The following is a 220,287-nucleotide window of genomic DNA, read 5'->3' on the forward strand; positions in this document are numbered from 1 at the left end:
GTGCCGTCTCAAGGACTGGCGCAGGATCGCAACCCGATATGACAAGCTCGCACGCAACTTCCTCGCAGCCGCCCAGATCGCCGCAGCCTTCATCTGGTGGATCAATTGAGTCCGGAGCCTAGGGCGGGCCACCCGCCCCCGGCTCAGCACTCCGGCAGGTTCACCGCCAGCCCGCCGAGGCTGGTTTCCTTGTACTTGGTCGACATGTCGATGCCGGTCTGGCGCATCGCCTCGATGCAGTTGTCGAGCGGCATGAAATGCGTGCCGTCGCCGCGCAGCGCGAGGCTCGCCGCCGACACCGCCTTGATCGCGCCCAGCCCGTTGCGCTCGATGCAGGGCACCTGCACCAGCCCGCCGACCGGGTCGCAGGTCATCCCCAGGTGATGCTCCAACGCGATCTCGGCGGCGTTCTCCACCTGCTCGTTGCTGCCGCCCAGCGCCGCGCACAGCCCCGCCGCCGCCATGGCGGACGCGCTGCCGACCTCGCCCTGGCAGCCGACCTCGGCGCCCGAGATGCTGGCGTTGTGCTTGATGAGACCCCCGATCGCCGCTGCCACCATCAGGAAGGTGCGCCGCCCCTCCTCGGTCGCGCCGATGCAGTGGTCGCGGTAGTAGCGCAGCACCGCGGGCACCACGCCCGCCGCCCCGTTGGTGGGCGAGGTGACGACGCGGCCCCCCGCGGCGTTCTCCTCGTTCACGGCCATGGCGTAGACCGACAGCCAGTCGTTCACCGTGTGCGGCTGCGCGAGGTTCGAGCCCCGCTCGGCGATGAGCTGCTGGTGGATGCGCCTCGCCCGCCGCTTGACCCGCAGCCCGCCGGGCAGTTCGCCATCCATGCGCAGGCCCCGGTCGATGCAGTCGTCCATCGCCTGCCACACGGCATCCAGCCGCGCCCGCACCTCGGGTTTCGGGTGGCGCGCGGTCTCGTTCGCCCATTTCATCTGCGCGATGCTGAGGCCGGAACGCTGGCCCATCTCCAGCATCTCGGCCGCCGAGCCGAAGGGGTAGGGGTAGCCCGCCGCCTCCTTCTCGCCGTGCAGCGCCTCCGAGCCGCCCTGGTCCTGGCGCGCCAGCTCCCGCGCGGTGGCGACGAAGCCGCCGCCGATGGAATAGTAGGTCTCCTCCATGTAGAGGTTCCCCGCCGCGTCGAAGGCCCGGAGCACCAGCCCGTTGGCGTGCCCCGGCAAGGGCGGGCCGTAATCGAACACGAGGTCCCGGTCGGGCGCGAATCGCAATGGCGGCAGGCCCGGAGGCGTCACCATGCCGGACGCCCGGATCTCGGCCTCCAGCGCCTGGGCGCGGTCGGGGTCGAGCGTGGCGGGCTCGAAGCCTGCGAAACCCAGGATCACCGCCCGGTCGGTCGCATGCCCCTTGCCCGTGAAGGCGAGCGACCCGTGGAGCGAGGCGCCCAGCGCGGCCAGTTCACCGGCCCCGGGCTCCTTCTCGCGGCCCGAGCGCAGGTCGGACAGGAAGCGCGCAGCCGCCGTCATCGGCCCCATGGTGTGGGACGAGGACGGGCCGACGCCGATCTTGAAGATGTCGAAGACGCTGAGGAACATGGGGCCCTAGATAGGGCAATTCCGCCCGCGGCGCGCATGGAAAACGACGGCGCCGAAGCGGTTCACGACCAAGTTCCGATTGGGGAAAATGGTGAGCCCGACAGGATTCGAACCTGTGACCAATTGATTAAAAGTCAACTGCTCTACCAACTGAGCTACGGGCCCACTCAGGGCCGCGTCTCTACGGCGGGGGTCGGGCGGCGTCAAGCCAAAATCCGGGCGGGGGATTTCCTTGGAGCGGCCCCCGGTGTATGTGCGCGCGCATGTCCCAGACGGTGCCCCCTCCCGGCCTGCCCTTCATGAAGATGCATGGGCTCGGCAACGACTTCGTGGTGATCGACGCGCGCGATGGCGCGGCGGCGGTCACGGCGGGGCTGGCGCGTGGGCTGGCGGATCGGCACCGGGGCGTGGGCTTCGACCAGCTGGCGGTGATCGAGGAGGACGCCGGGGCGGATCTGCGCCTCACCTTCTTCAACGCCGACGGGTCGCTGTCGGCGGCCTGCGGCAACGCCACCCGCTGCATCGCGCGCTGGGAGATGGACCGGCGCGGGATCGCCGCTCTGACGCTCCGCACCGAACGCGGGGTGCTGCAGGCGCGGGATGCCGGGGGCGGGCTGACCTCGGTCAACATGGGCCCGCCGGTGACGGACTGGGCGGGCATCCCGCTCGCCCGCGAGATGGACACGCTGCACTTGCCCATCGACGGCGACCCGGTCGCCACCGGCATGGGCAACCCGCACTGCACCTTCTTCGTCGCCGATGCCGAGGCCGTCGACCTTGCCGCCGACGGCGCGCGGATGGAGCACCACCCGCTGTTTCCCGAGCGCACCAACGTGCAGTTCGCCCATGTCATGGGCCCCGGCCACCTGCGCATGCGGGTGTGGGAGCGGGGCACGGGCATCACGCTCGCCTCCGGCTCCTCCTCCTGCGCGGTGGCGGTGGCGGCGGCGCGGCGGGGCCTGACGGGGCGCAGCGTGCGGATCACGCTGGACGGCGGCGAGATCGGGATCGACTGGCGCGAGGATGGCGTCTGGATGACCGGGCCGACTGCGCATGTGTTCTCGGGCGTGCTGACGCCCGAGTGGCTGGGGGCGGTGTGATGGACGCCAAGGCCCCCGTCTTTCACACGCTCGGCTGCCGGCTCAACGCCTACGAGACCGAGGCGATGCGCGAGATGACCGCCGCCGCCGGCCTGTCGGACGCGGTCGTTGTGAACACCTGCGCGGTGACGGCCGAGGCGGTGCGCAAGGCGCGGCAGGAAATCCGCAAGCTGCGGCGCCAGCATCCGGGTGCCACGCTGATCGTCACCGGCTGCGCGGCGCAGACCGAGCCCGGCACCTTCGCCGCCATGCCCGAGGTCGACCGGGTCATCGGCAACACCGAGAAGATGCGGCCCGAGACCTGGACCGCGATGGCCGCCGACTTCATCGGCGAGACGGAAAAGGTGCAGGTCGACGACATCCTGTCGGTGACGGAAACCGCCGGCCACCTGATCGACGGCTTCGGCACGCGGTCCCGCGCCTACGTGCAGGTGCAGAACGGCTGCGACCACCGCTGCACCTTCTGCATCATCCCCTATGGCCGCGGGAATTCCCGGTCGGTGCCCGCGGGCGTGGTGGTGGAGCAGGTCAAGCGGCTGGTCGACCGCGGCTACAACGAGGTGGTGCTGACCGGCGTCGACCTGACCAGCTGGGGCGCCGACCTGCCCGGCGCGCCGCGGCTGGGCGACCTGGTGATGCGGCTGCTCAGGCTGGTGCCGGACCTGCCGCGGCTGCGCATCAGTTCGATCGATTCCATCGAGGCCGACGAGAACCTGATGCAGGCCATCGCCACCGAACCCCGGCTGATGCCGCACCTTCACCTGAGCCTCCAGCACGGCGACGACCTGATCCTGAAGCGGATGAAGCGCCGCCACCTGCGCGACGACGCCATCGCCTTCTGCGAGGAGGCGCGGCGGCTGCGCCCCGACATCGTGTTCGGGGCCGACATCATCGCGGGGTTTCCGACCGAGACCGAGGCCGCCTTCGGCAATTCGCTGAAGCTGGTGGAGGACTGCGGCCTGACCTGGTTGCACGTCTTTCCCTACTCGCCGCGCCAGGGCACGCCCGCCGCGCGGATGCCGCAGGTGGACGGCGCCGCGATCCGCGACCGGGCGGCCCGGCTGCGCGCCGCGGGCGAGGCGCGGGTGGCGGCGCACCTGTCCGAACAGGTAGGGCGGATTCACCACATCTTGATGGAATCGCCCCATATGGGACGGACCGCGCAGTTCACCGAGGTGGTTTTCGGGGAGGATCAGCCCGAAGGCCGGATCGTGACCGCCCGGATCACCGGCCACACGGCCAGCCAGCTGACCGCCTGAGCGCCGCAGCCCGGCGCAGCCCTCCCCCAGACCGGACCGCCGAGCCATGCATCCGAACCCAGCCTTCCGCCAGGAACCCGAGTTTCTCAACATCACGCTGGCCCGCCGGCGCGGCTTCGGCACGCTCTGCGTCAACGGCGAGGCGGGCCCGATGCTCAGCCACGTGCCCTTCTGGCTGAACGACGCGGCGGACGAGGCCGAGTTGCACCTGGTGCGGTCGAACCCGATCGCGCGGGCGGCGACCGGCCCGATCCCCGCCGTGATCGCGGTGATGGGGCCCGATGGCTACATCTCGCCCGACTGGTACGGCGACCCCGCGCAGGTGCCGACCTGGAACTACGTCGCGGTCCACCTGCGGGGCCACCTGCACCCGGCCGACCCGGGCGACATGCGCCCGCACCTCGACCGGATCTCGGCCCAATTCGAGGACCGGCTGGCGCCGAAGAAGCCCTGGACCGTCGCCAAGATGCCGCCCGAGACGCTGGAGCGGATGATGCGCGGCATCCTGCCCTTCCGCTTCACGGTCGAACAGGTCGACGGCACCTGGAAGCTGAACCAGAACAAGACCGACGCCGCGCGCGAGGCGGCGGCCGAGGCGGTGCGCCATTCCCCCGTCGGCCACGAGGTCGAGACGCTGTCGGCGCTTATGACGGGCGGCGTGCCGGAAATAGACAAGGGCGCGCCCTTCACCTACATCTGACCCCGAAGACCCCAGCCGCAAGGGAGGTTGCGCCTTGGCCATTCCGTTCACCCCGATCGCCGCCGCGGCGCTGCGCTACGGCGTCGTCGCGGCGCTGGCCTATGCCGCGGCCCGCCGCGCCCGGCCGCAGCGCATCCACCCCGAGGCCGAGGCCGCGATGGAGCTGATGCCGCAGGGCGTCACCGTCGGCCACGCGCCGGGGCAGATGAACGCCACCGGCCGCGTGACGCGGCGGCTGCGCCTCGGGCCGCAGGGGCCGGGGATGGAGATCGACCTGTCCGCGCTGGCGCGGCTCCGGGTGAGGCGCACGGCATGAGCGGGCTCGAGCTTCTGGGGTCGCCCCTGTCGCCCTTCGTGCGCAAGGCGCGCGTGCTGATCGCCGAGCTGGGCCTGACCGACATCCCGTTCGAGCAGGTCGCCACCTCGCCCGTCCACGGCGAGGACCGGATCAACGCCGCCAACCCGCTGGGCAAGATCCCCGCGCTGGTGCGCGCCGGCGGCCCGACGCTCTACGACAGCCGGGTCATCACCCGCTACCTCGACGCCCATCACGGCGGCCGCTTCTACCCCGAGGCGCGGCTGTGGGAGGTGCTGACCCTGGAGGCGACCGCCGACGGGATCATGGATGCCGCCGTCGGCATGATCTACGAGGAACGCTACCGCCCCGAGGAGATGCGCTTCGCCCCCTGGGTCGAGGGGCAGTGGGGCAAGGTCAGTCGCGCGCTCGACGCGATCGAGCGGGAATGGATGAGCCACCTCGCCGGCCCGCTCGACATGGGCCAGATCGCGGTGGGCTGCGCGCTCGGCTACCTCGACCTGCGCCACGGCGCCCGGCACTGGCGCGACGGGCGGCCCGCCCTCGCCGCCTGGTACGAGCGCTTCGCCGCCCGCCCCTCGATGCAGGCGACCGCCCCGGCATGAGGATCGGCCGCGCCGGGACCGAGGCCGCGCGGGCGGCCTGCTTCGCCGTGCGGCGTGCCGTGTTCATCGAGGAACAGGGCATCCCCGAGGCCGAGGAGTGGGACGACCACGACGCCACCTGCCTGCACTACCTGGCCGAGGACGACACCGGGCCGCTGGGCACCGCGCGGCTGATCGCCCGCGGCGCCGAGGCCAAGATTGGCCGGGTCGCCGTCCTGCCGCGGGCGCGGGGCACGGGGGCCGGGCGCGCGCTGATGCTGCACGTTCTGGACGACGCCCGCGCGCAGGGCTTTGCCGGCGCGGTGCTGGACTCCCAGCTGACCGCGATCCCGTTCTACGAGCGTCTGGGCTTCGTGGCCGAGGGGCCCGAGTACGACGACGGCTCGGGCATCCTGCACCGGCTGATGCGCCGGGCGCTGTGATCCCGGCACGCGGCGGGCGCAGGAGCGGCCCGGCCCTCGCGCGGGGGTTGCGCGGTCGGGGAAAACGGGCGAAAGGGCCCGTTTCATATGCGACATTTCGGCCTAGATGCGCGCGTTTGTCCGCTGGACGCCTATAACCGTTGCCCATAGACAGCGTGCCAGCCGGGCGACGGGGGGAATCCCCTCGCCCTTTCGGGTTTTGAGGTCCGGCATCTCCCGGGCCAGAGCAAGGGGAGACGCGAAACCGTGTCACACGCCGAAGACCACAGCGGCGATCGCCGCGACTTTCTGTACTATGCCACGGCCGGCGTCGGCGCCGTCACCGTGGGGGCGGGCGTCTGGCCGCTCATCAACCAGATGAACCCCTCGGCCGACGTGCAGGCCGCCAGCCAGATGCGCGTCGACGTGTCGGGCGTGGCCGTCGGCACCCAGCTGACCGTCCTGTTCCTCGGCAAGCCGGTGTTCATCCGTCACCGCAGCGAGGAAGAGATCGCCGAAGCGCGCGCCGTGTCCGTCGACGACCTCGTCGACCCGATCGCGCGCAACCCCAACCTCGGCGACGTGCCCGCCACCGACGAGAACCGCTCGATGCCCGACTTCTCGGGCGCGAACACCGGCGAGTGGCTGGTGCAGGTCGGCGTCTGCACCCACCTCGGCTGCGTTCCGATCGGCGACGGCGCCGGCGATTTCGGCGGCTGGTTCTGCCCCTGCCACGGCTCGCACTACGACAGCTCGGGCCGCATCCGCCGCGGCCCCGCCCCCGAGAACCTGCCCATCCCCGTTGCGGAATTCGTGGACGACTCCACGATCCTGCTCGGCTAACCGAGGGAGATAACGAGACATGTCCGGAATTCCCCACGACCATTACGAGCCGAAGTCGAACGCCGAGAAGTGGCTGCACCGCCGGCTCCCGATCGTGTCGCTGATCTACGACACCGTGATGATCCCGACCCCCAGGAACCTCAACTGGATGTGGATCTGGGGCATCGTGCTGGTGTTCTGCCTCGTGCTGCAGATCATCACCGGCATCATCCTGGTGATGCACTACACCCCGCATGTCGACATGGCCTTCGCCTCGGTCGAGCACATCATGCGCAACGTGAACGGCGGCTGGGCGATCCGCTACATCCACCAGAACGGCGCCTCGCTGTTCTTCGTGGCGGTCTACCTGCACATCTTCCGCGGTCTCTACTACGGGTCCTACAAAGCCCCGCGCGAGATCACCTGGATCATCGGCATGCTCATCTACCTGCTGATGATGGGCACCGCGTTCATGGGCTACGTGCTGCCCTGGGGCCAGATGTCCTTCTGGGGCGCGACCGTGATCACCGGCCTGTTCGGCGCCATCCCCTTCGTGGGCGAGGCGATCCAGACCTGGCTGCTCGGCGGGCCCGCGGTGGACAACGCCACCCTGAACCGCTTCCTGTCGCTGCACTACCTGCTGCCCTTCGTGATCCTGGGCCTCGTGATCGTGCACGTCTGGGCCTTCCACACCACGGGCAACAACAACCCCACCGGGGTTGAGGTCCGCCGCACCTCCAAGAAGGAGGCCGAGGCCGACACCCTGCCCTTCTGGCCCTACTTCGTGATCAAGGACCTCTACGCGCTGGCCGTGGTGCTGGTGGTGTTCTTCGCGATCGTCGGCTTCATGCCGAACTATCTCGGCCACCCCGACAACTACATCGAGGCCAACCCGCTGCAGACCCCCGCGCACATCGTGCCGGAATGGTACTTCCTGCCGTTCTACGCGATCCTTCGGGCCTTCGACGGCGACGTCTGGGTCGTGATCGCGGCGAGCTTCCTGACCGGCGGCATCGTCGACGCCAAGTTCTTCGGCGTTCTGGCGATGTTCGGCGCGATCATCGTGATGGCGCTGGCGCCCTGGCTCGACACCTCGTCGGTCCGCTCGGGCCGCTACCGGCCGATGTTCAAGTGGTGGTTCTGGCTGTTCTTCGTGAACTTCTTCGTCCTGATGTGGGCGGGGGCGATGCCGGCCGAAGGGATCTATCCCTACATCGCGCTGATCGGCTCGGCCTACTGGTTCGCCTTCTTCCTGGTGATCCTGCCGCTGCTCGGCGTCATCGAGAAGCCGCTGCCGCAGCCGGCCACCATCGAGGACGACTTCAACGACCACTACGGCAAGGATGGCGGCCACGGCGGCATGACCTCCGCCGCGCCCTCGCCGGCCGAGTGAGAGAAAGGACTCTGAGTATGCTCAGGAAACTTGCCATCAGCACCGCAACGGCTGCGACGCTGGCCCTCTCCTCGGGGGCGGCGCTCGCCGCCGGCGCGGCGGGCCACGTCGAGGACTACAGCTTCCCGTTCGAGGGGCCCTTCGGGCGCTTCGACCAGAACCAGCTGCAGCGCGGGCTGCAGGTCTACACGCAGGTCTGCTCGGCCTGCCACGGCCTGCAGTACGTGCCGCTCCGGACCCTCGCCGACGAAGGCGGCCCGGGGCTGACCGAGGAAGAGGTCCGCGCCTACATCGAGCAGAACTTCATCGAAGTGTACGATGAGGAACTGCAGGACTGGCGCACGGCCACCCCGAACGACCACTTCCCCGGCTCGTCGCTGGAGAACGCCCCCGACCTCAGCCTGATGACCAAGGCGCGGGCGGGCTTCAGCGGGCCCTACGGCCTCGGCCTGAACCCGCTGTTCCGCGGCATGGGCGGGCCGGAATACGTCGCCTCGCTGCTGACCCACTACACCGGGTCGGAATACGAGGAGTTCGGCTCGATCCTCTACGGCAACGAGACCTTCCCGGGCGGCCGCATCGCGATGGCGCCGCCGCTGTGGGAGGACGCGGTCGAGTACAACGACGGCACCCCGGCCACGGTCGAGCAGATGGCGATGGACGTCGCCGCCTTCCTGACCTGGACCGCCGAGCCCAAGCTGATGGCGCGCAAGCAGATGGGCTTCACCGCCATCCTGATGCTCGGCATCCTGTCGGTGCTGCTGTACCTGACCAACAAGCGCATCTGGGCGCCGGTCAAGGCGCGGGCCAAGGGCGCGCAGCCGGCCGAGTGACCAGCTGACCAGCGAGACAAGGAAAACGCGCCCCACGGGGCGCGTTTTTCGTTTCCGGGGGGGCGGTGGCCGGCCCTCACGCCGGTGCCGGGTCCGCCGTCAGCCGCGCCGCAGGGTCACAGCCACGCCCGCAGCGCCGCGGGGGGATCATCCCGCAGCCCCGCCAGCCCGACGTCCAGCACCTTCCGCCCGTCCTCCAGCAGCCACAGCCGGTCGCACAGCCGCTCGGCGTCGCGCAGGTCGTGACAGGCCATCAGCAGTGTCAGAGCCTTCGCCTCGGCGATCTCGCGCACCAGCGCCAGCATCTCGGTCCGCAGCCCCGGGTCGAGCGCGGCGAAGGGCTCGTCCAGCAGCGCCAGCGGCCGGTCGCGCAGCAACATCCGCGCCAGGGCCACCCGGGCCTGCTGCCCGCCCGACAGGGTCGCGGGCCGCCGCGCGCCCAGGCCGCCCAGCCCGACCTGCGCCAGGCTCTCCTCCACCCGCGCGCGGTCGGCCTGCGTCAGCCGCAGGTCGGGCCGCAGCCCCAGCGCCACGTTGTCGGCCACGTCCAAGTGCGGGAACAGGTTGCCGTCCTGGAACAGGATCGACACCGGCCGCGCCGCGACGGGCGCGCGGGTGATGTCCTGCCCGTGCCACAGGATGCGCCCCCGGTCGGGCCAGTCGAACCCGGCGAGCACCGACAGAAGCGTGCTCTTGCCGCTGCCGGACGGACCCAGCAGCGCCACGCGCCCGCCCGCGGGGATCCCGCCCGACAGGGACAGGGTGAACCCGTCCTGCGTGAGGCTCAGCTCATCGAGTTGCAGCATCGAGCCGCCCTCCCCGGTCGAACACCCAGAACAGCGCCAGCGTCAGCCCCATCAGCAGCACCGCCGCCCCCTGCGCGTCGTCGGTGCGGTAGGAGCCCATCAGGCGATACATCTCCAAGGGCAGCGTCCCCTGCCCCGGCGTCGAGAACAGGGCGATCACCCCAAGGTCGCCCATCGAGAAGGCCGCCGCCAGCCCCGCGCCGAAGCCGAGGGGCCGGGCCAGTCGCGGCAGGATCGCGTGGCGGAGCCGGGCCGCGCCGGTCATGCCGAGCGCCTCGGCCAGCTTGCCTTGCGTCGCATCGGCCTGCAGGGCCGCAGGCACCAGCGCGCGCAGCAGGAAGGGCAGCGCGACCAGCGCGTTGACAAGGCCGGTGACCGGCAGCGCGAGCGGGACGGGGTTGCCGAAGGGCCGGATCAGCAGGAACAGCCCGGTGCCGATCACCAGCGACGAGACGGCGATGGTCAGGAAGGCCAGCGCCTCCACCAGCCCCGGCCGCCGCAGCCGCGCGACGAGGAGCGCGATGGGCAGCGCGAGGCCCACGGCCAGCGCGGTGGAGGCGAGCGCGAGGAGGACGGAGCGCAGCGCGGCCTCCCACACCACGGGCGGCAGGCCGGGGAGCGCGGGCAGCCCCTTGAGCAGCACCGCGACCAGCGGCAGGAGCAGGAACAGGGCCGCGGCGATGAGGGCCGCGGCGTCGCCGAGCCGCGCAATGGGCGTATCGCCGGGCCAGGGCAGCGGCGGGCGGTCGAGGCCGGCGCCCACCTCCTGCCGCCGGATCGCGCCGAAGGCCAAGGCGCCCGCGCCGAGGCAGATCGCCACCTGGATGAGACCCAGGAGCGCCGCGCGGCCGAGGTCGAAGTCGAAGCGGAAGGCCTGGTAGATGGCCAGCTCCACCGTGGTCGAGGCCGGCCCACCACCGAGGATCAGGGCCACGGCAAAGCTCGTGGTGCAGATCAGGAAGATCAGGAGCGCCGCACCCGGCAGCACGGCGCGCAGCAGCGGGCGCTCGAACTGGCGGCGCATGTCAACGCTGGTGAAGCCCAGCGAGGTGGCCAGCCGCACGCGCTCGGCCGGGATCGCCTGCCAGCCCTGCAGGATCAGCCGCACGGCCAGCGGCAGGTTCAGGAACACGTGCGCCAGCACCACGCCCTGCAGCCCGTAGACGTCGATCCGGCCAAGGCCCAGCGCCGCCAGCGCGTCGTTCAGCCACCCCGCCCGGCCGAACACGGCCAGGAGGCCCAGGACGGCCACGATCACCGGCAGGAGGAACGGCGCCCCCATCAGCGTGACCAGCAGCCGCCGGCCGGCAAAGCGGCGCCGCGCCAGCGCGCGGGCGACGGGGATGGCGAGGGTGACGCTGAGGGCCGCCGACAGCGCGGCCTGCAGCAGCGTGAAGCGGATCGCGGCCCAGTCGCCGGGGCCGAGCGCCGGGGGCCAGTCGGCGCGCGCCATGACGGCGCCGAGCGGCCCGAGGACGGACAGCGCGACGAGCGCGGCGAACGCCGCGCCCGTCCAGTGCATCGCGGTCAGCGGGCGAGCGCGCGTTGCCATGTGGCGACCGCCGCATCCCGCCGCGCGGCGGCGTCCTCGGGGGACAGGAGCAGCGCCTGCGCGGGCTGGATCAGCGTGCCGAAGCCCTCGGGCAGCGCATCCGGCGACAGGGCGGCGGGATACATCCAGTTGGTCGTCGGGATGACCTCCTGGAAGCCCGGGCTGAGCATGAAGGCGAGGAACTGGCGCGCCAGATCCGGCTGGTCGGTGCCCGCGACTATGCCCGCGACCTCGACCTGCATGTAGTGGCCTTCCGCGAAGGGCGCGGCGGTCTTGCTCGGGTCCTCCTCGGCGATCAGGTGGTAGGCCGGCGAGGTGGTGTAGCTCAGCACCATGTCGGCCTCGCCCTCGAGGAACAGGCCATAGGCCTCGGACCAGCCGGGGGTGACGGTGACGATGTTGTCGGCCAGCCCCTCCCAGATCTCGCCCGCGCGGTCGCCATAGGCCGCCTCGATCCACATCAGGAGGCCGAGGCCGGGCGTGGAGGACCGCGGGTCCTGGATCACGATGGACACGTCCGAGGCGGCCAGCGCCTCGAAGTCGCCCGGCACGTCGGCCAGCGCCACGTCGTGGACAAAGGCGAAATAGCCCCAGTCGAAGGGCAGGAACTCGGCGTCGTCCCAGGCGATGGGCAGCGTCAGCCCCTCGGGCGCGATGCCGTGGGGCGCGAACAGCCCCGTCTCGCGCGCCGCGGCCGTCAGGTTGGTATCGAGGCCCAGCACGACGTCGGCGTCGGTGCTTGCACCTTCCAGCCGCAGCCGCGCCAGCAGCGCGGCGCCGTCGCCCGCGCCCACGAACTGCAGGTCGCAGGCGCACTGCGCCTCGAAGGCGGCCTCGACCGCGGGGCCGGGGCCCCAGTCCGAGACGAAGCTGTCATAGGTGTAGACTGTCAGCACCGGGGCCTGCGCCGACGCAGCCCCCGCAATGACAGACAGTCCCGCGGCGATGATGGGGTGTTTCATCCTTCACTCCTCCATTGCGACGGGCGAAGTGAAGTGTGGGGCATGTCGGAACCCGCAAACCTTCCCTCCGCCGGTCCTAACCGGTTCAGGTTCAACGGGTTCGCGCGTCATCCCGCGCATCTCAGGCCCCTTAGGCCACCCCGAGGTGACGCAACACCTAGCGTTGCGGCGCACGCCCTGCAAGCGGCTTGGCATTTTCGCCGCAGGGCGGTAGGGCCTGAGCCGAGACACAAGGGATGCCCGCGCGATGAGCCTCAACAGCTTCGGCCACCTGTTCCGCGTCACCACCTGGGGCGAAAGCCACGGGCCGGCGCTTGGCGCGACCGTCGACGGTTGCCCGCCGGGCGTGCCGATCGAGGCGGCGGCGATCCAGCACTGGCTCGACCGGCGCAAGCCCGGCCAGAACAAGTACACCACCCAGCGCCGCGAGCCCGACGAGGTCGAGATCCTGTCGGGCGTGTTCGAGGGGCTGTCGACCGGCACGCCGATCCAGCTGATGATCCGCAACACCGACCAGCGGTCGAAGGACTACGGCGAGATCGCCCAGACCTTCCGCCCCGGCCACGCCGACATCACCTACTGGCAGAAATACGGCATCCGCGACTACCGCGGCGGCGGGCGGTCCTCGGCGCGGGAGACCGCGGCGCGGGTCGCGGCGGGCGGGGTGGCCCGGGCGGCGCTGGCGCAGCTGGTGCCCGGGCTGACCATCACCGGCTACATGGTGCAGATGGGCCCGCACGGCATCGACCGGGCGCGCTTCGACGCGGACGAGATCGAGCGCAACCCGTTCTGGGTGCCCGACGCGCAGGCGGCGGAACAGTGGGCCGCCTACCTCGACGGACTGCGCAAGTCGGGCGACAGCGTCGGCGCGGTGATCGAGGTGGTCGCCTCGGGCGTGCCCGCGGGGCTGGGGGCGCCGATCTACGGCAAGCTCGACACCGACCTCGCCGCCGCGATGATGTCGATCAACGCGGTCAAGGGCGTCGAGATCGGCGACGGCATGGCCGCCGCGGCCCTGACCGGCAGCCAGAACGCGGACGAGATCTTCATGGGGCCGGAAGGGCCGGAATACGGCTCGAACCACGCCGGCGGCATCCTTGGCGGCATCTCGACCGGGCAGGACCTGGTGGTGCGCTTCGCGGTCAAGCCGACCTCGTCGATCCTGACCCCGCGCCGCAGCATCACCAAGGCGGGCCAGCCCACCGAGGTGGTGACCAAGGGCCGGCACGACCCCTGCGTGGGCATCCGCGCGGTGCCGGTGGGCGAGGCGATGATGGCCTGCGTCGTGCTGGACCACCTGCTGCTGCACCGCGGCCAGATCGGCGGGGCCGGCGGCAAAATCGGCTGAATCTGCGGCGAAAGCGTGGTCGATCCCACCCCTTGCGTGGACAATCCGGCCAGGCCGGGCGGGCTACGGCGCATCCGCTGAACAATGCTCCGAAAGCTTCACGGGTCTGCCCCTTTCTCGCCACATTTGGCGGGGATTTGGTTCAAACTGGGGAAAGATTTGGGATGTCTTGAGATGGTCGGAGCCTTTCGCTCTGTCGACCGTCGCCGCCGCATCGGCTTCGACTGGATGCTGATCGCCGCGGCGTTGGTCGCCGGAGCCCTGCTTGCCGGAACGGTGATCCGGAGCGGGACCGTGGGACAGGTGGCGCAATTCGGCACGCAGGTCGGCGGCCTGAGGTCGCTCGGCCCGAACGAACGTCTGGTGGTGTTCGAGGACATGTCCTCGGGCGCCGGGGCCGGGTGGTCGGGCGGCCGGCGCGACGCGGCGCATGTGGGCCTCGGCGCGATCTGGCTGGCCGACCCGCCCCACGCGCCGCTCACCCGCGAGATCGCGCTGCCCGAGGGCACGGTGCGGGCGGTGCTGTCGCTCGACCTCATCGCCATCGACGCCTGGGCGCGGGAGGGCCTCGAGCTGCGCGTGAATGGCGCCCCCGTGCTGCGCCAGCGCTTCGGCCCCGACGCCCCCGCGACCGAGACGATCGCCGCCGAGCACGTGACGCTCCGCGGCCGGCTCGCCCCGCCGCAGGCGCTTGGCTTCGACCCCGCGCAGGCGGAGCAGCGGCTGAGCGTGGCGGTCGCCGTCACCACGCCGGGCGCGACGATCTCGCTGGCCATCCATCCCCTGCCCGCAGACGGCGCGGCGGACGGCCCCGCCCCGACCTGGGCGGTCGACAACCTGATCGTGGTGGCCGAAAGCCTGCCCTGATCCGTCAGGCCAGCCCGAGGTCCAGCAGCGCGCGGATCTCGACCTCGCGGGTGCCGGCGACGATGCGGCCCAGCTCCGTGTCGCCGCGCAGCAGGACCAGCGTGGACCGGCGCGGGATCGCCAGGCTTTGCGCCAGCTCGCCGGTGCCGTGGGTATCCCAGTCGACCTTCACGAAGGTCATCGCCGCGTCGTAGGCGGGGTTCGCGCTGCGCAGGCTTTCGATGATGCGGCCCTGGGTGCGGCAGGTCGAACACCAGGTCGCCGAGAAATCCACGAACACCGTCTCGCCGGCGGCCAGGCGGTCGCGGACGAGGCCGGGAGTGTAGTCGATCATGGCGCGGGCCCGGCCGGCCAGCGGCAGGAGGGCGAGGGCGGCAATCAGGGAACGGCGGTCGATCATGGCGGGCTCCGGGGGGTTGGGTCAGAGGGCGACGGACAGGTCCTGCAGCCAGACCGGCATCCGGTCGAGCAGCCAGGCCTCGGCGATGTGGTGCCAGCGCAGCAGGATCGCCGCGCCGACGAAAACGAAGACCGCGCCGAGGATCGGGCGCGAGGCGGTGGCGACGCGGCGGAGCGCGCCCATGTGGCGCTGCATCAGCCGGCGCGCGCCATAGCCCAGCCCCACGATGACGGTGCCGATGCCGAGCGCGAAGCCCGCCATGATGGCGAAGGCGCGCAGCAGGTCCTCGCCCTGGCTGGCCAGCGAGATCGCGCCGCCGAGGGTGGGGCCGACGCAGGGGCTCCAGACCGCGCCCAGCAGGAGACCGCCGAGGAACTGGCCCTGCCAGCCGTCGCGGGACAGGCCGCCCATGCCGGTGTCGGCCCGCGCGGCCACGCCCGCGGTGGCCAGGGCGAAGCGCGCCTGCGCCTGCGGGATCAGGAGGACGAGGCCGAAGCCCAGCATCAGGACCGCGCCGGCGCGGGCGACGGTGTCCTCGGTCAGTCCCACGAGGTGCCCCGCGGCGATCACGCCGAAGCCCAGGGTGACAAAGGCCAGCCCCATGCCGCCCGCCAGCGCCAGAGGCCCCCAGCGGCTGGCCTGCAGGGCGCCGGCCAGCACGATCGGCAGGATCGGCAGCACGCAGGGATTGATCAGGGTCAGGAGACCCGCACCGTAGGCAAGAACAAGGTCCATGCGCCGGTGATGCCCGCGCCGGGCCGACCTGTCACGCCACAGCTGCGTGATCGCGGCGTGAGGCGTCAGGCGGGTTTCGCCCGCGCCAGCTGCACCGCGAGGATGCCGGCCGCCACGATGGCCACGCCCAGCGCGTCGACCCAGCTCAGCGTCTCGCCCAGCAGCGCCGCGGCGATGGCGACGCCGAACACCGGGTTGAGGAAGTGGAAGGTCGCCGCCCGCGTCGGCCCGATGCGGCCCACCAGCCAGAACCAGATCAGCGTGGCCAGCAGCCCAGGCATCAGCGTGGTGTAGACGAAGGCCACCACGAAGGCGGTGGACCAGGTGACCTCCAGCGTCTCGGTCAGCGCCGCCACCGGCGCCAGCGCCGCCGCGCCCACCAGCATCTGCAGGCCCACCACCATCAATAGGTTGCCGCCGCCCGACGACGCGCCGCGCACCGCCAGCGTCGCCACCGTCAGCGCCACCGCGCCGATAAGGCACAGCACGATCCCCAGCCCGTCGGCGCCGCCGCCCAGCCGCTGCACCATGATGAGGCCGACGCCCAGAAAGCCCGCGGCCATCCCCAACAGCCCCAGCGCCGGCAGCCGGTCGCGGAAGATGCCCCAGTTCGCGGCGGCCACCAGCAGCGGCATGGTCGAGGCGATGATCGCGGCCAGCGACGCCTCGACCCACTGCATCGCCACGAAGTTGAGCCCGAGGTAGAGCGCGTTCTGGCAGATCCCGAAGATCACCACCGACCGCCACTGCGCCTGCGTCAGCCGCATGGTCTGGCCCAGCGCCAGCGCGATGCCGATGCCGATCACGCCGGACAGCAGGAAGCGGACCGCCAGTGCCGTGACCGGCGGCGCCGCCTCGACGATGATGCGGGCCGAGGTGAAGGCCGACGACCAGATCAGGGCAAAGACGAGCCCGGCCAGCAGCGCGCGAAGGTCCATGTGGGGAAACCGTCAGGTGGAAAAGGAAAGGGCCGCGGCCCCGTCGGGCGCGACCCTTTCACGAATGCCGGGTGAGGGCAATCAGCCGTTCACGCTGTCCTTGAGGGACTTGGCGACGGTGACCTTCACCTGCTTGTCGGCTTCCTTCTTGATGCTCTCGCCGGTGGCCGGGTTGCGCACCATGCGCTCGGCCCGCTCGCGGCAGTAGACCTTGCCGATGCCCGGCAGCGTGACGGCGCCGCCGGCGGCCACTTCCTTGGTCACGACGGCCGCCACGGCGTCGAGCGCGGCGGCGGCGGTTTTCTTGTCCGAGCCCATTTCCTCGGCGATGGCGGCGACGAGCTGCGTCTTGGTCATCGGTTTCTGTGCCATTGATGCTTATCTCCTGAATACTGCCCGAGCCCTTGGGCCCGCTGCGCGAAAACTAACCGGATTTTGTAGACACACACAACGCTTTGCGTGCGTGAAAGGCCCAAAAACAGGGCTTTTCGGGTGTTTTTTGCCATCTCAAAGGAAGGCCGTCTCCTCGAAAGAGCGCAGTTTCCGGCTGTGGAGCCGTTCCAGCGGCATGTCGCGCAGCGCTTCCATCGCCCGGATTCCGATTTGCAGGTGCCGCGACACCTGCGTCTTGTAGAAGGCCGAGGCCATGCCGGGCAGCTTCAGCTCGCCGTGCAGCGGCTTGTCGGACACGCACAGGAGCGTGCCATAGGGCACCCGGAAGCGGAACCCGTTGGCGGCGATCGTGGCGCTTTCCATGTCCAGCGCGATGGCCCGGCTCTGGCTCAGGCGCTGCACCGGGCCGGTCTGGTCGCGCAGTTCCCAGTTGCGGTTGTCGAGGCTGGCCACCGTGCCCGTGCGCATGATGCGCTTGAGCTCGTAGCCCTCCAGCTCGGTGACGCTGGCCACCGCCTGTTCCAGCGCGACCTGGATCTCGGCCAGCGCCGGCACCGGCACCCAGACGGGCAGGTCGTCGTCCAGCACCTTGTCCTCGCGCAGGTAGGCATGGGCGAGCACGAAATCGCCCAGCCGCTGCGAGTTCCGCAGCCCGGCGCAGTGCCCGACCATCAGCCAGGCATGCGGGCGCAGCACCGCGATATGGTCGGTCGCGGTCTTGGCGTTGGACGGGCCGACGCCGATGTTGACCAGCGTGATGCCGTTCCCGTCCGCCCGTTTCAGGTGGTAGGTCGGCATCTGCGGCATCTTGGGCGGCTGGTGGATCGGCGCGTCGGGGTCGGTGATCTCGACATTCCCGGTGGCGACGAAGCCGGTGTAGCCGCTGGCGGGGTCGGCCAGCATGGCGCGGGCGTAGGCCTCGAACTCGTCGACGTAGAACTGGTAGTTCGTGAACAGCACGTGGTTCTGGAAATGCGACGGGTCGGTGGCGGTGTAGTGCGCCAGCCGCGCCAGCGAGTAGTCAACGCGCTGCGCGGTGAAGGGCGCCAGCGGGTGCGCCCCGTCCTCGTAGGTGAAGCCCAGCCCGTTCACGATGTCGTCGTTGGTGGTGGCGAGGTCCGGCACGTCGAACACGTCGCGCAGGGTGAAGTCGCCCGCGCCTTCCTGCGGGACGGTGATGGTGCTGTCGTTGGCGACCGCGAAGTGGATCGGCATCGGGGTCATCGACGGCCCCACCTCGACCGGCACGCCGTGGTTGCGCACCAAAAGGCCGATCTGCTGGCGCAGGTAGTTGGCGAACAGGTCGGGCCGGGTGATGGTGGTGGCGTAGGTGCCGGGCTCGGCCACATGGCCAAAGCTCAGGCGGCTGTCGGTCACGGCGTAGGTGGTCGTGGTGATCCGCAGCTCGGGGTAGTAGGCGCGGAACCGCGTGTCGCCCGGCGCGCCGCTGGCCAGCGTCCCGGCAAAGCGGTCGCACAGGAACCGGACGGAGCCGCGATAGAGCGTCTGCAGGTAGGCCACCGCCTCGGCGGCGTCGGTGAACTGGCGCGGCTCGCCCTGGTCGGGCGTCGCGATCTTGTGCGCATGCACGTAGGTCATGGGAACCCTCTTGTTCTTGTTCTCAGGTCAGTCCGCGGGGTCGAGGATCAGGTCGGTCAGCTGGAACCGGGTGACGTCCACCAGCCCCAGGTCCGAGATGCGCAGGCTGGGGATGACAACCAGCGCCAGCAGCGAATGCTGCATGTAGGCGTTGTTGAGGGTGCAGCCACAGGCGGCCATCGCCTCGACCATGGCCTGCGCCTTGGCCGCGACCTCGGCCGCCGGGCTGTCGGACATCAGGCCGGCGATCGGCAGCTCCACCAGCGCGATCTCGGCGCCGTCCTTCCACACCGTCACGCCGCCGCCCACCTCGGCCAGCCGGTTGGCCGCCGCCGCCATCAGCGCGCGGTCGGTGCCGACAACGATCATGTGGTGGCTGTCATGCGCGACGGTCGAGGCCATCGCCATCGGCACGTCGTAGCCGAAGCCCGAGACGAAGCCGTTCACCACCTCGCCCGTGCCCCGGTGCCGTTCCACCAGCGCGATCTGGCACACGCCGCCCTGCCCCTCGATCAGCCCGTCCACGACGGGCAACATCGCGGTCAGCGCCTCGGTCGGGGCCTGGTTCTCGACCACGCCGATGACGCGGACGGTGGCCTCGGCCGCGCCCCTGGGCGCCGCGATCTCGAAATCGGCGGCGGTCAGCGCGCGGCCGAGATGGACCGAGTTGCGCGTGTCGGCGGGCCAGTCGAGATGCGGGCAGTCGACAAGGCAGGTGCCGCCCTCGGCCACCTTGCGGCCGCGCGCGTAGACCGCCTCGACCGGCAGCGCCGCGAGGTCCGAGGTCACGATCATGTCGGCCCTGCGGCCCGGCGCGATCTGGCCGATCTCGCGCTCCAGCCCGAAGTGGCTGGCGGTGTTGATCGTCGCCATCTGCAACGCCACCAGCGGGTCGCAGCCGCAGGCGATGGCGTGGCGCACGGCGCGGTTCATGTGGCCCTCGTGGACCAGCGTGCCGGAATGGCAGTCATCCGTGCACAGGATCATGTTGCGCGGGTCCAGCCCGCGTTCCGTGATGGCCGTGATCTGCGCCTCGATGTCGTACCAGGCGCTGCCCAGCCGGATCATCGACCGCATCCCCTGCCGCATCCGGGCCACCGCGTCGGCCTCGCAGGTGCCCTCGTGGTCGTCGGCCGGCCCGCCCGCGACATAGGCGTGGAAAGACGGCCCAAGGTCGGGCGAGGCGTAATGCCCGCCGACCGTCTTGCCGGCCTTCTGCGTTTCCGCGATCTCGGCCAGCATCTGCTGGCTGCCGTTCACCACGCCGGGGAAATTCATCATCTCGCCCAGCCCGATGATCCCGGGCCAGCGCATCGCCTCGGCCACGTCCTCGGGGCCGATCTCGTAGCCCGTGGTCTCCAGCCCCGGGGCCGAGGGCGCGCAGCTCGGCATCTGGGTCCAGATGTTGACCGGCTGCATCAGCGCCTCGTCATGCATCAGCCGCACGCCGCGCAGGCCGAAGACATTTGCGATCTCGTGGGGGTCGGTGAACATGCTGGTCGTGCCGTGCGGGATCACGGCGCGGGCGAATTCGGCGGGCGTCAGCATCCCGCTTTCGATATGCATGTGCCCGTCGCAGAGGCCTGGCACCAGGTAGCGGCCGCCAAGGTCCTCGACCCGCGTCTGGGGCCCGATGCAATGCGCCGCGTCCGGGCCGACATAGGCGAAGCGGCCATGCCGCACGGCGACCTGCCAGCCCTCCATCACCTCGCGGGTCTGCACCAGCACCACGCGGGCGCCCGTAAGCACGAGATCGGCCGGCGCGCGGCCGGCGGCGGTGGCGACGAGGTCCGACGCGACGTCGGCCCAGGCGGGAAAGGGGGAAAGGCTGCGCGGGTCCATGGCGCAGTGTCCCTTATCGCCCAGCCGCCTGCAAGTGACGGCTGGATGACGGGCGCGACGTCAGAGGAGGTCGTCCTCCTCGTCCGAGATGTCGAGCTCCATCGCCTCGGCCCCGGCCTCGAGGTGGTCGGCGAAATGGGGGCTGCCCAGCAGGTAGTCGGCGGTCGGCGTCGTCGCCTCGGCGCGGGCGGTGTCGACGGCCTCGTCCCAGTCCTCGGGGTCGAAGCTGCCGCGCCCGATCCAGTAGAGCGCGACCAGCTCGGCCTGCTCGTCGTCGTTCATGCCCGCGATGAAGGCCCGAAGCTCGCCTTCGGCCCGGTTCATCTCGTGGCCCATCAGGATCACCTGCGCCACCTTGCGCACCGAGATCTCCATGGCGCGTCCCTCCTGTCCTCGCGTCTGTCCTGCCCGATCATAGCATACGGTCGCGCCGCGCCGGTCGTTGATCTGGCGCAAACGGTGGCGGTCAGAAGAACAGGCGCCGGTAGAGCCCGTGGGGCAGGAAGGCGCTGCCCCGGAAGGCGAGGCTGAACAGGGTCGGGAAGCTGCGCGCGAAGCGGCTGCCGCACATGTGCTGGAAGAAGATGTCTGCGGCCGGCTCCGGCTCCATGATGAAGGGCATGGAGAAGTCGTTCTTGTCGGTCAGCCGCGTCTTGATGAAGCCGGGGTTCACCAGCTGCACGTCGACGCGCGTGTCCTTGAGGTCGCCGTCGAGCGATTCCGCCAGCGAATAGAGCCCCGCCTTGGACGCGGCATAGCCGATGGCGCCCGGCAGCCCGCGGAACCCCGACAGGCTGCCGGTCAGCACGATGTGGCCTGCGTTCCTTGCCACGAAGGCGGGCACGACATGGCCCAGCACGCGGGCTGCGCCGGTCAGGTTCACGTCGAACATGGTCTCGACCGCCTCGGCGTCCCAGTTCGTCGCCGGCACGGGCCAGTAGACGCCGGCGAGGAACACCATGCCGTCGATCTCGCCCACCTCGGACCACGCGCGCGCCACGCTGTCGCGGTCGGCGATGTCCATCGCCACGCAGGTCGCCCGCCCCGGCAATTCGGCGGCCAGCGCCTCGAGCCGCTCCATCGACCGCGCCGACAGGACCAGCTCCACCCCCGCCCGGCTCATCTTGAGCGCCAGCGCGCGGCCCAGGCCCTCGGACGCGCCCACCAGCCAATAGCGTTTTCCGCTCCAGTCCCGCATCAGGGTCTCCTTTCAGATCGTGGCATGACGCCCGCCCTCGGGCAGCGGCGTCGTCGCCAGCACCGCCATCGCGCCCAGCTTCAGGACGCAGGGCACCAGCGCGTAGAGATAGGTCAGAAGGTCGAGCGCGCCCGGCGGGCTGTCGCCGCCCGACACGAAGCCCGCCGCATCCAGCGCGGGCAACAGGACGACGGCGGCGAAGGCCAGCGTCAGTTTCGACACGAAGGCCCAGAGCCCGAAGGCCGCCGCCGCCTCGGGCGCGACCTGTTCCATGCGACGGGCGAAGAGCGCGGGCAGGAGGGCGAAATCGGCCCCCAGCGCGGCCCCCGAGGCGAGGCAGACGAGGGCGAAGAGCGTGGTGTCGCCGGCGCCGAGCGTGAGCACGACCGAGAAGGAGGCGATGGCAAGCGCCATGGCCGACAGCAGCATCGCGCGGGCGCCGAAGCGGGCGGCCAGCCGCGCCCAGACCGGCGCGGCCCCGGCGGCGGCTAGGAAGAACAACAGAAGGAGCGGCCCCTCCCACCCCGGGGCCTGCAGCACGCTTTCGACGTAGAACAGGAACAGGGTGGAGGACACCGCCACGGGCGCCGCGTTCATCAGCGCGACCAGCAGCAGTCGCCGCGCGATGGCGTCGCCCAGCACCGCGCCGAAGCCCGAGGCGCCGGGCGCCGCGCCGCCCCCGGTCCAGTCCCGCCGCATGAGCCAGAGCGCGACGGCGCACAGCCCCGCGAAGCCCAGCGCGAAGTTGCCGTAGGGATCGCCGGTGGCGTCGAGGAGCGCGGGCGCGACGGCGGCGGCGCAGACCCCCAGCAGCGCGCCGGTCTCGCGCCAGGCGGCAAGGCGCAGGTAGCCCTGCGGCCCGAGGCGCGGGGCGGCGGCGACCCCCTGCGCGTACATGCAGATCGTCAGGAAGGAGAAGGCCGAGAACAGGCCCGTCATCGTCAGCGCGAACCACCAGACCGGCGCGATGGGGGGCGCCACGGCGAACAGCCCCAGCATCGACACCGCCAGCACCCCGACACCCCCCAGAACCGCCAGCGCCCGGTGCGCCCTGAGCCGCTGCGCCAGCCAGCCCAGCGCGGGGTCCTGCACCACGTCGAACAGGCGCAGCGCGAACAGCACGCCGGCCAGCGCCGTCAGCCCGACGCCGTAGTCGTCGACGTAGACCTTGGGCGCGTGGATGTAGATGGGCAGCCCGGCGGCCGCCAGCATCGCGGCAAAGACCGCGTAGCCGGGTCGCGACGGGGCATGGGACATGGTCAGGAGACTTCTTGCTCCGGCGGGGTCGGCCGCACGCGGTAGGGCGCGCCCTTCCACCACAGCTTCAGCGCCTGCCAGTGGATCAGGGCCAGCACCCGCCGCGCGCCGAGGGGGCGGCGGACGGCCGAGCGCAGGATGCCCCAGCTGGTCAGCGGCGCGCGCCTGCCGGTCAGCGTGGCCAGCACGCCCTCGTTCCCGGTGGAATAGTCGATCCAGACCCCCACCCGGTCGTCGCGGATGTCGAAGCGGAAGGTGTAGCCGCCCTCGATCGGCTGGAACGGCGACACGTGAAAGATCTTCTGCGCGCGAAGCGTGTCCTCGCGCGTGATCGGCCGCTGGTCGTGGTGCGCGCAGAGGTAGGAATGCCGGTCGCCGAAGGTGTTCGTCACCTCGGCGATCACCGCGCGCAGCCGCGCCTGCCGGTCATGGGCCAGCCAGAAGGACACCGGGTTGAACACGTGCCCCAGCATCCGCGGCTGCGCGAGCAGCATCAGCCGCCCGTCGGTCACGTCCGACAGCCCATGCGCCGCCAGCACCTCGCGCGCCCAAGCCGCCCCGCGGCCCTGCTTCGGCGCGCCGCCGTGGTCGATGTCGTGCAGCGCCGTCAGACCCGCGCGGTTGCGGCCGAACAGCCAGGGGGCCCGCGGGCGGGCCTCCTCGGCGTCCAGCATCACGTAGTCGATGGAGTAGGTGAAGGCATTCTCCACCGCGCCCCGCCGCCCGTGGAAGGTGGACCCGGCGATATGATCGACCCGGCTCATGCCGCCAGCGCCGCCCCGTCGCGCGCGGCCATCGCCTCGACCACGTCCATGGCGCTGCCATAGCCGTCCTCGTGGAAGCCGTTCTTCATCCAGGCGCCGCAGAACCAGGTGTTGTTCTGCCCGTTCATCGCCCGCACCGCCCCCTGCGCCGCCAGCGCGGCGAGGTCGTAGACCGGGTGGCGGAACTCGGCCACGTCGTAGATCAGCTTGTCATCGATGGGCGCGCGGCTGTTCAGCGTGACGAACAGCGGGTCGCTTTCCGGGATCGGCTGCAGGCAGTTCATCCAGTAGGTCAGGTCGATGGGCCCGCCCTCGTGGCCGCGGCGCTCGGTGTAGTTCCACGACGACCAGGTCGCGCGGCGCCGGGGCATCGCGCGGGCGTCGGCGTGCAGCACGGCGGTGTTGGGCTGGTAGCGCACGGCGCCCAGCGCGGCGCTTTCCTGCGGGGTCGGGTCGGCCAGCATCCGCAGCGTGTCGTCGGAATGGGTGGCGAAGACGACCTCGTCGAACACCTCCCAGTGGCCCTGCCGCCGCACCTCGACGCCCAGCGCGGACCGCTTGACCGTCTCGATGGGGGACGCGAGCCGGATCTCGACGCCCTTCAGCATCATCGCCCGCTCCAGCCGCGTGACGTATTCGATGGACCCGCCCTTGACCGTGTACCACTGGTGCTGGCCGGTCGACTGCAGCAGGTGATGGTTGCGGAAGAACCGCACCAGCGCCTGCGCGGGGAAATCCATGATCTCCTCCTTGGGCGTCGACCAGATCGCGCCCGAGATCGGGGTCATGTAGTAGTCGCGGAACCAGCGGCCCATGCCCATCTGGTCCATCAGCTCGCCCAGCGTGATGGTCGAATCGGTCGCCACCCGTTCCGCCTCGGCGTTGAAGCGCAGGAGGTCGCGGATCATGCGCAGGAAGCCCGGGTTGGCGATGTTGCGCTTCTGCGCGAACAGCGCGCCGAGGTTGCGCAGCCCGTATTCGATCGCGCCGCCGCCGATCGAGGCGGCAAAGCTCATGTCGGACTTCGCCACCGGCACGTCCAGCTCGGCGAAGAGGCGGGTCAGGTGCGGGTAGTTGGCGTGGTTGAACACGATGAAGCCCGTGTCCACCGGCTGGTCGCCATGCTTGCCGGCCACGATGGTGCGGGCGTGGCCACCCAGCCGCGGCTCGGCCTCGAACAGCGTCACCGAATGCTGGTCGGACAGGTGGTAGGCAGCCGCCATCCCCGAGATCCCTGCGCCGATCACGGCAATACGTTTCGGCGCGGCGGCCGGCTGTTCGAATGGCATGCGGTTTTGTCCCCTCAAGGTCGTCGAAATGCGCGTCCTGAGGGTTACGGGCCTCAAGCTGCGGCAGATCAAAGAAAATAAATTTGATCCGGTCTAGGGAGAATCTCGTAACCCGGGTATGCTGCTGTCGAACGACCACGCTGACCAGCCAGCCGACGCCTTGCCGGGGCCCGCCGAAGCCCTGCATAAGGTGCGTCGGCCAGAAAGGCGTGCGCAGACCGTGACGGCAATGGAAAAGACCGAAGCGCATTGGGTGGCCACCATCGCCGCCATTGCGCAGAACCAGGATCAGAAGGCCTTCGCCGAGGTGTTTCGCCACTTCGCGCCGAAGGTGAAGGCGTTCCTGATCAAGTCGGGGGCCGACGTGAGCCTCGCGGAGGAGTGCATGCAGGACGTGATGGCCACGCTCTGGCACAAGGCGCATCTCTACGACCCGTCGCGGGCCTCGGTCGCGACGTGGATCTTCACCATCGCCCGGAACCGCAAGATCGACCTGCTGCGCCGCTACGCCCGGCCCGAACCCGAGGACCTGCCCTGGGGCCCCGAGGATGCACCGGACCAGGCCGACGTCATCGCGCTCCAGCAGGAATCGACCAAGCTCGCGGAGGCGATCCGCAAGCTCCCCGCAAAACAGCGGGAATTGATCGAACGCGCCTATTTCGGCGATCTGACCCACAGCGAAATCGCTGCGGAAACCGGATTGCCCCTTGGCACGATCAAGTCCCGCATTAGGTTGGCGCTGGAAAGGTTGCGCCACGCAATGAATTAAGGAGGCCGAATGCCCGCCATTCGCCATCATATCCCGGACGATCTCTTGATGGGCTACGCCGCCGGCGTCCTGCCCCAGGCGTTCGATCTCGTGGTTGCGACCCACGTCTCGCTCAGCGACGACGCCCGCGCCCGCCTCGCCAGCTACGAGGCGCTGGGCGGGGCCGTCCTGTCCGATCTCGACCAGGCCCAGATCGACGAGGACAGCCTCGACCGCACGCTGGCCAAGATCAAGGGCATGGCGCCCGAACCCCGGCCCGAGCCGTCGCGCGGGGTGTTCCCGTCGCCGCTGCGCAAGGTGGTCGGCGGCGACGCCGATGCCGTGCGCTGGAAGGGCGTGGGCCTCGGGGCCAAGCAGTCGGTCCTGTGCTCGGACGGCGAGGCGACCGCGCGCCTGCTCTACATCCCGGCCGGCCAGGCGATGCCCAAGCACAGCCACCGCGGCATGGAAATGACGCTGGTGCTGCAGGGCGCCTTCCGCGACGAGGACGGCGTCTTCGCCCGCGGCGACATCGAGGTGGCCGACCAGCAGGTGGACCATACCCCCATCGCCGAGCCGGGCGAGGATTGCATCTGCCTCGTCGCCACCGACGGGCGGCTCAAGTTCCAGGGCCTCCTGCCCCGCATCGCGCAGCCTTTCCTCGGCATCTGAGGAACCCGGCCCAAGGATCCAGGCCCGCCCGACCCGGCGGGCCTTTTTCATGCCCGGGGCGTCAGTCGTTGCAATTTCAACGGTCCTGTGGCATGTGTCCGGCCTGACCCGCCGGAGGCCGCGCCATGACCGAACAGAGCACCCCCCGCCCGATGATCCAGGCCCCGTCGCTGCCGGGCCCGCACGAGGGCTACATGCCGGGCTTTGCCAACGACTTCGAGACCGAGGCGCTGCCGGGGGCGCTGCCGCAGGGGATGAACAGCCCGCAGAAATGCAACTACGGCCTCTATGGCGAGCAGCTGTCAGGCACCGCCTTCACCGCCACCCCGCCGGAACGGACCTGGAGCTACCGCATCCGCCCCTCGGTCAAGCATTCCGCGCGCTACACGAAGATCGACCTGCCCTACTGGCGGTCCGCGCCCAACGTGGACCCCGACGTGATCAGCCTCGGGCAATACCGCTGGAACCCGGTGCCGCATACCGGCGACAAGCTGACGTGGCTCACCGGCATGCGCACCATGACCACGGCGGGCGACGTGAACACGCAGGTCGGCATGGCGGCCCACATCTACCTCGTCACTGCCTCGATGGTGGACGAGTATTTCTATTCCGCCGACAGCGAGCTGCTGGTCGTCCCGCAGGAGGGGCGGCTCAGGTTCTGCACCGAGCTCGGCATCATCGACCTGAAACCGCAGGAGATCGCGATCCTTCCCCGCGGCCTGGTCTACCGGGTCGAGGTGATCGACGGCCCCTGCCGCGGCTTCGTCTGCGAGAACTACGGGCAGAAGTTCGAGCTGCCCGGCCGCGGGCCCATCGGCGCCAACTGCCTCGCCAACCCGCGCGACTTCAAGGCGCCGGTCGCGGCCTTCGAGGACCGCGAGGTGCCCTCGACCCTCACCATCAAGTGGTGCGGCCAGTTCCACCTCACCGAGATCCCGCAATCGCCGCTGGACGTGGTCGCGTGGCACGGCAACTACGCGCCCTACAAGTACGACCTGACCACCTATTGCCCGGTCGGCGCGGTCCTGTTCGACCACCCCGACCCGTCGATCTTCACCGTGCTGACCGCGCCCTCGGGCGTGCCGGGGACGGCGAACATCGACTTCGTCCTGTTCCGGGAACGCTGGATGGTGGCCGAGGATACCTTCCGCCCGCCGTGGTACCACAAGAACATCATGTCCGAGCTGATGGGCAACATCTACGGCCAGTACGACGCCAAGCCGCAGGGCTTCGTGCCGGGCGGCATGTCTCTGCATAACATGATGCTGCCCCACGGGCCGGACCGCGAGGCCTTCGAGGGCGCCTCGAACGCGGAGCTGAAGCCGCACAAGCTCGACAACACCATGTCCTTCATGTTCGAGACCCGCTTTCCCCAGCACCTGACCGCCTTCGCCGCGAAGGAGGCGCCGTTGCAGGACGATTACATCGACTGCTGGGACAGCCTGGAAAAGAAGTTCGACGGCACGCCGGGCCGCAAGTAGGCTGGCGCGACGAAGAACCGGGCAGGGGCGCGCATGGACAGACCCGACAGGCTGGTGCTGCTCGGCACCAAGGGCGGGCCGGCGATCCGCCCCGGCGGGCCGATGCCGACGGCCTCGCTGCTCGACATCGGCGGGCGGCGCTGCGTGGTCGATTGCGGGCTGGGCGTGTCCAAGGGGCTGGTGGAGGCGGGGGTGGACCTGAAGACGCTCGACCTCGTCTTCGTCACCCATCTCCATTCCGACCACGTGCTGGAACTCGGCCCGCTCCTGCACACCGCCTGGACCAGCGGGCTGGCGACGCCGGTGCAGGTCTTTGGCCCCGCCGGCACGCAAGCGGTGTGGGACGGGTTCCTTTCCTCGCTCCGCTGCGACATCGAGACCCGGATCGCGGACGAGGGCCGCCCCGACCTGCGCGGCCTCGTCACGATCCGGGAATTCGCCGAGGGCGCCCTGCCCGTCGACGGGCTGACCGTCACCGCGCTGCGGGTCGATCACCCGCCGGTCACCGACTGCTTCGCCCTGCGCTTCGACAGCCCCGGCTGGTCGGTCACGTTCTCGTCGGACACCGCGTATTTCCCGCCGCTGGCCGGGTTCGCCCGCAGCACGGACATCCTCGTCCACGAGGCGATGCTGGAGCGCGGCGTCGACCGGCTGGTGGCGCGCACCGGCAACGGCACCCGGCTCAAGGCGCACATCACGCGCTCCCACACCGAGGCCGCGGACGCCGCCCGCATCGCCGCGGCGGCGGGGGTGGGCCGGCTGGTCCTGACGCACCTGATCCCCGCCGACGACCCCGGCATCACGGCGGCCGACTGGCACGAGGCCGTGGCGCCGCATTTCACCGGCCCTGTCGTCGTCGGCACCGACGGCCTGACCCTGACGCCGCGATGAGCAAGTTCGGCCCCTCCCACGGCGAGCTGAAGCTGCGCCTGGCCATCAGCCTCGCGGGCCTCGCGCTGCTGGTCGGGGCCTATGCCACCAACGGGATCGGCGGCATCGCGTCGCTGGAGATCGCGATCATCGGGACTGCCTTCTTCGGCGGCTCGGCGGTATGGTGCATCCTCAGGTTGAGACGAAAGGACGACCCATGAGCACCGGCCAGACCATCCAGCTTGTCCTGCAGGGCCTCGTCTTTCTGGCCTGGGCCGGGCTGATGTTCCGCACCCTGTTCCTGTGGCGCCGCCGCGCGCAGGACGAGACGGGCGCGGCGCTGCACGGGCCGGGACAGATGCTGAAACAGGCCGGCCGCTGGCTGCGCGCGCCCGAGGACAAGACCGACCGCAGCACGCTGTTCTTCCTGACCTTCGTGCTTTTCGCGATGATCCTGAGCTCGGTCTTCCTCGGCCCGCCGGGCTAGGCCGCCCGCGCGATCCCCAGCCGCGCCTTCAGCGCCGCCGGCAGCATCCGGGCGGCGGAAATCCGCGGTGCCGGCATCTCGGGCAGGCGCGCGGCCTCGCCATGGACCGCCATGTAGTCCGCGTGGTTGTCGAAGACCTGCCGCCCGGCATAGTCGATGAAGGTCTCGGCGGGGACGCCCTCGGCGAGGATCAGGTCATGGTCCGCGGTCTCGACGTGGTAGACGGCGAACAGCTCGCCCAGATCCGACAGGGGCACCCGGTCGATGCTGTGCCCGTTCACCAGCGCACCGGCATCGACCAGCAGCCCGTCGATGGACAGCGCATGGTCGGCCGTCACCACCAGATCGCGCTGCGGCAGGCCCTCGCCCAGCGCGCCCGCCCGCACCCGCACCGGCTGCAGGCGCTCCGCCGTGCCGAAGCGCGTGGACAGGGTCTGTCGCCAGAGCCACTTGACCGGAACGCTGCGCCCGTCCGCCGTCATCACCAGATCGCCGGCGGCCAGCGTCTCGACGGCCCTGTCGCCCCCGGGCGTCCGGATCCGCGTGCCCGCGGCAAAGCAGTTCACCACCTGCGCGTTGTCGTTGAAGGTCACGTCCAGCGGGCTGGTGAAGACCACGTTGTCCAGCTGCCCGTCATGGGGGATCCGCAATTCACCGGTGGACGCGCTGACGAAGATCGCGAAGTCCTCGCCGTTGATGTTCACGGTGTACTGCGAATACAAGACGAAGGTGCTGGTGAGATAGTCGCCGGCGGTGGCGGTGCCGCTGTTGTCCGCATCGACCGCGGTGTTGTTCTGCAGCAGATTGACTGTGTTCGTGAAGGTCAGTTGATCGGCGTTGATCGTAGAATTCGAGAAAAGAAGGATCTTCGTGGTTGTCACATTGGCCATGGGATCGGCGCTCCGGGTCTCGTGGCGATAATCCCGAAATGGTCGCCCCGTCGGTTGCGACGATCAAGAAAAAATTCTCCATCTGCATCAGACGGATGACGCGGCGTCGACCGCGGCCCGCCGATCAAGGGCGTCGCGGAGGCCCCCCGGCTGCCCCGTCGCGGGGCGGGCTGACGCTCAGGCCGCCGCCTCGGCCGCCTCGGCCCGGCGCAGGAAGGCCGGACGCCCCGGGGCGCTGAGGTCCGGCGCGTGGGCATAGCCGCCCGCGTCGAAGTCGAGGATGCCGGCGGGGTCGGTCAGCCGCCGCTCCACGATGAAGCGCGCCATCGCGCCGCGGGCCCGCTTGGCGTGGAAGCTGACGATCTTGGGCCCGCCCGGCTTGTCCTCCAGGAACTGCGGCGTGATGACGTCAAGCTTCAGCGCCGCCTCGTCCACCGCCGAGAAATACTCGACCGAGGCGCAGTTGATCAGCGTGGTCGCCCCCAGCGCCGCGGCCTCCTCGTTCAGGGCGCGGGCCAGCCGCTTGCCCCACCAGGCATAGAGCGTCGGGCCCTTCTTCGTGGCCAGGCGGCTGCCCATCTCGAGCCGGTATTGCTGGATGCCGTCGAGCGGGCGCAACAGCCCGTAGAGCCCCGACAGGATGCGCAGCCGTTCCTGCGCAAAGCGCAGGTCCTCGGCGTCGAGCGTCGCGGCCTCCAGCCCCTGGTAGGTGTCGCCGGCAAAGGCCAGCGCGGCGGGGCGGACATCGTCCCGCTCGGCGGCGAAGCGCCGGAACCGGTCCACGTTCAGCTGCGCGAGCGCCGGGGACAGGTCCATCAGCCCGGCCAGCTCATCAGCGCTCAGGCGGCGGGCCACCTTCGCCAGCGCGTCCGCGTCGGACTGGAACCGCGGCGCCGTCATCTCCACGTCACGGGGCGCCCAGTCGAGGCGCTTGGCGGGGGAAATCACGGTCAGCATGGGCCTTCACTCCGGTCGGTCTGCGGTCGGGTCAGACCTAGCGCCGCAAGCCCGGCCCGGCAACCTGCGGGACGGGCTTGAGATTGGGCCCGACAGGCCGCACAGTGGCGGGGATGACCGACCGACCCGCCCCGTGACACCCCCCGTGGAGCCCCGCTTGCCCCAGGCCGAGCCACGCCCGCGCGACCGGCTGCAGACCGGCGCGCTGATCGTGATCGCGGGCGCCGTGATCCTGTTCCTGCTGGTCGAGGCGCGGTTCCTGCTGACCTCGCTCGCCGTGGCGATCATCGTCTTCAGCCTGACCAGCGACGCGATCAACTACATCTCGCGGATGCGGATCGGGCCGCTCAGGGTGCCGAACTGGCTGGCGAGCATCGCCGCGGTGGTGCTGATCTCGACCGGCCTGTTCATGCTGTCCTCGCTGGTGCTGAGCCAGATCAACACCGTACTGTCGACGACGCTCACCTACACCGAACGCGCGCCGGGGGCGGTGGCCGACCTCTTCGCCTGGATGGGCCCCGAGGTGGAAACCGCGATCCAGAACGCGATGGGCAGCGTCAACGTCTCGGGCTACCTGCGCACGGTGGCGGGCCAGGCGGGCGGGCTGATGCAGGGCACCGTGCTGGTGATCCTGTTCGTGGGCTTCCTGTTCGCCGAACGGCTGTGGTTCGACGTCAAGCTGACCAGCCTGATGGGCGGCGACGCCGAGCGCGCGGCCCGGGCGCAGCGCATCATCGGCACCATCATGCACCGGGTGAACTACTACCTGCTGGTCAAGACCGTGGTCAGCGCCGTGACCGGCCTGATGGCCTACGGGGTCAGCGTGCTGTTCGGCCTGGACCTCGCCGTCGCCATCGGGGTGCTGACCTTCGTGCTGAACTACATCCCCAATGTCGGGTCCATCGTGGCGACGGTGCTGGCGACGCTGGTGACCTACGTGCAGCTGGGCGAGCCGGCGGCCACCATCGGGTACTTCTTCGCGCTCTTCGCGATCCAGTTCGTGAACGGCAACGTCATCGACCCCTGGCTGATGGGCAAGACGCTGCGTCTGTCCACCTTCGGGATCATCGTGTCGCTGGCCTTCTGGGGCGCGGTCTGGGGCATCGCGGGGATGTTCCTGTCGGTGCCGATCATGGTGGCGGTCATGATCGTGTGCAGCCACGTGCCGGGGCTGCGGCCCGTCGCGGTGCTGCTGTCGCGCGAGGGGCTGCCCGAGGAGGAGCCGCTGTCGCTCGACCGGGCCGCCGGGCGGACCCCGGCGACGGGCGGCCGATGACCCCGCGGGGCCCCCGGACAGGAAAAGGGGCGCCCGAGGGCGCCCCATGTCCGTCCGTCGCGGTCGGCGGGATCAGGCGAGCGAGCGCTCGACCTCCTCGCGCTCGAAGATCTCGATGACGTCGCCCTTGCGGATGTCGTCGTAGTTCTCGAAGGCCATGCCGCATTCCTGGCCCGACTGCACTTCCTTGACCTCGTCCTTGAAGCGCTTGAGCGTCTTGAGCGTGCCCTCGTGCACAACCACGTCGTCGCGCAGCAGGCGCACGCCGGCCGACCGGCGCGCCACGCCCTCGGTGACGAGGCAGCCTGCGACGTTGCCGACGCCCGACACCCGGAACACTTCCTTGATCTGCGCGTAGCCGATGAAGTTCTCGCGGATCTCGGCGCCCAGCAGGCCCGAGGCCGCGGCCTTCACGTCGTCGACGAGGTCGTAGATCACGCTGTAGTAGCGGATCTCGACGCCCTTCTGGTTGGCGGCGTTGCGAGCCGGCGCGTTGGCGCGGACGTTGAAGCCGATGACGGGGGCGCCCGAGGCTTCGGCAAGGCCGATGTCGCTCTCGGTGATGGCGCCGACGCCGTAGTGGAGGACGCGCACGCGCACCTCCTCGTTGCCGATCTTCTCCATCGCCTGCACGATCGCCTCGGCCGAACCCTGCACGTCGGCCTTCACCACGATGGGCAGTTCGGCGACGTTCTTGTCGGCCTTGGCCTTGGCCAGCAGCTGGTCGAGCGTGGTGGCGGCACCCGCCGCCGCGCGCTTGTCCTTCGCGGCCTGCGCCCGGTATTCCGCGATCTCGCGGGCCTGGGCCTCGGTCTCGACGACGTTCAGCACGTCACCCGCCTCGGGCGTGCCGTTCAGGCCCAGCACCTCGACCGGCACGGACGGGCCCGCTTCCTTCACGCGCTCGCCCTTGTCGTTCTCCATCGCGCGGACCTTGCCCCACTGCTCGCCGACGACGAAGATGTCGCCCTGCTTCAGCGTGCCCTTCTGCACGAGGACGGTGGCGACCGGGCCGCGGCCCACGTCGAGCTGCGCCTCGATCACCGCGCCCTCGGCGGGGCGGTCGGGGTTGGCCTGCAGTTCCAGGATCTCGGCCTGCAGCGCGATGGCTTCCAGCAGTTCGGGCAGGCCCTTGCCGGTCATGGCGGAGACCTCGACGTCCTGCACGTCGCCCGACATCTTCTCGACCACGACCTCGTGCTGCAGCAGGTCGGTGCGCACCTTGTCGGGGTTGGCCGCGGGCTTGTCGACCTTGTTGATCGCCACGATCATCGGCACCTTGGCCGCCTTGGCGTGGTTGATGGCCTCGACGGTCTGCGGCATCACCGCGTCGTCGGCCGCCACCACCAGCACCACGATGTCCGTCACCTGCGCGCCGCGGGCGCGCATCGAGGTGAAGGCCGCGTGGCCGGGCGTGTCGAGGAAGGTCAGCACCGCGCCGCTCTCGGTGGTCACCTGGTAGGCGCCGATGTGCTGGGTGATGCCGCCAGCCTCGCCCGCGACCACGTTGGCCTGCCGGATCTTGTCGAGCAGCGAGGTCTTGCCGTGGTCGACGTGGCCCATGATCGTGATGACCGGCGGACGCGGCCGCTGGTCCTCGGCCTTGTCCTCGGCGCTGACGATCACGTCCTCGACGTCGGCGTCCGAGACGCGCTGCACGCGGTGGCCGAATTCCTCGATGATCAGCTCGGCGGTGTCCGCGTCGATCGACTGGTTCTGCGTGACCATCATGCCCATCTGCATGAGCGCCTTGACGACGTCGGCCGCGCGCTCGGCCATGCGGTTGGCGAGCTCGGAGACCATGATGGTCTCGGGCAGCTGCACGTCGCGCACGACCTTTTCGCGGTCATGGGCGCCGCCCATGGCCTTCTGGCGCTGGCGCTCCTGCTTGCGCTTCATCGCGGCGAGGCTGCGCTGACGGCCGCCTTCGCCCCCGGTGAGGGCCTCGTTCAGGGTCAGCTTGCCCGAGCGACGCTCGCCGCCGCGGTCGCCACCCTTGCCGCGGCCGCCGCGGTCGTCGTCGTCCTCGCGGCGCCGGGGCGGCGCGGCGGGGGCGGGCTTGGCGCCGCCACGGGGGGCAGAGGGCGCCTCGGGGGCGACGGCGGCCGCGGGGGCCTCCTTGGGCGCGTTGCGGCGCGCCTCCTCCTCGGCCTTGCGGCGGGCGTCTTCCTCTTCCTTGGCGCGGAGCATTTCCTCGCGCTCGCGCTCCTCGCGTTCCTTGGCCTCGGCCTCGGCGCGGCGGCGGGCGCGTTCTTCCTCGCGCTCGCGCTCCTCCTGCTTGCGGCGCTCCTCCTCCTCGGCCTCGCGGGCGCGGGCGTTCTGGAGCGCCTTCAGGCGGCGTTCGAGCTCGGCGTCGGGAACGGACTTGTCCCGCTTTCCACCCTCGGCGTTCTGCGCAGCCGCGGTCTGCGTGCCGGGTTTCGGCACGACGACGCGCTTGCGCTTGGTCTCCACGACGACGCTCTTGGTGCGCCCGCGCGAGAAGCTCTGGTTCACGCGGCCGGACCGCGCGCCACCAGAGAGGCCAAGGGGTTTCTTACCGTCCGTATCGCTCATGCGTTCCGTTCGTCTTTCCCGGCGGTCGCTCCGCCGTCTGCCTTGCGCAGGCCCTGCAGTTTCGCGGCACCCTCTACAACACGAGGGGCCAGACCGCCAGCGGCAAGCGCGCCATGTATCACACTTTGGCGTCCGAATGCCAAACCCAATTCCCGGGCTGTCAGGACGCTGAAATAGCGGGCCCCGGTGGGGGTCCACAGCTTCGATTTCCCACGCTCCGAGCCGTCCGAGGCCTGGAGCAGAACCTTGACCTGGCGGGTCGCCAGCCAGTCCTTCACCTTCTCGAATCCGGCCACAGCCTCGCCCGCCTTTCGGCTGAGCGCGATGAGGTCCGTCAACCGCCGCGCGAGCCCCGCCTCGATCAGGTCGACGAGGTCGGGCGGCACCGTGACGGGCTGCCGGGCGGCGCGGGCGAAGAGGTTCTTCTTCACCGCCTGTTCCAGCGCGGCGCGGTCCGCCGACACCCAGATCCCGCGCCCCGGCAGCTTCTCCGCCAGGTCCGGCGCGATCTGCCCGTCGGGGCCGACCACGAAGCGGATCAGCCCATACTTGGGCTGCACCTCACCCGTGACGATGCAGCGCCGCTCGGGGCCATCGGCCCGGTCCTTGTCCTGTCCGCCCCGGCTCATGCGCGGGCCTCCGGGCAGAGGGCCTCAGCCCTCCGCCTCCTCGTCTTCGTCTTCGCCGGCCTCCGCCTCGGCGGCGGCACGGGCTTCGAGTTCCTCGATCGTGATCCAGCCCAGCGTGACGCGGGCGGTCATGATCATGTTCTGCGCTTCCTCGAGGCTGACGTCGAAGGGCTCCAGCAGGCCGTTGTCCTTCACGCGCTCGCCGTTGACCGAGGTCCAGCCGCCGGCCAGTTCCCAGTCGGCGCAGGTGGCGAAGTCCTCCAGCGTCTTGATGCCGTCCTCGCCCAGCGCCACCAGCATCTGGGGCGTCAGGCCCTCGAACTCGATCAGGCTGTCCTCGACGCCGAGACCGCGGGCCTTTTCCAGCGCCAGCCGGTTCTGCTCCTCGAGATAGTCGCGGGCGCGGGCCTGCAGCTCCTCGGCGGTGCCCTCGTCGACGCCGTCGATCACCAGAAGCTCGTCCATGTCGACGTAGGCGACCTCCTCCAAGGAGGTGAAGCCCTCGGCCACCAGCAGCTGGGCGAAGAACTCGTCCAGGTCGAGGGTGTCCATGAACAGCTTGGTGCGTTCCTCGAACTCGGCCTGGCGGCGCTTGGATTCCTCCTCCTCGGTGAGGATGTCGATGTCGAGCCCCGTCAGCTGGCTGGCCAGCCGCACGTTCTGGCCGCGGCGGCCGATGGCCAGCGACAGCTGCTCGTCGGGCACCACCACCTCGATGCGGCCGGCGTCCTCGTCGATGACGACCTTGGTCACCTCGGCGGGCTGCAGCGCGTTCACCAGGAAGGTCGCGGGATCCTCGTTCCACGGGATGATGTCGATCTTCTCGCCCTGGAGCTCGTTCACCACGGCCTGCACGCGGCTGCCGCGCATGCCGACGCAGGCGCCGACGGGGTCGATCGAGTTGTCGTAGGAGATGACCGCGATCTTGGCGCGGCTGCCCGGGTCGCGGGCGACGGCCTTGATCTCGATGATGCCGTCGTAGATCTCGGGCACTTCCATCTTGAACAGCTCGCGCATGAACTCGGGCGCGGTGCGGCTGAGGAAGATCTGCGGGCCGCGGGTCTCGCGGCGCACGTCCTTGACATAGCAGCGGATGCGGTCGCCGTTGCGGTAGGCCTCGCGGCCGATCTTCTCGTTGCGGCGCAGCACGCCCTCGCCCCGGCCGACGTCGACGATGACGTTGCCGTATTCCTCGCGCTTGACGACGCCGTTGATGATGGTGCCGACGCGGTCCTTGAATTCCTCGTACTGGCGGTCGCGCTCGGCCTCGCGGACCTTCTGCAGGATCACCTGCTTGGCCGACTGCGCCGCGATCCGGCCCATTTCCACCGGCGGGATCTCGTCGACGATGACGTCGCCCACCTTGGGGTCATCGAGGTAGGGGCGGGCCTGCACGACGGTCAGCTGGGCCTTCTCGTTCTCCAGCTCCTCGTCGGCGACCACGGTGCGCACGCGGGTGAAGGTGGCGCGGCCGGTCTTGCGGTCGATCTTGACCCGGATGTCGAGGTCGGCGCCGTAGCGCGACTTCGCGGCGCGGGCGAGGGATTCCTCCATCGCCTCGACCACCAGCGAGGGGTCGATCATCTTCTCGCGGGCCACCGCCTCGGCGGTCTGCAACAGTTCCAGCTGGTTGGCTGACGTGATGGCCATGTTCGTTCAGTCCTCCGCCTGCGAGGTGTCTTCCTCGATCTCGTCAAATTGGGTCTCGTCGATGATGCCGGCCGCCTTGCGCGCGCGCAGCATCTCGCGGATCAGGTCATCGGTCAGGACGAGCTTGGCGTCCGACAGCAGGTCGAAGTGCAGCCCGACCGTCACGGTCTCGGCGCCTTCTTCCAGGTTCAGGAGCACCTCGTCGCCCTCGACGCCCGCCAGCACGCCCTTGAAGCGGCGGCGGCCGTCGATCATCTCGGTCGTCTCGACCTTGGCCTCGTAGCCTTCCCAGGTCTCGAAATCCTTGAGCCGGGTCAGGGGCCGGTCGATGCCGGGGCTGGACACCTCCAGCGTATAGGCCTCGTCGAGCGGGTCCTCGACGTCGAGCACGGCCGACACAGCCGTGGAGATCTCGGCGCACTCGTCCACCTCGATGCCGCCCTCGGGGCGCTCGGCCATGATCTGCAGCGTCTTGGTCTTGCCGCCCATCAGCCGGATGCGCACGACCTCGAAGCCCATCCCCTCGATCACGGGGGTCAGGATCTCGGCCATGCGCCGGTCGATGGCGGTCTTGGCGATCAGGTCGGACACGGGGTCTCCAGAAACGAAAAAACGGGCCGAGCGGCCCGTCGATCTTGTCCGGTGGTGCCATCCGGTGTGGACCCGGGGGCGCCGCTGTTGACGGCCATATAGGGGGAATCGCGCCGGGGCGCAAGTCACCCGCAGCGGATGCGGGTGATCACCCCGGCGTCGTCCACCAGGAAGTTGATCCGCTGCGGCAGGAAATCCATCGTGACCGCCTGCCGGGGGCCGATCACCCGCACCGGACCATCGAACGACAGCCCCTCCAGCGCCGCGGCGGGCTGTCCGACCAGCTCGACGAAGGCGGCGGCCCCGCAGGTGTCGGGCCCGTCGATCGGCGGTTGCGGCTCGCGCATTCCGGTGCCTCCTCCGTTGGCGAGGGCCATGACCGGAAGGGCGAGGACGAGCAGGACAAGCGCCGTTCGGGTCATGGTATCCTCCGTTGCGTTGATACACAGATTGTCACAAGGTGCCCCCAAAGCAAGGTCAAGGGAGGGGCTTTCGATGCGCACACGTGCCGCCGTCGCGCTGGAGGCCGGCAAGCCGCTGGAGGTGATGGAGGTCAATCTCGACGGCCCCCGCGCCGGCGAGGTGCTGGTCGAGATCAAGGCCACGGGCATCTGCCACACCGACGAATTCACCCTGTCGGGCGCCGACCCCGAGGGGCTGTTTCCCGCCATCCTCGGCCACGAGGGCGCGGGCGTCGTGCTGGAGGTGGGCGAGGGCGTCACCAGCGTGAAGCCGGGCGACCACGTCATCCCGCTCTACACGCCCGAATGCCGGGAATGCGAATACTGCCTGCACCCCAAGACCAACCTGTGCCAGGCGATCCGGTCGACCCAGGGTCAGGGCCTGATGCCCGACGGGACCAGCCGGTTTTCGATGCTCGATGGCACGCCGATCCTGCACTACATGGGCTGCTCGACCTTTTCGAACCACACCGTCCTGCCCGAGATCGCGGTGGCCAAGGTCCGGCCCGACGCGCCCTTCGACAAGATCTGCTACATCGGCTGCGGCGTCACCACCGGCATCGGCGCGGTGATCAACACCGCCAAGGTCGAGATCGGCAGCCGCGCCATCGTGTTCGGCCTGGGCGGGATCGGGCTGAACGTGATCCAGGGGCTGCGGCTGGCCGGCGCCGACCAGATCGTCGGCGTCGACCTCAACCCCGACAAGAAGGCGATGGCCGAGTATTTCGGCATGACCGATTTCGTGAACCCGACCGAGGTGGAGGGCGACCTTGTCCCCTACCTCGTCAACCTGACGAAGGGCGGTGCCGACTACACCTTCGACGCCACCGGCAACGTCAAGGTGATGCGCGCCGCGCTCGAATCGGCGCACAAGGGCTGGGGCGAATCGATCATCATCGGCGTGGCGCCCGCCGGCGCCGAGATCTCCACCCGCCCCTTCCAGCTGGTCACCGGGCGCAGCTGGCGCGGCACGGCCTTCGGCGGGGCGCGCGGGCGCACCGACGTGCCCAAGATCGTGGACTGGTACATGGAGGGGAAGATCGAGATCGACCCCATGATCACCCACACCCTGTCCCTCGACGAGATCAATCGCGGCTTCGACCTGATGCACGCGGGCGAATCGATTCGCTCTGTCGTGGTCTACTGACCCAAACCCACCAGCGGGAGGTTCCCCAATGCGCAGCACATCCCTCATCGGCGGCCTCGGCGTCGCCCTCGCCCTCGGCACGGCGGCCCATGCCGAGGGCTGGACGGTGACCGACTTCAACTCGGTCAACACGCGCGACATCTGCATGGGGTACGCCGAGACCACCTTCCAGACCTACAACCAGCGCTTCGGCTCCAACGGCTTCATCGGCCGCTCCAGCTGGACGGTGGGCGGCTACGACCTGCGCGGCGAGGTGGTGGACGGGCTGTTCATCTGCGCCGACGAGGCGGGCCTCGTGGCCCCCTTCCTCGTGCTGCACAACACCGACGACGACAGCGATGCGCGCGAACTGATCGCCGACCGGCTGGGCGAGATCTGGGACGAGATCGTCGCCAACGGCGGAATGCCCTCGGCCGGCGGCACGGCGGGCGGCGGCACCAAGTAAGCCGTCGCCATGGCCGAGGGCCTGACGATCCGCCGCGCGACGGCGGCGGATGCGGCGGCGCTGGCGGGCCTGCTCCTGCCGGTGTTCCGGGCGGGCGACACCTACACGGTGGACCCCGGCATCGACGCCGAGGGCGCGGTCGCCACCTGGTGCGCCCCCGAGAAGACCGTCTTCCTCGCCGAGTCCGGCGGCGTGCCGCTGGGCACCTACTACATCCGGCCGAACCAGGGCGGGGGCGGAGCCCATGTCTGCAACTGCGGCTACGTCACGGCCGAGGCCGCACGGGGCCGCGGCGTGGCGCGGGCCATGCTCGACCATTCGCTGGCCGAGGCCCGGGCGCAGGGCTACCGGGCGATGCAGTTCAATTTCGTGGTGGAAGCCAACCGCCGCGCCGTCGAGACCTGGACGCGCGCGGGGTTCGAGACGGTGGGCCGGCTGCCCGGCGCCTTCCGCCACCCGACGCAGGGCTACGTGGACGCGCTGGTCATGTTCCGGTCGCTTGTCTAGGGTCGCGCCATGCGCGCCGCGACCGCCTGCCTCCTCGCCCTCACCGCCACAGCGGCGGCCCAGACGCCCCCGACGCTCGAGGCCCTGCGCGCGATCGAGGCGCCCGACCCGGTGCTGAGCTACCGTGTCGGCGACAGCGAGGTCGCGCTCCTGCCCTGGGACGTGGCGGCGGTGGAGCTGTCCGAGAGCGGCGGGATCACCGACATCTTCCTGCGGCTGGCGCCCGGGGCCGCCGCCGCGCTGGCGGCGCGGGTCGCCGCGGCGCCGGGCGTGCCGGTGGCCGTCACTGTCTGCGGCGCCGAGATGGAAGACGCGATCCTGCCCGACCGGGCCGAGGCCGGGACGCTCTACCTCGCCAACACGACATGGCCGCGCGGCGAGGCGGTCCGCGCCCTCTGGCAGGGGCGGGCGCGCTGTGACACGGTACAGGCGGAGGTATTCACCCATGCCAACTGACAAGACGCCGCTTCTGGCGGTGCTGATCGACGCGGACAACACGAGCCACAAGCACGCCAAGGCGATCTTCGACGAGATCGCCGGGCTGGGCGAGGCCAGCGTGCGCCGCATCTACGGGGATTTCTCGTCGAGCCACATGAAGGGCTGGTCGGGCGTGCAGGCCGAGTTCGGCATCGTGCCGCATCACCAGCCGGCCAACACCGTGGGCAAGAACGCCAGCGACATCGCGCTGGTGATCGACGCGATGGACCTGATGCATTCCGGCCGCTTCGACGGCTTCGTGCTGATCTCGTCCGACAGCGACTTCACCCGGCTGGCGCAGCGCATCCGCGAGCAGGGGCTGGATGTCTACGGCATCGGCCAGCAGAAGACGCCCGACGCCTTCCGCAAGGCCTGCAAGCGGTTCATCTTCGTCGAGAACATCCTGCCGCCCGACCCGCGCGAAGTGCGGTCGGACGAGAAGCCGGCCGACAAGCAGCCCCTGACCGAGGCGCGCGACCTGATCTTCCGCGCGATGGAGGGGATCGAGCAGGAGGACGACTGGTATTCGCTGGGCCAGATCGGCCAGTTCATCACCGCGGCGAACCCGGATTTCGACACCCGGACCTACGGCAAGCGCAAGCTCTCGGACCTCGTGCAGAGCCTGAAGATGCTGGAGGTCAAGCGCGGCGCGGGCAACCAGCTTCTGGTGCGGCGCCTGGATTGAGGCGGGGTTTGGGGGGCTCTGCCCCCCGTCGCCGTTGGCGACTCCCCCCGGAGGTATTTGGAAAGCAAAGATGAGGAGGCCGGGGCGCGCGTTAACCTTGATCGGGGGTTAACGGGTCAGCCAGCGCCAGCCCGGACCTGCCGCGCCCCACGGGCTGCCAAGAGGGCGGGGTGGGCGCGCGTGACCCTCAGGCGCGGCGGTAGCGGGCGAGGAAGGTCTTGACCGCCTCGGTGGCGATGCGGTCGATCTCGGCCTCGGGCGGGTCCTGTTCGATGCCGAACAGCACCTTGAGCATCAGGTCGGTGCGGCAGAGCTGCGCCAGCTGGTCGGCGGCCAGCGCGGAGTCCTCGATCTCCAGCACCGCGCGGGCGCGGGGGCTGTCGAGATACTGGGCGATCTTGCGCCCCCATTTCCGCGGGCCGCTGTCGTAGAAGGCGCGGCCGAGTTCGGGGAAGCGCTGCGCCTCGGCGACGCAGACGCGGAACATGTCCTGGCCGAAGCGGGACAGGATGAAGGTCATCAGCGTCTTGCATATGACGTGCAGGGTGTCCTCGACGCTGAGTTCGCCCGCGTCCATCAGGAACTCGACCTCGGCCTGCTGGGCGCATTCCGATTCCAGCACGGCGAGGAACAGGTGCTGCTTGTCGGGGAAATAGCTGTAGAGCGTGGCCTTGGACACGCCCGCGTCGCGCGCGATCTCGTCGACGCTGGCGCCCTCGTAGCCTTCGCGCAGGAAGACCGTGCGCGCGCCGTCGACCACCTGGTCGAACTTGCGCCCCTTGCGGATCTGCATCTCAGCGTTCATGCCCGCCCCCTTGTCTGATGACAATGTAAACCACTCGGTTCAGTTTCGGCAAGGATTTAGGCAGGCCCCGCCGCGCCGGCGGGAAACGCGGCGGGCAGATGGACTCTGCTGCGCCGCCGCATTAGCCAAGGCGCGATGATCGAGATCTTCCTCAAGACGCTGCCGTTCTTCGCGCTGATCGGGCTGGGCTACCAGGCCTGCCGGAGCGGGTTCTTCACGGCCGAGGCGGCGGCCTACCTGACGAAGTTCGTGTTCTACTTCGCCCTGTCGGCGATGCTGTTCCGCTTTGCCGCGAACCTGTCGCTGGCCGAGGTCTTCGACTGGTGGTTCGTGGCGGCGTATCTCTGGGGCTGCTTCGTGGTCTACCTGATCGCGACCGGGGTGGCCTTCCTGCGGCGGCGGTCGATCCAGGAGGCGGCGGTCGAGGCGCAATGCGCGGTGATCGGCAACACCGGGTTCCTCGGCGTGCCGATGCTGATCGTGCTGATGGGCGAGGCGGCGGCGGGGCCGGTGCTGATGGTGCTGTCGCTCGACCTGATCGTGTTCTCGTCGCTGATCGTGATCCTGATCACCGGCAGCCGTGACGGGCGGATGTCGCTGGGCATCCTGAAAACCGTGGGCCTCGGCCTCGTGAAGAACCCGATGATCGTGTCGATGGTGCTGGGTCTGGCGTGGTCGTCGACCGGCTGGGCGGTGCCGGGGCCGGTGAACGAGTTCCTCGCCATCCTCGGGGCTGCGGCGACGCCGGGCGCGCTGTTCGCCATCGGGGCGTCGCTGGCGGGGAAATCGGCCGAGCGGATCCAGGTCGCGGGCTGGCTCAGCTTCTGCAAGCTGGTGCTGCACCCGCTGGCGGTGGCCTTCGCGGCGCTGATGTTGTTCCCGGTGCCGATCTTCGACGCGGCGGTGATGATCGCGGCGGCGTCGCTGCCGGTGGCGGGCAACGTCTACATCCTGGCGCAGCACTACGGGGTGGCGCCGCAGCGGGTGTCGGCGTCGATCCTGATCTCCACCGCGCTCAGCATCGTGACCGTCTCGGCGGTGATCGCCTGGGTCTCGGGGCTGGCCGGGATCGTGCCGGGGGGCTGACCCGCTTGCGGGGCGGGGCCCGGCCGCGCTAGGGCTGGGCGGGGCCACGCGAGGACGCGACCATGGACACGATTTCCGAGAACCGCTGTTTCGGGGGCACGCAGGGCGTGTATCGCCACGCCTCGGACGCGACGGGCACCGACATGACCTTCGGCCTGTTCCTGCCGGCCGAGGCGGCGGACGGGCCGGTGCCGGTGCTGTGGTACCTGTCGGGGCTGACCTGCACGCACGAGAACGCCATGGTGAAGGCCGGCGCGCAGCAATGGGCGGCCGAGCAGGGCATCGCGCTGGTGTTTCCCGACACGAGCCCACGGGGGCCGGGCGTGCCGGATGATGCCGCCTACGACCTCGGGCAAGGGGCGGGGTTCTACGTGAACGCCACGCAGGACCCCTGGGCCGAGCATTTCCAGATGTGGAGCTACGTCACCGACGAATTGCCCCGCGCCCTGTTCTCCCGCTTCGCGCTCGACGAGGGGCGGCAGGCGATCACCGGGCATTCGATGGGCGGGCACGGCGCGCTGACCATCGCGATGCATTTCCCCGACCGCTTTGCCAGCGTCTCGGCCTTCGCGCCGATCTGCAACCCGATGGAGAGCGACTGGGGCCGCAAGCAGTTCACCGCCTATCTCGGGCCGAACACCGCGCTGTGGGAGGCGCATGACGCCACCGTCCTGATGCGCGCGCGCGGGTTCCCGGGGCCGGTGCTGATCGACACCGGGACGGCGGACCAGTTCGGCAACCACCTGGGCACGGAGGCGTTTGCGGCCGCGCTGGCGGCGCGGCGCCAGCACGCGACGCTCCGGCTCCAGCCGGGGTATGACCACAGCTATTTCTTCGTCTCGACCTTCATGGAGGATCACGTGAGTTTCCACGCCGAGGCGCTCTACGGGGTGACGGAATGACGGTCGCGCCGGAGGCCGTGATCTTCGACATCGGCAACGTGCTGATCGAGTGGCAGCCCGAGCGCTACTACGACCGGGTGCACGGCGAGGACAGGCGCCGCCGGCTGTTCGCCGAGGTGGACCTGCACTGGATGAACGAGCGGGTCGACCGGGGCGAGCCCTTCCGCGAGGTGATCTACGAGACGGCCGAGATGCATCCCGGTTGGCGCGCCGAGATCCGGGAGTGGCACGACCACTGGATCGAGCTGGCCACCCCGGTGATCGAGCATTCGGTGACGCTGCTGCGGCGGCTCAGGGCCAAGGGCGTTCCGGTGCATTGCCTGACGAATTTCGGGGTGGAGAGCTACGCCTACGCCCAGACCCAGTTCGATTTCCTGAACGAGTTCGACATCGAGTTCGTGTCGGGGCGGCTGAAGGTGACGAAGCCCGACGCGCGCATCTACGAGGCGGTCGAGCAGGGCGCGGGCGTGCCGCCGGAGCGGCTGCTGTTCGCGGACGACCGCGAGGCGAACATCGCGGTGGCGGCGGGCCGGGGCTGGCAGACGCACCTGTTCGAGGGCCCCGAGGGCTGGGCCGCGCGGCTGGTCGCGGCGGGGCTGTTGACGGCCGAGGAGGCGGCGCCGTGAGCGTGCGGATGATCGGGCCCGAGGCGGAGGCGCGGCTGGACTGGCTGGCGCTGTGCCGGGCCATCGAGGCGGGGCACGCGCGGCCCCGGGCGGAGATCGGGGATACGTTCCTTTATCGCGGGGGCGACACGCTCCTGAGCCGGGCGGCCTGGATCGACGGGCTGGGGCAGCTGGTCAAGACGGCGACGATCTTTCCGGGGAACGTGGCGGTGGGCAAGCCCGCGGTGAACGGGTCGGCGGCGGTCTATTCCGATGTCGACGGGACGCTGTCGGCGATCGTGGATTTCCACCTGCTGACCAAGTGGAAGACGGCGGGCGACAGTCTCTGCGCGGCGCTCAGGCTCGCGCCGAAGGACCCGCGCGTGATCCTGATCGTGGGGGCGGGGACGGTGGGCCGGTCGCTCCGGCAGGCCTACGGCGCGGCTTTTCCGGGGGCGCGGTTCCAGCTCTGGAACCGCACCCCCGTCAGCGCCGCGCGCCTGGCCGGGGCGTTTCCGGGGACGGAGGTGGTGACCGACCTCGCCGCGGCGGTCGCCGGGGCCGACATCGTGACCTGCGCGACGATGGCGACCGAGCCGGTGATCCGGGGGGACTGGTTGCGCCCCGGACAGCACATCGACCTGATCGGGGCCTACCGGCCCGACATGCGCGAGGCGGATGACGCTGCGCTGCGCCGGGCGCGGATCTTCGTGGATTCGCGGGCGACGACCATCGGGCATATCGGCGAGCTGAAGATCCCGCTGGCGGCAGGGGTGATTTCCGAGGGCGACGTGGTGGCCGATTACTACGACCTTGCTTCGGGGGCCTTTGCCCGGCGGTCGGAGGACGAGATCACGTTGTTCAAGAACGGCGGCGGGGCGCACCTGGACCTGATGGTGGCGCGCTACATCCTCGACGCCGCGGGCTGAGACGTGGTGCCGGCGAGGGGGCTGTCTGCCCCCTCGGGCTCCCCCGAGAGTATTTCTCAAGCAAAGATGGGATCAGGCCGGCTGTGCGGTCGGCGTGCGGTCCTTGAGCGGGATTTCCCGGATCGGCAGGTGGACGACGGCCGACAGCGCCCCGACGCCCACTCCGATCCACCAGACCGCGGTGTAGTCGCCGTAGACGTCGTAGAGCGCGCCGCCGAGCCAGACGCCGAGGAAGCTGCCCAGCTGGTGGGAGAAGAACACGAGCCCGTAGAGCGTGCCCATGTAGCGCAGCCCGTAGATGTAGCCGACGAGGCCCGAGGTCAGCGGCACGGTGGCGAGCCAGAGCGCGCCCATGACGATGGAGAAGGCGATGACCGTCTCCGGCGTGATCGGGAACAGGATGAACAGGCCGGCGGCCAGCGTCCGGCCCACGTAGATCGACGCCAAGAGGTAGCGTTTGGGGAACCGGGTGCCGAGCCAGCCCGCGGTGATGGTGCCCGCGATGTTGGCTAGCCCGATGAGCGAGATGGCGACCGCGCCCAGCGCCGAGGTGGTGGTGATGCCGATGCCGTGCAGGAGCGAGCCGGGCTCGATCGGGCCGCAGAGTTCCGTCACGAAGGCCGGAAAATGCGCGGTGATGAAGCCGAGCTGGTAGCCGCAGGAGAAGAAGCCAATGAAGATGAGCGCGAAGGAGGGGTCGCGGATCGCGCGGCCGACGATCTGGCCCATGCTTTCCTCCAGCTCCGCCTTCGTCGCGCGGGCGGGCGCGCGCAGGAGCGGCAGGGCGAAGAGGCTGGCGAGGATCATCGCGGCAAAGATCAGGAACACGGTCTGCCACGGGAACACCGACAGGAGCCCCTCGGCCAGCGGCGCGCCGAAGACCTGGCCGGCCGACCCCGCCGCGGTGGCGACGCCGAGCGCGACGGAGCGGTTCGCGTCCGACGCCGCGCGTCCGACGATGGCGAGGATGACGCCGAAGCCGGTGCCCGCGATGCCGAAGCCCACGAGGATTTCCAGCAGCTGGTGCTGGCCCGGCGTGATCGCGTAGGCCGAGAACACCAGCCCCGCGGCATACATCAGGGCGCCGAGCACGATGGCGCGGCGGTCGCCGAAGCGTTCGGCGATGGCGCCGAAGATCGGCTGGCCGATGCCCCAGGCAAGGTTCTGGATCGCGATGGCCAGCGAAAACTCGGCGCGGAGCCAGCCGAATTCCTCGGCGATGGGGATCTGGAACACCCCGAAGCTCGCCCGCACGGCGAAGCTGATCATGATGATGATGCAGCCCCCGATGAGCACCGGGGTGAAAAGCGAGTCCTGCCGGGTCATCGCGGTCCTGTCCGTCACTGTCGCGCGGATAACTGGCACCGGGGTCGGGCGGCGTCAAATCACGGCTGGTGATGGGGGCTGCAACAGGCGCTTAACCCCGCCGGCGAATGGCTGTAGGCAAGGGCGCGATGGGACAGCACCTGCAAGCGATCTACGACACCCGCGTGGCCGAGGGGATGCTCCGCCCCGACCCGGCCCAGCGTGCGGCCCTCCTGCGGATGGAGGATCTGCGGGAGCGGCTGGAGGCGCGGCCGAAGCCCCGGACCGGCCTGCTCGCGCGGCTCCTGAAGGCGCCCGAGGCGCCGGGGGGCAAGCAGGGGCTGTATCTCTGGGGCGGGGTCGGGCGCGGCAAGTCGATGCTGATGGACCTGTTCTACCAGCACGCGCCGACGACGCAGAAGCGCCGGGTGCATTTCCACGCCTTCATGCAGGAGGTGCAGGCCGCGCTGCACGAGGCGCGCAAGACCGGGGTGGATGATGCCATCAAGCCGGTGGCCGAGGGGATCGCCCGCGACCTGCGGCTCCTGTGCTTCGACGAGATGCAGATCACCGACATCGCCGATGCGATGATCGTGGGGCGGCTGTTCGAGCGGCTGTTCGCGGCCGGCGTGGTGATCGTGACGACGTCGAACCGGCACCCGAGCGAGCTCTACAAGGACGGGCTGAACCGGCAGCTGTTCCTGCCCTTCATCGCGCTGCTGGAAGAGAAGCTGGAGGTCGACCAGCTGGATGCGATGACCGACTACCGGCAGGACCGGCTGGCCGGGACGCAGGTGTATTTCACGCCGCTGGGGGCCGCAACGACGCAGGCGATCGATGCGGTCTGGCGCGACCTGACGCAGGGCCGGGAGGAGGCGCTGGTGCTGGAGGTGAAGGGGCGCGAGGTGCGGCTGCCGCGGTACTGGGCGGGGATGGCGCGGGCGGGGTTCTGGGACCTGTGCGGGCAGCCGCTGGGCCCCGCGGATTACCTCGCGCTGGTGGGCGCGGTGAAGCTCCTGGTGCTGGAGGGGGTGCCGCGGCTCGATGCCAGTAAATTCAACGAAGCCAAGAGGTTCGTGACCCTCGTCGACACGCTCTACGAGGGGCATGTGCGGCTGATCTGCTCGGCCGAGGCGGAGCCGGAGCGGCTGTATCTCGAGGGCGCCGGCAGCTTCGAGTTCGAGCGCACGGCAAGCCGGCTGCGCGAGATGCAGGGCGCCGACTGGGGCACCGGGCGGGACGCGCTGGGCTGATCGCCGGCCCGTGACATCCGTACACATCGCGTACACAGGGCGTACACCGGCGGCGCGGCGCTGGCGTGGGCGTCCGGCGCGGCTATCTGTGACCCATGGCCCCCACCCTGCCCCGCCTTGCCCTGTCCGTCCGCCAGCCTTCGGCCTGGGCGATCCTGCATGGCGGCAAGGAGATCGAGAACCGCAGCCTCGGGTCGATCCGCGCGGGCAACATGCGGCCGGGGCGGATCGCGATCCATGCCGCGTCGGGGATGAAACAGGCGGAATACGACTACCTCGTGTGGCGTTGGGCGCGGGACGGGGTGCGGGTGCCCCGGCCCGATGCCCTGCCGCGGCGGGCGATCATCGGGTCGGTCGAGGTGGTGGGCGTCGTCACCGAGAGCGACAGCCCGTGGTTCGGGGGCGAGGCGGGCCTCCTGCTGCGCGACCCGGTGCTCTGCGACCCGATCCCGGCGGCCGGCGCGCTGGGCTATTTCGAGTGGACGCCCGGTGGTGCGCTGGCCGAACCGCTGGCGTGGATGACGGCCTGGGGCGGGGCCGAGGGCGGGCTGTTCGGCGACCTGCCGGTGCAGTTCGGGGAGGCCCCGGAGAAACCGTTCGGGCGCAAAAAGTAGGCTCTGACCGGCGGAACAGGGTCGAACAGGACGGGGGTGCGCCGGGGCAGGTCGGGCGACCGCCGGGCGGCGCCCGGCGTGTCGAGGCGGGGCTGTCGGGCGGTCAGCCGGTGCGGTTCGGGGGCGTTGTGCAGAACTCGAAAACAGGGTCTGACAGGCCAAACAGGGTCGAATCCTGTCGCCCTGCCCCGCTTGCCCCGCGGAATTCCGTATTGACCGCCGTGGCCCGGCCCCTAGGCTTCGCGGCACCTGTCGCTTACCGAGGTTCGCCATGCCCCGACTGTCCCCAAAGGCCCGCATCGCCGCGCTGACCCTGCCGCTGATCCTGCTCGCCGCGCAGGCGGGCGCGCACACCGGCGAGGGCATCAACACCGGCTTCGCCAGCGGCTTCTGGCACCCGATCTACGGCTGGGACCATGTCGTCGCCATGGTGGCCGTGGGTCTCTGGGGCGCGTTCCTCGGCGCGCCGGCGATCTGGATCCTGCCGGTGGTGTTCCCGCTGGTGATGGCCTTCGGGGGCGCGCTGGGGGTGATGGGCGTGCCGATCCCGATGATCGAGACGGGCATCGCGCTGTCGGGCGTGGTGCTGGGCCTTCTGATCGCCTTCGCGGTCAGGGCGCCGATCTGGGTGGCGGCCGTGATCGTCGGCCTGTTCGCCATCTTCCACGGCCATGCCCACGGCACCGAACTGCCCGAAGCGTTCAGCCCCTACGGCTACGCGGTGGGCTTCGTCGTCGGCACGGGGCTGCTGCACCTGGCGGGGATCGCGCTGGGTTTCCTGACCAATTCCGAGGCCGGCAAGATGGCCGTGCGCGGCACCGGCGGTGTCATCGCGCTGGTCGGCGCGGCGTTCCTGTTCGGGCTGGCCTGAGCGCCGTGCGGCGGGGGCTTGCGCTTGTTGCGGCGGCGGCCTGTGCCGCCGGCCGGGCCGAGGCGCATGCCTTCCAGGGCGGGGCCGGGGCCTACGAGCAGGTGATCGAGGGCGCCGCGGTGATCCTTGGCTATCCGGGGCTGCTGCTGCCGCTCCTTGCGCTCGGGATCGCCGTCAGCCTGTGGGACAGCGAGGGGCTGCCGCGGGTCTGGCCGGGGGCGCTGGCCGGGCAGGTCGCGGGCATCCTGGCCGCGCCGTTGGCCGGCGTGTGGATCGCGCCGGCGGTGATGGCGCTGGGCGTGGGGGTCGCGGCGCTGGCGGCGCTGTGGCCGGACAGCCGGCGTGACGTCATCGCGGCGCTGGCCGTCGCCACCGGACTCGGCGTGATGATGTCGGCGCTGGAGGGGCATGGGCTGTTCGAGCTGCCGCTGTTCATCCACCTCGGGCTGGTCTTCGCCGCCAACCTGGTGCTGGCGGCGGGGGCGGGCGCGGCGGCGCTGACGCTGGAGCGGGTGGCGGCGCCCTGGATGCGGATCGGCTGGCGGGTCGTCGCGTCTTGGATCGGGGCGATCCTGCTTCTGGTGCTGGCCTTCACGCTGCGCGGCGGGGTCAGCTGATCGGCAGCGAGGGCTCGCAGGTCAGGCGCACGTCCATCGGGTAGGCCTGCAGCGGCGTGAACGGATCGATCGAGCTGTCGTCGATCCAGCGGTTGTCGATGCAGACGTCCTGCGCCCAGTTGCCGCCGTTGAAGCCGAAGCCGCCGTCGGCGCCGCAGTTGTTGACCTCGCCGTTGGCGTTCCATTCCTGATAGGTCTGCTGGCTGCGGCTGCCCCCGGTGGGAAAGCGCAGCGAGCGGGTGTCGAAGCTGAGGGTCCACGAGGTTTCGGGCGTCAGCATGTCGAGCGACCAGAAGCCGACCGGAAAGCCGTCCTTGTAGCCTTGGATGCGGAAGCCGGTGACCTGCGTCTCGTTGATGATGTCGGTGTCGAGGAGCGCGTCGGGGAACTCGATCACGCCCTCCATCGTGTAGCCGTTGGCGCCGACCCAGCAGAACTGGAACTGCGCGGCCTGCGCGGGCAGGGCGGCGAGGCTGGCGGCGACGAGGGCGAGGAGGCGGGTCATGGGCGGGAGTGTGACCGCCCGGGCGCGGGCGTCAAGGGCGGGTGTGCCCTACCCGTTTTCCTTGAGGATCTCGCCGGCAAGGTAGAGCGACCCGCAGATCAGGATGCGCGCCTCAGGGTCGGTGGCGACGATGGCGTCCAGCGCCTCGGCGACGCTGCCGGCGACCTGCGCGGGCAGGCCGGCGGCGCGGGCGGCCTCGGCGGTGACGGCGGCGGGCAGCGTCGCGGCCTGGCCGGGGATCGACACGGCGGTAAGGCTTTGGGCGACGGCGCCGAGGGGGGCCATGTAGCCGGTGACGTCCTTGGTGTTGAGCATCCCGCAGATCAGGTGCGTGGGGCGCGCGGGCATGTCGGCGAGCAGTGCCGCGATGGCGCGGGCGGCGTGGGGGTTGTGGCCGCCGTCGAGCCAGAGCTCGGCCCGGGGGGCGGCCTGTGGCAGCGGGCCGGTGCGCAGGCGCTGCATCCGGGCGGGCCAGACGGCGCGGGTCATGGCGGCCTCGCAGGCGGCCTCGGATTGGCCCAGCGCGCGCAGGGCGGCCAGCGCGGTGCCGGCGTTTTCCACCTGGTGGGCGCCGAGGAGGATGGGTTTCGGCAGGTCCAGAAGCCCGGTCTCGTCCTGGAAGATCAGGCGGCCGCCCTCGGTCCAGACCTGCCAGTGCTGGCCGTGGGCGAGGACGGGGGCGGAGAGGCGGGCGGCCTGCGCCTCGATCACCTCGAGCGCGGGCTCCTGCTGGCGGCCGACGACGACGGGGACGCCGCGCTTGATGATACCGGCCTTCTCGGCGGCGATCAGGGGCAGCGTGTCGCCGAGGTATTGCTGGTGGTCCATGTCGACCGGGGTGATGACGGTGAGCGTCGGGCGGTCGACCACGTTGGTGGCGTCGAGCCGGCCGCCGAGCCCGACCTCGAGCAGCGTCCAGTCGGCGGGCGTGTCGGCGAAGGCCGTGAAGGCGGCAGCGGTGGTGATCTCGAAGAAGGTGATCGGGTCAGGGCCGTTGGCGGCGAGGCAGCGGTCGAGGGTGGCGCCGAGGGCGGCCTCGTCGATCAGCTGGCCGGCGACGCGGATGCGCTCGTGGAAGCGGGCGAGGTGGGGCGAGGTGTAGGCGTGGGTGGTGGCGCCGCCGCCTTCGAGGCCGGCGCGGATCATGGCCAGCGTGGAGCCCTTGCCGTTGGTGCCGGCGATGTGGACGACCGGGGGCAGGCGGCGCTCGGGGTGGTCGAGGGCGGCGAGGATGCGGTGCATCCGGTCGAGGGTGAGGTCGATGACCTTGGGGTGGAGCGACATCATCCGGTCGAGGAGGATGTCGGAGCGGGCCTGGCTCACGGCTTGTCCGTCGCCTCCGGCGCGGCGCGGGGCGCCTCGTCGGCCCGGGCCTCCTCGGGGGGGGCGGGCAGGTCGCCGGCGACGGCGGGGGGCAGGCCCATCAGCATCCGGGTGATGGCGATGAGCTCGTCGCGGAGCTGCGCCCGGGGCGTGACACGGTCGAGCATCCCGTGGTCGAGCAGGTATTCGGCGCGCTGGAAGCCCTCGGGGAGCTTCTCGCGGATGGTCTGTTCGATCACGCGGGGGCCGGCGAAGCAGATCAGCGCGTTGGGCTCGGCGATCTGGATGTCGCCGAGCATGGCGTAGGAGGCGGTCACCCCGCCGGTGGTGGGATGGGTCAGGACCACGATGTAGGGCAGCCCGGCCTCCTTGAGCATCTGCACCGCCACGGTCGTGCGCGGCATCTGCATCAGGCTGAGGATGCCCTCCTGCATCCGCGCGCCGCCGGCGGCGGAGAACAGGACCAGCGGGCGCTTGCGCTTCACCGCGCGCTCGCAGGCGGCGATGATGGCGTTGCCGACATACATGCCCATCGAGCCGCCCATGAAGGAGAAGTCCTGCGCGGCGGCGACGATGGGGGTGCGGCCGATCTCGCCCTCGGCGACCAGCATCGCCTCGGTCTCGCCGGTGGATTTCTGGGCGGCCTTGAGGCGGTCGGGGTATTTCTTCTGGTCGCGGAACTTGAGCGGGTCGTCGATGGGCCTGGGCACCGCGACCTCGGTGAAGATGCCGGCGTCGAACAGCGCGGCGAAGCGGGCGCGCGGCGAGATCGCCATGTGGTGCCCGCAGTTGGTGCAGACGTTCAGCGCCTCGGTCAGTTCGCGGTGAAACAGCATCGTGCCGCATTCGTCGCACTTGGACCACAGGTTCTCGGGCATCTCGCGGCGCGAGAAGATCGAGTTGATCCGGGGGCGGACGTAGTTCGTGATCCAGTTCATGGGCGCGGGGCTCCGGGGCCGGTCCGTGTCAGGGCGGAGATATGGGATGCGGGCGCGACATGCAATCCGGCGCGCATCCCGGTGGCGGGTCTATGGGGGCTCTGCCCCCGCCGCGGCCGTGCCGGCCACGGCCCCCCCGGAGTATTTCGGAAGCAAAGATGAGGGGGCCTCAGGCGCGGCGGAGGCGGAGGAGCGCGAGGATGCCGGCCCAGATCGCGACCGAGACGGCCATGTCGAAGACGAGGAGCGGGCGCAGGTCCGCGGGCGTCAGGGCGCCCATCGGGATGGTGTAGAGGGCGAGGCCCGACAGCGGGCCATCCAGGGCGACGAACAGGATCGCCACGCAGTTGTTGGCGAAGTGGAAGCCCCAGGCCGCCCCGATGGAGCCGGTGCGCGCGGTCAGGTCGGCGGCGAGCAGGGCGAAGACGAAGACGGCGCCGACCACCAGCCAGGCGTTCTCGCCCATGATCGCGGGCTGGTAGTGGAGCACCGCGAAGAGCGCCGAGGGCAGCACCATCCAGGCCAGCGGCGAGGCGAAGCGGGCGGCGAGCTGGCTTTGCAGGTAGCCGCGGAACAGCACCTCCTCGGCGCCGGTCTGGACCAGGATGCCCACGAGCGCCAGCGGCAGGAAGGCGGCCCAGAGCGCCGGCGCGAGGTTGGCGGTGGGGATCACGGCCGAGGGCAGGAGCGCGGTCACCCCGTAGGCCAGCGCGCAGACCCCGGCGCCGATGGCGAAGCCGCGCAGGAGCCTGCCGCGGGCGCCGAAGAGCGATCCCATGGGGCGCGCATGGAGGAGCCGGGCGGCGAGGAGCGGGCCCAGCCCCATCCCGAGGAAGGTGGCGAGCACGAGGAGCGTGGCGGTCGGCGTCTCGGCCATCGCCATGCGCCGCATCCAGGCGTCGGCGCCGTCGAGGCCGCTGACCGCGACGAGGAGGCCGAAGATCGCCGCGATGCCCGCGGCGTAGACCGCCGAGCACAGCACGAGGCCGAGCGCGAGGCGCCAGAGCGACGGGCGCGCCCGGGCCGGACCGACAAGCTCGTCGTGAGCGGGGTACTGCATCGGACCTGCCTTGGGCGGCTTTTTCGTCGGGCCAGTCTAGACGGCACCGGAGGGCGCGGCAATCGCGCTTGTCTGCCCCCGCCCCCGCGTCTATTCCGGGGCCCGAACGTCCCGTATTCCAGTGAGATGCCAGAGGGAGGGCCCGCACCATGACGAAGGGCAACTTGGACAAGTCGAAACTGCCGAGCCGCCACGTGACCGAGGGGCCCGCGCGCGCTCCGCACCGGTCGTATTTCTACGCCATGGGCCTGAACGACGAGGAGATCCACCAGCCCTTCGTCGGCGTCGCCACCTGCTGGAACGAGGCCGCGCCCTGCAACATCGCGCTGAACCGGCAGGCGCAGTCGGTGAAGCTGGGCGTCAAGCACGCCAACGGCACCCCGCGCGAGTTCACCACCATCACCGTGACCGACGGCATCGCCATGGGCCACGAGGGGATGCGGTCGAGCCTCGCGTCGCGGGACGCCATCGCGGACACCGTCGAGCTGACCATGCGGGGGCATTGCTACGACGCGCTGGTGGGGCTTGCGGGTTGCGACAAGTCGCTGCCGGGGATGATGATGGCGATGGTGCGGCTGAACGTGCCGTCGGTGTTCATCTACGGCGGGTCGATCCTGCCGGGCCGTCTGGATGGCAAGGACATCACCGTGCAGGACGTGTTCGAGGCGGTGGGCCAGCACCAGGCCGGCAACATGACCGACGAGATGCTGGCGATCATCGAGCGCGTGGCCTGCCCCAGCGCGGGCGCCTGCGGCGGCCAGTTCACCGCCAACACCATGGCCTGCGTGTCCGAGGCGATCGGCCTTGCGCTGCCCAATTCCTCGGGCGCGCCCGCGCCCTACGAGAGCCGCGACCAGTATGGCGTGGCCTCGGGCGAGGCGGTGATGAAGCTCCTGGAGCTGGGCATCCGGGCGCGGGACATCGTCACGCGGAAGTCGCTGGAGAACGCCGCCCGCGTCGTCGCCTGCACCGGAGGGTCGACCAATGCCGGCCTGCACCTGCCGGCCATCGCGCACGAGGCGGGGATCGACTTCGACCTGTTCGACGTCTGCGACATCTTCAAAGACACGCCCTACTTCGTCGACATGAAGCCGGGCGGGCAGTACGTCGCCAAGGACCTCTACGAGGCGGGCGGCGTGCCGGTGGTGATGAAGGAGCTGCGCAAGATCGGCCTGATCCACGAGGACTGCATCACCGCCACGGGCCGCACCATGGGCGAGGAGCTGGACCTGATCACCCGCGAGGCCGACGGCAAGGTCATCCACGCCGCCGCCACGCCGATCACCGAGACCGGCGGGGTCGTGGGCCTGAAGGGCAACCTGGCGCCCGAGGGGGCGATCGTGAAGGTCGCCGGCATGGCGCCGGAACAGCAGGTCTTCACCGGCCCGGCCCGCGTGTTCGAGTGCGAGGAGGACGCCTTCGAGGCGGTCCGCAGCCGCGCCTACAAGGAAGGCGAGGTCATCGTGATCCGCAACGAGGGCCCGCGCGGCGGCCCCGGGATGCGCGAGATGCTGGCCACCACCAGCGCGCTGTCGGGTCAGGGCATGGGCAAGAAGGTGGCGCTCATCACCGACGGCCGGTTCTCGGGCGCGACCCGCGGGTTCTGCGTGGGCCATGTCGGCCCCGAGGCGGCGGTGGGCGGGCCCATCGGCCTGCTCAAGGACGGCGACATGATCACCATCAACGCGATCACGGGCGAACTGTCGGTGGCGCTGTCGGACGAGGAGCTGGAGGCGCGCCGCAAGCTGTGGGCCGGCCCGCGCGACACGATCTACGCCACCGGCGCGCTGTGGAAATACGCCCAGTTGGTCGGCCCGGCGGTGAAGGGCGCGGTGACGCACCCCGGCGGCAAGCACGAGAAGCACGTCTACGCCGACATCTGACGGCGCACGGCCCGCGGCGGGCATGTCCCGCCGGGGTCCGGCCGTGCTAGACTGGCGCGGCCGGCGGTCCGGCGGGAGATCGTTCGATGGACGAGGATCTGGCGGGCGGCATCGTGGTGCTGGCCGGCTTCGTGGTCGTGGGGCTGGCGCTGCTGTATGGCGTGCGCCGGTCGCTCCGGTCGGGCCGGACGTGGCTAGATGCGCGCAGCTTCAACCGGCATGACCGGCCCACCGGCTTTCGCGTGGTGGTCGCCCTTTATGCCGTGACCGGGCTGGCGATGGTCGTGGGCGGCGCGGTCGGCCTCTGGCTGGTGCTGACCTGACCGGCGGACGGCGCGGCGGTTGCAACCGGGGCGCGACCGACCTATGCCGGACGGACCCCGCAGCCCGCGCCCCGGAGTTCCAGGATGCCCCGACCTTTCCCCGCCCTGCTCGTGCTTGCGGCCAGCCTGGGCCTTGCCGGGTGCGGGGGCGGGCTGCTGCGCGGCGGCGGGGCCGAGGCGCCGACCGAGGTGGCGGTGACCACCGACGCCATCGTCGTCACCGGGCCGGACGGCTACTGCATCGACCCCACGGCGACGCGCGACACCGGGGCCACGGGCTTTGTCCTGCTGGGCAACTGCGCGGCCATCGCCAATTCGCGCCGCGTGATCCAGCCCGCCACGCCCGCCGTCCTGACCGCCGCGATCTCCGAGCCCTCGTCCGGCGGGCGGCTGGCCGACAGCATCGCGGAGCTTGACGCCTTCTTCCGTTCGGACGAGGGGCTGACGCTGCTGAGCCGCTCGGGCGACCCGGCGACGGTGACGATCCTCGACACCGCGCTGGACGGGGAGGTGTTCCTGCTGCACGCCGCCGACACCAGCGAGGGCGCCATCGACGGGGTGCAGGCGGATTACTGGCGCGCCTATCTCGACGTCGGCCCGCGCATCGCCACGCTGTCGGTGCTGGCGCTGGAGGACCGCGCGCTGAGCCGCGAGGAGAGCCTGGCCACCCTGCGCGGCTTTGCCGCCGCGGTGCAGGCGGCCAACCCCGCGCCCGGCGCCACGCCGCTGCCGCCGCCGGGCCCCGTGGCCCCCGTGCAAGCCGCGCCGCAGAACCTTCCCCTTGGGGCAGGTCCGCTCTGGAACGTGGGGCTGTTTCGGCGGATATTCGGATGAGCGGATCGGTGTGACGGGCGCGCGGGGTCCGGGCGGTGGGCGACCGCCCGCCCCGGCCGGCCCGAGGTGGATGGTGAAGATGGGCAAGGACAGGGCAGGTTTTCTCGGGCTCTTCGGCCCCGACCAGATGTTGAAGCGGTGGGAGCGCGCGCTGCAGACGCGCGCCGGCCTGGCGCCGCGCGACCTGGCGGGGCTGCGGCGCGAGATGCTGGGGGTGCGCAGCCGCATCGACCGGCTGTCCGCCGAGGCCGAGACCGAGCTTCTGGCCCGCAGCGCCGGTCAGGACGGCATCGCGCGGCCCGACCAGTGCGACTGGGCCGAGCGCGGCGGGCCCTGGCGCGCGCGCCTCACCCCCCGCGGCCATGTCGGCTTTGGCTCGCCGCTGGCCATCGGGGCGGGCGTGACGCTGTTCCACGACGCGACGCGGTCCGACCTGTCGCTCAGGCAGGAACCGGCGCGGCGGGACGCGACCGGGCCGGTCTTTGCGCTGGTGCTGGAGGTCTACCGATTTGACGGGTCGTTCCTGTCGCTGGTGCAGGACCTGCCCGACGCCGCGTTGCAGGGCCTGACGCTCGACCATTTCTTCCAGGTGCACCTGACCATGGACCGGGAGCAGCCGATCGAGGTCTACGCGCGGCTCAACATCCAGCACGGGCCGAACCACGAGCAGATCGTGCGCCAGTTCGCCTTTGACGGCGACCGCGGGCTGGCGGAGTTCGACCTTGCCTATTCGCGGATCAACGAGAAGCGGGTCGAGAAGGGCTGGCTCGACCTGATCCTCGAGGGCCCCGAGATGAACCGGGTGGCGATCCGGGACATGGTGGTGCTGCGCGCGCCGCGGGCCGATATCTGAGGGAGCAGGGGCGATGCAGGACGAGACGCTGACGCGGGTCAGGCTGAGGGGCGGGCGTTACGAGGGGCTGCTGAGCGCCGCCGCCGGCACCGGGCTCGAGGCGGTGCACGAGGGCCGGGTGGTGGCCGTGGCGACGCTGACCGCCGACGCCGCGCGGCCCGAGGAACAGCGCGTCACGCTGGAGCTGCCGGCCGAGGTGATCGCCGAGGGCGTGCAGGTGATCGGGTTGCGCTCCACCGCCAGCGGCGCGGTGCTGGACCGGGTCACGCTGATGGCGGGCGAGGCGCTGGACGCCGACATCCGCGCCGAGGTCGCGCTGCTGCGCGAGGAGCTGGAGATGCTCAAGCGCGCCTTCCGCCGCCACTGCGCCGAGACCGCGGGCCGCTGACCGCCGTTGATCCCGGTCACTGACCGGGCCGCGCCGCCGTGCTGTCTGGCCCGGGAATCCCGGCCACAGACGGAGGCATACCCCATGGCAGACCATTCCCCCGCACCCGGCCGACTGCCGGCGCCCTGGTCGGGGCGCGCGGCGGCGGTGTTCGGCGTCACCCTGTCCTTCCTCGTGATGCTGGGCAGCGGCGCCGCGCTGTTCGTGGCGCCGCAGGGGCGCAGGGCGGCCGAGATCGGCTGGACATTGGCGGGCCTGTCGCGCGAGCTGTGGGAGGCGGTGCACCTGGCCACCTCGGTCCTGTTCGCGTCCTTCGCGCTGTGGCACCTGCTGGTCCATGTCTCGGTCTACCGCGGCCTCCTGTTCGGGTCGCCCGCGCGGGCCGGCCACCGGGCCGAGACCGGGCTGGCTGTCGGCGCCGTGATCCTGGTGCTGATCCTCGCCATGTTCGACCTGCCGCCGGTCAGCTGGCTGGTGGAGCTCGGCGGCTGGTTCAAGCGGGTCTACTGGGCCTCGTGACGCCGCGTTTCGGGCTGACAGGGCCCGCGTCCCGCGCTAGCCAGAGCATCGGGAGGACCTTTCACCATGGCTGACGCGCGTTACCCGCACCTGCTGGCCCCGCTGGACCTGGGCTTTACCACGCTGAAGAACCGCGTGCTGATGGGCTCGATGCACACGGGGCTGGAGGAGACGAAGGACTGGCCCCGCGTGGCGGCCTTCTACGCCGAACGCGCGCGCGGTCAGGTGGCGCTGATCGTCACCGGCGGCATGGCGCCCAACAAGGAGGGCGGCGTGTTCCCCGGCGCCGCGGGTCTCTACACCCCGCAGGACATCGCCAACCACCGCATCGTGACCGACGCGGTGCACGCCGAGGGCGGCAAGATCGCGATGCAGATCCTGCACGCCGGGCGCTACGCCTATTCGCCGGACTGCGTGGGGCCGTCTGCCCTCAAGTCGCCGATCTCGCCGTTCCCGCCGAAGGAACTGGACGAGGCCGGGATCGAGAAGCAGATCGCCGACATCGTCACCGCCGCCGTGCGGGCCCGCGAGGCGGGCTATGACGGCGTCGAGATCATGGGGTCGGAGGGGTATTTCCTGAACCAGTTCCTGGTGACCCACACCAACAAGCGGACGGATCGCTGGGGTGGACCTTACGAGAACCGGATGCGCCTGCCCGTCGAGGTGGTGCGCCGGGCGCGCGAGGCGGTGGGGCCGGATTTCATCATCATCTACCGCCTCAGCATGATCGACCTGGTGCCGGACGGGTCCACCTTCGACGAGGTGGTGCAGCTGGCGCAGGCGATCGAGGCGGCGGGCGCCACGATCCTGAACACCGGGATCGGCTGGCACGAGGCGCGGATTCCGACCATCGCCACCAGTGTCCCGCGCAAGGCCTTTGCCTGGGTGACGCGGAAGCTGATGGGCAAGGTGGGCATCCCGGTCATCACGTCGAACCGGATCAACACGCCCGCGGTGGCCGAGGAGGTGCTGGCGACGGGCTGCGCCGACATGGTCAGCATGGCGCGGCCGTTCCTGGCCGATGCGGGCTTCGTCGCCAAGGCGATGGCCGGACGCGCCGACGAGATCGCGCCCTGCATCGCCTGCAACCAGGCCTGCCTCGACCACACGTTCTCGGGCAAGCTGACCTCCTGCCTGGTCAACCCGCGCGCCTGCCACGAGCTGGAGCTGCGCTACGCGCCCGCCGCCAAGGCAAAGCGCGTGGCCATCGTCGGCGCGGGGGCGGCGGGCATGGCGGCGGCGATGGTCGCGGCGGAGCGGGGCCACGCGGTGACACTGTGGGACAAGGCGGCGCAGGTCGGCGGGCAGCTGAACATGGCCAAGACGATCCCCGGCAAGGAGGAATTCGTCGGGCTGGTCGACTGGTTCGCCACCATGCTGGACCGCCACGGCGTGGACCTGCGCCTGGGCGCGGCGCCGTCGGTCAACGACCTGACGGGCTTCGACGAGGTGATCGTGGCGACCGGCGTGCGCCCGCGCGATCCCGCCATCCCCGGGCAGGAGGGGCCGAACGTTCTGTCCTATGTCGACGTGCTGGCGGGCCGCGCGCCCGTGGGCCGGCGCGTGGCCGTGGTGGGGGCGGGCGGCATCGGCTTCGACGTGGCCGAGTTCCTGGTCCACGAAGGCGAGAGCCCGACCGAGGTGCCCGAACTGTGGCGCCGGGAATGGGGCGTCGCCGACCCCGCGGCGCATCGCGGGGGCCTCGCCCCCGAGGGGCCGCAGCCCGAGCCGCCGGCGCGCGAGGTGGTGCTGTTGCAGCGCAAGGCGGAGAAGCCCGGCAAGCGGCTGGGCAAGACCACCGGCTGGATCCACCGCGCCAGCCTGCAGATGAAGGGCGTCAAGATGATCGCCGGCGTGAACTACGAGGGGATCGACGCGAAGGGCCTCCACGTCAGCTTTGGCGAGGCGCGGGAAAAACCCACGCTGATCGAGGTCGATACCGTCGTGCTTTGCGCCGGGCAGGAGGTGGAGCGGAGCCTGGCCGACCAGCTGATCGCGGCGGGGATCACGCCGCACGTGATCGGCGGCGCCGACGTGGCCGCGGAACTGGACGCCAAGCGCGCCATCGACCAGGGCGCGCGGCTGGCCGCGGCGCTCTGACGAAAAATCCCGCCGCGCGGTGAAACCCGCCCGGCGCCTTCCCCGTGTCTGGATGTGCAGGGCCCCGCAGGGCCCGTCCAACCAGACAGGAGAAGACACGCGATGACCCGATTTGCTGCCGCCGCCGCCCTGAGCCTGCTGGCCGGCCCCGTGCTGGCCGATGCCCATGCCGCCCCGATGACGGGCTACGCGCTCGCCAACGACGGCGCGACCCTCGTGGTGATGCCCAACCTCGCCGATCCGGGCGCGGTGATGACCCTCGAGCTTGCCATGCCGGTGCAGGCGATCGCCTGGCGCCCGGTGACGGGCGAACTGCTCGGCTTCTCGGGCGCGGGCGTCGCGGTCATCGACCCGGCCTCGGGCGCGATGACCGACCTTGGCGCGACCGTCATGGACGGCGCCACCATCGCCGACGGCGCGATGGTCGGCTTCGACTTCAACAACGCCATCGACGCGGTGCGGGCGGTGTCGACCGCCGGCGACAACCTCGTCTACTTCCCCGCCGATTTCGGCGACAACGACGAGCGGGCCGGCTCGGTCCGCCGCTTCACCGACCTCGCCTATGCGGCGGGCGACGCGAACGCGGGCGCCATGCCGATGGTGTTCGCCAACGCCTACACCAACGCGATCAACGGGATGACGGCGGGCAGCACGCAGCAATACGTGCTGGACGCGGCCACCGACAGCCTTGCGACGCTCGCCAACAACGAGGGCACGCTGGCCACCGTCGCGGCGATCACCGTGGACGGCATGGCGGCCGACATCTCGGCGATGGGCGGGTTCGACATCGTGTCGCCGGCCGAGGGCAGCGACATGGCCTACGCGATCCTGCAGATGGAGGGCGCGGGGTCGGCGGGCCTTTACGCCGTCGACCTCGGGACCGGGGCCGCGACGATGCTGGCCGACCTCGGCATGGGCGGGTTCACCGGCTTCGCGGCGTCGCAGGGCATGTAAGCCCCCCGCCGGACATGAATCGGGGCGGCGCCGGAGCGGTGCCGCCTCTCAGCGCGCCAGGAGCCGCCCGAGGCCCAGCGCGACGCCCATGTCGCCCGATACCTTGAGCTTGCCCATCATGACGCCCGTCATCGGGTTCAGCTGGCCCGACAGGAGCTTGACCAGGGTGTCGCGGCTGAGGCGGATGGTGCAGTCGGTGTCGCGGTCGTCGGTCGTGGCGGTGCCGTCCGCCAGCACGATCACCCCGTCCTCGCCGCAATCGAACTTCATCGAGCCGTCGAAGCCCTTGCCCGCGAGGCCCTCGCGGATGCGGGCGGCGATGTCTGTCAGGCTCATGGTGGCGATCCCCCGTGCAAGGGGCCGGAACGACACCGGCCCGCCTCATCGCTAGGCGGGCCGGCCGGGTCGTGCAATCGCGACGTTGCGGCGGATCAGCCCTTGAGGCGGCGGTTCCGCGACGCGATCAGCTTGAGCCGCAGCGCGTTGAGCTGGATGAAGCCCTGCGCGTCCTTCTGGTCGTAGGCGCCGGCGTCCTCCTCGAAGGTCACGTGCGCCTCGGAATAGAGGCTGCGGTCGGACCAGCGGGCGACGGTGCGGGCGAGGCCCTTGTAGAGCTTGACCCGGACGGTGCCGGTGACGTGCTCCTGGCTCTTGTCGATCAGGGCCTGCAGCATCTCGCGCTCGGGCGAGAACCAGAAGCCGTTGTAGATCAGCTCGGCGTAGCGCGGCATGATCGAATCCTTCAGGTGCCCCGCCCCGGAATCCAGCGTGATCTGCTCGATCCCGCGGTGCGCCTCGAGCAGGATGGTGCCGCCGGGCGTCTCGTAGATGCCGCGGGACTTCATGCCGACGAAGCGGTTTTCCACCAGGTCGAGCCGGCCGACGCCGTGCTTGCCGCCCAGCTCGTTCAGCCGGGTCAGGATCGCGGCGGGCGACATCGCCACGCCGTCGATGGCGACCGCATCGCCCTTCTCGAAGGTGATTTCCACCATCTCGGGCGCGTCGGGCGCGTCCTCGGGATGCACGGTGCGCTGGTAGACGTAGTCAGGGGCTTCCTCGCCGGGGTTTTCCAGCACCTTGCCCTCGGACGAGGTGTGCAGGAGGTTCGCGTCGACGCTGAAGGGCGCCTCGCCGCGCTTGTCCTTGGCGATCGGGATCTGGTTGGCTTCCGCGAATTCCAGCAGCTTGGTCCGGCTGGTCAGCGACCACAGCCGCCAGGGCGCGATCACCTTGATCTCGGGGTTCAGCGCGTAGGCCGACAGCTCGAACCGCACCTGGTCGTTGCCCTTGCCGGTCGCGCCGTGGGCCACCGCGTCGGCGCCGGTCATCGCGGCGATCTCGACCAGACGCTTGGAGATCAGCGGCCGCGCGATCGAGGTGCCGAGCAGGTAGAGCCCCTCGTACAGCGCGTTCGCCCGCATCATCGGGAAGACGAAGTCGCGCACGAATTCCTCGCGCAGATCCTCGATGTAGATGTTCTCGGGGCGGATCCCCAGCATCTCGGCCTTCTTGCGCGCGGGCTCCAGCTCCTCGCCCTGGCCGAGATCGGCGGTGAAGGTCACCACCTCGCAGCCGTATTCCGTCTGCAGCCATTTCAGGATGATCGAGGTGTCGAGGCCGCCGGAATAGGCGAGAACGACCTTCTTGGGGGCGGACATGGGCAGGCTCCGTCGCGTTCTGGATTGACCGCGCGGGCGATACCGGGTTTTCAAGGGGCAAGCAAGGTGACGGAGGGTGTGATGGACTACGGGTACCAGTTGCTGCGCCATGTGGTGCAGCAGGTCTTCGGCAACCTGGCGGCCGCGGCGCGGCTGACGCTGCTGCTGTTCCTCGCGCCCTTCCTTGCCTTTGTCCTCCTGGGCGGCGGCACCCTGGCCATGGGCGGCACCGAGACGCCGGCCGGCGGCCTGTTCCTCGGCATCGTCGTCGTGGGCCTCGTGGCGGTGGTGGCCTATTGCTGGGCGGCGGTCGGGTGGCACCGCTACGTCCTGCTGGAGGAGGGCGGCAACGGCCTGCTGCCGGCCTGGCGCGGCGACCGCGTCCTGTCCTATTTCGGGCGCGCCTTCGTCGTGGTGATCGTGGTGCTGATCGCGGTCCTGGGCGGCGGCATCGTGATCGGCCTTGTCAGCGCGATCACCCAGTCGGTGACTGTCGCCGTGGCGCTCGGCATCGGCCTTGTCTTCGGCGCGTCCTGGGTCGCCACGCGGATCGGCCTGGTGCTGCCGGCCGCGGCGCTGGGCGAGCGCATGACCATCGGCGAGAGCTGGGCCGCGACCCGCCCGGTGGCGAGCCAGATCCTGCTGCCGCTGATCGTGATCGCGCTGGTGGTCGGCGTGGTCCAGCAGGCCATCCTGCTGGCGTTCGGCCAGACCGTGACCGTCAACACCTTCGGCATGGCACAGGAACAGATCGTGCTGTCGGTGGCGGGCCAGGTGGTCAACGGGGTGGTGTCGTGGCTGCAGATCCTGGTGAACCTGTCGCTGATGACCACGCTCTACGGCAACCTGATCGAGGGCCGGCAGCTCAACTGACGCTGGACAGACGGGCGGGCTTGGGGCAGGCCGGGCGCATGAGTGATTTCGCCGACAGAGCCTGGGCCGCGACGCGCAGCTTGCGCGACCTGTTCCCGCCGACGCCGCTGCAGCGCAACCTGCACCTGTCCGAGCGTTTCGGCGCGGACATCTGGCTGAAGCGCGAGGACCTGTCGCCGGTGCGGTCCTACAAGCTGCGCGGCGCCTTCACCGCGATGCGCAAGATCCGCGCGGCCGACCCGTCGGCGACCCGCTTCGTCTGCGCCAGTGCCGGCAACCACGCGCAGGGCGTGGCTTTCGTCTGCGCGCATTTCGGGGTGACGGGGCGCATCTTCATGCCGGTGACGACACCCGAGCAGAAGATCCTCAAGACCAAGACCTTCGGCGGCGGCGCGGTCGAGATCGTGCTGACCGGCGATTTCTTCGACGAGACGCTGGCCGCGGCCAAGGCCGACTGCGCCCGCACCGAGGCGCATTTCCTGTCGCCCTTCGACGACCCCGACGTGATCGAGGGGCAGGCCTCGGTCGCCGTCGAGATCCTGGAGGAGATGGGGCGCGCGCCCGACCGGCTGATCCTGCCGGTGGGGGGCGGCGGGCTGTCGGCGGGCATGATCTCGTTCCTCGATGCGGTCGGGGCGGGCACCCATGTGACGCTGGTCGAGCCCGCGGGCGGCGCCAGCCTGACCGCCGCGCTGAAGACCGGGGCGCCGCAGACCATTCCGATCACCGACACCTTCGTCGACGGCGCGGCGGTGGCGCGGATCGGCGACAGGACCTTCGAGGTGCTGCGGCGGGTCGATCCGCGCGACGTGCTGGTGGCCCCCGAAAACCGCATCTGCGTGACGATCCAGGAGATGCTGAACATCGAGGGCATCGTGCTGGAGCCCGCCGGCGCCCTGTCGGTGGACGTGCTGGGCGAGCTGCGGGACCAGATCGCGGGGCAGACGGTGGTTTGTGTCACCTCGGGGGGCAACTTCGACTTCGAACGGCTGCCCGAGGTCAAGGAGCGCGCGCAGAACTGGCAGGGGCTGAAGAAGTATTTCATCCTGCGCCTGCCCCAGCGCCCCGGCGCGCTGCGCGATTTCCTCGACCTGCTGGGCCCCGGCGACGACATCGCGCGGTTCGAGTACCTCAAGAAGAACAGCCGCAACTTCGGTTCGGTCCTGATCGGGATCGAGACCGACGACCCGGGGAACTTCGACCGCATGGTCGAGCGCGTGACCGCGCGCGGCTTCGGCTTCCGCGACATCACCGCGGACGAGGTGCTGGCCGATTTCCTGATCTGAGCCCCGCGCCGGTCAGGCGGCGGCGAGGCCCGGAAGGTCGGGCGCGACGGCGGCCAGCGCGGCGGCGAATCCCTGCGCGACGGCGGCGATGTCGGGGGGCGTGCCGGCGAGGCAGGCGGCCTCGGCGGCGTGACAGGCCGCGACCATTCCGGTGAAGCCGAGGTTCGCGGCGCTGCCCCGCAGGAAATGGAAATCGTCGGCCCGCGCGGAGGCGGGATCGGCCTGCAGCGCCGCCAGCCGCTCCTCGATCTCGGAGACGAACAGCAGGACGACCTCGGCGAAGTCGTCCTCCCCTATGTCGGCGCGCAAGGCGGTGAGGCGGTCGAGGTCTATCATCTCTCGCTCCTTGCCCCCTGTCCGCGGTCAGGCTAGCGCCCGCCGGGTTAACGGGGCCCTACCGGCCGGCGGCCCGATACGGCGCATTGTCCGCTTCACGCCCCGTTAACGCGGGCCGGTGCAGGACGGGTCCGCCCCTGCCCGAGTCGCCTGCGCCATGCTGCACCGCCCCGACCACCTCGCCTGGCCCCTCGACCGCCCGCCCGACGCGCCGCTGCGGGTGCTGGTGATCGACGACAGCCGCGCCCAGCGCCTGATGCTGTGCACGCTGCTGCGGCGCTGGGGCCACGCGGTCGTCGAGGCCGGCACCGCCGAGGAGGCGCTGGAGATCGCCCGCGATCCCGCCATCGGGCTGGTCATCAGCGACTGGATGATGCCCGGGCTGACCGGGCCCGAGTTCTGCCGCCGCCTGCGCGCGCAGCGGCGCGAGGGCTATGCCTATGTCATCCTGCTGACCTCCAAGACCGCCGATAGCGCGCTGGCCGAGGGGCTGGAGGCCGGCGCCGACGATTTCCTGACCAAGCCGGTGCGCCCGCCCGAACTGCGGGCGCGGCTGACCGCGGGGGCGCGCATCGTCGCCATGCAGCGCGCGCTGGTCGACAGGAACCTGCGCCTGACCGACGCGCTGGGCGAGATCCGCAGCCTCTACGACGCGCTCGACCGCGACCTCGAGGAGGCGCGCCGCCTGCAGCGCTCGCAGATGCAGGACCGGTTCCGCCGCTTCGGGCCGGTCGACGTGTCGCTGTGGCTAAAGACGTCGGGGCATGTCGGCGGCGACATGGTCGGCTCCTTCCCGGTGGGCGACGGGATGGTGGGGGTGTTCGGGCTGGACGTGTCCGGGCATGGCGTGGCCTCGGCGATGATCGCCGCACGGGTCGCCGGCATCCTGAGCGCGGCGACGCCGGACCAGAACATCGCGCTGACCCGCCGCCGCGACGGGAGCCTGTGCCCGCTCGCGCCGCAGGAGGCCGCGGTGCGGCTGAACCAGATGATCCTGAGCGAGATCCGCTCGGACCGCTACTTCACCCTCGGGCTCGGCATCCTCGACACCGGTTCGGGGCGGATGTGGATGGTGCAGGCGGGCCACCCGCACCCGCTGATGCTGCGCCGGGACGGGCGGGTGGAATTCGTGGGGCCCGGCGGCCTGCCCATCGGCCTGATCGAGGGCGCCGCCTATGACGGGTTCGACATCGCCTTCGGCCCCGGCGACCGGATGCTGCTCTATTCCGATGGCCTGATCGAGTGCCCCGACCCGGACGGCCGCGCGCTGGACGAGGCGGGGCTTGCGCGGCTCGTCACCGAGGCCGCGCGCCTGACCGGGCCGCGGTTCCTTGCGGCGCTCGAGGCGGGGCTGGCGCGGCACGCGGGCACCGACAGCTTTCCCGACGACGCCTCGGCGGTGCTGATCGACTACCACGGGCCGCCCGGCTAGCGGCGCAGCGCCCCCCACGCCATCCGCAGGAAATGCCGGTCGCCGGACACGGCCAGGCGTTCGGCCGCCACGTCCCAGGGCAGGAACACCGCGGTATGCCCCGGCTCGGTCGGCGCGCCGCGGCGGGGGCCGAGGCGGGCGACGTAGACGTGGCACAGCTTCTGCGCGAAGAGGTCGTATTCCGGCATGTAGGTGTAGCGGTGGAACATCCCCAGCCGCCGGGCGGCGTGGATCAGGTAGCCGGTTTCCTCCATCACCTCGCGGTGCAGCGCGACCAGCGGTGCCTCGCCGGGGTCGATGCCGCCGCCGGGCAGCTGCAGCTCGGGGCGCGGTTCCTCCTGGAAGGTGGCGAGGATGCCGTCGCCCGCGTCGATCACGGCATAGACCCCGGGCCGCGGCGTGTAGCGGCGGGCGGGGTCGGGCGGCTGGCCGAAGCGTCGGTTCATGCGGGCCTCCTGCGGTCGCGCCCTTCATGCCAGAGCGCGGTGCGGGGCGAAATCCCCCCTCTCGCCAAGGACGCGGCTCTGCGCTAGGGGAAGGCCATGACCGAAGATCAGAACGCCGCGATCCGTGCCACCGCCGCCCGCGTGCTGCGCACCGAGGGCGCGGCCGTCACCGCGATGGCCGACGCCCTGCCCGCGGATTTCGCCGCCGCGGTCGAGGCGATCCTGGCCACCAAGGGCCGCGTGATCCTGTCGGGGATCGGCAAGTCGGGCCACATCGCGCGCAAGATCAGCTCGACCTTCGCGTCGACCGGCACGCCCTCGGCCTTCGTGCACCCGGCGGAGGCGAGCCACGGCGACCTCGGCATGGTCACGCCGGGCGACCTGACGATCCTGATCTCGAACTCGGGCGAAACCGCCGAACTGCGCGACATGGTCGCCCACGTCGCAAGGTTCTCGATCCCGATGGTGGCGATCTCGGGCCGGGCGGAGTCGACGCTGATGCAGGCGGCCGACTACCGGCTGCTGCTGCCCGATGCGCCCGAGGCCTGCGTGATCGGCATGGCGCCCACCACCTCGACCACGCTGACGCTGGCGCTGGGCGACGCGCTGGCCGTGGCGGTGATGGAGCGGCGCGGGTTCCTGCCCGAACATTTCCGCACCTTTCACCCCGGCGGCAAGCTGGGCGCGCGGCTGTCGAAGGTGGCGCAGCTGATGCACGAGGGGCCGGCCCTGCCGCTGGTCGACGCGGCCCAGCCCATGGCCGACACGCTGATCGTGATGAGCGAGAAGGGCTTCGGCATCGCCGGCGTGATGGAGGGCGGGCAGCTGGTCGGGGTCATCTCGGACGGCGACCTGAGGCGCAACATCGCCCGGCTGATGGACCGCACGGCGGGGCAGGTCGCCACCCGCAAGCCCCGCGTGATCGCGCCCGACGACCTCGCCGCCGAGGCGATGGCGGTGATGTCGGGCAACCGGATCACCGCGCTGTTCGTGGTGGATGGCGAGATGCGGCCCGTGGGGCTCTTGCACATCCACGACTGCCTGCGCGCCGGGCTGGTCTGAGCCGTCAGCCGAGGTAATCCGCGTCGCTGACCTGCTCCTGCCAGTCGGCGGCGGAGCCATCCACGGCCTCCTGCACCGCGACATGGGTCATGGCGGATTGGGCTGTTGCCCCGTGCCAGTGCCGTTCGCCCGGCGGGATCCAGACCACGTCGCCGGGGCGCAGCACCAGCCGCGGCTGGCCTTCGGTCTGCGCCCAGCCCTCGCCCTCGGTCACGATCAGGAGCTGGCCCAGCGGGTGCGTGTGCCACGCCGTCCGCGCACCGGGCGGAAAGGTCACGCGCACCGCGTTGCTGCGCGAGGGCGGCGCGGTCTCGTGCAGGCGTTCGATGGTCACGGCGCCGGTGAAATAGGCGGCGGGGCCGGGGCCGGTGGGGATCTCGGCCTTGGGGGTCAGTTTCATCTCAGACCTCGTAGTAGTCGCGGTACCAGGCGACGAAGCGGGCGACGCCATCGGCCACCGGCGTCTGCGGCCGGTAGCCCGTCAGCCGCTGCAGGAGCGAGGCGTCGGCCCAGGTGGCGGGCACGTCGCCCGGCTGCATGTCCATCAGGTTGCGCTGCGCGGTCCGGCCGGTCGCGGCCTCGATGGCGGTGATGAAGTCGGTCAGCTGGACGCTGTCGGAGTTGCCGATGTTGACGATGCGGAACGGGGCGACGGGGCTGAGGCTGTCGCCCTCGGGGATGGCGTCGGCAGTGTCGGGGCGCACCGGCACCGCGTCGATCAGGCCGGTGATGCCGGTCACGAGGTCGTCGATGTAGGTGAAGTCGCGCCGCATGTCGCCGTGGTTGTAGACGTCGATGGGCCGCCCTTCGAGGATCGCGCGGGTGAACTTGAACAGCGCCATGTCGGGCCGGCCCCAGGGCCCGTAGACGGTGAAGAAGCGGAACATCGTCACCGGCAGGCCGTAGAGGTGGGCGTAGCTGTGCGCCATCGCCTCGTTCGCCTTCTTGGTCGCGGCGTAGAAGGACATCTGCGTGTCGGCCTTCTGCGTCTCGGCATAGGGCAGGGCGGTGTTCGCGCCGTAGACCGAGGAGGTGGAGGCGAGCAGGCTGTGCGCGGGCGGAAAGGCCCGGATCGCCTCGAGCAGGCGGAAGGTGCCGATCAGGTTCGCCTCGACGTAGCTTTCGGGGTTGTCGATGGAGTAGCGCACGCCCGCCTGCGCGGCGAGGTGGATCACCGCGTCGGGCCGCGTGTCGTGCATTAGCGTGTGGAGAAGGCCCGGCGCCTCGATCCGGTCGTTCACCGCGCGGAAGCCCTCGGATTGCAGCAGCATCGCCTGCCGCCGGTCCTTGAGGCGGACATCGTAGTAGTCGGTCATGGCGTCGACGCCCACCACGCGCCAGCCCGCGGCCAGCAGCCGTGCGCAAAGGTGGTAGCCGATGAAGCCGGCCGAGCCCGTGACCAGAGCGGTCCGCGTCATTCATGCACCTCGTCGTTGGAGACCCATTTCCACGAGCTCGCGCACATTTCGTCCAGCCCCTTTTCGGTGCGGAAGCCCAGCACCTCGGCCGCCCTGTCGGCGCGGGCCACGTAGATCGGCACGTCGCCGGGGCGGCGGTCGGTGATGGTGTAGGGCAGTTCGCGGTTGCAGGCCCGCTGGTAGGCGGCGATCACCTCGAGCACGGAATAGCCCCGCCCGGTGCCGAGATTGACGAGGTGGCTGTCGCCCGTCTCGAGCAGGCGCTTGAGCGACAGGACATGGCCGCGGGCGAGATCCTCGACATGGATGTAGTCGCGCACCCCGGTGCCGTCGGGCGTGTCGTAGTCGTTGCCGAAGACGTTGACCCGCTGCAGCTCGCCGGTGGCGACCTTCGCCACGAAGGGCATCAGGTTGTTGGGGATGTCGCGCGGGTCCTCGCCGATCAGGGCCGAGCCGTGGGCGCCCGCGGGGTTGAAGTAGCGCAAGGTGCCGATCGCCCAGCGCGGGTCGGACTGCCGCAGCCAGTCCAGCATCTGCTCGCCGATGATCTTGGTCTGGCCGTAGGGGTTCATCGCCCGGAACTCGGCCGTCTCGGGCGTCGGCGTCTCGTCGGGCACCCCGTAGACGGTGGCCGAGGACGAGAACACGATTCGCCGGCAGCCCGCGGCCTCCATCGCCTTGAGGAGCGTCGTGAGCCCGCCGATGTTCACGTCGAAGTAGTCCAGCGGCCGGACCATGCTTTCGCCCACGGCCTTGAGTGCGGCGAAATGCACCACCGCGTCGATCGGGAAGGCAGCAAAGACCTCGGCCAGCCGCGCCGCGTCGCGCACGTCGCCCTCGACGCAGGTGACGGGCTTGCCGGTGATGCGCTCCAGCCGCGCGGGCACCGAGGCGCGGGCATTGCTGAAATTGTCGAGGATGATGACGTCGTGGCCCGCCGCGACCAGCGCGAGATAGGTGTGGGAGCCGATATAGCCGGCGCCGCCGGTCAACAGGATGGTCGTCATGGGAAAAACACCTTCTCGCTACGGACAGACGCAACCACGCTTCGGCCCCGGGGTTCAAGCCCGGGCCGGTCGCGCCGGCCGCCGCGGGGCGATCGGCGGCCTTTTGCCCAAGCTTCGGGCAGGTCGGCAAATTTGCATCGCTCCCCCTGAAAACCGCACTCGGCGTTGACCCCGCCCCGCCGGCGGGTATCGTTCCGCGCAAGCTGTAGGGCGAAGACATTTTCGGAGTGACGATGGATTTTCGGTTTGTCCGGGCCACCGCCCTGGTTATGGCGGGCATCCTGGCCCTTGCAGGATGCGAGCAACTCCCCCGCGGCGCGGCTGTCGAGCGCGAGATCGTCGAGGCCGCGGACGGCGAGGCCGTGGATTTCGCCATCTACACCGTGGATCGCGCCTTCCTGCCCGTGGTCGCCGACTGGCCGGTAACCGGCGAGCGCCAGCTGGGCTGGATCCCCACCAGCGGCGGCGCCCGGACCCAGGTCATCGCGCCGGGTGACGAGCTGGAAATCACCATCTGGGACAGCAACGAAAGCTCGCTCCTGTCGCAGCCCGGCCAGCGCGCCGTGCAGATCCAGGCCCTGACCGTGGCGCCCGACGGCACCATCTTCGTGCCCTATGTCGGCAACACCACCGTGTCGGGCATGACCATCCAGGTCGCGCGCGAGCATCTGCAGGACGAGATCGACATGATCGTCCCCTCGGCGCAGGTTCAGCTGACGCTGGTCGAGGGCCGCACGAATTCCGTCGACCTGGTGGGCGGCGTCGGCGCGCCGGGGGCCTACCCCCTGCCCGACCGCAACTACACCGTGCTGAACCTGATCGCGCAGGGCGGCGGCGTGCAGGCCAGCCTGGTGAATCCGCAGGTGCGGCTGATCCGGGGCGGCAGCATCTACGGCACCTCGGTCGAGCGCCTGTTCGCCAACCCCAACCTCGACACGCTGCTGCACGGCGGCGACCAGGTCATCATCGAGGAAGACCGCCGCTATTTCCTGTCGCTCGGCGCCGCCGGGCAGCAGAGCCAGCACCGCTTTACCCAGGACCAGGTCAGCGCGCTCGACGCCATGGCGATCATCGGCGGCGTCGACGACCGCCGCGGCGATCCCGGCGGCATCCTGATCCTGCGCGAGTATCCCGACAGCGCGGTGCGCCCCGACAGCCGCGGCCCCGACCAGTCGCGGGTCGTGTTCACCGTCGACCTGACCTCGGCCGACGGGCTGTTCAGCGCGCGGAACTTCCGCATCCATTCCGGCGACCTGGTGCTCGTCACGGAAAGCCCGATCACCTCGGCGCAGACGATCTTTGGCCTCGTGGGGTCGGTGTTCGGCCTGGCCCGGCAGACGGTCAACCTGACCAACTGACGGCTAGCCCGGCAGGGGGATCGCGCGGGCCGACGGCACCAGCCCGTTGATCCGCGCGAGATGCACCGGCAGGCAGCGCGTTGCGAAGTCGTAGCGCTCCACCATCTCGGCCCGCGCCGCGCGGCCCAGCGCCGCGTGGTCGCCCGGCGCCGACAGCACGTCGATCACCTGGCGGGCCAGCGCCTCGTGGTCGTGGAAGTCGACCAGCAGGCCGGTCTTGCCGTGCTCGATCACCTCGCGCACCGGCGCGGTGTCCGAGGCGACGATGGTGGCGCCCATCGACATGCTCTCCATGCAGGACCAGGACAGCACGAAGGGCACCGTCAGGTAGATGTGGCAGCGGCTGACCTGGATCACCGACTGGTAGGCGGAATAGGGCACCTTGCCGAGGAAATGCACGCGGCTCCAGTCGACGCGGCCGCCCACCTCGCGCTCCATCTCGGCGCGGTAGCCGCCCTGCGCGGCGCTGGCCTTGCCGTAGGACACCTCGCTGCCGCCGATGATGAGCGCCCGCGCGTTGGGCCGCGCATCGAGGATATGCGGCAGGGCGCGCATGAACTTGTGGAAGCCCCGGGTGGGTTCCATGTTGCGCGCCATGTAGGTGAAGATCTCGTCCTCGCGCGTCACCGGCCGGCCCAGCCGGCCCAGCGGCACCTGCGCGGCGGGGTTCGGCACCAGCCGGTCGGTGCGGATGCCGTCGTGCTGCACGTAGATCTTGTCGTGGAAGCTGGCCGGGTAGGTGTCGCGCTGGAACAGCGTCGGCGACTGGCCCAGGTCGACCGTCTGGATGTTGGCGAAGTTCACCGCGTTGCGGGCATGCATCAGGAACGGCGCGTGCTCGGAGGCCGGGAATTCCGGGTCGAACCCGACCGACCCGCCCTTGGCCAGGAAGAAATACTCGAAGAACCCCACGATCGGCACGTCCGGCCAGACCTCCTTGAGAAAGGTCAGCTCGCCCCAGCCCACATGGCCCAGGATCACGTCGGGCCGGAACCCCTGCGCCGACAGCGTCCGCGCCGCGAAGGCCGCACCAAGCCCGTTGCCGACGCATTCCTCCCAGTATTTCGTGGGGGCATAGGCATCCTCGGCGGGCACGTGGTGCGCGGCATAGCTCACCACCCGCGCGCCCCTGATCTCGGGCAGGTCCTTGCGCTGGGTCAGGAACACGAGCTCGTGCCCGCCCTGCGCCAACAGCCACTGGAACAGCTCGCGGTACTGGGCGGGAAAATTCTGGTGCACGAAGAGGATGTTCATCTGCCGCCTGTCACTCGTCCGGGTGGCGGCCATCCTTCCCGATCCCCGGGCGCGCGGCAAGCGTGCGGCGATTTGGGATTGCGGCGCACGCCCCTATATGGAAACCCGGACACGCGAGACCGGGACACGCCGACATGACCTTGACCACCAGGATCGCCTGGGACGACACCATCCTGCCCTTCCAGCTCGACCGCTCGGACATCCGCGGCCGTGTGGCGCGGCTTGACCGCACGCTGGAGCGGGTGCTGCACCAGCACGACTACCCCGCCCCGGTCGAGGCGATGGTGGCCGAGGCGGCGCTGCTGACCGCGCTGATCGGGCAGACCATCAAGCTGCGCTGGAAGCTGTCGCTGCAGGTCCGCGGCGACGGGCCGATCCGCCTGATCGCCACCGATTTCTACGCCCCGGCCGAGGACGGCGCGCCGGCCCGGATCCGCGCCTACGCAAGCTACGACGCCGCCCGGCTGGACCCCGCGGCCGATCCCTTCACGCAGATCGGCAAGGGCTATTTCGCCATCCTGCTCGACCAGGGCCAGGGCACGACGCCCTACCAGGGCATCACGCCGCTGGCCGGCGGGTCGCTCGCCGCCTGCGCCGAGGCGTATTTCGCCCAGTCCGAACAGCTGCCCACCCGGTTCCAGCTCAGCTTCGGCCAGAGCCGCCTGCCCGGCGAGGCCGCGGCCTGGCGGGGCGGCGGCGTCATGCTGCAGCACATGCCCAAGGCCTCGCCCCTGATGGGCGAGGGCGGCTCGGGCGAGGGCGGGCTGATGGCGCCGGTCGACCTGCTGGACGACGAGGAAGGCGAGAACTGGTCGCGCGCCAACATCCTGCTCGACACCGCCGAGGCGATGGAGCTGATCGGCCCGCGCGTCGCGCCGACCGACCTGTTGCTGCGGCTGTTCCACGAGGAAGGCCCGCGCGTGTTCGACGCGCTGCCGGTGCAGTTCGGCTGCACCTGCTCGGCCGAGCGCGTGCGGACCTCGCTGTCGATCTATTCGGCCCGCGACATCGGCCACATGACCACCGACGACGGCCGCGTGACCGCCGACTGCCAGTTCTGCGGCGCGCATTACGAGTTCGATCCCCGCACGCTGGGCTTCGAGGCCGAGATCGACCCGGAGGACGGGGATGGGACGGCCGATTGACCTCGACGGGATCTGTGCCGCGCTCGCCGCGACCCCGCCGCGCCCGTCCTCGGACTACGACCTGAACCCCGACATCGTGCTGCCCGAGGGCCGCGTCCTGAAACCCGCCGCGGTGCTGATCGGGGTGCAGGCGGGCCGCGTCATCCTGACCAAGCGCGCCTCGCACCTGGCCCACCACCCGGGCCAGATCGCGTTCCCCGGCGGCAAGGTCGACGCGACCGACGCCGACCCCGTCGCCGCCGCGCTCCGCGAGGCGCAAGAGGAGATCGGCCTCGACCCCGGCGCGGTCGAGGTGGTCGCCACCATGCCCGCCCACGAGACCGTAACCGGATACATGGTAAATCCGGTTATCGCCCGCATTTCCGAGGATTTCCGCCCCACGCCCGAGCCCGGCGAGGTGGCCGAGGTGTTCCGCGTGCCCCTGCCGCTCCTGATGGATCCCGCCGCCTACCGGGTGGAACACCGGCGCTGGCGCGGCGTCTGGCGGCGCTACTATGTCGTGCCCTATGGCCCTTATTACATCTGGGGCGCCACCGCGCGGATGCTGCGCACGCTGGCCGACCGGGTGGCCCCGTGAAACTGGCCGCCGACTGGCTCGCCACGCCCGGCACCCGCGCCGTGATGGGCGCGCTGGCCAGCGGCGGCCACGGCGCCTGGTTCGTCGGCGGCTGCGTGCGCAACGGCCTGCTGGGCACGACGGTCGACGATATCGACATCACCACCGACGCCCGCCCCGAACAGGTCATGGCGCTGGCCGAGGCCGCCGGGATCAAGGCGGTGCCCACCGGCATCGACCACGGCACCGTGACGCTGGTCGCGGGCCACCGCCCCTACGAGATCACCACGCTGCGCCGCGATGTCACCACCGACGGCCGCCGCGCCACCATCGCCTTCACCGACCGGCTGGAGGAGGACGCGGCCCGCCGCGACTTCACCATGAACGCGCTCTACGCCACCGCGGACGGCACGCTGATGGACCCCACCGGCGAGGGGCTGGCCGACCTTGCCGCGCGCCGCCTGCGCTTCATCGGGCACCCCGAGGACCGCATCGCCGAGGATTACCTGCGCATCCTGCGCTTCTTCCGCTTCCACGCCTGGTATGCCGACCCCGCCGGCGGGATCGACGCCGACGGGCTGGCCGCCTGCGCCGCCCTGTCGGACGGCATCGCGCGCCTCTCCCGCGAACGGGTGGGGGCCGAGATGAAGAAGCTTCTGGCCGCCCCCGACCCGGCCCCGGCCGTCGCCGCCATGGCGCAGTCGGGCGTCCTTGCCCACACCCTGCCCGGCGCCGAGGCCCGCCTCCTGCCCCTGCTCGTCGCGCTGGAGGACGTGCCGCCCGACGCGCTCCGCCGCCTCGCCGCGCTGGGGGGCGAGGAGGTGGCCGAACGCCTGCGCCTCTCCAAATCCGACCGCGACCGCCTCGCCACGCTCCGCGCCGGCATGGCCTCGGCCGAGGCGCCCGGCCCGCTGGCCTACGCCCACGGACCCGACACCGCCTGGGACATCGTCCTGCTCCGCGCGGCACTGTTTGAAACGCCCCCAGACCCCGCCGCCAGGGCGCAGATCGCGCAGGGCGCGGAGGCCCGCTTTCCCGTCCGCCCCGCCGACCTGATGCCCGCCCTCCAGGGCCCCGCCCTCGGCGCGGAGCTCAAGGCGCTGGAACGCGACTGGATCGCCTCGGGCTTCACGCTGACCCGCGCCGAGCTCCTCGCCCGGCCCCGTTAACCCCGCATCAAGGTTAACGCGCGCCCCCTCCATCTTTGCTTTCCAAATACTCCCGCCGGAGGCTCCCGCACCCGCAACCGGCGCACCGCTTGACAATCCGGGCGCCCCGCCGTCCCGTCCGGCAACCCGCGACGGAGCCCCATTTGGACCCCCTCTACCCTTTCGTCTTCTTCGGCCTGTTCAGCCCCGGGCCCAACGTCCTCCTGCTCACCGCGTCGGGGGCGCGCTTCGGCTTTCGCGCCACCCTGCCCCATGTCGCGGGCGTGGTGATCGGCGTCGGCCTCGTCGCGGGCGTCACCGGCCTCGGCATCGGCGCGCTGCTCGCCGGCCAGCCGGCGCTCCAGTTCGCCCTCAAGCTCGCCGCGGCGGCCTGGATCCTGTGGATGGCGCGCGCGCTCTGGCTGTCGTCGGCCAGGGGCCCGCAGGACGCCCGCGCCCGGCCCTTCACGCTCGTCGAGGCGATCCTGTTCCAGGGCGTGAACCCCAAGCTCTGGGCCGTCGCGCTGGCCGCCGCCTCAGGCTATGCCGCGGGCCTCGGGCCCTGGGGCGAGGCGCAGCGGCTGGCCATCGCCTTCTCCGGCCTCAACCTTTTCGTCTGCCTGTTCTGGAGCCTGGCCGGCGCGCTCCTCGCGCTCCTGCTGACCACCCCGCGGGCCTGGCGGATCTTCGCCCGCGCGATGGCGCTGGGCCTCGCCGCCTCGGCCGTCATGGTCTTTCCCTGACGGCCGGCCTATATGAGGGGCTCAGGACCAAGCGTGCCCATGTTCCGTTTCTTCGAATCCCTGGTCGATCCCTACACGGCCTATCCCGAGACCGACGCCCCCCCGCGCCGGCTCTGGGCCTTCCTGTGGTCCTATTCCCAGCCCTTCAAGCCGCTGTTCGCTGTAACCGCTTTCATGTCCATAGTGGTTGCGGCCATCGAGATCGGCCTGTTGTGGTACATGGGCCGCGTCGTCGATCTGCTGTCTTCCGGCCCGCCGGCCGAGGTTCTGGCCGCCCATGGCTGGGAACTGGTGGCCGCCGGCGTCTTCATCCTGACGCTGCGCCCGGCGCTGCAGGGCCTGTCGGTCGCGCTCCTGAACAACGGGATCCTGCCGCAATACGGCGCGCTGATCCGCTGGCGCGCGCACAGGCAGGTGCTGCGCCAGTCGGTGGGCTGGTTCGAGAACGACTTCGCCGGCCGCATCGCCAACCGCATCATGCAGACACCCACCAGCGCCGGCGACGCGATCTTCCAGATCTTCGACGCGATCACCTTCTCGCTCGCCTACCTGATCGGCGCCGCGGTGCTGCTGGCCGATGCCGACCCGCGGCTGGCGATCCCGCTGGTGCTGTGGTTCGGCCTCTACGCGATCCTCCTGCGCTGGACGATCACCCGCGTCGGCCCGGCCTCCAAGGCCAGCGCCGATGCGCGGTCGATGACCACCGGCCGCGTGGTGGACAGCTACACCAACATCCATTCGGTCAAGCTGTTCGCGCACCACGACCGGGAAATCGCCTACGCCAGGGAGGCGATCGAGGAAACCCGCGCCACCTTCGCCCGCGAGATGCGGCTGTTCACGATCATGGACGTGACCCTGACGCTGCTGAACGGGTTCCTGATCGTGGCCGTCGTCGGCTGGGCCGTCTGGCTCTGGGCGGGCGGGGCCGCCAGCGTCGGCGCCGTCGCGGCGGCCACCGCGCTGACGCTCCGGCTGAACGCCATGACCGGCTGGATCATGTGGGCGGTGTCCACCTTCTTCCGCTCGCTCGGCGTGGTGGCCGAGGGGATGGAGACGATCACCGACCCCATCGCGCTGACCGACGCGAAGGACGCGAAACCGCTGGCCCTGACCCGCGGCGAGATCGTGCTCGACGGCGTCAGCCACCACTACGGCCGCGGCGCGGGCGGGCTCGACCGGCTGTCTCTGACGATCCGGCCGGGGGAAAAGGTCGGGCTGATCGGGCGGTCGGGCGCGGGCAAGTCGACGCTGGTGAAGCTGCTCCTGCGGTTCTATGACGTCGAGGGTGGCCGCATCCTGATCGACGGGCAGGACATCCGCGGCGTCACGCAGGACAGCCTGCGCAAGGAAATCGGCATGGTGCAGCAGGACAGCTCGCTCCTGCACCGGTCCGTCCGCGACAACATCCTCTACGGCCGCCCCGACGCCACCGAGGACCAGATGATCGCCGCCGCCCGGCGCGCCGAGGCGCATGACTTCATCCTGACGCTCGAGGACCCGCAGGGCCGCCGCGGCTACGACGCCCATGTGGGCGAGCGCGGCGTCAAGCTGTCGGGCGGCCAGCGCCAGCGCGTGACGCTGGCCCGCGTCATCCTCAAGGACGCGCCGATCCTCGTGCTGGACGAGGCCACCAGCGCGCTCGACAGCGAGGTCGAGGCCGCGATCCAGGACACGCTCTACCGCGTGATGGAGGGCAAGACCGTGATCGCCATCGCCCACCGCCTGTCCACCATCGCCCAGATGGACCGCATCGTGGTGCTGGAGGACGGCCGCATCGCCGAGGACGGCACCCATGCCGAGCTGCTGGCCCGGGGCGGGCTCTACGCCGGGTTCTGGGCGCGGCAGTCGGGCGGCTTCATCGGCACCGAGGCGGAGGCCGCGGAATGAGCCTTGACCGCACCGCCGCGGGCCTCCGGCGCACGGCCAACATCCTCTTGCTCCTCGGCATCGCCATGATGGCCGCGGCGATGCTGGCGGGATCGGCCGGGCATGGCCTGCAGGGCGCGCTCCTGTCGGCGGCGGCGCTGATCGTGGCGCGGGTCATGGCCAAGCCGTGGCTTGTCACCCGCATCGGTCAGCCCGGCATGGCGATGCGCCTTGCGGGCGAGGCCGCGGGTCAGGCGGGTCTCGCCTTCCTGCTGGTCTGGGCGGGCGGCGGGGTCGCGGCCCTGACCGGCATGGGCACGCCCGCGCCGCTCTGGCTGCCGCCCGTGATGATCCTTGCGCTGGCGCTGGTGATGCGGGCGGTCTGGCGGCCCGTCCCGCTGGAGGTTGACGGCCTGCTGGATGACGCCATCGCCAGCGTCGAACGCGCCGCACCCGCGCCCGACCTTGGGCCCGAACCCGCGCCCGATCCCCGGCCCGCGCTGCCCGATGTCCCCGCGCTCGACGCCCTGCCCGAAACCGGCCTGCCCGCCGCAGCCCTTGTCGATGCCCTGATCCCCCTGATGGCGACGCTCCCGCCCGAGGAGCTGTGTCTCACCCTCCACGACCGGGCCGAGGCCAGCCGCACCGACCGCGACCTGCGCCTGATGGTGGTCGGCCTGACCGACCCCCATATCGCCCGCCAGCGGCTGGGCCATGGCGACCTGATCGCGGCCTTCGACCTTGTCCGGGACGATGGCTCCGTCGATGTGGTCAGCTGCTTCGACATGCAGGTGACGGCGCTCCTCGATCTCGTGCCCGAGGCCGCCCGCGACCTGCCCGACCCCGAGCGCATCGCCGCCCTTGGCCGCGACATCGGCGGGCCGCTCGGGGACAACCTCGCCGATCTGGCCGCGCGGGCCGACCGGCTGCGCCGGCAGGAGGCCGCGGAATGAGGGCGATGTTCAGACCCCTTCTCCTCTGGCTGGCCGACCTGATCGACGGCTTTGCCCATGCCGAGGGGCCGCCGCCGCGCGCGCTCTGGCCCTTCATCCGCTGGTGCCTGTCGGGCGCCTGGCCGGTGATCTGGGTGGCCACGGCGTTCTCGGCCGTCGCCGGCGCGCTCGAGGTGGTGTCGGCCTGGCTCCTCGGGCTGGTCATCGACACCGCGCTGTCCTCGGGCCCCGAGGGGTATTTCGGCGAGAACGCCCTCCTGATCGCCGTCTACGTCGCCTTCTACCTGCTGCTGCGCCCGTTCTTCTTCGGCGCCTCGGCGGCCTTCAACGGCATCGTCCTGCCGCCGAACCTCGCCCCCCTGATCCAGAGCCGCCTGCACCGCTGGTCGCTCGGCCACGCGGTCAGCTTCTTCGACAACGACTTCGCCGGCCGCATCGCGCAGAAGCAGATGCAGACCGCCACCGCGCTGGTGAACGTGGTGACCGAGATCATCAACGCCGGCGCCTTCGCCATCGCCACCATGGTCGGCGCGGTGGTGATGCTGGTCGCCATCGACTGGCGCATCGGCCTGATGCTGGCCGTCTGGACGGTCGGCTACTACTACATGATCCGCTGGTACCTGCCGCGGATCCGCAAGCTGTCCAAGACGCGGGCCGCCGCGCGGGCCAACGTCACCGGCCAGATCGTCGACACCATCACCAACATCAAGACGGTCAAGCTGTTCGGCCACACCGACTACGAGGATGAAAGCGCGCTGAACGCCATGCGCGGCTACCGCGAGGCGGCGCTCGACTTCGGCTACCTGTCCACCGGGTTCCGCTTCGCGCTGATGGCGACCGCGGGCGCCCTGCCGGTGATGCTGGTGCTGGGCGCGGTGGCACTGTGGCAGGCGGGCAGCGTGACCGCGGGCGAGATCGCCGCAACCGGCGCGGTCGCCATGCGCATCGCCCAGATGACCGGCTGGGTCAGCTTCACCCTGATGACGATCTACGCCAACGTGGGCGAGATCGAGGACGGGATGCGCACCCTGACGCCGCCGCACCAGCTGACCGATGCCGAGGGCGCGACGGAGCTGCCGCGTGCGAAGGGCCGCATCGCCTACGAGGGCGTCAGCTTTGCCTACGGCCGAGAGACCGGCGGGGTGGACGGCATCGACCTGGTGGTCGAGCCGGGGCAGAAGCTCGGCATCGTCGGCGCGTCCGGGGCGGGGAAATCGACGCTGGTGGCGCTGCTCCTGCGGCTCTACGACACCGAGGGCGGCCGCGTGACGCTGGATGGCGTCGACGTGCGGCGGCTCAAGCAGGACAGCCTGCGCCGGCAGATCGCGATGGTCACGCAGGACACCGCGATGTTCAACCGCTCGGCCTATGACAACATCCTCTACGGCCGTCCCGACGCCACCGAGGCCGAGGTCTACGCCGCCGCCGCCCGCGCCGAGGCGCACGAGTTCATCGAGCGGCTGGTCGACCACAAGGGCCGGCGCGGCTACGGCGCCTTCCTCGGCGAGCGGGGGGTCAAGCTGTCGGGCGGCCAGCGCCAGCGCATCGCGCTTGCCCGCGCCTTCCTCAAGGACGCCCCGGTGCTGGTGCTGGACGAGGCGACCTCGGCGCTGGACAGCGAGGTCGAGGCCGCGATCCAGGACACGCTGCAGCAGGTGATGGAGGGCAAGACGGTGATCGCCATCGCGCACCGCCTGTCCACGCTGTCGTCGATGGACCGGATCGTGGTGCTGGAGGGCGGCCGCATCGCCGAGGACGGCACGCACGAGGGGCTGCTCGAGGCCGGCGGGCTCTACGCGCGCTACTGGGCGCGGCAGTCGGGCGGGTTCCTGGGGACGGCGGAGGCGGCGGAGTAGGGCGAGCGCGTCAGTCCGGCGCCCGGTTCCGCCGCGCGAAGGCCGACAGCACCGCCGCCATGCGGCGTGTATATCCCTTGGGGTCCTCGCGCTTGAAATAGGCGATGACGTCCTCGTCCAGCCGCATGGTGACGGTCGGCTTGGGCGCGGGGCGGGACCAGTCCACGTCCCCCATGTCGGGGATCTCGTCGTAGTCGATCCTCTCGTCGCCCGTCGTGTCATGGGCCGCCTTCGCCGCCTCGCTCAGCGCGGGCGGATGCGCGGGGTCAAGCCTGTAGGTCCGTTTGCGCATCGTAGCGTTTCCTTTCCCGCGAGTTCGCCTTCCGCGCCGATATGATGCGAATGGCAGCGCCGCGCCGCGTATAGGCGACCGCGAAGAGCCGGCCTTCGACAAGGCCGAAGGTGATCCACCGTTCCTCGCCGTAGGGGACGCGGTCGTCGGGGAAGATCACCCTGTCCGGGTCGAGGAACACCGGCGTCACCTCGTCGAACCCGAAGCCGCGGCGTGCCTTCGTGTCATCGGACTTGGCCTCGTCCCACTCGAACTCCATCCGCGGCACTCCGCAACGTAATGCAAATCGTCTTACGATTCCAGAGGGCGATGACCTCCGCTGCCGTGACTGTCCCCGGAACCTCCTAACGCTGCGTGAACGCGGCGCGGAGCTCGGCTGTCTGCCTGTCCGCCGCGACAGCCGCCCGCTCTGGCCTGTCCCGCCCCCTTGCGGCATCCTGCCCGCACGTGACAGGAGCCCGGCATGGATTACGAGACCGTCCCCGCCCCCGACCTCGGCCGCAGCCTGACCGGCATCGGCCTCAACCTGCTGACCCGCGACGTGCGCGGCCTCGCGGGGTTCCTGGCGGGCGTGATGGGCCTCGCCGTCCACCGCCTGTCGGACGATTTCGGACTGGTGCGCCACGGCGGCATGACCCTGCAGATCCACGCCGACCGGACCTTTGCCCGGCATCCGCTGCCGGGCCTGATCCCGGAAAACCCGCCGCGCGGCGGCGGCGTGCAGGTCTACCTGTTCGGCATCGACCCCGACGCCGCCATCGCCCGGGCCGAGGCCGCGGGGCATGTCGTGCTGGAGCCCGCCGCCGACAAGCCGCACGGGCTGCGCGAGGGCACCATCCTCAGCCCCGAGGGCTACGCTTTTTCCCCCGCGGTCGCGCTGCCATGACCGGCCCCCTGACCATCGAGCGCCTCGGGCATCTGGGCGACGGCATCGCGCCCGGCCCCGTGTTCGTGCCGCTGGCGCTGCCCGGCGAGGTGGTGGAGGGCGAGATCGGGGGCGACCGGATCGAGGCGCCGCGCATCCTGACCCCGTCGCCCGACCGGGTGCGCCCGCCCTGCACGCATTACAGGGCCTGCGGCGGCTGTTCCCTGATGCACGCCTCGGACGGGTTCGTCGCCCGCTGGAAGGCCGAGGTCATCGCCACCGCGCTCGCCGCCCACGGCATCGACGGGACCCCCCTGCCCACTGTCACCTCGCCCGCCCGGTCGCGCCGCCGCGCCACGCTGGCCGGGCGGCGGACCAAGAAGGGCGCGCTGGTCGGCTTTCACGCCCGGCGGTCGGACGTGATCGTGCCGCTGAGCGACTGCCACGTCCTCGCCCCGCCGCTCGTGGCGCTGCTGCCGACGCTGGGGGAGATCACGCAACTGGGCGGCTCCCGCTCGGCCACGCTGTCCTTCGCGCTGACCCTGACGGACACCGGCGTCGACTGCGCGGTGACCGGGGGCAAGCCGCTCGACGCGGGCCTGCGGGCCGAGCTGCCCCGGTTCCGCGACCGCATCGCGCGGATGACCTGGGGCGACGAGCCGGTCTATGCCGACCCGCTCCCCAGCCTGCGCTTCGGCCCCGCCACGGTGGCCCCGCCGCCGGGGGCCTTCCTGCAGGCCACCGCGGCGGGCGAGGCCGCGCTGCTGGCCGCCGTGCGGCGCGCGGTGGGCAGCGCGGCGCGCATCGCCGACCTCTTCGCCGGCTGCGGCACCTTCGCCCTGCCGCTGGCCACCGGCGCCGCCGTCCACGCGGTCGAGGGCGACGCGGCGCTGCTGGCCGCGCTCGACCGGGCCGCCCGCCACGCGCCGGGCCTGCGCCCCGTCACCACCGAGACGCGCGACCTGTTCCGCAAGCCGCTTCCCCCCGATGACCTCGCCAGCTTCGACGCCGTGGTGATCGACCCGCCCCGCGCCGGCGCCGAGGCGCAGACCCGCGCCATCGCCACAGCGCAGGTGCCGCGCGTCGCCATGGTGTCCTGCAACCCCGTGACCTTCGCCCGCGATGCCGCGCTGCTCATCGCGGCGGGCTATCGCCTCGATTGGGTGCAGCCGGTGGATCAATTCCGCTGGTCGCCCCACGTGGAGCTTGCAGCCGGCCTCAGCCTGCCCCATCTCACCGGCGAATGAGGGAGCGCGCATGAGCGACAGTGTTTTCCCCGCCGAGGGGTTCCGCGGGCGTCTGGCCGACTGGCTGGACCGCCCGTCCGTCCGCAACACGATCATCGGGGTGATCCTTTTCAACGCGGTGATCCTGGGGCTGGAGACCTCGCCCACGGTCATGGCCGCGGCGGGGCCCCTGATCCTGGCGCTCGACAAGGCGTGCCTGGCGATCTTCGTGATCGAGATCGCACTGAAACTCGTCGCGCATGGGCCGCGCTTTTTCCGGTCGGGGTGGAACCTGTTCGACTTCGCCATCGTCGGCATCGCGCTGGTGCCGGGCGGTCAGGGCCTGTCGGTGCTGCGGGCGCTGCGCATCCTGCGGGTGCTGCGCATCGTGTCGGCGGTGCCGTCGCTGCGGCGGGTGGTCGAGGGGCTTCTGACCGCGCTGCCGGGGATGGGGTCGGTTTTCCTGCTGATGTCGATCATCTTCTACATCGGCGCGGTGATGGCGACCAAGCTCTTCGCCGCCAGCTTCCCCGACTGGTTCGGGTCGATCGGCGCGTCGCTTTACACGCTGTTCCAGATCATGACGCTGGAGTCTTGGTCGATGGGCATCGTGCGCCCTGTGCTGGAGGTCTACCCCTATGCCTGGGCCTTCTTCGTGCCCTTCATCATGGTCACGACCTTCGCGGTGGTGAACCTGATCGTGGGCCTGGTGGTGAACTCGATGCAGGACGCGCATTCCGAGGAATCGAACGCCGCCACCGACGCCTACCGCGACGAGGTGCTGGACCGGCTGCGCAAGATCGAGGAACGGCTGGACCGCGACCCGCGCTGACGCGACCACGGGGCCGGTTTCCAAGCCCGCCGCGCCCCGCTATGCCGGGCCGGTATGCAGCGGCGGGGTATCGGTGACATGACCAGCTTTGAGCGCTTCCTGTCGGTCTGGGTGCTGGCGGCGATCCTCGCCGGGCTGGGGCTCGGGCAGGTGCTGCCGGGGGTCTTCGGCGCGCTGGCCGCCGTGGAATACGCGTCGGTCAACCTGGTGGTGGCGGTGCTGATCTGGGCGATGGTCTATCCCATGATGATCGGCGTCGATCTCGGCAGCCTCGGCCGCGTCGGGCGGATGCCCCGGGGCCTGATCATCACCGTCGTGGTCAACTGGCTGATCAAGCCCTTCACCATGGCCGCGCTGGGCGTCCTGTTCTTCGAGCATGTCTTTGCCGGGCTGATCGACCCGGCCTCGGCGGCCGAATACATCGCCGGGCTGATCCTGCTGGGCGCGGCCCCCTGCACCGCGATGGTCTTCGTCTGGTCGCAGCTGACCCGGGGCGACGCGAACTACACGCTGGTGCAGGTGTCGCTGAACGACGTGATCATGGTGTTCGCCTTCGCGCCGATCGTGGCCTTCCTGCTGGGCGTGACCGACATCGACGTGCCGTGGCAGACGCTGCTCCTGTCGGTGGTGCTCTACGTGGTGATCCCGCTGGCGGCGGGGCTGGTGACGCGGGCGGCGCTGATGCGGCGGGGCGGCGCGGCGGCGGTCGAGGCCTTCACGGCGCGGATCAAGCCGGGGTCGATCGCGGGGCTTCTGCTGACGGTGGTGCTGCTGTTCGGGTTCCAGGGTCCGGTGATCCTGTCGCAGCCTGTGCTGATCGTGCTGCTGGCCACGCCGATCCTGATCCAGTCCTACGGGATCTTTGCGCTGGCCTATGGCTGGGCGTGGCTGTGGCGGGTGCCGCACCGGGTGGCCGCGCCCTGCGCGCTGATCGGGACGTCGAACTTCTTCGAGCTGGCGGTGGCGGTGGCGATCGGCCTGTTCGGGCTCGACTCGGGCGCGGCGCTGGTGACGGTGGTCGGCGTGCTGGTCGAGGTGCCGGTGATGCTGAGCCTTGTGGCCTTCGCCAACCGGACGCGGGCGCGGTTCCCGGGTTAGGCCCGCCGCTCCATCCGCGCCACGCCCAGCACGTCCAGCACCCTGGCCTCGATGTCGGACGCGTTCATCCGGGCGACGGCATACATGTCCTCGGGGCTGGCCTGGTCGATGAAGATGTCGGGCAGCACCATCGAGCGGTATTTCAGCCCGGTGTCGAACACGCCCTCCTCGGCCAAGAGCTGCGCGACGTGGCTGCCGAAGCCGCCCACCGCGCCCTCCTCGACGGTGATGAGCGCCTCGTGGTGGCGGGCCAGCTGCAGCACCAGATCGCGGTCGAGCGGCTTGGCAAAGCGGGCGTCGGCCACGGTCGGGGCCAGCCCGCGCTGCGCCAGCGCCTCGGCGGCCTCGCGCACCTCCTTGAGCCGGGTGCCGAAGTTCAGGATCGCCACCCGGTTGCCCTCGGCGATGACCCGGCCGCGCCCGATCTCCAGCACCTGCCCGCGCTCGGGCAGCTCCACCCCCACGCCCTCGCCGCGAGGGAAGCGGAAGGCCGACGGGCCCTCGTCATAGGCGATGGCGGTGCGGACCATATGCTTCAGCTCCGCCTCGTCGGCGGCGGCCATCACGACGAAGCCGGGCAGGTTCGCAAGAAACGCGATGTCGAAGCTGCCCGCATGGGTCGCGCCATCGGCACCCACGAGCCCCGCCCGGTCGATGGCGAAGCGCACGGGCAGGCGCTGGATGGCCACGTCATGCACCACCTGGTCGTAGCCGCGCTGCAGGAAGGTGGAATAGAGCGCGCAGACGGGTTTCAGCCCCCCCGCCGCCATCCCGGCGCAGAAGGTGACGGCGTGCTGTTCCGCGATGCCCACGTCGAAGCAGCGGTTGGGGAAGCGTTCGGCAAACAGGTCGAGGCCGGTGCCGTCGGGCATGGCGGCGGTGACCGCGGTGATCTTGGGGTCTTCCTCCGCCTCGCGGATCAGGGACTGGGCAAAGACCTTGGTGTAGGACGGCGCATTCGAGGGCGCCTTCTTCTGCTCGCCGGTGCGGATGTCGAACTTCGCGGTCGCGTGGCCCCCGTCCCGTTTGCCCTCGGCGTGGATGTAGCCCTTGCCCTTCTTGGTGATCGCGTGGATCAGCATCGGCCCGTCCGCCCGCGCCTTGACGGTGCGCAGGACGGCCAGAAGCTGCTCCATGTCGTGCCCGTCGATGGGGCCGACGTAGGAAAAGCCCAGCTCCTCGAACAGCGTGCCGCCCACGGTGGCGGCCTTGAGCAGCTCCTTCGCGCGGCGGGCGCCCTCCTGGAAGGGTTCGGGCAAGAGCGACACGGCGCTTTTCGCCGCCGCCTTCAGCTCCTGGAACGGCGCGCCGGCGTAGAGGCGCGACAGGTAGGACGACATCGCGCCGGTGGGCGGCGCGATCGACATCTCGTTGTCGTTCAGGATGACGATCAGCCGCTTCTTCAGGTGGCCCGCGTTGTTCATCGCCTCATAGGCCATGCCGCCCGACAGCGCCCCGTCGCCGATCACGGCGATCGCGTCGCCATGCCCGGTGTCGCAATCCCCGCCAAGGTCGCGCGCCACGGCGAAGCCGAGCGCCGCGGAAATACTTGTAGAAGAATGCGCCGCGCCGAAGGGGTCATAGGGGCTTTCGCTGCGCTTGGTGAAGCCAGACAGCCCGTCCTTCTGCCGGATCGTGCCCATGCGCGTGCGCCGCCCGGTCAGGATCTTGTGCGGGTAGCACTGGTGGCTCACGTCCCAGATCAGCTTGTCGCGCGGCGTGTCGAAGACAGCGTGGATCGCCACGGTCAGCTCGACCACGCCAAGGCCCGCGCCGAAATGGCCGCCGGTCCGGCTGACCGACCAGATCGTCTCCTGCCGCAACTCGTCGGCCAGCCGGCGCAGCTCGTGGTCCGAGAAGCGCTTGAGGTCGGCGGGCGAGGTCACGCGGTCGAGAAGCGGCGTGGAGGGTCGGTCGGTCACGGGCGGCTGGCCTCCTTCGGGGCCTACTTGTCACGGTCCACGATGTAGCGGGCGAGGGCGGCGAGGTTATGCGCCCTTTTGCCATAGGGCGACAGCGCCGCCTCGGCCTCGGCCACGAGGTCGGCGGCGCGCCGTTTCGCGCCGTCCAGCCCCAGCAGCGACACGAAGGTTGCCTTGCCCGCCGCCGCGTCCTTCTGCAGGGCCTTGCCGGCGGTGGCGGCGTCGCCCTCCACGTCGAGGATGTCGTCGGCGATCTGGAACGCCAGCCCGATGGCGCGGGCGTAGGCGCGCAGCGGCGCGGGGTCGGAGCGGCCGAGGATGGCCCCCGCCTCGGCCGGCCATTCGATCAGGCGGCCGGTCTTGTTGCCCTGCAGCTCGGTGATCTGCGCCAGCGTCAGGGGGGCGGCGGCGGTCTCGGCGGCGATGTCCTGCGCCTGGCCCAGCACCATGCCTTGCGCCCCCGAGGCGCGGGCAAGGCTGCCCACCAGCGCGATCCGCTGGCCATCGTCGCCGGCGCGCGGGTCGGCCAGAAGCTCGAAGGCGAAGGTCTGCAGCGCGTCGCCCACCAGAACGGCGGTCGCCTCGTCCCATTTGACGTGCACCGTGGGCTGGCCCCGGCGGAGGTCATCGTCGTCCATGCAGGGCAGGTCGTCGTGCACGAGGCTGTAGGCGTGCAGGCATTCCACCGCGCCCGCGGCGAACAGCGCCTGCGCGGGTGCCACGTCGAACAGCGCCGCGGTCTCGAGCGCGAGGAAGCCGCGCAGCCGCTTGCCGCCGTTGGTGGCGTAGCGCATCCCCTCGGCCACGCGGTCGTCCCCGAGCCGCGCCATTTCTTGTACCAGAAAGCCGGAGATGGCCTGTTGGGCCGCGCCGAGCGCCTGCTGGAACATGGGTGTCAGAGACCTTCCACCGGGGTGGTGCCGGTCGGCTGGCCGCCGGCGTCGAGCGTGATCTGGGCGACCTTCTCCTCGGCTTCCTTCAGCTTGGCCTCGCAGCGCGCCTTGAGCTTCGCGCCGCGCTCGTAGAGCTTGATCGACTCCTCCAGCGCCACGTCGCCGCGGTCGAGCGCGGTCACCACCTGCTCCAGCTCGCGGATCGCTTCCTCGAAGCTCATCTCCTCGATCTGTTTCTGCCCGCTCATGCGCTCCGCTCCTTCAGTTCCGTCACATGCACCGCGACCGAGGCCGCCAGCGCCGCCAGATCATAGCCGCCTTCGAGAGTCGAGACCACGCGCCCGCCGCACAGCTCGTCGGCCAGGTCGCAGAGGCCGCGGGTGATCCAGGCGAAATCCTCCTCGCGCCACATCAGGTTGGCCAGCGGGTCGTCGGCATGGGCGTCGAAGCCGGCCGAGATCAGGATCAGCTCCGGCTGCCACGCCCTGAGCCGCGGAAAGGCGCGGGTCTGGTAGGCGGCGCGCATCTCGGCCCCGCCGCTGCCGGGGGCGAGCGGCAGGTTCAGCACGTTGTCCGACCCGCCGCGCTCCGACGCCGCGCCGCTGCCGGGGTAGAGCGGCATCTGGTGCGACGAGATGAACAGCGCGCGGGGCTCGTCCCACAGCACGTCCTGCGTGCCGTTGCCGTGGTGGACGTCGAAATCCACCACCGCGACACGCGACAGCCCGTGCACCTCCAGCGCGTGCCGCGCCGCGATGGCGACGTTGGAGAACAGGCAGAAGCCCATCGCCCGGACCTTTTCGGCGTGGTGCCCCGGCGGCCGTGTCGCCACGAAGGCATTGCGCGCCCGCCCCTCCAGCACGGCGTCGACGGCGGCGAGGCAGCCGCCCACGCCCTTGACCGCCGCATCCCACGACCCGGGGCTGGCCCAGGTGTCGGGGTCGAGCGCCTGCCGCCCGCTGTCGGGGATCTGCCGGCGCACCGCGTCGATATACAGCTGCGGATGGCCGAGCAGCAGCGACGCCTCGTCGGCCATCGGCGCCTCGATCCGGGTCAGGTCGTCGAACTCGGGCGCCGACAGCGCCTCGTTGATCTCTTCCAGCCGCTCGACGCGCTCGGGGTGGCCGGGCGGGGTGAGGTGATCGAGCCCCGCGGGGTTTTCGACGAGAAGGGTCATGGGAACAGCTCCGCCGGTCAGTCCGGTGCCAGCATGTAACCCGCCCCGCGCACCGTCTGCAAATAGCGCGGCTGCTTCGGGTTGGTCTCGATCTTGCGGCGCAGGCGCGTGATCTGCACGTCCACCGCGCGCTCCTGCACCTGTTCCGCGCCGGCCTTGTCGCGGTTCAGCAGGCTCACCAGCTCGGTCCGGCTGAAGGCGCGGTTCGGCTCGGCGGTGAAGATCCGCATCAGCGCGGCCTCGGTCGCGGTCAGGCGCACGGGCTCGGACCCGTGCCACATCTCGCTCCGGTCGAGGTCGTAGCGGATCGGCCCGAGGTGGAGCACCTGCGGCACCTCGGCCTCGTCGGCGGGCTTGGGCATCCGGCGCAGGATCGCGTTGATCCGCAGGAGCAGCTCCTTGGGCTCGAAGGGCTTGGCGAGGTAGTCGTCGGCTCCGGCTTCGAGCCCGCTGATGCGGTCGCCCGCCTCGCCCTTGGCGGTCAGGAGCAGGATCGGCGTGCCGTTCTTGGCCCGCAGGTCGCGCGTCAGGCTCAGGCCGTCCTCGCCCGGCATCATCACGTCGAGCACGATCAGGTCGAAGGCCAGCCCCTTGAGCAGCCGCCGCGCCTGGCCCGCATCGCGCGCGACCGTGGCCATGAAGCCGTGGCGCATCAGGAATTTCTGCAGCAGTCCGCGGATGCGTTCGTCGTCGTCGACGATCAGCAGGTGCGCGCCGATGTCCCGGGTCATCGCTGCCCGTCGCCCCCGTCGACGTAGTGGCGCCGCATGTCGGGGTCCATCATCTGTTCCAGCACGGCGCGGAACCCGGCCACCGCCTCGGGCCCGGCGGCGCGGTAGGCGTCGCGCATCCGGTTGCGCTGCGCCTCGCTCAGGTCGCGCTCCAGCGCGGCACCCTTGGGGGTCAGGAACAGGTGGCGCTCGCGCTTGTCGCGGGTGCCGACGCGGCTGTCGACCAGCCCGTCCTCGACCAGCGTGCGCAGCACCCGGTTCAGCGACTGCTTGGTGACGCCGAGGATCGACAACAGGTTGTTCACCGTGGTGCCCGGCGCGCGGTTGATGAAGTGGATCGCCCGGTGATGGGCGCGGCCATAGCCGTAATCCTGCAAGATGCGGTCGGGGTCGGCGGTGAAGCCGCGATAGGCGAAGAACATCGCCTCGATGCCCCGCCTGAGCTGGTCGTCGGTGAGGAACAGCAGGCTTTCCCCGCGCCCCATCAGGTTCGCCGCGTTGCGATCCGCCATCGGATGCCCCTTCCTTCCGTCCCGTCAGGGATTTTGCCCCAGTTTATGTCAGCCTTGTTGACTTTCCAAGAATCAATTGATAGCGAGAGGGGCGTTTTGCGCAAGATTATGTCCGAACCGGACGCAACCTGCGCAACATTCGGAAATCCGCCGGTGGGAAGAGCCGGTGACTGGACGGGGATACGGACGATGGCCGGGGCCTATGACGATCGTGACGGCAAGATCTGGATGGATGGCGAGCTTGTGGACTGGCGCACGGCCAACGTCCACATCCTGACCCACGCGATGCACTACGCCTCGTCCGTGTTCGAGGGCGAGCGCGCCTACAACGGCAAGATCTTCGAGAGCCGCTGGCACTCCGAGCGCCTGCTGAAGTCGGGCGAGATGATCGACATGCCGATCCCGTGGACGGTCGACGAGATCGAGGCCGCGAAATACGCGGTGATGCAGGCCAACGGGCTGACCGACGCCTATGTCCGCGCGGTGGCGTGGCGCGGCTCGGGCGAGGACATGGGCGTGTCGTCCAAGCGCAACCCGGTGCGGATGGCCGTCGCGGCCTGGAGCTGGGGCAACTACTACGGCGACGCCAAGACCAAGGGCGCCAAGCTCGACATCGCCAAGTGGCGCCGCCCCGCGCCCGAGACCGCGCCCTACCAGGCGAAGGCCGCGGGCCTCTACATGATCGCGACCATGTCCAAGCACGCGGCCGAGGCCAAGGGCTGCTCGGACGCGATGATGTTCGACTACCGCGGCTATGTCGCCGAGGCGACGGGCGCGAACATCTTCTTCGTCAAGGACGGCGAAGTGCACACGCCCAAGCCCGACTGCTTCCTGAACGGCATCACCCGGCAGACGGTGATCGGGATGCTGACCGAGCGCCAGATCAAGGTGCACGAGCGCCACATCATGCCCGAGGAGCTGGAGGGCTTCGAGCAGTGCTGGCTGACCGGCACCGCCGCCGAGGTCACGCCGGTGGGCCAGATCGGCGACTACAACTTCGAGGTGGGCGCGCTGACGCGGCACATGTCGGATGCCTACGAGGCGCTGGTGCGGGCGTAATCGCGCGCGTGCACTCTGTGACCCTAAGGGGCCCCGGCAAGGGGCCCTTTTCCTTTGTGCGCTTGATTTCCGCCCCCATCGCCCCCACCATCCCCCCATGGTGATGCAGTTCCAGCCCATCGGGCCCGCCGCGCGCACGGATCAGGTTGCCTTCGACCGCAAGGAACTGGGCGTGATCCTCGCCCTCTACGGCCGCATGGTGGCCGCCGGGGAATGGCGCGACTACGGCATCTCGCACCTGTCCGACGCCGCGGTCTTCGCCGTGTTCCGGCGCACCGCCGAGCACCCGCTCTACCGCATCGAGAAACGGCCCAAGCTGCGCGACCGGCAGGGGCAGTACAGCGTCATCGGCATGGACGGCCAGATCCTGAAGCGCGGCCACGACCTGAAAACCGTGCTGCGGGTGCTGGAGCGCAAGCTGATCCGCGCGGTCGACGACCTCTAGAGCGGCAGCCGCTTGCGCGCCGTCACCGCGCCGAACTCGCGCGCGCCGATGCGGGCCAGCGCCTCGTCCAGCGGCTCGTAGGCCACGGCCATGTGGTGGGCGTTGGCATGGAGCAGCATCGTCTCGCTCGACATGATGCCGACATGGCCCTTCCAGAACACCAGGTCGCCGCGGCGGAGCGGTTCGTCCTCGGGCAGGTCCACGCCCAGCGCGGCCTCCTGCTGGTCACTGTCGCGCGGGCAGTCGATGCCGCAGGCGATCAGCGCCGCCTGGATCAGCCCCGAGCAGTCGATGCCCCAGCGGCTGGTCCCGCCCCAGAGGTAGGGCGTGCCGAGGAACAGGTCGGCCACGCCCACCGGGTCGGAAAACCGCGCCTTCATCGGCACCAGGTGCTGCTGCGGGATGTAGTGGCCGGTCTGGATGCGCAGGTAGCCGTCGCGCTCGCCCGCGACCCGGACCTGGCTTCCGAAGAACAGCGCCACGTCGGGCGGCGCCTTGAGGTCGGGCTTGGGGTAGAGGTGCGTGGCGGGGGCGACGACCCAGTGCGTCGCGTCCTCGGCCCCGGTCAGGGCGCCCGACAGGATGTAGCCCACGTAGCCGTCGCGCTCGGCCATGCCGAAGGAAAAGCCGTCGGCCGTCTCCAGCGCCAGGAACCGCTCGCCGAACAGGAGCTGGCTCACCCGCGCGCCGCGGGGGGCGTCGGTGATGTTGACCATGGGCTGCTGCACCATCATCCAGCGCCCGGTCACGAAGCGCTCGGCCTCGACCTGCCCCTCGAGCGAGACATGCGCCACCCGCCCGTTCGACGGCGTCATGCGCGGATCCATGGTCATGCCCAGCCCCCGTCGGCCAGCATCCGGAACAGCGCGCGCGCGCCCTGACCGACGCCGCCCTTGGGGCGGGCCGGGGCGGCCGCGGGGCTCCAGGCGTAGATGTCGAAATGGGCGTAGCGCGGCACGTCGGGCACGAAGCGGCGCAGGAACAGAGCGGCGGTGATCGAGCCCGCCATGCCGCCCGAGGGCGCGTTGTCGAGATCGGCGATGCCGGGCTCGATCATCGCCTCGTAGGGGGCGTGGAAGGGCAGGCGCCAGACCGGGTCGGCCACCTCCTGCGCGGCGGCGGCCAGCGCGCCGGCCAGCGCCGCGTCGTCGGTGTAGAAGGGCGCGATATCGGGCCCCACGGCGACGCGGGCGGCGCCGGTCAGCGTCGCCATGGAGATCGTCAGGTCGGCCGGCGTCTCGTTGGCCAGGGCCAGCGCGTCGGCCAGCACCAGCCGCCCCTCGGCGTCGGTGTTGTTGATCTCGACCGTCTTGCCGTTGCGCGCGGTGTAGATGTCGCCGGGGCGGAAGGCGCCGCCTGCGACCGCGTTCTCGACCGCCGGGATCAGCACGCGCAGCGACAGGTCCAGCCCCTCGGCCATGATCATCTGCGCCAGGCCCAGCACGGTCGCGGCGCCGCCCATGTCCTTCTTCATCAGCGCCATCGACGATCCGGGCTTGAGGTTCAGGCCCCCGGTGTCGAAGCATACCCCCTTGCCGACCAGCGTGAGGGTCTTCGCCCCGCTGCCCCAGGTCAGCTCGATCAGACGCGGCGCGCGGGCGGCGGCGCGGCCGACCGTGTGGATCAGCGGGAAGTTCCGGGCCAGCAGGTCGTCGCCGGTGATGACGGAAACCGCCGCGCCGAACTGGCCGGCCAGCGTGCGGGCGGCGGTTTCCAGCGCGTCGGGGCCCATGTCCTCGGCCGGCGTATTTACCAGGTCGCGGGTGAGCGCCTCGGCCGCGGCGATGCGCTCCAGCCGCGCGGCGTCCAAGCCTTCGGGGGCGACGAGCCGGGCCTTGGCGGGCGTCTGCGCCCGGTAGCGGTCGAAGCGGTAGAGCGACAGGAGGTAGCCCAGCGCGATCTCCTCGCCCTCGGGGCCCTGCAGCGGGGCGGCCAGCGCATAGGTCGCCTCGGGCAGGCCGGCGATGGCGGCACCCACGGCGAAGCGCTTGCGCAGCCGGTCCGCGGCGGTGCCCCGGCCGACCAGCACCGCGGCGGGGCGTCCGGCGTCGCCGGGCAGGGCGCAGACCTGCGCCAGCGTGCCGGCAAAGCCGTGGTGGCGCGCCCAGGCGGCCTGCGCCGCGGGCAGGGCGGCCAGCGCCGCCTCGGCGCCGTCGGGGTCGATCAGGTGCAGCGGGATGGCGTCCGCGTCGGGCGCGGCGAAGCGCAGGTCCTGGGGCATGGCAATCGGGCTCCGGTCGGTCGGGCGCCACACTAGCGCCGTGCCCCGCCGCCGCAAGTGGCCTCAGCCCGAAAGATCCTCGAGGTCCCAGACCGCGTGGATCGACCGGTCGCCGACCCGCTCCAGCCGCGCCAGCGTGGCCGCCAGCGCCGTCGGATCGCCCGCCCCGAGGCAGTCGAGCACGTGCCGGCCGACGGCCGCCAGCGTCGCCATGCCGATCATCTGCGCGTCCGACACCAGCGCCGCCAGCGCCGGCTCCAGCGCCGCGAGGTCGCCGCCCGGGGCCAGCCGCCCCACCTCGGCAAGACGCGCCGACAGACGCTCCAGCGCCAGCGCCACCTCGGCCTCGGCGTGCAGCTCGCCCAGCCTGTCGCACAGTTTTTCCAGCTGGCCGGGGTTGAAGCGCGCAGGCTCCCCCAGCGGAAGAAGCGTGATTCCCGCCCTCATCTTGTTGCTCCACCTTCTGCCCCCACCACGGGCAGGCAGGACCCTGCCGGGACGCGCTGAAGAAACCCTTAGGGCGGCGGCAAAAAGCGCCTCCAATTTGCAGGGCATTCGGTTTATTCAACCGTGACGAGAGACGACGGACGGCCTGACCCATGCATCGCGTGAAATCCCTGCCCGACTACCTGCTGGAGCGCTACAAGGACTGGAAGTCGCATGACTTCCCGACCAACCGCGACCTGTTCCGCAAGCTCGCCATCGAGGGGCAGAACCCCCGCGCCATGGTGATCGCCTGCTGCGACAGCCGGGTTGCGATCGAGGCGGTGTTCGGCCAGCAGGTGGGCGAGGTCTTCGTGCACCGCAACATCGCCAACATGGTGCCGCCCTACACGCCCGACGGCCAGCACCACGGCACCGCGGCGGCGGTGGAATTCGCGGTGAAATACCTCAAGGTCAGCCACATCATCGTCATGGGCCATTCCAACTGCGGCGGCGTGCGCGGCTGCCTGGCGATGTGCGCGGGCGAGGCGCCCGACCTCGAGCGCAAGGAAAGCTTCATCGGCCGCTGGCTGGACGTGCTGCGCCCGGGCGTCGCGCGGATCGCCGACATCACCGTGGCCGCCGACCGCCAGACCGCGCTGGAGAAGGAGGGGATCCAGGTCAGCCTGGAGAACCTGATGGGCTACCCCTTCGTGGCCGAGGCGGTGGATTCGGGGCAGATCACGCTGCACGGGCTCTGGACCGACCTGGCCGAGATGGACCTCGAGACCTTCGACGGCGGCGTCCGCCACTTCGTGCGCGGCTGACGCTTTACCCGCGGGCCCGGCGCCCGTAGACCGCAGGGGACAGGGCAAGGGGGACCGGCGATGGACGGCATACTGGCACTGGCGGCCGAGAACCTGCTGTCGCCGATCATCCTGTTCTTCGCGCTGGGGCTGCTTGCGGCCTTCGCGCGGTCCGACCTGACGATCCCCGAGGCGGTGGCCAAGGGGATGTCGATCTACCTGCTGTTCTCGATCGGGTTCAAGGGCGGGGCCAGCGTCGCCGACCACGGCATCGACGCCACGCTTCTGCTGTCGCTGGTGGCCGGCGTGATCCTGTCCTTCGGGCTCCCGATGATCGCCTTCGCGCTGCTGCGCGCGATGACGCGGCTCGACGTGACCGACGCGGCGGCGGTGGCGGCGCATTACGGCTCCATCTCCATCGTCACCTTCGTGGCGGCGACCTCGGTGGTGGGCTCGGCGGGGCTGAGCTCCGAGGGCTACATGGTCGCCGTCGCCGCGGTGATGGAGGCGCCCGCGATCCTGTCGGCGCTGTGGATCGTGGCGCGCTTCGGCAAGGCGGGCGGCGAGATGGAGGAGGGGCTGATGCGGGAGATCCTGCTGAACGGCTCCATCGTGCTGCTGGTCGGGTCGTTCCTGATCGGATGGATCACCGGGGCCGAGGGCATGGACCGCATCGCGCCCTTCATCGTGGCGCCGTTCCAGGGGGTGCTGTGCCTGTTCCTGCTCGACATGGGGCTGGTCGCGGGCCGCGGCCTGCGCGAGGCGCGGTCGGTGCTGACGCCGGGTGTGTTCCTGTTCGGCGTGGTGATGCCGCCCATCGGGGCCACGCTCGGGCTTGCCGCGGGGCTCCTGCTGGGCCTGTCCACGGGCGGCGTGGTGCTGTTCATGACGCTCTGCGCATCCGCGTCCTACATCGCGGTGCCGGCGGCGATGCGGGTGGCGCTGCCCGAGGCGAACCCGTCGGTCTACCTCACGCTGTCGCTTGGCGTGACCTTTCCCTTCAACCTGACGCTGGGCATCCCGCTCTATCTCGCGGTCGCCAGCGCCGTCACCGGAGGCTGAGCCCCATGCAGACCCACAAGGCGAAACGGGTCGAGATCACCATCGAGGCGGTCATGGAGGGCCGCCTGACAGCCGCGCTGATCAAGGCGGGGGTCAGGGGGTTCACCGTGCTGCCGGTGCTGGGCGGCTCGGGCCGGTCGGGACAGTGGAGCCGCGAGGGGCAGGTCAGCCGCGCGGGGGGGATGGTCTGCGTCGTCTGCATCATCCGGCCCGAGCGGCTGGACGCGCTGCTGGACGCGGCCTTCGCGGTGGTGGAGCGGCACATCGGCGTGGTCAGCGTGGTCGATTGCGAGGTGCTGCGCGCGGAGCGGTTCTGAGGCGTTCACGATCCGTTAACCGGCAGGTGCGAGGGTGGCGGCATGAGTGCCAGCCGTCGCCTGATCGTGGACCTGCCCGAGACCCTGTTCGCCGCGCTTGCCGAGGCCGCGGCGCAGAACGGGCGCAGCCTGCACGAGGAGGTCAGGCTGCGGTTGCGGCGGAGTATCCCGCAAGAGGGCGGGGCGAGGTCGTCCGGCAGGACGGACGAGCAGCTCCTCGCGCCCATCCGGGCGCGCATCGCCGGCGACATCGGCCAGGCCACCGGCTGGGACGACCTGCAATCCCGCCTGCGGGCCAAGGGCTTCATCTTCCGCGAACGCGGCGGCGGCCTCGCGCTCCACCGCCTGTCCGACGGCGAACGTATCTGCAAGGGCTCCGAGATCGGCGCCGCCTACGCCGACCTGATCCGCCGGTTCCGCGCGCCCTTTCCGGGCCACAGCCACCACTACATGGTGGCCCGCGTCCTCGGCGGCGACCCCGCCGCCACCCGCCCCAGGCCGTCGCCGCCCGACTGGGACGACGACGACCCGGTGCTCATCGAACCGTGGTGAGGCTCAGGGCCACCAGGTCAGCTCCTGCCCCTCGGGCCAGTCGAACTCCACCCGCATCTCGACCAGCGCGGTCGCACCGGGCGCGACCTCCAGCGTCCAGGCATGGACCCCGCGCAGGTCGTCCACATCCCGCTCGGAGGGCGGCGGCGCCAGCGTCAGGTCCAGCCCGAGGTCCTCCTGCTCGGCAAAGGGCGTCGCGTAGAGCAGACGCACCGTTTCGGCCGCGTCCGACAGGTTTTCCACCCCGAAGGCGATCTCGCGCAGCTGCGTGCTGGCGGTGGTGAACACGCCACGGTCACCCTCGGCCAGCGACCGGTCGATCCAGACCAGCCGCAGGTGGTCGAGCGGCCCGAAGCCCAGCTCGGCTTCGGCCCCGGCCGCGACCATGGGCAGCCAGTCCTCGCCCACCAGCGCCCCGTCGCGGTAGAACCGCGCGAGGCCCGGCAGGAGCGGCTCGCCGGTGTCGTTGGTCGCCATCGCCACCAGGAAGGCCGTCTCGTCGTAGCGCGGGATGGCGCGGGCCTCGGTCTCGGCGGTCAGCGCCAGCGTGTCCAGCGGCAGCACCGCGATGCCGTCGGGCCCGAGGCTGACCGGCTCGGCATAGGCCCAGGACAGCGACAGCCCCTCGACCTGCAGCGCCGCGCGGTCGTCGACCATCACGGGCTCGGCCACCGGCGCGGCCTCCAGCATCACCATGTCGCCGCTGGCGATGCGCGGCACCGCGCCCAGCACCACGGGGGGCGCGGGCTCGACGATCCGGGCCGGTGAGGGCGACAGCTCCGAAGGTTCGCGCTGCCGGGCCGGCGTGGCGGTGGAGAACACCATCGCCACCTCCTGCCAGCGCGCGCCGCCGCCGGCCTGAACGGTCACGAAGCGGGCCACCTCCAGCGCGCCGGTCTCGCTGTCGAGGCGCAGCTCGTAGCTCGGCTCCCAGCCCGCGGCGTAGCTCAGGTAACCCAGCGCGATCTCGGCCTCCGTGTCGGCGGCCACGCGGACGGGCACCTCGACCACGTCCACCGCGGTGCCGAAGGGCCGCAGCCGGGCCAGCGCGTCGCGGGCGGCCGCCAGCGCGACACCGCGGTCCGTCACCGCCTCGGCCAGGTCGCGGCGGGCGACGCGGGCGGCCTGAAGCTCGGCCTGCACCCGGGCGGTCTCGGCCCCCAGCGTGGCCAGCAGCTGCGGCACCAGCCCCGGGTCCGCGGGCATCGCCGCCCCCTCGGGCCCGCCGCGGGTAAGCGCGGTCAGGTAGGCCATCTGCGCCTCGAGCGCCCGGATGCCGCCATCGGCCGTGGCCAGCGCGTCCTCGGCGGCGAGAAGCGCGTCCTCGGCCGCGTCGACCGCGGACCGGGCGACGGCCTGCGACGGGTCGTCCAGCACGCCCTCGGCGATGACATGCCCCGCGCGCCGCTGCGGCGGCCCGAAGGACAGCCCGTCCGGCCCGCTGATCTCCAGCAGGTCGGCGGCGGAGAGGTCGGGCACCGGGATCAGGAGCCGGTGCTCGCCGGCCGGCAGGCTCACCGTCGCGCGGCGGGTGACCTCGGCGCTGGACAGGAAGACGGTCGCCTCGGCGATGTCGGCGCGCAGCAGGATGTCGTCGGCAAGGGCCGCCGTGCTGGCCATCAGCGCGGCGGTGAGGGAGAGGGCGAAACGCATGGGATCATGCTCCTTCTGGTCGAGGTCCCCGGGCTCGGGGTGCCCCAACGGGTGCAGGCCCACAATGCGGGGAAACCCGCGTCCACGCCAGCGCCGCGCCCCGGCGCCCCGCGCCGTCGGCAGGCTTCCACCGATGCCGCAACGACAAAGGGGCCGGCCCGGACAACGCCGGACCGGCCCCCGATGTCCCGGCCGCGCCGGATCAGCCCTTCTTGAGCACCCGGTTGCCCAGCGTCTCGGCGATCTGCACCGCGTTCAGGGCCGCGCCCTTGCGCAGGTTGTCGGAGACGCACCAGAGGTTGAGGCCGTTATCCAGCGTCGAATCCTGCCGGATCCGGCTGACGAAGGTGGCGTAGTCGCCCACGCATTCCACCGGCGTGACGTAGCCGCCGTCCTCGCGCTTGTCGACGACCAGCACGCCCGGCGCCTCGCGCAGGATGTCGCGCGCCTCCTCCTCGTCGAGGAACTCCTCGAACTCGATGTTGATCGCCTCGGAATGACCGACGAAGACCGGAACGCGCACGCAGGTCGCGGTCACCTTGATCTTGGGGTCGAGGATCTTCTTGGTCTCCACGACCATCTTCCATTCCTCCTTGGTCGACCCGTCCTCCATGAACTTGTCGATGTGGGGAATGACGTTGAAGGCGATCTGCTTGGTGAACTTGGCGGGCTCGCGCTCCTGTCCCGGCACGTACATGCCCTTGGTCTGGTCCCAGAGCTCGTCCATCGCCGCCTTGCCCGCGCCGGAGACCGACTGGTAGGTCGACACCACCACCCGCTTGATCCGCGCGCGGTCATGCAGCGGCTTCAGCGCCACGACCATCTGCGCGGTCGAGCAGTTGGGGTTCGCGATGATGTTCTTCTTGGCGTAGCCCTCGACAGCCTGCGGGTTCACCTCGGGCACCACCAGCGGCACGTCGGGGTCGTAGCGGTAGAGCGAGCTGTTGTCGATCACGATGCAGCCGGCCTTGGCGGCCTTGGGCGCATAGACCGCGGTGGCCTCGGAGCCGATCGCGAACAGCGCGATGTCCCAGCCGGTGAAGTCGAAGGTGTCCAGGTCCTTGGTCTTGAGGGTCTTGTCGCCAAAGCTGCACTCGGTGCCCAGCGATTTGCGGCTGGCCAGAGCGACGATCTCGTCGACGGGAAACTCCCGCTCGGCGAGGATGTTGAGCATTTCGCGGCCCACATTGCCCGTGGCGCCCGCGACGACGACTCGGTATCCCATATCCTTGATCCTTCGGGCTGATGGATGGGCGGCACATAAAGGAACCGCCTGCAAAGGAAAAGAGCCGCGAGGCTTGACAGCCGCGCCCTGAGGCCGCATGTGCCCTTCATGTCGCTGCACTGCCGCGTGAGCAGTCGGAGGGCGGGCAGGATCCCGCAGGCCTGACGGCGACAGATGCATTCCCCCAGTTCCCCTTCACGCAGGGTTCTGACGATCGCGGCCCTGACGGCCCCGGTCGCACCCTCGTCCGGTCCGCGCGCTGTCGCGGCCAATACCTGTGGCGACCGCGCATCCCGCGGCGCCCGAAAGGATACGATTTGTTCGACTTCGACATGCTGGGGCTTTCCCCCGCGCTGCTGTCCGCCATCAAGGCCAACGGTTTCGACACCCCCACCCCGATCCAGAACCAGGCGATCCCGCTGGCGCTGGACGGTCACGACATCCTCGGGCTGGCCCAGACCGGCACCGGCAAGACCCTTGCCTTCGGCCTGCCGCTGATCGCGCATCTGTCCGAGGCGACGGGCAAGCCCGCGCCGCGGTCGGTCCGCGCGCTGATCCTGGCGCCGACGCGGGAACTGGTGAACCAGATCGCCGACAGCCTGCGCGCCTTCACCACCGGCACGCCGCTCAAGGTGGCCACGGTCGTGGGCGGCCAGTCCATCGGCCGCCAGATCGCCACGCTGGCCCGCGGCACCGACATCCTGGTGGCCACGCCCGGCCGGCTCATCGACCTGATGGACCGCGGCGCGGTCGACCTGCGCACCGCGCAGCACCTGGTGCTGGACGAGGCCGACCAGATGCTGGACCTCGGCTTCATCCACGCGCTGCGCCGGATCGCCCCCGCGCTGGGCACGCCGCGCCAGACCATGCTGTTCTCGGCCACCATGCCGAAGCAGATGGAGGAGCTGTCGCGCGCCTACCTGACCAACCCGCGCAAGGTGCAGGTCTCGCCCCCCGGCAAGGCCGCCGACAAGGTGACGCAATCGGTCGTCTACATGGACAAGGCCGACAAGCCCGCGAAACTGCGCGAGATCCTCGACCGTGACCCCGACGCCCTGACGCTGGTCTTCGCCCGCACCAAGCACGGCGCGGAAAAGCTGATGAAGGGCCTCGTGGCCGACGGCTACAACGCCGCCTCGATCCACGGCAACAAGAGCCAGGGCCAGCGCGACCGCGCGATCAAGGCGTTCCGCGACGGCACCATCACCACGCTGGTCGCCACCGACGTGGCCGCCCGCGGCATCGACATTCCGGGCGTCGCCTACGTCATCAACTACGAGCTGCCCGACACGCCCGACAACTACGTCCACCGCATCGGCCGCACCGCGCGGGCCGGGCGCGAGGGCGAGGCCATCGCCTTCTGCTCGGCCGAGGAGGTCGACCTGCTGGTGCAGATCGAGAAGCTGATGAAGGTCGAGATCCCGGTCGCCGGCGGCACCCGTCCGCGCGCCGTGGCGATGGAAAAGCCGCAGCGCGGGGGCGGACGCGGCCGTGGTCAGGGGCAGGGCAAGCCGCAGGGCCATGCCAAGCCCGCGGGCCGCGTGATGGCGGCCGAGGCCGCGCCGGCCAAGCGCCGCCGCCCCCGCCGCCGCCGGGCGGCGTGACGCCTCAGCTGCGGCTGTCCCGCGCGAAGGCGTAAAGGGACAGCCCGGCGAGGATGGCGAGGCCCACGATCCCGAACAGCGCGCCATAGGCGTCGGCGGGGTTGCGCGTTTCGGCCAGCCCGGCAAAGGTCGGGCCGGACACGAACTGCATCACGCCCGCGCCGCCCATCCCGAACAGGTTCAACAGCGTCACCCCCCGCCCCGTCAGGTGCGGGGGGCAGAAGCTGCGCCCGTGGCTGATGACGATGGGGTAGGACGCGCCGAACAGGCCGATCAGGGCGAACATCGCCACCGCCATGCCGAACCCCGCGGGCGGCGCGGCCCAGAAGGCGAGGCACAGGGCCGCCACCACGGTATTGCCGATGAGGATCGGCCGCTTGCGGCCGCCGAAGAGGCGGTCGGCGGGGCCATACAGGAAATTCCCCGCCACCATCGCCAGCCCCATCACCAGCGTCGCCGTCCCGATCTGTGCCAGCTCTGCCCCGAACCGGTCCGCGAGATAGGGGCTGATCCACAGCCCCCTGAGCCCCGCCGCCGGGAAGTAGCAGACGAACATCATCGCCATGACCGGCCAGAGCTGCGGCATGCGCAACAGGTCGATCAGCGACCCCTTCGCCTCGCCCTCCGGCTTCACCGGGTCGCGCACCAGCGCCGCGATGACCAGCGCGATCGCCGCCGTCAGCACCGCGAATCCCCCCACCGTCTCGCGCCAGCCGAAGGCCCCGATCAGGGCCGCCAGCGGCGCCGCCGACAGGATGTTGCCGAGCGAGGACAGGCCCACCGTCACCCCCGCCAGCGTGCCGAAGATCGCCGCCGGGAACTGGCGGGCAAAGATGTAGTAGGTCGACATCAGCACCGGCGCGCAGCCCATGCCGATCAGCACCATCGCCGCCGTGATCGCCCCCGGCCCCTGCGCCAGCGCGAAGACCGCCGCGCCCCCCGCGCCCCCCAGAAGGAACAGCACCGAACAGGTCCGCCGCGGCCCGAGGTGGTCCAGCGCCCAGCCCACCGGCAGCTGCATCAGCGCGAAGGCCACGAACCACAGCCCCGAGGCGCGGGCGAGGTCGCCCGTGGTCGCCCCGATCTCGGCCTGCAGCACGGGTGACAGCACCGCGAGGAAGGCGCGGTAGAACTGGCTCAGCATGTAGGCGACGATCAGGAACGCGATCCCGGCGCGCATGGCCTCCCCCCCTCCCCGTTTCCGGCGACGGCGCGACCCTGCACCGGGCCCGGGCCTGCGGCAAGCCGGCGCGGTTTCCGAGCAATTTGGTCGGGAATCTTGACAGGCGGTCCGAGATGGGGTTCAAGGGCGCCACCCCACCCGACTAAATCGGTCAGGTATTAGACCAGGACATCTTCAGGGAGTCTTCCATGACCCGCACCCTCGCCGCCCTGCTGGGCACGGCCATCGCCGCCTCGACGCTGACCGCCGCGCAGGCGCAGGAGCTGAACCTCTATTCCTCGCGTCACTACGACACCGACGAGCGGCTCTATTCCGATTTCACCGAACTGACCGGCATCACCATCAACCGCATCGAGGGCAACGCCGACGAGCTGATCGCCCGGATGCAGGCCGAGGGCGCCAACAGCCCCGCCGACGTGTTCCTGACCGTCGACACCGTTCGGCTTGCGCGCGCCACCGACATGGGCCTGCTGCAGCCGATCAACAGCGACGTGCTGGAAACCCGCATCCCGGCCTACCTGCAGGACGACGGCAACCACTGGTTCGCCTTTTCCCAGCGCGCCCGGATCATCTTCTACGACCGCGAGGACGTGGCGAACCCGCCGCTGACCTACCAGGACCTCGCCAACCCCGAATACGCGGGGCAGGTCTGCATCCGGTCCTCGACCAACGTCTACACCCAGAACATCACCGCCGCTCTGATCGCGCATCTGGGCGAGGCGGCCGTGCAGGACTGGGCCGCGGCGGTGGTCGGCAACTTCGCCCGCGCGCCCCAGGGCGGCGACACCGACCAGCTGCGCGGGATCGCCTCGGGCGAGTGCGACATCGCGATGTCGAACACCTACTACTTCTCACGCATCCTGCGGGAAGGCGACGACCAGATCACGCCCGAGCAGCTGGCCAACATAGGCTGGGTGTTCCCGAACCAGAACGACCTCGGCGCGCACATGAACGTGTCGGGCGGCGGCGTGGCGGCCCATGCGCCGAACCTCGAGAACGCGATCCTGTTCCTCGAGTACCTCGCCTCGGACCAGGCGCAGCAGTACTTCTCGGCCGGCAACGACGAATACCCGGCGGTGCCGGGCGTGGGCCTGTCGCCCTCGGTCGCCGCGCTGGGCATCTTCCGGCCCGACGTGATCGACCTCAGCGACATCGCCGCGAACGTCGAGACCGCGGTGCAGGTGCTGAACGCCGCCGGCTGGGAGTGATCCGGTCACGGATTGCAGGACGGAATGGAACGGGCGCTCCCTCGGGGGCGCCCGTTTCCGTTCGGGGGTCTGCGCCGTTGGGAACGCCAGCGAAGGCCGCCGCCGTGCGCCGGGCACCTGTCGACCGACCGTCACGCGGACTTTCCTGGCCTTCGACGACCGCGTAGCCTCCGGGGATGACAAAGGGCGCTCTCAGGTTCTTCTTCGATCATGGCGCGGGCGGGTGCCTGTGGGCGGGTGACGAAGACACGCGCGCGCGGCTGGGCGTCGGGCCGGTCGATGCCGGATCCTTCGACCTGAAAGGGCGCGTCCTGTCGCCGGCCAGGCTGCCCCTCTCGGCAGCTGCCCAACGCCTGCGAGATGATCTTGGGTTCCAGCATTCCCGCTATCTCAACCCGTTGTATCCACCCGACCCAAGCCTCTGGTCACAGGCGCTTTGCGACCGGTTCAACGCGGATGTGGATCGGCTGCTGGCGCTTCTGCGCCGGGAGCTGGGTGGGGACTACGACATCACGGACGAACAACCGCGCTATGCCGAGGATCCCCGGCTCGCCGACTATCTGGCGAAGAACCCCGGTCTCAAGGTGATGGACCGGGTGACGCGGCCAACCATCGGATGACGGGCGGCACGCCCGGAGCCCGCCGGTCTAGTCGAACAGCACGAGGGTCGTCGGGTTCACCTCGCCGTCATAGGTCGGATCGACATCGTAACGGACAAGGCGGAAGTTGAGGTCGACAAGCCGCCAGACCGCGGCCGACGACGCGTCGCCCATGCCCCGCCAATAGCCGATCTCGCGCAGTTCGCCGATTGCGGTGTCGATCTCCGCGTTGACGACGATCTGCGACGCGGACCAGCCGACGATCCTGACCTCGCGCACGGCGCTGTCCAGATCATCCGGGTCTTCGAGGACGATATCGAGATCGGGGCTGGCGACGGACAGCGGGGTGATCCCGTCCGCCTCCGTATATCCGATCAGGACCGACTGGACGTTGTAGGCGCCGACATTGCAGCGAAACAGCCAGACCTCCATCGGCACCGGCGCGTCGCCGTAGGTCATCGGCGATACCACCGCATACCGCCGCGGCGGTTCGATCAGGCGGCCGTCCTCCAGAAAGGCGCTGTAGCAGGTATCCGCATAGGCGGCCGAAAACACCGCCGTGGCCCGGTCGTCCAGCGTGTCGGCAAGGGCCGGCATCCCCAGCGCCAGCGACGGAAGCATCAGCACAGGAAGAAGTTTCATCGAGGGCTCCGAAGATCATGGGGTCGAGGTCCGGCATCGTGCGGTCGCCGCACCCCCAGATCAGAGGCCAGGCCGGCGGATTGCAAGGCCGAACGGGGTGCCTGGCCGCTGGCGTTGCCGCCCCCCTCACGCCGTCCGCTGCACCTGCGCCGCCGCCGCGGCGATGGCGTCGCGGGAGGGGCGGCCCTCGCGGCCGATGCTCCAGCACAGGATCGCCACGGGGATGAGGCCCACCGCCCCGATCACGAGGCTCGGCACCGCCGCCTCGGCCAGCCGCTCGTCCGAGGCGAGGCGATGCGCCTGCACCGCCAGCGTGTCGTAGTTGAACGGCCGCAGGATCAGGGTGGCCGGCAGTTCCTTCATCACGTCCACGAACACGATCAGCAGCGCCGTCAGGATCGAGGGCCGCAGGATCGGCATGTGGATGCGGCGCAGCATCGGCGCCGGCCCGTGGCCCAAGGTGCGGGCGACCGCGTCCATGTTGGGGTTCACCGTCGCAAGGCCGGATTCGTAGGTGTTCAGCGCCACCGCCATGAAGCGCACCATGTAGGCCGCGATCATCAGCCAGATGGACCCGGTGATCAGGAGGCCGGTGTCGATCCCGAACCGCGCCTCCATCACCGCGTCGAGCGCGTTGTCGAAGGCCGCGAAGGGGAACAGCAGGCCCACCGCGATCACGCCGCCCGGCACGGCATAGCCGATGCCCGCGACCCGGAGGGCCGACTGCGCGCCCCGCGTCGGGTGCAGGCGGGCGTTGAACCCCAGCGCGATGGCCGCGCCGACGGTCAGCACCGCGGCGATGGCGGCCAGCGTCACCGAATGCTGGAGGAAGCCGAGGTAGCGCGGCGAGAACAGGAGCTGGCTGGTGTCCGCGGCCAGGGTCACGAGGATGACCGTGGGCAGCAGGAAGCCGAACAGCACCGGCAGCCCGCAGAGCAGGATCGCGCCGGCCGCCGCGCGGCCCGAAAGCGTCGCCGGCTCCATCCGCTCGAAGCGGCGGCCGGCGTCGTGGTGGCGCAGGTGCTGGCGCTGGCGCCGCTCCAGCACGGCCAGCGTCAGCGCGATCACCAGCAGGCAGAGCGCCAACTGCGCCGCGGCGCCGCGGTCGAACAGGCCGAACCAGCTGACGTAGATGCCGGTGGCGAAGGTCTGGACGCCGAAATACGAGACGGTGCCGTAATCGGCGAGCGTCTCCATCAGCACCAGCAGCACGCCGCCCGCGATGGCCGGCCGAGCCACCGGCACCGACACCCGGAAGAAGGCGCCCCAGGGCCCCTGCCCCAGCGTGCGCGCCGCGATGTAGGCGGTGGAGGACTGGCGCAGGAACGCCGCGCGGGCCAGCAGGTAGACGTAGGGGTAAAGGACGAAGGTCAACATCGCCGCCGCGCCGCCGAGGCTGCGGATCTCGGGGAACCAGTAGTCGCGCGGGCCCCAGCCGGTCAGGTCGCGCAGCGTCGACTGCACCCAGCCGGGGTGGTCCAGAAGGTCGGTATAGGCATAGGCCAGCACATAGGCCGGGTAGGTCAGCGGCAGGGCCAGCGCGATTTCCAGCACCCGCCGGCCCGGGAAGCGCGTGGCCGTCACCAGCCAGGCTGTCGAGGTCCCGATCACCGCCGTGCCGACGCCGACGATCAGCGCAAGCAGCGCCGTGGTCCCGGCGTAGCGCGGCAGGACGCTGCCCGCGAGGCCCGCCAGCGTGTCCGTCCCGCCGCCCAGCGCCGCGACCGCGACCGCCGCCATCGGCAGCAGGCACAGGCCCGCCGCCAGCCAGGCGATCACGGACATGCGGCGCGGAGGGGTCGGGCGGGCAGGCTTGGCCATGGCGCGGTCGGGTGTCTTTCGCTGCGTCAATCCGATCTCTTTTGTCAGGCTTTCGGCGGATTGCAAGCGGCCGGGGCCGGGCTGGGCGGCTCTGTCGCAAAAGCTTCACTTGAGCCGCGGCGATGATTCTGTATTTCCAGAATTATGGAAATAGACCTGACAACCAGATTCGCGGCCCTCAGCCACCCGGCGCGGCTCGACGTGCTGCGGCTCCTGATCCGGCGCCACCCCGACCCGCTGCCGGCGGGCGAGATCGCGGGGGTGCTGGGCCTGAAGCCCAACACGCTCAGCCCCTACCTGGCCGAGCTGTTGCGCACCGGGCTCGTGACGCGCACCCGCAGCGGCACCTCGCTCCTCTACGGGGCCGACCTGCCGGGGCTGCGGTCGATGACCGAGGCGCTGCTGATCGACTGCTGCCGGGGGCGGCCCGACCTTTGCCCGCCCACCTCCCTTTCCCTTCCCACCGGAGACAGGCCCATGACCGCCCCCCGCTACCGCGTGCTGTTCATCTGCACCGGCAACTCCGCCCGGTCCATCTTTGCCGAATCGATCCTGCGCAAGCTCGCGGGGGACAGGTTCGACGTCCACTCTGCCGGCACCCGCCCGCAGTCGGAGCTGAACCCGCTGGCCGTCCGCATGTTGCAGGACAAGGGCTACGAGACCGAAACCCTCCGCGCCAAGAACGTGTCCGAGTTCCAGGGCCATGACGTGGTGCCCTTCGACTTCGTGTTCACCGTCTGCGACCGCGCCGCGAACGAGGAGTGCCCGACCTGGCCGGGCCAGCCGCTGACCGCCCATTGGGGCACCCCCGACCCGGTGAAGGCCGAGGGCACCGACGCGCAGCGGATGCTCGCCTTCCAGCAGGCCTACGGGATGCTGCGCAACCGGATCATGGCCTTCGCCGCGCTGCCGCTGCACACGCTCGACCGGCTGTCGCTGCAGCACGCGCTGGACGACATCGCCCGCACCAAGGAGGGCACGGAATGACCGTCTACGCGCTGAACGGCCTCGGCCGGATCGGAAAGCTGGCGCTGCGCCCGCTGCTGGAGCGGGGCGCGCGGATCGCCTGGCTGAACGACGCGGTGGGCGATGCGGCGATGCACGCGCATCTGCTGGAATTCGACACGGTGCACGGGCGCTGGACGGCGGACATCCGCGCCGAGGGCGACGCCATCACCATCGACGGCACCCGCCTGCCGGTGCTGAACGAACGCGATCCCGCGAAGCTGCCGCTTGCGGGCGTAGACGTGGTGATCGACTGCACCGGCGTGTTCAAGACGGCGGCGAAGATCCAGCCGTATCTCGACGCGGGCGTGAAGCGCGTGGTGGTCAGCGCCCCGGTCAAGGACGGCGGCGCGGCCAACATCGTCTACGGCGTGAACCACGACATCTACGACCCCGCGCAGCACCGCATCGTGACGGCGGCGTCCTGCACCACCAACTGCCTCGCCCCGGTGGTCAAGGTGATCCACGAGGGGCTGGGCATCCGGCATGGCTCCATCACCACGATCCATGACGTGACCAACACCCAGACCATCGTCGACCGCCCCGCCAAGGACCTGCGCCGCGCGCGGTCGGCGCTGAACAGCCTGATCCCGACGACCACGGGCAGCGCGACGGCGATCACGCTGATCTACCCCGAGCTGAAGGGGAAGCTGAACGGCCACGCGGTTCGGGTGCCGCTCCTGAACGCGTCGCTGACGGACTGCGTGTTCGAGGTGGAGCGCCCGACGACGGCCGAGGAGGTGAACGCGCTGTTCAAGGTCGCCGCCGAGGGGGCGCTGGCCGGCATCCTCGGCTATGAGGAGCGGCCGCTGGTCAGCGCCGACTACACCAACGACACGCGGTCCTCGATCGTCGACGCGCCCTGCACCATGGTGGTGAACGGCACGCAGGTGAAGGTCTACGCCTGGTACGACAACGAGATGGGCTATGCCCACCGGCTGGTCGACGTGGCCCTGATGGTCGGCGCCGCGCCATGACCGACAGCGCGGGGCGCCCGGAGGGGCTGGCCGCCTACATCGCGGTCACGGCGGCCTACTGGGCCTTCATGCTGACCGACGGCGCGCTCAGGATGCTGGTGCTGCTGCATTTCCACACGCTGGGGTTTTCCCCGGTGCAACTGGCCTACCTGTTCCTGCTCTACGAGCTGGCTGGGATCGTGACCAACCTGAGCGCGGGCTGGATCGCGGCGCGGTTCGGGCTGACGGCGACGCTCTATGCGGGGCTGGGGTTGCAGATCGTCGCGCTGCTGGCGCTGGCGCAGCTCGACCCCGGCTGGGGCATCGCGGCGTCGGTGGCCTTCGTGATGGCGGTGCAGGGCCTGTCGGGCGTGGCCAAAGACCTCGCCAAGATGTCGTCGAAGTCGGCGGTGAAGCTGCTGGCGCCCAAGGGCGACGGGGCGCTGTTCCGCTGGGTGGCGGTGCTGACCGGGTCGAAGAACGCGGTGAAGGGGCTGGGCTTCCTCCTCGGGGCGGCTGCGCTCGCCCTCGTCGGCTTCGTGCCGGCGGTGCTGGGCATGGCGGCGGTGCTGGCGGCGATCCTGCTGGTGATCGCGCTGCGGATGCCCGCAGGGCTGCCCACCGGGCGCAAGGGCGCGAAATTCTCCGAGGTGTTTTCCAGATCGTCGAACGTCAACTGGCTGTCGGCGGCCCGCGTGTTCCTGTTCGGCGCCCGCGACGTGTGGTTCGTGGTCGGCATCCCGATCTACTTCTACGCGGTGCTGTCGGACGGCACCGTCGCCGGCAACCGCGCCGCCTTCTTCACCATCGGCACCTTCATGGCCGCCTGGATCATCCTCTATGGCGCCGTGCAGGCCAGCGCGCCCAGGCTCCTGCGCGCGCAGGCGGTGGGCGACGCGCGCCTGATCCGCCGCGCCTGGGCCTGGGCGGGCGGTCTGGCGCTGGTCCCCGCCGCGCTGGCGCTGACGGTCTGGGCGGCCGGGGCGCCCGCGCCCTGGCTGACCGCGACGCTGATCGGCGGCCTCCTCCTCTTCGGCGCGGTGTTCGCGCTGAATTCGGCGCTGCACTCCTACCTGATCCTCGCCTTCACCGAGGCCGAGCGGGTGACGATGGACGTGGGCTTCTACTACATGGCCAACGCCGGCGGCCGGCTGCTCGGCACGCTTCTGTCGGGCGTGTCCTACCAGCTTGGCGGCCTGCCCGCCTGCCTCGGCACCGCGGCGGTCATGCTGACCCTCAGCGCGCTCTGCGCCCGCCGGCTGCGTTAAGGCCCCGTTCACGCGCGGCTGCTAGGACCGGCCCATGGCCGAGAACCAGCCCCGCCCCCTGATCGTGAAACGCAAGAAGGTGATCGCCGGCGGCGGCCACCACGGCGGCGCCTGGAAGGTCGCCATGAGAGTCACCTTCCTTGGTTCTGTCGCGGCGCGTGTTCGGCGCCGGTTCCATCGAGGCCGGTCCGGGCCTCCACGAAGCGTCCTTCTGACACCTGCACCCCGTTGGTCGGGGGCACGCCACCCGGGCGGGTGCGAGGGGCAGAGTCGCGCCGAAGCCTGAACAACCCCCTAACCCGGACAGCTTGTTGCCTTGGATTTTACCGGTCAGCGCCGGGACAGGGTCTGGCCGGGCGCCGCGGCGCCCTGGCGCTGCCCGCGCGAATCGTAGGTGGTCAGCGTGGCGGTCGCGGGGGCGGTGCGGGCGGTGACGCGTGCAAGACCGCCGCGCGCCGCGTCGACGAGGCGCGCATTGTCGCGGGCCGCCGCCGACAGGGCCGCGAGGCGGTCCGCGTCCGGCGGCGCGGCCATGAGCCGGCGCATGGCGCGGTCGAGACGGTCCGGCAAGGCGGCGAGGGCGGCGAGGTCGCCGGCAAGAAGCGCCCGGCGCTGGTCGCGCAGCAGGGTCTCGACGGTGTCGGCGGCGTTCCGGCTCATGGCGCGCCGCCGCCGCTTCGGGCGACGAGCGCCCGGAACAATGATTCGGACAGCCCGAGACCGCCGCGGGCCACGAGGGCGCGGGCGTGCTCGGCCCGCAGGAGCGAGGCGAACTGGGCCTCGCCGGCGCCGCCGCCAAAGGCGCCCGGGGCCTCGCCGAGACCCGCATGTTTCAGCATTTCCGACAGGAAACTGGCCTCGAGCTCCCGTGCGACAGACAGCAGGGCCGCGGTGTCGGCGGTGGCGCGGGCGGAGGCCGGGGCCGGCAGGGAAGACAGGGCGTCGAGCGTCATGGCGGTGCCTCGAATGCGACGGATTTTCCCGAGCTTCCCAGCCCCGCGTAAAGAATTCGTAAGGGGCCGGTCTGGCATACCGGGCCGACGACCACAGTCGGACAGCCAGAATGGATGACCTGTTTCCCGGCCTCACGCCCCGCGCCGCCCGGCCGGACCGCACCGCGATGACCGCCCTGCCCGGCGCCGCCCCGGAGGGGTTCCTCGCCGCCTTCTCGGGCGCGGTTTCCGCGGCGCCGGGCCTCGCCCCGGTGCGATCTCCCCCGGGCGTGAAGGTGAGCATAATGCATCCGCGGATGGGTGTGGCGGACACGCACTTGGTCACGCCTCCGCCGATGCTGGCGCTGCCGGAGTCGGAGGGTCAGGCCCCTGAGCCCGGCGATCCCGCGCCACGCCCGGGCCCCGGGGCGGCCGGCGACACGGGGGAGATGGCCGATCCTGAAGCGGCGCCCGGCCCCGGGCTGCCCCCCATGGGTCCTGCCGCGGCGCCACCGGCCCCGGAGCCGGAGGAGGTGAGGCAGGACGTGCCTTCGCCGCGCGCCGCGCCGCCCTTCCCGCCAGCGGGTACGGTGGGGCCGGCGGCTCCACCTTCTCCGGTAGGCGCTCCGGCCGAGAGACCGGAGGCGGGCGAACCGCCGGTGCACGGTCCGGGGCCGACCCGCCGAGCCCAGACCGCGCCGGATCGCCCCGATGCGGCCCCGGGCATGGCAGACAGGCGCGCGGCCGCCGCGCCGATCCTGCCCCGGCGGGTCGTCGCCCCCGGTGCCGGTTCCCACCCGGTTCCGCGCGACGTGCCTCCGCAGGTCCTCGCCAACCCGCCTGTCCCCGGGCCACGGCCGCCTGCCTCCGCGATCATGGCCACGAGGGTCGGGGGTGCCCGGGCGATGACTGACGGGCCGACGCAGGGCGTGCAATTGGCGCGGTCGCCGGGCTCCGGTCTGGGTGTCGAGCCGGCGGCGTTTCGGGGCGCGTCGAGCGGACCCGTGTCGCCCGTGCAGCACGCCGATCGTGGAGCACGGGGCGACGCACCGGGGTCCCCCTTGGACCGGACGACCGGGCCTGCCCGCCCTGCGCCAGCCGGGCCAGAAACTGACGACGCACCAACCCGCCCCGGGCCGGCCGCCAGAGCGTCCGGAGCTGACGGGCCCCGCACCACCGACGCGGTGGCCATGACCGCCGCGCCAGTGGTTGCCGGCGGCGCGCCTCGACCCTTGGTCGCGCCTAGTGAGCCCACTTCAGAGCCAACCCTGCCAAGGCCCCCGGCCGGGCGTGCAGACATCCCCGACATGGACTTGCGGGGTGCGGTGCAAAGGGTCGGCCCGCGCGGGGATCACGCTCCCGCCGTCCTTGCCGGACCTAGCCCACAGGGTGCCGACGCCACCTCGGCTGATGCGCAGCGGGCGGGTCCGAACCGGCGGTCCGAGCCGAGGGGCGACCGCACGGAAGCACCGCGCGGGATGCCGCCGGTCGCACTGCGCCCCTCCGGTTCGGCGGCCTTACTCGTCAATGCAGATCGGGCGGAGCCTCCGGCCGGCCATCGTCTTTCTACGGAGACTGCGTCCCGGATCGCGCCGGCCCCGCGGCTTGCCACTCCCATGGCGACGGGCGGTCCGATCCAGTCCGGCCCGCCGGAGATTGCGCCAGGGCAGCCACCTGAGCGTCTTACCGCGGCGGCGCCATCACCCCGGCCGCTTGTGCCGGACCGTATGGCCATCGGGCGACCCGAGCCGGCACCACCCGGCAGCACGCCGTCCCCTGCCCCACAACCCGTCCCGCCGACGGACGCCGAGACGCGCCCGCCGTTGGTTCTGGTCTCCGGACCACGCCCGAGCCCCGACGCGGCCACGACCGCCCCGACCGGCACTTCCCGGTTTGCGTCCGTCACAGGGGCCCCGCCCGGCGCGACCGAGGCCCCGCCCGATCCCGAGCCGGGGCGTCCGGGGGCGGTCGAGGCATCCCCCGCGCCGACGCGCCCGGCCTTGCCCGCCGCCCCGGCCGCCGGCACGCCGGACCCTTCCGCGGCGGTTGCCGTGGCACCGTCCCTCGATACGGGTCCGGTCCCGCCCGCGGATGAGGAGCGCGGCCTGCCCGCCCTCGAGGCGCCGGGACGCCTGGCCGGGGGCGGGACCGCAGCCCCGGCCGCGCCGGTGCCCGCCGGGCCGGCGCCGCCCCCGACCCTCGCCCGGCAGATCCTGCAGGCGCTGGGGGACGCCCGGGAGCCGGGCGGCACCGTGGAGCTGACGCTCGACCCGCCGGAGCTTGGGCGGCTGCGGCTGAGCTTCGTGGAGGTGGGCGGCGCCCTGACGCTGGCGATCATGGCGGACCGCGGCGACACGGCCGAGATGATCCGGCGCCACCTGCCGCTGCTGGCGCAGGAGTTCGCCCGGGCCGGGCTGGATGCGCCCTCGGTCGACATCTCGGGCGGCGGGCGCGGCGACCGGCCACCACCGGATACCCCGGGCGGGGGCACGGGCGCGCCGCAGCCGGACGCCCCCCGCTCTGCCCCGCCCCCGCGCCCCGCCCCGGCCGCCCAGACGGCGGCCGGCGGGCTCGACCTGCGCCTCTAGACAGGAGACCCGGATGGAGATCTTTGCCAACAGCCCCGCCAGCGCCGCACGGTTCGGCGCCACCAGCGCGCGCCCCTCGGCCATCAGCGCCGATTTCGAGACCTTCCTGCGCCTGCTGACCACGCAGATGCAGAACCAGGACCCGCTGAACCCGATGGAATCGACCGAGTTCGCCACCCAGCTCGCCCAGTTCTCGGGGGTCGAGCAGCAGGTGCGCACCAACGACCTGCTGCTCGGGCTGCAGGCCGGGCTCGCGACGCTCGGCATGGGCCAGATCGGCAACTGGATCGGCATGGAGGCGCGGGCCGAGATGCCAGTGAACTTCGACGGGCAGACCACCAGCCTGTCGGGCATCCCGCACCCGCTGGCCGACCGGATGGAGCTGGTGGTGCGCGACGAGTCGGGCGAGATCGTGCAACGCATCCCGATGCCCCTGTCCGACGCGCGGTTCGACTGGGACGGCACCGGGGTCGACGGCACGACCGTGCCGCCCGGGCTCTATAGCTTCGCGGTGCAGAACTGGTCGGACGAGACCCTGCTCGAGGAGCGCGGGGCGATGGTCTACGGGATGGTCGAGGAGGCGGCGCTGGTCGGCGGCGAGGTCTGGCTGGCGCTGGAGGGCGGGGTCAGCATCCCCGCCAGCGACGTGCTGGGGCTGCGGGCGCCCTGACGGTCAGAGCAGCAGCACCAGCGCCGCCGCGGCGACGCCCAGCAACAGACCCGCGGCGCCGTAGCCCAGCCGCTCGGGCCAGGGGTTGCGCGGCTCGGCGCGCGGCGGGTTGGCCTGCGCCAGCAGCGCGCGCTCGGCCAGCGCCGGCAGCCGCGGCCCGAAGCGCGCCAGCACCCGCGCGGTGGCGAGGAGATCGCGCACCGCCGCCTTGGGGCCGACGTTCTCGCGGATGTAGTCCTCGACCACGGGGCGCGCGACGGTCCAGATGTTGATCTCGGGGTCGAGCGATCGCGCCACGCCCTCGACCACCACCATGGTCCGCTGCAGCAGGATCAGCTCGGTCCGCGTCTCCATGCCGAAACGCTCGGTCACCTCGAACAGGTAGGCCAAGAGCCGCGCCATCGAGATGCGGCTCGCGTCCATGCCGAAGATCGGCTCGCCGACCGACCGCAGCGCCTGCGCGAACTCGTCGATGTCGCGGTCGGCGGGGACGTAGCCGGCCTCGAAATGCACCTCGGCGACGCGGCGGTAATCCTTGCGGATGAAGCCCATCAGGATCTCGGCGTAGACCCGGCGCGTATAGACGTCGAGCCGGCCCATGATCCCGAAATCCAGCGCCACGATGTCCCCGTTCGGGGCGACCTTGAGGTTGCCGTGGTGCATGTCGGCGTGGAAGAACCCGTCGCGCAGCGCGTGGCGCAGGAACATCTGCAGCACGCGCGCGGCCAGCGCCTTGCGGTCGAAGCCGTTGCCGTCGATCGCGCCGCCGTCCGACAGGGTGATCCCCTCGACCCATTCCAGCGTCATCATCCGCCGCGAGGACAGGAACCATTCCACCTGCGGCACGACGAAGCCGGCGTCGTCCTTGGTGTTGGCGTGGAACTCGCCGCAGGCCGAGGCCTCGATGCGAAGGTCCAGCTCCTGCGTCACGACCCCCTCGAAATGGGCGATCACGTCGCGCGGCCGCAGCCGGCGCGAGGCGGGCGACAGGGTCTCGACCACCCAGGCGATCAGGTAGAAGGCGTCGATGTCCTTGCGGAAGGCGCGCTCGATGCCGGGGCGCAGGATCTTGACCGCGACCTCGCGCCCGTCATGGGCCAGCCGCGCGCGGTGGACCTGCGCGATGGAGGCGGCTGCGACGGGCTCGGACACCTCGGAGAACAGGGTCTCGACCGGGCGCTCCATCTCGTGGGCGATGACGCGCAGCGCCTCGGCCCGGGGGAAGGGCGGCAGCTTGTCCTGCAGCACCTGCAGCTGAAGCGCCATCTCGGCGCCGACCACGTCGGGGCGGGTCGACAGGATCTGGCCGAACTTGATGTAGGCGGGGCCGAGGGCCGTCAGGGCACGGGGCACCGGCGGCGTCGCGGGGTTGCCGCGCAGGCCGAGCCACTTGAACGGCCAGCCCAGCACGCGGGCCGCGATGCGGATCGAGCGCGGCGCGTCCATCGCCTCGAGCACGGCCCCCATGGCGCCGGTGCGCTCGAAGGTGGCGCCCGTGCGGACGAGGCGCCAGATGTTGTGGGGGCCCCTCACGTCAGATCTTCCACCCCGAATGGAGGGCGGCGATGCCGAAGCTGAGGTTGCGGTAGCTGACCTGCTCGAACCCCGCGGCGCGGATCATCGACGCGAAGGTTTCCTGGTCAGGGAAGCGGCGGATCGATTCCACGAGATACTGGTAGCTGTCGCGGTCGCCTGCGATCAGCTGGCCCATGCGCGGGATCACGTTGAAGGAGTAGAGATCGTAGAGCTTCTGCAGCCCGTCGTTCGGCAGCTGCGAGAACTCCAGCACCATCAGCCGCCCGCCGGGTTTCAGCACGCGGAACGCCTCGGACAGCGCGTCGGGGATGCGGGTGACGTTTCGGATGCCGAAGCTGATCGTGTAGCGGTCGAAGCTGTTGTCCTCGAAGGGCAGCGCCATGGCGTCGCCAACGATCCAGTCGAGCTTGTCGGCCATCTGCGCGGCCTCGGCCCGCTTCTGCCCCTCGACCAGCATCGACTCGGTCATGTCGAGCACCGTTGCCGTGGCCCCCGGCGCGCGGTCGAGAAAGCGGAAGGCCACGTCGCCCGTGCCGCCCGCCACGTCGAGCAGGCGCTGCCCGTTCCGCGGCGCGAGCCAGTCCATCATCGCGTCCTTCCAGACGCGGTGGATGCCGACGCTCATCACGTCGTTCATGATGTCGTATTTCGAGGCGACGTTGGTGAACACGCCGTGGACGAGCCCCGCCTTCTGCTCCTCGGCGACCTCCTGGTAGCCGAAATGGGTCGTGCGCCCTTGCGTGTCCTCGGCCATCGGGGCTTGTCCTTTCCTTGTCCCGCCCCTTCTTATAGGGGCCGTCCGGGGCGTTACAACGGCGCCCACGACATAGGAAAGCCCGCCTTGCCCGAACTTCCAGAAGTCGAGACAGTCCGTCGCGGCCTCGCCCCCGTGCTGGAGGGCGCCCGGATCGCGCGGGCGCAGGTGAACCGGCCCGACCTGCGCTGGCCGTTTCCGCCACGCATGGCCGAGCGGCTGACCGGCGCGCGGGTGGATCGGCTGCGGCGGCGGTCGAAGTACATCCTGGCCGATCTCGACACCGGCGAGACGCTGATCGTGCACCTCGGCATGTCGGGGCGGATGATCGTGTCGGGCGGCGGGGCCGGGCGGGACATGCTGGCGCAGTTCCACCACCTGCACCCGGCGCCGGAAAAGCACGACCATGTCATCCTCGACACGGACGCCGGCGCACGCGTCACCTTCAACGACGCGCGGCGGTTCGGGGCGATGGACCTCTGCCCGACCGAGGCGGTGGAGGAACATTGGCTCCTGAAGGGGATCGGGCCCGAGCCGCTGGGCAATGCCTTCGACGAGCCCTACCTCGTGGCGGCCTTCCACGGGCGCAGGACGCCGGTGAAGGCCGCGCTGCTGGACCAGCGGATCGTCGCGGGCCTGGGCAACATCTACGTCTGCGAGGCGCTGTTCCGGGCCGGCATCTCGCCGCTCCGGCAGGCCGGCCGCATCGCCGCGCCCCGAGTCGCGGCCCTCGTGCCGATCATCCGGGATGTCCTTACGGAAGCCATTTCCGCGGGCGGATCGAGCCTGCGGGACTACCGGCAGGCGGACGGGGAACTGGGGTATTTTCAACACACCTTCCGCGTCTACGGGCGCGAGGACGAGCCCTGCCAAACCCCCGGTTGCACTGGGAAAATCCGCCGGAAGGTGCAGGCGGGGCGGTCGAGCTTCTATTGCCCGGACTGTCAGAGATAACTTGAAACCGCGCGCCGGACTGATAACCCTCCGCCCCTGAGCAACAGCCGGAGAGCCGGACCAGATGGCCTACGAGACCCTGATCGTCGAGATCGAAGATCACATCGCGCTCATCAAGCTGAACCGCCCCGATGCCCTGAACGCGCTGAACGGCCAGCTGCTGGGCGAGCTGGCGAAGGCCCTGAAATCGGCGGACGAGAACGACAAGGTGCGCTGCATCGTCCTGACCGGCAGCGAGAAGGCCTTTGCCGCGGGCGCCGACATCCGCGAGATGAGCGAGAAGAGCTTCGTCGAGGTCTTCACCGAGGACATGTTCGGCGGCGAGGTCGAGCAGATGCTGCGCGTCCGCAAGCCGATCATCGCCGCGGTGGCGGGCTACGCACTGGGCGGGGGCTGCGAGCTGGCCATGATGTGCGACTTCATCATCGCCGCCGACACCGCCAAGTTCGGCCAGCCCGAGATCAACCTCGGCGTCGTGGCCGGCATTGGCGGGACGCAGCGGCTGACCCGTTTCGTCGGCAAGTCCAAGTCGATGGACATGCACCTGACCGGCCGCTTCATGACCGCCGAGGAGGCCGAGCGCTGCGGGCTCGTCAGCCGCGTGGTGCCCGCCAAGAAGCTGCTGGAAGAGGCGATGGGCGCCGCCTCCAAGATCGCGGAAAAGTCGATGCTGGCGACGATGGCCGTGAAGGAGGCCGTCAACCGCAGCTACGAGATGACGCTGCGCGAGGGGCTCCTGTTCGAGCGCCGGCTGTTCCACGCGCTGTTCGCCACCGAGGACCAGAAGGAGGGCATGGCCGCCTTCCTCGAAAAGCGCGAGCCGCAGTTCCGCGACAAGTAGGGTGCGCCGTCGGGCGCATCTCCCACTCACACCACGAAATGCAGCCGGTCGAACCGCCCCCGCATCGCCGCAGTGCGCGGCGCCACCGCGTCGGGGTCGTTCGAGGCCAGCGCCTCGGCGATGAGGTCGGCCAGCGGGTCCACGTCACCCAGATCCACGCCCCAGCGCACCAGCTCCGGCGTCCCGATGCGCAGGCCGTTCAGGTCGCCCGCCACCTCCGCCACCGGCAACCCGATGCCGCAGGCAAGGAACCCCGCCCGGCGCAGCTTTTTCGACGCGGACTGCCCGCCGCCGTAGCCCGCGGCCAGCACCGCGAACTGGTGGCTGTCGGTGGCGCCGCGGGCGGTCTCGTAGACCGGCACGCCGCGCGCCTTGAGCGCCGCGGCGAGCGCCTTGGAGACCGCGATCATCCTGGCCGCGTAGGCCCGGCCATGGGCCTTCCAGTCCAGAAGCGTCACCGCCAGCGCAGCCGATTTCGCCGCGTCGAAGTTCGCCGTCATGCCGGGGAACGCGATATGGTCGAGGCGTTCCGCAAGGCCCGCGTCGTTGGTCACGATCAGACCGCCCGCCGGCCCCCCGAGGCTCTTGTAGGTCGACATGGTCATCAGGTGCGCGCCCTCGGCCAGCGGGTCGGCCCATGCGCGGCCGGCGATGATGCCGCACTGGTGGGCGGCGTCGAACATGAGGTGCGCCCCGACCTCGTCGGCGATGGCGCGGACGGCGCGGACGGGGTGCGGGAACAGGTTCAGCGAGGCGCCCAGCGTGATCAGCCGCGGCCGCTCGCGCCGGGCGAGGTCGGCCAGCGCGGCCACGTCGATGGAATAGTCGTCGGGCGACACCGGCGCGGGCACCGTGCGCAGGCCATAGAGCCCCGCACAGCCCGCGGCGTGGTGGGTGACGTGGCCGCCCACGCTGGCGGGCGGCGCGATGATGGTGTCGCCCGGCTTGCAGGTGGCCATGAAGGCGTAGAGATTCGCCAGCGCCCCCGAGGGCACCCGGATCTCGGCGAAGCGGGCGGAAAACACCTCGGCCGCCAGCTCGGCGGCGATGACCTCGATCTCCTCGATGGCCTCGAGGCCCATCTCGTACTTGTCGCCGGGGTAGCCCAGCGACGGGCGCGACCCGATGCCCGAGGACAGGAGCGCCTCGGCCCTGGGGTTCATCACGTTGGTCGCGGGGTTGAGGTTGAAGCACTCCCGCTCGTGGATGCGGCGGTTGTCCTCGGCCAGCGCCTCGATGCGGGCGAGCAGCGCCACGCTGTCAGCGGCGGCCGTGGCCTCGGCGATCTCCTCCACCCGCGCCTCGCAGGCCGCGGGCACCCATCCCCGGCGTTCCAGTTGCATGTCCGTGCCTCCCTGCCGTCACCGGGGCGATCATGGGCAGGGGCGGCGCGTTGCGCAAACGGCATTTGCATCCCGCGGCGAAAGCCTGTATGCGCCCCGCCAGACATGCGTGTGAGGCCCGCCTTGGCCAGAGTCGCCCGGTAGCGAACCCGGGGTCGGGATCTCCCGCGCAGTATGCATTGACCGAGACCCGACGAGACGAAAGAGAGACACGACATGGCCAATACGCCCCAGTCCAAGAAGCGCGCCCGCCAGGCCGAGCGCCGCTATGCCGTCAACAAGGCGCGCCGCTCGCGCATCCGCACCTACCTGCGCAAGGTCGAGGAGGCGATCGCCTCGGGCGATTACGCCGCGGCCGAGGCGGCCCTGAAGACCGCCCAGCCCGAGCTGATGCGCGGGGTCACCAAGGGGGTGTTGCACAAGAACACCGTCGCCCGGAAAATGTCGCGGCTGTCCTCGCGGGTGAAGGGCCTGAAGGCCTGAGGGCCTGTCCCCGCACAGGGAAGTTGAGAAATGAAAAGGCGTCCGGGGGGTCCGGGCGCCTTTTTTCATGTGAAAATGTCCTTGAATCCGAGGCCCGTAGACCGGGCGCCCAGATTCGAGTTTGGTTCACATATCTGTCAAGATCGAAGAGTCGTTGCAGCCCTCGCGCGCCATCCGATAGCTTCATGAGGCGATTCAGGCGCCTTGGGGGGCGAATTCAGGGGGTAAGACTGGCGGCGGCAAAGACGGGGAAAACGGGACGGTCCGGCCAACGGCCGGAGACCCGATCCAGCTTACGCCACCAGAGGGGACAGGATGCGACCGGAGCGGTTTTCCGGGGCAGAATGTCGTTGTCTTGCCCCGAAGTCGACACCCAGCCGCCGGAGTGCCGGTTCATGACAACATGCGACTTGGCCGGGCATCCACATGCGCCGGGCTAGCGCCGGTTTTCATGCACCTGCGTTACGGCGGCTTGCCACATGCGGGGAGGGGACAGCCCCGCGGCATGGCGACTCGGATCGTGGTGCTCCCGCCTGCAGGGGGCATCGGTGCCAAGGGGTCCCTGGGCCGGGATCCACGAACAAGAACCGAGGATGGAACGGGAATGACGCACGAGACGTGGGGGCAAGTCCGGGGGGAGCTGCTGAAGGCAGTGGGTGAGAACAATTTCACGGCGTGGATCGACCCCATCGTGTTCGACCGCCTCGATGACCGAACGGCCCGATTCCATGTCCCGACGAATTTCTTCGGGTCCTGGGTCTCGCAGAATTTCAGCGACGTCATCCTGCGCCACCTGGTCTCGGCCGGGATCGGCGTGGACCGCGTCGAGTTCGCCGTGGTGCCGGGCCTGCGCGCCCGGGCCGGCAACGCCAACGCCGCGCCCTCCGACGCCGCCCCGCGCGCCGAGGTGCCCGCCGACCGGCCCGCCGCGGGCGCGGTGCGCACCGGCACGCAGGACCTGCCCGGCGCCACGCTGAACCCGGGCTACACCTTCGAGAACTTCGTCGTCGGCAAGCCCAACGAGCTGGCCCATGCCGCCGCCCGCCGCGTGGCCGAGGGGCGCGACGTGACCTTCAACCCGCTGTTCCTGTATGGCGGGGTCGGCCTCGGCAAGACGCACCTGATGCACGCCATCGCCTGGGAGCTGCGCACGCGGTTCCCCGAGGCGCGGATCCTGTACCTGTCGGCAGAGCAGTTCATGTACCGCTTCGTCCGGGCGCTGCGCGAGCAGGACACCATGGCGTTCAAGCAGATCTTCCGCTCGGTCGACGTGCTGATGGTGGACGACGTGCAGTTCATCGCCGGCAAGTCGTCGACGCAGGAGGAATTCTTCCACACCTTCAACGCGCTGGTGGAAGAGGGCAAGCAGATCGTCATCTCGGGCGACCGCGCGCCGGTGGACATGGAGGAGCTGGACGCCCGCATCGCCTCGCGGCTGCAGTGCGGCCTCGTCGTGGACCTGCACCCGACCGACTACGAGCTGCGCCTCGGCGTGCTGCAGCACAAGGCCGAGCAGGCGCTGGCCCGCAACCCCCACGTCCGCATCTCCGAGGGCGTGCTGGAGTTCATGGCGCAGCGCATCTCGACCAACATCCGCGTGGTCGAGGGGGCGCTGACCCGGCTCTTCGCCTTCGCCGACCTGGTGCGGCGCGAGATCACCATCGAGATGGTGCAGGACTGCCTGTCGGACATCCTGCGCTCGACCGACCGCAAGGTGACGCTGGACCAGATCATCAAGACCACCTGCGACTACTACAACATCCGCCAGGCCGACATCACCGGCTCCAGCCGCGCCCGCGCGGTGGCCCGGCCGCGGCAGATGGCGATGTACCTGTCCAAGACGCTGACCAGCCGCAGCTACCCCGAGATCGCCCGCAAGCTGGGCGGGCGCGACCACACCACCGTGCTCTACGGCGTGCGCAAGATCGAGGAGCTGATGTCGGTGGACAGCCAGATCGCCGAGGACGCCGAGATCCTGCGGCGGATGCTGGAGGCCTGAACCCCGCGCCCGGGCGGCGGGCCCCCGTTGGGGCTTGACGCCCGCGGCGGGCGCGGACACTCCTTGAAAAAATCGGTTGTGCTGACGGGGGAGGCGGGTAGGCTCGCGGCCCCCGCACTTGTCGGAGCCAGGTCCATGAAACTCTCGATCGAGCGCGCCACGCTGTTGCGCGCTGTCTCTCAGGCGCAGTCGGTGGTGGAGCGCCGCAACACCATCCCGATCCTCGCCAACGTGCTGATCGAGGCCGAGGGCGACACGGTCAGCTTCCGCGCCACCGACCTCGACATCGAGGTGGTCGACAAGGCCCCGGCCATGGTCGAGCGCGCGGGCGCCACGACGGTGTCGGCCGTCACCCTGCACGAGATCGTGCGCAAGCTGCCCGACGGGGCGCTGGTGACGCTGGCCGACGACGGCGCGCAGGGCCGGCTGACGGTGCAGGCGGGGCGGTCGACCTTCCAGCTGGCGACGCTGCCCAAGGAAGATTTCCCGGTGATGACCGCGACCGAGTACGCGGCCAATTTCTCCTGCCCCGCGCCGGTGCTGCGGCGGCTGTTCGACAAGTCGAAGTTCGCGATCTCGACCGAGGAGACGCGCTATTACCTGAACGGCGTGTTCTTCCACGTCGCCGACGGCGAGACCGGCCGCGTGCTCCGGGCGGTGGCGACCGACGGCCACCGGCTGGCGCGGATCGACGCCGCCGTGCCGCAGGGCGCCGACAAGATGCCGGGCGTGATCGTGCCCCGCAAGACGGTGGGCGAGCTGCGCAAGCTGCTGGACGACGACGAGGCGCAGATCGCGGTCTCGGTCAGCGAGACCAAGGTGCGCTTTGCCACGCCCGAGATCACGCTGACCTCCAAGGTCATCGACGGCACCTTCCCCGACTACGCACGGGTGATCCCGGTGAACAACTCCCGCCGGATGGAGGTGGACGCCGCCGATTTCGCCAAGGCGGTCGACCGCGTGGCGACGGTGTCGTCGGAGCGGTCCCGCGCGGTGAAGATGGCGCTGGACGAGGACCGCCTGGTGCTGTCGGTCAACGCCCCCGACGCCGGCGCCGCCGAGGAGGAGCTGGCCGTGGCCTACGGCGACGACCGGCTGGAGATCGGCTTCAACGCGAAATACCTGCTCGAGATCGCCAGCCAGGTGGACCGCGAGAACGCGGTGTTCCTGTTCTCCTCGCCGGGCGAACCCACGCTGATGCGCGAGGGGAACGACACCACGGCGATCTATGTCGTGATGCCGATGCGGGTGTGACGGAGCGGAAAACCCGGGTTTTCCGCACGGGAAATCTCGAGATTTCCCGTGCGTTTTCCTCGAGGAAAACGCCGTGACCCCCCACGTCGCCACCCTGTCCCTGTCCCATTTCCGCAGCCACCGCCGCGCGCGGCTGGACCTCGACGGGCGGCCGGTGGCGATCTTCGGACCGAACGGCGCGGGCAAGACCAACCTGATGGAGGCGGTGTCGCTCCTGTCGCCCGGCCGTGGCCTGCGACGGGCCGCGGCCGAGGAGATCATCCGCCGCCCCGAGGGGATCGGCTGGAAGGTCGCGGCCGAGGTGGCGGGCCCGGGCCTCGGCCACGAGATCGAGCTGACCGCCGAACCCGGCCAGCCGCGGGCCACGCGGATCGACGGCAAGGCGGCGCCCCAGACGGCGCTGGCCCGGCTTCTGCGCATCGTCTGGCTGGTGCCCGCGCAGGACCGGCTGTGGATCGAGGGGGCGGACGGGCGGCGGCGGTTTCTCGACCGCATCGCGCTCAGCTTCGCGCCCGATCATGCCGAGGCGTCGCTCGCCTATGAGAAGGCCATGCGCGACCGCAACCGGCTGTTGAAGGACGAGGTGACGGACGCCCGCTGGTATGCCGCGCTGGAGCGCCAGATGGCCGAGGCCGCCGCCGCGATCACCGCCACCCGGCGCGACGCCATCGCCCGCATCGCCGCCGCGCAGGATGGGGCGGCCACCGCCTTTCCCGCCGCGCGGCTGACGCTGGAGACCGACGACCTGGCCACCCCCGACGCCTTCGCCGCGGCCTTCGCGGACAGCCGGGGGCGCGACATGGCCTCCGGGCGCACGCTGATCGGGCCGCACCGCGCCGACCTTGCCGCCGTCTACGCCGACAAGGACATGCCCGCCGCGCAGTGCTCCACCGGCGAGCAGAAGGCGCTCCTGATCTCCCTCGTCCTCGCCAATGCCCGCGCGCTCAAGGCCGAGACCGGGGCGGCGCCGCTGGTGCTGCTGGACGAGGTGGCGGCGCATCTGGACGCGGGCCGCCGGGCGGCGCTGTTCGACGAGATCTGCGCGCTGGGGGCACAGGCCTGGATGACCGGCACCGGCCCCGAACTTTTCGTGGAACTCGCGGACCGGGCGCAGTACGTGACGGTGTCCGAGACCCGCGGCGAGAGTCGCGCCGAATTGCTGGATCGCGCGCCATGACCGGGCTGCCGGTGAACCGCGTCACCCTCATCACGCTGGGCGTCGCCGACCTGTCGCGCGCGCGCAGCTTCTACGCCGCGCTGGGCTGGGCCGAGGCCGCGGCGCTGGACGGGGTGGTGTTCTACCAGATGGACGGCATGGCGCTGGGCCTGTTCGGGCTGGAGCCGCTGGCCGCCGACCAGGGCCGGCCGGGCGCTGCGCTGGGGACGGGCGCGGTGACACTGGCGCAGAACTTCCCCGACACCTCGGCCGTCGACGCCGCCTACCTGCGCGCGCTCGACGCCGGGGCGACCCCGCTCAAGGCGCCCGAGCCGACGCTCTGGGGCGGCTACTCGGGCTATTTCGCCGACCCCGACGGGCATGTCTGGGAACTGGCCTACAACCCCCACTGGCCGCTCGACGAGACCGGCCGCACCCGGATCCCCACCCCCGAATGACCCTGACCCTCGGCCAGCTCGCGCTCTATGCCGGCGCGCTCTTCGTCCTGTTCATCACGCCGGGCCCCGTGTGGCTGGCGACGGCCGCCCGCGCGCTGGCCCATGGCTGGGCCGCGGCGATCCCGCTGGTGCTGGGCGTGGCGCTGGGCGATGCGCTGTGGTCGGTCGCCGCCACGCTGGGGCTGGCGTGGATCGTGGGCACCTACGGCTGGATCATGGACGTGCTGCGCTGGGTCGCGGTGGGGGTCTTCGGGCTGATGGGGTGGCTGCTGATCCGGCACGCGGACAAGACCATCTCGGCCGACAGCGCGCTGACGCGACCGGGGGCCTGGGCGGGGTTCATGGCCGGGATCGTGGCGATCCTCGCCAACCCCAAGGCGATCCTGTTCTACATGGGGATGCTGCCCGGCTTCTTCGACCTGACCGCGATCACCGCCGCCGACATCGCGGCCATCGCGCTGGTGTCGATGGGGGTGCCGCTGATCGGCAACACGGGCTTCGCCATCCTGGTCGACCGCGCGCGGCGGCGGTTTTCCAGCCCCGAGCGGCTGGCGCGGATCAACCGCGTCGCGGGCGCGCTGCTGATCGGGGTCGCGGCCCTGATCGCGGTCAGCTGAGGGCCACGTCCCGGGTCAGCCAGGCCCGCAGGTAGGGGCGGATGCGGTCGTCGATCGGCACCGGGTCGTGCAGCACGCAGAAATGCAGCGCAATGGCCTGGGTGGCGAAGGCCTGCACCCCCTCGGCCAGCAGCCGGGCGGGCACGTCGCGGCGCAGGCCCCGCGCCTGCAACCGCGCGATCCAGCCGGTCAGCAGCTCATCCTGCGCGACGAAGTTGCGGGTGATCTCGGTCGGCTCGGTCTCGAGCGCGGCACCGGAATAGCGCACCACGATGTCGAACACCGCCCGTTCCGAGGCCATGATCGCGTAGAGCGGGGCCAGCCGGTCGGCCAGCGCCTCGACGTCGTCGGGCGGCGGGCCGGCGGCGATGTCCGCCAGAGCGGCCTGCATCCGGGCGCCGATCAGCTCGGCCAGCAGCCGGTCCTTATCGGGGAAATGGGCAAAGAAGGTCCCCTTGGCCACGCCGGCGCGCGCGACCACCTCGTCGACCCTGAGCCCGGCAAAGCCCGCCTCGGCCACGATGTCCCCGGCCGCGTCCAGCAGGCGCTGGCGCGTCTCGATCCTGCGTTTCTGCGGTGCCCGGCCCATGACCCAGCGCTAGCAGGAAAAACGACCGTGGTCAAATTTAGAAATTGACCGTGGTCGATTTTACGGCTACGGAAAAGTGACCGTAGTCATTTTATAGGGACTCACCCCATGCAGACGCAGCGTATCCTTGTTCTCGACGGCCACCCGGCCCCCGCCTCGCTGTCGCGCAGCCTGGCCGAAACCTATTCCGGCGCGGCCCGTCAGGCCGGCCACGAGGTGCGCCTCCTGCACCTGTCCGAGATGGACTTCGACCTCGACTTCGGCCGCGCGGGCTATCGCGACGTGAAGCCGCTGGAGCCGGCGCTGGAGGGTTTCATGGCCGACCTCGCGTGGTCGGGGCACGTGGTGGTCATGGCGCCGCTGTGGTGGGGCGGGCTGCCGGCCAAGCTCAAGGCGCTGTTCGACCGCGCCTTCCTGCCCGGCACCGCCTTCGACCCGCGGCGGCCCAACCGCCTCGGGGTGCCGGCGCCGCTGCTCACGGGCCGCAGCGCGCGGCTGGTCATCACCTCGGACACGCCCGGCTGGTGGCAGCGGCTGGTCTACCGGCGCGCCATCGCCCACCAGGTGACGCGGCAGATCTTCGGTTTCGTCGGCATCCGGCCCACCCGGCACAGCTGGTTCGCCCCCGCCTCGCACGCCGGCGCGGGCGTCACCGGGCGCTGGCTGTCCGAGATGGCGGCGCTGGGCCGGGCCGCGGCCTGAGGCGGGCGCGGGCGGCTTGGCTCCTGCTGTGGTGGCGACCCCGCCCGACCCCCAGATTTTGGGGTTGGGCGCGTGACATTCCCTGCCCCGGCAGGTATAAAATCGACACCAAGAACAGGCAGAGCACCGCATGGCAGAGCAAGCCCCCGCGCCCAACGACTACGGCGCAGATTCCATCAAGGTTCTCAAAGGCTTGGAGGCGGTCCGCAAGCGCCCCGGCATGTATATCGGCGACACCGATGACGGCTCGGGCCTGCACCACATGGTCTACGAGGTCGTCGACAACGGCATCGACGAGGCGCTGGCCGGCCACGCCGACTACGTCCACGTCACGCTGCACCCCGACGACAGCGTGTCGGTGCGCGACAACGGCCGCGGCATCCCGGTGGCGATCCACAAGGAAGAGGGCGTCTCGGCGGCCGAGGTCATCATGACCCAGCTGCACGCGGGCGGCAAATTCGACCAGAATTCCTACAAGGTCTCGGGCGGCCTGCACGGGGTCGGCGTGTCGGTGGTGAACGCGCTGTCCGACTGGCTCGACCTGCGCATCTGGCGCGACGGCAAGGAGCACTACGCCCGCTTCGAGCGCGGCGAGACGGTGGAACACCTGCGCGTCACCGGCGAGGCGGCCGGCGAGAAGGGCACCGAGGTGCGGTTCCTTGCCTCGACCACGACGTTTTCCAACCTCGACTACAGCTTCAAGACGCTGGAGACGCGCCTGCGCGAGCTGGCCTTCCTCAACTCGGGCGTCAAGATCGTGCTGGAGGACCTCCGCCACCCCGAACCCGTCCGGGTCGAGATGGCCTACGAGGGCGGGGTGCGCGAGTTCGTGAAATACCTCGACCGGTCCAAGACCCCGATGATCGCCGACCCGATCTATGTCTCGGGCGAGCGCGACGGCATCGGCGTCGAGGTCGCGATGTGGTGGAACGACAGCTACAACGAGATGGTGCTGCCGTTTACCAACAACATCCCGCAGCGCGACGGCGGCACGCACCTGGCGGGGTTCCGCGGGGCGCTGACGCGGTCGATCAACCTCTATGCGCAGTCCTCCGGCATCGCCAAGCGCGAGAAGGTCGCCTTTACCGGCGACGACGCGCGCGAGGGGCTGACCTGCGTCTTGTCGGTCAAGGTGCCCGACCCGAAGTTTTCCAGCCAGACGAAGGACAAGCTGGTCTCCTCCGAGGTGCGGCCGGCGGTCGAGAACCTGATGAACGAGAAGCTGGGCGAGTGGTTCGAGGAGCACCCCCAGGAGGCGCGCCAGATCGTCGGCAAGATCATCGAGGCTGCGCTGGCCCGCGAGGCGGCGCGCAAGGCCCGCGAACTGACCCGGCGCAAGACGGCGATGGACGTGGCCTCGCTGCCTGGGAAACTGGCCGATTGCCAAGAAAAGGACCCGGCGAAATCGGAACTGTTCCTCGTCGAGGGCGACAGCGCCGGCGGCTCGGCCAAGCAGGGGCGCAGCCGCCACAACCAGGCCGTCCTGCCCCTGCGCGGCAAGATCCTGAACGTGGAACGCGCGCGGTTCGACCGGATGCTGTCCAGCCAGGAGATCGGGACGCTGATCACCGCGCTGGGCACCGGGATCGGGCGGGACGAGTTCGACCTCAGGAAACTGCGCTACCACAAGATCGTCATCATGACGGACGCCGACGTGGACGGCGCGCATATCCGCACGCTGCTGCTGACCTTCTTCTTCCGGCAGATGCCGCAGATCATCGAGGCGGGGCACCTCTACATCGCGCAGCCGCCGCTCTACAAGGTCAGCCGCGGCAAGTCCGAGGTCTACATCAAGGACCAGCACGCGCTGGAGGATTACCTGATCCAGCAGGGCGTCGAGGGCGCCGTGCTGCGCCTGCCGAACGGCGAGGAGATCGCCGGCGCCGACCTCGCCCGCGTGGTCGAGGGCGCGCGCAGCTTCAAGCGCATCCTCGAGGCCTTCCCGACGCATTACCCGCGCCATATCCTCGAACAGGCCGCGCTGGCCGGCGCCTTCGACCCGGGCCGGGCCGACGCCGACCTGCAGCGCGTGGCCGACGACGTCGCCAAGCGGCTGGACCTCGTGGCGGTGGAATACGAGCGCGGCTGGGCCGGCCGCATCACGCAGGACCACGGCATCCGCCTGTCCCGCGTGCTGCGCGGCGTGGAGGAGATCCGCACGCTGGACGGCGCGGTCCTGCGCTCGGGCGAGGCGCGGAAACTGTCCGAGGTCAGCCGCGACACGCGGGACGTCTACCTCGACCCCGCGAAGCTGGCGCGGAAGGAGCGCGAGCAGCTGATCCACGGGCCGACCGAGCTGTTGCAGGCGATCCTCGACGAAGGCGCCAAGGGCCTGCAGCTGCAGCGCTACAAGGGACTGGGCGAGATGAACCCCGACCAGCTGTGGGAAACCACGCTGGACCCCGAGGCGCGGACGCTGCTGCAGGTCAAGGTCGACGACCTGGCCGAGGCGGACGACATCTTCACCAAGCTGATGGGCGACGTGGTGGAGCCGCGGCGCGACTTCATCCAGCAGAACGCGCTGAGCGTGGAAAACCTCGACTTCTGACGCGGCTCAGGGCTGGGCGCGCAGCTGCCGGGACAGGGCGTTGACCGCGTCGCGCAGCCGGGCGACGTCGGCGGCGTTCAGCCCCGTGCGCTCCAGCACGCAGGCCGGGACATGGGCGGCCCGCGCCTTGAGCGCCGCGCCCTCGGGCGTCAGGATCACGCGGACCTGCCGCTCGTCGTCCGGGTTGCGGCGGCGCTGCACCAGCCCCGCGGCCTCCATCCGTTTCAGCAGCGGCGTGAGGGTGCTCGAATCGAGCCCGATCCGCTGGCCGATGCCACCCACCGTCATCGGCGCGCCCTCGGCCCAGAGCGCCGTCAGCACCAGGTATTGCGGGTAGGTCAGGCCCAGCGGCTCCAGCAGCGGGCGATAGACCTGCTGCATCGCCTGCGTCGCCGAATAGAGCGCGAAACACAGCATGTCTTCGGGAGCGAGCGTCATGGAGCGCGATTACCTTGTGCACGATCCTTTTGCAAGGGATTGACTAATGCCGCCAGCCCCGTTACCAGATGTGCACGATTATATCGCACACAAAGGAATACGGGATGTCTGTCGATCCGAAATACTGGACCGAGGCGCGCGCCACGGGCGGCGGCCGGAACGGCCTGTCGGGCCTCACCTCGGGCACGCTGACCGTCACCATGGCCAGCCCGAAGGAGCTGGGCGGCTCCGGCGCGGGCCACAACCCCGAGGAGCTGTTCGCCGTCGGCTATGCCGCCTGCTACCTCGGCGCCATGCGCTTCGCCGCCCAGACCGAAAAGCTGGGCACGGTGCCGGACAACGCGACGGTCAACGCCCATGTCGGGATCGGCCCCCGCAGCGATGGCGGATTCGGCCTCAAGGTGCGGCTGACGGTCTCGCTGCCGGGCGTCGACCGCGCCGTGGCCGAACGGATCGTCGAACGCGGGCACTTCATCTGCCCCTATTCCAACGCGACCCAGGGCAACATCGTGGTCGAGACCGAGCTGGTCTGACCCCTCCCGCCGTCCAAGGCCCAGGGCCCTCCGTGCCGCAGCGGCGCGGGGGGCCTTTCGATTCGCGGCACCCCCGCGATCCGCGCCCCGCGCCCCGCCCGCCGGCAGGGCCAGCCTGCCCCGGGGCGTCCGCAACCCGATGACATCGCCCCCGGCCGGCGCGGCCGACCCGTTATCGCCGCCCGCCAAGGCGCCGGCGCGCGCCCGCTTCCCGAAAAAAGAATCCAGCGAAACCAACCGGATGACCCCCTGTCATCCGATAACAGGCTCGCGTCATCCCCTTTCTGCGGGCTGAAATTGCCTGACATCGGGGGGTGGGGCCAGGGTCTGGTCATCGGCTCACGGGATGCCACCCCGACACGCCGGACACGAACCCGAACACACACACCAACACACCTCGTTCCACACCCAGTCTGCAAAGGACCACGCACATGACCCTCTCGATCCTCAAGACCGCCGCCGCCGCCACCGCCCTGATCGTGACGCTGTCGGCCCCGGCGCTTGCCACCTGCAACACCGCCTACACCCAGCAGTGGGGCGGCGGGAACGGCATCGGCATCAACCAGAGCGGCTTCTGCAACGGCACCTCGGTGATCCAGGACGGCTGGGGCAACACCACGATCGCCACCACCGACGGTGCGTGGAACACGACCGCGGTCGGCCAGTCGGGCTGGAACAACTCCGCCAACTCGCGCCAGACCGGCTGGAACAACGCCAACGGGATCGCGCAGTTCGGCGCCAACAACCGCGCCGACGTGGCGACCCACGGCCACAACAACGCCGTCGGCGTGATCCAGGTCGGCAACGGCAACACGGCCACCGCCCGCTCCAACGGCAACGGCAACGTGACCCTCATCATCCAGAACTGACGACCCCGCCCGAGGGGGCGGGCGACGCTGCCCGCCCGCCCCCGCCTTCCCGCCCCCTCCCCGCTCCGGAAAGGAGACCCGCCATGACCTTCCCCCTCTCCAAGGCCGTTCTCGCCCCCGCGCTGACCGCCGTCGCGCTCGGCTGCACCGCCATCGCCGGACAGACCGGCGCGACCGCCGAAGGTCCGCTTGCCTGCTCCGTCGATGTCACCGCCCGCAACGGGATGCTGACCATCGCCGGCGTGGTCTCCAGCGACGCCGCGGTCTCCGGGGTCTACCAGCTCCGCGTGTCGCGGGCCGGCACCCTGATGAACCAGGGCGGGCCCTTCCGCCTCGCGGCCGGCCAGACCGAACGCCTCGGCCAGGTGATGCTGAACGGCCCCGCCTCCGGCCTCGATGTCGCCCTGACGCTCGAGGTCGACGGCGACACCCTGCGCTGCCCGGTCGACCTCTGACCGGGCGAGGCGCCCCGCTCCTTCCCCTCGTCCCGCTCCTCCCCCCGCTCACCGCTTTTGCAAAGGACCACTGCCATGATCCGCAAGACCCTCACCGCCGCCGTCCTCGCCTCTGCCACGGCGCTGACGGCCCTGCCCGCCGCCGCCGGTGGCTCGCTCAGCTTCACCGTGAACGCCGCGAACCCCGACGAAGCCCGCGCCATCCGCGCCGGCCTGACGCTCTACCAGATCGCCCGCGGCGTAGAGAGCGGCGCCTTCGTCAACCAGGACGGCTCCTACAACGGCGCCGCCATCCGCCAGGTCGCCGGCGGCGGCTCGGTGGGCATCATCCACCAGGAAGGCAACGGCCATGCCGCCACGCTCGACCAGCAGGGCTATGGCCAGAGCCACGGCATCTTCCAGTTCGGCAACGGCGCCAACGCGAACGTTGTCCAGACATACCACGGTCAGGCTGGCCTGACCTTCCAGTTCGGCTTCGACTGATCCCTCGGTCGCAAGCCGGAACGGACGCCCGGCCAACGTCACAGGTCCCCAACCGGCCGGGCGTCCGACCTTTTTCCTCCGCCTCCCTCTCCCGCACCTTGCCCCCCGGCCGCCCCGCCGGGGGGCCTTTTTCGTCAGGCGGTGGCGTCGTTCGCGGGCCGGCGACGAGAGGGCGCGGATGGCGCAGGGTCAGCCGAGGCCGCCCGGCCCGTCGCGCAGGATGACCGGGACGATCAGGTCCTCCTCGTCGGTCAGGTGGCGGTCGATCAGCCGCTCCAGATCGGCGAGGCCGGTGTGCAGCGCCCCCGCCGCCGCCTTGGGGTCGGGGCCGCCCGCCCCCTGGATCGCGGCGTTGGCCTGCGCCACGAAGCGGTCGAGGATGCCGTCGAGCGCGTGGTGGTCGGCGTCGAGCAGGTCAAACCCCCGCTCGATCCGCGGCTCGCGGTCGCGCAGGATGGGGAAATAGTGCTGGTCCTCGATCTGGTGGTGGCCGTGCAGCTGGTTCACGAACAGCCCGCCGTAGCGCGCCACCCCCTGCGCGAACCCGCGCGGGTCGCGGGCCCCGTCGAGGAACCCCTCGGTCTCGCGCGACAGGTGCCCCATGATCTGGCGGAACATCATGTGGCGCTCCAGCCAGAAGCTGACGAGGCCATGGAACTGCGGGTCGGCCGCCCAGCCCGCGCGCGGGTAGTCGGCCAGCAGGACACGCAGATGGTCGGGAAGGCCGGTGCGGCCATCGAGGGACAGATCGGTCATGCTGCGCGACCTAGCCCCCGGCACTTCCCGGGGCAAGCGCCCGTCAGCCGAGGCTGCGGAGCGCCTGGATCGTGGCGTCGATGGAGCCGCCGTTGCGGTCGAGGATCGAGCCGACCTCGGAGCGTTCCGAGATCACCAGCGAGATACCCTCGATCAGCATGTCGATGAACAGCGGGCGGCCGGACCTGTCCCAGACCCGGAAGCGGACCTCGAAGGGCGCCTCGCCGCGCTTGGTCACGACCGAGATCACCTCGACGTAGCGGCCGGTGTCCTGCGCGCCCTGCACGGTCACGGTGCCGCCGATGAACTCGCGGAACCGGCGGCCGTACTTGCGCGCCATGTAGCCGCGGAACGCCTCGGAAAATGCCGACAGCTGTGCCGCGCTGGCCGACCGGGCAGGCGGCCCGAGCACGGATTGCGCGATGGTCGGCATGTCCGCGTAGCGCCCCATCAACCGGTCGAAGTCGCGGATCATCGCGCTTTCGGACTGGCCGGAGTTGATGATACGGGTGATCTCGGTCGCCACCTGCTGCACGAGGCCGGTGGCCTCGGCGGAGGTCAGGGCGCGCGCGGGCCCGAGCAGGAGCGGCGCCGCGGCGAGCGCGGTCAGACCGGCCAGGACGGAACGGCGGGTGGGGCGGACATGGGTCGGCATGGCAGGGGTCACGCGAGGACAGGGATCAATACGGGTCGATATAGGGATCGGCCGCCCCCCCGGCGTAGGGGTCGGCGTAGGGATCTGCCCCGATGCCGTAGCTCAGCACCGGGCCGCCCAGCTCGAAGCGGCGGTTCTGCAGGTAGATCGAGCGCAGCTGCGCGTAGCTGTCGGCGCTCTCGTAATAGATGCCGTCGATGGTGTCGCCGAGGCGGTAGCGGTCCCCGGTGCGGTCGAGCAGGCGGACGCCGGTGGCGACGTGGCTCTCGGGCGGGCCGAGCACGTGGCGCACCGGGTTGGTGGCGATGTCGACCAGCAGCCCGACGGTGTCGCGCGTCGTCGAGGGCCCGACGACGGGCAGCATGACGAAATCGCCCTCGGGCGCGCCGTAGATGTGCAGCGTCTCGCCGAAGTCGGTTTCGCGCGCCTCGAGGCCGATCGCGGTCGCGGGGTCGAGGATGCCGCCCAGCCCGACGGTCGAATTGACGAGGAACCGCAATGTGTTGTGCGTGGCCTCGCCAATGCGGACCTGCAGCAGGTTGTTCAGCACGTAGGACGGTTGCGACAGGTTCGAGGCGACGTTGTCGACCCCCTGCCGCACGGGTTCGGGCACGATGGCGCCGTAGCGCCGCGCACCGGGGCCGAGCACGGCACGGTCCAGCGCGACGTTGAAGCGGTGAACCTCGCGGTTCTGCTGCTCGTCGGCGTCGACGATGCTGTCGCCGGGCGGCAGCGCGGCCGGGCCGCAGGCCGCCACGAGGCCGAGACCGGCCAGCGCGAGGGCGGCGGCGATGCGGCGGAGGTTCGGGGTGCGGGGCACGGGCGGCCTCCCTCGGGACTTGGACTCGGTGGCGGGCGACTTAGCCGGGCGAAACCGGATTGAAAGGGATCGGGCGCTATCTAGCCACGGGGGGCACGGGTTTGTTAGACGGGTGCTTGCGGGGGAGAGTCAAGGGTTGCACCCGCCGCACCCGGTCTTGAGCGAGGAGAATGACCCAGATGTCGCGTATGACCGGGACGGGCCCCGACGAGCTGACGCTGTTCCGGCGCCGGAACGCGTGGCTCCTGTGGTCGGTCGCGCTGTTCAGCGCGGCGGTGAACGCGCTGATGCTGACCGGGCCGCTCTACATGCTGCAGGTCTACGACCGCGTTCTGGGGTCGCGGTCCGAGGAAACGCTGGTCGCCCTGACGGTGCTGATCGCCTTCCTGTTCCTGATGATGGGCGTGCTGGATTTCGTGCGCGGCCGGGTCGCCGCCCGCTACGGCGCGCGGCTGCAGGAGGCGCTCGATTCGCGCCTGTTCCGTGCCGCGCTGGCCCGCGCCCAGCGCAGCGGCGAGCGGCAGACCGCCCTGCAGGACCTGGCCTCGGTGCAGCGGCTGACCGGGTCGCCCGTGTTCATGGCGGTGTTCGACCTGCCCTGGACGCCGCTGTTCCTGGCCGCGATCTTCCTGTTCCACCCCTGGCTCGGCTGGCTGGCCGTGGCGGGCATGGCGGTGCTGGTCGCGATCACGCTGATGAACCAGGCCACCAGCGCCGCGCCGATCGCGCAGGCCGCCGCCGCGTCGCATGTCGCCGACCGCATGGCCGCCGAGATGCAGGGCGAGGCCGAGCTGATCCGCGCGCTGGGCATGGAGGGCAACGCCTTCACCCGCTGGCACCGCCAGCGCAGCGCCGCGCTGGGCGAGGGGATGCGCGCCGCCGATCGCGTCGGCAGCTTCACCGCCGCGACGCGCACGGTGCGGCTGTTCCTGCAATCGGCGATCCTGGGCCTCGGCGCCTGGCTGGTGCTGCAGGGCGAGATGACCGGCGGCGCGATGATCGCGGGGTCGATCCTGCTGGGGCGCGCGCTGGCGCCGATCGAGCTGGCGATCGGCCAGTGGAACGCCATCGCCGAGGCCGCGCAGGCGTGGCGCCGGCTGCGGGCGCTGCTGGATGCCGAGCGCGAGCCGCCGCCGCGGATGCCGCTGCCGCGCCCGCGCGCGCGGCTCGAGGTGAACCAGCTGTCGGTGGCGCCGCCGGGCGCGCGCATCCCCACCCTGCGCGGCGTCAGCTTCCGGGTCGAGCCGGGGCAGGCGGTGGGCGTGATCGGCCCCTCGGGCTCGGGCAAGTCGACGCTGGCGCGCGCCATCACCTCGGTCTGGCTGCCGGCGGCCGGGCAGATCCGGCTCGATGGCGCCACGCTGGACCAGTACGACCCCGACGCGCTGGGCGCCCATATCGGCTACCTGCCGCAGGCGGTGACGCTGTTCGAGGGCACCATCGCCGAGAACATCGCCCGCCTCGCCGGCGCGCCCGACACCGCCAAGGTCGTGGCGGCCGCCCGCGCGGCGGCGGCGCATGACATGATCCTCGCCCTGCCCGACGGCTACGACACCCGGGTGTCGGGGCTGGGCGCCCGGCTGTCGGGCGGGCAGATCCAGCGCATCGGGCTGGCGCGCGCGCTCTATGGCGACCCGGTCCTGCTGGTGCTGGACGAGCCGAACTCGGCGCTGGACAACGACGGGTCGATCGCGCTGAACAAGGCGATCCAGGACATCAAGGCCGATGGCCGCGCCGTGCTCATCATGGCGCACCGGCCCTCGGCGATCCGGGAATGCGACCGGCTGCTGGTGCTGTCGGGCGGCGCGCCCGCGATGTTCGGACCGACCCGCGAGGTGCTGCAGAAGACGCTGGCCAACTACGCCGACATCCGCGACGCCTCGGCACCCGGGGGCGTGTCGTGAGCGGCGCGCGCCCCTGGTCGGTCCGCGGCCCGCTGCTGATCGGGCTCTTGGCCATGCTGCTGCTGCTCGCCGGCTTCGGCGGCTGGGCGGCGCAGAGCCAGCTGTCGGGCGCCGTCATCGCCCCCGGCCGGATCGAGGTCGACCCCAACCGCCACGCAATCCAGCACCCCGAGGGCGGGGTGGTGGCCGAGCTGTTCGTCGGTGAGGGCGACAGGGTGGCGGCCGGCGCGGTCCTGCTGCGCCTCGCACCGGGCCTGCTCCTGCGCGATCTCAGCGTCGCGCGGTCGCAGCTGTTCGAGCTCAGGGCCCGCCGCGCCCGGCTGGAGGCCGAGCGCGACGGCGCCGCCGTGGTGGTCTTTCCCCCCGGGCTGATCGAGGCCGCCGCCACCGACCCCGACCTCACCGACCTCCTGGTCGGGCAGGAGAACCTGTTCACCGCCCGCGCCGAGACGCTGACCCGCGAGGTCGAGCAGCTGACCGGCCGCGCCACCCAGATCGAGGCGCAGATCACCGCGCTGGAGGCGCAGGAGGCGGCCCTGAACGAGCAGCTGCGGCTGGTCGAGGCCGACCTTGCGCGCCAGCAGGGGCTGCTCGATCGCGGGCTGATCCAGATCGACCCGATCCTGCGGCTGCAGCGCGACACCGCGCAGCTGCGCGGCTCGCTCGGCGAGGTCGAGGCGCGCAAGGCCGAGGGCGCCGAGCGCGTGATCGAGACGCGGCTGGCGATCCTGCAGCGCGAGAGCGCCCGCCGCGAGGAGGCCATCGCCGAGCTGCGCGAGATCCGCGTCGCCGAGGAGGAGACCCGCCAGCGCGTCGCCGACCTCGAACGCCGCATGGCCGAGCTGGAGCTGCGCGCGCCGGTGGCCGGCCGCATCATCGGGCTGCAGATCTTCGGCCCGCAGGCGGTGCTGCGTGCGGCCGACCCGGTGGCCTACCTGGTGCCCGAGGGGCGGCCGCTGGTGATCTCGGCGCAGGTGCCCGCCACGGATGTCGACCAGGTGTTCCTCGGGCAGGACGTCACCCTGCGGTTTCCGGCCTTCGACCTGCGCAACATCCCCGATCTCGTGGGGCGGGTCAGCCAGATCTCGGCCGACACCTTCGCCGACGAGACGACGGGGGTGTCGTTCTACCGGGCCGAAATCATGCTGGACGAGGGCGAGATCGCCCGCCTCGCCCCGCGCGAGCTGCTGCCCGGGATGCCGGTGGAGACCTTCATCCGCACTCGGGACCGCACGCCGCTATCCTACCTGCTGGAGCCCTTCACCGCCTATTTCGCCCGCGCCTTCCGGGAAAGTTGACGCCGCGCGGGCCGGGGCCCCTTTCCCTCGGCCCGGGGCCCCGCTAGCTTCGCGCCCGACGCACACACATGGGTGGGAGGAGACCGACATGGCCGGACAGATCGACGCGCGCTTGGCAGAACTTGGGATCGTGCTGGATGCACCGCCCCCCGCACCCGGCGCCAATTACGTGCCCTACGTCGTGGCGGGTGACCTCGTGCACGTCTCGGGGCAGGTGCCGATGACCTCGGCCGGGCTGTCCACGCTCATCAAGGGGCGGCTGGGCCAGGACATGGAGATCGAGGCCGGTGCCGCGGCGGCGCGGCTCTGCGCGATGAACCTGCTGGCGCAGGTCAAGGCGGCCTGCGGCGGCGACCTCGACCGGCTGGTGCGGGTGGTGAAGCTGACCGGCTTCGTCAATTCCACGCCCGAGTTCGGCGACCAGCCCAAGGTGGTGAACGGCGCCTCGGATCTCTTCGTCTCGGTCCTCGGCGACAAGGGGCGGCACGCCCGTTCGGCGGTCAGCGCGGGCGCGCTTCCCTTCGGCTGCGCGGTCGAGGTCGAAGGCGTCTTCCAGATCCGCGTCGACTGAGGCCCGGCCATGCCCGAGCTGCCGTCCAGCTTCACCGCGCGTCCCATCGCCCACCGGGGCCTGCATGACCGCGCCGCGGGCGTGATCGAGAACAGCCCGGCCGCGTTCCGCCGCGCGGTCGGTGCGGGCTACGGCATCGAGATGGACCTGCAGCTGAGCGCCGACGGCGTGGCGATGGTGTTCCACGACGACACGCTCGACCGGCTGACGGCCGCCAAGGGGCCCGTGCGCGCCCGCAGCGCGGCCGAGCTGGCCGACATCCGCCTGACCGGCTCCGAGGACCGCATCCCGACGCTGGCCGAGGTGCTGGCCCTGGTCGACGGCGCGGTGCCCCTGCTGATCGAGCTCAAGGACCAGTCCGGCGGGCTGGGGCAGGCCGCGCCGGACCTGGAACGCGCCGTCGCCGCCGACCTTAAGGGTTATGCCGGCGACGTGGCGGTGATGTCCTTCAACCCCGCGATGATCGGCGCGATGCGCGACCTGGCCCCCGACGTGCCGCGCGGCCTCGTGACCTGCGGCTACGTCCCGTCGCAATGGCCGATGCTGAGCCCCGAGACCTGCACGGCGCTGCGCAGCATCGGCAGTTTCGGGGCCGTGGGCGCGCGCTTCATCAGCCATGACTGGACCGACCTCGGCAGCCCGCGGGTGCGGGAGCTGAAGGCGCAGGGCGTGCCGATCCTGTGCTGGACGGTGAAAAGCCCGCAGGCCGAGGCCGAGGCGCGGCGCGTCGCCGACAGCATCACCTTCGAGGGCTACCTGCCCCCGCTCGACCCGCCGCAGGATTGACGGCGCCGCCCCGCGACCCATCTGTCGGGGACCGTGCAGCAGCCGGAGGCAGGTCGTGGACGGCACCCATCCCATCGAGATCGAGGTCCTGACGTCGCTGGCGCAGATCGACGCTGCCGACTGGGACGCCTGCGCCTGCCCCGAGGCCGCGGACGGCGGGCGCCCGGACGATCCCTTCACCACGCACCGCTTCCTGTCGGCGCTGGAGCGGTCGCGGTCGGTCGGGGCCGGCACCGGCTGGACGCCGCGCCACCTGGTCGCGCGGGCCGAGGGACAGGTGATCGCCGTGGCGCCGCTCTACGCCAAGGGGCACAGCCAGGGCGAATACATCTTCGACCACAACTGGGCCCATGCCTATGAACGCGCGGGCGGGCGCTACTACCCCAAGCTGCAGATGGCGGTGCCCTTCACGCCCGCGACCGGCCGGCGCTTCCTGACGCGGCCGGGCTGGCGCGAGCTGGGCCTGGCCGCGCTGGTGCAGGGCGCGGTGCAGCTGGCTGACGAGGGGCGGCTGAGCTCGCTCCACGTCACCTTCTGCACCCCCGAGGAGGCCGAGGCCGGGGCGCGCATGGGCCTGATGGCGCGCGCAAGCCAGCAGTTCCACTGGGAAAACGACGGTTACGCGGATTTCGACGATTTCCTCGCGGCGCTCAGTTCGCGCAAGCGCAAGACGCTGCGCAAGGAACGGGCCGAGGCGCAGGGCTTCGGCGGCGAGATCGTCGCGCTGACGGGCGATCAGATCCGGCCCGAGCACTGGGACGCGTTCTGGGCGTTCTACCAGGACACCGGGGCGCGGAAATGGGGCCAGCCCTACCTGACGCGGGCCTTCTTCGACGAGGCGCAGGCCACGATGCGCGACGACATGCTGCTGGTGCTGGCGGTGCGGGGCGGCCGCCCGGTGGCCGGCGCGCTGAACTTCATCGGCCGTGATGTGCTCTATGGCCGCTACTGGGGCTGCACGGAACATCACCCCTGCCTGCATTTCGAGCTGTGTTACTATCAGGCCGTCGACCACGCCATCGCCCACGGCCTGTCACGCGTCGAGGCCGGGGCGCAGGGCACCCACAAGCTGGCGCGCGGCTACATGCCGGTGCAGACCCATTCGCTGCACTGGGTGCGGGACGAGGGCTTTGCGCAGGCCGTCGCCCGCTACCTCGAGGCCGAGCGCGCGGCGGTGGACGAGGAGATCGAGGTGATGACGGGCTACGGCCCGTTCCGCAAGGCACAGGTGGAGGAACAGGAATGACGACGCCGCACAAGCTGACGGGCGCGGACCGGGACAAGGCGCTGGCCGCGCTGGCCGATCACGGCTGGGCGCCGGTCGAGGGGCGCGACGCCATCGCCAAGCGCTTCGTGTTCTCCGATTTCAACGAGGCCTTCGGCTGGATGACGCGGGTGGCGCTGGTGGCCGAGCACATGAACCACCACCCCGAGTGGTTCAACGTCTACAAGACCGTGGAGGTGACGCTGGCGACCCATGACGTCGGCGGGCTGAGCAACCTCGACGTGGCGCTGGCGTCCAAGATGGACCGGCTGGCGGGGTAAGGGCGCGGAAAACTGCAGTTTTCCGTGCGGCGAAACTGCAGTTTCGCGCGGGCCCCGTTGCGGGGGCCGGTCCCTCTTGCGGGCTTGATCGCGGGGCATGTCCATGGTCGGTTGAGATCACAGATTGTGATTTCAAAGCTTGACGATGACCGACACGGCGCCGATCCCCGTCTACCAGCTGCGTGGCTACGCCATCGCCCTCGACAGTGACGTGGCAGAGCGCTTCGGCGCGAAGACCGGCCCGTTCAACCAGACCGTCAAGCGCAACCTCGACCGGTTCTCCGAGGAGTTCGCGTTTCAGCTGACGCCCGAAGAATGGAGCAACTTGAGGTCACAGATCGTGATTCCAAGTGGCCATGGCGGGCGGCGGACGCTTCCTTGGGCCTTCACCGAGCATGGTGTCGTGATGGTGGCGACCCTTCTGCGCACCGAGGCCGCGATTGCCGCCTCGCGCATCATCGTGCAGAGCTTCGTCGCCTCGCGTCGTGCGGCGGGCCTGCTCGATGAGCCGGGGCGCACCCTCCCCCGACCGGTGCCGGAGACAGGCGGCCCACTGGCCGGCCGGATCGACGGCATGATCGCCCGCATCCTCGACACCATCGCCAATGACGAGGAAGGCACCACCGTCCGCGAGGAGAGCCGGGCGCTGAACTCCCGCAGCCTCGGCGCGATCCGCGCGCATCTGGATGCGAAGGGCATCGAGAACGACCGGACCGTCGCCGAGATCCGGAAACTGATGGCCGAGATCGAAACCATCGACGCCGACGTGGTCTCGAAAACGATCGAGGCCGATCACCGCCGCCTTGCGTTGCTGGCAAAGCAGCTCCAGCTGGTGATCGGCCTCCAGGCCTATCTCGACCGGGGTGAGGTGGAGGCCTTTCTCGGCCTCCTCCGCGACCTGTCCGGCAACTGACGCCTCAGATCTGCTCCAGCAGCGTCTCGCCCGCCGACAGTTCGCACTGGCCCGGGCCTTCCTCGACGTTGATCACCTTGACCACGCCGTCCTCGGCATAGAGCGCGTAGCGGCGCGAGCGGTCGTAGAAGCCGGCGCCCGCGGCGGTCCAGTTCAGGCCGATCGCCTTGGTGAACTCGGCGCCCGCGTCGCCCAGCATGGTGATGCCGGCCTCGGCCGCGCCGGTGTCCTTGCCCCAGGCGGCCATCACGAAGGGATCGTTGACCGAGACGCAGATGACCTCGTCCACGCCCTTGGCGTCGAACTGCGCCTTGGTGCGGATGAAGCTCGGCACGTGGGCGGCGGTGCAGGTGCGCGTGTAGGCGCCCGGCAGCCCGAAGATCACCACCTTGCGGCCCTTGACCTTGTCGGCCATCTTCACGGCCTCGGGCCCGTTCGCACCGAAGATCAGGAGCGTCGCATCGGGCAGCGTGTCGCCGGCGGAAATGGTCATCTGTGGGGGTCTCCCTCGCTTGTGAATCCGTTTCGACGGCATATAGGCTGACGGCCACAGGCAGCCAACGCGAAAAGGTGGGGCAATGGACAGGATCGTGGTGGTGGGCGCCGGCCAGGCCGGGGCGTCCTGCGTGGCGAAACTGCGGGCCGAGGGCTTTGCCGGGGCCATCACCCTGATCGGCGAGGAAGCCGCGCCGCCCTACCAGCGCCCGCCCCTGTCCAAGGCCTACCTGCTGGGCGAGATGGCGCTGGAGCGGCTCTACCTGCGGCCCGAAAGCTACTACGCGGACAACGCCATCGACCTGCGCCTGGACACCCGCGTCGCGGCCATCGACCGCGCCGGCAAGACGGTGACGGCGGGCGGGCAGACCCTGCTCTACGACGCGCTGGTGCTGGCCACGGGGTCGGTGCCGCGGCGGCTGCCGGCCTCGGTCGGGGGCGACCTGCGGGGCGTCCATGTCGTCCGCACGCTCCGCGACGTGGACGCGATGGAGCCGGGGATGCAACCCGGCCGCCGCGCGCTGATCGTGGGGGGCGGCTACATCGGGCTCGAGGCCGCCGCCGTCGCCCGCAAGCGCGGCATGGAGGTCACGCTGATCGAGATGGCCGACCGCATCCTGAGCCGCGTCGCCTGCCCCGAGACCTCGGACTGGTTCCGCGCGCTGCACCGCGGCCACGGCGTGGAGATCCGCGAGGGGGTGGGCCTGACCTGCCTTGTCGGTGTCGACGGGCGGGTCACCGGCGCGATCTTCTCGGACGCGACCGAGCACCCCTTCGACATGGTCATCGTCGGCATCGGCATCGCGCCCGCGACCGCGCTGGCCGAGGCCGCGGGGCTGGACATCGAGAACGGCGTCAAGGTGGACGCGCAGGGCCGCACCAGCGACCCGGCGATCTGGGCCGCGGGGGATTGCGCGAGCTTTCCCTACAAGGGCGGGCGCATCCGGCTGGAAAGCGTGCCGAACGCCATCGACCAGGCCGAGGCGGTGGCGCGCAACATCCTCGGGGCGGGCGAGGAGTACGTCGCGCAGCCGTGGTTCTGGTCGGACCAGTATGACGTCAAGCTGCAGATCGCGGGGCTGAACGCGGGCTACGACCACGTCGTCGTCCGCGACGGCGGCGCGGCGCGGTCGCACTGGTACTACCGGGGCGACACGCTGCTGGCCGTCGACGCCATGAACGACCCGCGCGGCTACATGATCGGCAAGCGCCTGATCGAGGCCGGCCGGTCGCCCGCGCCCGAGGTGGTGGGTGACGCGGGGCAGGACCTGAAACCGCTGCTGAAGGGCTGAGCCATGCGGATCGTCGCGGGGCGGCTGAGGGGCAAGAAACTGGCCGAGGTCGGCGCGGGCGACGCCCCCGCGCATCTGCGCCCGACCACCGACCGGGTGCGCGAGAGCCTGTTCAACCTGCTGACCAACGGCAAGCACGGCGACCCGGTCACGGGGGCGCGGGTGCTCGACCTTTTCGCCGGGACGGGCGCGCTTGGGCTCGAGGCACTCAGCCGGGGGGCGGCGCATGTCACCTTCGTCGATGACGGAACGGCGGCGCGGGCGCTCCTGCGCGAGAACATCGGCCTCTGTTCCGCGCAGGGCGTGACCAAGGTGTTCCGCCGGGACGCCACCGACCTCGGGCCGGTCAAAGGCGCGGGCTTCGACCTCGTGTTCCTCGACCCGCCCTACGGGCAGGGGCTGGGGGAACGCGCGCTCGCCTCGGCGCTGGCCGGCGGCTGGATCGCGCCCGGCGCGCTGGTCGTCTGGGAGGAAAACGCCCCGCCCCTGCCGCCGCCGGGCCTGACGCTCCTCGACCAGCGCAGCTATGGCGGCACCGTGCTGACCCTGCTCAGAAAGGATGCCCCGTGACCCGGCCAAGCCTTGTCATCTTCGACTGCGACGGGGTGCTGGTGGACAGCGAGACCGTGTCGAACCGCGTGCTGGCCGACAACCTCGCGCGGCACGGGCTGCGCCTGTCGCTGGCCGACACCATGGCGACCTTCATCGGCCGGAGCATGGTGGGCGTCCGCGACACCGCGCTGGACATGGGCGCCGAGCTGCCCGGCGACTGGATCGACCTGATCTACGCCGAGACCTACGCCGCCCTGCGCGCGGGTGTCGAGGTGATCGCGGGCATTCCCGCCTTGCTCGACCGGCTGGACGCGACCGGCATCCCCTACTGCGTCGCCTCGAACGGCAGCGCCGAGAAGATGGACATCACGCTGGGGCAGACGGGGCTGGCGCCGCGCTTTGACGGGCGGCGCTGGTCGGCGCACGAGCTGGGCGTGGCCAAGCCCGACCCCGGCCTGTTCTTCCACGCCGCCGCCGCCGAGGGCGTGGCGCCGCCCGGCTGCGTGGTGGTGGAGGACAGCGCCAGCGGCGCCGAGGCCGCCCACCGCGCCGGGATGCGCTGCCTCGGCTACGTGCCCGAGGGACACCCCGACCGGCTGAGCGCCTGGGGGGCGACGGTCATCCGGCGGATGGATGCCGTCGCCGCCCACATTGGCCTCGGGCCCGATCAGTCGGTGTAGGGCCCCGGCGCGCTGCCGGTTTCCGCGTCCACCGCCGCCCGCGCGGCGGCCACCAGCGCCGCCCCGTCGAGGCCGCGCGCCGTGACCTCGGCGATCCAGTCGGCGATGACCGCATCGCCCAGCGCGACGATCTCGGCGGTCAGCTCGGGCGACATCTCGGCGATGGTGTTGCCCGATTCCTCCATGGCCAGCCGGCCCTCGGCGTCGCCGATGTCATGGGCGCGGCCCGCCCAAGCCGAGGCCATCAGCCCCGAATTGGCGTCGATCACCGCGCGCAGGTCGGGGGCCAGCCCCTCGTAGACGGCCCGGTTCATCGCCCAGAGGAAGTAGAGGTTGTAGAGCGAACGGTCGCCCGCCACGTCGGTGTGGCTTTCCACCAGCTCGTCCAGCCGCAGCGACGGCGCCTGTTCCCAGGTGATCACGCCGCCGTCGACCACGCCCCGCGACAGCGCCTCGGGGAAGGCCGGCACCGGCATCCCCACCGGCGTCGCCCCGAGCCGCTCCAGCAGCAGCGTCGCCGCCCGCGAGGGGCCGCGCAGGCGCAGCCCGTCGAAATCCGACAGGGTCTCGATCGGCGGGCCCTGCAGGTGGACAAGGCCGCGCCCGTGCATGTGCACCGCGATCAGGTGGACGTCGGCGAAGTCGTCCATCAGCCAGTCCTGCGTGAAGGCCCAGGCGGCGCGGCTCGCCTCCTCGGCCGACTTGGTGGTCATGAAGGGCAGTTCCAGCGCCTCGGCCTCGGGGAAGCGGCCCGGCTGGTAGCCGGGGATGACCCAGCCGCCGTCGATCACGCCGTCGCGGATCAGGTCATACTGGTCGGGCGCGGCCCCGCCGAGCTGCATGAAGGGGTAGATTTCGACCCGAATCCGCCCGTTCGACTGGGTTTCGATGGCTTCGGCCCAGGGCTGCATGAAATGGGTGGGGTTGGCGCTGGCCGGCGAGACGAAGTGCTGGAAACGCAGCGTCACCTCGGGCTCTTGCGCCGGCACGGGGCCGGCAAGCGTCAGGCCCGCGAGGGCGGCGGTCAGGGTCCGGGCGAGTTTCATGGGTGCCCCTCCTTTTCTGGTCGGGTCAGGGTGCCGCTGCGTAAGGCAGCGGGACGATGGATGTAAGGGGACGCTCTGACGCGGCCAAGGGCGGGGCTGCGGGGAATATCTTGTGGATGTTCCCTTGACCCACCCCCGATCTGGCGTGCGGGCCTTGTTAACCCGACCTCAACATGGAACAGTCAGAAAAAACGAGCGACCCAACGACAGCACAGGCGAGCCCCCCATGCAGGACGCGCAGGCGCAGCTATCCTCCGTTTTCGGATTCTCGGCCTTCCGCCCCGGCCAGGCCGAGATCGTGGAGGCGGTGGCGGCGGGCCGGAACGTGCTGGCGATCATGCCGACGGGCGGGGGCAAGTCGCTGTGCTTCCAGCTGCCCGCGCTGATGCGGCCCGGCGTGACCGTCGTCATCTCTCCCCTCATCGCGCTGATGCGCGACCAGGTGCGCGGGCTCACCGAGGCCGGCGTGGTCGCGGGCGCGCTGACCTCCGGCAACACGCCGGAAGAGACCGAGGCGGTCTGGGCGGCGCTGGAGGACGGCACGCTCAAGCTTCTCTACATCGCGCCGGAGCGGCTGGCCTCCTCGGGCACGGAACGGATGCTGCGGCGCGCGGGCGTGTCCCTGATCGCCGTGGACGAGGCCCATTGCGTCAGCCAGTGGGGCCATGATTTCCGCCCCGACTACCTGCGCATCGGCGAGTTGCGCCGCGCGCTCGACGTGCCGCTGGCGGCCTTCACCGCGACCGCCGATGCCGAGACGCGGGAGGAGATCGTCCAGCGCCTGTTCGACGGACAGCCCCCCGAGACCTTCCTGCGCGGCTTCGACCGGCCGAACCTTGCCCTCGCCTTCGAGGTCAAGACCAACCCGCGGAACCAGATCCTGTCCTTCGCCGCGGCGCGCAAGGGGCAGTCGGGGATCGTCTATTGCGGCACCCGCGCCAAGACCGAGACGCTGGCGCAGGCGCTGCGCGAGGCGGGGCACACGGCCTGCCACTACCACGGCGGCATGGAGGCCGAGGACCGCCGGGTGGTCGAGACCCGCTTTTCCACCGAGGACGGGCTGATCGTGGTGGCGACCATCGCCTTCGGCATGGGCGTCGACAAGCCCGACATCCGCTGGGTCGCGCACGCCGACCTGCCCAAGTCGATCGAGGGCTACTACCAGGAAATCGGCCGCGCGGGGCGCGACGGGGCGCCCGCCGACACCATGACGCTCTACGGCCCCGACGACATCCGGTTCCGCCGGAGCCAGATCGACGAGGGCCTCGCCCCGCCCGAGCGCAAGGCGGCCGATCACGCGCGGCTGAACGCGCTGCTGGGTCTGGCCGAGGCGCTGGGCTGCCGGCGGCAGGTCTTGCTGGGCTATTTCGGGGAAACGGCCGAGCCCTGCGGCAACTGCGACCTCTGCGCCAGCCCGCCCGACCTGTTCGATGCCACCACGCCGGTGCGCAAGGCGCTGTCGGCGATCCTGCGCACGGGCGAATGGTTCGGCGCGGGGCACCTGATCGACATCCTGATGGGCACCGACACCGACAAGATCCGCGAGCGCGGCCATGACCGGCTGCCGACCTTCGGCGTCGGCACCGAGTTCGACAAGCGCGGCTGGCAGGCCGTGTTCCGGCAGATGGCGGCCCATGACCTCGTGCGCCCCGACCCGGCCCGCCATGGCGCCCTGCGCATGACCGAGGCGGCGCGGCCCATCCTGCGCGGCGAGGCGGGCATCACGCTGCGGCACGACACGATCAAGGCCGCGCCGCGCAAGCCGCAGGTCAAGATGCTGGTCGCCGAGGAGGATGCGCCGCTCCTGTCCGCGCTCAAGGCCAAGCGCCGCGCGCTGGCCGAGGCGGCGCGGGTGCCGGCCTATGTCATCTTCACCGACCGGACGCTGATCGAGATGGCCGAGACGCGGCCCGCGACGCTGGACCAGATGGCCCGCGTCAACGGCGTCGGCGCGTCCAAGCTGGAGAAATACGGCGCGGCCTTCCTGTCGGTCATCACCGGCGAGACGCCCGCGGGGCTGCACCCGGCGCGGCGGAAACTGGCCGGGCGCGACGCGGGTGCGCTCTACGACCGGCTGCTGGCCGTGCAGGCGGAACTGGCCCGCGGCGAGACCGGGACGGACAAGCCGATGACCTGCTCGTCCTCGCAGCTGGCGAAGCTGGCCGAGGCGAAACCGGCCGATCTGGGCGCGCTCACGCGGCTGTTGGGGGAACGTCACGCCGAACGCTTCGGCGACGCCTTCCTCGAGGTGCTGCGCGAGGCCGGTTAACCCGTGGCCTGCGCGGCCTCGTTGGGATTTCGCGCCCAGACGCTGGCGTTCAGGGCGCCCGCGATCGTGACCCAGATCAGGTAGGGCACGAACAGCGCCCCGGCGATCCAGTCCAGCTGCCAGAAGCTGACCATCGTGCCCGCGACCGCGATCCAGAGGCCGAGCATGATGACGAAGGCCGCGCGGATGCGGTGCAGGCCGAAGAACACCGGCGTCCAGAGCGTGTTGAAGGCGATCTGCATCGCCCAGAAGGCCATGCCGTAGGCGCTCCCCTCCAGGGGCGCGACGCGGGCGGCGGCCACGGCGGAGGACAGGTAGAGCACCGTCCAGGTCACCGGGAACACCCAGTCGGGCGGCGTCCAGCCGGGTTTCGACAGGCCGCGATACCACGCGCCCGGCATGAACATCGAGCCGGTCGTGGCAGCCGCGCCGCAGGCGGCCAGAAAGATGGCGAACAATCCCCAGTCCATGGGGATCAGATAGGGCGTCAGGCGGTCCGCGCCAAGCGCGCATCGCCGCGGTCGCGCGCCTCGAGCTGGGTCAGGACCGACAGCACGTTCTCGCCCCAGCCGGTCTTGGCCGCGTCGGGATGCGCCGCGGCCTCGACGAGGAAAGCCACCTCTTCCAGGGGTTTCGCGTAGATCACCGCGCTTTGCGGAAAGGCCGTGACCACCCCCGCCCGGATCACCGACCAGCCGAGGAGGCGCATCTTCTGCCCCCGCGTGGTGAAGGCGCGGCGGGTCACGCTGTCATGCCCGTTCCGCGCCAGCTGCCGGCCGATGGCGTCGTAGCAGTGCCGCGCGGCGAAGATGCCGGGGCGGGCGGCCAGCGGCAGCGCCTTGATCCCCGCCTCGGACCGGAGATAGAGCCGGTCGGCCTCGGCCAGCAGGCGGCGGACCATGCGGCGGATCTGCGGCGAGGGTTTCGGGTCGGCGAGGAAGGCGGCGGGGTCGATCCCGGCCTCCTCCAGCCAGTCGGTGGGCAGGTAGAGCCGCCCGGCGCGCGCATCCTCGCCCACGTCGCGCGCGATGTTGGTCAGCTGCATGGCGACGCCGAGGTCGCAGGCCCGGGCCAGCGCCCGCGGGTCGCGCACCCGCATCAGAACGCACATCATCGCCCCCACCGCCGAGGCGACGCGGGCGGAATAGCCGCGCAGGTCGGACAGGGTGGCGTAGCGCCGCTCCATCCCGTCCCAGGCGAGCCCCTCGAGCAGCGCCTCGGGCAGTTCCCGGGGCATGTCGTAGGTCTCGACCAGCCCGGCAAAGGCGCGGTCGGCCGGCGCGTTCCGGGGGCGACCCGAATAGGCCAGATCGAGCCTGTCGCGGAGCGCGAGGACGGCCGCCACCTTGTTCTCGCCGAAGTCGACCTCGTCGTCGGCCACCCGGCAGAAGGCATAGAGCGCCAGCGCCGCGTCGCGGATGTCGGCGGGCAGGAGGCGGGACGCCGCGTGGAAGGAATACGACCCCTCGCGGATCGCGTCCCGGCACCATGCGAGATCGGCGTCCTGCATCATTCCGCGGCCACCTTGGTTTCCGTCGTTACCCGCACCACGGGGCGCGGCGCGTCGGGGACCAGCTGGGTCAGCACCTCGGACGAGGTCACGACCGAGGGGATGCCGGCGCCGGGGTGGGTGCCCGCGCCGACGAGGAACAGGTTGCCGAACTCCTCCGAGATGTTGTGCGGCCGGAACCAGGCCGACTGGAAGATGCGCGGCTCCAGGCTGAAGCCCGCGCCATGCGGGCTCAGGTAGCGGCTCTCGAAGCTGGCGGGCGTCAGGATGTGGCTCGCCGACAGGTGATCCTCGAAGCCGGGAATCAGCTGCTCGTTCAGCACCTGAGCGAGACGCTGGCGGTAGGTCTCCTGCATCTCGGCCCAATCCACCGAGTCCTTCCCGTGCAGGTTCGGCACCGGGCTGAGGGCATAGAAGGTGTCGTCGCCGCGGGGCGCGACGCTGGGGTCGGTGACGGACGGACGGTGCAGGTAGATCGACATGTCATTGGCGAGGTGCCGCTTCATGAAGATGTCGTTCAGGAGACCCCGATAACGCGGCCCGTTCAGGATGGTGTGGTGGCCCACGTCGGCCCATTTCCCCGCCGTGCCCTTCGTCCCGAAGTACCAGACGAACAGGCCCATCGACCAGCGCGACCGGTTCAGCCGCGCGGGCGTCCAGCGGCGCTTGACCTGCTTGCGCAGGAGCCGGTCGTAGGTGTGGCCCGGGTCGGCGTTCGACACCACGATGTCGGCGGCGATACGCTCGCCCCCGGTCGTCACCACGCCGGTGGCCTTGCCGCCCTCCACCGTGATCTCGTCCACCTCGACGCCGCGGCGGACGGTGCCGCCCTGCTCCGTCACCACGCGGGCCATGGCGTCGGCCATCGCCTGCACGCCGCCCATGGCGTAGTGGACCCCGAATTCCTTCTCGAGGTGGCTGACGAGGATGTACATCGATGTCACGTGCGTCGGGTCGCCGCCGATGAAGAGCGGGTGGAAGCTGAGCGCCATGCGCAGCCGCGGGTCACGCACGCGGGCGGCGGCATGGCCGTAGACGGAGCGGTCGGCGCGGAGCTTCACGAAACCCGGCAGTTCACGGATCAGGTCCATCAGCCTGTTCATCGGGCGCCGGCCCAGCCCCTCGAAGCCGAACTGGTAGCGCGCCTCGCTGTCCTTGAGAAAGCGGCGGTAGCCCGGCACGTCGCGGGGCGACAGGCGGCGGACCTCTTCGATCATCGCGGCCTCGTCCTGCCGCACGGTAAAGACCGACCCGTCGCGCCAGCGGATCTCGTAGTAGGGATCGACCGGGCGCAGGTCGACCTCGGCGTCGAAGTCGCGCCCGCATTCGGCCCAGAGCTGGCGGAACACCTGCGGCACCGTCACGATGGTCGGCCCGAGGTCGAAGCGGTGCCCGTTCTGCGTGACCGAGGACCCGCGCCCGCCGACCCGGTCGAGCCGGTCGAGCAGCGTCACCCGGTAGCCCTTGGCCCCCAGCCGCATCGCGGCCGAAAGCCCGCCCAACCCCGCCCCGATCACGATCGCACGGGAGGGGCCGGCGGCATCTGGTCCTATGGTCATTCCGGGCCTCACACTGTCTAGTCTGATTTACAATATGTCACGCGAGTGCCATTTGCCAAGACAATCCGGACGCGAATTCCCTTTCCAACGCGCGACCAATATGTCAGACTAAGTTGACACATGGAGAGACCGGCCATGCAATCCGTCACCCTGAGCCTGTATCGTTTCGGCTCCGTTCCTGCGCGCGCGTGGGCCCTGTTCCAGATGGGCCCCGCCCGATTCGCCCTGCGCGCCATCCGCGACATCGGCACGGTAAAGCTGTGCGGCTCGGGCGTGGGCGAGGGGTTCACCCCGGTGCCCGACACCTCGGTCTACGCGATTCTCGCCACCTGGCCCGACCACGACAGCGCCCGCCGCGCGATGTTCGGCACCCGCGTGTTCCGCCGGTATGCCGAGATGGCGGACGAGACGCTGACGATCTTCCTCACCCCCACCTCCGCCCGCGGGCGCTGGGACGGCGCGCAGCCCTTCACCCCGCAGGACGCGGCCAGCGACGGCCCCGTCGCCGCGCTGACCCGCGCCACGGTCAAGCTGCGCAGCGCCGGCCGCTTCTGGCGGCAGGAGCCCGAGATTTCGCGCGCCATCGGGCAGGACCCGAACGTGCTGTTCAAGATCGGGATCGGGGAGCTGCCGCTGGTGCGGCAGGCGACCTTCTCGATCTGGCCCGACACCCGCAGCATGGCCGCGTTCGCCCGCGCCGACGGGCCGCACGCCCGCGCCATCCGCGCCGTGCGCGAAGGCCATCTCTTCAAGGAAGACCTCTACGCCCGGTTCCGGGTCGATGCCCTCGAGGGCACATGGGCGGGCGAGACACCCGACCTGACCCGCGCGCCGCAGACCGTGACCGACCAGATGAAAGTTGCCGCCGAATGAAGGATTTCGCCCTGACTGGCCCGTTCCCCTTTTCCGCCATCGTCGGGCAGGAGGACATGAAGCTTGCCATGGTCCTCACCGCGATCGACCCCGGCATCGGGGGCGTCCTGGTATTCGGCGACCGCGGCACGGGCAAGTCCACCGCCGTCCGTGGCCTCGCCGCGCTGTTGCCGCCGATCGAGGCGGTCGCGGGCTGCCCGGTGAACTCGGCCCACGAGGGCGAGATCCCCGACTGGGCGCAGGTCGCCGACCGCGCCGTGGTGGAAAAGCCGACGCCGGTGATCGACCTGCCGCTGGGCGCGACCGAGGATCGCGTCGTGGGCGCGCTCGACATCGAAAAGGCCCTGACGCGGGGCGAAAAGGCGTTCGAGCCGGGGCTGCTGGCGCGTGCCAATCGCGGATACCTCTATATCGACGAGGTGAACCTGCTCGAGGATCACCTCGTCGACCTGCTGCTCGACGTGGCGCAATCGGGCCAGAACGTGGTCGAGCGCGAGGGGCTGTCGATCCGCCACGCCGCGCGATTTGTGCTGGTCGGCTCGGGCAACCCCGAGGAGGGGGAGCTGCGGCCGCAGCTGCTCGACCGCTTCGGCCTGTCGGTCGAGGTGGCCAGCCCCAAGGACATCGACACCCGCATCGCCGTGATCCGCCGCCGCGATTCCTACGACCGCGACCCCGGCGGGTTCCTGGCCGAGTGGCGGGGCGAGGACATGGCTCTGCGCCAGCGCATCCTCGACGCCCGTGCCGCCCTTCCCGGCGTCGCGGCCGGCGACGAGGTGCTGCGCGATTGCGCGGCGCTCTGCGTGGCGCTCGGGTCGGACGGCCTGCGGGGGGAACTGACGCTGCTCCGCGCCGCACGGGCGCTGGCGGCCTTCGATGGCGCCGACACGGTCACCCGCGACCAGCTGCGCCGCGTGGCGCCCTCGGCGCTGCGCCACCGCCTCCGCCGCGATCCGCTGGACGAGGCGGGGTCCACCACCCGCGTGCTGCGCGTGGTGGAGGAGGTGCTGGCGTGAGCGCCGGCGAGGAGCGCTGGCAACGGGTCAACCTGGCGCTGGCCTGCTTCGCGCTCGACCCCGCCGCGCTGGGCGGCATCTGGCTCCGCGCCCGCGTCGGGCCGGTGCGGGACCGGGTTCATAAAGGTCTCGAAACCGCCTTGCAGGGTCTGACACTGCGCCGCCTGCACCCCGGCATCGGCGACGACGCGCTGTTCGGCGGCGTCGACCTGGGCGCCACGCTGGCCGAGGGGCGCGTGGTGCGCACCCGCGGCGTGCTGGGCGACCCGGGCGTGCTGGTCATGCCGATGGCCGAGCGGGTGAAACCCGGCCTCGCCGCGCGGCTGGCCGCCGCGCTGGACGGGCGGACCGGCCTGTCGCTCATCGCGCTCGACGAGGGCGCCGAGCCCGAGGAGACGCTCCCCTCCGCCCTCGCCGACCGCCTCGCGATCCATCTCGATCTGGCGGATCAGAGCCTGTCCGACGCCCCCGACCTGTCGCTCGACCCCGCCGCCTTGGCCGAGGCCCGCGCGCTCCTGCCCCGCGTCACCCTCCCCGAGACCGCCATCGCGGAGCTGGCCGAGGTCGCTGCCCGCCTCGGCATCCGCTCGCTGCGCGCCCCCCTTCAGGCGCTGGCCGTCGCCCGCGCCTCGGCCGCCCTGTCCGGCGAGACCGAGGTGGACGGCCCCGACCTCGTGGTTGCCATCGAGCTGGTCCTCGCCCCCCGCGCCACCCAGATCCCCGACACGCAGGACAACGCCCCCGAGCCGGAACCCGAGCCGCCCGAACCGCCGCAGCAGGACGACCAGCCGCAGGACAGCGAGCCGCAGGACGAGATCGACCTGCCCCCCGTCGAGATGCTGCTGGAGGCCGCCCGCGCCATGCTCCCCCCCGACCTGCTGGCGCGCCTGCAGGCCGGCCGCGCCGCGCGGCACGCCCCCGGCGCCAACGGCACCGGCGCCGCGAAGAAGGGCAACCGACGCGGCCGCCCCCTGCCCTCGCGCCCCGGCCGGCCCGGCGGCGAGGCGCGGGTGGACCTTGTCGCCACGCTGCGGGCCGCCGCGCCGTGGCAGCCGATGCGCCGCGCGCTGACCGAGCAGCCCGATCGGCTGCACATCCGCATGTCCGACATCCGCCTGCGCCAGTTCGAGGAAACCTCGGACCGCGCGATCATCTTCGTGGTGGATGCCTCGGGCTCCAGCGCCATGGCCCGCATGGGCGAGGCCAAGGGCGCCATCGAGCTGTTGCTGGGCGAGGCCTATGCCCGGCGCGACCACGTCGCCCTGATCGCCTTCCGCGGCGACGGATCCGAGGTGCTGCTGCCGCCCACGCGGTCGCTGGTGCAGACCAAGCGGCGGCTGGCGCTCCTGCCCGGCGGGGGCGGCACGCCGCTGGCGGCGGGGCTGAAGGCGGCGCTGGAGCTGGCGCAGCTGGCGCTGGGCAAGGGCATGACGCCTTCGGTCGCGCTGCTGACGGACGGACGGGCCAATGTCGATCTCGGCGGAATCGCCGACCGGGCGCAGGCCGGCGCGGATGCCACCGCGATGGCCCGCGCGATCCGGGCCCGCGGGCTGCCCGGGCTGGTGATCGACACCGGGCTCCGGCCCACGCGGGGCCTCGACGCGCTCGCCCGCGAGATGGGGGCGCCCTACCTGCCGCTCCCGCGCGCCGATGCACGCGCCCTGTCGGCGGCGGTCGATGCGTCGCTGACCCCGGCATGACCCCGGATCTGCCGCCCGAGGACTGGCCGCACCGCGCGGCCAGCCGGATCGTGGCCGCCCGCCCGCACCGCTGGCATGTGCAGGTCACGGGCGCGGGGCCCGATGTCCTCCTGCTGCACGGGGCCGGGGCGTCGTCGCACAGCTGGGCGCGGCTGGTGCCCGACCTGACGCGCCGGCACCGCGTCATCGCGCTGGACCTGCCCGGCCACGGCTGGACGCGCAGCCCGCGCGGGCGGGCGCGGCTGGCGGACGTGGCCCGCGACATCGCCACGCTCTGCGCGCAGGAGGGGTGGGCGCCCGAGGTCGTCATCGGCCATTCGGCGGGCGGCGCTGTCGGTCTCGAACTGGCGCGTCAGGGTCTGATCACGCCCCGGCGCATCGTCGTGGTGAACGGCGCGCTGGAGGATTTCCGGGGTGCGGCCGGCGTCCTGTTTCCGATCATGGCCAAGGTGCTGGCGCTCAACCCCTTCACCGGGCTCCTGATCTCGCAGGGCAGCCGGTCGCTGAGCCAGGTGCGGTCGATCCTCGCCTCGGCCGGCACCGAGCTGGACGAGGCGGCGCTGGCCCCCTACGCGCGGCTGATCCAGCGCCGGGCCCATGTGGACGGCACGCTCGCCATGATGGCGCAATGGTCGCTGGAGGACCTGAACCGGGCCCTGCCGGGGATCGGCACGCCGACCCTGTTCCTGCACGGCGAAAAGGACGGCGCGGTCGCCGTGCGCGTGGCCGAACGCGCCGTGGCGGCGATGCCGGATGCGCGGCTTGTCGTGCTTGCCGGGGTGGGCCACCTCGCCCACGAGGAGGCCCCCGCCGAGGTCGCCGAGCAGATCGCCCAGTTCACGGCAGGGGCTGCCGCGGAATGACGAAGGGCGCCCCGGCACGGGGGCGCCCTTCGATCGAGGTTTGGTCGGCGTGGCTTATTCGGCGGCCAGCGACGCGAGGTAGGCGTAGAGGTTCACGGCGTCCTCCTCGGAGCGCACACGGAAGCTCATCGCGCCGCGGAGCGAGTTGTCGCCGGTGGCCTCGCGGATGTAGCCGGTCGGATCGAGCACGTAGGCCGTGAAGGTTTCCTCGGTGATCATGATGCCGGCTGCGTTCAGCGCCTGCATGCCGGGCGACCAGCGGAAATCATCGCCGGTGCCGAACACTTCGCCCGCGACGCCGTACAGGTTCGGGCCGGTGCGCGCGTTGCGGCCGGCCAGCGTGTCGCCGGCTTCGTTCTGGACGACGTGGCAGGCCACGCACTGGTTGAACAGGCGCTCGCCGGCGGCGGCGTCGCCCGAGGCGGCATGGGCGTCAGCCATGGCCATGGGCGCGGAGAGGAGCGTTGCCGCCGCAGCAAGCACGATTTTGCGACTCATCAGGTAGTCTCCCTTCAGAATGGTCCCGTGCGGGTTAAACTATGTCGTTCACCGCAGGGTCCAGTGGTTTTTTGCCACATTTACGCGACCGCGTGGGCGATCGCGCACTGTTTCCAGAGAGTCTTGAGCGCCAGCACGAGGTATTCGATGTCCTCGTCCGTGTGCAGCGGGCCGGGCGTGAAGCGGAGTCGCTCGGTGCCCTTGGGCACGGTGGGGTAGTTGATCGGCTGCACGTAGATGCCGAACTGCTCCATCAGGATGTCCGACAGCATCCGGCATTTGACCGGGTCCTTCACCATCACCGGGATGATGTGGGACGGGTTCCGCTCGTGCGGGATGCCCTCGGCGTCGAGGCGCGCGCGCAGGCGGGCGACCTGCCGTTTCTGCATGTCCCGCTCGTAGGAGCTTTCCTTGAGGTGGCGGATCGAGGCGGTGGCGGCCGCGGCCACGGCGGGCGGCAGGGCGGTGGTGAAGATGAAGCCGCTGGCGAAGCTGCGGATGAAGTCGACCAGCGCGTGCGACCCGGTGATGTAGCCGCCGACGACGCCGAAGGCCTTGCCCAGCGTCCCCTCGATCAGGGTGATGCGGTCCATCAGCCCCTCGCGCTCGGCGACGCCGCCGCCGCGGGGCCCGTACATGCCGACCGCGTGGACCTCGTCGATGTAGGACATGGCGCCGTGCTTGTCGCAGACGTCGAGGATTTCCTTGATGGGCGCGATGTCGCCGTCCATCGAGTAGACCGATTCAAAGGCCACGATCTTGGTCGCGTTGGCGGGCAGCGCCGCCAGCTTGCGGTCCAGGTCCTCGGGGTCGTTGTGCTTCCAGATCACCTTCTGGCACCGGGCGTGGCGGATGCCCTCGATCATCGAGGCGTGGTTGAGCGCGTCCGACAGGATCACCGCGTTCGGCAGGCGGCTGCCCAGCGTCGACAGCGCGGCCCAGTTCGACACGTAGCCCGACGTGAACAGGAGCGCGGCCTCCTTGTGGTGCAGGTCGGCCAGCTCGGCCTCGAGCTGCTTGTGGTGCCAGGCGTTGCCCGAGATGTTGCGCGTGCCGCCGGCGCCGGTGCCGCAGTCCTGCACCGTGCTGACCATGGCCTCGATCACCTTGGGGTGCTGGCCCATGCCGAGGTAGTCGTTCGAGCACCAAACGGTGACCTCGCGCTGGCCCTTGGAATGGTTGGTGACGCGGGGAAACTCGCCGCACTTGCGCTCGAGTTCCGCGAAGATGCGATAGTTTCCCTCCTGCTTCAGGGTGTCGAGCTGGGCTTGAAACAGCTTGTCGAAGTTCATCGGGCTTCCTCGCTTGGCAGTATGGCTTGGTTGGGCGCGGGACGTGCAGGCAGCATCCAGCGCCATAGTTTCTCGTCGGGGAGCGGGAGCACCATGAACCAGTGTTCCAGCAGGGCGAGCGCGGTCAGCGCGCTCAGGAGGGCAAAGCCAACGATGTCGGCTTGGCTGTCGGCGCCCCAGATCCGCTCCAGCCAGCAGGCGACGGTAAAGCTGAGGCCGGTGATCGAGATCGGGAAGAGCCAGTTCATCCGCGCGGTGCGGAAATGGCTCGGCAGGTGGTTCAGGTGTTCGGGGATGAACTCCACGTTGATCTTGCGGACCCCGAGGTAGAGGTTGAGCTTCGCGCTGATGCGCGCCGCGAAGAGGACGGCAAAGGTCCACATGCCGAACTGGTTCGGCTGTTCGTAGCTGGCCAGCACCAGCGCGATCAGCGTGAAGGCCAGCAGCATCTCGTGATAGGCGATCGTGCCCCAGGCGCGGATGAAGCGTTCCCATTCCGGCACGCCGGCCTTGAGCGGCTGGCGCACCGGCCCGGTGATGACACCGGTCAGGAACGCCAGCTCGATCCACCCCCAGAGCGCCAGCGCCGAGAGGAAGGCGATGTAGACGCCCGCCACGCTGTCGTTCCCGAGGGTGTCGATGAAGCCCACCCCGCCCAGGACGAGGAAGGGGAGGTTCCACAGCACGGCCCAGAGCCGGGCCTTGGCCCCTTCCTTGTCCGCCCGCCGCACGGCGAGCAGGATCGCCCCGGTGGAGAACCACCAGAGGAACAGGGCGACCAGCGCCGCGATCCAGGGCGAGGCGAGGGTCATCAGTAGGCGGGCTCCAGCCGGGTTGAGACGGGCGGGTCATTCGGCACCGCCGGGATGGTGAACAGGCCGATGAAGGCCGCCGCCGCCCGCACGCGGGCCCCGAGGCCGCGGAAAAACTGCTTCTTCTCCACCGCTTCGGCGAGATCGGCATTGGCCCGCTGCAGGGCCTTGAGGCCCGGCATCCAGCGCGGGTGGTCGATGTCCAGCGTCAGCGGGAACACCTGCTTGGAGATCTCGCTGGTCTTGCGGAACACCTCCTGCCCGTACCAGTCGGTGTCGACGCCCAGCGCCTCGTGGAAGGCCGGGCGCTGGTGGTCGCGCACGTACATCGTGGCGTAGACCGCGGTGAGGAAGAACTTGATCCAGTAGCGGTTGATGCCGCTGGTCAGTTTCGGGTCGGTCTTCATCAGAAGGGCGAAGGCCTCGCCATGGCTGAACTCGTCGTTGCACCACTCCTTGAACCACTTGAAGATCGGGTGGAACCGGTGCTCGGGGTGCGCCTCGAGGTGGCGGAAGATGGTGATGTAGCGGGCGTAGCCGATCTTCTCGCTGAGGTAGGTCGCGTAGTAGATGAACTTGGGCTGGAAGTAGGTGTACTTCTTGGCCTGGGTCAGGAACCCGAGGTTCACCGCGATCCCCGCCTCGCGCAGCGCATCGTTGATGAAGCCGGCGTGCCGGGCCTCGTCGCGGGCCATCAGCTGGAACAGCGTGGTGATGTCCTCGTTGTTGCCGCGGCGCTTCATCTCCTTGTAGAGCACGCAGCCCGAGAACTCGGCCGTGCAGGACGAGATCAGGAAATCGATGAACTCGGCCTTGAGCTTGGGCTCCATGCCGTCCCAGTCGATGTGGTCCCAGTCCTCGTTCTTCTTGAAATGGCCCCGGTTCGGGTCGCTCTTCATCTGCGCGATCAGCTTGTCCCAGTCCTTGCGCACCGGGCTCACGTCGATCGCGTCGAGCTTGTCGAAATCGGTGGTGTAGAAGCGCGGCGTGAGCAGCGTGTTGCGCATGGCCACGGCCGTCGCGCTTTCGCTGTCGATCACCGCCTGGCGGTAGTTGCCGGCCTCCAGCGCGTCTTCGACATTGGTCGCGTCTGCGGAGTGGACGACGGGGGCGTCATGGACGTCTTTCATACCGAGACCTCCTCGCTGAAGGAAAATTCGCAGAGTTCCATGAACTCGAAATCGCCGGTCATCCGGGTCCAGAGCTGTTCCAGCCGGGACGCGCGGGTGATGCGGGCGATGCGCTCCTCGCGCACGACCTCGCCATAGGGCGCCATCACCGGCGGGCCCTGTACCTGGACCTCGTCACCGGGGTTGATGACGGCGCCGTTCAGGAACTTCACGTGCGCATGCAGGCTGTCGAAGCAGTGGCTGACCTCCACTTCGCAGGGCGCGGTTTCGAACTCTTTGGTGAGCCATCCCATGGGTCATTCCTCCAGCAGGCGGGCGAACACCCGCTCGTTGTCCGCCCCGAAGCCGAAGAGCTCGGCCCGGAAGTCGGTCAGGTCGTCGCGGAGCCCGATGCGCCCGTCTGAAAAGCGCACCAACCGGATGGGTTCCGACGCATGGAGGCCGACGGCCCCCCTCTCCCGCTCCAGCACGCGGTAGATGCCGGCGACAAAGCCGCCTTCTGTGGGGCCGAGGTCGGCGATGACGTTGCCGTCGACGTCGAGCACCCGCGCCGATCCGTCCATCTCTCCGAAGATGCGGATCAGCCGTTCCTGCACCGCCGGGACCTCGGCCTCGGAGGGCGGCATCGCCTCCAGCGGTCGGTCGGTCAGGCGGGCGTAGGCCACGATGATGAGAACGCAGACGCAGAGCACGAACATCGCGCGGACGAGGATGGCGGGCACCATCTCCTTGTCGCGCTCGACCAGCTTCTGCTCCGCCTTGGTGTAGCTGCGGGTGTAGGCCATGGTCGGTTACTCCGCGGCGACCGGCCGGGCGGCCGGGACGGTTTCGATGACGGGCACCGAGACGGCGGTCTCCGCGGCCTCGGCGAGGATGCGGGCGACCTTCTCGGCCTCGGGGATGCAGCGCAGCGCGGGCTGGGTGTGCTTCATCTTCCACGGCCGCACATGAGGCCAGGTCAGCACGTAGGACAGCCGCGCGCCGTCATCCTCCATCAGCTCCAGCGCGATGGTGCCGGTGCCGTTCCTGCGCAGGCCCAGCTCGGCGTTGGCGAGTTTGCGGAACGGCAGGTTCAGCGTCATGGTCAGCGCCGCGCCGATGCGCATCGCCACGCGCTTGTTGGTGATGGTGTAGACGGTCGCCTTGGCCTGCACGAAGGACACCAGCGCCAGCAGCGCCAGCACGATGGCCCCCAGCACCAGGAAGAACGAGGCGGCGGTGGCGCTCTCGACCCAGCTCTGGGTCGCGGCGCCGGCGACGGTGCGCCAGGCGAAGAGGAAGGCGAAGTAGCCCGCCACCCACCAGAAGCTGAGGCTCTCGCGGGCAAGCTGCCACCAGGCGGGCTGGCCCTGCCAGAGGATCTCCTCGCCCGTGGGCAGGGCCTCGGGCAGGCCGCGCACCGGCTCGGTGGCGAAATCGTCGTGATGGTCTTTGGGCATCGGTCGTTTCTCCTTCCGGGTCTTGGTCCGGCGCGCGGGGTCTGGCCGCGCGCCGGTCGTCTGGGGTTACAGGAGCGGGTCGATCCGGTCCTGCGACGCGTAGAGAATGCCGCCGCCGTAGTAGGCAGAGATCTTCTCCTCCTCGAGGAGCGTGACCTGGGTCGGCGCCTTGGTGACGGGGACGCCGGCGAAGTGCTTGCCGTAGATGGCGTTGATCTTCACCTTCCCGCCCCAGATCCGGCAGAAGTGGATTGGCACCAGGCGCGTGCCGCCGCCATGATCCGCATCAAGCTCGATCTCGAGGTAGCGGACCAGCTGCTCGGGGGCGTCCACCCACATGTCGCTGATCGTGCCCACCACGGCGTTGTCGCCGGCGACCACGGGCATCCCGCGCGGGTCGCGCCCGGCCGAGACGCGGAAGGTCTCGGTCTGGCCCATCGGGACGATCTTGGCATGGCCGTGGCCGTCCAGTTCCGGCACGTCGCGGCGCGGCACCCAGGCGCCGGGGCCGACACCGTCGGCCAGCGGATCGCCCGAGGGGTCGAAGGGGTAGCCGTTGGCGGCGTTGGTGCGCGTCAGCGCCAGGTCGGCGCGGCGGTGCGCGGCCTCATTCTCGGGCGAGGGCACGGTGACCTCGCCGCGGCCGTGCATCAGGCGGAAGGTCTTGGGGTTCGGAACCGGAAAGGGGCCCTGGTTTGGGGCGGCGGTGCCGTCCTCGTTTTCCAGCGGGTAGCCTTCGCGCATGTTCTCGGTCTGCAGGTAGTAGATCAGCAGGGCGAAGAAGATCCAGAACAGCCAGATCGACAGGCTGGAGAGGTCGAAGTTGCCGAAGAATACGTTTTCCATGGGATTGTCCTCTCGGGTTCGGCGGTTTCAGGTGGGCAGGTCGGCGAGCCCGAACTTCCCGGCCCCCCCATCCCTGTCGGTGGTTGCGGTACGCACCAGCGGCCCGAGGGCCACCAGCGTCACGAAAAGCAGCAGGATCTCGACGTGGTAGACCACCGAGTAGCCGGTGGCCGGATTGTCGAGCGCGACACCGAGGTGCCCCTGCGTCGCGGCGGCGTTCACGAGGTCACGCAGGCCGCCGCCGATGGCGGTGGACAGCCCCGCGGCCGTCGCCTGCGCCGCGCCCCAGGCGCCCAGCGCGAGGCCGCGGCCGGCCTTGCCCGCGGGCATGGTCATGGCGGCCGTCAGGGTCGAGACCGCGAACAGCCCGCCGCCGAAGCCGATGAACAGCGCGCCCGTGAAGAACAGCGGCGCCGAGCCCATCGGGTTCGAGAAGATCACCGCCGAGAAGGCCGCGACCCCGGCGAGGATGCCGCGCGCGCCCATGCGGTAGGGGTTGATGCCCGCGGCCAGCCAGCGCGCGGCCAGCGCGAAGCCGACCAGCGCGCCGGTGGCCCAGCTGGCCGTCAGCAGCGTGGTCGAGGACACCGACAGGCCGAGGATCTCGCCGCCGTAGGGCTCCAGCAGCACGTCCTGCATGTTGAAGGCCATGGTGCCGAGGAACACGACCGCCAGCAGCCGGCCGGCGGTGCCGCCCGACGCGTAGTCGGCCCAGGCGGCGCGGAAGCTCGGCCCCTCCTCCTCGCGCTCGGCGCGGGTCATCGGGCGGACGCGCTCCTGCTTCCACAGGGCGATGACGTTCAGCACGACGGTGACGACGGCGGTGCCCTGGATCACCTGGATCAACTCGATCGGGGTGAACTGGCGCAGGAGGTAGCCGATCACGATGGCCGACCCGCCCATGCCGATCAGGAACATGACGTAAAGCAGCGCCACGACCCGCGGCCGGGTCTCGTCGGTGGCGCGGTCGGCGGCGAGGGCCAGGCCGGCCGTCTGGGTCATGTGCATCCCGAGGCCGGTCATCAGGAAGGCAAGGCCGGCCAGGATCTCGCCGGCATAGGGAATGGGGTAGCGGACCTGCGTGACCTCGCCGCCCAGCACCAGGAGCGCGGCGGGCATGATGGCGAGGCCGCCGAACTGCCACAGCGTGCCGAACCACAGGTAGGGCACGCGCTTCCACCCGATGGCGGACTTGTAAGTGTCGGACTTGAAGCCGAGCAGCGCGCGGAACGGCGCGATCAGCACCGGCAGCGCCACCATCATCGCGACGAGGAAGGCCGGCACCTGCAGTTCCACGATCATCACGCGGTTCAGCGTGCCCAGCAGCAGCACCGCCGCCATGCCGACCGACACCTGGAACAGCGACAGGCGCAGCAGGTCGCGCAGCGGGAAATCCTCCGACGCGGCATCCGCGAAGGGGAGGTAGGCGATCGAGATGCGCTTCAGCAGGTTCTTCATGCCCGGTACTCGAGGCAGGTGGAGATGTAGAAGCCACGGCTGACGCGCGCGACCTCGGTGATGGCGCCCGCCGCGCCCTGCGCCGCGGTTTCGCGCGCGAGGCGGGCCGGCGAATGCGGGATCATGGTGGGCGACCGGTCCGAACGCGGGAACAGCTTGCCGAGGGTCCAGAAGGCCATCAGGAAGGCGGTCCGCGGCGCGACGGTGAACACGATGCTGTCGCGCACGCGCGGGCACAGGTGCGCCAGCGCGCGGCCGAGGTCGGGCGCCTCGTAGTAGATCATCGAATCCATCGCCATGACGTGGTCGAAGGCGCCGAGGCCGTCCGACAGCATGTCGCCCGAGGTGAAGGTCACCTGCGGCGCCAGCGTCTCGGGCAGGCGCTTGGCCGCGATCTCGACCAGGGCGGGCGAGATGTCGATGGCGACCACCTCGGCGCCCCGACGGGCCAGTTCCTCGGTCATTGCCCCGGTACCGCAGCCGGCGTCGAGCACGCGCTGGCCGGTCAGATCCGAAGGCAGGCGGGACAGCATGATCGCCCTCATCCTGTCCCGCCCTTCACGCACGGTCTGGCGGATGCCGGACACGGGCGCATCGGAGGTCAGCCGCTCCCACGTCTTGGTGGCGGTGCGGTCGAAGTATTCCTCGACGCGGTCGCGCGTGGCGCCGTATGTGGGCGTCGCAACCATCAATCGAACCCCAGCAGTTCAAAGATGTGGCGGTCTTCCAGCGGCGCAGGCGCCAGCGGGTCGGTGCCCCGCCACAGGAGTTCCGCGAGGCGGATGTATTCGGCGCGGCACTGCACGATGTCCTCGTCGTCGGGCATCTCGAACAGCGTCTTCTTCTTCAGCCGCGAACGGCGGATCGCATCGACGTCCGGCATGTGCGCGATGCGCTTGAACCCCACGGTGTCGCAGTAGCGGTCGACCTCGTTGGTTTCCTTCGACCGGTTGGCGACGCAGCCGGCCAGCCGCACGCTGTAGTTCTTCGACTTCGCCTGCACCGCGGCGATAATGCGGTTCATCGCGTAGATGCTGTCGAAGTCGTTGGCCGTCACGATCACCGCGCGGTCGGCGTGCTGGAGCGGCGCCGCGAAGCCGCCGCAGACCACGTCGCCCAACACGTCGAAGATCACGACGTCGGTGTCCTCCAGCAGGTGGTGCTGCTTCAGGAGCTTGACCGTCTGGCCCACGACATAGCCGCCGCAGCCGGTGCCCGCGGGCGGGCCGCCGGCCTCGATGCACATGACGCCGTTGTAGCCCACGGTCACGAAGTCCTCGGGGCGCAGTTCCTCGGCGTGGAAATCGACCTCCTTGAGGATGTCGATGACGGTGGGCTGCAGGTGGCCGGTCAGGGTGAAGGTGCTGTCATGCTTGGGGTCGCAGCCGATCTGCAGCACCTTCTTGCCCAGCCGGGAAAAGGCGGCGGACAGGTTGGAGCTGGTGGTCGACTTGCCGATGCCGCCCTTGCCGTAGACCGAGAACACCTTGGCGCCCTCGATCTTCATCGTGTCGTCCTGGTGCACCTGCACCGAGCCTTCGCCATCCTCGCCCTTCTTCAGGACGGGCGGCGCGCCGAGGCCCCGTTTGGCCAGGCCCTCGGCCTCGCGGGCGGCGGCGCGGGCGGCGGGGGGGGATCGTTCGTCCAGCATCGGTGTCGTCCTTCCTATTCGGCGGCCATGCCCGGGGTGAGACCCTCGAGGGTGTCCTCGAGCTCGTCCGCGCCAGCCTGAAGCGCGGCCAATGTGGCCTCATCGGGTTGCCAGTAGTTCCGTTCGAACGCCTCGAGCAGGCGGTTCGCCATGCGGGCCGAGGCCTGCGGGTTCAGCGCGGCCATCCGGCGGCGCATGTCTTCGTCGAGCACGAAGGTCTCGCTCAGGCGCTGGTAGACCCAGGGGTCGACCTGGCCGGTGGTGGCCGACCAGCCCAGCGTGTTGGTCACCTGCGCCTCGATCTGGCGCACGCCCTCGTGGCCGTGTTTCAGCAGGCCCTCGAACCACTTGGGGTTCAGGCTGCGCGAGCGGGTTTCCAGCGCGACCTGCTCCTTGAGCGTCCGCACCTTGCCCTCGCCGCGGGTCTGGTCCCCGATGAAGACGGGGGCTTCCTTGCCGCCCTTGGCCCGTTTCACCGCGCGCGAGATGCCGCCGAGCGTGTCGAAGTAGTGGTCGACCGTGGTGACGCCGAGTTCCACGGATTCGAGGTTCTGGTAGGCGAGGTCGACGTCCTTGAGCGCGGCCTGCAACAGCCCTGCGTTCTTCTTGGCCTTGCCGTCGCGGCCGTAGGCGAAGGATTTGCGCGCCTCGTAGGCGTCGGCCAGCTCATCCTCCTCGCCCCAGGCCCCTGAGTCGACCAGCGCGTTGACGTTGGAGCCATAGGCGCCCTCGGCATTGGAGAAGACGCGCAGCGCTGCCTCTTCCATGTCGACGCCCATCTTCGCGGCGTAGTCCAGCGCGTGGGCGCGGACGAAGTTCATCTCGACCGGCTCGTCGGCGGTGGCGGCCTTGTAGGCCGCCTCGGCCAGCATCCGGGTCTGCAGGGGCAGCAGGTCGCGGAAGATGCCCGACAGCGTCATCACCACGTCGATGCGCGGGCGGCCGAGTTCCGCCAGCGGGATCAGGTCGGCGCCGCAGAGGCGGCCATACCCGTCGAAGCGGGGACGGGCGCCCATCAGGGCCAGCGCCTGGCTGATCGGCCCGCCATCCGACTTGATGTTGTCCGACCCCCACAGCACCAGCGCGACGGAGCGCGGAAACTCCTCGGCCGCGTCGATCAGGCGCTGCGCCTGCTTCGCACCGTCCTGCAGGGCGAAGGCGGTGGGCATCCTGAATGGGTCGAAGGCATGGATGTTGCGGCCCGTGGGCAGAACCTCGGGGCTGCGGATCAGGTCGCCGCCCGGCACCGGCTCGATGTAGCGGGCGGCCAGCGCGCGCATCAGGCCATCCAGTTCGCCGTTGCGGCGCAGCAGGGTTTCGACCCGTTTCCGCGTTTCAGGGTCTGTTTCCGCCATCACCCGCAGGTGTTCCTGCAGCTCCGCCTCGGCCATGGGTCGGCCGACGATATGGAGCCCGTCGGGGATCAGCGCGTCCTCGGTCTCCAGCAGCGTCAGCCACAGCTTGTCGGGGTTGCGCTCGGACAGGTCCACCGCCTCGGCCTGCGTGGCGATCAGCTGGGCCAGCTCCTCGCGCTCATGGGCGTCGGGGGGCAGCGCGCGCCAGCGGGTCAGGCTGTCCTTCAGCTCGGACAGGCCCTTGTAGAGACCGGCGGAGGCCAGCGGCGGGGTCAGGTGGGTGATGGTGACGGCGTTCGAGCGGCGCTTGGCCAGCGACGCCTCGGACGGGTTGTTGGACGCGTAGAGGTAGACGTTCGGCAACTCGCCGATCAGCCGGTCGGGCCAGTCGCGCGCGCCGAGGCCGGCCTGCTTGCCCGGCATGAATTCCAGCGCGCCGTGCATCCCGAAGTGCAGGAGCACGTCGGCGCCGAAGGTGTTGCGCAGCCACAGGTAGAAGGTGGTGAAGGCGTGGGTCGGCGCGAAGCCCTTTTCAAAGAGAAGGCGCATCGGGTCGCCCTCGTAGCCGAAGGTCGGCTGGACGCCCACGAACACCTGCCCGAACTGCTGGCCCAGCACGAAGACGCCGCGCCCGTCCGACTGGATCTTGCCCGGCGCGGGGCCCCAGACGGCCTCGATCGCCTTCAGGGGCGGGGTGGTCCGCACGATGGTGTCGGCGTCGACATGGGCGGCGACATTGGCCTCCTGCCCGTATTGCTTGGCGTTGCCATGCAGGATCGCGGCGCGCAGGTCGTCGACGGTGGCGGGCACCTCGACGGCGTAGCCCTCAGCCTTCATCCGGCGGAGCGTGTTGTGCAGGCTCTCGAAGACGCTCAGGTAGGCGGCCGTCCCGATGGCGCCCGCGTTCGGCGGGAAGCCGAAGAGCACGATGGCGACCTTCTTCTCGGCGTTCTTCTTGCGGCGCAGGAGCGCGAGGCGGCGGGTCTTTTCGACCAGGCTCGTGATGCGCTCGGGGCAGGGCGCCATGGCCTTGCTGTCCGACCGACTGCGGCAGGCGTAGGAACAGCCCTGGCAGCCGTCGGCGCTGTGGCGGCCGCCGAAGACGGTGGGGTTGGTCGCGCCGTCGATCTCGGGCAGGGCGACCAGCATGGTGGTCTCGACCGGGCCGAGACCGCCGCCCGAGGACGACCACTGGCCGAGCGTCTGGAACTCGATGGCGTGGGCCGCGATGTAGGGCAGGTCGAGCTCCTTCAGGATCTCCACCGCCGCCGCCGAGTCGTTGTAGGCCGGGCCGCCGATCAGGCTGAAGCCGGTCAGCGAGACCATGGCGTCGATCTTGCCGCCCTTGAAGAAGGCCTCGATCGCCGGGCGCCCGTCGAGCCCGCCGGCGAAGGCCGGGATCACCGCAAGGCCCGCCTCCTGCATCTCGCGGATCACGCCGTCGTAATGGGCGGTGTCGGAGGCGAGGACGTAGCTGCGCATCATCAACAGGCCCACGGTGGCGACCGGGTTCGCGGGCTGCGGCAGGTCGGCGGGGTTGGTGGTGATGCGGTGGCCGGGCAGGTCGGGGTGGTAGAGGCCGACCTCGGGGTAGTCGATGGGCGCGGCGGCCTTGGCGCCCTTGAAGGCGCGGTCGCTGGCGTAGCTGCCGACGAGGAAGCGGATCATCTGCTCGACGTTGTCGTCCGAGCCGCCCAGCCAGTATTGCATGGTCAGGAACCACGCGCGCAGGTCCTGCGCCTTGCCGGGGATGAACTTGAGGATCTTGGGCAGCCGGCGCAGCAGCTTCATCTGCTTTTCGCCGGAATTGGCCGAGGGTTCCTTGGAGCCGCGCAGCTTCTTGAGCAGTTTCATCGGCCCCGAGGCCGGCTTCATCATGTCCAGCTCACCCATGCGGGTCAGCTGCACGACTTCCTTGGCCGAGATCACGCCGATCATCGCGTCGCAGGCGTCGCGGCGGGCCTTCAGCTCGGGCAGGATCGCGGTGATGTGCTCCTCAATGAACAGGAGGTTGGCGACGATGATGTCACCGTGGCGCACGGCGATGCGCGCCTCTTCCAGCGCGGCGGGGTTTTCCGCCCATTCCGCCGAGGCGTGGACCGAGACGTTGAGGCCGGGGAATTCCTTGGCCAGCCGGGCGCTGACGCGCGCCGCCGGGCCGGCCGCGTGGCTGTCCAGCGTGACGATCACGACCCGGTAGCCGGGGATATGGTCTCCGTCACCGCGCAAAATGGGCCTTCGCTTCGTAGAGGGTGTCGACGCTGATTTCCCGCACGCCGCGCTCGGCGGCGAATTTCTCGGTGTTGCGGCGGGCCTTGCCGCGGACGAAGAAGGGGATCTTCTTCAGCTCGCGCTCGGCATCGGCCAGCCACACCATGACGTCGGAGCCGGTCTCAGAGGGCGTCTCCGCCACCGCGGGCTCCTCCACCGGGGCCGGTGTCGTCGCCTCGGCCACGGGTTTGGGCGCGTGGCCGCCGTGGTGGCTGGGGCCGGCGGCGTCGTGGAACTCGAAATCCTCGCGGAACATCGCCAGCAGGTGCTCCTCGAGGCCCATCACCAGCGGGTGGATCCAGGTGTCGAAGATCACGTTCGCGCCTTCCCAGCCCATCTGGGGCGAGTAGCGCGCGGGGAAGTCCTGCACATGCACCGGCGCCGAGATCACGGCGCAGGGGATGCCGAGGCGCTTGCCGATGTGCCGCTCCATCTGGGTGCCGAGGATCATCTCGGGCGCGGCATCCTCGATGGCCTTCTCGACCTCGAGGTAGTCGTCGGTGATCAGCGGCTCGAGGCCGAACTCCTTGCCGAGCGCCCGGATGTCGCGGGCGAATTCGCGGTTGTAGCAGCCCAGCCCGATCACCTCGAAGCCCATCTCGTCCCGCGCGATGCGGGCGGCGGCCTTGACGTGGGTCGCGTCGCCGAAGACGAACACGCGCTTGCCGGTCAGGTAGGTGCTGTCGACCGACTTCGACCACCAAGGCTGGCGCAGGCGGGTCAGGTCGGTTTTCGGCTCTACACCGCACAACCGGGCCACTTCGGCCACGAAATCATGGGTCGCGCCGACGCCGATGGGGACGGTCTTGGTGTAGGGGATCCCGAGCGTCCGCTCCATGTGGCGGGCGGCGGTTTCGGCGTGTTCGGGATACATCAGCACGTTGACATGCGCCGCCCCGAGGCGGGTCAGGTCGTGCGGCGTCGCGTCGAAGGGGGCGACGACGTTGATGCCGATGCCCATCTCGTAGAGCAGGCCCTTGACCTCCTCGATGTCGTCGCGGTGCCGGAAACCCAGCGCGAGGGGGCCGATCAGGTTGGCCGTCACCTCCGGCGTCTTCTCGACCGGGCGGGCCAGCGCCTTGACCAGCTGGTAGAAGGTCTCGTCGGTGCCGAAGTTTTCCTTGCGCTGGTAGCTGGGCAGTTCCAGCGCGACGACGGGCACGGGAATGTCCATGGTCTCGGCCAGCCCGCCGGGGTCGTCCTGGATCAGTTCCGCCGTGCAGGAGGCGCCGACGATCAGGGCCTGCGGCTTGAAGCGGTCATAGGCGTCCTGGCAGGTCTTCTTGAAGATGCCGGCGGTGTCGGCACCGAGGTCGCGGCCCTCGAAGGTGGTGTAGGTCACCGGCGGGCGGTGGTTGCGCCGCTCGATCATGGTGAAGAGAAGGTCGGCGTAGGTGTCGCCCTGGGGGGCGTGCAGCACGTAGTGCAGGCCCTTCATGGCGGTGGCGACGCGCATGGCGCCGACATGCGGGGGGCCTTCGTAGGTCCAGACGGTCAGTTTCATTCGGCGGCCTCCAGCTTCAGGAGGTCGCGGCGGCGCACGGGGCGGCTGAACAGCCCCGCGAGGTCACCGGCCTGGTCGTAGAAATGGACGGGGGTGAAGACGAGCTCGATGGCCCATTTCGTCGTCAGCCCCTCGGCCTCGAGCGGGTTGGCGAGGCCGAGGCCGCAGACCGTGAGGTCGGGGCGGGCGGCGCGCACGCGGTCGAGCTGCTTGTCGACATCCTGCCCCTCGGAGATCACCGGGCCGGCCGGGATCAGGTCGAGGTCGGGGCCGACGAGGCCCTTGTGGATGTAGGGCTGGCCGATCTCGATCGCCTCCATGCCGCATTCGCGGGTGAGGAAGCGGGCGAGCGGGATTTCCAGCTGGCTGTCGGGCATGAAGAAGATCGTCTTGCCGCGCAGCGCCGCCGAAGCGTTGGCGATGGCCGTCCGCGCGCGGGCGCGGGGGGCGGCGGTGACGGCCTCGAAGGTCGCGTCGTCGACGCCGAATTCGTCGGCGATGGCCCGCAGCCACAGCGTCGTGCCCTCCTCGCCGAAGGGGAAGGGCGCCTGGATCATCCGCGCGCCGCGCCGTTCCAGCGCGGCAGCGGTGTCACCGAGGAAGGGCTGGAGGCAGGCGAAGACCGTGTTGGCGCCGACGCCGGGCGCCTCGGCACTGCGATGGGCCGGCAGCACGCGGATCGGGCCGATGCCCATTTTCGTCAGCAGGTCGACGGCCTGGTCCTCGACGACATCCGGCAGGGCACCGACGAGCAGGAGTTCACGCGCCGAGGTCTCGGGGAGGACCGGGACCATCGAGGCGAGGCACGCGTCCTCGCCCTGCGTGAAGGTCGTCTCGATGCCACTGCCGGAATAGTTGAGCACGCGGACGTGGGGCGCGTGCATCTGCGTCAGCCGCTCGGCCGCGCGGGCGAGGTCGAGCTTGATCACCTCGGACGGGCAGGAGCCCACGAGGAACAGTTGCTTGATGTCGGGCCGGCGCGACAGGAGGCGGCCGACCTCGCGGTCGAGCTCGTCGTTCGCGTCGGCGAGGCCGGCGAGGTCACCCTCCTCGAGGATGGCGGTGCCGAAGCGGGGCTCGGCGAAGATCATGACGCCGGCGGCCGACTGCAGGAGATGCGCGCAGGTGCGGCTGCCGACCACGAGGAAGAAGGCGTCCTGCATCTTGCGGTGCAGCCAGATGATGCCGGTCAGGCCGCAGAACACCTCGCGCTGGCCGCGTTCCTTGAGGACGGGGGTGTCGCGGCAGGTGGCGGCGGGCAGGTTGACGGGGCGGTTCATGCGCGGCCCTCCCCTTCGAGGCGGGCCATCCGCAGCTTCCAGATGAACTGCGCGGCGTTGATGACGTAGGCGGTGTAGGCGGCCAGCGCGATCCACATCTGGTCGGCATGGGGCCAGTCGGCGATCAGCGCCCAGACATAGGTGAGGTGCAGGGCGATCACGAGGAAGCTGACCACGTCCTCCCAGAAGAAGGCGTGGGCGAAGAGGTACTGGCCGAACACCACCTTTTCCCAGATCGCGCCGGTGACCATGATCGTCAGGAGCACGGCGGTCTTGAGGATGATCGAGACCGTGGCCGCCTCGTAGCCGGCGCCGGTGATCATGAAGCGGATCACCAGGCCGAGCGACACCAGGAACACGAGGAATTGAACCGGGGCGAGCACACCCTGGACCGTGGTCCAGACGGTGCCGTCGCGGCGGGCACGTTCCTCGGCTGTGTAAAGCTGGCGTGACGGCGCCGATGTCAGGGTATCACTAGGCATGCGACGGTCGATTCCTTTGGGCGATGGACAAAAACTAGCGCTGGCAGCGCCAGAGTGTCAATTAAAACTTACACCTTGAACGTCCAGTCGACCTGTCGGGTTTGTCGCGCAAAGCCTGGGGGGATCCTCGGGATTTCTTTGAAAATATTGGGCACTCAAGGGCCCCGATCGCGGGGCGCGCCCCTTGTAAATGCAAGGTTGTCAATTTACTTTGACAGCAAGACGGGAATGGGCGACACTCGGACAAACCTTTGCTGCCCGATCGACGCGAGACGACAGAATGACGTTAGGCGGCGGCGCAAGTGGTGATTTCAGATGAAGGACGAGACCCACAGGAGCCCCACGGCCTACCCGGCCATGGAGGCGGCAGAGGTCACGCGGCTGGCCCAGCGGGCCATCGCGGTGCTGGCTGCGCACGGCCCCGGCCGGAGTGATGGCCTGTCGCACCGGCTGGTCCAGCTGTGCGACGCCTTCATCTCGTCCGACGAGGAACCGCGGCACGAGATGCTGCAGCGGCTGCGCCAGGACGGCGTCTCGACCGACGACATCATCGACCACGTGATCCCCGCCGTGGCCCGGCTGATGGGCGAGCGCTGGTTTGCCGACGACATCAGCTTCGCCCATGTCACCATCGGCGCCGCGCGGCTGCAGGAGGCGGTGCGCGCCTTCGGCTGGCACGACGACAGCCGCAACCGGGCGGGCGAGGACGCGCAGGCGATCCTGCTCGTCATTCCGCGCGCCGAGCATCACACGCTGGGCACCTTCGTGCTGGCCGACCAGCTGCGCCGGCGCGGCTACACCGTGCACATCGCCGTCGACAGGCACCCGCGGCAAGTTGCTGAAATGTTGCGGAAACGCCGGTACGTGATGATCGGGATCACCGCGTCGGGACGACGAACGCTTGCATCGGCAAGAGAATTAGTAGACATAATCCGTCAAACTGTCACGACAGTTACACCTGTCATCCTTGGTGGACCGATCCTGGACAAGCGCCTCGACGTCCTCGGCCTGACAGGGGCGGATCACACCGCGGCGGACGCGGACATGGCGCTGCGGAAATGCGGCCTCTTGAGGCCCGGGCGGGAGGCCCCGGTTAAGGTAACGGTCAACCAGGCCGGCGACGTGAGCGCCGGCGGTGAGGACAGGAACGGATGAACACGCGCGGATCAGAGTTCTGGGACCAGCCGCAAGCTCCGCCGATCGGGCCGGAGCAGTTCAACGAGATCGTCACGACGGCGGCCGACCTCGCCTTGGTGCTCGACACCGAGGGGACGGTGAAATCCGTCATCGTCAACCCGCTCAACCCCACGCTGGGCCGGCTCGACCACTGGAAGGACCGCGACATCCGCGAGTTCATGGCCGAGGACAGCCTGTCCAAGCTGGAAGCCCAGCTCGAGGCCTACCGCGGCGGCCGCAAGGGCGCCGTCGACGCGATCGAGGTCAACCACTTCGACAACGCGAATTGGGAATTCCCGATCCGCTACACGATCCACAAGACCAACAATCCCGACATCATCCTGATGCTGGGCCGCGACCTGCGCCCGATCGCCGAGCTGCAGCACCGGCTGGTCAAGGCGCAGCTGGCGCTGGAAAAGGACTACGAGACCCACCGCGATTACGAGACGCGCTACCGGGTCATCATGGAGGCCGCGCGCGACGCGCTGGTGCTGGTCGATGTCGCCTCGGGGCGCATCGTCGACCTGAACTCCTCCGCCGCCCAGATCCTGGGCGCCGAGGCAGACACGCTGACCGGCAGCGCCTTCACCCAGGAATTCGAGGGGCGCCGCCGCGGCGAGTTCATCGAGGGGCTGGTGCTGGCCGCGGGCGACGAGGCCAGCGGGCCGGTGCTGGTCAAGACCCGGCGCGGCAAGCTGGACGTGACGCTGCACCCCATCGTGTTCCGCGCCGCGGGCGACAAGTCGCTCCTGTGCCGGATCGAGAGCACCAAGAGCGCCGAGACGGTCGCGGCCGAGCTGTCGACGACGCTGGCCTATCTCTACCGCGAGGGGCCGGACGCCATCGTCTTCACCGACGCGCACGGCACCATCCGCTCGGCCAACGACGCCTTCCTCAACCTCACCGACGCCGGCACGCTGGCCGACGTCAAGGGCAAGTCGCTGGGCGATTTCCTCGCCCGGGGCAGTGTCGACCTCAAGGTGCTGACCGACAACGCGGCGCGCTCGGGCAAGATGCGCATGTATGCCACCCGGCTCGAGGGCGCCTACGGCTCGCAGTTGTCGGTGGAGCTGTCGGCGACGCACCTGACCGTCGGCGGCAGCTCGGGCTTCGCCTTCGTGATCCGCGACACCTCGCGCATGGAGGTGGTGCGGGAGCCGTCCACCTCCGCCCTGCCCGGCCCCGCGCCGGTCTCGGACGACGCGATGCGCAACGTGATGGACCTGGTGGGCTCGGCCCCGCTCAAGGACATCGTGGCGGCCACCACCGACGTGGTCGAGAAGATGTGCATCGAGACCGCGGTCGAACTGACCGACAACAACCGCGTCGCGGCCGCCGAGATGCTCGGCCTGTCGCGGCAGTCGCTCTACGTGAAGCTGCGCAAGTACGGGCTTCTGAACAAGAACGACCGCAGCGGCGCGAACTGATCCGACGTCGATGACCCCCGGCAAGGGCCCGCCTGCGGGCCCTTTCTGCGTTGCGTAAAGGCGTGTTTACACTTGCCGACTCGCGAAGTGTCAGGCTATGTTGACACTCATGAGCGTAACGACCGACCTCACCCCGCCGACATCGCCACGCAGCCTTCCCGAACCCCGGGCCGTGCTGACGTTGCTCAAGCCCATCACCTGGTTCCCGCCGATGTGGGCCTATCTCTGCGGCGCGGTGTCCGCGGGCGTGTCGCCCGCCGGCCACTGGGTCGCGGTGATCCTCGGCGTCATCCTCGCCGGCCCCATCGTCTGCGGGATGAGCCAGGCCGCCAACGACTGGTGCGACCGCCACGTCGACGCGATCAACGAGCCGCACCGCCCGATCCCGTCCGGGCGCATCCCCGGCCGCTGGGGCCTCTGGATCGCGCTCATCATGTCCGGGTTCGCCGCGCTGGTCGGCACCGCGCTCGGCCCCTGGGGCTTCGGCGCGACGCTGGTCGCCATCGCAGCCGCCTGGGCCTATTCGGTGGAGCCGATCCGGCTGAAGCGGTCGGGCTGGTGGGGGCCGGGCCTCGTGGGCCTCTCCTATGAATCCCTGCCCTGGTTCACCGGCGCCGCCGTCCTGTCGATGGGCGCGCCGTCCTGGCCCGTCATCATCGTGGCGCTGCTCTACGGCATCGGCGCGCACGGCATCATGACGCTCAACGATTTCAAGGCGCTGGAGGGCGACCGCCAGATGGGCGTCAACTCGCTGCCCGTCACGCTCGGCCCCGAACGTGCGGCGAAGCTCGCCTGCGTGGTCATGGCGATCCCGCAACTGATCGTCTTCGTCCTGCTCTACGGTGTGTGGGACCGCCCGTGGCACGGCCTCGCCATCGCGGTGTCGCTGATCGCGCAGCTCTACGCGATGCAGGTGCTGCTGCGCGATCCCAAGGGCCGCGCGCCCTGGTACAACGGCGTCGGCGTCACGCTCTATGTCTCGGGCATGATGGTCACCGCCTTCGCCGTCCGCACGCTGGAGGCCTGGCCGTGACGCTGTCCTGGCTCCAGATCGTCCGCCTCGGCCTCGTGCAGATGGCGCTCGGGGCCATCGTCGTTCTCACCACCTCGACCCTAAACCGCCTGATGGTGGTGGAGCTGGTGCTGCCCGCCGTCCTGCCCGGCGCGCTGGTGGCGCTGCACTACGGCATCCAGATCACCCGGCCGCAGTGGGGCTACAAGTCCGACACCGGCGGCAAGCGCACGCGCTGGATCATCGGCGGCATGGCTATCCTGGCGCTGGGCGGCCTGTCGGCGGCCTATGGCGTCGTGCTGATGGAGACGCAGCGGGGCCTGGGTCTGATCGTGTCGATCCTGGCCTATGCCGCCATCGGCGTGGGCGTGGGCGCCTCGGGCACCTCGCTGCTGGCGCTGCTGGCCACCGCCACGGCGCCACGGCGCCGGCCCGCGGCGGCGACGATCACATGGCTGATGATGATCTTCGGCATCGCCATGACGGCGGGCGTCTCGGGCCAGTTCCTCGACCCCTATTCCCCCGACCGGCTGATGGCCGTGGTCGCCGTGGTCACGCTGGGCGCCTTCGCCCTTACCTGCCTCGCCGTCATCGGCATCGAGCGCAGCGTCGTCGCCCGCGCCGAGGAGGCCAGCGCGCCCTTCCTCGACGGTCTGCGCGAGGTCTGGGCCGAGCCCAAGGCGCGGCTCTTCACCCTGTTCGTGTTCCTCAGCATGACCGCCTATTTCATGCAGGAGCTGATCCTCGAGCCCTACTCCGGCCTCGTCTTCGGCTTCACCCCCGGCCAGTCCACCACGTTGTCGGGCGCGCAGAACGGCGGCGTGTTCCTCGGGATGGTGGTGGTCGGCGTGGCCGGCACGGCGCTCCGCCTCCTCAGCCTGCGGGCCTGGGTCATCATCGGCTGCCTCGGCTCGGCCGCGGCGCTGATCGGCATCAGCGCGCTGGGCCAGGTCGGCCCGGGCGCGCCGCTCCTGCCGGCCGTGGTCACCATGGGCTTCTTCAACGGCATGTTCGCGGTCGCGGCCATCGGGTCGATGATGGCGCTGGCCGGCGAGGGGCGCGACGCGCGCGAAGGCACGCGGATGGGCCTCTGGGGCGCGGCGCAGGCCATCGCGGCGGGCTTCGGCGGGCTGGCGGGCGCGGCGCTGGCCGATCTCGCCCGGACCGTGATGACCGACCCGGCGGCCTTCGGCGCCGTCTTCACCTTTGAAGCGCTTCTCTACCTCGCCTCGGCCGTCATGGCCCTGCGGGTGATGGAGGGCAAGGTTTCCATGGCGCCGGTGACGCGCGCCGCAGTCGCGGGAGAATGACCATGAAATACGATGTCGTCGTCGTGGGCGGGGGCCCCTCGGGCGCCACCGCCGCCAATGATCTCGCCCGCTCGGGCCACAAGGTGGCGCTGATCGACCGCGCGGGCCGGATCAAGCCCTGCGGCGGCGCGATCCCGCCGCGGCTGATCCGCGATTTCCAGATCCCCGACGACCAGCTGGTGGCCAAGATCACCACCGCGCGCATGATCTCGCCCACCGGCCGCCGGGTCGACATCCCCATCGAGAACGGCTTCGTCGGCATGGTCGACCGCGAGCATTTCGACGAGTTCCTGCGCGTCCGCGCCGCCGAGGCGGGGGCCGAGCGCGTCACCGGCACCTACACCGGCATCACCCGCGACAAGGCCGGCACCCATGTCCACTACCGCGACAAGGAGACCGGCGAAGAGCGCGTCCTGACCACCCGCATGGTGATCGGCGCCGACGGCGCGCGGTCCAACGTCGCCCGCACCGAGATCAAGGGCGGCGACAAGATCCCCTATGTCATCGCCTACCACGAGATCGTCGAGGCCCCCGGCCCCCGCGGCGACTACCACCCCGACCGCTGCGACGTGGTCTATGACGGCCGCATCAGCCCCGATTTCTACGGCTGGGTGTTCCCGCACGGCAAATCGGCCTCCATCGGCATGGGCAGCTTCCTGCGCGAGGTGGACCTGAAGAAGGCCACCGCCGACCTGCGCGAGGCGTCCGGCCTCGCCGACTGCAAGACCATCCGCAAGGAGGGTGCGCCGATCCCGCTCAAGCCGCTGGACGAGTGGGACAACGGGCGCGACGTGGTGCTGGCCGGCGACGCGGCCGGCGTCGTGGCACCATCCTCGGGCGAGGGGATCTACTACGCCATGGTCGGCGGCCGCGTGGCGGCCATCGCGGCGGCGACCAAGCTCCAGACCGGGATGATCAAGGACCTCAAGCTGGCGCGGAAGCTGTTCATGCGCGAGCACAAGAGCGTGTTCAAGATCCTCGGCGCGATGCAGGACGCCTACTACAAGTCCGACGAGCGGCGGGAGCGGTTCGTCAGCCTCTGCCACGACGTCGACGTGCAGCGCCTGACCTTCGAGGCCTACATGAACAAGGAACTGGTCAAGGCGCGCCCCTTGGCGCATATCAAGATCGGTATCAAGAACCTCGCCCACCTGACGGGCCTCGTGCCCGCCACACGCGTATGACCGACATGATCCCGGCCTGGGTGAACGGCACATTGACCCCCGTGGAAAAGCTGGAGGCCCATGTGAAGGGCATCCGGCACAAGGCGATTTCCGTCTTTCTCATGCGGGGCGACAAAGTGCTGCTGCAGAGGCGAGCGCTGGGCAAGTATCACACCCCTGGGTTGTGGGCCAACACCTGCTGCACCCATCCGCACTGGGGCGAGGCGGCGCTCGACTGCGCCACGCGGCGACTGGGGCAGGAGCTGGGGCTGTTTGATATCCCTCTGCAATTCCGTGACACGGTCGAATATCGCGCCGATGTCGGGGGCGGGCTGATCGAGCACGAGGTTGTGGACATCTTTGTGGGCGAGTTGCCACCGGGGCAGGAGCCGCGACCGAACCCCGACGAGGTGATGGATACGATCTGGCAACCGCTGGGCGCGCTGATCCGCGACGTGATGGAAAGCCCCAAGGGCTTCACCCCCTGGCTGCAGATCTACCTGCGCGACCATGCGGGGGTGATCTTTCAGGACGCGTAAAGCAGTCCTGACAAGACAAAGGGGGCGCCTACTCGGGCGCCCCCTTTTCATTTTGAGCCCCGCGCCCTCTCAGGCGCGGGCCTTCTCCTGCAGCGTGGCCACGCCCAGCGCGTTCAGCGCGGCGGCCGCGATGTCCTGCGCGGTCAGGCCCGCCGCGGCGTACATCTCGGCGGGGCTTGCCTGGTCGATGAAGCGGTCCGGCAGGCACAGCGTGCGGATCGCTACGCCCCGGTCGAGCTGGCCGGTGGCGGCGAGGTGGTGCAGCACGATCGCGCCGAAGCCCAGCATCGCGCCCTGCTCCACGGTGACCAGCGCGGAATGCCCGGCAACGAGACGGTCCACCAGCGCGGTGTCCAGCGGCTTGGCGAACCGCGCGTCGGCGATGGTGACGCTCAGGCCGCGGGCCTCGAGGGCGCGGGCGGCCTCGGTCGCCTCCTGCAGATGCGCGCCGAAGCTAAGGATCGCCACGTCGCGGCCCTCCTGCAGCACGCGGCCGCGGCCGATCTCCAGCACCTCGCCCTTTTCGGGCATCGGCACGCCGGTGCCCTCGCCCCGCGGGTAACGCAGGGCGATTGGCCCGCTGTCATGGGCGGCGGCCGTGGCCATCATGTGGACCATCTCGGCCTCGTCGGCGCAGGCCATCACCGTCATGTTGGGCAGCGCGGCAAGGAAGCCGATGTCGAAGGCGCCGGCATGGGTCGGGCCGTCGGCCCCGACCAGCCCCGCGCGGTCGATCATGAACCGGACGGGCAGGTTCTGCAGCGCCACGTCATGGACCACCTGGTCATAGCCGCGCTGGAGGAAGCTGGAATAGATCGCGCAGAAGGGCTTCATGCCCCCCGCGGCCATCCCGGCGGCGAAGGTGACGGCGTGCTGTTCCGCGATGCCGACGTCGAACACCCGGCCCGGCATCGCCTTCTGCAGGATGTTCAGGCCGGTGCCCCCGGGCATCGCGGCGGTGATGCCGACGACGGCGGAATCCGTCTCTGCGTGGCGTGTCAGGCACTGGCCGAAGACGGTGGTGTAGGCCGGCGCGTTGGGGGTGGATTTCTTCTGCACCCCGGTGGCCACGTCGAACTTGTTCACGCCGTGGTAGCAGTCGTCGGACCGCTCGGCGGGGGCGTAGCCCTTGCCCTTCACGGTCACGGCGTGGATCAGCACCGGGCCCGTCGCGCGCGCCTTGGCCGACCGCAGCACGTTCAGGAGCTGCCCCATGTCATGCCCGTCGACCGGGCCGATGTAGGTGAAGCCGAGGTGCTCGAACAGCGTGGCCGACTTGGGCGCGCCGGTGACCAGTTCGCGCGCCCGTTCGGCGCCCTGGCGCAGCGGCTCGGGCAGGTGGGCGGCGACGCCGTCCGCGATGTCCTTGAGCGCGGCGAGCGGCGAGTTCTTGGCCAGCCCCGCCAGGTAGCTCGACATCGCGCCGGTGGGCGGGGCGATGGACATGTCGTTGTCGTTCAGGATGACGAAGAGCCGCCGGCCCAAATGGCCCGCGTTGTTCAGCGCCTCGTAGGCCATGCCGGCGCTGATCGAGCCGTCGCCGATCACGGCGATCGCGTCGCCCGTCGCCTGCCCCATCTCGCGCGCCATGGCAAAGCCCAGCGCGGCGGAGATCGAGGTGGAGGAATGGGCGGCGCCGAAGGGGTCGTAGTCGCTCTCGGCGCGCTTGGTGAAGCCCGACAGCCCGTCCTTCTGGCGCAAGGTGCGGATGCGGTCGCGGCGGCCGGTGACGATCTTGTGCGGGTAGCACTGGTGCCCGACGTCCCAGACCAGCTTGTCATAGGGGGTGTTGAACACGGCGTGGATGGCGACGGTCAGCTCGACGACCCCGAGCGAGGATCCCAGGTGCCCGCCGGTTTCCGACACGGCCGAGATCACCTCGGCGCGGAGCTCGTCGGCGCATTGCCTGAGCTCGCCATCGGACAGGCGGCGCAGGTCCGCGGGGAAGGTGACACGGTCAAGGACGGGGGTGTGGGGTCTGTCGGTCATTTTGCTGGTCCTCCCGAACCGGCGGTTCAGAGACGAAAAAGGCCGCGAGCAGGGTCTGTCCTGCCCGCGGCACCAGGAAACCTCACGAAGGGACGCAAGGGTCCGTCTTGGCCGGGGGCGACGGGTGCCGCCCCGGGCCGGATCGGATATGGGCCGCGGCCCGCACCGGCCCTACTCGAAGGCCGAGTAGTCCGGCTCGCCGTCGAGGACGGCCAGCTCGGGCCAGTTGCGGATCACGTTCAGGCCGTTGAGCGGCTGCTGCTCGCCCTGGTGGCAGGTGCGGCAGGCGAGCTTGGGCACGTCGGCGTAGACCGGGCCGAGGCGCTCGGCGGGCAGCACGTCCTGCAGCGGTAGGATGTACTGCTCCAGCGTCTCCTGAACCATCGCGATCCCGAGCGAGGCGGTGGCCCATTGCGGGGTCACCTGCGCGGGGTCGTAGAAGGCGCGGCTGTTGTGACAGAACACACAGTTCACCCCCAGCGAGTTCGCGAAGTAGTTCATGAAGGCATAGGTGCGCTCGGTCTGCTGGATCAGCGGGTCGCCCGGCTGCTGCTGCACGCGGCTTTCGAGGTCATGCACGTTGATCGGCGCATAGTTCCCGTCCTCGTCGGCCAGCAGGTAGGTCTCCAGGTAATCCGACGGCAGCGAGGTGAAGTTGGACACCATCGTCACCCGGTTCTGGTTGGCCGACCAGCCCGCCACGTTCGAGTTCACGGGGCTGACGCGGAACCAGACGTTGTTCGGCACCGGCTGCCCGCGGTGGCAGGTGTAACAGGTCACCCCCACCTCCGCGTTGGCCTGGACGTGACCGATCCAGTTCTGGTTGATGTTCTGCGTCATCTCGATCATCGACCAGGCGACCTGCGTCTGGTAGCTGTCGTTCCCCGGCTCGAGCAGGTCGGGGATGCCGGTCCAGGCGCGCATCGCGGCCACGAGGCGCTCGTAGTTCTCCGGCGTCAGGTTGGCCAGCGAGGGCGGAACCCCCTCGGCCTCCCCGACGACGGCGGCACCCGCGGCCGGCACGATCGGCTCGGAGGTGAAGAACCCGGCGACATCCGGATCCCCCGCCTGCAGATCGGACACGAACTCCTGCACGTGCATGCCGGTGCCGCGCGGGCCGGTCTGCTGGCTGGCCGTGGCGAAGGGTTGCCCCCACGCCACGATCATGGCGGCGACGAAGATGGCCGACCCGGCGACCCCCACCGCGATGGCGGGACCGAAGATGTTGGTCGGGTTGTCCCGGTTCCAGTTGTCAAACCACTTGGGCAGCATGGCTCAGTTCCCTTCCGGCGCAATGCCGCCGAAGTCCGCGTAGGTGCCGTAAGCCTCGTAGCCGTAGGCGCCCAGGTATTCGGGGGCGAAGTTGTGTTCGATGGCCCAGATGAACCAGTTGTCCACGACGGTGCCGGTAAGAAGGATGCCGATGCCGCCGGTGATCGGGGTCAGGACCGCGAACCACCAGGCCCAGCGATGGATGCCTTCCATGGTGGCGTTGAAGCCCATGGTCCAGCGCCAGAACAGGCCAGCCCGCTCGGATGCCGTGCCGCGGTCGTAGATCTGCTCCAGCTCCCGGTCGCCGCCGTAGCGGGAGACGGCCAGGATGGTGGCGCCGTGCATCGCGAAGAGCAGGACGGAGCCGTAGAGGAACACGATCGAGAGCGCGTGGAACGGGTTGTAGTAGAGGTTCCCGTAGCGGATCGAGAAGGCGGTGGTCCAGTCGAGGTGCGGGAAGATGCCGTAGGGCACCGCCTCGCTCCAGGATCCCATCAGGATGGGACGGAACAGGCCGAGGACGAGGAACAGCCAGATGGCGGCCAGGAAGGCCCAGGCGATGTGCTTGCCCATCTTGTGCTGCGCGGCCAGGAGGTAGGTGCGGACCCACCACATCATCACCGAGACGAGCAGGAAGAAGCTCGCGATGATGTACCAGCCCCCGTCATTCAGCGGCGGCATGGAGAGGCCATGCTCCGGGCCCGGAGGCTCGAGCGCCAGCCAGAACAGCTGCCGCACGAATTCCGGGATCGACCAGTCCACCTGCGCCAGCATGTTGAAGCCGACGATGTTGAACCAGGCGAGGCCGGTGGCCAGGCTGATGAGGCCCGCCCAGCCGAGGTAGATCGGGCCGAGCTGCGCATTGCCGAACCAGCCGATCAGGGTCGAAAACGTCGCCTTGCGGGTCCGCTCTCCGCCCTGGATGTTGTCGGCCAGCGCCATGCCCATCTCGGGCTCGCCCTGCACCTGCACCTGGGTGAAGATGTTCTGATACTCGAAGTAGGCCATCACTGTGTCCCCCCGACGACTGCGGCCGCGTTCGTGCCGTAGGTCTCAAGATAGGTGGACGAATGCACCGGGCCGGGATCGGGCCAGATCGGCAGTTCGAGCCACCAGTTCCACCACTCGGGCCAGCCGGAGGTCCAGACCGGGCCGGAGATGATGATGCAGACCGCGCTCCAGAACCCCGCGTTCAGCGCGAGCAGCAGGCCGAGGCGGTGGATGCCCAGGGTGCCGATCGAGTAGCCGATGAAGTCGCGGAAGAAGGTGTCCTCGTGGTCCGGGGTCTTGGCTTCCTCGCCCTTCTCGGGGTTGGCCGCCGACAGGATCAGGCCACCGTGCAGCGCGAGCGCGAAGGTCGTCGCAAAGAAGAACGACACCGCGATCATGTGGGCCGGGTTGTAGTGGAAGTGCAGGTAGGCGTAGCCGACGTTCGACACCCAGTCGAGGTGGCTGAAGATGCCGTAGGGAAAGCCATGGCCCCAGGCGCCCATCAGCAGCGGCCGGAACACCACCAGCGTGACATAGGCCAGAATCGCGAAGCTGAACGCGAAGGGGACGTGGTAGCCCATGCCGAGCTTTCGGCAGATCTCGACCTCGCGCAGCGCCCAGGACACGAAGGCCCCGACCGCGCAGAAGGTGATGATCTGCCACAGGCCGCCTTCCATGAGCGGCGCGAACCCGAGCCCGTAGCTCAGGTCAGGGGGCGCGATGTTGATCGTCCAGGGGTTGAAGTTGCCATCCATGGCAGCTCCCCAGAAGATCAGGATCGTGCCCAGCAAGGCGAAGAAGGCTGTCGTCACTCCGAAGAAGCCCACGTAGAAGGGCCCAACCCAGAAGTCGAACAGATCGCCGCCAATCAGCGTCCCTCCGCGGACGCGATATTTTTTCTCGAAGCTTAGCAAAGCCATGCGTCTGTCTCCGCGTTCGGCGGCGTCGCCCGGCGGCAGGCCGGTCAGCCGTCAGTCAAAGTCTCGTTCGGATCGCTGCGGGCGAGGCGGACACGCGCCGCCCGCAGCAAAGGTCGTCGTGCCCGCGGGCACGGGCCGAGCTCAGCCGCCGAAGCCGGCGGTGGCCGCGGCGGACTCGAACCAGTTCAGACCGGACGAGAGAACCACCAGGTGGATCATCGCCGCGAGAAGGAACAGGAAGACGCCCTGGGCCACGAACACGCGGCGGGGGTCGAAAATGAGCCAGATCTTGTAGAACTTAGCCATGTTGTTGCTCCTTCCTCAGAACCAGGGCGCCCAGATGTACGTGGCGAGATGAGCGACGAGGGCGACGGCCGAGAACAGCCAGAGCCCGCTCATGTACACCGCGTGCAGCTCTTGCGCCTGCTCGTCGGTAAGACCCGTGAAGGACAGGTCGGAATTATCAGCCATTAACTTTCCTCCGGAACGTTAGACCGATTGCCGCGAACCCCGCGGCCGGGCCCCGACAAGGCCTCATTGCCCTGCCGGCCATCCACCCCACCCCGGGTCACCCCGGGATATGGCGAATTCTTCGTGTCGGCTCCGGTCGTCACGCCGAGTGTGCTGTGCTGGCTCCCCCCGCCCGCCTGTGGTCTGACGACAGGCTCTGTTAGGCGGGTTCGAGCCGGTATCAGGCCGAGAAGATCATCGGTGTGATGATCCGCGCCTGGCTCCAGGCGCGCTTGATCGGCCCTTTCTCGGTCAGGCTTCCCGAGCGGATCGCAGCCAGCGCCCAGGTCAGGGTCGCCAGCGGCAGCGTCGCCAGGAAGATGATGCCGAAGTAGATCATGAACTCCGTCCGCGGCGGCTTGTGCCGGGCGACCGGGTGGTCGGAGGTGAAGTCCGTCATCTTTCCTCTCCCTCGTTGAACTCGAACCCGGCCGGGGCAAGCGCCCGGACGGTATCCTTCATCACCCGCTCCGCCCCGTTCGCCAGCGCGGCCTTTTCGGCGGCGTCGCGCAGCGTCTTGGCGGCGGAAATGCGGGTCAGAACCGGGTGCTCGGCCACGATGCGGTCGAGCAGCATCTGCGCGTCCGCGTCCCAGGGGAAATCGCGGCGCAGCGTGGTGGGGGTGGCCTCGACGCTGTCGAGCTGGCTGCCCAGCGGCAGGATGTGGAACAGCGCGTCGAAGAGGCCGTTGCAGACCTCCTGCAGCATGTAGGTCGCGCCCGCGTAGCCCATGAAGGGCGTGCCGGTGGCGCGCCGGATCGCGGCGCCCGGGAAGCTCGCGGGGATGAAGGCCGGCTTCGGCCCATGCCCCGCGCTCATCTCGGCGAGGTACATCTTCTCGTTGATCGACCCCATCAGGATCAGCGGCCGCTTCTGGCTGACCAGGGCGCGGACCTGTTCGTTGTCGGTCTTGCGCCCCGCCACGCGGGCGACCGCGAAGGCGCAGGGCAGGCCGAGGTCGTTCTCGAGGAAGTTCCGCACGCCGCGGGCGTAGGTCTCGTTGGCGACGATCCCGAAGCTGGCGGTCGCGAAGAAGTCCTGCGTGACCGAGCGCCAGAGATCCCAGACCGGCTTGATCGTGGAATGCTTTTCCTTCGCGATGAAGGGCTCGGGGTCGAGGCCCGTCAACTCGCCCAGCATCCGCAGGAACTTCGTGGTCGACTCGACCCCGATCGGCGCCTGCAGGTAGGGCTTGCCCAGGCACTCGGCCAGGCCGCGGCCGAACTCGCGGTACATCACGATGTTGACGTCCGCGTTCACGAGGTTCCGCATCTCGGCCAGGTGGCTGCCGAGCGGCATCACCATGTTGACCTCGCAGCCGATCCCCTCGACCAGCCGCCGGATCTCGGCGAGGTCGGACGGCATGTTGAAGGTGCCGTACATCGGCCCGAGGATGTTCACGCGGGGGGCGGCGCCCTCCTCGCGCTTCTTCTCGGGGGGCATCCGGCCCTTGGTCATGCCGAACTCGGTGAAGATCCAGGTCATCGCGCGGTCGGCGCTTTCCCACTGGTCCTCGTCGATGGTGCGCGGCAGGAAGCGCTGGATGTTGGTGCCCATGGGCGTCACGCCCCCGCCGATCATCTCGGCGATGGAGCCGGTGACGACGACGGAGGGCAGCGCCGGGTCCAGAACCTCCCAGGCGCGCTTCATCGCACCCTCGGTGCCGTCGCGGCCCAGCTCCTCTTCGGCCAGCCCGGTCACCACGATGGGCAGCTCGTGCGGCGGCAGGGCGTCGGTGTAGTGCAGGACGGAGGTGACGGGCAGGTTCTCGCAACCCACCGGGCCGTCGATGATGACCTGAAGGCCCTTCACGGCGGTAAAGGCGTAGACGGACCCCCAGTAGCCCCCGGCGCGGTCATGATCCTGGATCAGCATCAGATCATCTCCTCGGCCTTGGCCGCGCGGGCCAGCTTGTCGAGCTTCTTCTGATGCTGCGCCCGGAAGTCGGGGCGCAGGTTCGGCGCGCCTTCCCAGATGCCGGCGGTGTCGCCTTCGCCGACGCCGGCGAAGAATTCCTTCATGTGGTCCATGCGGCCCTTGTTCGCCATCGCGGCGTTCACGACCTGGCCCAGCGAGCCCGCCCCGGCGGGCCCGAACAGCGGCCGCGCGGAAATCAGGTTGGTGAAATAGAGCGAGGGGATGCCCATCTCCTTGCCCTTCTGCACCACGGGCGTGGTGCCGATGGCGAGGTCGGGCTTGATGGCCTCCATCGCAGCGCAGTCATCCTCGAGCGAGGCGCGGAACTTGACCTTCACGCCCTTGGATTCCAGCCACTCCACGTCCGGCTTCGACCAGCGCGTCTTGGGGCAGGCCGAGCCGACATAGGCGACATCCGCGCCGCTCTCGATCAGCAGGCGCGCCACCAGCAGCTCGGAGCCTTCGTAGCCCGACAGCGTGATGGTGCCCTTGACCGGGACGGAGGCCAGCGCCGCCTTGATGGCGGGCAGGAAGGCGTTCTGCGCGGCGGCCACCCTGTCGGCGGGCACGCCGTAGGCGTCGCCGATGGCGGCGAGCCAGGCCGCGGTGCCGTCATGGCCCACGGGCGCGGAGCCCACGATCGTCCGCCCGGCCGCTTCGAATTCGCGGATGGCGGCGGTGTAGAAGGGGTGGATCGCGGCCACCACCTGGGACTCCAACGCGGAATAGAGCTCGCGCCACTCACGGCAGGGAACGACCGGACCTGCCGCCAGACCGAGTGGCGCGAGCATCCCTCCGATACCCAGAGGGTCCGCAGGGAACATTTCGCCCAACAGGGTCACTGTCGGACGGTCTGATTTACCCGAGACGGGGGCTTGGACTGGACCGGCCTCCACCTCCCGTCGGGCATAGTTGAGCATCGCCCCGGCGAGGACATCCTTGGCCTCGGCATGGGTCGGCACTCCGAACCCCGGAACGTCGATGCCGACGATCCGGACCCCGTTGATCTCGTTCGGCAACAGCCGCAGCGGCACCCCCGAGGCGGTCGGCACGCAGAGGTTGGTGACCACGATGGCGTCGTAACGCTCGGGGTCGGCCATCTCGTGCACGGCCTCGCGGATGTCCTCGAACAGCTTGCCGGTGACGAGGGTTTCCGAATTGAACGGGACATAGCCGACCGAGCGGCGCGCCCCGTAGAAATGGCTGACGAAGGTCAGGCCGTAGACGCAGCAGGCCGAGCCCGACAGCACGGTCGCGGTGCGGCGCATCCTGAGGCCCACGCGGAGCGACCCGAAGGCGGGGCACATGCTCTGCGGCTTGTCGTGCGGACCTTGCGGGTAGTCCTTGGCGTACTGGTCGAGGATCTCGGACTTGCCCGCCATGCGGGCGGCCTTTTCCATCTCGCCGGCACCGGCATGGCAGCCCATGCCGTCGACGGCTGCTGTGCCCGCGCCGGTGTCGCAGGATTCCACGCGCGCCTCGCCCCGGATCACCTCGGCGTCGGCTGCGTCGTCGTAGCGGACTTCTCTGGGATCATCGGTCATCGGATCAGGCCTGGTCGTAGATGACTTCGAGGGATTTCTTCGGCGCCGCGTTCTTGCCGCGCATGTCGGTGTCGCTGGCGGGTTCCAGCGTGATGCCGGCCCCGGTTTCCGACCCGTCGAAGAGCTCCAGCAGCTGGTCCTGCGTCAGCGCCACGGGGCGCATCGGCGGGGCGACGGCCACGTTCTCGCCCAGCGCGGCGAACAGGGCGCCCCACTGGCTCTCCATTGTGCCGACGATCTGGTAGTTCGCGGATTTCTTGCGCAGGTCGTCGTCCTGCGGGATGGCGGCCAGCACCGGGATGCCCACCGCCTCGGCAAAGGCCTGCGCCTCGCCCGAGCCGTCATCCTTGTTGATGACCAGCCCCGCGACGCCGACGTTGCCGCCGAGCTTGCGGAAATATTCCACCGCCGAGCAGACGTTGTTGGCGACATACAGCGACTGCAGGTCGTTCGACCCGACGAGGATCACCTTCTGCGCCATGTCGCGCGCGATCGGCAGGCCGAAGCCGCCGCAGACCACGTCGCCCAGGAAGTCGAGCAGCACGTAGTCGAAATCCCAGTCATGGAAGCCCAGCTTTTCCAGCAGCTCGAAGCCGTGGATGATGCCCCGCCCGCCGCAGCCGCGGCCGACCTCGGGCCCGCCGAGTTCCATGGCGAAGACGCCGCCGCGCTTGAAGCAGACGTCGCCGATCTTCACTTCCTCGCCGGCCAGTTTCTTCTGGGTCGAGGTCTCGATGATGGTCGGGCAGGCCTTGCCGCCGAACAGCAGGCTGGTCGTATCCGATTTCGGGTCGCAGCCGATCAGCAGCACGCGCTTGCCCTGCTCGGCCATCATGTGGCTGAGGTTGGCCAGCGTGAAGGACTTGCCGATGCCGCCCTTGCCGTAGATCGCGATGATCTGCGTCTTCTTCGTGGGCTCGCCCTGGGGCACCTCAAGCGTGGGCTCGTTGGCTTCTTCGCGGAGCTTGGCGTCGTAGTCGCGCAGGTTCGGAACATCGAGGCTCATGCGGCGTTCTCCCAATCGAGGATCATCTTCAGGCAAGCCGGGTCTTCGAACGCGGTCTGATACGCACTCGCGGCCTGCGTGGCGGAAACGGTGTGGGTGATGAGACCCCCGAGGCTGAGGGCCCCGTGGTCGATCAGGTCGCGGGTGGCGACCAGGTCTTCGCGCGTCCATTCCGCGGCGATGCGGAAACGGGCTTCGCGCAGGAAGGCGGGCGGGAAGGAGAAGGACAGCGGCTCGGGGTAGAACCCGGCGAGCACGATCTCGCCGCCCTTGCCCAGCCGGCCGACCATGGTGTCGAGCAGCGACGACACGCCGGACGCATCATAGATGCAGCCGTAGTCGCGCTTGGCGTCGTCGTCGGGGTGGACGACGCTGTAGCCGGTGGCGCCTGCCTGGCGGTCGGCGTTGATTTCCCAGACGGTCGGGGCCTTGCCGCCCGCGGCCAGCGTCAGCCGCGCCAGAAGTCGGCCAAAGACGCCGTGGCCGATGATGAGCTCGGGCAGGCGGGTGTTCATGCCGGCCAGCGCGTGGCGGGCCGTGGCGGCCAGCGCCAGCAGCGCACCCTCGGGGCCGAGGCCGGCGTCGATGCGGACCACGCGGTCGGCCTTGGTGACGAGCCGGCGGGCGGCGCCGCCGAACAGGCCCTTGACCTCGCCGTAGCAGTTGGCGCCGGGCACGAAGACCCGGTCGCCGGCCTTGTAGCCGGTGCCGGGCGCGGCCTCGACCACCTCGCCGGCGGCCTCGTAGCCGGGGACCAGCGGGTAGCCCATGCCCGGGAAGGGCGGCATCTGGCCGGACCAGAACAGCTTTTCGGTGCCGGTGGAGATGCCGGAATGGCGCACCTCGACGACCAGGTCACCCTCGCCGGGATCGGTCAGCGTGACCTCGCCGAGACCGAGGGTCCGGGGGCCTTGAAGGATGACGGCAGTCGTTCTCACGAGGATCTTTCCCGGTCGTTTGGCAGGTGGAGGAGAGAATCCTGACCCTGCTGCATCTTGACTGTCAGTTTAACCTGACACTCTTGTATGTCAATCTCAATAGACATACCTGTCAGCGCTTCTTTACGCTTTCCGCGCTTCCACCACCGAGGTGATGAAAGGGCGGGCTGTCCTGCGGTGCCGCACATCCGTGAAGCCCGCGGCCTCCAGGTGCGCCGCGATGTCGTCTGTGCTGCGGGCGCGGCCGGTGCCCATGGCGAGGCAGTAGAGGCCGAAATACGCATCCCCCGCGCGGTCGGGCCGCGCGCCGCCCGACATCGGCTCGGACACGATGATGCGCCCGCCGCTGGGCAGGGCGGCGTGGGCCTTGGCCAGCAGCATCTTCACGGTGGCGTCGCCGTGGTCGTAGAGCACCCGGATCAGGCTGATCGCGTCGGCACCGGCAGGCAGCGCGTCGGTGCGGAAGCTGCCGCCGGTGATGGTGGCGCGGTCGGCCAGGCCCGCGGCGGCGAAACGGTGGGTCGCGGGGCCGATCACGGGGGGGAGGTCGAAGAGGTGGAGCTTAGGCTCGGGCCAGGCCTGCCCGACCGCGGTCAGGAAGGCGCCGGTGCCGCCGCCGACGTCCAGCAACCTGCGGACGCCGCCGAGGTCCAGGACGCGCAGCGCCTCCTCGGCCACCAGCGTCTGGCTTTCGGCCATCAGCTCGGAATAGGTCGCGGCGGTGGCGGGGTCGATCGGGCCCGAGGCGCCGAAGACATAGGGCCAGAACGCCGCCAGCTCGGTCGCGGGCGCGTCGCGGAAGAAGGCGACCGGGTCGGCCATGTCGCGGTAGAGCACGTCATGGTGCCGGATCATCTGCATGAGACCGGGGATCCCCGGCAGCGCGGCGCCCAGCCGGCCCAGCGCGTAGCGGCCATCGCGCTGCCGCGTCATCAGCCCCAGCGCGGCGGCGGCCTGGCACAGCACGCGCATCCGGTCGGGGTTCACGCCGGTGCGCAGCGCCAGCGACTCGACCCTGCGCGGCTGGTGCGCCAGATGCTCGGCCAGGTCCAGCTCGACGAAGGCCATCAGCACCTGGCTGTGCAGGAAGCCGGCCACCAGGTCGAACAGCGCCTCGCCGTCCTTGCGCGCCACCCGGGCGGCAAGGGGCGTGCGCGCGGCCAGCGTCTGGAACCGGCGCGAACGCAGCAGACCCGTACGCCAGGCATAAAGCCGGTCCCGCAGGCGGGGCTTGTCGAGGTCGCTGGGATCGGCGACCGCCATGGCGTCACACGGTCTGATGCGCGGGCAGGACGGGGGTCAGCCGTTCGGCGGTCTTGCGGACCATCTCGGCCAGCATCGCCTCGCCGGGGCAGGACGGGATCGAGGCGATGGCGCCCGACAGGATGTCCTCCAGCCGCCGGATCGCGCCGCGCACGCCCAGCTGCGACACGGCGTTGGGGCGGCCGTTGATCTCGTCCTGGTGGGCGGGCTTGCCCAGCGTCTGTTCGTCGTAGAGCGCGTCGCGCAGGTCGTCGGCGACCTGGAACGCCTCGCCGATGCGGGCACCCAGTTCGGTCCAGGGTTCGCTGTCCTGCCCGGCGGCGGCGGCGCCCATGCGGGTGGCGGCCACGAACAGCGCGCCGGTCTTGGCACGGTGGTAGGCCGACAGGTCGATCTGCGCCTCGCTTTCCCAGCCCTGGCCCGCACAGATGCCGCCCGGCATCCCGGTAGAGGAGCCAAGCAGGCGTATCAGGTGGACGGCGCGGGCGGGATCGGTCGCGGCGGCGCGGGCCAGCACCTCGAAGGCCATGATGATGAGCGAATCGCCCGTCAGCAGCGCCAGCGGCTCGCCATAGGCGCGGTGCACGGTGGGCTTGCCGCGCCGGGTGTCGGCGTTGTCGAAGCAGGGCATGTCGTCGTGGACGAGGCTGGCGCAGTGGATCAGTTCGATCGCGGTGGCCGCTGCATCCGCCAGCGCGGGGGTGCGGTCGCCGCAGGCCAGCGCGACCGACAGGCAGATCGTCGGGCGGATGCGGGCGCCGCCCGGGTTCACCGCGTAGTCGAGCGCGGCGGCGAGCTTGGGCGGCGCGGCGCCGGCCTGCCCCTCGCGGATGGCGCTGGCGATGGCCGCTTCGATCCGGGGTTTCAAGGACATGCGCGCCCCCCTCTGTCGGGAAAGAATCTGGGCAGACTGACAGGTCTGTTGTAAATCAGGGTGGACAAACGCCTGCAAACTGTCAACATGAATTGACACTTGCCGAGGAGAAGATCGTGACAGTTTCCCCGATCCGCGCGGTCGTGATCGGCGCTGGCGTGGGCGGTCTGTCGGCTGCGCTGCGGCTGGCCCATGCGGGGCTGTCGGTGACGGTGGTCGACATGGCGCCGGGGCCCGGCGGCAAGATGCGCACGCGCGACACGGTGGCCGGCCCGGCCGACATCGGGCCCACGGTCATGACCCTGAAAGGCATGTTCGAGACGTTGTTTGCCGATGTGGGCGAACGCCTGTCCGACCATGTCCGGCTGATCCCGGACGAGATCCTGGCGCGGCATTTCTGGCCGGACGGCTCCAGCCTCGACCTCCATTCCGACGCCGAGCGCAGCGCCGCCGCGGTGCGCGCCTTTGCCGGGCCGCAGGGCGAACGGCAGTTCCGCCGATTCTCGGACCGCGCCCGTAGGCTGTACGAGGCATTCGAGGCGCCCGTGATGCACGCGCCCAGGCCCGGCCTCGCGCGTCTGACGGCGCAGGTTCTGGCCTCCCCCGGGCTGATCCCGGCGCTGGCGCCGGGGCGGAGCCTGGCCGCAAGCCTCGCCGCGCAGTTCACCGACCCGCGGCTGCGGCAACTGTTCGGGCGCTACGCCACCTATGTCGGCGGCTCCCCCTACCGCAGCCCCGCCGTCCTGGGCCTGATCTGGCATTCCGAGGCCAGCGGCGTCTGGCGGGTCGAGGGCGGGATGCACCGGCTGGCGCAGGCGATGCACCGGCTGGCCGAGACGAAAGGCGCGCGGTTCCGCTTCAACGCCCGGGCGGCGCGGATCGAGCAGCAGGATGGCCGCGTCTGCGCGGTGCATCTGGCTGACGACACCCGGCTGCCCGCCGATCTGGTGGTGTTCAACGGCGACCCCAAGGCGCTGACCGACCGGCTGCTGGGCCACGCGGTGGCCGCCGCCGTGCCCGCCGCCGGTGTCCGCAGCCGCAGCCTGTCGGCCTTCGTCTGGGGCTTTGCGGCGCGGCCCGCCGGGGTGGAGCTTGCGCACCACAACGTGTTCTTCTGCGCCGACCCGCGGCGGGAATTCGACGACCTCGCCGCCGGGCGGATGCCCGAGGACGGTACGCTTTACGTCTGCGCGCAGGACCGGGGCGGCACAGCCCCGACCGGGCCCGAGCGCTTCGAGATCATCCTGAACGGCCCGCCCGGGCACCCCTCGACGCCGGAGGACAGCTACACATGCCGGATACGTACCTTCGAAACGCTGGCGCGGATGGGGCTGAGGTTCTCGCCGACGCCGGACGTGACCGCCCTGACCATGCCGGGGGATTTCGACCGGGCCTTTCCCGGGTCGGACGGTTCCCTGTACGGGCTGAGCCCACATGGGATGATGGCGACCTTCCAGCGCCCCACGGCGCGGACCCGGCTGGCCGGCCTGTACCTGGCGGGGGGCGGGGCGCATCCGGGGGCGGGCGTTCCGATGGCCTGCCTCTCCGGCCAGCACGCGGTCGCGGCGATCTTGAGCGACCTTGCTTCGACCTCGACGTTCCGCCCGACGGCTATGCCTGGTGGTATGTCGACGGCATCAGCGACGATGGCGAGCGGGCCATCTCCATCATCGGCTTCATAGGGTCGGTCTTTTCGCCCTGGTATCGCTGGAGCGGGCGGCGCAACCCGGCCGATCACTGCTGCCTGAACGTCGTCACCTACGGCCGCGGCGGGCGCTGGACGATGACCGACCGCGGCGCGGCGGCGCTGGGCCTGAGCCGCGACCGGCTGCAGATCGGGCCCTCGGCCATGGTCTGGGCCGGCGATCATTTGCGCATCGAGGTGGAGGAGATGTCGACCCCCCACGCCCAGCGCGTGACCGGCGAGGTGATCGTGCGGCCCGCCGCGCTGACGCAGGTGGAAATGGCGCTGACCCCGGACGGCGCGCATGTCTGGCGCCCCTTCGCGCCCAAGGCCGACATCGAGGTGCGGCTGAACCGGCCCGGCTGGAGCTGGACCGGCCACGGCTATTTCGACGCGAATTTCGGGACGCGGGCGCTGGAGGCGGATTTCAGCTACTGGACCTGGGGGCGGTTTCCTCTGCGCGACGGGGCGGCCTGTTTCTACGACGCCCAGCGGCGGGACGGCACGGAACTGGCCGCCGCCATCGGCTTTGCCGAGGACGGGACGCCGCGTGCGATCCCCATGCCGCCCAAGGCGCGGCTGAAACGGCCGGGCTGGCTGGTGCGGCGCGAGACGCGGGCCGACGCGGGCTATGCGCCGCGGCAGGTCAAGGCGATGCTGGACGCGCCGTTCTACAACCGCGCCGCGGTGCAGACGAAGATCAACGGCGAGGAGACGGTGGGCGTGTTCGAGGCGCTGGACCTCGACCGGTTCCGGGGGCCGTGGCTGATGCCGATGCTCGCCGTGCGCGTGCCGCGGCGGAAGGGGTGGCGGGCGTAGACCGGGCCTTGGCCCGGTTGCGCCGCGTGTCCCGGGCCAAGGCCCGGTCTACGGGACGTCCCCACCCCGGTTGCAGCCTCCCGCCCCGCCCGCCATATAGGTCCAAACCGACGGAGGCCCCATGGCAGACAGCGATTTCCCCGGCTGGCACGGCACCACGATCATCGGCGTCCGCAAGGGCGGCGAGGTGGTCGTCGCGGGCGACGGGCAGGTGAGCCTGGGCCAGACCGTCATCAAGGGCAGCGCGCGCAAGGTGCGGCGGCTGTCGCCCGGCGGGCATGACGTGGTGGCGGGCTTCGCCGGGTCGACGGCGGATGCCTTCACCCTGCTGGAGCGGCTGGAAAAGAAGCTCGAGGCGACGCCGGGGCAGCTGCAGCGCGGCTGCGTCGAACTGGCCAAGGACTGGCGCACCGACAAGTACCTGCAAAAGCTCGAGGCGATGCTGATCGTCACCGACGGCAGCGAACTGTATGTCATCACCGGCGCGGGCGACGTGCTGGAACCCGAGCACGGGATCGCCGCCATCGGGTCGGGCGGGATGTACGCGCTGGCCGCCGCGCGCGCCCTGATCGACACCGACGCCGACGCCGAGACCGTCGCCCGCAAGGCGATGGCGATCGCGGCCGACATCTGCGTCTACACCAACGGCAACCTGACGGTGGAGACCCTTCGCCGATGACCGACCTGACCCCCCGCGAAATCGTGTCCGAGCTGGACCGCTTCATCATCGGCCAGAAGGACGCCAAGCGCGCCGTGGCCGTGGCGCTGCGCAACCGCTGGCGGCGCAAGCAGCTGGGCGACGACCTGAGGGAAGAGGTCTACCCCAAGAACATCCTGATGATCGGGCCCACGGGTGTCGGCAAGACCGAGATCTCGCGGCGGCTGGCCAAGCTGGCGCGCGCGCCCTTCATCAAGGTTGAGGCGACGAAATACACCGAGGTCGGCTATGTCGGCCGGGACGTGGAGCAGATCATCCGCGACCTGGTGGACGCCGCGCAGGTGATGGTGCGCGAGGGGATGCGGGACGAGGTCAGGGCCAAGGCCCATTCCGCCGCCGAGGAGCGGGTGATCGAGGCACTGGCCGGCGAGGGCGCGCGCGAGCAGACGCGGGAGATGTTCCGGCGGAAGCTGCGGTCGGGGGAGCTGGACGATACGATGATCGAGCTGGAGGTGGCCGACACCTCGACCCCGATGGGCGGCTTCGAGATCCCCGGCCAGCCGGGCATGGGCGGGGGGATGATGAACCTCGGCGACCTGTTCGGGAAGGCCTTCGGCCAGCGGCGGGTGCGGCGTCGGATGACCGTGGCCGCCAGCTATGATCTCCTGATCGAGGAGGAGGCCGACAAGCTGCTCGACGCCGAGATGGTGACCAAGGAGGCGCTGCGCGCGGTCGAGCAGAACGGGATCGTCTTCATCGACGAGATCGACAAGGTCGCCGCCCGGCAGGACGTGCGCGGCGGCGACGTCAGCCGCGAGGGCGTGCAGCGCGACCTGCTGCCGCTGATCGAGGGCACGACCGTGTCCACGAAATACGGGCCGGTGAAGACCGACCACATCCTGTTCATCGCGTCCGGCGCGTTCCACATCGCCAAGCCCTCGGACCTGCTGCCCGAACTGCAGGGGCGGCTGCCGATCCGGGTGAACCTGCGGCCGCTGACCGAGGCCGATTTCGTGCGCATCCTGACCGAAACGGACAACGCGCTGACGCGGCAATACTCGGCGCTGATGGCGACCGAGGAGGTGCAGGTGAGCTTTACCGAGGACGGGATCGCGGCGCTGGCCAAGATCGCGGCCGACGTGAACCAGACGGTCGAGAACATCGGCGCGCGGCGGCTTTACACCGTGATGGAGCGGGTGTTCGAGGAGCTGAGCTTCACCGCGCCGGATCGCGGGGGCGAGGCCGTGGTGGTGGATGCGGCCTTCGTCGAGACGAACCTGGGCGAGTTGACCCGCAGCGCCGACCTGTCGCGCTACGTGCTCTGACGCGCCTCAGCGGCCTTTCCTGAGATAGACATAGAAGGCGCCGGCGCCGCCGTGGCGTTGGTGCGCCTCGCGGATGTCGAGGACCAGCGCGCCGAGCGGCGGGGCGTGGAGCCAGCCGGGCACCTGGTGGCGCAACACGCCCCGGCGGATCGGGATCGGGTCGGGGGTATCGCGATCCTTGCCCTTGCCGGTGATGACGAGGACCAGCCGCTTGCCGGTCTCGTGGGCCGAAAAGACGAAGCGGATCAGCTCCGGGTGCGCCTCGGCCAGCGTCATGCCGTGCAGGTCGATGCGCGCCTCGGGCTTCAGCTTGCCGCGCAGGAGCTTCTGGTAAAGCCCGTGATCCATCCGCACGGGGGCATGGGCGAGACGCGCCGACAGGTCGCGCTGGGGCTGCGGCGGGTGGGGCTTGGCCGCGGCCTTTTCGCCGATGCGGAAGGCCGAAAGGCGTTCGCGCGGCGGCGCGGGGTCCGTCACCGGGCGCGGCGGGGCGGGCGTGTCGAGCGCGGGCACGTGCAGGCGCGTGCTCTGGGTGAGGGGCGTCGCGGTCTGGGCGACCCGTTCCCACAGCGCGCGGTCCTCGGCGCTGAGCGTTTTCTTGCCGCGGCGCGCCATGCTCAGGCGTCCGGGACGCGGCCGTGCGCCAGTTCGATGGGCAGCAGCACCACCATGCGCCCGGGGTCGCGGATGGTGCCCGCCGCCTCGCCGGCCGCATCGCCGAAGCCGTAGAAGATGTCGGCCCGCTGCGCGCCCCGGATCGCGCCGCCGGTGTCCTGTGCGATCATCAGCCGCCGCATCGGGCCGGCGCCGCCCTTCTCGATCCAGACCGGCGCGCCAAGGGGGGTAAAGGCCGGGTCGACGGCGATGGTGCGCAAGGGCGTGATCGAGCGGTTCATCGCGCCCAGCGGCCCGAGGCCGGGGTCCTCGATGCGGACCTCGCGGAAGAACACGTAGGAGGGGTTGTGGTAGAGCAGCTCGCGCCCCGCCACGGGGTTGCGGCGCACCCAGGCGCGGATCACCTGCGCCGAGACCTGGTGCGGCTCGTAGACGCCGCGGCGCACCAGCTCCTGCCCGATGGAGCGGTAGGGCTGGCCGTTGCGGCCGCCGTAACCCACGCGGATCACCGAGCCGTCGGGCATCCGGATGCGGCCCGAGCCCTGGATCTGCAGAAAGAACAGCTCCACCGGGTCGTCGACCCAGGCGATTTCCAGCCCGCGCCCCTCCAGAAGCCCCCCTTCCTCGATCTCGCGGCGGCTGACCCAGACGCCGTCCTGCGCCTCGGGGGGCGTGCGGTAGACGGGGTAGCGGAAGCGCGCGGTGGGCGTGCGGGAGCCGTCAAGCTCGGGCTCGTAGTAGCCGGTGAACAGCGCCGGCGTCTCGCCGATCAGGACGGGGCGAAAGAACAGTTCGAAAAAGGTGCGGGCGTCGGGCGCCGTGTCGGCCAGCGCGCAGAGCGCCTGCCAGTCCGCGCCCTCCATGTCGGCGCAGGTGGCGCGGAACACGGCCAGCGCGGCAGCGTGGTCGTCCTCGGCCCAGCCCTCGAGATCGGCGAAGGACAGGAGTTCCACCGTCTCCTCAGCCATGGCGGGCGAGGTCCAGCTCAGGGCGGCCAGGCACAGGCCGAGGATCGCGGCGCGCCCGGCCATCGCTCATCCGTCGGTGGCCACCAGTTCCCAGTTCGGGTCGGGGGCGCCCATCTTGCGGGCAAAGGTCCAGACGTCGCGCTGGCGCTTGATCTCGTTGGGGTCGCCCTCGACCACCTGGCCGTCGGCGTTGCGCACGACCGAGGTCAGCTCGCCCACGAACCGCACCGTCACCTCGCCCACGCCGGTGCCGCGGTCGAAGCGCGCGGACTCGAGCGCCAGTTCGCGGATGCCGATGAAGGAGGCGTCGATGCGCAGGCCCTGCGCCTCGCGCTGGCGGATCACCGATTCGAAGGTTTCCATCACGTCGGCGGCCAGGAACGGGCGCAGCTCGTCGACGTCGCCGTTCTCGAAGGCCATCAGGATCATCTCGTAGGCGCCGCGCGCGCCGCCGAGGAACTCGGAGACCGTGAAGCCGGGCTCGGCCAGCTTCATCGCGGCCAGCGCCTTGGCGCTGTCGGAGCCGTCCTCGACATGGTCGGTGATGTCGCGGTCGGGGCCGCCTTCGATCACCTCGAAGTCGCGGCGCCGTTCCGCGCGCGAGGCCGACGTCGGGGCGACGGGGGGTTTCTCGAAGCCTTCGCGGGTCCCGAGCACGCTGCGCAGGCGCAGGATGAGGAAGATCGCAATGCCGGCAAGCACCAGCAGAGACAGAAGAGACGAGTTCATACAGGCTCCTCGGAGGGCGGTCGGGCTTCTATTCACGGTCGCAGGGCACATATGTAAGGCGTGGGCCCCATCAAGTCCATGACCCAAGACCGCGCGCATCGGCGCGCACGACTGACGGAGTGCTGCCGATGTGGCTGTTTCTCGCCTTTCTCCTGGTGCCGCTGATCGAGATCGCGCTGTTCATCCGCGTCGGCGGCTGGATCGGCCTGTTTCCCACGCTGGGCATCGTGGTGCTGACCGCGATCCTCGGCACCCTGCTGGTGCGGTCGCAGGGCGCGCAGGCGCTGGCCCGGCTGCGCGACAGCTTCGAGACCCTGCGCGACCCGACCGAGCCGCTGGCCCATGGCGCGATGATCCTGTTCTCGGGCGCGTTGCTGCTGACGCCGGGGTTCTTCACTGACACCGTCGGCTTCCTGCTGCTGGTGCCCGCGGTGCGCAACTGGGTGCTCCGCGAGGTGAAGAAGCGGGTCGAGGTGCAGACCATGACGATGGGCACCCCGCCGTGGGAGGCCCAGCGGCCGCGCGACGACGTGATCGACGGCGTCTACTCGGTCGAGGACGACGCGCCGCCGCGGCGGGACGGGCCCTCGGGCTGGACAAGGCATTGAGGCCCGGGGCGGGGGCTGCTAGACCCTCGGCCCAACGTACCTTGACGGTTGGAGATCAAGATGGCCGAGAACAACGGCGGGGCCGCCCCCGCGACCCCCGACGCCGCCCCCGCGCAGCCGGTGCTGCCCAAGCTGCAGGTGCTGGGCCAGTTCGTCCGTGACATGTCCTTCGAGAACATCGCCGCCCAGAAGGCGGTGAACGCGCAGCTGCAGCCCGACATCCAGGTGCAGGTCGCGCTCGACGCCCGCAAGCGCGAGGCGGCGGACCAGTACGACGTCATCATGAAGCTGAAGATCGACAGCAAGACGAAGGATGCGTCGCCGCAGCCGATCTTCCTGCTGGAGCTGGAATACGGCGGCATCTTCAAGGTCGAGAACGTGCAGGCCGAGCAGCTGCACCCGTTCCTGCTGATCGAGTGCCCGCGGATGCTGTTCCCCTTCGTGCGGCGCATCGTGTCGGACGTGACGCGCGACGGCGGCTACCCGCCGCTGAACCTCGACACCATCGACTTCCTCGCGCTCTACCGCCAGCAGCTGGCGCAGCGCGCCGCGACCCAGCGCGCGGACGCCTGAGCCGTCAGCGGTATTTCGACCAGACCGCCGCGTCGCCCAGTTCCGCCACGAAGGCGTCATGGGCGGCGCGCTCTGCGTCCGTGATGCGCGGGGGCAGGGGCTGCGGCCGCGGGCGGGGGCGCCAGTCGGGCTCGGCCTGGGCCGAGCGGCTGCGTCCCTGCGTGGCGCCCAGCGCGAAATCGGGCTGCCGGCCGCCCGTCAGTTCCAGGTAGACATCGGCCAGGATCTCGGAGTCGAGCAGCGCGCCGTGCAGCGTGCGGCTGGAATTGTCGATCCCGAAGCGGCGGCAGAGCGCATCGAGCGACGCGGGCGAGCCCGGAAACCGGCGCCGCGCGATCATCAGCGTGTCGATGGCGCGAGTCTCGGCCAGGAGCGGCAGGCCGGCCCATTGCAGCTCCGCGTTCAGGAACCGCATGTCGAAGCTGGCGTTGTGGATCACCAGCTTGGCATCGCCCACGAACTCGAGAAAGGCGCGCGCGATCTCGGCGAAACGCGGCTTGTCGGCGAGGAAATCGTCGCCGATCCCGTGCACGGCAAAGGCCTCGGGCGGCATGGTGCGTTCGGGGTTGATGTACTGGTGATAGGTGTTCCCGGTCGGAACCTGGTTCCACAGCTCGACCGCGCCGATTTCCACGATGCGGTGGGCGGGCGTCTCGAACGGGTCGAGGCCCGTGGTCTCGGTGTCGAGGACGATCTCACGCATCCGTTTCCCCTCCGGTCAGCCGCTGCACGAGGTCTGCCACGGCGGTGCGGGTCTGTTCCAGCGTCTTTGTCTCAATGACGTGATCCGCGCGGGCGCGTTTCTCGGCATCGGGGGTTTGGCGGGCGAGGATCTGGGCGAACATCGCCTCGGTCATGCCGGGGCGGGCCATGACGCGGGCCTTCTGCGTTTCGGGGTCGGCGGAAACGACGAGGACGGCATCGAGCGTCCCGGCGGCGCCGGTCTCGAACAGCAGCGGGATGTCGAGCACCACGAGCGGCGCGTCGGCATGGCGGGCGAGAAACGCGGCGCGATCGGCGGCGACCAGCGGGTGCACGACGCGTTCGAGCCTGTTCAGCAGGTCGGGGTCTGTCTTCATCGCCTCCTTCAGCCGCGCGCGGCTGACCGCGCCACCTTCGATGGCGTCGGGGATCAAGGCCGCGACCGGCGCGACGGCATCCCCGCCGGGGGCGTAGAGGCGGTGAACCGTCTCGTCGGCGTCCCAGACCGGCACACCGAGATCGCGGAACATCTGCGCCGTGGTCGACTTGCCCATGCCGATGGAGCCGGTGAGGCCAAGGCGCAGCGTCATGGCGCGAGCACGGCCTGCCGCAGGTCGTCGTCGACAAGGGGGGTGTAGCCGAACCAGCGCTCGAAGCCCGGCACGGCCTGGTGGAGCAGCATCCCAAGGCCGTCGACCGTCTCGCACCCCGCTTCGCGCGCGGCGCGCAACAGGTCCGTTTCCAGCGGCTTGTAGACGATGTCGGTCACCACCGTGGGCGGCGACAGGCGCGACAGGTCGATGGCGAGCGGCGGCTGGCCGGTCATGCCGAGGGACGTGGTGTTCACGATCAGCGCGGCATCGGCCACGAGGTCGGGGATGCGCGTCCAGTCCTGCGGGTCGACGCGGGCGCCGAATTGTTCCTTGAGCCCGTCCGCGCGGGCGCGGGTGCGGTTGGCCACGATCACCCGCGGCGCGCCGTCGTTCAGCAGCGCCGAGACGATCGCCTTGGCCGCCCCGCCCGAACCGAGGACAAGGGCGGGGCCCGTCGCCGCCGTCCAGCCGGGCAGCGCCTGCCGGATGTTCGACAGGAAACCCTGGCCGTCGGTGTTGTCGGCCTGGATGCGCCCGTTGCCGAGGAAGGTCAGCGTGTTCGCCGCCCCGATCAGCGCCGCGCGGTCCGAGACGTTCGAGGCCAGCGACAGCACGTATTCCTTGTGGGGAATCGTGATGTTCACGCCCACGAACCCCATCTCGGGCAACACGCGCAGCACGTCGGCCAGGTGGGCGTGGGTGACGTGCAGCGGGACGTAATGGCCGCGCAAGCCGTAGCGGCGCAGCCAGTGGCCGTGCAGCCGGGGCGACAGGGAATGCGCGATGGGGTCGCCGATCACGCCGGCCAGCGGCACCTCGGGGCGCGTCATGTGAACCTCCAACCACGCAAACGCAGGAACGAACAAAGCTCGAGCAGGGGCAATCCAAGCACGGAGAACCACTCCCCGTCCATCCGCGCGAAGAGCCGCGCGCCGAGGCGTTCGGCCTGGTAGGAGCCGACCGAGCTGGCCACGTCTGGCCAGGCGCGGTCGAGATAGGCGTCGATCTCCTCGGCGGTGAGGCTGTGCATCGTCATGCGGACGACGCCGACATGGCGCCAGACCGGTTCGAGATCCTCGTAGAGCACCGCGGCGGAATAGAGATGGTGGGTCTGGCCGGAGAGGCGGAGGAGGTGGTCCTTGGCCTCGTCGCGGGTCTCGGGCTTGGCGAAGATCTCGGATTTCAGGGCGAGGATCTGGTCGCAGCCAAGCGTCAGGCCGCCCCCGGCCGCCCGGCGCGCCTTGAACTCGGCCAGCGCGTCGGCGACGTCGCGGGGGCCGGCGCCGTCCTCCACCAGCGAGGCGCGGATTGCGCCCTCATCGATTCGGACCGGGCGCACGACATGGGCGATGCCGGCCTCCGCCAGCATCCGGCGGCGGATTTCGGAGGCCGAGGCGAGCGTCAGGCTGTGATCGGGGGAAACTGTCCTGTCCATGACCCTGTGCATAACGGACAGAGGAAGCGGCCCACAATCCTGTTGGTGACCGGGCGGACCGGGGCACCGGGCGATCCGGCGGGATCCATGCGACGGCCTTGCCGGGGGTTCTCCACATGGATGATCCGTCCCCATCGGGGGGATGGACAGGCGGTGACCGTACGGGGTGTCCGTGGGTTGTTCAGCGTGTTTTCCACAGGCTGAGATATTTAAGACATTGATTGAATTATATTTTATGTGAGACAGGCCGGCGGGTGGGGACTCTCTGGGGATGATTTGCTCCTTGTGGAGATCATCCGGGACAATCGGTTGGACAGGCGGGTTTCCCGGCTTGCCCACGGTCAAACAGCAACCACATCCTTTTTCTTAAATTCTTTCTTTTATTGAGAGTGAGCCGGCGTTTCGCCCCCGGGTTGACAGGGAAAGGCGCGCGCCTTAGCTGTCCTTGCGACCCCGTCCGGGGATCGACCTTCCGACTGTACCAGACGTATCAGACAAAGACGGGACGCCCGACCGGGCAGACCCCGTCGCGGGATTTCTCCATGACCGAGATGACGCTGAAGCTTTCCGACCTCAAGGCGAAGTCGCCCAAGGACCTGCTCGCCATGGCGGAAGAGCTGGAGATCGAGAACGCCTCGACCATGCGCAAGGGCGAGATGATGTTCGAGATCCTGCGCGAGCGGGCCGACGAGGGCTGGGAAATCTCCGGCGACGGCGTGCTCGAGGTGCTGCAGGACGGTTTCGGCTTCCTCCGCTCGCCCGAGGCGAACTACCTGCCCGGCCCGGACGACATCTACGTCTCGCCCGACATGATCCGCCAGCATTCCCTGCGGACCGGCGACACGGTCGAAGGCACGATGACCGCGCCAAAGGAGAACGAGCGCTACTTCGCGCTGGTGAAGGTGCAGCGGATCAACTTCGAGGATCCCGACCGCGCCCGGCACAAGGTGGCCTTCGACAACCTGACGCCGCTTTACCCGGACGAGCGGCTGAAGATGGAAATCGAGGATCCGACCATCAAGGACCGCTCGGCCCGCATCATCGACCTGGTCGCCCCCATCGGCAAGGGCCAGCGCGCCCTGATCGTGGCCCCGCCGCGGACGGGCAAGACCGTGCTGTTGCAGAACATCGCCCATTCGATCGAGACCAACCACCCCGAGTGCTACCTGATCGTGCTGCTCATCGACGAGCGGCCCGAGGAGGTGACGGACATGCAGCGGAGCGTGAAGGGCGAGGTCATTTCCTCGACCTTCGACGAACCCGCCACCCGGCACGTCGCCGTGGCCGAAATGGTCATCGAAAAGGCCAAGCGCCTGGTGGAGCACAAGCGCGACGTCGTGATCCTGCTCGATTCGATCACGCGCCTCGGCCGGGCCTACAACACCGTCGTGCCCAGCTCGGGCAAGGTGCTGACCGGCGGCGTGGACGCCAATGCGCTGCAGCGGCCCAAGCGGTTCTTTGGCGCCGCGCGGAACATCGAGGAGGGCGGTTCGCTGACTATCATCGCGACCGCGCTGATCGACACAGGCAGCCGGATGGACGAGGTGATCTTCGAAGAATTCAAGGGCACCGGTAACTCGGAACTCGTGCTGGACCGCAAGGTGGCCGACAAGCGCGTGTTCCCGGCGATGGACATCCTCAAGTCCGGCACCCGGAAGGAGGACCTGCTGGTCGACAAGGGCGACCTGCAGAAAACCTATGTCCTGCGCCGTATCCTGAACCCGATGGGCACGACCGACGCCATCGAGTTCCTGATTTCCAAGCTCAAGCAGACCAAGACGAACTCCGAGTTCTTCGACTCGATGAACGCGTAAGGGGCCCAGGCGATGCACACGATCTTCGCCCTGGCGACGGCCCGGGGGAAGTCGGGCGTCGCCGTCATCCGCATCTCGGGGCCCGACGCGCATCGGGTCGCCGGCTCGCTCTGCGGCGCGCTGCCCGAGGCGGGGCGTTTCGCGCTTCGGGTGTTGCGTGATGCGCGGGGCGAGATGCTCGACGAGGCGCTGGTGCTGCGCTTCGACGCGCCGCGCAGTTTCACCGGGGAGGACTCGGTCGAGCTGCAGCTGCATGGGAGCATGGCGGTCATCCGCGCGGTAGAGGCCGCCATTGCCGAGACCGGGCTTGCCCGTCTGGCCGAGGCGGGGGAATTCACCCGGCGGGCGCTGTTGAACGGGAACCTCGATCTTGCGCAGGTCGAGGGCTTGGGCGACCTGATCGCGGCCGAGACCGAGGCGCAGCGGCGCCAGGCGCAGGCCCTGCTGTCCGGCGGGATGAGGGAGTTCTCCGAAAGCTGCCGTCGTGACCTGCTGCGGGCGGCCGCGCTGATCGAGGCAACCATCGATTTCGCCGACGAGGAGGTGCCGGTCGACGTGTCGCCCGAGGTGGGTGCGTTGATCGACCGCGTCCTGGGCGGGATCGAGGCCCAACTGGCGGGTTTCCAGGCGGCGGAACGGGTGCGGCACGGGTTCGAGGTGGCGATCATCGGGCCCCCGAACGCGGGGAAATCGACGCTCCTGAACCGCATCGCGGGGCGGGAAATCGCCATCACCTCGGAAATCGCCGGCACGACGCGGGATGTGCTGGAAGCGCGGGTGGACCTCGACGGGCTGCCGGTCACCTTCCTCGACACCGCCGGGCTGCGGGATACCGACGACGTGGTGGAACGCGTGGGCGTGGAACGGGCCCGCAGCCGCGCGCGCGATGCCGACCTGCGGATCCTTCTGGTCGACGGCACGGCCGGGGCGCAGGGGTTCGAGGCGGGGGTTCCCATCGACCTGCGCTACGAGACGCGGGCGGATGTCACGGGCAAGGGTGTGTCCGGTGTGACGGGGCAGGGGGTCGACGGGGTCTTGTCCGATGTGTCGCGGCTCCTGTCCGAGCGCGTGTCGGGCATGTCGCTGGCCTCGCACGAGCGGCATCGGCAGGCGCTTCTGGCGGCACGCACCAGCCTGCGGGCGGCCAAACAGGTGTTCGACCGCGGCGAGGAGGGCGCCGAAATCCTCGCGCTGCATCTGCGCGACGGGGTCACCGCCCTTGACTCGCTGATCGGGCGTATGGATGTAGAGGCCATCCTCGGCGAGATCTTTGCGCAGTTCTGCATCGGCAAGTGACGGAGTGTTTCACGTGAAACAGGCCCCCTTCGACGTCATCGTGATCGGCGGCGGCCACGCCGGCGCCGAGGCGGCCCATGCGTCGGCGCGGGCCGGGGCGCGGACGGCGCTTGTCACCATGCGGCGCGATACCATCGGCGTGATGTCCTGCAACCCGGCCATCGGCGGGCTCGGCAAGGGTCACCTTGTCCGTGAGATCGACGCGATGGGCGGGATCATGGGCTTGGCCGCGGATCGCTCCGGCATCCAGTTCCGGCTTCTCAACCGGCGCAAGGGCCCCGCTGTGCGCGGGCCGAGGACGCAATCGGATCGCGCGCTCTACAAGGCGGCGATCCAGGACCTGCTCGCCACGCAGCCGCGTCTGGAGATCGTCGAGGGCGAGGTGGCCGACCTGATCGTCGAGGGCGGCCGCATCGCCGGGGTGGAGCTGGCCGATGGCGCGCGACTGGCCGCCCGGGCCGTCGTGCTGACCACCGGCACCTTCCTGCGCGGCATGATTCACATCGGCGACCGCAAGATGGAAGGCGGGCGCATCGGCGACAAACCCTCCGTCCGCCTGGCGCAGCGGCTGCATGACCTCGCCTTGCCGCTCGGCCGTCTCAAGACGGGCACGCCGCCGCGGCTCCGCTCCTCCTCCATCGACTGGGCGCGGCTGGAGCTGCAGCCGGCCGACGAGGACCCGATGCTGTTCTCCTTCCTGTCGACGGCGCCCAGCGTCCGGCAGATCGCCTGTGGCATCACCCATACCAACGCGCGGACGCACGAGATCATCGCCGCGAACCTGTCGCGGTCGGCCATGTATGGCGGGCATATCGAAGGCGTCGGGCCGCGGTATTGCCCCTCGATCGAGGACAAGGTGGTGCGGTTCTCGGACAAGAACTCGCACCAGGTCTTCCTCGAGCCCGAGGGGCTCGACAGCGACGTGGTCTACCCCAACGGGATCTCCACCTCGCTGCCCGAGGATGTGCAGCACGACTACGTCCATTCCATCGCTGGGCTGGAGCAGGCCGAGATCCTGCAACCGGGCTATGCCATCGAATACGACTATGTCGATCCGCAAAGCCTCGACGCCTCGCTGGAGTTGCCGGCGGTGCCGGGGCTGTTCCTCGCCGGTCAGATCAACGGGACGACCGGCTACGAGGAGGCCGCCGCACAGGGCTTTGTGGCGGGCTTGAACGCCGCACGGCAGGCGCAGGGGCAGGAGCCGGTGATCTTCGCCCGGTCCGAGGCCTACATCGGCGTGCTGGTCGACGACCTCGTCACGCGGGGTGTCAGCGAGCCCTACCGCATGTTCACGTCGCGCGCCGAGTTCCGGCTGACGCTGCGGGCGGACAACGCCGATCAACGTCTCACCCCGCTGGCTGAACGTCTGGGGCTGATCGGCGAAGATCGCCGCGCGCTGTTTGCGGACAAGATGGATCGGCTGGCCCGGGGGCGCGGCGTGCTGGAGGGCGAGAACTTCACCCCGCGCCAGGTCGCGGCGGCCGGCATTCCGATCAACCAGGACGGCCAGCGGCGGACGGGCATGGATATCCTCGCCTTCCCCGACGTGGACCCCGCGCAGATCGACGCGCTGATTCCCGCCTTTGCCGAGGTTGATGACGGCACCCGCGAGCAATTGGCCATCGAGGCGCTGTATCGCACCTACGTCGACCGGCAGGCCCGCGATGCCGCGGCGCTGCAACGGGATGAGAACCAGGCGATCCCAGACGGGCTGGCTTATGCCGAGATCGGCGGATTGTCGAACGAACTCAAGGGCAAGCTCGACCGCATCCGGCCGCGCACCTTGGGGCAGGCGGGCCGTATCGACGGTATGACCCCGGCCGCGCTGGCGCTGATCCTGACCAAGATCCGCCAGGACGAACGCCGCCGCGCATGACCGAGGATGAGGCGAAGGCGGCGCTGGCCGCGCGTGTTTCACGTGAAACACTTGGGCGGCTGGAGGTCTACGCCGCGCTTCTCGTGAAGTGGCAGAAGACAATCAACCTTGTCGCGCCCTCGACGCTGCCACAGCTATGGTCACGCCACATCCTCGATTCGGCGCAGCTGATGGAGCAGGTGCCCCCCGGAGCCACCCGCTGGCTCGACCTGGGCAGCGGCGGCGGCTTCCCCGGTCTCGTCTGCGCCGCGATCGCCGCCGAAACGCATCCGGGCCTGCGGGTGACGCTGGTCGAATCGGACCAGCGCAAGGCCGCCTTCCTGCGTGAGGCCGCCCGCCAGATGGGGGTGACCGCCGATGTCATCGCCCGCCGCATCGAAGATCTGCCGCCCACGCCGTCCGACATCGTGTCCGCCCGGGCCCTCGCGCCGCTGGTCACCCTTTGCGCCTATGCCCATCCGCACCTGGTGCCCGGTGGCCTCTGCCTGTTCCAGAAAGGCGCCCGCCACGCCGAGGAGCTTGCAACCGCGCGGCAGGGCTGGCACATCGACTGCACCGTCATCCCCAGCGTCACCGACGCCGAGGCCGTCCTCCTCCGGATCGAGCAGTTGAGCCATGCCTGACCAGACCCGCCCCCGGATCCTCGCCGTGACCAACCAGAAGGGCGGGGTCGGCAAGACGACCACTGCGATCAACCTTGGCGCGGCGCTGGCCGAGCTGGGTGAGCGTGTGCTGATCATCGACCTCGATCCGCAGGGCAACGCCTCGACCGGGCTTGGTATTTCCGCGCGGGACCGGGACAACACGACCTATGAATTGCTGCTGGAGGACGCGCCGCTCGCCAGCGTGATCCGTCAGACCGGCGTCGAGCGGCTGGATATCGCGCCGGCGACGACCGACCTGAGCTCCACCGACGTGGAGCTGGGCAACGCCGAGAACCGGGTGTTCCTGCTCAAGGATGCGCTGTCGTCCGAGGTGCTGCTGACCTACGACCAGGTGCTGATTGATTGCCCGCCGTCGCTGAGCCTGCTGACGGTGAACGCGCTGGTTGCCTGCGACGCGGTGCTCGTGCCGCTGCAGGCGGAGTTTTTCGCGCTCGAGGGGCTGTCGCAGCTGATGCTGACGGTCCGCGACGTGCGCGAGACGGCGAACCCCGGTCTCAGAATCGAGGGTGTCGTGCTCACCATGTACGACCAGCGCAACAACCTGAGCCAGCAGGTCGAGGCTGATGCCCGCGCCACGCTGGGCGAACTGGTGCTGCAAACGCGCATCCCGCGGAACGTGCGGTTGAGCGAGGCGCCGTCCTACGCGCTGCCGGTGCTGGCCTATGACCCCGCGTCCAAGGGCAGCCAGGCCTACATGGAGCTGGCCGAGGAATTGCTGGCCCGCCACGCCAAGCGGAAGGAGCCCGCCTGATGGTCAAGCGACCCGAACGCACAGGGCTCGGCCGCGGCCTGTCGGCCCTCATGGCCGACATCGAACCGGCCCGCAGCACGCCCGAGGCTGAAACGCCGGCGTCGCCGCGCGGCCTGCGCCGGCTGCCGGTCGACCGCATCGCGCCGAACCCGGACCAGCCGCGCCGCACCTTCGCGGAAAGCGCGCTGGAGGAACTGGCGGCCTCCATCCGCGAAAAGGGCGTGATCCAGCCGCTGATCGTGCGCCCCGATCCGACGCGTCCCGACGGGTTTCAGATCGTCGCCGGCGAGCGCCGCTGGCGGGCGGCGCAGCGGGCGCAGCTGCACGAGCTGCCGGTCATTGTGCGCGAGTTCGACGACACCGAGGTCCTGGAAGTCGCGATCATCGAGAACATCCAGCGCGCCGATCTGAACGCGCTGGAGGAGGCGCAGGGCTATCGGCAGCTGATCGACCGATTCGGCCACACGCAGGAGCAGCTGGCGCAGGCCTTGGGCAAGAGCCGCAGCCACATCGCCAACATGATGCGCCTCCTGGCGTTGCCGGAGCCCATCCAGGAGTTGGTGCGCGGCGGACAGCTGAGCGCGGGCCACGCCCGGGCGCTGCTGACGGCTGAGGATCCGGTGGGACTGGCCCGCAAGGCGGTCGCGCAGGGCTGGTCGGTGCGGGACGTGGAGAAACATGCGAAGCCGTCCACCGGCTCCTCCAAACCCAAGGCGCGGGCCACCACGCAGAAGGATGCCGATACCGTGGCGCTGGAGGGCGACCTGAGCGCGGCGGTGGGCATGCCGGTGAGCATCGACCATGACACGGCGTCGGGCGAGGGGCGGGTGACGATCCGCTACAAGGATCTCGCGGCGCTGGATGACCTGATCCGGCTGCTCAGCGCGGGCTGAGGGTCAGTCGGCCAGCAGGTCCCGCAGCACGGCGTTCAGCACGCGGCGGCCTTGCGGCGTGGCGCTGATGCGGGTGGCCGTGACCTCGATCATCCCGAGCGATTCGAGCCTGTTCAGCACATCAGCGTCGAAATCCGCCCCGTTCAGCCGGGCAAACCGCGTGCGATCCAGCCCTTCGGCCAAACGCAGCGCCATCATCGCGTATTCCTCGGCGTGGTCGCGGGCCGTCATCGGCTCGCGCAGGGTTTCGCCCGACCCCGCCGTCTCCACGCGCTTCAACCATGCGAGCGGCAGCAGCTCGGTTTCCGTCGCGTGGCGCGTTCCGTCCAGCGTCAGGCGGCCATGCGCGCCGGGGCCGATCCCGGCATAGTCGCCGCCGCGCCAGTAGATCAGGTTGTGCCGCGACTGCGCCATGTCGGCCGCGTGGTTCGACACCTCGTAGGCGGGCAGGCCGGCGGCGGCGCACATCTCTTGCGTCAGGTCGTACATTTCGGCGCCGGCGTCGTCCTCGACCAGCCCGGGCAGCCGGCCGCGGGCGTGGCGGTCGCCAAAGGCGGTGCCGGGCTCGATGGTCAGCTGGTAGAGCGACAGGTGATCGGCGGCCAGCGTCAGCGCCTCGGCCAGCTCGCTGCGCCAGTGATCGAGCGTCTGGAACTGCCGCGCGTAGATCAGGTCGAAGCTCACCCGGGGAAAGACATCGCGGGCGATCCCGTAGGCGTTTCGACCCTCGGCCGCCGAATGGAGCCTGCCCAGCCGCTTCAGATCGGCGTCGTTCAGCGCCTGCAACCCGACCGAAACCCGGTTGACGCCCGCATCGCGGAACCCGCGGAACCGACCGGCCTCGACCGAGGTTGGGTTCGCCTCCAGCGTCACCTCGAGGTCGTTGGCGACGGGCCAGGCCGCGCGGACGGCGTCCAGCACGCCGGCCACCGTTTCGGGCGCCATCAGCGACGGGGTGCCGCCGCCGAAGAAGACACTGATGAGGCGACGGCCACCTGTCTCGGCGGAAACTCTTTTTATTTCAGATAGATAGGCAGACAGCCACCGGCGCTGGTCGATCTCGGCCGCGACGTGGCTGTTGAAATCGCAATAGGGGCATTTCGCCTGGCAAAAGGGCCAGTGGACATAGAGCCCGAAGCCCCCGGCCTCCCAATCGTCAGCCACCGAGAACCTGTTTCAACTGCTCCACCGCCTTGGCGCGATGGCTGATCCGGTTCTTTTCCCAGCGGTCCATCTCGCCGAAGGTCACGTCGAATCCGGCCGGCTGGAAGATCGGGTCGTAGCCATGCCCCTGCTGCCCGCGCATCGGCCAGACGACCTGCCCCTCCATCACGCCTTCGAACACCTCGTCATGCCCATCGGGCCAGGCCAGCACCAGCGTGCAGCAGAACCGCGCCGTCCGCGGGTGCGCGGCACCCTTCGCCTCCAGCAGATCATGCGCCTTGCGCATCGCCATCACGAAGTCGCGCCCGGTCGGCGTCTCGGCCCAATCGGCGGTGTAGACGCCCGGCGCGCCGTCCAGCGCGTCGATGGCGATGCCGCTGTCGTCGGCCAGCGCGGGCAGGCCGGTGGCACTTGCCGCGGCATGGGCCTTGATCCGCGCGTTCTCGACGAAGGTCGTCCCGGTCTCCTCCGGCTCGGGCAGCCCGTGGTCGGCGGCCGAGGACACGGCGATGCCGTAGGGCGCCAGAAGCGCCTCCATCTCCTCCAGCTTGCCCCGGTTGTGGGTCGCGATCAGCAGGTGATCGCCGGTGAAGCGCCGCATCAGCCCACCGCCGCCTTCTGCGCCGCGACCAGCGTGGCGATGCCCCGTTCGGCCAGCGCGTACATCTCGTCGAACTGCGCGCGGGAAAAGGCCGAGCCCTCGGCGCTTGCCTGCACCTCGACCAGCGCGCCGCCGCCCGTCATCACGAAGTTGGAATCGGTCCCGGCGTCGCTGTCCTCGACATAGTCGAGGTCGAGCACCGGCTGGCCCGCGTAGATCCCGCAGGAGACCGCCGCGATGTGGTCCAGCATCGGGTCCGACGTCACGTCGCCCGCCTTCATCAGCTTGTTGATCGCCAGCCGCAGCGCGACCCAGCCCCCGGTGATCGAGGCGCAGCGCGTGCCGCCATCGGCCTGGATCACGTCGCAGTCGACGGTGATCTGCCGTTCGCCCAGCGCGGAGCGGTCGATGCCGGCGCGCAGGCTGCGGCCGATCAGGCGCTGGATCTCCAGCGTGCGGCCCGACTGCTTGCCCAGCGCGGCCTCGCGGCGCATCCGGGTGTGGGTGGCGCGGGGCAGCATCCCGTATTCGGCGGTGACCCAGCCGAGGCCCGAGTTCTTCAGAAAGGGGGGCACGCGCTCCTCCAGCGTGGCGGTGCAGAGCACATGGGTGCCGCCGCAGCGGATGAGGCAGGAGCCCTCGGCATGGCGCGTGACCCCGGTTTCGATCACGATGTCGCGCATTTCGTCTAGGTTTCGGCCGGAAGGACGCATATTTATCTCCTGTTCACCCGTGGGGCGGGGATAGTCCGCGCCCGCCCCGCGACGCAAGCCCGAATGGCCGGCAGGACCATGAAGACGACCGACCGCATCACCGATCCGCGCAGCGTGCTCGCCGACCTCAACGACAGGTCGCGCGAGGTGTTCCGGCGCGTGGTCGAGGGCTACCTGGAAACCGGCGCGCCGGTGGGCTCCCGCACGCTGACGCGCAGCTTGTCGGAACAGGTGTCGGCCGCGACGATCCGCAACGTCATGCAGGACCTGGAATACCTGGGCCTTCTCGACAGCCCCCACATCTCGGCCGGGCGCGTGCCGACGCAAATGGGCCTGCGTATGTTCATCGACGGCTTCCTCGAGGTGGGGGAGCTGGCCGCCGCGGACAAGCAGAACCTCGACGACACGCTGGGGTCGAACACCGGCGATGTGGGCGCGGCGCTCGACCGGATCGGCGCGGCGCTGTCGCATGCCACCCACGGCGCCAGCGTCGTCCTGACCCCCAAGCGCGAGGCGCCGATCAAGCATATCGAGTTCGTGTCGCTGTCGCCCGAGCGGGCGCTGGTGGTGCTGGTGTTCTCGGACGGCCACGTCGAAAACCGCCTGTTCCAGCCGCCGCCCGGCCATACGCCCAGCGCGATGCGCGAGGCGGCCAACTACCTCAACGCCCATCTTGCCGACCGCACCCTGTCCAGCCTGCGCGCCGAGATGGTGCGCGAGGTGGAATCGCGCCGCGCCCAGATCGACGAGATCGCGAACCACCTGATCGAGGCGGGCCTGGCCGTCTGGGAGGCCGACGGGCAGGATTCGGGGCGCCTGATCGTTCGCGGGCGGTCAAACCTCTTGTCCGATGCCGCCGAGGCCGAGGAGCTGGACCGCATCCGCCTGCTGTTCGACGACCTGGAGCGCAAGCGCGACATTGCCGAATTCCTCGAGCTTGCCGAGGCGGGCGAGGGGGTGCGCATCTTCATCGGGTCGGAGAACAAGCTTTTCTCACTTTCGGGTTCCGCTCTGGTCGTCTCTCCCTATATGAACGCGGACCGGAAGATCGTGGGCGCGGTCGGTGTCATCGGCCCGACCCGTCTGAATTACGGGCGCATCGTCCCGATCGTGGATTACACGGCGCAGCTGGTCGGCAAACTCATCGCCGACCGGGGCTGAGGCGCCGCAAGGAAGGGTGAAGAGGCACTTATGTCCGACGCGAAACAGGACCATTTCGCTGAAACCGACGCGGCCGAGGAGGCCGTGACGCCCGAGGCCGAGCCGGCGGGCGAAACCCTCGACGAGGTGGAGGCGCTGCGGATCGAACGTGACGACCTGAAGGACCGGCTGCTGCGGACGCTGGCCGAATCGGAGAACGTGCGCAAACGTGCCGACCGCGACCGCCGCGAGGCCGAGAAATACGGCGGCACCCGCATCGTGCGCGACCTGCTGCCGGTCTACGACGCCCTGCGCCGCGCGCTGAACAGCGCCGCGGACGCGCAGGGGGCCGCCGCCGATGCCGCGCTGGTCGAGGGCGTGGAGCTGACGCTGAGGGAACTCCTGAAGGTGCTGACCAAGCACGGCGTCACGCCCATCGTGCCCGAGGTGGGCGACCGCTTCGACCCGGAAAACCACGAGGCCATGTTCGAGGCCCCCGTGCCGGGCACCAAGGCCGGCGACATCCTGCAGGTGATGGCCGAGGGCTTCCTCCTGCACGACCGGCTGGTCCGGCCGGCGCAGGTCGGCGTGTCGTCGAACACCGCCGGCTAGGATTTCTCGGCCAGGTCCTTCAGATCGTAGAGCAGCATCAGCGCCTCGCGCGCCGTCATCTCGTCGGGATGCACGGCGGCGAGGCGGTCCTTCAACGGCGACGGCCCGGCTTGTTTCACGGGCCGCGGCGGCGGCGCGGCGGCGAACAGCGGCAGGTCGTCGATGACGGCCTTGCGGTCACCGCCCTCGCGCTCGCCCTTTTCCAGCGCATCCAGCACCTCGTGCGCCCGGGCGACGACGCTGTCGGGCAGGCCCGCAAGCTTGGCCACCTGCACCCCGTAGGACCGGTCGGCCGCGCCCTCGCGCACCTCATGGAGGAAGATCACCTCGCCCTCCCACTCCTTGACCGCCACGGTGGCGTTGCGCAGGCCGGGCAGGCGGCCCGCGAGGCTGGTCATCTCGTGGTAATGCGTGGCGAAAAGCGCGCGGCAGCGGTTCACCTCGTGCAGGTGTTCCAGCGTCGCCCAGGCGATCGACAGGCCGTCATAGGTGGCCGTCCCGCGCCCGATCTCGTCGAGGATGACCAGCGCGCGGGCATCCGCCTGGTTCAGGATCGTGGCGGTTTCCACCATCTCGACCATGAAGGTCGACCGCCCGCGGGCGAGGTCGTCGGCAGCGCCGACGCGGCTGAAGACCTGGCTGACGAGGCCGATTTCGGCGCGTTCGGCAGGCACGAAACTGCCCATTTGAGCCAGAATCGCGATCAGCGCGTTCTGGCGCAGGAAGGTCGACTTGCCCGCCATGTTCGGGCCGGTCAGGAGGGTGATGGCCGCGCCGTCACCCTCGGGGCTCAGCGTGCAGTCGTTGGCCACGAAAGGCGTACCCTCGCGGGCGAGCGCGGCCTCGACCACGGGGTGCCGCCCGCCTTCGATGGCAAAGGCGCGGTCCTCGCGCATCTCGGGCCGGGTCCAGTTGCCCTCGGTCGCCCGGCGGGCCAGCGCGGCGGCAAGGTCCAGTTCCGCCAGCGCGCGGGCGGTCAGGCCGATCCGGTCGGCCTGGCCCAGAACGGCCTCGCGCAGGGACTGGAACAGGGCGCGCTCGATCTCCTGCGCCCGGTTGCCTGCGTTGAGGATCTTGGTTTCCAGCTCCGACAGCTCCAGCGTGGTGAAGCGCACGGCGTTGGCGGTGGTCTGGCGGTGGATGAAGGTCTCGGACAGCGGCGGCGAGAGTATCTTCTGCGCATGGGTCGCCGTCGTCTCGATGAAGTAGCCCAGCACGTTGTTGTGCTTGATCTTGAGCGAGGCGACGCCCGTTGCCTCGACATACTCGGCCTGCATCCCCGCGATCACCCCGCGCCCCTCGTCGCGCAGCCGCCGCACCGCGTCGAGATCGGCGTCGTAGCCCGGCGCGATGCTGCCCCCGTCGCGGAGCTGCACCGGCGGTTCGGCCACCAGCGCGCGGTCGAGGAGGGCGGAGAGGTCATCGTGCCCGGCAAGGCCATCACGGGCGGCGGCAAGAACCGTCGGCAGGTCGACGCCGGACAGCGCCCCGTGCAGCGCCGCGGCGCCCGACAGCGCGTCGCGGATGGCGGCCATGTCGCGGGGGCCGCCGCGGTCGAGGGCGAGGCGCGACAGGGCGCGGTCGAGGTCGGGGATGCGGCGCAGCTGGCGCTCCAGATCGTCCCGAACCAGCCGGTCAGAGACGAAAAACGCCACCGCGTCGTGGCGGTCGCGGATCGTCTGCAGGTCGGTGGACGGCCCGGAAAGCCGCCGTTCCAGCAGACGCGCGCCCCCGGCGGTCAGGGTCCGGTCGATCACCGACAACAGCGTGTTCGCCCGCCCGCCCGCCAGCGCGTGCGTCAGTTCCAGGTTCCGGCGCGTCGCGGCGTCGAGCTGCAGCACCTGCGCCGCGCTCTGCCGCCGTGGCGCGCGCAACAGCGGCAGGCTGCCCTTCTGCGTCAGGTCGAGGTAGTCGACCAGCGCCGCCATGGCGCCCAGCTCCGGCCGGTCGAAACTCCCGAATCCGTCCAGCGACGCGACCCCGAACAGCCGGGCCACCCGCCCCTCGGCCGAGCGGCTGTCGAAGCTCGACGGCGCCAGCGGCGTGACGGCCGCCCCGATCTCCTCGATCGCGGCGATGCGCTCGGGCGTCATGCCGTCTGACACCAGCACCTCGCGCGGCATCAGGCGCGCCAATTCCGGCCCGAGGCGGACGGGCGGGCAGGGCATCACCCGGAAATCCCCGGTGGAGATGTCGCACCACGCCAGCGCGCCGTCGCCCCGGATCTCGGCATAGGCGGCAAGGTAGTTGTGCCGCCGCGCCTCCAGCAGCGTGTCCTCGGTCAGCGTGCCGGGGGTGACCAGCCGGATCACCTCGCGCCGGACGACGGCCTTGGACCCACGCTTCTTCGCCTCGGCGGGGTCCTCCATCTGCTCGCAGATCGCGACGCGAAACCCCTTGCGGATCAGGGTCAACAGGTAGGATTCGGCACTGTGCGCGGGCACCCCGCACATCGGGATGTCGTCGCCCAGGTGCTGCCCGCGCTTGGTCAGCGCGATATCGAGCGCCTCGGCCGCCGCCACGGCGTCGTCGAAGAACATCTCGTAGAAATCGCCCATCCGGTAGAACAAGAGCGCATCGGCATGTTGCGCCTTGATCTCCAGGTATTGCGCCATCATCGGCGTCACTTGGCTCATCCCGCCCCCCGCAGTCGCGGGCCCGAGCCTACGCAAGCGCCGGGGCGGATTGAAGCGGCAAAAGGCCCTTGTTGCCGGGGGGCCGCGCTGTGGCTACACCAAGTGCCGGATGAAGGGGAGGACGCGCCGCACCATGGCCGACAAGAACAAGATCACCCGCGACGAGGCGCTGGCCTATCACCTGGAACCCTACCCGGGGAAGATCGACATCGTCGCCTCGACGCCGATGGCAACCCAGCGCGACCTGAGCCTCGCCTATTCGCCCGGCGTGGCGGTGCCCTGCGAGGTGATCGCGGAGCGGCCCGAGACGGCCTATGACTACACCACCAAGGGCAACCTCGTGGCGGTGGTGTCGAACGGCACCGCGGTGCTGGGCCTCGGCAACCTCGGCGCGCTGGCCTCCAAGCCGGTGATGGAAGGCAAGGCGGTGCTGTTCAAGCGCTTTGCCGACGTGAATTCCATCGACATCGAGCTGGACACCGAGGACCCCGACGAGTTCTGCAAGGCCGTGAAGCTCATGTCGCCCACCTTCGGCGGCATCAACCTCGAGGACATCAAGGCGCCCGAGTGCTTCATCATCGAGCAGCGCCTCAAGGAAGAATGCGACATCCCCGTCTTTCACGACGACCAGCACGGCACGGCGGTGATCTGCGCCGCGGGGCTGATCAACGCGCTGCACCTGACGGGCAAGAAGATCGAGGACTGCAAGATCGTGCTGAACGGCGCCGGCGCGGCGGGGATCGCCTGCATCGAGCTGCTCAAGACCATGGGCGCGCGGCACGACAACTGCCTCGTCTGCGACACCAAGGGCGTGCTCTACCAGGGCCGCACCGAGGGCATGAACCAGTGGAAATCGGCCCATGCGGTCAAGACCGACCTGCGCACGCTGGCCGACGCGATGAAGGGCGCCGACGTGTTCCTGGGCGTGTCGGTGAAGGGCGCCGTCACGCGGGACATGGTCGCCAGCATGGCCGAGAACCCGGTGATCTTCGCCATGGCGAACCCCGATCCCGAGATCACGCCCGAGGAGGCGCGCGAGATCCGGCCGGACGCCATCGTCGCCACCGGGCGGTCGGACTACCCCAACCAGGTGAACAACGTCCTCGGCTTTCCCTACCTGTTCCGCGGTGCGCTGGATATCCACGCCCGCGCGATCAACGACGAGATGAAGATCGCCTGCGCCGAGGCGCTGGCGGCGCTGGCGCGGGAGGACGTGCCGGACGAGGTGGCGGTCGCCTACGGGCGCAAGCTGTCCTTTGGGCGCGACTACATCATTCCCACGCCCTTCGACCCGCGGCTGATCTACACCATCCCGCCCGCCGTGGCGCGGGCCGGCATGGACACCGGCGTCGCGCGGCGGCCGATCGTGGACCTCGACCGCTATGCCAAGGGGCTGCGCGCGCGGCTCGATCCCACCAGTTCGATCCTTCAGGGCATCTACGCCCGCGCCAAGCAGGCGCAGGCGCGGATGATCTTCGCCGAGGGCGATGACGTGCGCGTGTTGCGTGCCGCCGTGGCCTACCAGCGGCAGGGGCTGGGCAAGGCGCTGGTCGTCGGCCGCGAGGGGGACGTGAAGGAGAAGCTGGAAAGCGCCGGCCTCGCCGACGCGGTGCGCGAGCTGGAGGTGGTGAACGCGGCCAACACCCGGCACCTGGAAAGCTACAAGTCGTTCCTCTACCAGCGGCTGCAGCGCAAGGGGCATGACCGGGCCGACATCCACCGGCTGGCGGCGCGCGACCGGCATGTCTTTGCCGCGCTGATGCTGGCGCACGGGCATGGCGACGCGCTGGTCACCGGGGCGACGCGGAAATCGGCCTACATCCTCGACCTGATCGGCAAGGTCTTCGACGCCCGCGCGCAGGACGGGGCGGTGGGGATCACGGCGCTGCTGCACAAGGGGCGGATCGTGCTGATCGGCGACACGCTGGTGCACGAGTGGCCCGAGAAGGAGGATCTTGCGCTGATCGCGCGGCGCGGCGCGCAGCTGGCGCGCGACCTGGGCCTCGAGCCGCGGGTCGCCTTCGTCAGCTTCTCGACCTACGGCTATCCGGTCAGCGAGCGGGCCGAGAAGATGCAACAGGCGCCGGCCGTGCTGGACGCCCAGGGCGCGGAT

Annotated in this window: 225 protein-coding genes, 1 tRNA gene, 1 pseudogene and 1 riboswitch (1 of these 228 only partly in view); of the genes and pseudogenes, 120 read left to right on the forward strand and 107 right to left on the reverse strand. The window is 70.4% G+C overall.

Translation table 11 applies throughout. From position 1 onward, the window contains the following. Window positions 1–109, forward strand: a pseudogene (locus HCU73_RS09805) (IS5/IS1182 family transposase); the annotation flags it as partial. A gap of 34 nt (window positions 110–143) precedes the next feature. Here the strand turns inward: HCU73_RS09805 and HCU73_RS09810 are convergent. Together HCU73_RS09810 and HCU73_RS09815 are read right to left on the reverse strand one after the other, a co-directional pair. After that, window positions 144–1,559, reverse strand: a complete 1,416-nt coding sequence (locus HCU73_RS09810; protein WP_168623285.1) for an L-serine ammonia-lyase — start codon at window positions 1,557–1,559, stop codon at window positions 144–146. Between the two features lie 89 nt (window positions 1,560–1,648). Beyond that, window positions 1,649–1,724, reverse strand: a tRNA-Lys gene (locus tag HCU73_RS09815). A 98-nt stretch (window positions 1,725–1,822) separates the two neighbouring features. Between HCU73_RS09815 and dapF the strand changes: the two genes are divergently transcribed. The 9 genes from dapF (at window position 1,823) to HCU73_RS09860 (ending at window position 8,988) form a co-directional block, all read left to right on the forward strand. Next, window positions 1,823–2,659: a diaminopimelate epimerase gene (gene dapF, locus HCU73_RS09820; RefSeq protein ID WP_168623286.1), complete on the forward strand. Its 837-nt coding sequence runs from the start codon at window positions 1,823–1,825 to the stop codon at window positions 2,657–2,659. Continuing rightward, the gene (gene mtaB / locus HCU73_RS09825) at window positions 2,659–3,918 is read left to right on the forward strand and encodes a tRNA (N(6)-L-threonylcarbamoyladenosine(37)-C(2))-methylthiotransferase MtaB (RefSeq protein ID WP_168623287.1); all 1,260 of its coding nucleotides are present in this window, start codon (window positions 2,659–2,661) and stop codon (window positions 3,916–3,918) included. Before dapF ends, mtaB begins: the two co-directional genes overlap by 1 nt. A gap of 46 nt (window positions 3,919–3,964) precedes the next feature. Beyond that, window positions 3,965–4,618, forward strand: a complete 654-nt coding sequence (locus HCU73_RS09830; protein ID WP_168623288.1) for an FMN-binding negative transcriptional regulator — start codon at window positions 3,965–3,967, stop codon at window positions 4,616–4,618. 34 nt (window positions 4,619–4,652) lie between these two features. Continuing rightward, window positions 4,653–4,934, forward strand: a complete 282-nt coding sequence (locus HCU73_RS09835) for a hypothetical protein (RefSeq protein ID WP_168623289.1) — start codon at window positions 4,653–4,655, stop codon at window positions 4,932–4,934. After that, complete coding sequence (locus tag HCU73_RS09840; RefSeq protein WP_168623290.1) at window positions 4,931–5,539, forward strand: glutathione S-transferase; 609 nt, start codon at window positions 4,931–4,933, stop codon at window positions 5,537–5,539. The genes HCU73_RS09835 and HCU73_RS09840 overlap by 4 nt, the downstream gene beginning before the upstream one ends. After that, on the forward strand, window positions 5,536–5,961 hold the full coding sequence (locus tag HCU73_RS09845; RefSeq protein ID WP_168623291.1) for a GNAT family N-acetyltransferase: 426 nt from the start codon (window positions 5,536–5,538) through the stop codon (window positions 5,959–5,961). The genes HCU73_RS09840 and HCU73_RS09845 overlap by 4 nt, the downstream gene beginning before the upstream one ends. Before the next feature lie 246 nt (window positions 5,962–6,207). Continuing rightward, window positions 6,208–6,783: a ubiquinol-cytochrome c reductase iron-sulfur subunit gene (petA, locus tag HCU73_RS09850; protein WP_168623292.1), complete on the forward strand. Its 576-nt coding sequence runs from the start codon at window positions 6,208–6,210 to the stop codon at window positions 6,781–6,783. A gap of 19 nt (window positions 6,784–6,802) precedes the next feature. Then, entirely contained in the window at window positions 6,803–8,155 is a 1,353-nt protein-coding gene (locus HCU73_RS09855) for a cytochrome b (protein ID WP_168623293.1), read from the forward strand. 17 nt (window positions 8,156–8,172) lie between these two features. Beyond that, window positions 8,173–8,988 carry a cytochrome c1 gene (locus tag HCU73_RS09860; protein WP_168623294.1) on the forward strand — a complete coding sequence of 272 codons (816 nt, stop codon included), beginning with the start codon at window positions 8,173–8,175 and terminating at the stop codon, window positions 8,986–8,988. A gap of 116 nt (window positions 8,989–9,104) precedes the next feature. Here HCU73_RS09860 and HCU73_RS09865 read toward each other — a convergent pair whose 3' ends face one another. From HCU73_RS09865 to thiB, 3 genes are read right to left on the reverse strand one after another with little or no spacing between them, the layout of a single operon-like run. After that, the gene (locus HCU73_RS09865; RefSeq protein ID WP_168623295.1) at window positions 9,105–9,794 is read right to left on the reverse strand and encodes a thiamine ABC transporter ATP-binding protein; all 690 of its coding nucleotides are present in this window, start codon (window positions 9,792–9,794) and stop codon (window positions 9,105–9,107) included. After that, a complete protein-coding gene (locus HCU73_RS09870; protein ID WP_168623296.1) occupies window positions 9,778–11,346 on the reverse strand; it encodes an ABC transporter permease family protein in 1,569 nt (522 codons plus the stop codon). The genes HCU73_RS09865 and HCU73_RS09870 overlap by 17 nt, the downstream gene beginning before the upstream one ends. Then, the gene (gene thiB, locus HCU73_RS09875) at window positions 11,322–12,308 is read right to left on the reverse strand and encodes a thiamine ABC transporter substrate binding subunit (RefSeq protein ID WP_168623297.1); all 987 of its coding nucleotides are present in this window, start codon (window positions 12,306–12,308) and stop codon (window positions 11,322–11,324) included. The genes HCU73_RS09870 and thiB overlap by 25 nt, the downstream gene beginning before the upstream one ends. Before the next feature lie 45 nt (window positions 12,309–12,353). Continuing rightward, a riboswitch (TPP riboswitch) is annotated at window positions 12,354–12,461 on the reverse strand. 94 nt (window positions 12,462–12,555) lie between these two features. On the opposite strand from thiB, the gene aroC reads away from it, so the two are divergent. Further along, window positions 12,556–13,656, forward strand: a complete 1,101-nt coding sequence (gene aroC, locus HCU73_RS09880; protein WP_168623298.1) for a chorismate synthase — start codon at window positions 12,556–12,558, stop codon at window positions 13,654–13,656. Window positions 13,657–13,830: 174 nt separating this feature from the next. Beyond that, window positions 13,831–14,523 carry a hypothetical protein gene (locus HCU73_RS09885; protein WP_168623299.1) on the forward strand — a complete coding sequence of 231 codons (693 nt, stop codon included), beginning with the start codon at window positions 13,831–13,833 and terminating at the stop codon, window positions 14,521–14,523. Window positions 14,524–14,527: 4 nt separating this feature from the next. Here HCU73_RS09885 and HCU73_RS09890 read toward each other — a convergent pair whose 3' ends face one another. The 11 genes from HCU73_RS09890 to HCU73_RS09940 form a co-directional block, all read right to left on the reverse strand. Then, window positions 14,528–14,923 carry a thioredoxin family protein gene (locus HCU73_RS09890; RefSeq protein WP_168623300.1) on the reverse strand — a complete coding sequence of 132 codons (396 nt, stop codon included), beginning with the start codon at window positions 14,921–14,923 and terminating at the stop codon, window positions 14,528–14,530. 21 nt (window positions 14,924–14,944) lie between these two features. Next, window positions 14,945–15,658 (reverse strand): cytochrome c biogenesis CcdA family protein, encoded by a 714-nt coding sequence (locus HCU73_RS09895; protein WP_168623301.1) that lies wholly within the window; start codon window positions 15,656–15,658, stop codon window positions 14,945–14,947. Between the two features lie 65 nt (window positions 15,659–15,723). Then, complete coding sequence (locus HCU73_RS09900) at window positions 15,724–16,596, reverse strand: DMT family transporter (RefSeq protein ID WP_168623302.1); 873 nt, start codon at window positions 16,594–16,596, stop codon at window positions 15,724–15,726. 81 nt (window positions 16,597–16,677) lie between these two features. Beyond that, a complete protein-coding gene (locus HCU73_RS09905; protein WP_168623303.1) occupies window positions 16,678–16,968 on the reverse strand; it encodes an HU family DNA-binding protein in 291 nt (96 codons plus the stop codon). A 135-nt stretch (window positions 16,969–17,103) separates the two neighbouring features. After that, the gene (locus tag HCU73_RS09910) at window positions 17,104–18,588 is read right to left on the reverse strand and encodes an AMP nucleosidase (RefSeq protein ID WP_168623304.1); all 1,485 of its coding nucleotides are present in this window, start codon (window positions 18,586–18,588) and stop codon (window positions 17,104–17,106) included. Window positions 18,589–18,615: 27 nt separating this feature from the next. Next, window positions 18,616–20,430: an adenine deaminase gene (locus tag HCU73_RS09915; RefSeq protein WP_168623305.1), complete on the reverse strand. Its 1,815-nt coding sequence runs from the start codon at window positions 20,428–20,430 to the stop codon at window positions 18,616–18,618. 60 nt (window positions 20,431–20,490) lie between these two features. Next, entirely contained in the window at window positions 20,491–20,805 is a 315-nt protein-coding gene (locus HCU73_RS09920; RefSeq protein WP_168623306.1) for a DUF3775 domain-containing protein, read from the reverse strand. Window positions 20,806–20,896: 91 nt separating this feature from the next. Continuing rightward, on the reverse strand, window positions 20,897–21,628 hold the full coding sequence (locus HCU73_RS09925; RefSeq protein ID WP_168623307.1) for an SDR family NAD(P)-dependent oxidoreductase: 732 nt from the start codon (window positions 21,626–21,628) through the stop codon (window positions 20,897–20,899). 12 nt (window positions 21,629–21,640) lie between these two features. Continuing rightward, window positions 21,641–22,885 carry an MFS transporter gene (locus HCU73_RS09930; RefSeq protein WP_168623308.1) on the reverse strand — a complete coding sequence of 415 codons (1,245 nt, stop codon included), beginning with the start codon at window positions 22,883–22,885 and terminating at the stop codon, window positions 21,641–21,643. A 2-nt stretch (window positions 22,886–22,887) separates the two neighbouring features. Continuing rightward, window positions 22,888–23,649, reverse strand: a complete 762-nt coding sequence (locus HCU73_RS09935) for a DUF1365 domain-containing protein (protein WP_168623309.1) — start codon at window positions 23,647–23,649, stop codon at window positions 22,888–22,890. Further along, on the reverse strand, window positions 23,646–24,938 hold the full coding sequence (locus tag HCU73_RS09940) for an NAD(P)/FAD-dependent oxidoreductase (protein ID WP_168623310.1): 1,293 nt from the start codon (window positions 24,936–24,938) through the stop codon (window positions 23,646–23,648). The genes HCU73_RS09935 and HCU73_RS09940 overlap by 4 nt, the downstream gene beginning before the upstream one ends. Before the next feature lie 229 nt (window positions 24,939–25,167). On the opposite strand from HCU73_RS09940, the gene HCU73_RS09945 reads away from it, so the two are divergent. The 6 genes from HCU73_RS09945 (at window position 25,168) to HCU73_RS09970 (ending at window position 29,196) form a co-directional block, all read left to right on the forward strand. Next, window positions 25,168–25,707: a sigma-70 family RNA polymerase sigma factor gene (locus tag HCU73_RS09945; protein ID WP_168623707.1), complete on the forward strand. Its 540-nt coding sequence runs from the start codon at window positions 25,168–25,170 to the stop codon at window positions 25,705–25,707. A 9-nt stretch (window positions 25,708–25,716) separates the two neighbouring features. Further along, entirely contained in the window at window positions 25,717–26,358 is a 642-nt protein-coding gene (locus tag HCU73_RS09950) for a ChrR family anti-sigma-E factor (RefSeq protein ID WP_168623311.1), read from the forward strand. Between the two features lie 125 nt (window positions 26,359–26,483). Then, window positions 26,484–27,839, forward strand: coding sequence for a homogentisate 1,2-dioxygenase (gene hmgA, locus HCU73_RS09955; protein WP_168623312.1), 1,356 nt, complete (start codon window positions 26,484–26,486; stop codon window positions 27,837–27,839). Between the two features lie 33 nt (window positions 27,840–27,872). After that, window positions 27,873–28,730 (forward strand): MBL fold metallo-hydrolase, encoded by an 858-nt coding sequence (locus HCU73_RS09960; RefSeq protein WP_168623313.1) that lies wholly within the window; start codon window positions 27,873–27,875, stop codon window positions 28,728–28,730. Further along, window positions 28,727–28,930, forward strand: a complete 204-nt coding sequence (locus tag HCU73_RS09965) for a hypothetical protein (protein WP_168623314.1) — start codon at window positions 28,727–28,729, stop codon at window positions 28,928–28,930. The genes HCU73_RS09960 and HCU73_RS09965 overlap by 4 nt, the downstream gene beginning before the upstream one ends. Beyond that, the gene (locus tag HCU73_RS09970; protein ID WP_168623315.1) at window positions 28,927–29,196 is read left to right on the forward strand and encodes a hypothetical protein; all 270 of its coding nucleotides are present in this window, start codon (window positions 28,927–28,929) and stop codon (window positions 29,194–29,196) included. The genes HCU73_RS09965 and HCU73_RS09970 overlap by 4 nt, the downstream gene beginning before the upstream one ends. Here the strand turns inward: HCU73_RS09970 and HCU73_RS09975 are convergent. Both HCU73_RS09975 and yaaA read right to left on the reverse strand, forming a co-directional pair. Further along, window positions 29,193–30,086, reverse strand: coding sequence for a Hint domain-containing protein (locus HCU73_RS09975; protein ID WP_168623316.1), 894 nt, complete (start codon window positions 30,084–30,086; stop codon window positions 29,193–29,195). The two genes, HCU73_RS09970 and HCU73_RS09975, sit on opposite strands and share 4 nt — an antisense overlap. A gap of 177 nt (window positions 30,087–30,263) precedes the next feature. Continuing rightward, window positions 30,264–31,043, reverse strand: a complete 780-nt coding sequence (yaaA, locus tag HCU73_RS09980; RefSeq protein WP_168623317.1) for a peroxide stress protein YaaA — start codon at window positions 31,041–31,043, stop codon at window positions 30,264–30,266. A gap of 157 nt (window positions 31,044–31,200) precedes the next feature. On the opposite strand from yaaA, the gene HCU73_RS09985 reads away from it, so the two are divergent. Then, window positions 31,201–32,319 carry an AI-2E family transporter gene (locus HCU73_RS09985; RefSeq protein WP_239025530.1) on the forward strand — a complete coding sequence of 373 codons (1,119 nt, stop codon included), beginning with the start codon at window positions 31,201–31,203 and terminating at the stop codon, window positions 32,317–32,319. 72 nt (window positions 32,320–32,391) lie between these two features. On the opposite strand, the gene infB is transcribed toward HCU73_RS09985, so the two are convergent. The 5 genes from infB to HCU73_RS10010 all read right to left on the reverse strand — a co-directional run bounded on the left by infB (window position 32,392) and on the right by HCU73_RS10010 (window position 38,167). Next, window positions 32,392–34,875: a translation initiation factor IF-2 gene (gene infB / locus HCU73_RS09990; protein ID WP_168623319.1), complete on the reverse strand. Its 2,484-nt coding sequence runs from the start codon at window positions 34,873–34,875 to the stop codon at window positions 32,392–32,394. Further along, a complete protein-coding gene (locus HCU73_RS09995; RefSeq protein WP_168623320.1) occupies window positions 34,872–35,504 on the reverse strand; it encodes an RNA-binding protein in 633 nt (210 codons plus the stop codon). Before HCU73_RS09995 ends, infB begins: the two co-directional genes overlap by 4 nt. A gap of 24 nt (window positions 35,505–35,528) precedes the next feature. Further along, entirely contained in the window at window positions 35,529–37,154 is a 1,626-nt protein-coding gene (nusA, locus tag HCU73_RS10000; RefSeq protein WP_168623321.1) for a transcription termination factor NusA, read from the reverse strand. A 6-nt stretch (window positions 37,155–37,160) separates the two neighbouring features. Beyond that, the gene (gene rimP / locus HCU73_RS10005) at window positions 37,161–37,745 is read right to left on the reverse strand and encodes a ribosome maturation factor RimP (RefSeq protein ID WP_168623322.1); all 585 of its coding nucleotides are present in this window, start codon (window positions 37,743–37,745) and stop codon (window positions 37,161–37,163) included. 125 nt (window positions 37,746–37,870) lie between these two features. Continuing rightward, window positions 37,871–38,167 (reverse strand): I78 family peptidase inhibitor, encoded by a 297-nt coding sequence (locus HCU73_RS10010; RefSeq protein WP_239025531.1) that lies wholly within the window; start codon window positions 38,165–38,167, stop codon window positions 37,871–37,873. Between the two features lie 73 nt (window positions 38,168–38,240). Here HCU73_RS10010 and HCU73_RS10015 point away from each other — a divergent pair, with 73 nt between their 5' ends. From HCU73_RS10015 to HCU73_RS10035, 5 genes are read left to right on the forward strand one after another with little or no spacing between them, the layout of a single operon-like run. Continuing rightward, entirely contained in the window at window positions 38,241–39,353 is a 1,113-nt protein-coding gene (locus HCU73_RS10015) for an S-(hydroxymethyl)glutathione dehydrogenase/class III alcohol dehydrogenase (protein WP_168623323.1), read from the forward strand. Between the two features lie 28 nt (window positions 39,354–39,381). After that, on the forward strand, window positions 39,382–39,798 hold the full coding sequence (locus HCU73_RS10020) for a hypothetical protein (RefSeq protein WP_168623324.1): 417 nt from the start codon (window positions 39,382–39,384) through the stop codon (window positions 39,796–39,798). Window positions 39,799–39,807: 9 nt separating this feature from the next. Then, entirely contained in the window at window positions 39,808–40,305 is a 498-nt protein-coding gene (locus tag HCU73_RS10025) for a GNAT family N-acetyltransferase (protein WP_210730591.1), read from the forward strand. A gap of 9 nt (window positions 40,306–40,314) precedes the next feature. Beyond that, the gene (locus HCU73_RS10030; RefSeq protein ID WP_168623325.1) at window positions 40,315–40,761 is read left to right on the forward strand and encodes a hypothetical protein; all 447 of its coding nucleotides are present in this window, start codon (window positions 40,315–40,317) and stop codon (window positions 40,759–40,761) included. After that, window positions 40,751–41,467 (forward strand): NYN domain-containing protein, encoded by a 717-nt coding sequence (locus tag HCU73_RS10035; RefSeq protein ID WP_168623326.1) that lies wholly within the window; start codon window positions 40,751–40,753, stop codon window positions 41,465–41,467. The genes HCU73_RS10030 and HCU73_RS10035 overlap by 11 nt, the downstream gene beginning before the upstream one ends. Before the next feature lie 187 nt (window positions 41,468–41,654). Here the strand turns inward: HCU73_RS10035 and HCU73_RS10040 are convergent, their stop codons facing one another. Continuing rightward, entirely contained in the window at window positions 41,655–42,272 is a 618-nt protein-coding gene (locus HCU73_RS10040) for a TetR/AcrR family transcriptional regulator (protein ID WP_168623327.1), read from the reverse strand. A gap of 135 nt (window positions 42,273–42,407) precedes the next feature. Here HCU73_RS10040 and HCU73_RS10045 point away from each other — a divergent pair, with 135 nt between their 5' ends. From HCU73_RS10045 to HCU73_RS10060, 4 genes are all read left to right on the forward strand, one after another. After that, window positions 42,408–43,358 (forward strand): AEC family transporter, encoded by a 951-nt coding sequence (locus HCU73_RS10045; protein WP_168623328.1) that lies wholly within the window; start codon window positions 42,408–42,410, stop codon window positions 43,356–43,358. A gap of 62 nt (window positions 43,359–43,420) precedes the next feature. Continuing rightward, the gene (gene fghA, locus HCU73_RS10050; protein ID WP_168623329.1) at window positions 43,421–44,260 is read left to right on the forward strand and encodes an S-formylglutathione hydrolase; all 840 of its coding nucleotides are present in this window, start codon (window positions 43,421–43,423) and stop codon (window positions 44,258–44,260) included. Beyond that, window positions 44,257–44,886, forward strand: a complete 630-nt coding sequence (locus HCU73_RS10055; RefSeq protein WP_168623330.1) for an HAD family hydrolase — start codon at window positions 44,257–44,259, stop codon at window positions 44,884–44,886. Before fghA ends, HCU73_RS10055 begins: the two co-directional genes overlap by 4 nt. Continuing rightward, window positions 44,883–45,794: an ornithine cyclodeaminase gene (locus tag HCU73_RS10060; protein WP_168623331.1), complete on the forward strand. Its 912-nt coding sequence runs from the start codon at window positions 44,883–44,885 to the stop codon at window positions 45,792–45,794. The genes HCU73_RS10055 and HCU73_RS10060 overlap by 4 nt, the downstream gene beginning before the upstream one ends. A 72-nt stretch (window positions 45,795–45,866) precedes the next feature. Here HCU73_RS10060 and HCU73_RS10065 read toward each other — a convergent pair whose 3' ends face one another. Next, the gene (locus HCU73_RS10065; RefSeq protein WP_168623332.1) at window positions 45,867–47,120 is read right to left on the reverse strand and encodes an MFS transporter; all 1,254 of its coding nucleotides are present in this window, start codon (window positions 47,118–47,120) and stop codon (window positions 45,867–45,869) included. A gap of 128 nt (window positions 47,121–47,248) precedes the next feature. On the opposite strand from HCU73_RS10065, the gene zapE reads away from it, so the two are divergent. The 4 genes from zapE (at window position 47,249) to HCU73_RS10085 (ending at window position 50,454) form a co-directional block, all read left to right on the forward strand. Then, entirely contained in the window at window positions 47,249–48,352 is a 1,104-nt protein-coding gene (gene zapE, locus HCU73_RS10070) for a cell division protein ZapE (RefSeq protein WP_168623710.1), read from the forward strand. 95 nt (window positions 48,353–48,447) lie between these two features. Further along, window positions 48,448–48,966: an ASCH domain-containing protein gene (locus HCU73_RS10075; protein ID WP_210730592.1), complete on the forward strand. Its 519-nt coding sequence runs from the start codon at window positions 48,448–48,450 to the stop codon at window positions 48,964–48,966. Window positions 48,967–49,237: 271 nt separating this feature from the next. Next, entirely contained in the window at window positions 49,238–49,837 is a 600-nt protein-coding gene (locus tag HCU73_RS10080; RefSeq protein ID WP_168623333.1) for a HupE/UreJ family protein, read from the forward strand. 5 nt (window positions 49,838–49,842) lie between these two features. Beyond that, window positions 49,843–50,454: a hypothetical protein gene (locus HCU73_RS10085; protein ID WP_168623334.1), complete on the forward strand. Its 612-nt coding sequence runs from the start codon at window positions 49,843–49,845 to the stop codon at window positions 50,452–50,454. Here HCU73_RS10085 and HCU73_RS10090 read toward each other — a convergent pair. From HCU73_RS10090 to HCU73_RS10105, 4 genes are all read right to left on the reverse strand, one after another. Beyond that, entirely contained in the window at window positions 50,447–50,959 is a 513-nt protein-coding gene (locus HCU73_RS10090; RefSeq protein ID WP_168623335.1) for a hypothetical protein, read from the reverse strand. The genes HCU73_RS10085 and HCU73_RS10090 overlap by 8 nt on opposite strands. 48 nt (window positions 50,960–51,007) lie before the next feature. Continuing rightward, complete coding sequence (locus tag HCU73_RS10095; protein WP_210730609.1) at window positions 51,008–52,246, reverse strand: bifunctional folylpolyglutamate synthase/dihydrofolate synthase; 1,239 nt, start codon at window positions 52,244–52,246, stop codon at window positions 51,008–51,010. A 32-nt stretch (window positions 52,247–52,278) separates the two neighbouring features. Then, entirely contained in the window at window positions 52,279–53,220 is a 942-nt protein-coding gene (accD, locus tag HCU73_RS10100; RefSeq protein WP_168623337.1) for an acetyl-CoA carboxylase, carboxyltransferase subunit beta, read from the reverse strand. A gap of 169 nt (window positions 53,221–53,389) precedes the next feature. Beyond that, window positions 53,390–54,280, reverse strand: a complete 891-nt coding sequence (locus HCU73_RS10105) for a CPBP family intramembrane glutamic endopeptidase (RefSeq protein WP_168623338.1) — start codon at window positions 54,278–54,280, stop codon at window positions 53,390–53,392. Window positions 54,281–54,429: 149 nt separating this feature from the next. On the opposite strand from HCU73_RS10105, the gene ilvD reads away from it, so the two are divergent. From ilvD to HCU73_RS10145, 8 genes are all read left to right on the forward strand, one after another. Beyond that, the gene (gene ilvD / locus HCU73_RS10110; protein WP_168623339.1) at window positions 54,430–56,163 is read left to right on the forward strand and encodes a dihydroxy-acid dehydratase; all 1,734 of its coding nucleotides are present in this window, start codon (window positions 54,430–54,432) and stop codon (window positions 56,161–56,163) included. Window positions 56,164–56,249: 86 nt separating this feature from the next. Further along, complete coding sequence (locus HCU73_RS10115; protein WP_168623340.1) at window positions 56,250–56,486, forward strand: hypothetical protein; 237 nt, start codon at window positions 56,250–56,252, stop codon at window positions 56,484–56,486. An 84-nt stretch (window positions 56,487–56,570) separates the two neighbouring features. Further along, window positions 56,571–57,320, forward strand: coding sequence for a hypothetical protein (locus HCU73_RS10120; RefSeq protein WP_168623341.1), 750 nt, complete (start codon window positions 56,571–56,573; stop codon window positions 57,318–57,320). Between the two features lie 79 nt (window positions 57,321–57,399). After that, window positions 57,400–58,173: a DUF6478 family protein gene (locus HCU73_RS10125; protein ID WP_168623342.1), complete on the forward strand. Its 774-nt coding sequence runs from the start codon at window positions 57,400–57,402 to the stop codon at window positions 58,171–58,173. 13 nt (window positions 58,174–58,186) lie between these two features. Beyond that, complete coding sequence (locus HCU73_RS10130; protein ID WP_168623343.1) at window positions 58,187–58,561, forward strand: hypothetical protein; 375 nt, start codon at window positions 58,187–58,189, stop codon at window positions 58,559–58,561. A gap of 84 nt (window positions 58,562–58,645) precedes the next feature. Then, window positions 58,646–59,080: a DUF4405 domain-containing protein gene (locus HCU73_RS10135; protein ID WP_168623344.1), complete on the forward strand. Its 435-nt coding sequence runs from the start codon at window positions 58,646–58,648 to the stop codon at window positions 59,078–59,080. A gap of 66 nt (window positions 59,081–59,146) precedes the next feature. Continuing rightward, on the forward strand, window positions 59,147–61,180 hold the full coding sequence (locus HCU73_RS10140) for an NADPH-dependent 2,4-dienoyl-CoA reductase (RefSeq protein ID WP_168623345.1): 2,034 nt from the start codon (window positions 59,147–59,149) through the stop codon (window positions 61,178–61,180). 102 nt (window positions 61,181–61,282) lie between these two features. Continuing rightward, window positions 61,283–62,134, forward strand: a complete 852-nt coding sequence (locus tag HCU73_RS10145) for a DUF4394 domain-containing protein (protein ID WP_168623346.1) — start codon at window positions 61,283–61,285, stop codon at window positions 62,132–62,134. Window positions 62,135–62,182: 48 nt separating this feature from the next. On the opposite strand, the gene HCU73_RS10150 is transcribed toward HCU73_RS10145, so the two are convergent. Continuing rightward, window positions 62,183–62,470, reverse strand: coding sequence for an SCP2 sterol-binding domain-containing protein (locus tag HCU73_RS10150; protein WP_168623347.1), 288 nt, complete (start codon window positions 62,468–62,470; stop codon window positions 62,183–62,185). 95 nt (window positions 62,471–62,565) lie between these two features. Next, on the reverse strand, window positions 62,566–63,792 hold the full coding sequence (locus HCU73_RS10155) for an argininosuccinate synthase (RefSeq protein WP_168623348.1): 1,227 nt from the start codon (window positions 63,790–63,792) through the stop codon (window positions 62,566–62,568). An 81-nt stretch (window positions 63,793–63,873) separates the two neighbouring features. Here HCU73_RS10155 and HCU73_RS10160 point away from each other — a divergent pair, with 81 nt between their 5' ends. Together HCU73_RS10160 and ilvA are read left to right on the forward strand one after the other, a co-directional pair. After that, on the forward strand, window positions 63,874–64,665 hold the full coding sequence (locus HCU73_RS10160) for a hypothetical protein (RefSeq protein ID WP_168623349.1): 792 nt from the start codon (window positions 63,874–63,876) through the stop codon (window positions 64,663–64,665). A gap of 38 nt (window positions 64,666–64,703) precedes the next feature. After that, window positions 64,704–65,951, forward strand: a complete 1,248-nt coding sequence (gene ilvA, locus HCU73_RS10165) for a threonine ammonia-lyase IlvA (protein WP_168623350.1) — start codon at window positions 64,704–64,706, stop codon at window positions 65,949–65,951. Window positions 65,952–65,963: 12 nt separating this feature from the next. On the opposite strand, the gene HCU73_RS10170 is transcribed toward ilvA, so the two are convergent. Beyond that, on the reverse strand, window positions 65,964–66,287 hold the full coding sequence (locus HCU73_RS10170; RefSeq protein ID WP_168623351.1) for an Hpt domain-containing protein: 324 nt from the start codon (window positions 66,285–66,287) through the stop codon (window positions 65,964–65,966). 157 nt (window positions 66,288–66,444) lie between these two features. On the opposite strand from HCU73_RS10170, the gene HCU73_RS10175 reads away from it, so the two are divergent. Then, window positions 66,445–67,719, forward strand: coding sequence for a PP2C family protein-serine/threonine phosphatase (locus HCU73_RS10175; protein ID WP_168623352.1), 1,275 nt, complete (start codon window positions 66,445–66,447; stop codon window positions 67,717–67,719). Here HCU73_RS10175 and HCU73_RS10180 read toward each other — a convergent pair. After that, complete coding sequence (locus tag HCU73_RS10180; RefSeq protein ID WP_168623353.1) at window positions 67,716–68,165, reverse strand: NUDIX domain-containing protein; 450 nt, start codon at window positions 68,163–68,165, stop codon at window positions 67,716–67,718. The two genes, HCU73_RS10175 and HCU73_RS10180, sit on opposite strands and share 4 nt — an antisense overlap. A 96-nt stretch (window positions 68,166–68,261) precedes the next feature. Here HCU73_RS10180 and HCU73_RS10185 point away from each other — a divergent pair, with 96 nt between their 5' ends. After that, a complete protein-coding gene (locus HCU73_RS10185; protein WP_168623354.1) occupies window positions 68,262–69,227 on the forward strand; it encodes a KpsF/GutQ family sugar-phosphate isomerase in 966 nt (321 codons plus the stop codon). Window positions 69,228–69,231: 4 nt separating this feature from the next. Here the strand turns inward: HCU73_RS10185 and HCU73_RS10190 are convergent, their stop codons facing one another. Genes HCU73_RS10190 through galE form a run of 3 tightly spaced genes read right to left on the reverse strand, consistent with a single transcriptional unit; the run spans window position 69,232 to window position 71,652 of the window. Then, window positions 69,232–69,627: a (R)-mandelonitrile lyase gene (locus HCU73_RS10190; RefSeq protein ID WP_168623355.1), complete on the reverse strand. Its 396-nt coding sequence runs from the start codon at window positions 69,625–69,627 to the stop codon at window positions 69,232–69,234. A gap of 1 nt (window position 69,628) precedes the next feature. Beyond that, entirely contained in the window at window positions 69,629–70,645 is a 1,017-nt protein-coding gene (locus HCU73_RS10195) for an NAD-dependent epimerase/dehydratase family protein (RefSeq protein WP_168623356.1), read from the reverse strand. Then, window positions 70,642–71,652, reverse strand: coding sequence for a UDP-glucose 4-epimerase GalE (galE, locus tag HCU73_RS10200; protein ID WP_168623357.1), 1,011 nt, complete (start codon window positions 71,650–71,652; stop codon window positions 70,642–70,644). The genes HCU73_RS10195 and galE overlap by 4 nt, the downstream gene beginning before the upstream one ends. A 233-nt stretch (window positions 71,653–71,885) precedes the next feature. Between galE and HCU73_RS10205 the strand changes: the two genes are divergently transcribed. Continuing rightward, on the forward strand, window positions 71,886–73,010 hold the full coding sequence (locus tag HCU73_RS10205) for a polysaccharide biosynthesis/export family protein (RefSeq protein ID WP_168623358.1): 1,125 nt from the start codon (window positions 71,886–71,888) through the stop codon (window positions 73,008–73,010). A gap of 3 nt (window positions 73,011–73,013) precedes the next feature. Here the strand turns inward: HCU73_RS10205 and HCU73_RS10210 are convergent, their stop codons facing one another. Further along, entirely contained in the window at window positions 73,014–74,264 is a 1,251-nt protein-coding gene (locus tag HCU73_RS10210; protein ID WP_168623359.1) for a glycosyltransferase, read from the reverse strand. Between the two features lie 134 nt (window positions 74,265–74,398). On the opposite strand from HCU73_RS10210, the gene hslO reads away from it, so the two are divergent. The 7 genes from hslO to HCU73_RS10245 all read left to right on the forward strand — a co-directional run bounded on the left by hslO (window position 74,399) and on the right by HCU73_RS10245 (window position 82,531). Continuing rightward, on the forward strand, window positions 74,399–75,409 hold the full coding sequence (gene hslO / locus HCU73_RS10215; RefSeq protein ID WP_168623360.1) for an Hsp33 family molecular chaperone HslO: 1,011 nt from the start codon (window positions 74,399–74,401) through the stop codon (window positions 75,407–75,409). After that, window positions 75,393–75,986, forward strand: coding sequence for a CoA pyrophosphatase (locus HCU73_RS10220; RefSeq protein ID WP_168623361.1), 594 nt, complete (start codon window positions 75,393–75,395; stop codon window positions 75,984–75,986). The genes hslO and HCU73_RS10220 overlap by 17 nt, the downstream gene beginning before the upstream one ends. After that, the gene (locus HCU73_RS10225) at window positions 75,983–77,134 is read left to right on the forward strand and encodes a tRNA nucleotidyltransferase/poly(A) polymerase-related protein (protein ID WP_168623362.1); all 1,152 of its coding nucleotides are present in this window, start codon (window positions 75,983–75,985) and stop codon (window positions 77,132–77,134) included. Before HCU73_RS10220 ends, HCU73_RS10225 begins: the two co-directional genes overlap by 4 nt. Before the next feature lie 143 nt (window positions 77,135–77,277). Further along, window positions 77,278–77,856, forward strand: a complete 579-nt coding sequence (locus HCU73_RS10230; RefSeq protein WP_168623363.1) for a LysE family translocator — start codon at window positions 77,278–77,280, stop codon at window positions 77,854–77,856. Window positions 77,857–77,895: 39 nt separating this feature from the next. Continuing rightward, on the forward strand, window positions 77,896–79,743 hold the full coding sequence (locus HCU73_RS10235) for an ABC transporter ATP-binding protein (RefSeq protein ID WP_168623364.1): 1,848 nt from the start codon (window positions 77,896–77,898) through the stop codon (window positions 79,741–79,743). Beyond that, window positions 79,740–80,675 (forward strand): hypothetical protein, encoded by a 936-nt coding sequence (locus tag HCU73_RS10240; RefSeq protein WP_168623365.1) that lies wholly within the window; start codon window positions 79,740–79,742, stop codon window positions 80,673–80,675. The genes HCU73_RS10235 and HCU73_RS10240 overlap by 4 nt, the downstream gene beginning before the upstream one ends. A gap of 5 nt (window positions 80,676–80,680) precedes the next feature. Next, the gene (locus tag HCU73_RS10245; protein ID WP_239025532.1) at window positions 80,681–82,531 is read left to right on the forward strand and encodes an ABC transporter ATP-binding protein; all 1,851 of its coding nucleotides are present in this window, start codon (window positions 80,681–80,683) and stop codon (window positions 82,529–82,531) included. A gap of 10 nt (window positions 82,532–82,541) precedes the next feature. On the opposite strand, the gene HCU73_RS18625 is transcribed toward HCU73_RS10245, so the two are convergent. Both HCU73_RS18625 and HCU73_RS10255 read right to left on the reverse strand, forming a co-directional pair. Then, window positions 82,542–82,823, reverse strand: a complete 282-nt coding sequence (locus HCU73_RS18625) for a BrnA antitoxin family protein (protein ID WP_210730593.1) — start codon at window positions 82,821–82,823, stop codon at window positions 82,542–82,544. Continuing rightward, window positions 82,798–83,082: a BrnT family toxin gene (locus HCU73_RS10255; RefSeq protein WP_168623367.1), complete on the reverse strand. Its 285-nt coding sequence runs from the start codon at window positions 83,080–83,082 to the stop codon at window positions 82,798–82,800. The genes HCU73_RS18625 and HCU73_RS10255 overlap by 26 nt, the downstream gene beginning before the upstream one ends. Before the next feature lie 204 nt (window positions 83,083–83,286). Between HCU73_RS10255 and HCU73_RS10260 the strand changes: the two genes are divergently transcribed. The 4 genes from HCU73_RS10260 to arsB all read left to right on the forward strand — a co-directional run bounded on the left by HCU73_RS10260 (window position 83,287) and on the right by arsB (window position 86,844). Continuing rightward, window positions 83,287–83,709, forward strand: coding sequence for a VOC family protein (locus HCU73_RS10260; protein WP_168623368.1), 423 nt, complete (start codon window positions 83,287–83,289; stop codon window positions 83,707–83,709). Continuing rightward, window positions 83,706–84,935: a class I SAM-dependent RNA methyltransferase gene (locus HCU73_RS10265; RefSeq protein WP_168623369.1), complete on the forward strand. Its 1,230-nt coding sequence runs from the start codon at window positions 83,706–83,708 to the stop codon at window positions 84,933–84,935. The genes HCU73_RS10260 and HCU73_RS10265 overlap by 4 nt, the downstream gene beginning before the upstream one ends. A 10-nt stretch (window positions 84,936–84,945) precedes the next feature. After that, window positions 84,946–85,746: an ion transporter gene (locus tag HCU73_RS10270; RefSeq protein WP_168623370.1), complete on the forward strand. Its 801-nt coding sequence runs from the start codon at window positions 84,946–84,948 to the stop codon at window positions 85,744–85,746. 78 nt (window positions 85,747–85,824) lie between these two features. After that, on the forward strand, window positions 85,825–86,844 hold the full coding sequence (gene arsB / locus HCU73_RS10275; protein ID WP_168623371.1) for an ACR3 family arsenite efflux transporter: 1,020 nt from the start codon (window positions 85,825–85,827) through the stop codon (window positions 86,842–86,844). Here the strand turns inward: arsB and dxs (HCU73_RS10280) are convergent. Genes dxs (HCU73_RS10280) through HCU73_RS10305 form a run of 6 tightly spaced genes read right to left on the reverse strand, consistent with a single transcriptional unit; the run spans window position 86,841 to window position 92,079 of the window. Then, the gene (dxs, locus tag HCU73_RS10280; RefSeq protein ID WP_168623372.1) at window positions 86,841–88,766 is read right to left on the reverse strand and encodes a 1-deoxy-D-xylulose-5-phosphate synthase; all 1,926 of its coding nucleotides are present in this window, start codon (window positions 88,764–88,766) and stop codon (window positions 86,841–86,843) included. The genes arsB and dxs (HCU73_RS10280) overlap by 4 nt on opposite strands. Before the next feature lie 23 nt (window positions 88,767–88,789). After that, a complete protein-coding gene (locus tag HCU73_RS10285) occupies window positions 88,790–89,656 on the reverse strand; it encodes a polyprenyl synthetase family protein (RefSeq protein WP_168623373.1) in 867 nt (288 codons plus the stop codon). 5 nt (window positions 89,657–89,661) lie between these two features. Then, window positions 89,662–89,907, reverse strand: coding sequence for an exodeoxyribonuclease VII small subunit (locus HCU73_RS10290; RefSeq protein ID WP_168623374.1), 246 nt, complete (start codon window positions 89,905–89,907; stop codon window positions 89,662–89,664). After that, window positions 89,904–90,836: a histone deacetylase family protein gene (locus HCU73_RS10295; RefSeq protein ID WP_168623375.1), complete on the reverse strand. Its 933-nt coding sequence runs from the start codon at window positions 90,834–90,836 to the stop codon at window positions 89,904–89,906. The genes HCU73_RS10290 and HCU73_RS10295 overlap by 4 nt, the downstream gene beginning before the upstream one ends. A 17-nt stretch (window positions 90,837–90,853) precedes the next feature. Next, window positions 90,854–91,567 (reverse strand): response regulator, encoded by a 714-nt coding sequence (locus HCU73_RS10300; protein ID WP_168623376.1) that lies wholly within the window; start codon window positions 91,565–91,567, stop codon window positions 90,854–90,856. Continuing rightward, the gene (locus tag HCU73_RS10305) at window positions 91,564–92,079 is read right to left on the reverse strand and encodes a MarR family winged helix-turn-helix transcriptional regulator (protein WP_168623377.1); all 516 of its coding nucleotides are present in this window, start codon (window positions 92,077–92,079) and stop codon (window positions 91,564–91,566) included. The genes HCU73_RS10300 and HCU73_RS10305 overlap by 4 nt, the downstream gene beginning before the upstream one ends. 189 nt (window positions 92,080–92,268) lie before the next feature. On the opposite strand from HCU73_RS10305, the gene HCU73_RS10310 reads away from it, so the two are divergent. Then, window positions 92,269–93,138 carry a branched-chain amino acid aminotransferase gene (locus HCU73_RS10310; protein WP_168623378.1) on the forward strand — a complete coding sequence of 290 codons (870 nt, stop codon included), beginning with the start codon at window positions 92,269–92,271 and terminating at the stop codon, window positions 93,136–93,138. Between the two features lie 103 nt (window positions 93,139–93,241). Further along, entirely contained in the window at window positions 93,242–93,583 is a 342-nt protein-coding gene (locus HCU73_RS10315) for a DUF2794 domain-containing protein (RefSeq protein ID WP_420853583.1), read from the forward strand. Here the strand turns inward: HCU73_RS10315 and HCU73_RS10320 are convergent. The 3 genes from HCU73_RS10320 to HCU73_RS18835 all read right to left on the reverse strand — a co-directional run bounded on the left by HCU73_RS10320 (window position 93,580) and on the right by HCU73_RS18835 (window position 96,251). Next, window positions 93,580–94,416, reverse strand: a complete 837-nt coding sequence (locus tag HCU73_RS10320) for a C40 family peptidase (RefSeq protein ID WP_168623380.1) — start codon at window positions 94,414–94,416, stop codon at window positions 93,580–93,582. The two genes, HCU73_RS10315 and HCU73_RS10320, sit on opposite strands and share 4 nt — an antisense overlap. Further along, a complete protein-coding gene (locus HCU73_RS10325; protein ID WP_168623381.1) occupies window positions 94,413–95,804 on the reverse strand; it encodes a leucyl aminopeptidase family protein in 1,392 nt (463 codons plus the stop codon). Before HCU73_RS10325 ends, HCU73_RS10320 begins: the two co-directional genes overlap by 4 nt. 63 nt (window positions 95,805–95,867) lie before the next feature. Beyond that, on the reverse strand, window positions 95,868–96,251 hold the full coding sequence (locus HCU73_RS18835) for a hypothetical protein (protein ID WP_168623382.1): 384 nt from the start codon (window positions 96,249–96,251) through the stop codon (window positions 95,868–95,870). A gap of 152 nt (window positions 96,252–96,403) precedes the next feature. Here HCU73_RS18835 and HCU73_RS10335 point away from each other — a divergent pair, with 152 nt between their 5' ends. The 4 genes from HCU73_RS10335 to HCU73_RS10350 are packed head-to-tail and all read left to right on the forward strand — an operon-like array spanning window position 96,404 to window position 98,964. Next, complete coding sequence (locus HCU73_RS10335; RefSeq protein ID WP_168623383.1) at window positions 96,404–97,054, forward strand: carbonic anhydrase; 651 nt, start codon at window positions 96,404–96,406, stop codon at window positions 97,052–97,054. A 60-nt stretch (window positions 97,055–97,114) separates the two neighbouring features. After that, window positions 97,115–98,095, forward strand: a complete 981-nt coding sequence (locus tag HCU73_RS10340; RefSeq protein ID WP_168623384.1) for a sodium-dependent bicarbonate transport family permease — start codon at window positions 97,115–97,117, stop codon at window positions 98,093–98,095. Window positions 98,096–98,100: 5 nt separating this feature from the next. After that, a complete protein-coding gene (locus tag HCU73_RS10345; protein WP_168623385.1) occupies window positions 98,101–98,412 on the forward strand; it encodes a DUF190 domain-containing protein in 312 nt (103 codons plus the stop codon). A 42-nt stretch (window positions 98,413–98,454) separates the two neighbouring features. Next, window positions 98,455–98,964: a FitA-like ribbon-helix-helix domain-containing protein gene (locus tag HCU73_RS10350; protein WP_168623284.1), complete on the forward strand. Its 510-nt coding sequence runs from the start codon at window positions 98,455–98,457 to the stop codon at window positions 98,962–98,964. Window positions 98,965–98,967: 3 nt separating this feature from the next. Here the strand turns inward: HCU73_RS10350 and HCU73_RS10355 are convergent, their stop codons facing one another. Together HCU73_RS10355 and HCU73_RS10360 are read right to left on the reverse strand one after the other, a co-directional pair. Then, window positions 98,968–100,617, reverse strand: a complete 1,650-nt coding sequence (locus HCU73_RS10355) for a DUF4139 domain-containing protein (protein WP_168623386.1) — start codon at window positions 100,615–100,617, stop codon at window positions 98,968–98,970. Window positions 100,618–100,819: 202 nt separating this feature from the next. Further along, on the reverse strand, window positions 100,820–101,842 hold the full coding sequence (locus tag HCU73_RS10360) for an aspartate-semialdehyde dehydrogenase (RefSeq protein WP_168623387.1): 1,023 nt from the start codon (window positions 101,840–101,842) through the stop codon (window positions 100,820–100,822). Window positions 101,843–102,159: 317 nt separating this feature from the next. Here HCU73_RS10360 and HCU73_RS10365 point away from each other — a divergent pair, with 317 nt between their 5' ends. After that, window positions 102,160–103,446 carry a DEAD/DEAH box helicase gene (locus HCU73_RS10365; protein WP_168623388.1) on the forward strand — a complete coding sequence of 429 codons (1,287 nt, stop codon included), beginning with the start codon at window positions 102,160–102,162 and terminating at the stop codon, window positions 103,444–103,446. Window positions 103,447–103,450: 4 nt separating this feature from the next. Here the strand turns inward: HCU73_RS10365 and HCU73_RS10370 are convergent, their stop codons facing one another. After that, a complete protein-coding gene (locus HCU73_RS10370; protein ID WP_168623389.1) occupies window positions 103,451–104,626 on the reverse strand; it encodes an MFS transporter in 1,176 nt (391 codons plus the stop codon). A gap of 191 nt (window positions 104,627–104,817) precedes the next feature. Here HCU73_RS10370 and HCU73_RS10375 point away from each other — a divergent pair, with 191 nt between their 5' ends. After that, window positions 104,818–105,837: an extracellular solute-binding protein gene (locus tag HCU73_RS10375; protein ID WP_168623390.1), complete on the forward strand. Its 1,020-nt coding sequence runs from the start codon at window positions 104,818–104,820 to the stop codon at window positions 105,835–105,837. Between the two features lie 176 nt (window positions 105,838–106,013). Next, on the forward strand, window positions 106,014–106,457 hold the full coding sequence (locus tag HCU73_RS10380; protein ID WP_168623391.1) for a hypothetical protein: 444 nt from the start codon (window positions 106,014–106,016) through the stop codon (window positions 106,455–106,457). Window positions 106,458–106,484: 27 nt separating this feature from the next. On the opposite strand, the gene HCU73_RS10385 is transcribed toward HCU73_RS10380, so the two are convergent. Together HCU73_RS10385 and HCU73_RS10390 are read right to left on the reverse strand one after the other, a co-directional pair. After that, window positions 106,485–107,078: a DUF1176 domain-containing protein gene (locus tag HCU73_RS10385; protein ID WP_168623392.1), complete on the reverse strand. Its 594-nt coding sequence runs from the start codon at window positions 107,076–107,078 to the stop codon at window positions 106,485–106,487. A gap of 126 nt (window positions 107,079–107,204) precedes the next feature. Next, entirely contained in the window at window positions 107,205–108,899 is a 1,695-nt protein-coding gene (locus HCU73_RS10390; RefSeq protein ID WP_168623393.1) for an ABC transporter permease, read from the reverse strand. Window positions 108,900–109,043: 144 nt separating this feature from the next. Between HCU73_RS10390 and HCU73_RS10395 the strand changes: the two genes are divergently transcribed. From HCU73_RS10395 to arsJ, 3 genes are read left to right on the forward strand one after another with little or no spacing between them, the layout of a single operon-like run. After that, complete coding sequence (locus HCU73_RS10395) at window positions 109,044–109,886, forward strand: arsenate reductase/protein-tyrosine-phosphatase family protein (RefSeq protein ID WP_168623394.1); 843 nt, start codon at window positions 109,044–109,046, stop codon at window positions 109,884–109,886. Further along, the gene (locus HCU73_RS10400) at window positions 109,883–110,881 is read left to right on the forward strand and encodes an ArsJ-associated glyceraldehyde-3-phosphate dehydrogenase (RefSeq protein WP_168623395.1); all 999 of its coding nucleotides are present in this window, start codon (window positions 109,883–109,885) and stop codon (window positions 110,879–110,881) included. The genes HCU73_RS10395 and HCU73_RS10400 overlap by 4 nt, the downstream gene beginning before the upstream one ends. Beyond that, a complete protein-coding gene (gene arsJ / locus HCU73_RS10405) occupies window positions 110,878–112,128 on the forward strand; it encodes an organoarsenical effux MFS transporter ArsJ (protein ID WP_168623396.1) in 1,251 nt (416 codons plus the stop codon). The genes HCU73_RS10400 and arsJ overlap by 4 nt, the downstream gene beginning before the upstream one ends. A 330-nt stretch (window positions 112,129–112,458) precedes the next feature. Here the strand turns inward: arsJ and HCU73_RS10410 are convergent, their stop codons facing one another. Continuing rightward, the gene (locus HCU73_RS10410) at window positions 112,459–112,788 is read right to left on the reverse strand and encodes a hypothetical protein (protein ID WP_168623397.1); all 330 of its coding nucleotides are present in this window, start codon (window positions 112,786–112,788) and stop codon (window positions 112,459–112,461) included. Beyond that, entirely contained in the window at window positions 112,785–113,081 is a 297-nt protein-coding gene (locus HCU73_RS10415) for a rod-binding protein (RefSeq protein ID WP_168623398.1), read from the reverse strand. Before HCU73_RS10415 ends, HCU73_RS10410 begins: the two co-directional genes overlap by 4 nt. Window positions 113,082–115,228: 2,147 nt before the next feature. Between HCU73_RS10415 and HCU73_RS18875 the strand changes: the two genes are divergently transcribed. Together HCU73_RS18875 and HCU73_RS10425 are read left to right on the forward strand one after the other, a co-directional pair. After that, window positions 115,229–115,648: a flagellar hook-length control protein FliK gene (locus HCU73_RS18875; protein ID WP_168623399.1), complete on the forward strand. Its 420-nt coding sequence runs from the start codon at window positions 115,229–115,231 to the stop codon at window positions 115,646–115,648. A 13-nt stretch (window positions 115,649–115,661) separates the two neighbouring features. Then, a complete protein-coding gene (locus tag HCU73_RS10425) occupies window positions 115,662–116,318 on the forward strand; it encodes a flagellar hook capping FlgD N-terminal domain-containing protein (protein WP_168623400.1) in 657 nt (218 codons plus the stop codon). 3 nt (window positions 116,319–116,321) lie between these two features. On the opposite strand, the gene ubiB is transcribed toward HCU73_RS10425, so the two are convergent. Both ubiB and ubiE read right to left on the reverse strand, forming a co-directional pair. Continuing rightward, a complete protein-coding gene (ubiB, locus tag HCU73_RS10430; RefSeq protein WP_168623401.1) occupies window positions 116,322–117,851 on the reverse strand; it encodes a 2-polyprenylphenol 6-hydroxylase in 1,530 nt (509 codons plus the stop codon). 1 nt (window position 117,852) lies between these two features. Continuing rightward, on the reverse strand, window positions 117,853–118,608 hold the full coding sequence (gene ubiE, locus HCU73_RS10435; protein WP_168623402.1) for a bifunctional demethylmenaquinone methyltransferase/2-methoxy-6-polyprenyl-1,4-benzoquinol methylase UbiE: 756 nt from the start codon (window positions 118,606–118,608) through the stop codon (window positions 117,853–117,855). An 87-nt stretch (window positions 118,609–118,695) separates the two neighbouring features. On the opposite strand from ubiE, the gene mutM reads away from it, so the two are divergent. Together mutM and HCU73_RS10445 are read left to right on the forward strand one after the other, a co-directional pair. Further along, window positions 118,696–119,562 (forward strand): bifunctional DNA-formamidopyrimidine glycosylase/DNA-(apurinic or apyrimidinic site) lyase, encoded by an 867-nt coding sequence (gene mutM / locus HCU73_RS10440; RefSeq protein ID WP_168623403.1) that lies wholly within the window; start codon window positions 118,696–118,698, stop codon window positions 119,560–119,562. A 64-nt stretch (window positions 119,563–119,626) separates the two neighbouring features. Then, a complete protein-coding gene (locus HCU73_RS10445; RefSeq protein WP_168623404.1) occupies window positions 119,627–120,403 on the forward strand; it encodes an enoyl-CoA hydratase in 777 nt (258 codons plus the stop codon). 26 nt (window positions 120,404–120,429) lie between these two features. On the opposite strand, the gene HCU73_RS10450 is transcribed toward HCU73_RS10445, so the two are convergent. Next, window positions 120,430–121,746, reverse strand: a complete 1,317-nt coding sequence (locus HCU73_RS10450) for a serine hydroxymethyltransferase (protein ID WP_168623405.1) — start codon at window positions 121,744–121,746, stop codon at window positions 120,430–120,432. A gap of 216 nt (window positions 121,747–121,962) precedes the next feature. Between HCU73_RS10450 and rpsT the strand changes: the two genes are divergently transcribed. The 6 genes from rpsT to HCU73_RS10480 all read left to right on the forward strand — a co-directional run bounded on the left by rpsT (window position 121,963) and on the right by HCU73_RS10480 (window position 127,713). Next, window positions 121,963–122,229 carry a 30S ribosomal protein S20 gene (gene rpsT / locus HCU73_RS10455; RefSeq protein ID WP_168623406.1) on the forward strand — a complete coding sequence of 89 codons (267 nt, stop codon included), beginning with the start codon at window positions 121,963–121,965 and terminating at the stop codon, window positions 122,227–122,229. Between the two features lie 604 nt (window positions 122,230–122,833). Then, window positions 122,834–124,228 carry a chromosomal replication initiator protein DnaA gene (gene dnaA / locus HCU73_RS10460; protein ID WP_239025534.1) on the forward strand — a complete coding sequence of 465 codons (1,395 nt, stop codon included), beginning with the start codon at window positions 122,834–122,836 and terminating at the stop codon, window positions 124,226–124,228. 135 nt (window positions 124,229–124,363) lie between these two features. After that, window positions 124,364–125,482, forward strand: coding sequence for a DNA polymerase III subunit beta (gene dnaN / locus HCU73_RS10465; RefSeq protein ID WP_168623408.1), 1,119 nt, complete (start codon window positions 124,364–124,366; stop codon window positions 125,480–125,482). A 73-nt stretch (window positions 125,483–125,555) separates the two neighbouring features. Further along, window positions 125,556–126,659, forward strand: coding sequence for a DNA replication/repair protein RecF (gene recF / locus HCU73_RS10470; protein WP_168623409.1), 1,104 nt, complete (start codon window positions 125,556–125,558; stop codon window positions 126,657–126,659). A gap of 5 nt (window positions 126,660–126,664) precedes the next feature. Beyond that, window positions 126,665–127,096 carry a VOC family protein gene (locus HCU73_RS10475; protein WP_168623712.1) on the forward strand — a complete coding sequence of 144 codons (432 nt, stop codon included), beginning with the start codon at window positions 126,665–126,667 and terminating at the stop codon, window positions 127,094–127,096. Further along, the gene (locus HCU73_RS10480) at window positions 127,093–127,713 is read left to right on the forward strand and encodes a LysE family translocator (protein ID WP_168623410.1); all 621 of its coding nucleotides are present in this window, start codon (window positions 127,093–127,095) and stop codon (window positions 127,711–127,713) included. Before HCU73_RS10475 ends, HCU73_RS10480 begins: the two co-directional genes overlap by 4 nt. Here HCU73_RS10480 and HCU73_RS10485 read toward each other — a convergent pair. Beyond that, window positions 127,706–128,302: a TetR/AcrR family transcriptional regulator gene (locus HCU73_RS10485; RefSeq protein ID WP_168623411.1), complete on the reverse strand. Its 597-nt coding sequence runs from the start codon at window positions 128,300–128,302 to the stop codon at window positions 127,706–127,708. The two genes, HCU73_RS10480 and HCU73_RS10485, sit on opposite strands and share 8 nt — an antisense overlap. Window positions 128,303–128,410: 108 nt before the next feature. Here HCU73_RS10485 and HCU73_RS10490 point away from each other — a divergent pair, with 108 nt between their 5' ends. Continuing rightward, on the forward strand, window positions 128,411–129,004 hold the full coding sequence (locus tag HCU73_RS10490; protein ID WP_168623412.1) for an NAD(P)H-dependent oxidoreductase: 594 nt from the start codon (window positions 128,411–128,413) through the stop codon (window positions 129,002–129,004). A 130-nt stretch (window positions 129,005–129,134) separates the two neighbouring features. Continuing rightward, window positions 129,135–131,552, forward strand: a complete 2,418-nt coding sequence (gene gyrB, locus HCU73_RS10495) for a DNA topoisomerase (ATP-hydrolyzing) subunit B (RefSeq protein ID WP_168623413.1) — start codon at window positions 129,135–129,137, stop codon at window positions 131,550–131,552. A 6-nt stretch (window positions 131,553–131,558) separates the two neighbouring features. Here the strand turns inward: gyrB and HCU73_RS10500 are convergent, their stop codons facing one another. Continuing rightward, a complete protein-coding gene (locus HCU73_RS10500) occupies window positions 131,559–131,990 on the reverse strand; it encodes a MarR family winged helix-turn-helix transcriptional regulator (RefSeq protein WP_168623414.1) in 432 nt (143 codons plus the stop codon). A 104-nt stretch (window positions 131,991–132,094) separates the two neighbouring features. Between HCU73_RS10500 and HCU73_RS10505 the strand changes: the two genes are divergently transcribed. From HCU73_RS10505 to HCU73_RS10520, 4 genes are all read left to right on the forward strand, one after another. Then, window positions 132,095–132,523, forward strand: coding sequence for an organic hydroperoxide resistance protein (locus HCU73_RS10505; RefSeq protein WP_168623415.1), 429 nt, complete (start codon window positions 132,095–132,097; stop codon window positions 132,521–132,523). A 431-nt stretch (window positions 132,524–132,954) separates the two neighbouring features. Then, complete coding sequence (locus tag HCU73_RS10510) at window positions 132,955–133,392, forward strand: curlin (protein ID WP_168623416.1); 438 nt, start codon at window positions 132,955–132,957, stop codon at window positions 133,390–133,392. 83 nt (window positions 133,393–133,475) lie between these two features. Further along, window positions 133,476–133,847, forward strand: coding sequence for a curli-like amyloid fiber formation chaperone CsgH (csgH, locus tag HCU73_RS10515; protein WP_168623417.1), 372 nt, complete (start codon window positions 133,476–133,478; stop codon window positions 133,845–133,847). Window positions 133,848–133,922: 75 nt separating this feature from the next. Then, a complete protein-coding gene (locus HCU73_RS10520; protein WP_168623418.1) occupies window positions 133,923–134,330 on the forward strand; it encodes a curlin in 408 nt (135 codons plus the stop codon). Between the two features lie 189 nt (window positions 134,331–134,519). Here HCU73_RS10520 and HCU73_RS10525 read toward each other — a convergent pair whose 3' ends face one another. The 3 genes from HCU73_RS10525 to HCU73_RS10535 are packed head-to-tail and all read right to left on the reverse strand — an operon-like array spanning window position 134,520 to window position 136,561. Next, window positions 134,520–135,086: a hemerythrin domain-containing protein gene (locus tag HCU73_RS10525; protein WP_168623419.1), complete on the reverse strand. Its 567-nt coding sequence runs from the start codon at window positions 135,084–135,086 to the stop codon at window positions 134,520–134,522. A 43-nt stretch (window positions 135,087–135,129) separates the two neighbouring features. Next, window positions 135,130–135,741 carry an MlaC/ttg2D family ABC transporter substrate-binding protein gene (locus tag HCU73_RS10530; protein ID WP_168623420.1) on the reverse strand — a complete coding sequence of 204 codons (612 nt, stop codon included), beginning with the start codon at window positions 135,739–135,741 and terminating at the stop codon, window positions 135,130–135,132. Between the two features lie 25 nt (window positions 135,742–135,766). Further along, window positions 135,767–136,561 (reverse strand): MlaA family lipoprotein, encoded by a 795-nt coding sequence (locus tag HCU73_RS10535; protein WP_168623421.1) that lies wholly within the window; start codon window positions 136,559–136,561, stop codon window positions 135,767–135,769. A 179-nt stretch (window positions 136,562–136,740) separates the two neighbouring features. Between HCU73_RS10535 and HCU73_RS10540 the strand changes: the two genes are divergently transcribed. The 7 genes from HCU73_RS10540 to HCU73_RS10570 all read left to right on the forward strand — a co-directional run bounded on the left by HCU73_RS10540 (window position 136,741) and on the right by HCU73_RS10570 (window position 143,578). Beyond that, the gene (locus tag HCU73_RS10540) at window positions 136,741–138,465 is read left to right on the forward strand and encodes a type I secretion system permease/ATPase (protein WP_168623422.1); all 1,725 of its coding nucleotides are present in this window, start codon (window positions 136,741–136,743) and stop codon (window positions 138,463–138,465) included. Then, window positions 138,462–139,763, forward strand: a complete 1,302-nt coding sequence (locus tag HCU73_RS10545; protein ID WP_168623423.1) for an HlyD family type I secretion periplasmic adaptor subunit — start codon at window positions 138,462–138,464, stop codon at window positions 139,761–139,763. Before HCU73_RS10540 ends, HCU73_RS10545 begins: the two co-directional genes overlap by 4 nt. Window positions 139,764–139,851: 88 nt before the next feature. Beyond that, window positions 139,852–140,334, forward strand: coding sequence for a RidA family protein (locus tag HCU73_RS10550; protein ID WP_168623424.1), 483 nt, complete (start codon window positions 139,852–139,854; stop codon window positions 140,332–140,334). A 9-nt stretch (window positions 140,335–140,343) separates the two neighbouring features. Further along, entirely contained in the window at window positions 140,344–141,120 is a 777-nt protein-coding gene (locus HCU73_RS10555) for a glycerophosphodiester phosphodiesterase family protein (RefSeq protein ID WP_168623425.1), read from the forward strand. 55 nt (window positions 141,121–141,175) lie between these two features. Next, entirely contained in the window at window positions 141,176–142,366 is a 1,191-nt protein-coding gene (locus tag HCU73_RS10560) for a GNAT family N-acetyltransferase (RefSeq protein ID WP_168623426.1), read from the forward strand. Continuing rightward, window positions 142,363–142,665 carry a 4a-hydroxytetrahydrobiopterin dehydratase gene (locus HCU73_RS10565; RefSeq protein ID WP_168623427.1) on the forward strand — a complete coding sequence of 101 codons (303 nt, stop codon included), beginning with the start codon at window positions 142,363–142,365 and terminating at the stop codon, window positions 142,663–142,665. Before HCU73_RS10560 ends, HCU73_RS10565 begins: the two co-directional genes overlap by 4 nt. Window positions 142,666–142,810: 145 nt before the next feature. After that, complete coding sequence (locus tag HCU73_RS10570) at window positions 142,811–143,578, forward strand: ORF6N domain-containing protein (RefSeq protein ID WP_168623428.1); 768 nt, start codon at window positions 142,811–142,813, stop codon at window positions 143,576–143,578. Window positions 143,579–143,582: 4 nt separating this feature from the next. Here HCU73_RS10570 and HCU73_RS10575 read toward each other — a convergent pair whose 3' ends face one another. Beyond that, a complete protein-coding gene (locus tag HCU73_RS10575; protein ID WP_168623429.1) occupies window positions 143,583–144,071 on the reverse strand; it encodes a peroxiredoxin in 489 nt (162 codons plus the stop codon). A gap of 85 nt (window positions 144,072–144,156) precedes the next feature. Between HCU73_RS10575 and HCU73_RS10580 the strand changes: the two genes are divergently transcribed. Genes HCU73_RS10580 through HCU73_RS10590 form a run of 3 tightly spaced genes read left to right on the forward strand, consistent with a single transcriptional unit; the run spans window position 144,157 to window position 146,597 of the window. Continuing rightward, window positions 144,157–145,365, forward strand: a complete 1,209-nt coding sequence (locus HCU73_RS10580) for an NAD(P)/FAD-dependent oxidoreductase (RefSeq protein ID WP_168623430.1) — start codon at window positions 144,157–144,159, stop codon at window positions 145,363–145,365. 3 nt (window positions 145,366–145,368) lie between these two features. After that, window positions 145,369–145,935 carry a 16S rRNA (guanine(966)-N(2))-methyltransferase RsmD gene (gene rsmD, locus HCU73_RS10585; protein ID WP_168623431.1) on the forward strand — a complete coding sequence of 189 codons (567 nt, stop codon included), beginning with the start codon at window positions 145,369–145,371 and terminating at the stop codon, window positions 145,933–145,935. Further along, window positions 145,932–146,597: an HAD-IA family hydrolase gene (locus HCU73_RS10590; RefSeq protein ID WP_168623432.1), complete on the forward strand. Its 666-nt coding sequence runs from the start codon at window positions 145,932–145,934 to the stop codon at window positions 146,595–146,597. The genes rsmD and HCU73_RS10590 overlap by 4 nt, the downstream gene beginning before the upstream one ends. Here HCU73_RS10590 and HCU73_RS10595 read toward each other — a convergent pair. Further along, complete coding sequence (locus HCU73_RS10595; RefSeq protein WP_168623433.1) at window positions 146,585–147,643, reverse strand: TRAP transporter substrate-binding protein; 1,059 nt, start codon at window positions 147,641–147,643, stop codon at window positions 146,585–146,587. The two genes, HCU73_RS10590 and HCU73_RS10595, sit on opposite strands and share 13 nt — an antisense overlap. A gap of 226 nt (window positions 147,644–147,869) precedes the next feature. Between HCU73_RS10595 and recQ the strand changes: the two genes are divergently transcribed. Further along, on the forward strand, window positions 147,870–149,912 hold the full coding sequence (gene recQ / locus HCU73_RS10600; protein ID WP_168623434.1) for a DNA helicase RecQ: 2,043 nt from the start codon (window positions 147,870–147,872) through the stop codon (window positions 149,910–149,912). Here recQ and tspO read toward each other — a convergent pair. The 3 genes from tspO to HCU73_RS10615 are packed head-to-tail and all read right to left on the reverse strand — an operon-like array spanning window position 149,909 to window position 152,981. After that, on the reverse strand, window positions 149,909–150,382 hold the full coding sequence (gene tspO / locus HCU73_RS10605; RefSeq protein WP_168623435.1) for a tryptophan-rich sensory protein TspO: 474 nt from the start codon (window positions 150,380–150,382) through the stop codon (window positions 149,909–149,911). The two genes, recQ and tspO, sit on opposite strands and share 4 nt — an antisense overlap. Before the next feature lie 17 nt (window positions 150,383–150,399). Next, window positions 150,400–151,425 (reverse strand): 15-cis-phytoene synthase, encoded by a 1,026-nt coding sequence (gene crtB, locus HCU73_RS10610; RefSeq protein ID WP_168623436.1) that lies wholly within the window; start codon window positions 151,423–151,425, stop codon window positions 150,400–150,402. Beyond that, window positions 151,422–152,981 carry a phytoene desaturase gene (locus HCU73_RS10615; protein WP_168623437.1) on the reverse strand — a complete coding sequence of 520 codons (1,560 nt, stop codon included), beginning with the start codon at window positions 152,979–152,981 and terminating at the stop codon, window positions 151,422–151,424. The genes crtB and HCU73_RS10615 overlap by 4 nt, the downstream gene beginning before the upstream one ends. Window positions 152,982–153,116: 135 nt before the next feature. On the opposite strand from HCU73_RS10615, the gene crtA reads away from it, so the two are divergent. From crtA to bchO, 4 genes are read left to right on the forward strand one after another with little or no spacing between them, the layout of a single operon-like run. Further along, complete coding sequence (gene crtA, locus HCU73_RS10620; RefSeq protein ID WP_168623438.1) at window positions 153,117–153,854, forward strand: spheroidene monooxygenase; 738 nt, start codon at window positions 153,117–153,119, stop codon at window positions 153,852–153,854. Window positions 153,855–153,865: 11 nt separating this feature from the next. Then, complete coding sequence (gene bchI / locus HCU73_RS10625; protein WP_168623713.1) at window positions 153,866–154,870, forward strand: magnesium chelatase ATPase subunit I; 1,005 nt, start codon at window positions 153,866–153,868, stop codon at window positions 154,868–154,870. After that, window positions 154,867–156,570 carry a magnesium chelatase subunit D gene (locus HCU73_RS10630; protein WP_168623439.1) on the forward strand — a complete coding sequence of 568 codons (1,704 nt, stop codon included), beginning with the start codon at window positions 154,867–154,869 and terminating at the stop codon, window positions 156,568–156,570. Before bchI ends, HCU73_RS10630 begins: the two co-directional genes overlap by 4 nt. After that, a complete protein-coding gene (gene bchO / locus HCU73_RS10635) occupies window positions 156,567–157,433 on the forward strand; it encodes an alpha/beta fold hydrolase BchO (protein WP_168623440.1) in 867 nt (288 codons plus the stop codon). The genes HCU73_RS10630 and bchO overlap by 4 nt, the downstream gene beginning before the upstream one ends. A gap of 54 nt (window positions 157,434–157,487) precedes the next feature. Here the strand turns inward: bchO and HCU73_RS10640 are convergent, their stop codons facing one another. From HCU73_RS10640 to bchF, 15 genes are all read right to left on the reverse strand, one after another. Beyond that, window positions 157,488–157,931, reverse strand: coding sequence for a c-type cytochrome (locus tag HCU73_RS10640; protein WP_168623441.1), 444 nt, complete (start codon window positions 157,929–157,931; stop codon window positions 157,488–157,490). 80 nt (window positions 157,932–158,011) lie between these two features. Next, window positions 158,012–159,223, reverse strand: a complete 1,212-nt coding sequence (gene hemA, locus HCU73_RS10645; protein ID WP_168623442.1) for a 5-aminolevulinate synthase — start codon at window positions 159,221–159,223, stop codon at window positions 158,012–158,014. Then, on the reverse strand, window positions 159,220–160,035 hold the full coding sequence (gene puhE, locus HCU73_RS10650; protein ID WP_168623443.1) for a putative photosynthetic complex assembly protein PuhE: 816 nt from the start codon (window positions 160,033–160,035) through the stop codon (window positions 159,220–159,222). The genes hemA and puhE overlap by 4 nt, the downstream gene beginning before the upstream one ends. Continuing rightward, window positions 160,035–161,165 carry a magnesium-protoporphyrin IX monomethyl ester (oxidative) cyclase gene (gene acsF / locus HCU73_RS10655; protein WP_168623444.1) on the reverse strand — a complete coding sequence of 377 codons (1,131 nt, stop codon included), beginning with the start codon at window positions 161,163–161,165 and terminating at the stop codon, window positions 160,035–160,037. Before acsF ends, puhE begins: the two co-directional genes overlap by 1 nt. After that, the gene (locus HCU73_RS10660; protein WP_168623445.1) at window positions 161,162–161,458 is read right to left on the reverse strand and encodes a hypothetical protein; all 297 of its coding nucleotides are present in this window, start codon (window positions 161,456–161,458) and stop codon (window positions 161,162–161,164) included. Before HCU73_RS10660 ends, acsF begins: the two co-directional genes overlap by 4 nt. A 3-nt stretch (window positions 161,459–161,461) precedes the next feature. After that, window positions 161,462–161,950 carry a photosynthetic complex assembly protein PuhC gene (puhC, locus tag HCU73_RS10665; RefSeq protein WP_168623446.1) on the reverse strand — a complete coding sequence of 163 codons (489 nt, stop codon included), beginning with the start codon at window positions 161,948–161,950 and terminating at the stop codon, window positions 161,462–161,464. 6 nt (window positions 161,951–161,956) lie between these two features. Further along, window positions 161,957–162,604 (reverse strand): photosynthetic complex putative assembly protein PuhB, encoded by a 648-nt coding sequence (puhB, locus tag HCU73_RS10670; protein WP_168623447.1) that lies wholly within the window; start codon window positions 162,602–162,604, stop codon window positions 161,957–161,959. A gap of 66 nt (window positions 162,605–162,670) precedes the next feature. Continuing rightward, a complete protein-coding gene (gene puhA, locus HCU73_RS10675; RefSeq protein ID WP_168623448.1) occupies window positions 162,671–163,450 on the reverse strand; it encodes a photosynthetic reaction center subunit H in 780 nt (259 codons plus the stop codon). Window positions 163,451–163,477: 27 nt separating this feature from the next. After that, window positions 163,478–164,908, reverse strand: coding sequence for a PucC family protein (locus HCU73_RS10680; RefSeq protein ID WP_168623449.1), 1,431 nt, complete (start codon window positions 164,906–164,908; stop codon window positions 163,478–163,480). After that, window positions 164,905–165,597, reverse strand: a complete 693-nt coding sequence (bchM, locus tag HCU73_RS10685; RefSeq protein ID WP_168623450.1) for a magnesium protoporphyrin IX methyltransferase — start codon at window positions 165,595–165,597, stop codon at window positions 164,905–164,907. Before bchM ends, HCU73_RS10680 begins: the two co-directional genes overlap by 4 nt. Next, the gene (gene bchL / locus HCU73_RS10690) at window positions 165,597–166,415 is read right to left on the reverse strand and encodes a ferredoxin:protochlorophyllide reductase (ATP-dependent) iron-sulfur ATP-binding protein (RefSeq protein WP_239025545.1); all 819 of its coding nucleotides are present in this window, start codon (window positions 166,413–166,415) and stop codon (window positions 165,597–165,599) included. Before bchL ends, bchM begins: the two co-directional genes overlap by 1 nt. A 158-nt stretch (window positions 166,416–166,573) precedes the next feature. Next, the gene (locus HCU73_RS10695; protein ID WP_168623451.1) at window positions 166,574–170,143 is read right to left on the reverse strand and encodes a magnesium chelatase subunit H; all 3,570 of its coding nucleotides are present in this window, start codon (window positions 170,141–170,143) and stop codon (window positions 166,574–166,576) included. Beyond that, window positions 170,133–171,689 (reverse strand): ferredoxin:protochlorophyllide reductase (ATP-dependent) subunit B, encoded by a 1,557-nt coding sequence (gene bchB / locus HCU73_RS10700; protein WP_168623452.1) that lies wholly within the window; start codon window positions 171,687–171,689, stop codon window positions 170,133–170,135. The genes HCU73_RS10695 and bchB overlap by 11 nt, the downstream gene beginning before the upstream one ends. Next, complete coding sequence (locus tag HCU73_RS10705; RefSeq protein WP_168623453.1) at window positions 171,686–172,969, reverse strand: ferredoxin:protochlorophyllide reductase (ATP-dependent) subunit N; 1,284 nt, start codon at window positions 172,967–172,969, stop codon at window positions 171,686–171,688. Before HCU73_RS10705 ends, bchB begins: the two co-directional genes overlap by 4 nt. Further along, a complete protein-coding gene (gene bchF / locus HCU73_RS10710; RefSeq protein ID WP_168623454.1) occupies window positions 172,966–173,451 on the reverse strand; it encodes a 2-vinyl bacteriochlorophyllide hydratase in 486 nt (161 codons plus the stop codon). The genes HCU73_RS10705 and bchF overlap by 4 nt, the downstream gene beginning before the upstream one ends. Before the next feature lie 315 nt (window positions 173,452–173,766). Between bchF and HCU73_RS10715 the strand changes: the two genes are divergently transcribed. From HCU73_RS10715 to idi, 6 genes are all read left to right on the forward strand, one after another. Then, a complete protein-coding gene (locus tag HCU73_RS10715; protein WP_168623455.1) occupies window positions 173,767–174,606 on the forward strand; it encodes a cobalamin B12-binding domain-containing protein in 840 nt (279 codons plus the stop codon). After that, window positions 174,603–176,054 (forward strand): transcriptional regulator PpsR, encoded by a 1,452-nt coding sequence (gene ppsR / locus HCU73_RS10720; protein ID WP_168623456.1) that lies wholly within the window; start codon window positions 174,603–174,605, stop codon window positions 176,052–176,054. Before HCU73_RS10715 ends, ppsR begins: the two co-directional genes overlap by 4 nt. Before the next feature lie 109 nt (window positions 176,055–176,163). Further along, entirely contained in the window at window positions 176,164–177,087 is a 924-nt protein-coding gene (gene chlG, locus HCU73_RS10725; RefSeq protein ID WP_168623457.1) for a chlorophyll synthase ChlG, read from the forward strand. Beyond that, window positions 177,084–178,376 carry an MFS transporter gene (locus tag HCU73_RS10730; protein WP_168623458.1) on the forward strand — a complete coding sequence of 431 codons (1,293 nt, stop codon included), beginning with the start codon at window positions 177,084–177,086 and terminating at the stop codon, window positions 178,374–178,376. The genes chlG and HCU73_RS10730 overlap by 4 nt, the downstream gene beginning before the upstream one ends. A gap of 2 nt (window positions 178,377–178,378) precedes the next feature. Further along, the gene (locus tag HCU73_RS10735) at window positions 178,379–179,560 is read left to right on the forward strand and encodes a geranylgeranyl diphosphate reductase (protein ID WP_168623459.1); all 1,182 of its coding nucleotides are present in this window, start codon (window positions 178,379–178,381) and stop codon (window positions 179,558–179,560) included. Further along, window positions 179,557–180,078, forward strand: coding sequence for an isopentenyl-diphosphate Delta-isomerase (gene idi / locus HCU73_RS10740; protein ID WP_168623460.1), 522 nt, complete (start codon window positions 179,557–179,559; stop codon window positions 180,076–180,078). Before HCU73_RS10735 ends, idi begins: the two co-directional genes overlap by 4 nt. A 69-nt stretch (window positions 180,079–180,147) precedes the next feature. Here idi and dxs (HCU73_RS10745) read toward each other — a convergent pair whose 3' ends face one another. From dxs (HCU73_RS10745) to HCU73_RS10805, 13 genes are all read right to left on the reverse strand, one after another. Next, window positions 180,148–182,067: a 1-deoxy-D-xylulose-5-phosphate synthase gene (dxs, locus tag HCU73_RS10745; protein ID WP_168623461.1), complete on the reverse strand. Its 1,920-nt coding sequence runs from the start codon at window positions 182,065–182,067 to the stop codon at window positions 180,148–180,150. Between the two features lie 171 nt (window positions 182,068–182,238). Continuing rightward, window positions 182,239–183,339: a photosynthetic reaction center cytochrome PufC gene (pufC, locus tag HCU73_RS10750; RefSeq protein WP_168623462.1), complete on the reverse strand. Its 1,101-nt coding sequence runs from the start codon at window positions 183,337–183,339 to the stop codon at window positions 182,239–182,241. Between the two features lie 3 nt (window positions 183,340–183,342). Then, a complete protein-coding gene (gene pufM, locus HCU73_RS10755) occupies window positions 183,343–184,347 on the reverse strand; it encodes a photosynthetic reaction center subunit M (RefSeq protein WP_168623463.1) in 1,005 nt (334 codons plus the stop codon). Further along, entirely contained in the window at window positions 184,347–185,249 is a 903-nt protein-coding gene (pufL, locus tag HCU73_RS10760) for a photosynthetic reaction center subunit L (protein WP_168623464.1), read from the reverse strand. Before pufL ends, pufM begins: the two co-directional genes overlap by 1 nt. A gap of 141 nt (window positions 185,250–185,390) precedes the next feature. Next, window positions 185,391–185,555: a light-harvesting antenna LH1, alpha subunit gene (gene pufA, locus HCU73_RS10765; RefSeq protein ID WP_109666569.1), complete on the reverse strand. Its 165-nt coding sequence runs from the start codon at window positions 185,553–185,555 to the stop codon at window positions 185,391–185,393. 15 nt (window positions 185,556–185,570) lie between these two features. Next, window positions 185,571–185,720: a light-harvesting antenna LH1, beta subunit gene (gene pufB / locus HCU73_RS10770; protein ID WP_109666570.1), complete on the reverse strand. Its 150-nt coding sequence runs from the start codon at window positions 185,718–185,720 to the stop codon at window positions 185,571–185,573. 220 nt (window positions 185,721–185,940) lie between these two features. Continuing rightward, entirely contained in the window at window positions 185,941–186,159 is a 219-nt protein-coding gene (gene pufQ / locus HCU73_RS10775) for a cytochrome PufQ (RefSeq protein WP_168623465.1), read from the reverse strand. Continuing rightward, window positions 186,156–187,634 (reverse strand): chlorophyllide a reductase subunit Z, encoded by a 1,479-nt coding sequence (gene bchZ, locus HCU73_RS10780; protein ID WP_168623466.1) that lies wholly within the window; start codon window positions 187,632–187,634, stop codon window positions 186,156–186,158. The genes pufQ and bchZ overlap by 4 nt, the downstream gene beginning before the upstream one ends. Continuing rightward, window positions 187,634–189,220: a chlorophyllide a reductase subunit Y gene (bchY, locus tag HCU73_RS10785; RefSeq protein WP_168623467.1), complete on the reverse strand. Its 1,587-nt coding sequence runs from the start codon at window positions 189,218–189,220 to the stop codon at window positions 187,634–187,636. The genes bchZ and bchY overlap by 1 nt, the downstream gene beginning before the upstream one ends. 4 nt (window positions 189,221–189,224) lie before the next feature. Further along, entirely contained in the window at window positions 189,225–190,226 is a 1,002-nt protein-coding gene (locus HCU73_RS10790) for a chlorophyllide a reductase iron protein subunit X (protein ID WP_168623468.1), read from the reverse strand. Next, on the reverse strand, window positions 190,223–191,164 hold the full coding sequence (gene bchC / locus HCU73_RS10795; RefSeq protein ID WP_168623469.1) for a chlorophyll synthesis pathway protein BchC: 942 nt from the start codon (window positions 191,162–191,164) through the stop codon (window positions 190,223–190,225). The genes HCU73_RS10790 and bchC overlap by 4 nt, the downstream gene beginning before the upstream one ends. 123 nt (window positions 191,165–191,287) lie before the next feature. Continuing rightward, window positions 191,288–192,427 (reverse strand): methyltransferase, encoded by a 1,140-nt coding sequence (locus tag HCU73_RS10800; RefSeq protein ID WP_168623470.1) that lies wholly within the window; start codon window positions 192,425–192,427, stop codon window positions 191,288–191,290. Between the two features lie 4 nt (window positions 192,428–192,431). Beyond that, window positions 192,432–193,301 (reverse strand): polyprenyl synthetase family protein, encoded by an 870-nt coding sequence (locus HCU73_RS10805; protein ID WP_168623471.1) that lies wholly within the window; start codon window positions 193,299–193,301, stop codon window positions 192,432–192,434. 116 nt (window positions 193,302–193,417) lie between these two features. Between HCU73_RS10805 and crtD the strand changes: the two genes are divergently transcribed. The 4 genes from crtD (at window position 193,418) to hslU (ending at window position 197,787) form a co-directional block, all read left to right on the forward strand. Next, window positions 193,418–194,983: a 1-hydroxycarotenoid 3,4-desaturase CrtD gene (gene crtD / locus HCU73_RS10810; RefSeq protein ID WP_420853578.1), complete on the forward strand. Its 1,566-nt coding sequence runs from the start codon at window positions 193,418–193,420 to the stop codon at window positions 194,981–194,983. Then, on the forward strand, window positions 194,938–195,804 hold the full coding sequence (crtC, locus tag HCU73_RS10815; RefSeq protein WP_338052099.1) for a carotenoid 1,2-hydratase: 867 nt from the start codon (window positions 194,938–194,940) through the stop codon (window positions 195,802–195,804). The genes crtD and crtC overlap by 46 nt, the downstream gene beginning before the upstream one ends. A 121-nt stretch (window positions 195,805–195,925) precedes the next feature. Further along, window positions 195,926–196,483, forward strand: coding sequence for an ATP-dependent protease subunit HslV (gene hslV / locus HCU73_RS10820; RefSeq protein WP_168623472.1), 558 nt, complete (start codon window positions 195,926–195,928; stop codon window positions 196,481–196,483). Next, window positions 196,480–197,787 (forward strand): ATP-dependent protease ATPase subunit HslU, encoded by a 1,308-nt coding sequence (hslU, locus tag HCU73_RS10825; protein ID WP_168623473.1) that lies wholly within the window; start codon window positions 196,480–196,482, stop codon window positions 197,785–197,787. Before hslV ends, hslU begins: the two co-directional genes overlap by 4 nt. 6 nt (window positions 197,788–197,793) lie before the next feature. Here hslU and HCU73_RS10830 read toward each other — a convergent pair whose 3' ends face one another. The 3 genes from HCU73_RS10830 to HCU73_RS10840 are packed head-to-tail and all read right to left on the reverse strand — an operon-like array spanning window position 197,794 to window position 200,099. Then, window positions 197,794–198,402, reverse strand: coding sequence for a Smr/MutS family protein (locus HCU73_RS10830; RefSeq protein WP_168623474.1), 609 nt, complete (start codon window positions 198,400–198,402; stop codon window positions 197,794–197,796). A gap of 2 nt (window positions 198,403–198,404) precedes the next feature. Then, window positions 198,405–199,433 (reverse strand): murein transglycosylase A, encoded by a 1,029-nt coding sequence (mltA, locus tag HCU73_RS10835; protein WP_168623475.1) that lies wholly within the window; start codon window positions 199,431–199,433, stop codon window positions 198,405–198,407. Between the two features lie 3 nt (window positions 199,434–199,436). After that, window positions 199,437–200,099: a Tim44/TimA family putative adaptor protein gene (locus HCU73_RS10840; protein ID WP_168623476.1), complete on the reverse strand. Its 663-nt coding sequence runs from the start codon at window positions 200,097–200,099 to the stop codon at window positions 199,437–199,439. A gap of 128 nt (window positions 200,100–200,227) precedes the next feature. On the opposite strand from HCU73_RS10840, the gene HCU73_RS10845 reads away from it, so the two are divergent. After that, window positions 200,228–200,707 carry an FxsA family protein gene (locus tag HCU73_RS10845; protein WP_168623477.1) on the forward strand — a complete coding sequence of 160 codons (480 nt, stop codon included), beginning with the start codon at window positions 200,228–200,230 and terminating at the stop codon, window positions 200,705–200,707. A 60-nt stretch (window positions 200,708–200,767) separates the two neighbouring features. After that, window positions 200,768–201,280 (forward strand): protein-export chaperone SecB, encoded by a 513-nt coding sequence (secB, locus tag HCU73_RS10850; RefSeq protein ID WP_168623478.1) that lies wholly within the window; start codon window positions 200,768–200,770, stop codon window positions 201,278–201,280. Between the two features lie 4 nt (window positions 201,281–201,284). Here secB and dnaQ read toward each other — a convergent pair whose 3' ends face one another. Genes dnaQ through HCU73_RS10870 form a run of 4 tightly spaced genes read right to left on the reverse strand, consistent with a single transcriptional unit; the run spans window position 201,285 to window position 204,010 of the window. Further along, window positions 201,285–201,983, reverse strand: a complete 699-nt coding sequence (gene dnaQ, locus HCU73_RS10855) for a DNA polymerase III subunit epsilon (RefSeq protein ID WP_168623479.1) — start codon at window positions 201,981–201,983, stop codon at window positions 201,285–201,287. Beyond that, a complete protein-coding gene (gene coaE, locus HCU73_RS10860; protein ID WP_168623480.1) occupies window positions 201,976–202,572 on the reverse strand; it encodes a dephospho-CoA kinase in 597 nt (198 codons plus the stop codon). The genes dnaQ and coaE overlap by 8 nt, the downstream gene beginning before the upstream one ends. Further along, window positions 202,569–203,405 (reverse strand): shikimate dehydrogenase, encoded by an 837-nt coding sequence (locus tag HCU73_RS10865; protein ID WP_168623481.1) that lies wholly within the window; start codon window positions 203,403–203,405, stop codon window positions 202,569–202,571. The genes coaE and HCU73_RS10865 overlap by 4 nt, the downstream gene beginning before the upstream one ends. Then, window positions 203,402–204,010: a Maf family protein gene (locus HCU73_RS10870; RefSeq protein WP_168623482.1), complete on the reverse strand. Its 609-nt coding sequence runs from the start codon at window positions 204,008–204,010 to the stop codon at window positions 203,402–203,404. Before HCU73_RS10870 ends, HCU73_RS10865 begins: the two co-directional genes overlap by 4 nt. A gap of 542 nt (window positions 204,011–204,552) precedes the next feature. On the opposite strand from HCU73_RS10870, the gene rho reads away from it, so the two are divergent. From rho to HCU73_RS10900, 6 genes are read left to right on the forward strand one after another with little or no spacing between them, the layout of a single operon-like run. After that, a complete protein-coding gene (rho, locus tag HCU73_RS10875; protein WP_168623483.1) occupies window positions 204,553–205,824 on the forward strand; it encodes a transcription termination factor Rho in 1,272 nt (423 codons plus the stop codon). 12 nt (window positions 205,825–205,836) lie between these two features. Continuing rightward, window positions 205,837–207,120, forward strand: coding sequence for a tRNA uridine-5-carboxymethylaminomethyl(34) synthesis GTPase MnmE (mnmE, locus tag HCU73_RS10880; protein WP_168623484.1), 1,284 nt, complete (start codon window positions 205,837–205,839; stop codon window positions 207,118–207,120). Window positions 207,121–207,124: 4 nt separating this feature from the next. After that, window positions 207,125–208,999: a tRNA uridine-5-carboxymethylaminomethyl(34) synthesis enzyme MnmG gene (gene mnmG / locus HCU73_RS10885; RefSeq protein WP_168623485.1), complete on the forward strand. Its 1,875-nt coding sequence runs from the start codon at window positions 207,125–207,127 to the stop codon at window positions 208,997–208,999. After that, window positions 208,996–209,622, forward strand: a complete 627-nt coding sequence (rsmG, locus tag HCU73_RS10890; protein ID WP_168623486.1) for a 16S rRNA (guanine(527)-N(7))-methyltransferase RsmG — start codon at window positions 208,996–208,998, stop codon at window positions 209,620–209,622. The genes mnmG and rsmG overlap by 4 nt, the downstream gene beginning before the upstream one ends. Further along, window positions 209,615–210,415, forward strand: coding sequence for a ParA family protein (locus tag HCU73_RS10895; protein WP_168623487.1), 801 nt, complete (start codon window positions 209,615–209,617; stop codon window positions 210,413–210,415). The genes rsmG and HCU73_RS10895 overlap by 8 nt, the downstream gene beginning before the upstream one ends. Beyond that, window positions 210,415–211,308: a ParB/RepB/Spo0J family partition protein gene (locus tag HCU73_RS10900; protein ID WP_168623488.1), complete on the forward strand. Its 894-nt coding sequence runs from the start codon at window positions 210,415–210,417 to the stop codon at window positions 211,306–211,308. The genes HCU73_RS10895 and HCU73_RS10900 overlap by 1 nt, the downstream gene beginning before the upstream one ends. Window positions 211,309–211,311: 3 nt before the next feature. Here the strand turns inward: HCU73_RS10900 and hemW are convergent, their stop codons facing one another. Genes hemW through rph form a run of 3 tightly spaced genes read right to left on the reverse strand, consistent with a single transcriptional unit; the run spans window position 211,312 to window position 213,786 of the window. Next, window positions 211,312–212,472 (reverse strand): radical SAM family heme chaperone HemW, encoded by a 1,161-nt coding sequence (gene hemW, locus HCU73_RS10905; RefSeq protein WP_168623489.1) that lies wholly within the window; start codon window positions 212,470–212,472, stop codon window positions 211,312–211,314. Then, window positions 212,465–213,073 carry an RdgB/HAM1 family non-canonical purine NTP pyrophosphatase gene (rdgB, locus tag HCU73_RS10910; RefSeq protein WP_168623490.1) on the reverse strand — a complete coding sequence of 203 codons (609 nt, stop codon included), beginning with the start codon at window positions 213,071–213,073 and terminating at the stop codon, window positions 212,465–212,467. The genes hemW and rdgB overlap by 8 nt, the downstream gene beginning before the upstream one ends. Further along, the gene (gene rph, locus HCU73_RS10915; RefSeq protein ID WP_168623491.1) at window positions 213,073–213,786 is read right to left on the reverse strand and encodes a ribonuclease PH; all 714 of its coding nucleotides are present in this window, start codon (window positions 213,784–213,786) and stop codon (window positions 213,073–213,075) included. The genes rdgB and rph overlap by 1 nt, the downstream gene beginning before the upstream one ends. 63 nt (window positions 213,787–213,849) lie before the next feature. Between rph and hrcA the strand changes: the two genes are divergently transcribed. Together hrcA and HCU73_RS10925 are read left to right on the forward strand one after the other, a co-directional pair. Beyond that, complete coding sequence (gene hrcA / locus HCU73_RS10920) at window positions 213,850–214,947, forward strand: heat-inducible transcriptional repressor HrcA (protein WP_420853579.1); 1,098 nt, start codon at window positions 213,850–213,852, stop codon at window positions 214,945–214,947. Window positions 214,948–214,977: 30 nt separating this feature from the next. Next, complete coding sequence (locus tag HCU73_RS10925) at window positions 214,978–215,538, forward strand: nucleotide exchange factor GrpE (protein ID WP_168623493.1); 561 nt, start codon at window positions 214,978–214,980, stop codon at window positions 215,536–215,538. Here the strand turns inward: HCU73_RS10925 and mutS are convergent. Next, window positions 215,535–218,174, reverse strand: coding sequence for a DNA mismatch repair protein MutS (gene mutS, locus HCU73_RS10930; protein WP_168623494.1), 2,640 nt, complete (start codon window positions 218,172–218,174; stop codon window positions 215,535–215,537). The genes HCU73_RS10925 and mutS overlap by 4 nt on opposite strands. A 133-nt stretch (window positions 218,175–218,307) precedes the next feature. On the opposite strand from mutS, the gene HCU73_RS10935 reads away from it, so the two are divergent. Then, a protein-coding gene (locus tag HCU73_RS10935) for an NADP-dependent malic enzyme (RefSeq protein ID WP_168623495.1) crosses the window boundary here: on the forward strand, window positions 218,308–220,287 show its 5' portion. The gene runs 285 nt beyond the window's last position; only the first 1,980 of its 2,265 coding nucleotides appear in the window; its start codon is at window positions 218,308–218,310; its stop codon lies beyond the right edge, outside the window.

Origin of the sequence: Roseicyclus persicicus, assembly GCF_012395815.1 — a bacterium.
GTDB classification, from domain to species: domain Bacteria; phylum Pseudomonadota; class Alphaproteobacteria; order Rhodobacterales; family Rhodobacteraceae; genus Roseicyclus; species Roseicyclus persicicus.

Bases quoted from the DNA above. Each gene is read 5' to 3' on its own strand.
- HCU73_RS09810 (WP_168623285.1), bottom strand. From the start codon at position 1,559: ATGTTCCTCAGCGTCTTCGACATCTTCAAGATCGGCGTCGGCCCGTCC.
- dapF (WP_168623286.1), top strand. From the start codon at position 1,823: ATGTCCCAGACGGTGCCCCCTCCCGGCCTGCCCTTCATGAAGATGCAT.
- mtaB (WP_168623287.1), top strand. From the start codon at position 2,659: ATGGACGCCAAGGCCCCCGTCTTTCACACGCTCGGCTGCCGGCTCAAC.
- HCU73_RS09830 (WP_168623288.1), top strand. From the start codon at position 3,965: ATGCATCCGAACCCAGCCTTCCGCCAGGAACCCGAGTTTCTCAACATC.
- HCU73_RS09840 (WP_168623290.1), top strand. From the start codon at position 4,931: ATGAGCGGGCTCGAGCTTCTGGGGTCGCCCCTGTCGCCCTTCGTGCGC.
- HCU73_RS09845 (WP_168623291.1), top strand. From the start codon at position 5,536: ATGAGGATCGGCCGCGCCGGGACCGAGGCCGCGCGGGCGGCCTGCTTC.
- HCU73_RS09855 (WP_168623293.1), top strand. From the start codon at position 6,803: ATGTCCGGAATTCCCCACGACCATTACGAGCCGAAGTCGAACGCCGAG.
- HCU73_RS09860 (WP_168623294.1), top strand. From the start codon at position 8,173: ATGCTCAGGAAACTTGCCATCAGCACCGCAACGGCTGCGACGCTGGCC.
- HCU73_RS09865 (WP_168623295.1), bottom strand. From the start codon at position 9,794: ATGCTGCAACTCGATGAGCTGAGCCTCACGCAGGACGGGTTCACCCTG.
- HCU73_RS09870 (WP_168623296.1), bottom strand. From the start codon at position 11,346: ATGGCAACGCGCGCTCGCCCGCTGACCGCGATGCACTGGACGGGCGCG.
- thiB (WP_168623297.1), bottom strand. From the start codon at position 12,308: ATGAAACACCCCATCATCGCCGCGGGACTGTCTGTCATTGCGGGGGCT.
- aroC (WP_168623298.1), top strand. From the start codon at position 12,556: ATGAGCCTCAACAGCTTCGGCCACCTGTTCCGCGTCACCACCTGGGGC.
- HCU73_RS09885 (WP_168623299.1), top strand. From the start codon at position 13,831: ATGGTCGGAGCCTTTCGCTCTGTCGACCGTCGCCGCCGCATCGGCTTC.
- HCU73_RS09890 (WP_168623300.1), bottom strand. From the start codon at position 14,923: ATGATCGACCGCCGTTCCCTGATTGCCGCCCTCGCCCTCCTGCCGCTG.
- HCU73_RS09895 (WP_168623301.1), bottom strand. From the start codon at position 15,658: ATGGACCTTGTTCTTGCCTACGGTGCGGGTCTCCTGACCCTGATCAAT.
- HCU73_RS09900 (WP_168623302.1), bottom strand. From the start codon at position 16,596: ATGGACCTTCGCGCGCTGCTGGCCGGGCTCGTCTTTGCCCTGATCTGG.
- HCU73_RS09905 (WP_168623303.1), bottom strand. From the start codon at position 16,968: ATGGCACAGAAACCGATGACCAAGACGCAGCTCGTCGCCGCCATCGCC.
- HCU73_RS09910 (WP_168623304.1), bottom strand. From the start codon at position 18,588: ATGACCTACGTGCATGCGCACAAGATCGCGACGCCCGACCAGGGCGAG.
- HCU73_RS09915 (WP_168623305.1), bottom strand. From the start codon at position 20,430: ATGGACCCGCGCAGCCTTTCCCCCTTTCCCGCCTGGGCCGACGTCGCG.
- HCU73_RS09920 (WP_168623306.1), bottom strand. From the start codon at position 20,805: ATGGAGATCTCGGTGCGCAAGGTGGCGCAGGTGATCCTGATGGGCCAC.
- HCU73_RS09925 (WP_168623307.1), bottom strand. From the start codon at position 21,628: ATGCGGGACTGGAGCGGAAAACGCTATTGGCTGGTGGGCGCGTCCGAG.
- HCU73_RS09930 (WP_168623308.1), bottom strand. From the start codon at position 22,885: ATGTCCCATGCCCCGTCGCGACCCGGCTACGCGGTCTTTGCCGCGATG.
- HCU73_RS09935 (WP_168623309.1), bottom strand. From the start codon at position 23,649: ATGAGCCGGGTCGATCATATCGCCGGGTCCACCTTCCACGGGCGGCGG.
- HCU73_RS09940 (WP_168623310.1), bottom strand. From the start codon at position 24,938: ATGCCATTCGAACAGCCGGCCGCCGCGCCGAAACGTATTGCCGTGATC.
- HCU73_RS09945 (WP_168623707.1), top strand. From the start codon at position 25,168: ATGGAAAAGACCGAAGCGCATTGGGTGGCCACCATCGCCGCCATTGCG.
- HCU73_RS09950 (WP_168623311.1), top strand. From the start codon at position 25,717: ATGCCCGCCATTCGCCATCATATCCCGGACGATCTCTTGATGGGCTAC.
- hmgA (WP_168623312.1), top strand. From the start codon at position 26,484: ATGACCGAACAGAGCACCCCCCGCCCGATGATCCAGGCCCCGTCGCTG.
- HCU73_RS09960 (WP_168623313.1), top strand. From the start codon at position 27,873: ATGGACAGACCCGACAGGCTGGTGCTGCTCGGCACCAAGGGCGGGCCG.
- HCU73_RS09965 (WP_168623314.1), top strand. From the start codon at position 28,727: ATGAGCAAGTTCGGCCCCTCCCACGGCGAGCTGAAGCTGCGCCTGGCC.
- HCU73_RS09970 (WP_168623315.1), top strand. From the start codon at position 28,927: ATGAGCACCGGCCAGACCATCCAGCTTGTCCTGCAGGGCCTCGTCTTT.
- HCU73_RS09975 (WP_168623316.1), bottom strand. From the start codon at position 30,086: ATGGCCAATGTGACAACCACGAAGATCCTTCTTTTCTCGAATTCTACG.
- yaaA (WP_168623317.1), bottom strand. From the start codon at position 31,043: ATGCTGACCGTGATTTCCCCCGCCAAGCGCCTCGACTGGGCGCCCCGT.
- infB (WP_168623319.1), bottom strand. From the start codon at position 34,875: ATGAGCGATACGGACGGTAAGAAACCCCTTGGCCTCTCTGGTGGCGCG.
- HCU73_RS09995 (WP_168623320.1), bottom strand. From the start codon at position 35,504: ATGAGCCGGGGCGGACAGGACAAGGACCGGGCCGATGGCCCCGAGCGG.
- nusA (WP_168623321.1), bottom strand. From the start codon at position 37,154: ATGGCCATCACGTCAGCCAACCAGCTGGAACTGTTGCAGACCGCCGAG.
- HCU73_RS10010 (WP_239025531.1), bottom strand. From the start codon at position 38,167: ATGACCCGAACGGCGCTTGTCCTGCTCGTCCTCGCCCTTCCGGTCATG.
- HCU73_RS10015 (WP_168623323.1), top strand. From the start codon at position 38,241: ATGCGCACACGTGCCGCCGTCGCGCTGGAGGCCGGCAAGCCGCTGGAG.
- HCU73_RS10020 (WP_168623324.1), top strand. From the start codon at position 39,382: ATGCGCAGCACATCCCTCATCGGCGGCCTCGGCGTCGCCCTCGCCCTC.
- HCU73_RS10025 (WP_210730591.1), top strand. From the start codon at position 39,808: ATGGCCGAGGGCCTGACGATCCGCCGCGCGACGGCGGCGGATGCGGCG.
- HCU73_RS10030 (WP_168623325.1), top strand. From the start codon at position 40,315: ATGCGCGCCGCGACCGCCTGCCTCCTCGCCCTCACCGCCACAGCGGCG.
- HCU73_RS10035 (WP_168623326.1), top strand. From the start codon at position 40,751: ATGCCAACTGACAAGACGCCGCTTCTGGCGGTGCTGATCGACGCGGAC.
- HCU73_RS10040 (WP_168623327.1), bottom strand. From the start codon at position 42,272: ATGAACGCTGAGATGCAGATCCGCAAGGGGCGCAAGTTCGACCAGGTG.
- HCU73_RS10045 (WP_168623328.1), top strand. From the start codon at position 42,408: ATGATCGAGATCTTCCTCAAGACGCTGCCGTTCTTCGCGCTGATCGGG.
- fghA (WP_168623329.1), top strand. From the start codon at position 43,421: ATGGACACGATTTCCGAGAACCGCTGTTTCGGGGGCACGCAGGGCGTG.
- HCU73_RS10055 (WP_168623330.1), top strand. From the start codon at position 44,257: ATGACGGTCGCGCCGGAGGCCGTGATCTTCGACATCGGCAACGTGCTG.
- HCU73_RS10065 (WP_168623332.1), bottom strand. From the start codon at position 47,120: ATGACCCGGCAGGACTCGCTTTTCACCCCGGTGCTCATCGGGGGCTGC.
- zapE (WP_168623710.1), top strand. From the start codon at position 47,249: ATGGGACAGCACCTGCAAGCGATCTACGACACCCGCGTGGCCGAGGGG.
- HCU73_RS10075 (WP_210730592.1), top strand. From the start codon at position 48,448: ATGGCCCCCACCCTGCCCCGCCTTGCCCTGTCCGTCCGCCAGCCTTCG.
- HCU73_RS10080 (WP_168623333.1), top strand. From the start codon at position 49,238: ATGCCCCGACTGTCCCCAAAGGCCCGCATCGCCGCGCTGACCCTGCCG.
- HCU73_RS10090 (WP_168623335.1), bottom strand. From the start codon at position 50,959: ATGACCCGCCTCCTCGCCCTCGTCGCCGCCAGCCTCGCCGCCCTGCCC.
- HCU73_RS10095 (WP_210730609.1), bottom strand. From the start codon at position 52,246: ATGATGTCGCTCCACCCCAAGGTCATCGACCTCACCCTCGACCGGATG.
- accD (WP_168623337.1), bottom strand. From the start codon at position 53,220: ATGAACTGGATCACGAACTACGTCCGCCCCCGGATCAACTCGATCTTC.
- HCU73_RS10105 (WP_168623338.1), bottom strand. From the start codon at position 54,280: ATGCAGTACCCCGCTCACGACGAGCTTGTCGGTCCGGCCCGGGCGCGC.
- ilvD (WP_168623339.1), top strand. From the start codon at position 54,430: ATGACGAAGGGCAACTTGGACAAGTCGAAACTGCCGAGCCGCCACGTG.
- HCU73_RS10115 (WP_168623340.1), top strand. From the start codon at position 56,250: ATGGACGAGGATCTGGCGGGCGGCATCGTGGTGCTGGCCGGCTTCGTG.
- HCU73_RS10120 (WP_168623341.1), top strand. From the start codon at position 56,571: ATGCCCCGACCTTTCCCCGCCCTGCTCGTGCTTGCGGCCAGCCTGGGC.
- HCU73_RS10125 (WP_168623342.1), top strand. From the start codon at position 57,400: ATGGGCAAGGACAGGGCAGGTTTTCTCGGGCTCTTCGGCCCCGACCAG.
- HCU73_RS10130 (WP_168623343.1), top strand. From the start codon at position 58,187: ATGCAGGACGAGACGCTGACGCGGGTCAGGCTGAGGGGCGGGCGTTAC.
- HCU73_RS10135 (WP_168623344.1), top strand. From the start codon at position 58,646: ATGGCAGACCATTCCCCCGCACCCGGCCGACTGCCGGCGCCCTGGTCG.
- HCU73_RS10140 (WP_168623345.1), top strand. From the start codon at position 59,147: ATGGCTGACGCGCGTTACCCGCACCTGCTGGCCCCGCTGGACCTGGGC.
- HCU73_RS10145 (WP_168623346.1), top strand. From the start codon at position 61,283: ATGACCCGATTTGCTGCCGCCGCCGCCCTGAGCCTGCTGGCCGGCCCC.
- HCU73_RS10150 (WP_168623347.1), bottom strand. From the start codon at position 62,470: ATGAGCCTGACAGACATCGCCGCCCGCATCCGCGAGGGCCTCGCGGGC.
- HCU73_RS10155 (WP_168623348.1), bottom strand. From the start codon at position 63,792: ATGTCCGCCCCCAAGAAGGTCGTTCTCGCCTATTCCGGCGGCCTCGAC.
- HCU73_RS10160 (WP_168623349.1), top strand. From the start codon at position 63,874: ATGGACTACGGGTACCAGTTGCTGCGCCATGTGGTGCAGCAGGTCTTC.
- ilvA (WP_168623350.1), top strand. From the start codon at position 64,704: ATGAGTGATTTCGCCGACAGAGCCTGGGCCGCGACGCGCAGCTTGCGC.
- HCU73_RS10170 (WP_168623351.1), bottom strand. From the start codon at position 66,287: ATGATAGACCTCGACCGCCTCACCGCCTTGCGCGCCGACATAGGGGAG.
- HCU73_RS10175 (WP_168623352.1), top strand. From the start codon at position 66,445: ATGCTGCACCGCCCCGACCACCTCGCCTGGCCCCTCGACCGCCCGCCC.
- HCU73_RS10180 (WP_168623353.1), bottom strand. From the start codon at position 68,165: ATGAACCGACGCTTCGGCCAGCCGCCCGACCCCGCCCGCCGCTACACG.
- HCU73_RS10185 (WP_168623354.1), top strand. From the start codon at position 68,262: ATGACCGAAGATCAGAACGCCGCGATCCGTGCCACCGCCGCCCGCGTG.
- HCU73_RS10190 (WP_168623355.1), bottom strand. From the start codon at position 69,627: ATGAAACTGACCCCCAAGGCCGAGATCCCCACCGGCCCCGGCCCCGCC.
- HCU73_RS10195 (WP_168623356.1), bottom strand. From the start codon at position 70,645: ATGACGCGGACCGCTCTGGTCACGGGCTCGGCCGGCTTCATCGGCTAC.
- galE (WP_168623357.1), bottom strand. From the start codon at position 71,652: ATGACGACCATCCTGTTGACCGGCGGCGCCGGCTATATCGGCTCCCAC.
- HCU73_RS10205 (WP_168623358.1), top strand. From the start codon at position 71,886: ATGGATTTTCGGTTTGTCCGGGCCACCGCCCTGGTTATGGCGGGCATC.
- HCU73_RS10210 (WP_168623359.1), bottom strand. From the start codon at position 74,264: ATGAACATCCTCTTCGTGCACCAGAATTTTCCCGCCCAGTACCGCGAG.
- hslO (WP_168623360.1), top strand. From the start codon at position 74,399: ATGACCTTGACCACCAGGATCGCCTGGGACGACACCATCCTGCCCTTC.
- HCU73_RS10220 (WP_168623361.1), top strand. From the start codon at position 75,393: ATGGGACGGCCGATTGACCTCGACGGGATCTGTGCCGCGCTCGCCGCG.
- HCU73_RS10235 (WP_168623364.1), top strand. From the start codon at position 77,896: ATGTTCCGTTTCTTCGAATCCCTGGTCGATCCCTACACGGCCTATCCC.
- HCU73_RS10240 (WP_168623365.1), top strand. From the start codon at position 79,740: ATGAGCCTTGACCGCACCGCCGCGGGCCTCCGGCGCACGGCCAACATC.
- HCU73_RS10245 (WP_239025532.1), top strand. From the start codon at position 80,681: ATGTTCAGACCCCTTCTCCTCTGGCTGGCCGACCTGATCGACGGCTTT.
- HCU73_RS18625 (WP_210730593.1), bottom strand. From the start codon at position 82,823: ATGCGCAAACGGACCTACAGGCTTGACCCCGCGCATCCGCCCGCGCTG.
- HCU73_RS10255 (WP_168623367.1), bottom strand. From the start codon at position 83,082: ATGGAGTTCGAGTGGGACGAGGCCAAGTCCGATGACACGAAGGCACGC.
- HCU73_RS10260 (WP_168623368.1), top strand. From the start codon at position 83,287: ATGGATTACGAGACCGTCCCCGCCCCCGACCTCGGCCGCAGCCTGACC.
- HCU73_RS10265 (WP_168623369.1), top strand. From the start codon at position 83,706: ATGACCGGCCCCCTGACCATCGAGCGCCTCGGGCATCTGGGCGACGGC.
- HCU73_RS10270 (WP_168623370.1), top strand. From the start codon at position 84,946: ATGAGCGACAGTGTTTTCCCCGCCGAGGGGTTCCGCGGGCGTCTGGCC.
- arsB (WP_168623371.1), top strand. From the start codon at position 85,825: ATGACCAGCTTTGAGCGCTTCCTGTCGGTCTGGGTGCTGGCGGCGATC.
- HCU73_RS10285 (WP_168623373.1), bottom strand. From the start codon at position 89,656: ATGTTCCAGCAGGCGCTCGGCGCGGCCCAACAGGCCATCTCCGGCTTT.
- HCU73_RS10290 (WP_168623374.1), bottom strand. From the start codon at position 89,907: ATGAGCGGGCAGAAACAGATCGAGGAGATGAGCTTCGAGGAAGCGATC.
- HCU73_RS10295 (WP_168623375.1), bottom strand. From the start codon at position 90,836: ATGACCCTTCTCGTCGAAAACCCCGCGGGGCTCGATCACCTCACCCCG.
- HCU73_RS10300 (WP_168623376.1), bottom strand. From the start codon at position 91,567: ATGACCCGGGACATCGGCGCGCACCTGCTGATCGTCGACGACGACGAA.
- HCU73_RS10305 (WP_168623377.1), bottom strand. From the start codon at position 92,079: ATGGCGGATCGCAACGCGGCGAACCTGATGGGGCGCGGGGAAAGCCTG.
- HCU73_RS10310 (WP_168623378.1), top strand. From the start codon at position 92,269: ATGGCCGGGGCCTATGACGATCGTGACGGCAAGATCTGGATGGATGGC.
- HCU73_RS10315 (WP_420853583.1), top strand. From the start codon at position 93,242: ATGCAGTTCCAGCCCATCGGGCCCGCCGCGCGCACGGATCAGGTTGCC.
- HCU73_RS10320 (WP_168623380.1), bottom strand. From the start codon at position 94,416: ATGACCATGGATCCGCGCATGACGCCGTCGAACGGGCGGGTGGCGCAT.
- HCU73_RS10325 (WP_168623381.1), bottom strand. From the start codon at position 95,804: ATGCCCCAGGACCTGCGCTTCGCCGCGCCCGACGCGGACGCCATCCCG.
- HCU73_RS18835 (WP_168623382.1), bottom strand. From the start codon at position 96,251: ATGAGGGCGGGAATCACGCTTCTTCCGCTGGGGGAGCCTGCGCGCTTC.
- HCU73_RS10335 (WP_168623383.1), top strand. From the start codon at position 96,404: ATGCATCGCGTGAAATCCCTGCCCGACTACCTGCTGGAGCGCTACAAG.
- HCU73_RS10340 (WP_168623384.1), top strand. From the start codon at position 97,115: ATGGACGGCATACTGGCACTGGCGGCCGAGAACCTGCTGTCGCCGATC.
- HCU73_RS10345 (WP_168623385.1), top strand. From the start codon at position 98,101: ATGCAGACCCACAAGGCGAAACGGGTCGAGATCACCATCGAGGCGGTC.
- HCU73_RS10350 (WP_168623284.1), top strand. From the start codon at position 98,455: ATGAGTGCCAGCCGTCGCCTGATCGTGGACCTGCCCGAGACCCTGTTC.
- HCU73_RS10355 (WP_168623386.1), bottom strand. From the start codon at position 100,617: ATGCGTTTCGCCCTCTCCCTCACCGCCGCGCTGATGGCCAGCACGGCG.
- HCU73_RS10360 (WP_168623387.1), bottom strand. From the start codon at position 101,842: ATGGGATACCGAGTCGTCGTCGCGGGCGCCACGGGCAATGTGGGCCGC.
- HCU73_RS10370 (WP_168623389.1), bottom strand. From the start codon at position 104,626: ATGCGCGCCGGGATCGCGTTCCTGATCGTCGCCTACATGCTGAGCCAG.
- HCU73_RS10375 (WP_168623390.1), top strand. From the start codon at position 104,818: ATGACCCGCACCCTCGCCGCCCTGCTGGGCACGGCCATCGCCGCCTCG.
- HCU73_RS10380 (WP_168623391.1), top strand. From the start codon at position 106,014: ATGACAAAGGGCGCTCTCAGGTTCTTCTTCGATCATGGCGCGGGCGGG.
- HCU73_RS10385 (WP_168623392.1), bottom strand. From the start codon at position 107,078: ATGAAACTTCTTCCTGTGCTGATGCTTCCGTCGCTGGCGCTGGGGATG.
- HCU73_RS10390 (WP_168623393.1), bottom strand. From the start codon at position 108,899: ATGGCCAAGCCTGCCCGCCCGACCCCTCCGCGCCGCATGTCCGTGATC.
- HCU73_RS10395 (WP_168623394.1), top strand. From the start codon at position 109,044: ATGGAAATAGACCTGACAACCAGATTCGCGGCCCTCAGCCACCCGGCG.
- HCU73_RS10400 (WP_168623395.1), top strand. From the start codon at position 109,883: ATGACCGTCTACGCGCTGAACGGCCTCGGCCGGATCGGAAAGCTGGCG.
- arsJ (WP_168623396.1), top strand. From the start codon at position 110,878: ATGACCGACAGCGCGGGGCGCCCGGAGGGGCTGGCCGCCTACATCGCG.
- HCU73_RS10410 (WP_168623397.1), bottom strand. From the start codon at position 112,788: ATGAGCCGGAACGCCGCCGACACCGTCGAGACCCTGCTGCGCGACCAG.
- HCU73_RS10415 (WP_168623398.1), bottom strand. From the start codon at position 113,081: ATGACGCTCGACGCCCTGTCTTCCCTGCCGGCCCCGGCCTCCGCCCGC.
- HCU73_RS10425 (WP_168623400.1), top strand. From the start codon at position 115,662: ATGGAGATCTTTGCCAACAGCCCCGCCAGCGCCGCACGGTTCGGCGCC.
- ubiE (WP_168623402.1), bottom strand. From the start codon at position 118,608: ATGGCCGAGGACACGCAAGGGCGCACGACCCATTTCGGCTACCAGGAG.
- HCU73_RS10445 (WP_168623404.1), top strand. From the start codon at position 119,627: ATGGCCTACGAGACCCTGATCGTCGAGATCGAAGATCACATCGCGCTC.
- HCU73_RS10450 (WP_168623405.1), bottom strand. From the start codon at position 121,746: ATGCAACTGGAACGCCGGGGATGGGTGCCCGCGGCCTGCGAGGCGCGG.
- rpsT (WP_168623406.1), top strand. From the start codon at position 121,963: ATGGCCAATACGCCCCAGTCCAAGAAGCGCGCCCGCCAGGCCGAGCGC.
- dnaA (WP_239025534.1), top strand. From the start codon at position 122,834: ATGACGCACGAGACGTGGGGGCAAGTCCGGGGGGAGCTGCTGAAGGCA.
- dnaN (WP_168623408.1), top strand. From the start codon at position 124,364: ATGAAACTCTCGATCGAGCGCGCCACGCTGTTGCGCGCTGTCTCTCAG.
- HCU73_RS10480 (WP_168623410.1), top strand. From the start codon at position 127,093: ATGACCCTGACCCTCGGCCAGCTCGCGCTCTATGCCGGCGCGCTCTTC.
- HCU73_RS10485 (WP_168623411.1), bottom strand. From the start codon at position 128,302: ATGGGCCGGGCACCGCAGAAACGCAGGATCGAGACGCGCCAGCGCCTG.
- HCU73_RS10490 (WP_168623412.1), top strand. From the start codon at position 128,411: ATGCAGACGCAGCGTATCCTTGTTCTCGACGGCCACCCGGCCCCCGCC.
- gyrB (WP_168623413.1), top strand. From the start codon at position 129,135: ATGGCAGAGCAAGCCCCCGCGCCCAACGACTACGGCGCAGATTCCATC.
- HCU73_RS10500 (WP_168623414.1), bottom strand. From the start codon at position 131,990: ATGACGCTCGCTCCCGAAGACATGCTGTGTTTCGCGCTCTATTCGGCG.
- HCU73_RS10505 (WP_168623415.1), top strand. From the start codon at position 132,095: ATGTCTGTCGATCCGAAATACTGGACCGAGGCGCGCGCCACGGGCGGC.
- HCU73_RS10510 (WP_168623416.1), top strand. From the start codon at position 132,955: ATGACCCTCTCGATCCTCAAGACCGCCGCCGCCGCCACCGCCCTGATC.
- csgH (WP_168623417.1), top strand. From the start codon at position 133,476: ATGACCTTCCCCCTCTCCAAGGCCGTTCTCGCCCCCGCGCTGACCGCC.
- HCU73_RS10520 (WP_168623418.1), top strand. From the start codon at position 133,923: ATGATCCGCAAGACCCTCACCGCCGCCGTCCTCGCCTCTGCCACGGCG.
- HCU73_RS10525 (WP_168623419.1), bottom strand. From the start codon at position 135,086: ATGACCGATCTGTCCCTCGATGGCCGCACCGGCCTTCCCGACCATCTG.
- HCU73_RS10530 (WP_168623420.1), bottom strand. From the start codon at position 135,741: ATGCCGACCCATGTCCGCCCCACCCGCCGTTCCGTCCTGGCCGGTCTG.
- HCU73_RS10540 (WP_168623422.1), top strand. From the start codon at position 136,741: ATGTCGCGTATGACCGGGACGGGCCCCGACGAGCTGACGCTGTTCCGG.
- HCU73_RS10550 (WP_168623424.1), top strand. From the start codon at position 139,852: ATGGCCGGACAGATCGACGCGCGCTTGGCAGAACTTGGGATCGTGCTG.
- HCU73_RS10555 (WP_168623425.1), top strand. From the start codon at position 140,344: ATGCCCGAGCTGCCGTCCAGCTTCACCGCGCGTCCCATCGCCCACCGG.
- HCU73_RS10565 (WP_168623427.1), top strand. From the start codon at position 142,363: ATGACGACGCCGCACAAGCTGACGGGCGCGGACCGGGACAAGGCGCTG.
- HCU73_RS10570 (WP_168623428.1), top strand. From the start codon at position 142,811: ATGACCGACACGGCGCCGATCCCCGTCTACCAGCTGCGTGGCTACGCC.
- HCU73_RS10575 (WP_168623429.1), bottom strand. From the start codon at position 144,071: ATGACCATTTCCGCCGGCGACACGCTGCCCGATGCGACGCTCCTGATC.
- HCU73_RS10580 (WP_168623430.1), top strand. From the start codon at position 144,157: ATGGACAGGATCGTGGTGGTGGGCGCCGGCCAGGCCGGGGCGTCCTGC.
- rsmD (WP_168623431.1), top strand. From the start codon at position 145,369: ATGCGGATCGTCGCGGGGCGGCTGAGGGGCAAGAAACTGGCCGAGGTC.
- HCU73_RS10595 (WP_168623433.1), bottom strand. From the start codon at position 147,643: ATGAAACTCGCCCGGACCCTGACCGCCGCCCTCGCGGGCCTGACGCTT.
- recQ (WP_168623434.1), top strand. From the start codon at position 147,870: ATGCAGGACGCGCAGGCGCAGCTATCCTCCGTTTTCGGATTCTCGGCC.
- tspO (WP_168623435.1), bottom strand. From the start codon at position 150,382: ATGGACTGGGGATTGTTCGCCATCTTTCTGGCCGCCTGCGGCGCGGCT.
- crtB (WP_168623436.1), bottom strand. From the start codon at position 151,425: ATGATGCAGGACGCCGATCTCGCATGGTGCCGGGACGCGATCCGCGAG.
- HCU73_RS10615 (WP_168623437.1), bottom strand. From the start codon at position 152,981: ATGACCATAGGACCAGATGCCGCCGGCCCCTCCCGTGCGATCGTGATC.
- crtA (WP_168623438.1), top strand. From the start codon at position 153,117: ATGCAATCCGTCACCCTGAGCCTGTATCGTTTCGGCTCCGTTCCTGCG.
- bchO (WP_168623440.1), top strand. From the start codon at position 156,567: ATGACCCCGGATCTGCCGCCCGAGGACTGGCCGCACCGCGCGGCCAGC.
- HCU73_RS10640 (WP_168623441.1), bottom strand. From the start codon at position 157,931: ATGAGTCGCAAAATCGTGCTTGCTGCGGCGGCAACGCTCCTCTCCGCG.
- hemA (WP_168623442.1), bottom strand. From the start codon at position 159,223: ATGAACTTCGACAAGCTGTTTCAAGCCCAGCTCGACACCCTGAAGCAG.
- puhE (WP_168623443.1), bottom strand. From the start codon at position 160,035: ATGACCCTCGCCTCGCCCTGGATCGCGGCGCTGGTCGCCCTGTTCCTC.
- acsF (WP_168623444.1), bottom strand. From the start codon at position 161,165: ATGAAAGACGTCCATGACGCCCCCGTCGTCCACTCCGCAGACGCGACC.
- HCU73_RS10660 (WP_168623445.1), bottom strand. From the start codon at position 161,458: ATGGGATGGCTCACCAAAGAGTTCGAAACCGCGCCCTGCGAAGTGGAG.
- puhC (WP_168623446.1), bottom strand. From the start codon at position 161,950: ATGGCCTACACCCGCAGCTACACCAAGGCGGAGCAGAAGCTGGTCGAG.
- puhB (WP_168623447.1), bottom strand. From the start codon at position 162,604: ATGCCCAAAGACCATCACGACGATTTCGCCACCGAGCCGGTGCGCGGC.
- puhA (WP_168623448.1), bottom strand. From the start codon at position 163,450: ATGGAAAACGTATTCTTCGGCAACTTCGACCTCTCCAGCCTGTCGATC.
- HCU73_RS10680 (WP_168623449.1), bottom strand. From the start codon at position 164,908: ATGAAGAACCTGCTGAAGCGCATCTCGATCGCCTACCTCCCCTTCGCG.
- bchM (WP_168623450.1), bottom strand. From the start codon at position 165,597: ATGGTTGCGACGCCCACATACGGCGCCACGCGCGACCGCGTCGAGGAA.
- bchL (WP_239025545.1), bottom strand. From the start codon at position 166,415: ATGAAGATCGAGGGCGCCAAGGTGTTCTCGGTCTACGGCAAGGGCGGC.
- bchB (WP_168623452.1), bottom strand. From the start codon at position 171,689: ATGAAACTGACCGTCTGGACCTACGAAGGCCCCCCGCATGTCGGCGCC.
- HCU73_RS10705 (WP_168623453.1), bottom strand. From the start codon at position 172,969: ATGAACCGCCCCGTCAACCTGCCCGCCGCCACCTGCCGCGACACCCCC.
- bchF (WP_168623454.1), bottom strand. From the start codon at position 173,451: ATGCCTAGTGATACCCTGACATCGGCGCCGTCACGCCAGCTTTACACA.
- HCU73_RS10715 (WP_168623455.1), top strand. From the start codon at position 173,767: ATGAAGGACGAGACCCACAGGAGCCCCACGGCCTACCCGGCCATGGAG.
- ppsR (WP_168623456.1), top strand. From the start codon at position 174,603: ATGAACACGCGCGGATCAGAGTTCTGGGACCAGCCGCAAGCTCCGCCG.
- chlG (WP_168623457.1), top strand. From the start codon at position 176,164: ATGAGCGTAACGACCGACCTCACCCCGCCGACATCGCCACGCAGCCTT.
- HCU73_RS10735 (WP_168623459.1), top strand. From the start codon at position 178,379: ATGAAATACGATGTCGTCGTCGTGGGCGGGGGCCCCTCGGGCGCCACC.
- idi (WP_168623460.1), top strand. From the start codon at position 179,557: ATGACCGACATGATCCCGGCCTGGGTGAACGGCACATTGACCCCCGTG.
- dxs (WP_168623461.1), bottom strand. From the start codon at position 182,067: ATGACCGACAGACCCCACACCCCCGTCCTTGACCGTGTCACCTTCCCC.
- pufC (WP_168623462.1), bottom strand. From the start codon at position 183,339: ATGCTGCCCAAGTGGTTTGACAACTGGAACCGGGACAACCCGACCAAC.
- pufM (WP_168623463.1), bottom strand. From the start codon at position 184,347: ATGGCCTACTTCGAGTATCAGAACATCTTCACCCAGGTGCAGGTGCAG.
- pufL (WP_168623464.1), bottom strand. From the start codon at position 185,249: ATGGCTTTGCTAAGCTTCGAGAAAAAATATCGCGTCCGCGGAGGGACG.
- pufA (WP_109666569.1), bottom strand. From the start codon at position 185,555: ATGGCTAAGTTCTACAAGATCTGGCTCATTTTCGACCCCCGCCGCGTG.
- pufB (WP_109666570.1), bottom strand. From the start codon at position 185,720: ATGGCTGATAATTCCGACCTGTCCTTCACGGGTCTTACCGACGAGCAG.
- pufQ (WP_168623465.1), bottom strand. From the start codon at position 186,159: ATGACGGACTTCACCTCCGACCACCCGGTCGCCCGGCACAAGCCGCCG.
- bchZ (WP_168623466.1), bottom strand. From the start codon at position 187,634: ATGCTGATCCAGGATCATGACCGCGCCGGGGGCTACTGGGGGTCCGTC.
- bchY (WP_168623467.1), bottom strand. From the start codon at position 189,220: ATGACCGATGATCCCAGAGAAGTCCGCTACGACGACGCAGCCGACGCC.
- HCU73_RS10790 (WP_168623468.1), bottom strand. From the start codon at position 190,226: ATGAGCCTCGATGTTCCGAACCTGCGCGACTACGACGCCAAGCTCCGC.
- HCU73_RS10800 (WP_168623470.1), bottom strand. From the start codon at position 192,427: ATGGCGGTCGCCGATCCCAGCGACCTCGACAAGCCCCGCCTGCGGGAC.
- HCU73_RS10805 (WP_168623471.1), bottom strand. From the start codon at position 193,301: ATGTCCTTGAAACCCCGGATCGAAGCGGCCATCGCCAGCGCCATCCGC.
- hslV (WP_168623472.1), top strand. From the start codon at position 195,926: ATGGCAGACAGCGATTTCCCCGGCTGGCACGGCACCACGATCATCGGC.
- hslU (WP_168623473.1), top strand. From the start codon at position 196,480: ATGACCGACCTGACCCCCCGCGAAATCGTGTCCGAGCTGGACCGCTTC.
- HCU73_RS10830 (WP_168623474.1), bottom strand. From the start codon at position 198,402: ATGGCGCGCCGCGGCAAGAAAACGCTCAGCGCCGAGGACCGCGCGCTG.
- mltA (WP_168623475.1), bottom strand. From the start codon at position 199,433: ATGGCCGGGCGCGCCGCGATCCTCGGCCTGTGCCTGGCCGCCCTGAGC.
- HCU73_RS10840 (WP_168623476.1), bottom strand. From the start codon at position 200,099: ATGAACTCGTCTCTTCTGTCTCTGCTGGTGCTTGCCGGCATTGCGATC.
- HCU73_RS10845 (WP_168623477.1), top strand. From the start codon at position 200,228: ATGTGGCTGTTTCTCGCCTTTCTCCTGGTGCCGCTGATCGAGATCGCG.
- secB (WP_168623478.1), top strand. From the start codon at position 200,768: ATGGCCGAGAACAACGGCGGGGCCGCCCCCGCGACCCCCGACGCCGCC.
- dnaQ (WP_168623479.1), bottom strand. From the start codon at position 201,983: ATGCGTGAGATCGTCCTCGACACCGAGACCACGGGCCTCGACCCGTTC.
- coaE (WP_168623480.1), bottom strand. From the start codon at position 202,572: ATGACGCTGCGCCTTGGCCTCACCGGCTCCATCGGCATGGGCAAGTCG.
- HCU73_RS10865 (WP_168623481.1), bottom strand. From the start codon at position 203,405: ATGACGCGCCCCGAGGTGCCGCTGGCCGGCGTGATCGGCGACCCCATC.
- HCU73_RS10870 (WP_168623482.1), bottom strand. From the start codon at position 204,010: ATGGACAGGACAGTTTCCCCCGATCACAGCCTGACGCTCGCCTCGGCC.
- rho (WP_168623483.1), top strand. From the start codon at position 204,553: ATGACCGAGATGACGCTGAAGCTTTCCGACCTCAAGGCGAAGTCGCCC.
- mnmE (WP_168623484.1), top strand. From the start codon at position 205,837: ATGCACACGATCTTCGCCCTGGCGACGGCCCGGGGGAAGTCGGGCGTC.
- rsmG (WP_168623486.1), top strand. From the start codon at position 208,996: ATGACCGAGGATGAGGCGAAGGCGGCGCTGGCCGCGCGTGTTTCACGT.
- HCU73_RS10895 (WP_168623487.1), top strand. From the start codon at position 209,615: ATGCCTGACCAGACCCGCCCCCGGATCCTCGCCGTGACCAACCAGAAG.
- HCU73_RS10900 (WP_168623488.1), top strand. From the start codon at position 210,415: ATGGTCAAGCGACCCGAACGCACAGGGCTCGGCCGCGGCCTGTCGGCC.
- rdgB (WP_168623490.1), bottom strand. From the start codon at position 213,073: ATGCGGCGCTTCACCGGCGATCACCTGCTGATCGCGACCCACAACCGG.
- rph (WP_168623491.1), bottom strand. From the start codon at position 213,786: ATGCGTCCTTCCGGCCGAAACCTAGACGAAATGCGCGACATCGTGATC.
- hrcA (WP_420853579.1), top strand. From the start codon at position 213,850: ATGGCCGGCAGGACCATGAAGACGACCGACCGCATCACCGATCCGCGC.
- HCU73_RS10925 (WP_168623493.1), top strand. From the start codon at position 214,978: ATGTCCGACGCGAAACAGGACCATTTCGCTGAAACCGACGCGGCCGAG.
- mutS (WP_168623494.1), bottom strand. From the start codon at position 218,174: ATGAGCCAAGTGACGCCGATGATGGCGCAATACCTGGAGATCAAGGCG.